General features: G+C 59.6%; 213 protein-coding genes, 15 pseudogenes and 1 other annotated feature (2 of these 229 cut by a window edge). Of the genes and pseudogenes, 103 read left to right on the forward strand and 125 right to left on the reverse strand.

Going from position 1 to position 227,155, the window contains the following annotated elements:
- The 9 genes from ACD590_RS27235 to ACD590_RS27275 form a co-directional block, all read left to right on the forward strand.
- Nucleotides 1-113: the 3' end of an HAD-IIB family hydrolase gene (locus tag ACD590_RS27235; RefSeq protein ID WP_018245336.1), read on the forward strand. It extends 700 nt beyond the left edge of the window; only the last 113 of its 813 coding nucleotides appear in the window; its start codon lies off the left edge, out of view; the stop codon is at nt 111-113.
- Nucleotides 110-1,657: a glycerol-3-phosphate dehydrogenase gene (glpD, locus tag ACD590_RS27240; RefSeq protein WP_439003836.1), complete on the forward strand. Its 1,548-nt coding sequence runs from the start codon at nt 110-112 to the stop codon at nt 1,655-1,657. Before ACD590_RS27235 ends, glpD begins: the two co-directional genes overlap by 4 nt.
- A gap of 154 nt (nt 1,658-1,811) precedes the next feature.
- Nucleotides 1,812-2,699: a carbohydrate ABC transporter permease gene (locus ACD590_RS27245; protein WP_027686776.1), complete on the forward strand. Its 888-nt coding sequence runs from the start codon at nt 1,812-1,814 to the stop codon at nt 2,697-2,699.
- A gap of 1 nt (nt 2,700) precedes the next feature.
- A complete protein-coding gene (locus tag ACD590_RS27250) occupies nt 2,701-3,582 on the forward strand; it encodes a carbohydrate ABC transporter permease (protein WP_027686775.1) in 882 nt (293 codons plus the stop codon).
- 69 nt (nt 3,583-3,651) lie between these two features.
- Nucleotides 3,652-5,151 carry an ABC transporter substrate-binding protein gene (locus ACD590_RS27255; RefSeq protein ID WP_439003837.1) on the forward strand — a complete coding sequence of 500 codons (1,500 nt, stop codon included), beginning with the start codon at nt 3,652-3,654 and terminating at the stop codon, nt 5,149-5,151.
- Between the two features lie 127 nt (nt 5,152-5,278).
- Nucleotides 5,279-6,004, forward strand: coding sequence for an SDR family oxidoreductase (locus ACD590_RS27260; RefSeq protein WP_065275910.1), 726 nt, complete (start codon nt 5,279-5,281; stop codon nt 6,002-6,004).
- A gap of 49 nt (nt 6,005-6,053) precedes the next feature.
- On the forward strand, nt 6,054-7,118 hold the full coding sequence (locus ACD590_RS27265) for an ABC transporter ATP-binding protein (protein ID WP_018245330.1): 1,065 nt from the start codon (nt 6,054-6,056) through the stop codon (nt 7,116-7,118).
- Nucleotides 7,119-7,188: 70 nt separating this feature from the next.
- The gene (locus tag ACD590_RS27270; protein ID WP_130729697.1) at nt 7,189-9,237 is read left to right on the forward strand and encodes a bifunctional aldolase/short-chain dehydrogenase; all 2,049 of its coding nucleotides are present in this window, start codon (nt 7,189-7,191) and stop codon (nt 9,235-9,237) included.
- 44 nt (nt 9,238-9,281) lie between these two features.
- Nucleotides 9,282-10,322 (forward strand): NAD(P)H-dependent glycerol-3-phosphate dehydrogenase, encoded by a 1,041-nt coding sequence (locus ACD590_RS27275; RefSeq protein WP_018245328.1) that lies wholly within the window; start codon nt 9,282-9,284, stop codon nt 10,320-10,322.
- A 29-nt stretch (nt 10,323-10,351) separates the two neighbouring features.
- Here ACD590_RS27275 and ACD590_RS27280 read toward each other — a convergent pair.
- Both ACD590_RS27280 and ACD590_RS27285 read right to left on the reverse strand, forming a co-directional pair.
- A pseudogene (locus tag ACD590_RS27280) lies at nt 10,352-10,614 on the reverse strand (Gfo/Idh/MocA family oxidoreductase); the annotation flags it as partial.
- Nucleotides 10,615-10,833: pseudogene (locus tag ACD590_RS27285) on the reverse strand (hypothetical protein); the annotation flags it as partial.
- Between the two features lie 153 nt (nt 10,834-10,986).
- Between ACD590_RS27285 and ACD590_RS27290 the strand changes: the two are divergent.
- Nucleotides 10,987-12,081, forward strand: a complete 1,095-nt coding sequence (locus ACD590_RS27290; RefSeq protein ID WP_439003838.1) for a nucleotidyltransferase family protein — start codon at nt 10,987-10,989, stop codon at nt 12,079-12,081.
- A gap of 295 nt (nt 12,082-12,376) precedes the next feature.
- Here the strand turns inward: ACD590_RS27290 and rsgA are convergent, their stop codons facing one another.
- Together rsgA and ACD590_RS27300 are read right to left on the reverse strand one after the other, a co-directional pair.
- Nucleotides 12,377-13,429 carry a ribosome small subunit-dependent GTPase A gene (rsgA, locus tag ACD590_RS27295; RefSeq protein ID WP_065275913.1) on the reverse strand — a complete coding sequence of 351 codons (1,053 nt, stop codon included), beginning with the start codon at nt 13,427-13,429 and terminating at the stop codon, nt 12,377-12,379.
- A gap of 34 nt (nt 13,430-13,463) precedes the next feature.
- Nucleotides 13,464-13,640 carry a hypothetical protein gene (locus ACD590_RS27300; RefSeq protein WP_018071841.1) on the reverse strand — a complete coding sequence of 59 codons (177 nt, stop codon included), beginning with the start codon at nt 13,638-13,640 and terminating at the stop codon, nt 13,464-13,466.
- Between the two features lie 269 nt (nt 13,641-13,909).
- Here ACD590_RS27300 and ACD590_RS27305 point away from each other — a divergent pair, with 269 nt between their 5' ends.
- Nucleotides 13,910-14,161: an HlyD family efflux transporter periplasmic adaptor subunit gene (locus ACD590_RS27305; protein ID WP_245472895.1), complete on the forward strand. Its 252-nt coding sequence runs from the start codon at nt 13,910-13,912 to the stop codon at nt 14,159-14,161.
- A 261-nt stretch (nt 14,162-14,422) separates the two neighbouring features.
- Here ACD590_RS27305 and ACD590_RS27310 read toward each other — a convergent pair.
- From ACD590_RS27310 to ACD590_RS27345, 8 genes and pseudogenes are all read right to left on the reverse strand, one after another.
- Nucleotides 14,423-14,865: pseudogene (locus ACD590_RS27310) on the reverse strand (TA system VapC family ribonuclease toxin).
- On the reverse strand, nt 14,862-15,089 hold the full coding sequence (locus tag ACD590_RS27315) for a CopG family transcriptional regulator (RefSeq protein ID WP_112907822.1): 228 nt from the start codon (nt 15,087-15,089) through the stop codon (nt 14,862-14,864). The pseudogene ACD590_RS27310 and the gene ACD590_RS27315 overlap by 4 nt, the downstream one beginning before the upstream one ends.
- Before the next feature lie 209 nt (nt 15,090-15,298).
- The gene (locus ACD590_RS27320; protein WP_018245324.1) at nt 15,299-15,682 is read right to left on the reverse strand and encodes a type II toxin-antitoxin system VapC family toxin; all 384 of its coding nucleotides are present in this window, start codon (nt 15,680-15,682) and stop codon (nt 15,299-15,301) included.
- Nucleotides 15,679-15,879 carry a type II toxin-antitoxin system VapB family antitoxin gene (locus ACD590_RS27325; RefSeq protein ID WP_018245323.1) on the reverse strand — a complete coding sequence of 67 codons (201 nt, stop codon included), beginning with the start codon at nt 15,877-15,879 and terminating at the stop codon, nt 15,679-15,681. The genes ACD590_RS27320 and ACD590_RS27325 overlap by 4 nt, the downstream gene beginning before the upstream one ends.
- Before the next feature lie 165 nt (nt 15,880-16,044).
- Nucleotides 16,045-16,284: a hypothetical protein gene (locus ACD590_RS27330; protein WP_439003839.1), complete on the reverse strand. Its 240-nt coding sequence runs from the start codon at nt 16,282-16,284 to the stop codon at nt 16,045-16,047.
- A 125-nt stretch (nt 16,285-16,409) separates the two neighbouring features.
- Nucleotides 16,410-16,778: a curlin gene (locus tag ACD590_RS27335; RefSeq protein WP_065275915.1), complete on the reverse strand. Its 369-nt coding sequence runs from the start codon at nt 16,776-16,778 to the stop codon at nt 16,410-16,412.
- A 96-nt stretch (nt 16,779-16,874) separates the two neighbouring features.
- Nucleotides 16,875-17,219: a curli-like amyloid fiber formation chaperone CsgH gene (gene csgH, locus ACD590_RS27340; protein ID WP_439003840.1), complete on the reverse strand. Its 345-nt coding sequence runs from the start codon at nt 17,217-17,219 to the stop codon at nt 16,875-16,877.
- Nucleotides 17,220-17,511: 292 nt separating this feature from the next.
- A pseudogene (locus ACD590_RS27345) lies at nt 17,512-17,643 on the reverse strand (transposase domain-containing protein); the annotation flags it as partial.
- Nucleotides 17,644-17,702: 59 nt separating this feature from the next.
- Between ACD590_RS27345 and ACD590_RS27350 the strand changes: the two are divergent.
- The 3 genes from ACD590_RS27350 to ACD590_RS27360 are packed head-to-tail and all read left to right on the forward strand — an operon-like array spanning nt 17,703 to nt 18,706.
- Entirely contained in the window at nt 17,703-18,335 is a 633-nt protein-coding gene (locus tag ACD590_RS27350) for a DUF433 domain-containing protein (RefSeq protein WP_439003841.1), read from the forward strand.
- Nucleotides 18,332-18,526 (forward strand): DUF5615 family PIN-like protein, encoded by a 195-nt coding sequence (locus ACD590_RS27355; protein ID WP_439003842.1) that lies wholly within the window; start codon nt 18,332-18,334, stop codon nt 18,524-18,526. The genes ACD590_RS27350 and ACD590_RS27355 overlap by 4 nt, the downstream gene beginning before the upstream one ends.
- An 18-nt stretch (nt 18,527-18,544) precedes the next feature.
- A complete protein-coding gene (locus ACD590_RS27360; protein ID WP_439003843.1) occupies nt 18,545-18,706 on the forward strand; it encodes a hypothetical protein in 162 nt (53 codons plus the stop codon).
- A 71-nt stretch (nt 18,707-18,777) separates the two neighbouring features.
- Here ACD590_RS27360 and ACD590_RS27365 read toward each other — a convergent pair whose 3' ends face one another.
- A complete protein-coding gene (locus ACD590_RS27365; RefSeq protein WP_439003844.1) occupies nt 18,778-20,358 on the reverse strand; it encodes an ABC transporter substrate-binding protein in 1,581 nt (526 codons plus the stop codon).
- A 121-nt stretch (nt 20,359-20,479) separates the two neighbouring features.
- Here ACD590_RS27365 and ACD590_RS27370 point away from each other — a divergent pair, with 121 nt between their 5' ends.
- Complete coding sequence (locus tag ACD590_RS27370; RefSeq protein ID WP_065275917.1) at nt 20,480-21,265, forward strand: helix-turn-helix domain-containing protein; 786 nt, start codon at nt 20,480-20,482, stop codon at nt 21,263-21,265.
- Between the two features lie 56 nt (nt 21,266-21,321).
- Here the strand turns inward: ACD590_RS27370 and ACD590_RS27375 are convergent, their stop codons facing one another.
- Nucleotides 21,322-22,356 (reverse strand): LacI family DNA-binding transcriptional regulator, encoded by a 1,035-nt coding sequence (locus ACD590_RS27375; RefSeq protein ID WP_018245315.1) that lies wholly within the window; start codon nt 22,354-22,356, stop codon nt 21,322-21,324.
- Between the two features lie 160 nt (nt 22,357-22,516).
- On the opposite strand from ACD590_RS27375, the gene ACD590_RS27380 reads away from it, so the two are divergent.
- The 5 genes from ACD590_RS27380 (at nt 22,517) to ACD590_RS27400 (ending at nt 28,029) form a co-directional block, all read left to right on the forward strand.
- A complete protein-coding gene (locus ACD590_RS27380; RefSeq protein WP_018245314.1) occupies nt 22,517-24,091 on the forward strand; it encodes a sugar ABC transporter ATP-binding protein in 1,575 nt (524 codons plus the stop codon).
- The gene (locus ACD590_RS27385) at nt 24,091-25,101 is read left to right on the forward strand and encodes an ABC transporter permease (RefSeq protein ID WP_182565304.1); all 1,011 of its coding nucleotides are present in this window, start codon (nt 24,091-24,093) and stop codon (nt 25,099-25,101) included. Before ACD590_RS27380 ends, ACD590_RS27385 begins: the two co-directional genes overlap by 1 nt.
- Before the next feature lie 100 nt (nt 25,102-25,201).
- Nucleotides 25,202-26,125, forward strand: coding sequence for a sugar ABC transporter substrate-binding protein (locus tag ACD590_RS27390; protein WP_018245311.1), 924 nt, complete (start codon nt 25,202-25,204; stop codon nt 26,123-26,125).
- Between the two features lie 108 nt (nt 26,126-26,233).
- Complete coding sequence (locus ACD590_RS27395; RefSeq protein WP_439003845.1) at nt 26,234-27,238, forward strand: Gfo/Idh/MocA family oxidoreductase; 1,005 nt, start codon at nt 26,234-26,236, stop codon at nt 27,236-27,238.
- Complete coding sequence (locus ACD590_RS27400; protein WP_439003846.1) at nt 27,235-28,029, forward strand: sugar phosphate isomerase/epimerase family protein; 795 nt, start codon at nt 27,235-27,237, stop codon at nt 28,027-28,029. Before ACD590_RS27395 ends, ACD590_RS27400 begins: the two co-directional genes overlap by 4 nt.
- On the opposite strand, the gene ACD590_RS27405 is transcribed toward ACD590_RS27400, so the two are convergent.
- From ACD590_RS27405 to ACD590_RS27465, 13 genes are all read right to left on the reverse strand, one after another.
- Nucleotides 27,951-28,742, reverse strand: coding sequence for an SDR family NAD(P)-dependent oxidoreductase (locus ACD590_RS27405; RefSeq protein WP_112907624.1), 792 nt, complete (start codon nt 28,740-28,742; stop codon nt 27,951-27,953). The genes ACD590_RS27400 and ACD590_RS27405 overlap by 79 nt on opposite strands.
- A gap of 249 nt (nt 28,743-28,991) precedes the next feature.
- A complete protein-coding gene (locus ACD590_RS27410; protein WP_439003847.1) occupies nt 28,992-29,801 on the reverse strand; it encodes a sugar phosphate isomerase/epimerase family protein in 810 nt (269 codons plus the stop codon).
- A 100-nt stretch (nt 29,802-29,901) separates the two neighbouring features.
- The gene (locus ACD590_RS27415; protein WP_245369014.1) at nt 29,902-30,723 is read right to left on the reverse strand and encodes a sugar phosphate isomerase/epimerase family protein; all 822 of its coding nucleotides are present in this window, start codon (nt 30,721-30,723) and stop codon (nt 29,902-29,904) included.
- Nucleotides 30,724-30,759: 36 nt separating this feature from the next.
- On the reverse strand, nt 30,760-31,527 hold the full coding sequence (locus tag ACD590_RS27420; RefSeq protein ID WP_112907622.1) for a 2-keto-4-pentenoate hydratase: 768 nt from the start codon (nt 31,525-31,527) through the stop codon (nt 30,760-30,762).
- Between the two features lie 158 nt (nt 31,528-31,685).
- The gene (locus tag ACD590_RS27425; protein WP_112907621.1) at nt 31,686-32,618 is read right to left on the reverse strand and encodes a dihydrodipicolinate synthase family protein; all 933 of its coding nucleotides are present in this window, start codon (nt 32,616-32,618) and stop codon (nt 31,686-31,688) included.
- A gap of 27 nt (nt 32,619-32,645) precedes the next feature.
- Nucleotides 32,646-33,473: a shikimate dehydrogenase family protein gene (locus tag ACD590_RS27430; protein ID WP_210068858.1), complete on the reverse strand. Its 828-nt coding sequence runs from the start codon at nt 33,471-33,473 to the stop codon at nt 32,646-32,648.
- A complete protein-coding gene (locus ACD590_RS27435) occupies nt 33,464-34,282 on the reverse strand; it encodes a sugar phosphate isomerase/epimerase family protein (protein WP_112907619.1) in 819 nt (272 codons plus the stop codon). Before ACD590_RS27435 ends, ACD590_RS27430 begins: the two co-directional genes overlap by 10 nt.
- 138 nt (nt 34,283-34,420) lie before the next feature.
- A complete protein-coding gene (locus ACD590_RS27440; protein WP_439021006.1) occupies nt 34,421-35,440 on the reverse strand; it encodes an aldo/keto reductase in 1,020 nt (339 codons plus the stop codon).
- Between the two features lie 292 nt (nt 35,441-35,732).
- Entirely contained in the window at nt 35,733-37,031 is a 1,299-nt protein-coding gene (locus ACD590_RS27445; protein WP_065275932.1) for an ABC transporter substrate-binding protein, read from the reverse strand.
- A 50-nt stretch (nt 37,032-37,081) separates the two neighbouring features.
- The gene (locus ACD590_RS27450; RefSeq protein ID WP_210068850.1) at nt 37,082-37,717 is read right to left on the reverse strand and encodes a carbohydrate ABC transporter permease; all 636 of its coding nucleotides are present in this window, start codon (nt 37,715-37,717) and stop codon (nt 37,082-37,084) included.
- Between the two features lie 219 nt (nt 37,718-37,936).
- Nucleotides 37,937-38,815: a carbohydrate ABC transporter permease gene (locus ACD590_RS27455; RefSeq protein ID WP_176707429.1), complete on the reverse strand. Its 879-nt coding sequence runs from the start codon at nt 38,813-38,815 to the stop codon at nt 37,937-37,939.
- Between the two features lie 115 nt (nt 38,816-38,930).
- The gene (locus tag ACD590_RS27460) at nt 38,931-39,983 is read right to left on the reverse strand and encodes an ABC transporter ATP-binding protein (RefSeq protein ID WP_222333548.1); all 1,053 of its coding nucleotides are present in this window, start codon (nt 39,981-39,983) and stop codon (nt 38,931-38,933) included.
- Nucleotides 39,984-40,127: 144 nt separating this feature from the next.
- A complete protein-coding gene (locus ACD590_RS27465; protein ID WP_065275935.1) occupies nt 40,128-40,958 on the reverse strand; it encodes an IclR family transcriptional regulator in 831 nt (276 codons plus the stop codon).
- Between the two features lie 178 nt (nt 40,959-41,136).
- On the opposite strand from ACD590_RS27465, the gene ACD590_RS27470 reads away from it, so the two are divergent.
- Nucleotides 41,137-42,144 carry a Gfo/Idh/MocA family protein gene (locus tag ACD590_RS27470; protein ID WP_222333546.1) on the forward strand — a complete coding sequence of 336 codons (1,008 nt, stop codon included), beginning with the start codon at nt 41,137-41,139 and terminating at the stop codon, nt 42,142-42,144.
- A gap of 175 nt (nt 42,145-42,319) precedes the next feature.
- Complete coding sequence (locus ACD590_RS27475; RefSeq protein ID WP_439003849.1) at nt 42,320-43,252, forward strand: SMP-30/gluconolactonase/LRE family protein; 933 nt, start codon at nt 42,320-42,322, stop codon at nt 43,250-43,252.
- A gap of 534 nt (nt 43,253-43,786) precedes the next feature.
- Here the strand turns inward: ACD590_RS27475 and ACD590_RS27480 are convergent.
- From ACD590_RS27480 to ACD590_RS27490, 3 genes are all read right to left on the reverse strand, one after another.
- On the reverse strand, nt 43,787-44,590 hold the full coding sequence (locus tag ACD590_RS27480) for a shikimate dehydrogenase family protein (RefSeq protein ID WP_439003850.1): 804 nt from the start codon (nt 44,588-44,590) through the stop codon (nt 43,787-43,789).
- Complete coding sequence (locus ACD590_RS27485; protein ID WP_439003851.1) at nt 44,587-46,560, reverse strand: FG-GAP repeat domain-containing protein; 1,974 nt, start codon at nt 46,558-46,560, stop codon at nt 44,587-44,589. Before ACD590_RS27485 ends, ACD590_RS27480 begins: the two co-directional genes overlap by 4 nt.
- Before the next feature lie 354 nt (nt 46,561-46,914).
- Nucleotides 46,915-47,739 carry an IclR family transcriptional regulator gene (locus ACD590_RS27490; protein WP_037132678.1) on the reverse strand — a complete coding sequence of 275 codons (825 nt, stop codon included), beginning with the start codon at nt 47,737-47,739 and terminating at the stop codon, nt 46,915-46,917.
- Nucleotides 47,740-48,061: 322 nt separating this feature from the next.
- Between ACD590_RS27490 and ACD590_RS27495 the strand changes: the two genes are divergently transcribed.
- The 3 genes from ACD590_RS27495 to ACD590_RS27505 all read left to right on the forward strand — a co-directional run bounded on the left by ACD590_RS27495 (nt 48,062) and on the right by ACD590_RS27505 (nt 50,170).
- Nucleotides 48,062-48,937, forward strand: a complete 876-nt coding sequence (locus ACD590_RS27495; protein WP_439003852.1) for a ribokinase — start codon at nt 48,062-48,064, stop codon at nt 48,935-48,937.
- Nucleotides 48,938-49,012: 75 nt separating this feature from the next.
- Nucleotides 49,013-49,717 carry a hypothetical protein gene (locus tag ACD590_RS27500; protein WP_439003853.1) on the forward strand — a complete coding sequence of 235 codons (705 nt, stop codon included), beginning with the start codon at nt 49,013-49,015 and terminating at the stop codon, nt 49,715-49,717.
- A 261-nt stretch (nt 49,718-49,978) separates the two neighbouring features.
- Nucleotides 49,979-50,170, forward strand: coding sequence for an exonuclease domain-containing protein (locus ACD590_RS27505; RefSeq protein ID WP_439004063.1), 192 nt, complete (start codon nt 49,979-49,981; stop codon nt 50,168-50,170).
- On the opposite strand, the gene ACD590_RS27510 is transcribed toward ACD590_RS27505, so the two are convergent.
- From ACD590_RS27510 to ACD590_RS27565, 12 genes are all read right to left on the reverse strand, one after another.
- Nucleotides 50,091-51,683, reverse strand: a complete 1,593-nt coding sequence (locus ACD590_RS27510) for an amidohydrolase family protein (RefSeq protein ID WP_439003854.1) — start codon at nt 51,681-51,683, stop codon at nt 50,091-50,093. The two genes, ACD590_RS27505 and ACD590_RS27510, sit on opposite strands and share 80 nt — an antisense overlap.
- Nucleotides 51,680-52,729, reverse strand: coding sequence for a questin oxidase family protein (locus ACD590_RS27515; protein WP_439003855.1), 1,050 nt, complete (start codon nt 52,727-52,729; stop codon nt 51,680-51,682). Before ACD590_RS27515 ends, ACD590_RS27510 begins: the two co-directional genes overlap by 4 nt.
- A gap of 41 nt (nt 52,730-52,770) precedes the next feature.
- Nucleotides 52,771-53,253, reverse strand: coding sequence for a nucleoside deaminase (locus tag ACD590_RS27520; protein ID WP_210068844.1), 483 nt, complete (start codon nt 53,251-53,253; stop codon nt 52,771-52,773).
- On the reverse strand, nt 53,243-54,931 hold the full coding sequence (locus ACD590_RS27525; protein WP_439003856.1) for a CocE/NonD family hydrolase: 1,689 nt from the start codon (nt 54,929-54,931) through the stop codon (nt 53,243-53,245). Before ACD590_RS27525 ends, ACD590_RS27520 begins: the two co-directional genes overlap by 11 nt.
- A 2-nt stretch (nt 54,932-54,933) precedes the next feature.
- On the reverse strand, nt 54,934-55,752 hold the full coding sequence (locus ACD590_RS27530; RefSeq protein ID WP_439003857.1) for a creatininase family protein: 819 nt from the start codon (nt 55,750-55,752) through the stop codon (nt 54,934-54,936).
- The gene (locus tag ACD590_RS27535; RefSeq protein ID WP_439003858.1) at nt 55,749-57,263 is read right to left on the reverse strand and encodes an NAD(P)-binding domain-containing protein; all 1,515 of its coding nucleotides are present in this window, start codon (nt 57,261-57,263) and stop codon (nt 55,749-55,751) included. The genes ACD590_RS27530 and ACD590_RS27535 overlap by 4 nt, the downstream gene beginning before the upstream one ends.
- Nucleotides 57,260-58,057 carry an ABC transporter permease gene (locus ACD590_RS27540; protein WP_065275947.1) on the reverse strand — a complete coding sequence of 266 codons (798 nt, stop codon included), beginning with the start codon at nt 58,055-58,057 and terminating at the stop codon, nt 57,260-57,262. Before ACD590_RS27540 ends, ACD590_RS27535 begins: the two co-directional genes overlap by 4 nt.
- A complete protein-coding gene (locus tag ACD590_RS27545) occupies nt 58,054-58,932 on the reverse strand; it encodes an ABC transporter permease (protein ID WP_222286187.1) in 879 nt (292 codons plus the stop codon). The genes ACD590_RS27540 and ACD590_RS27545 overlap by 4 nt, the downstream gene beginning before the upstream one ends.
- A complete protein-coding gene (locus tag ACD590_RS27550; protein WP_112907604.1) occupies nt 58,932-60,017 on the reverse strand; it encodes an ABC transporter ATP-binding protein in 1,086 nt (361 codons plus the stop codon). The genes ACD590_RS27545 and ACD590_RS27550 overlap by 1 nt, the downstream gene beginning before the upstream one ends.
- Nucleotides 60,018-60,019: 2 nt before the next feature.
- Nucleotides 60,020-61,102 carry an ABC transporter substrate-binding protein gene (locus ACD590_RS27555; RefSeq protein WP_245268268.1) on the reverse strand — a complete coding sequence of 361 codons (1,083 nt, stop codon included), beginning with the start codon at nt 61,100-61,102 and terminating at the stop codon, nt 60,020-60,022.
- Nucleotides 61,103-61,239: 137 nt separating this feature from the next.
- Nucleotides 61,240-62,280: a LysR family transcriptional regulator gene (locus ACD590_RS27560; RefSeq protein ID WP_018517233.1), complete on the reverse strand. Its 1,041-nt coding sequence runs from the start codon at nt 62,278-62,280 to the stop codon at nt 61,240-61,242.
- Between the two features lie 1,367 nt (nt 62,281-63,647).
- On the reverse strand, nt 63,648-64,556 hold the full coding sequence (locus ACD590_RS27565; RefSeq protein WP_065275951.1) for a LysR family transcriptional regulator: 909 nt from the start codon (nt 64,554-64,556) through the stop codon (nt 63,648-63,650).
- 251 nt (nt 64,557-64,807) lie between these two features.
- On the opposite strand from ACD590_RS27565, the gene ACD590_RS27570 reads away from it, so the two are divergent.
- The 5 genes from ACD590_RS27570 to ACD590_RS27590 are packed head-to-tail and all read left to right on the forward strand — an operon-like array spanning nt 64,808 to nt 69,063.
- Nucleotides 64,808-65,584 carry a 5-oxoprolinase subunit PxpA gene (locus ACD590_RS27570; protein WP_131704236.1) on the forward strand — a complete coding sequence of 259 codons (777 nt, stop codon included), beginning with the start codon at nt 64,808-64,810 and terminating at the stop codon, nt 65,582-65,584.
- An 18-nt stretch (nt 65,585-65,602) separates the two neighbouring features.
- Nucleotides 65,603-65,845 carry an acetyl-CoA carboxylase gene (locus tag ACD590_RS27575; protein ID WP_018245292.1) on the forward strand — a complete coding sequence of 81 codons (243 nt, stop codon included), beginning with the start codon at nt 65,603-65,605 and terminating at the stop codon, nt 65,843-65,845.
- Entirely contained in the window at nt 65,842-67,227 is a 1,386-nt protein-coding gene (locus ACD590_RS27580) for an acetyl-CoA carboxylase biotin carboxylase subunit (protein WP_131704237.1), read from the forward strand. Before ACD590_RS27575 ends, ACD590_RS27580 begins: the two co-directional genes overlap by 4 nt.
- Nucleotides 67,227-68,102, forward strand: coding sequence for a 5-oxoprolinase subunit B family protein (locus ACD590_RS27585; RefSeq protein WP_439003859.1), 876 nt, complete (start codon nt 67,227-67,229; stop codon nt 68,100-68,102). The genes ACD590_RS27580 and ACD590_RS27585 overlap by 1 nt, the downstream gene beginning before the upstream one ends.
- Complete coding sequence (locus ACD590_RS27590; RefSeq protein WP_439003860.1) at nt 68,092-69,063, forward strand: biotin-dependent carboxyltransferase family protein; 972 nt, start codon at nt 68,092-68,094, stop codon at nt 69,061-69,063. The genes ACD590_RS27585 and ACD590_RS27590 overlap by 11 nt, the downstream gene beginning before the upstream one ends.
- 22 nt (nt 69,064-69,085) lie before the next feature.
- Here the strand turns inward: ACD590_RS27590 and ACD590_RS27595 are convergent, their stop codons facing one another.
- Nucleotides 69,086-70,105, reverse strand: a complete 1,020-nt coding sequence (locus tag ACD590_RS27595) for a GntR family transcriptional regulator (protein ID WP_131704240.1) — start codon at nt 70,103-70,105, stop codon at nt 69,086-69,088.
- Between the two features lie 559 nt (nt 70,106-70,664).
- On the opposite strand from ACD590_RS27595, the gene ACD590_RS27600 reads away from it, so the two are divergent.
- The 13 genes from ACD590_RS27600 to ACD590_RS27660 all read left to right on the forward strand — a co-directional run bounded on the left by ACD590_RS27600 (nt 70,665) and on the right by ACD590_RS27660 (nt 83,548).
- Nucleotides 70,665-71,753, forward strand: a complete 1,089-nt coding sequence (locus ACD590_RS27600; protein WP_197729067.1) for an ABC transporter ATP-binding protein — start codon at nt 70,665-70,667, stop codon at nt 71,751-71,753.
- Nucleotides 71,754-71,790: 37 nt separating this feature from the next.
- Complete coding sequence (locus ACD590_RS27605; protein WP_018245285.1) at nt 71,791-72,690, forward strand: ABC transporter permease; 900 nt, start codon at nt 71,791-71,793, stop codon at nt 72,688-72,690.
- A 1-nt stretch (nt 72,691) separates the two neighbouring features.
- The gene (locus ACD590_RS27610) at nt 72,692-73,537 is read left to right on the forward strand and encodes an ABC transporter permease (RefSeq protein WP_112907594.1); all 846 of its coding nucleotides are present in this window, start codon (nt 72,692-72,694) and stop codon (nt 73,535-73,537) included.
- Entirely contained in the window at nt 73,537-74,274 is a 738-nt protein-coding gene (locus ACD590_RS27615) for an SDR family NAD(P)-dependent oxidoreductase (RefSeq protein WP_130716211.1), read from the forward strand. Before ACD590_RS27610 ends, ACD590_RS27615 begins: the two co-directional genes overlap by 1 nt.
- 13 nt (nt 74,275-74,287) lie before the next feature.
- Nucleotides 74,288-75,061 (forward strand): SDR family NAD(P)-dependent oxidoreductase, encoded by a 774-nt coding sequence (locus ACD590_RS27620; protein ID WP_081295553.1) that lies wholly within the window; start codon nt 74,288-74,290, stop codon nt 75,059-75,061.
- 103 nt (nt 75,062-75,164) lie between these two features.
- Nucleotides 75,165-76,400 carry an ABC transporter substrate-binding protein gene (locus ACD590_RS27625; RefSeq protein WP_018245281.1) on the forward strand — a complete coding sequence of 412 codons (1,236 nt, stop codon included), beginning with the start codon at nt 75,165-75,167 and terminating at the stop codon, nt 76,398-76,400.
- Between the two features lie 107 nt (nt 76,401-76,507).
- Nucleotides 76,508-77,617, forward strand: coding sequence for an ABC transporter ATP-binding protein (locus tag ACD590_RS27630; protein ID WP_112907591.1), 1,110 nt, complete (start codon nt 76,508-76,510; stop codon nt 77,615-77,617).
- A gap of 53 nt (nt 77,618-77,670) precedes the next feature.
- Entirely contained in the window at nt 77,671-78,552 is an 882-nt protein-coding gene (locus tag ACD590_RS27635; protein ID WP_112907590.1) for a polysaccharide deacetylase family protein, read from the forward strand.
- Between the two features lie 12 nt (nt 78,553-78,564).
- Nucleotides 78,565-78,897, forward strand: coding sequence for a hypothetical protein (locus ACD590_RS27640; protein ID WP_065275962.1), 333 nt, complete (start codon nt 78,565-78,567; stop codon nt 78,895-78,897).
- Nucleotides 78,890-79,930 (forward strand): CobW family GTP-binding protein, encoded by a 1,041-nt coding sequence (locus tag ACD590_RS27645; protein ID WP_131704243.1) that lies wholly within the window; start codon nt 78,890-78,892, stop codon nt 79,928-79,930. Before ACD590_RS27640 ends, ACD590_RS27645 begins: the two co-directional genes overlap by 8 nt.
- Entirely contained in the window at nt 79,927-81,141 is a 1,215-nt protein-coding gene (locus tag ACD590_RS27650; RefSeq protein ID WP_018245276.1) for an ABC transporter substrate-binding protein, read from the forward strand. Before ACD590_RS27645 ends, ACD590_RS27650 begins: the two co-directional genes overlap by 4 nt.
- Before the next feature lie 19 nt (nt 81,142-81,160).
- Nucleotides 81,161-82,534: an amidase gene (locus tag ACD590_RS27655; RefSeq protein WP_439003861.1), complete on the forward strand. Its 1,374-nt coding sequence runs from the start codon at nt 81,161-81,163 to the stop codon at nt 82,532-82,534.
- 45 nt (nt 82,535-82,579) lie between these two features.
- The gene (locus ACD590_RS27660; RefSeq protein WP_018245274.1) at nt 82,580-83,548 is read left to right on the forward strand and encodes a cyclase family protein; all 969 of its coding nucleotides are present in this window, start codon (nt 82,580-82,582) and stop codon (nt 83,546-83,548) included.
- A gap of 213 nt (nt 83,549-83,761) precedes the next feature.
- On the opposite strand, the gene ACD590_RS27665 is transcribed toward ACD590_RS27660, so the two are convergent.
- The 15 genes from ACD590_RS27665 to ACD590_RS27735 form a co-directional block, all read right to left on the reverse strand.
- A complete protein-coding gene (locus ACD590_RS27665; protein WP_439003862.1) occupies nt 83,762-84,919 on the reverse strand; it encodes an iron-containing alcohol dehydrogenase in 1,158 nt (385 codons plus the stop codon).
- A 12-nt stretch (nt 84,920-84,931) separates the two neighbouring features.
- Nucleotides 84,932-86,683 carry a nitrilase-related carbon-nitrogen hydrolase gene (locus tag ACD590_RS27670; protein WP_222333499.1) on the reverse strand — a complete coding sequence of 584 codons (1,752 nt, stop codon included), beginning with the start codon at nt 86,681-86,683 and terminating at the stop codon, nt 84,932-84,934.
- A 27-nt stretch (nt 86,684-86,710) separates the two neighbouring features.
- Nucleotides 86,711-87,406 (reverse strand): urea ABC transporter ATP-binding subunit UrtE, encoded by a 696-nt coding sequence (gene urtE / locus ACD590_RS27675; RefSeq protein ID WP_439003863.1) that lies wholly within the window; start codon nt 87,404-87,406, stop codon nt 86,711-86,713.
- On the reverse strand, nt 87,406-88,155 hold the full coding sequence (urtD, locus tag ACD590_RS27680; RefSeq protein WP_018245270.1) for an urea ABC transporter ATP-binding protein UrtD: 750 nt from the start codon (nt 88,153-88,155) through the stop codon (nt 87,406-87,408). Before urtD ends, urtE begins: the two co-directional genes overlap by 1 nt.
- Before the next feature lies 1 nt (nt 88,156).
- On the reverse strand, nt 88,157-89,296 hold the full coding sequence (urtC, locus tag ACD590_RS27685; protein WP_131704248.1) for an urea ABC transporter permease subunit UrtC: 1,140 nt from the start codon (nt 89,294-89,296) through the stop codon (nt 88,157-88,159).
- Between the two features lies 1 nt (nt 89,297).
- Nucleotides 89,298-90,191, reverse strand: a complete 894-nt coding sequence (gene urtB / locus ACD590_RS27690; RefSeq protein WP_130716203.1) for an urea ABC transporter permease subunit UrtB — start codon at nt 90,189-90,191, stop codon at nt 89,298-89,300.
- A gap of 144 nt (nt 90,192-90,335) precedes the next feature.
- Nucleotides 90,336-91,586 (reverse strand): transporter substrate-binding domain-containing protein, encoded by a 1,251-nt coding sequence (locus ACD590_RS27695; protein ID WP_018444502.1) that lies wholly within the window; start codon nt 91,584-91,586, stop codon nt 90,336-90,338.
- Between the two features lie 248 nt (nt 91,587-91,834).
- Nucleotides 91,835-92,443, reverse strand: a complete 609-nt coding sequence (locus ACD590_RS27700) for an ANTAR domain-containing response regulator (protein ID WP_018245266.1) — start codon at nt 92,441-92,443, stop codon at nt 91,835-91,837.
- Nucleotides 92,444-92,454: 11 nt separating this feature from the next.
- A complete protein-coding gene (locus ACD590_RS27705) occupies nt 92,455-93,606 on the reverse strand; it encodes a transporter substrate-binding domain-containing protein (protein ID WP_130716201.1) in 1,152 nt (383 codons plus the stop codon).
- Nucleotides 93,607-93,960: 354 nt separating this feature from the next.
- Nucleotides 93,961-94,440 carry a MarR family winged helix-turn-helix transcriptional regulator gene (locus ACD590_RS27710; RefSeq protein ID WP_018444500.1) on the reverse strand — a complete coding sequence of 160 codons (480 nt, stop codon included), beginning with the start codon at nt 94,438-94,440 and terminating at the stop codon, nt 93,961-93,963.
- 133 nt (nt 94,441-94,573) lie between these two features.
- Nucleotides 94,574-95,605 (reverse strand): leucyl aminopeptidase, encoded by a 1,032-nt coding sequence (locus ACD590_RS27715; RefSeq protein ID WP_018444499.1) that lies wholly within the window; start codon nt 95,603-95,605, stop codon nt 94,574-94,576.
- Nucleotides 95,606-95,664: 59 nt separating this feature from the next.
- Nucleotides 95,665-96,306, reverse strand: a complete 642-nt coding sequence (locus tag ACD590_RS27720; RefSeq protein WP_018245262.1) for an N-carbamoylsarcosine amidohydrolase — start codon at nt 96,304-96,306, stop codon at nt 95,665-95,667.
- A gap of 13 nt (nt 96,307-96,319) precedes the next feature.
- Nucleotides 96,320-97,072, reverse strand: a complete 753-nt coding sequence (locus ACD590_RS27725; protein ID WP_047620174.1) for a maleate cis-trans isomerase family protein — start codon at nt 97,070-97,072, stop codon at nt 96,320-96,322.
- Nucleotides 97,073-97,149: 77 nt separating this feature from the next.
- On the reverse strand, nt 97,150-97,950 hold the full coding sequence (locus ACD590_RS27730; protein WP_130716200.1) for an alpha/beta fold hydrolase: 801 nt from the start codon (nt 97,948-97,950) through the stop codon (nt 97,150-97,152).
- On the reverse strand, nt 97,947-99,083 hold the full coding sequence (locus ACD590_RS27735; protein WP_047620176.1) for an FAD-dependent monooxygenase: 1,137 nt from the start codon (nt 99,081-99,083) through the stop codon (nt 97,947-97,949). Before ACD590_RS27735 ends, ACD590_RS27730 begins: the two co-directional genes overlap by 4 nt.
- Before the next feature lie 359 nt (nt 99,084-99,442).
- Between ACD590_RS27735 and ACD590_RS27740 the strand changes: the two genes are divergently transcribed.
- The 15 genes from ACD590_RS27740 to ACD590_RS27810 all read left to right on the forward strand — a co-directional run bounded on the left by ACD590_RS27740 (nt 99,443) and on the right by ACD590_RS27810 (nt 118,355).
- The gene (locus ACD590_RS27740; protein WP_245304544.1) at nt 99,443-99,982 is read left to right on the forward strand and encodes a (2Fe-2S)-binding protein; all 540 of its coding nucleotides are present in this window, start codon (nt 99,443-99,445) and stop codon (nt 99,980-99,982) included.
- Nucleotides 99,979-103,521: a molybdopterin cofactor-binding domain-containing protein gene (locus ACD590_RS27745; RefSeq protein WP_130716199.1), complete on the forward strand. Its 3,543-nt coding sequence runs from the start codon at nt 99,979-99,981 to the stop codon at nt 103,519-103,521. The genes ACD590_RS27740 and ACD590_RS27745 overlap by 4 nt, the downstream gene beginning before the upstream one ends.
- 11 nt (nt 103,522-103,532) lie before the next feature.
- Nucleotides 103,533-106,217 carry a carbohydrate-binding protein gene (locus ACD590_RS27750; protein WP_439003864.1) on the forward strand — a complete coding sequence of 895 codons (2,685 nt, stop codon included), beginning with the start codon at nt 103,533-103,535 and terminating at the stop codon, nt 106,215-106,217.
- A gap of 17 nt (nt 106,218-106,234) precedes the next feature.
- The gene (locus tag ACD590_RS27755) at nt 106,235-108,472 is read left to right on the forward strand and encodes an MGH1-like glycoside hydrolase domain-containing protein (protein WP_130716197.1); all 2,238 of its coding nucleotides are present in this window, start codon (nt 106,235-106,237) and stop codon (nt 108,470-108,472) included.
- 366 nt (nt 108,473-108,838) lie between these two features.
- Nucleotides 108,839-109,915, forward strand: coding sequence for an ABC transporter substrate-binding protein (locus ACD590_RS27760; RefSeq protein ID WP_032981498.1), 1,077 nt, complete (start codon nt 108,839-108,841; stop codon nt 109,913-109,915).
- On the forward strand, nt 109,905-110,819 hold the full coding sequence (locus ACD590_RS27765) for an ABC transporter permease (protein WP_112907577.1): 915 nt from the start codon (nt 109,905-109,907) through the stop codon (nt 110,817-110,819). The genes ACD590_RS27760 and ACD590_RS27765 overlap by 11 nt, the downstream gene beginning before the upstream one ends.
- A 10-nt stretch (nt 110,820-110,829) precedes the next feature.
- The gene (locus tag ACD590_RS27770; RefSeq protein WP_018245252.1) at nt 110,830-111,609 is read left to right on the forward strand and encodes an ABC transporter permease; all 780 of its coding nucleotides are present in this window, start codon (nt 110,830-110,832) and stop codon (nt 111,607-111,609) included.
- Entirely contained in the window at nt 111,596-112,645 is a 1,050-nt protein-coding gene (locus tag ACD590_RS27775; RefSeq protein ID WP_018245251.1) for an ABC transporter ATP-binding protein, read from the forward strand. The genes ACD590_RS27770 and ACD590_RS27775 overlap by 14 nt, the downstream gene beginning before the upstream one ends.
- Nucleotides 112,646-112,647: 2 nt before the next feature.
- Entirely contained in the window at nt 112,648-113,244 is a 597-nt protein-coding gene (locus tag ACD590_RS27780; RefSeq protein WP_018245250.1) for a cysteine hydrolase family protein, read from the forward strand.
- Nucleotides 113,245-113,296: 52 nt separating this feature from the next.
- Complete coding sequence (locus ACD590_RS27785; protein WP_018245249.1) at nt 113,297-113,776, forward strand: MarR family winged helix-turn-helix transcriptional regulator; 480 nt, start codon at nt 113,297-113,299, stop codon at nt 113,774-113,776.
- A 32-nt stretch (nt 113,777-113,808) separates the two neighbouring features.
- Entirely contained in the window at nt 113,809-116,151 is a 2,343-nt protein-coding gene (locus ACD590_RS27790) for a beta-glucosidase (RefSeq protein ID WP_439003865.1), read from the forward strand.
- A 13-nt stretch (nt 116,152-116,164) separates the two neighbouring features.
- A complete protein-coding gene (locus tag ACD590_RS27795; RefSeq protein WP_130716195.1) occupies nt 116,165-116,494 on the forward strand; it encodes an XdhC family protein in 330 nt (109 codons plus the stop codon).
- Entirely contained in the window at nt 116,494-117,186 is a 693-nt protein-coding gene (locus tag ACD590_RS27800) for an XdhC family protein (RefSeq protein ID WP_130716194.1), read from the forward strand. The genes ACD590_RS27795 and ACD590_RS27800 overlap by 1 nt, the downstream gene beginning before the upstream one ends.
- 11 nt (nt 117,187-117,197) lie before the next feature.
- Complete coding sequence (locus tag ACD590_RS27805; RefSeq protein ID WP_131590807.1) at nt 117,198-117,395, forward strand: hypothetical protein; 198 nt, start codon at nt 117,198-117,200, stop codon at nt 117,393-117,395.
- Nucleotides 117,396-117,686: 291 nt separating this feature from the next.
- A complete protein-coding gene (locus ACD590_RS27810) occupies nt 117,687-118,355 on the forward strand; it encodes a nucleotidyltransferase family protein (protein ID WP_439021010.1) in 669 nt (222 codons plus the stop codon).
- Nucleotides 118,356-118,649: 294 nt separating this feature from the next.
- Here the strand turns inward: ACD590_RS27810 and ACD590_RS27815 are convergent, their stop codons facing one another.
- Nucleotides 118,650-119,711 carry an AraC family transcriptional regulator gene (locus ACD590_RS27815; RefSeq protein WP_245500311.1) on the reverse strand — a complete coding sequence of 354 codons (1,062 nt, stop codon included), beginning with the start codon at nt 119,709-119,711 and terminating at the stop codon, nt 118,650-118,652.
- On the opposite strand from ACD590_RS27815, the gene ACD590_RS27820 reads away from it, so the two are divergent.
- The gene (locus tag ACD590_RS27820; protein ID WP_113544111.1) at nt 119,710-120,450 is read left to right on the forward strand and encodes an SDR family NAD(P)-dependent oxidoreductase; all 741 of its coding nucleotides are present in this window, start codon (nt 119,710-119,712) and stop codon (nt 120,448-120,450) included. The genes ACD590_RS27815 and ACD590_RS27820 overlap by 2 nt on opposite strands.
- 119 nt (nt 120,451-120,569) lie before the next feature.
- Here ACD590_RS27820 and ACD590_RS27825 read toward each other — a convergent pair whose 3' ends face one another.
- On the reverse strand, nt 120,570-121,463 hold the full coding sequence (locus ACD590_RS27825; RefSeq protein WP_018444481.1) for a LysR family transcriptional regulator: 894 nt from the start codon (nt 121,461-121,463) through the stop codon (nt 120,570-120,572).
- 152 nt (nt 121,464-121,615) lie between these two features.
- Here ACD590_RS27825 and ACD590_RS27830 point away from each other — a divergent pair, with 152 nt between their 5' ends.
- The 6 genes from ACD590_RS27830 to ACD590_RS27855 all read left to right on the forward strand — a co-directional run bounded on the left by ACD590_RS27830 (nt 121,616) and on the right by ACD590_RS27855 (nt 126,326).
- On the forward strand, nt 121,616-122,278 hold the full coding sequence (locus ACD590_RS27830; RefSeq protein WP_113544078.1) for a hydrolase: 663 nt from the start codon (nt 121,616-121,618) through the stop codon (nt 122,276-122,278).
- A gap of 202 nt (nt 122,279-122,480) precedes the next feature.
- Nucleotides 122,481-123,512: an LLM class flavin-dependent oxidoreductase gene (locus ACD590_RS27835; RefSeq protein WP_130716193.1), complete on the forward strand. Its 1,032-nt coding sequence runs from the start codon at nt 122,481-122,483 to the stop codon at nt 123,510-123,512.
- Nucleotides 123,513-123,547: 35 nt separating this feature from the next.
- Nucleotides 123,548-124,477, forward strand: coding sequence for a LysR family transcriptional regulator (locus tag ACD590_RS27840; RefSeq protein WP_130716192.1), 930 nt, complete (start codon nt 123,548-123,550; stop codon nt 124,475-124,477).
- Between the two features lie 126 nt (nt 124,478-124,603).
- A complete protein-coding gene (locus ACD590_RS27845) occupies nt 124,604-125,539 on the forward strand; it encodes a pirin family protein (RefSeq protein ID WP_130716191.1) in 936 nt (311 codons plus the stop codon).
- A gap of 74 nt (nt 125,540-125,613) precedes the next feature.
- Nucleotides 125,614-125,901 carry a GNAT family N-acetyltransferase gene (locus ACD590_RS27850; protein WP_018444476.1) on the forward strand — a complete coding sequence of 96 codons (288 nt, stop codon included), beginning with the start codon at nt 125,614-125,616 and terminating at the stop codon, nt 125,899-125,901.
- A gap of 83 nt (nt 125,902-125,984) precedes the next feature.
- Complete coding sequence (locus ACD590_RS27855) at nt 125,985-126,326, forward strand: hypothetical protein (protein ID WP_112907564.1); 342 nt, start codon at nt 125,985-125,987, stop codon at nt 126,324-126,326.
- 380 nt (nt 126,327-126,706) lie between these two features.
- Here ACD590_RS27855 and ACD590_RS27860 read toward each other — a convergent pair whose 3' ends face one another.
- Nucleotides 126,707-127,633 (reverse strand): LysR family transcriptional regulator, encoded by a 927-nt coding sequence (locus ACD590_RS27860; protein WP_130716190.1) that lies wholly within the window; start codon nt 127,631-127,633, stop codon nt 126,707-126,709.
- Nucleotides 127,634-127,885: 252 nt separating this feature from the next.
- Between ACD590_RS27860 and ACD590_RS27865 the strand changes: the two genes are divergently transcribed.
- The 3 genes and pseudogenes from ACD590_RS27865 to ACD590_RS27875 form a co-directional block, all read left to right on the forward strand.
- Nucleotides 127,886-129,691 carry an amidohydrolase gene (locus tag ACD590_RS27865; protein ID WP_130716189.1) on the forward strand — a complete coding sequence of 602 codons (1,806 nt, stop codon included), beginning with the start codon at nt 127,886-127,888 and terminating at the stop codon, nt 129,689-129,691.
- Nucleotides 129,692-129,860: 169 nt separating this feature from the next.
- Nucleotides 129,861-130,226: pseudogene (locus tag ACD590_RS27870) on the forward strand (autotransporter outer membrane beta-barrel domain-containing protein); the annotation flags it as partial.
- A 432-nt stretch (nt 130,227-130,658) separates the two neighbouring features.
- Nucleotides 130,659-131,250: pseudogene (locus ACD590_RS27875) on the forward strand (type II toxin-antitoxin system HipA family toxin); the annotation flags it as partial.
- Between the two features lie 78 nt (nt 131,251-131,328).
- On the opposite strand, the gene ACD590_RS27880 reads toward ACD590_RS27875, so the two are convergent.
- Nucleotides 131,329-131,802 carry a VOC family protein gene (locus ACD590_RS27880; protein ID WP_018245242.1) on the reverse strand — a complete coding sequence of 158 codons (474 nt, stop codon included), beginning with the start codon at nt 131,800-131,802 and terminating at the stop codon, nt 131,329-131,331.
- Nucleotides 131,803-132,366: 564 nt separating this feature from the next.
- A complete protein-coding gene (locus ACD590_RS27885; RefSeq protein ID WP_028731433.1) occupies nt 132,367-132,585 on the reverse strand; it encodes a helix-turn-helix domain-containing protein in 219 nt (72 codons plus the stop codon).
- Between the two features lie 330 nt (nt 132,586-132,915).
- On the opposite strand from ACD590_RS27885, the gene ACD590_RS27890 reads away from it, so the two are divergent.
- Nucleotides 132,916-133,122: a hypothetical protein gene (locus ACD590_RS27890; protein WP_018245239.1), complete on the forward strand. Its 207-nt coding sequence runs from the start codon at nt 132,916-132,918 to the stop codon at nt 133,120-133,122.
- 46 nt (nt 133,123-133,168) lie between these two features.
- Here the strand turns inward: ACD590_RS27890 and ACD590_RS27895 are convergent, their stop codons facing one another.
- The gene (locus tag ACD590_RS27895; protein WP_439004064.1) at nt 133,169-133,411 is read right to left on the reverse strand and encodes a helix-turn-helix transcriptional regulator; all 243 of its coding nucleotides are present in this window, start codon (nt 133,409-133,411) and stop codon (nt 133,169-133,171) included.
- A complete protein-coding gene (locus ACD590_RS27900; RefSeq protein ID WP_130718836.1) occupies nt 133,371-133,829 on the reverse strand; it encodes an AraC family ligand binding domain-containing protein in 459 nt (152 codons plus the stop codon). The genes ACD590_RS27895 and ACD590_RS27900 overlap by 41 nt, the downstream gene beginning before the upstream one ends.
- 57 nt (nt 133,830-133,886) lie before the next feature.
- On the opposite strand from ACD590_RS27900, the gene ACD590_RS27905 reads away from it, so the two are divergent.
- Entirely contained in the window at nt 133,887-134,183 is a 297-nt protein-coding gene (locus ACD590_RS27905; RefSeq protein WP_018245238.1) for a hypothetical protein, read from the forward strand.
- Complete coding sequence (locus ACD590_RS27910; protein ID WP_130716187.1) at nt 134,173-134,763, forward strand: type II toxin-antitoxin system VapC family toxin; 591 nt, start codon at nt 134,173-134,175, stop codon at nt 134,761-134,763. The genes ACD590_RS27905 and ACD590_RS27910 overlap by 11 nt, the downstream gene beginning before the upstream one ends.
- A gap of 223 nt (nt 134,764-134,986) precedes the next feature.
- Here ACD590_RS27910 and ACD590_RS27915 read toward each other — a convergent pair whose 3' ends face one another.
- Nucleotides 134,987-135,916 (reverse strand): sugar ABC transporter substrate-binding protein, encoded by a 930-nt coding sequence (locus tag ACD590_RS27915; RefSeq protein ID WP_018244093.1) that lies wholly within the window; start codon nt 135,914-135,916, stop codon nt 134,987-134,989.
- A 714-nt stretch (nt 135,917-136,630) separates the two neighbouring features.
- Here ACD590_RS27915 and ACD590_RS27920 point away from each other — a divergent pair.
- Nucleotides 136,631-136,840: pseudogene (locus ACD590_RS27920) on the forward strand (ISL3 family transposase); the annotation flags it as partial.
- Between the two features lie 122 nt (nt 136,841-136,962).
- Here the strand turns inward: ACD590_RS27920 and ACD590_RS27925 are convergent.
- The 11 genes from ACD590_RS27925 to ACD590_RS27975 form a co-directional block, all read right to left on the reverse strand.
- Nucleotides 136,963-138,144 carry an amino acid aminotransferase gene (locus ACD590_RS27925; RefSeq protein ID WP_130729927.1) on the reverse strand — a complete coding sequence of 394 codons (1,182 nt, stop codon included), beginning with the start codon at nt 138,142-138,144 and terminating at the stop codon, nt 136,963-136,965.
- A 61-nt stretch (nt 138,145-138,205) separates the two neighbouring features.
- Entirely contained in the window at nt 138,206-138,988 is a 783-nt protein-coding gene (locus tag ACD590_RS27930; RefSeq protein WP_018444464.1) for an ABC transporter ATP-binding protein, read from the reverse strand.
- Between the two features lies 1 nt (nt 138,989).
- Nucleotides 138,990-139,850, reverse strand: a complete 861-nt coding sequence (locus ACD590_RS27935; protein WP_026188656.1) for an ABC transporter permease — start codon at nt 139,848-139,850, stop codon at nt 138,990-138,992.
- A gap of 24 nt (nt 139,851-139,874) precedes the next feature.
- Entirely contained in the window at nt 139,875-140,891 is a 1,017-nt protein-coding gene (locus ACD590_RS27940; RefSeq protein ID WP_439003867.1) for an ABC transporter substrate-binding protein, read from the reverse strand.
- A gap of 125 nt (nt 140,892-141,016) precedes the next feature.
- Nucleotides 141,017-142,162 carry an alpha-hydroxy acid oxidase gene (locus ACD590_RS27945; RefSeq protein ID WP_018245232.1) on the reverse strand — a complete coding sequence of 382 codons (1,146 nt, stop codon included), beginning with the start codon at nt 142,160-142,162 and terminating at the stop codon, nt 141,017-141,019.
- Nucleotides 142,163-142,165: 3 nt separating this feature from the next.
- Nucleotides 142,166-143,455 (reverse strand): hypothetical protein, encoded by a 1,290-nt coding sequence (locus ACD590_RS27950; RefSeq protein ID WP_439003868.1) that lies wholly within the window; start codon nt 143,453-143,455, stop codon nt 142,166-142,168.
- 32 nt (nt 143,456-143,487) lie between these two features.
- Nucleotides 143,488-144,219, reverse strand: a complete 732-nt coding sequence (gene hutC, locus ACD590_RS27955; protein ID WP_018245230.1) for a histidine utilization repressor — start codon at nt 144,217-144,219, stop codon at nt 143,488-143,490.
- Nucleotides 144,220-144,255: 36 nt separating this feature from the next.
- Entirely contained in the window at nt 144,256-145,269 is a 1,014-nt protein-coding gene (locus ACD590_RS27960; RefSeq protein WP_439003869.1) for a zinc-dependent alcohol dehydrogenase, read from the reverse strand.
- A gap of 4 nt (nt 145,270-145,273) precedes the next feature.
- Nucleotides 145,274-146,602, reverse strand: coding sequence for a histidinol dehydrogenase (hisD, locus tag ACD590_RS27965; protein WP_439003870.1), 1,329 nt, complete (start codon nt 146,600-146,602; stop codon nt 145,274-145,276).
- Between the two features lie 281 nt (nt 146,603-146,883).
- Complete coding sequence (locus ACD590_RS27970) at nt 146,884-147,654, reverse strand: SDR family NAD(P)-dependent oxidoreductase (protein ID WP_439003871.1); 771 nt, start codon at nt 147,652-147,654, stop codon at nt 146,884-146,886.
- 145 nt (nt 147,655-147,799) lie between these two features.
- Nucleotides 147,800-148,177, reverse strand: coding sequence for a winged helix-turn-helix transcriptional regulator (locus tag ACD590_RS27975; RefSeq protein WP_026230379.1), 378 nt, complete (start codon nt 148,175-148,177; stop codon nt 147,800-147,802).
- A gap of 94 nt (nt 148,178-148,271) precedes the next feature.
- Here ACD590_RS27975 and ACD590_RS27980 point away from each other — a divergent pair, with 94 nt between their 5' ends.
- Nucleotides 148,272-149,018, forward strand: a complete 747-nt coding sequence (locus ACD590_RS27980; RefSeq protein WP_018245225.1) for an NADPH-dependent F420 reductase — start codon at nt 148,272-148,274, stop codon at nt 149,016-149,018.
- A gap of 73 nt (nt 149,019-149,091) precedes the next feature.
- On the opposite strand, the pseudogene ACD590_RS27985 reads toward ACD590_RS27980, so the two are convergent.
- Both ACD590_RS27985 and ACD590_RS27990 read right to left on the reverse strand, forming a co-directional pair.
- Nucleotides 149,092-149,359 (reverse strand): annotated as a pseudogene (locus ACD590_RS27985) (transposase domain-containing protein); the annotation flags it as partial.
- A gap of 56 nt (nt 149,360-149,415) precedes the next feature.
- Complete coding sequence (locus tag ACD590_RS27990; protein WP_018444458.1) at nt 149,416-150,003, reverse strand: TetR/AcrR family transcriptional regulator; 588 nt, start codon at nt 150,001-150,003, stop codon at nt 149,416-149,418.
- Nucleotides 150,004-150,101: 98 nt separating this feature from the next.
- Here ACD590_RS27990 and ACD590_RS27995 point away from each other — a divergent pair, with 98 nt between their 5' ends.
- The 4 genes from ACD590_RS27995 (at nt 150,102) to ACD590_RS28010 (ending at nt 155,867) form a co-directional block, all read left to right on the forward strand.
- Nucleotides 150,102-151,214: an efflux RND transporter periplasmic adaptor subunit gene (locus ACD590_RS27995; RefSeq protein WP_439003872.1), complete on the forward strand. Its 1,113-nt coding sequence runs from the start codon at nt 150,102-150,104 to the stop codon at nt 151,212-151,214.
- Nucleotides 151,214-154,324 (forward strand): efflux RND transporter permease subunit, encoded by a 3,111-nt coding sequence (locus tag ACD590_RS28000; RefSeq protein WP_439003873.1) that lies wholly within the window; start codon nt 151,214-151,216, stop codon nt 154,322-154,324. Before ACD590_RS27995 ends, ACD590_RS28000 begins: the two co-directional genes overlap by 1 nt.
- 2 nt (nt 154,325-154,326) lie before the next feature.
- The gene (locus ACD590_RS28005; RefSeq protein WP_028734656.1) at nt 154,327-154,950 is read left to right on the forward strand and encodes a TetR/AcrR family transcriptional regulator; all 624 of its coding nucleotides are present in this window, start codon (nt 154,327-154,329) and stop codon (nt 154,948-154,950) included.
- Between the two features lie 83 nt (nt 154,951-155,033).
- On the forward strand, nt 155,034-155,867 hold the full coding sequence (locus ACD590_RS28010) for an SDR family NAD(P)-dependent oxidoreductase (protein ID WP_018245219.1): 834 nt from the start codon (nt 155,034-155,036) through the stop codon (nt 155,865-155,867).
- Nucleotides 155,868-156,091: 224 nt separating this feature from the next.
- On the opposite strand, the pseudogene ACD590_RS28015 reads toward ACD590_RS28010, so the two are convergent.
- Nucleotides 156,092-156,189: pseudogene (locus ACD590_RS28015) on the reverse strand (IS5/IS1182 family transposase); the annotation flags it as partial.
- Between the two features lie 235 nt (nt 156,190-156,424).
- Between ACD590_RS28015 and ACD590_RS28020 the strand changes: the two are divergent.
- Both ACD590_RS28020 and ACD590_RS28025 read left to right on the forward strand, forming a co-directional pair.
- On the forward strand, nt 156,425-157,129 hold the full coding sequence (locus ACD590_RS28020; protein WP_018444453.1) for a carbonic anhydrase: 705 nt from the start codon (nt 156,425-156,427) through the stop codon (nt 157,127-157,129).
- Between the two features lie 7 nt (nt 157,130-157,136).
- The gene (locus ACD590_RS28025; RefSeq protein WP_439003874.1) at nt 157,137-158,663 is read left to right on the forward strand and encodes a SulP family inorganic anion transporter; all 1,527 of its coding nucleotides are present in this window, start codon (nt 157,137-157,139) and stop codon (nt 158,661-158,663) included.
- 124 nt (nt 158,664-158,787) lie between these two features.
- Nucleotides 158,788-158,900: a sequence feature (AL1L pseudoknot), on the forward strand.
- A 409-nt stretch (nt 158,901-159,309) separates the two neighbouring features.
- On the opposite strand, the gene ACD590_RS28030 is transcribed toward ACD590_RS28025, so the two are convergent.
- The 3 genes from ACD590_RS28030 to ACD590_RS28040 all read right to left on the reverse strand — a co-directional run bounded on the left by ACD590_RS28030 (nt 159,310) and on the right by ACD590_RS28040 (nt 161,323).
- Complete coding sequence (locus tag ACD590_RS28030; protein ID WP_439003875.1) at nt 159,310-159,834, reverse strand: metallophosphoesterase family protein; 525 nt, start codon at nt 159,832-159,834, stop codon at nt 159,310-159,312.
- A 66-nt stretch (nt 159,835-159,900) separates the two neighbouring features.
- Entirely contained in the window at nt 159,901-160,446 is a 546-nt protein-coding gene (locus tag ACD590_RS28035; protein ID WP_439003876.1) for an MOSC domain-containing protein, read from the reverse strand.
- Nucleotides 160,447-160,693: 247 nt separating this feature from the next.
- Nucleotides 160,694-161,323 (reverse strand): hypothetical protein, encoded by a 630-nt coding sequence (locus tag ACD590_RS28040; RefSeq protein ID WP_018245212.1) that lies wholly within the window; start codon nt 161,321-161,323, stop codon nt 160,694-160,696.
- Between the two features lie 62 nt (nt 161,324-161,385).
- Between ACD590_RS28040 and ACD590_RS28045 the strand changes: the two are divergent.
- A pseudogene (locus ACD590_RS28045) lies at nt 161,386-161,497 on the forward strand (VOC family protein); the annotation flags it as partial.
- Between the two features lie 199 nt (nt 161,498-161,696).
- Here ACD590_RS28045 and ACD590_RS28050 read toward each other — a convergent pair.
- From ACD590_RS28050 to ACD590_RS28070, 5 genes are all read right to left on the reverse strand, one after another.
- Nucleotides 161,697-162,488: an SDR family NAD(P)-dependent oxidoreductase gene (locus ACD590_RS28050; protein ID WP_439003877.1), complete on the reverse strand. Its 792-nt coding sequence runs from the start codon at nt 162,486-162,488 to the stop codon at nt 161,697-161,699.
- Nucleotides 162,489-164,016: 1,528 nt separating this feature from the next.
- Nucleotides 164,017-164,244: a hypothetical protein gene (locus ACD590_RS28055; RefSeq protein WP_112907471.1), complete on the reverse strand. Its 228-nt coding sequence runs from the start codon at nt 164,242-164,244 to the stop codon at nt 164,017-164,019.
- A 91-nt stretch (nt 164,245-164,335) separates the two neighbouring features.
- Nucleotides 164,336-164,689, reverse strand: a complete 354-nt coding sequence (locus ACD590_RS28060) for a DUF982 domain-containing protein (protein ID WP_439003878.1) — start codon at nt 164,687-164,689, stop codon at nt 164,336-164,338.
- Between the two features lie 4 nt (nt 164,690-164,693).
- Nucleotides 164,694-165,503 (reverse strand): non-homologous end joining protein Ku, encoded by an 810-nt coding sequence (locus ACD590_RS28065; protein WP_112907469.1) that lies wholly within the window; start codon nt 165,501-165,503, stop codon nt 164,694-164,696.
- Between the two features lie 11 nt (nt 165,504-165,514).
- Entirely contained in the window at nt 165,515-166,417 is a 903-nt protein-coding gene (locus ACD590_RS28070; protein ID WP_113543883.1) for a non-homologous end joining protein Ku, read from the reverse strand.
- A gap of 183 nt (nt 166,418-166,600) precedes the next feature.
- Here ACD590_RS28070 and ACD590_RS28075 point away from each other — a divergent pair, with 183 nt between their 5' ends.
- Nucleotides 166,601-166,816, forward strand: coding sequence for a DUF3606 domain-containing protein (locus ACD590_RS28075; RefSeq protein ID WP_080671832.1), 216 nt, complete (start codon nt 166,601-166,603; stop codon nt 166,814-166,816).
- A gap of 83 nt (nt 166,817-166,899) precedes the next feature.
- Here the strand turns inward: ACD590_RS28075 and ACD590_RS28080 are convergent, their stop codons facing one another.
- Nucleotides 166,900-167,355: an NUDIX hydrolase gene (locus ACD590_RS28080; RefSeq protein WP_018444443.1), complete on the reverse strand. Its 456-nt coding sequence runs from the start codon at nt 167,353-167,355 to the stop codon at nt 166,900-166,902.
- Nucleotides 167,356-167,438: 83 nt separating this feature from the next.
- On the reverse strand, nt 167,439-168,887 hold the full coding sequence (locus ACD590_RS28085) for a CYTH and CHAD domain-containing protein (protein ID WP_439003879.1): 1,449 nt from the start codon (nt 168,885-168,887) through the stop codon (nt 167,439-167,441).
- 140 nt (nt 168,888-169,027) lie between these two features.
- Between ACD590_RS28085 and ACD590_RS28090 the strand changes: the two genes are divergently transcribed.
- On the forward strand, nt 169,028-169,483 hold the full coding sequence (locus ACD590_RS28090; protein WP_112907464.1) for an NUDIX hydrolase: 456 nt from the start codon (nt 169,028-169,030) through the stop codon (nt 169,481-169,483).
- Nucleotides 169,484-169,606: 123 nt separating this feature from the next.
- On the opposite strand, the gene ACD590_RS28095 is transcribed toward ACD590_RS28090, so the two are convergent.
- Both ACD590_RS28095 and ACD590_RS28100 read right to left on the reverse strand, forming a co-directional pair.
- Nucleotides 169,607-170,275 carry a hypothetical protein gene (locus tag ACD590_RS28095; RefSeq protein WP_439003880.1) on the reverse strand — a complete coding sequence of 223 codons (669 nt, stop codon included), beginning with the start codon at nt 170,273-170,275 and terminating at the stop codon, nt 169,607-169,609.
- A 144-nt stretch (nt 170,276-170,419) separates the two neighbouring features.
- On the reverse strand, nt 170,420-170,707 hold the full coding sequence (locus ACD590_RS28100) for a hypothetical protein (protein ID WP_439003881.1): 288 nt from the start codon (nt 170,705-170,707) through the stop codon (nt 170,420-170,422).
- 279 nt (nt 170,708-170,986) lie between these two features.
- Here ACD590_RS28100 and ACD590_RS28105 point away from each other — a divergent pair, with 279 nt between their 5' ends.
- Entirely contained in the window at nt 170,987-171,154 is a 168-nt protein-coding gene (locus ACD590_RS28105; RefSeq protein WP_157626510.1) for a hypothetical protein, read from the forward strand.
- A 138-nt stretch (nt 171,155-171,292) separates the two neighbouring features.
- On the opposite strand, the gene ACD590_RS28110 is transcribed toward ACD590_RS28105, so the two are convergent.
- The gene (locus ACD590_RS28110) at nt 171,293-172,318 is read right to left on the reverse strand and encodes a sensor histidine kinase (RefSeq protein WP_439003882.1); all 1,026 of its coding nucleotides are present in this window, start codon (nt 172,316-172,318) and stop codon (nt 171,293-171,295) included.
- A 206-nt stretch (nt 172,319-172,524) separates the two neighbouring features.
- On the opposite strand from ACD590_RS28110, the gene ACD590_RS28115 reads away from it, so the two are divergent.
- Complete coding sequence (locus ACD590_RS28115; protein WP_113544149.1) at nt 172,525-173,583, forward strand: PAS domain-containing protein; 1,059 nt, start codon at nt 172,525-172,527, stop codon at nt 173,581-173,583.
- Nucleotides 173,584-173,585: 2 nt separating this feature from the next.
- Here the strand turns inward: ACD590_RS28115 and ACD590_RS28120 are convergent, their stop codons facing one another.
- From ACD590_RS28120 to ACD590_RS28130, 3 genes are all read right to left on the reverse strand, one after another.
- The gene (locus tag ACD590_RS28120) at nt 173,586-174,407 is read right to left on the reverse strand and encodes a DUF1206 domain-containing protein (protein WP_222286498.1); all 822 of its coding nucleotides are present in this window, start codon (nt 174,405-174,407) and stop codon (nt 173,586-173,588) included.
- A gap of 281 nt (nt 174,408-174,688) precedes the next feature.
- Nucleotides 174,689-175,195 (reverse strand): Hsp20/alpha crystallin family protein, encoded by a 507-nt coding sequence (locus ACD590_RS28125; RefSeq protein ID WP_130729846.1) that lies wholly within the window; start codon nt 175,193-175,195, stop codon nt 174,689-174,691.
- A gap of 58 nt (nt 175,196-175,253) precedes the next feature.
- Nucleotides 175,254-175,739: an Hsp20 family protein gene (locus ACD590_RS28130; RefSeq protein ID WP_439003883.1), complete on the reverse strand. Its 486-nt coding sequence runs from the start codon at nt 175,737-175,739 to the stop codon at nt 175,254-175,256.
- A 424-nt stretch (nt 175,740-176,163) separates the two neighbouring features.
- On the opposite strand from ACD590_RS28130, the gene ACD590_RS28135 reads away from it, so the two are divergent.
- Entirely contained in the window at nt 176,164-176,475 is a 312-nt protein-coding gene (locus ACD590_RS28135; protein ID WP_112907459.1) for a DUF982 domain-containing protein, read from the forward strand.
- Between the two features lie 143 nt (nt 176,476-176,618).
- Nucleotides 176,619-179,264, forward strand: a complete 2,646-nt coding sequence (ligD, locus tag ACD590_RS28140; RefSeq protein WP_439003884.1) for a DNA ligase D — start codon at nt 176,619-176,621, stop codon at nt 179,262-179,264.
- Between the two features lie 109 nt (nt 179,265-179,373).
- Here the strand turns inward: ligD and ACD590_RS28145 are convergent, their stop codons facing one another.
- The 4 genes and pseudogenes from ACD590_RS28145 to ACD590_RS28160 form a co-directional block, all read right to left on the reverse strand.
- The gene (locus ACD590_RS28145) at nt 179,374-180,579 is read right to left on the reverse strand and encodes an MFS transporter (protein WP_210068669.1); all 1,206 of its coding nucleotides are present in this window, start codon (nt 180,577-180,579) and stop codon (nt 179,374-179,376) included.
- 302 nt (nt 180,580-180,881) lie between these two features.
- Nucleotides 180,882-181,490, reverse strand: coding sequence for a J domain-containing protein (locus tag ACD590_RS28150; RefSeq protein ID WP_018245189.1), 609 nt, complete (start codon nt 181,488-181,490; stop codon nt 180,882-180,884).
- 385 nt (nt 181,491-181,875) lie between these two features.
- A pseudogene (locus tag ACD590_RS28155) lies at nt 181,876-182,078 on the reverse strand (IS66 family transposase zinc-finger binding domain-containing protein); the annotation flags it as partial.
- A gap of 110 nt (nt 182,079-182,188) precedes the next feature.
- Complete coding sequence (locus ACD590_RS28160) at nt 182,189-183,373, reverse strand: MFS transporter (protein WP_131599302.1); 1,185 nt, start codon at nt 183,371-183,373, stop codon at nt 182,189-182,191.
- Between the two features lie 166 nt (nt 183,374-183,539).
- On the opposite strand from ACD590_RS28160, the pseudogene ACD590_RS28165 reads away from it, so the two are divergent.
- Nucleotides 183,540-183,649 (forward strand): annotated as a pseudogene (locus ACD590_RS28165) (DUF4105 domain-containing protein); the annotation flags it as partial.
- 123 nt (nt 183,650-183,772) lie between these two features.
- On the opposite strand, the pseudogene ACD590_RS28170 reads toward ACD590_RS28165, so the two are convergent.
- A pseudogene (locus ACD590_RS28170) lies at nt 183,773-184,185 on the reverse strand (IS6 family transposase); the annotation flags it as partial.
- 131 nt (nt 184,186-184,316) lie between these two features.
- Nucleotides 184,317-184,454, reverse strand: a complete 138-nt coding sequence (locus tag ACD590_RS28175; RefSeq protein ID WP_165504662.1) for a hypothetical protein — start codon at nt 184,452-184,454, stop codon at nt 184,317-184,319.
- Nucleotides 184,455-184,659: 205 nt separating this feature from the next.
- Here ACD590_RS28175 and ACD590_RS28180 point away from each other — a divergent pair, with 205 nt between their 5' ends.
- On the forward strand, nt 184,660-185,580 hold the full coding sequence (locus tag ACD590_RS28180) for an ArdC family protein (RefSeq protein WP_439003885.1): 921 nt from the start codon (nt 184,660-184,662) through the stop codon (nt 185,578-185,580).
- A 177-nt stretch (nt 185,581-185,757) separates the two neighbouring features.
- Here the strand turns inward: ACD590_RS28180 and ACD590_RS28185 are convergent, their stop codons facing one another.
- The gene (locus ACD590_RS28185; protein ID WP_026188652.1) at nt 185,758-186,948 is read right to left on the reverse strand and encodes a DUF1173 domain-containing protein; all 1,191 of its coding nucleotides are present in this window, start codon (nt 186,946-186,948) and stop codon (nt 185,758-185,760) included.
- 123 nt (nt 186,949-187,071) lie between these two features.
- Here ACD590_RS28185 and ACD590_RS28190 point away from each other — a divergent pair.
- Nucleotides 187,072-187,278, forward strand: a pseudogene (locus ACD590_RS28190) (hypothetical protein); the annotation flags it as partial.
- Between the two features lie 77 nt (nt 187,279-187,355).
- On the opposite strand, the gene ACD590_RS28195 reads toward ACD590_RS28190, so the two are convergent.
- The 3 genes from ACD590_RS28195 to ACD590_RS28205 all read right to left on the reverse strand — a co-directional run bounded on the left by ACD590_RS28195 (nt 187,356) and on the right by ACD590_RS28205 (nt 188,854).
- Nucleotides 187,356-187,862, reverse strand: a complete 507-nt coding sequence (locus tag ACD590_RS28195) for an RES family NAD+ phosphorylase (protein ID WP_439003886.1) — start codon at nt 187,860-187,862, stop codon at nt 187,356-187,358.
- Nucleotides 187,859-188,341, reverse strand: coding sequence for a type II RES/Xre toxin-antitoxin system antitoxin (parS, locus tag ACD590_RS28200; RefSeq protein ID WP_210068666.1), 483 nt, complete (start codon nt 188,339-188,341; stop codon nt 187,859-187,861). Before parS ends, ACD590_RS28195 begins: the two co-directional genes overlap by 4 nt.
- Nucleotides 188,342-188,569: 228 nt before the next feature.
- Nucleotides 188,570-188,854: a WGR domain-containing protein gene (locus ACD590_RS28205; RefSeq protein WP_439003887.1), complete on the reverse strand. Its 285-nt coding sequence runs from the start codon at nt 188,852-188,854 to the stop codon at nt 188,570-188,572.
- A 635-nt stretch (nt 188,855-189,489) separates the two neighbouring features.
- Here ACD590_RS28205 and ACD590_RS28210 point away from each other — a divergent pair.
- From ACD590_RS28210 to ACD590_RS28230, 5 genes and pseudogenes are all read left to right on the forward strand, one after another.
- Nucleotides 189,490-189,813, forward strand: a complete 324-nt coding sequence (locus ACD590_RS28210) for a DUF736 domain-containing protein (RefSeq protein WP_439003888.1) — start codon at nt 189,490-189,492, stop codon at nt 189,811-189,813.
- A 316-nt stretch (nt 189,814-190,129) separates the two neighbouring features.
- Nucleotides 190,130-190,288 (forward strand): hypothetical protein, encoded by a 159-nt coding sequence (locus ACD590_RS28215; RefSeq protein ID WP_018245178.1) that lies wholly within the window; start codon nt 190,130-190,132, stop codon nt 190,286-190,288.
- Between the two features lie 247 nt (nt 190,289-190,535).
- Nucleotides 190,536-191,062 (forward strand): annotated as a pseudogene (locus ACD590_RS28220) (hypothetical protein).
- Nucleotides 191,063-191,114: 52 nt separating this feature from the next.
- Nucleotides 191,115-191,384, forward strand: a complete 270-nt coding sequence (locus ACD590_RS28225) for a type II toxin-antitoxin system prevent-host-death family antitoxin (RefSeq protein WP_018245177.1) — start codon at nt 191,115-191,117, stop codon at nt 191,382-191,384.
- Nucleotides 191,381-191,794 carry a hypothetical protein gene (locus tag ACD590_RS28230; RefSeq protein ID WP_018245176.1) on the forward strand — a complete coding sequence of 138 codons (414 nt, stop codon included), beginning with the start codon at nt 191,381-191,383 and terminating at the stop codon, nt 191,792-191,794. The genes ACD590_RS28225 and ACD590_RS28230 overlap by 4 nt, the downstream gene beginning before the upstream one ends.
- A gap of 149 nt (nt 191,795-191,943) precedes the next feature.
- On the opposite strand, the gene traG is transcribed toward ACD590_RS28230, so the two are convergent.
- The 3 genes from traG to ACD590_RS28245 are packed head-to-tail and all read right to left on the reverse strand — an operon-like array spanning nt 191,944 to nt 194,364.
- Complete coding sequence (gene traG / locus ACD590_RS28235) at nt 191,944-193,857, reverse strand: Ti-type conjugative transfer system protein TraG (protein ID WP_439021013.1); 1,914 nt, start codon at nt 193,855-193,857, stop codon at nt 191,944-191,946.
- The gene (locus ACD590_RS28240; RefSeq protein WP_018245174.1) at nt 193,848-194,087 is read right to left on the reverse strand and encodes a conjugal transfer protein TraD; all 240 of its coding nucleotides are present in this window, start codon (nt 194,085-194,087) and stop codon (nt 193,848-193,850) included. The genes traG and ACD590_RS28240 overlap by 10 nt, the downstream gene beginning before the upstream one ends.
- Nucleotides 194,077-194,364 carry a TraC family protein gene (locus ACD590_RS28245; RefSeq protein WP_018245173.1) on the reverse strand — a complete coding sequence of 96 codons (288 nt, stop codon included), beginning with the start codon at nt 194,362-194,364 and terminating at the stop codon, nt 194,077-194,079. The genes ACD590_RS28240 and ACD590_RS28245 overlap by 11 nt, the downstream gene beginning before the upstream one ends.
- 221 nt (nt 194,365-194,585) lie before the next feature.
- On the opposite strand from ACD590_RS28245, the gene traA reads away from it, so the two are divergent.
- The 3 genes from traA (at nt 194,586) to ACD590_RS28260 (ending at nt 202,340) form a co-directional block, all read left to right on the forward strand.
- On the forward strand, nt 194,586-199,184 hold the full coding sequence (gene traA, locus ACD590_RS28250; protein ID WP_439021015.1) for a Ti-type conjugative transfer relaxase TraA: 4,599 nt from the start codon (nt 194,586-194,588) through the stop codon (nt 199,182-199,184).
- A gap of 1,107 nt (nt 199,185-200,291) precedes the next feature.
- Nucleotides 200,292-200,975 carry a winged helix-turn-helix transcriptional regulator gene (locus ACD590_RS28255; RefSeq protein WP_018246080.1) on the forward strand — a complete coding sequence of 228 codons (684 nt, stop codon included), beginning with the start codon at nt 200,292-200,294 and terminating at the stop codon, nt 200,973-200,975.
- A gap of 123 nt (nt 200,976-201,098) precedes the next feature.
- Nucleotides 201,099-202,340, forward strand: coding sequence for an 8-amino-7-oxononanoate synthase family protein (locus ACD590_RS28260; RefSeq protein ID WP_439003891.1), 1,242 nt, complete (start codon nt 201,099-201,101; stop codon nt 202,338-202,340).
- A gap of 48 nt (nt 202,341-202,388) precedes the next feature.
- Here the strand turns inward: ACD590_RS28260 and ACD590_RS28265 are convergent, their stop codons facing one another.
- The 4 genes from ACD590_RS28265 to ACD590_RS28280 all read right to left on the reverse strand — a co-directional run bounded on the left by ACD590_RS28265 (nt 202,389) and on the right by ACD590_RS28280 (nt 206,338).
- The gene (locus ACD590_RS28265) at nt 202,389-203,444 is read right to left on the reverse strand and encodes an extracellular solute-binding protein (protein WP_018246078.1); all 1,056 of its coding nucleotides are present in this window, start codon (nt 203,442-203,444) and stop codon (nt 202,389-202,391) included.
- 33 nt (nt 203,445-203,477) lie between these two features.
- Nucleotides 203,478-204,248, reverse strand: coding sequence for an ABC transporter permease (locus tag ACD590_RS28270; protein WP_018246077.1), 771 nt, complete (start codon nt 204,246-204,248; stop codon nt 203,478-203,480).
- Nucleotides 204,249-204,318: 70 nt separating this feature from the next.
- Nucleotides 204,319-205,227 carry an ABC transporter permease gene (locus ACD590_RS28275; RefSeq protein WP_018246076.1) on the reverse strand — a complete coding sequence of 303 codons (909 nt, stop codon included), beginning with the start codon at nt 205,225-205,227 and terminating at the stop codon, nt 204,319-204,321.
- 1 nt (nt 205,228) lies between these two features.
- Nucleotides 205,229-206,338, reverse strand: a complete 1,110-nt coding sequence (locus ACD590_RS28280) for an ABC transporter ATP-binding protein (protein ID WP_018246075.1) — start codon at nt 206,336-206,338, stop codon at nt 205,229-205,231.
- Between the two features lie 237 nt (nt 206,339-206,575).
- Between ACD590_RS28280 and ACD590_RS28285 the strand changes: the two genes are divergently transcribed.
- From ACD590_RS28285 to ACD590_RS28305, 5 genes are all read left to right on the forward strand, one after another.
- On the forward strand, nt 206,576-207,274 hold the full coding sequence (locus ACD590_RS28285; RefSeq protein WP_439021017.1) for a GntR family transcriptional regulator: 699 nt from the start codon (nt 206,576-206,578) through the stop codon (nt 207,272-207,274).
- A 104-nt stretch (nt 207,275-207,378) separates the two neighbouring features.
- Nucleotides 207,379-208,740 (forward strand): aspartate aminotransferase family protein, encoded by a 1,362-nt coding sequence (locus tag ACD590_RS28290; RefSeq protein ID WP_112907436.1) that lies wholly within the window; start codon nt 207,379-207,381, stop codon nt 208,738-208,740.
- A 2-nt stretch (nt 208,741-208,742) separates the two neighbouring features.
- A complete protein-coding gene (locus tag ACD590_RS28295; protein ID WP_439003893.1) occupies nt 208,743-210,452 on the forward strand; it encodes an acetolactate synthase catalytic subunit in 1,710 nt (569 codons plus the stop codon).
- Complete coding sequence (fabG, locus tag ACD590_RS28300; protein ID WP_439003894.1) at nt 210,449-211,225, forward strand: 3-oxoacyl-ACP reductase FabG; 777 nt, start codon at nt 210,449-210,451, stop codon at nt 211,223-211,225. Before ACD590_RS28295 ends, fabG begins: the two co-directional genes overlap by 4 nt.
- Before the next feature lie 39 nt (nt 211,226-211,264).
- A complete protein-coding gene (locus ACD590_RS28305) occupies nt 211,265-211,948 on the forward strand; it encodes a response regulator transcription factor (protein WP_131598276.1) in 684 nt (227 codons plus the stop codon).
- Between the two features lie 62 nt (nt 211,949-212,010).
- Here ACD590_RS28305 and ACD590_RS28310 read toward each other — a convergent pair whose 3' ends face one another.
- From ACD590_RS28310 to ACD590_RS28325, 4 genes are all read right to left on the reverse strand, one after another.
- Nucleotides 212,011-212,724 (reverse strand): RNA polymerase sigma factor, encoded by a 714-nt coding sequence (locus ACD590_RS28310; protein WP_439003895.1) that lies wholly within the window; start codon nt 212,722-212,724, stop codon nt 212,011-212,013.
- Nucleotides 212,725-212,768: 44 nt separating this feature from the next.
- The gene (locus tag ACD590_RS28315; protein WP_439003896.1) at nt 212,769-213,095 is read right to left on the reverse strand and encodes a cupredoxin domain-containing protein; all 327 of its coding nucleotides are present in this window, start codon (nt 213,093-213,095) and stop codon (nt 212,769-212,771) included.
- 8 nt (nt 213,096-213,103) lie between these two features.
- Nucleotides 213,104-213,625, reverse strand: coding sequence for a DUF4142 domain-containing protein (locus tag ACD590_RS28320; protein WP_439003897.1), 522 nt, complete (start codon nt 213,623-213,625; stop codon nt 213,104-213,106).
- A gap of 152 nt (nt 213,626-213,777) precedes the next feature.
- A complete protein-coding gene (locus ACD590_RS28325; protein ID WP_439021019.1) occupies nt 213,778-214,125 on the reverse strand; it encodes a DUF488 domain-containing protein in 348 nt (115 codons plus the stop codon).
- Between the two features lie 263 nt (nt 214,126-214,388).
- On the opposite strand from ACD590_RS28325, the gene ACD590_RS28330 reads away from it, so the two are divergent.
- Nucleotides 214,389-215,528 (forward strand): polysaccharide biosynthesis/export family protein, encoded by a 1,140-nt coding sequence (locus ACD590_RS28330; protein WP_439003899.1) that lies wholly within the window; start codon nt 214,389-214,391, stop codon nt 215,526-215,528.
- On the opposite strand, the gene ACD590_RS28335 is transcribed toward ACD590_RS28330, so the two are convergent.
- The 8 genes in view from ACD590_RS28335 to tssF are tightly spaced (at most 20 nt apart) and all read right to left on the reverse strand, a layout consistent with a single transcriptional unit that may run on beyond the window.
- Nucleotides 215,525-216,436 (reverse strand): serine/threonine-protein kinase, encoded by a 912-nt coding sequence (locus ACD590_RS28335; RefSeq protein ID WP_439003900.1) that lies wholly within the window; start codon nt 216,434-216,436, stop codon nt 215,525-215,527. The genes ACD590_RS28330 and ACD590_RS28335 overlap by 4 nt on opposite strands.
- Nucleotides 216,426-217,799, reverse strand: coding sequence for a type VI secretion system-associated protein TagF (gene tagF / locus ACD590_RS28340; protein ID WP_439003901.1), 1,374 nt, complete (start codon nt 217,797-217,799; stop codon nt 216,426-216,428). The genes ACD590_RS28335 and tagF overlap by 11 nt, the downstream gene beginning before the upstream one ends.
- 10 nt (nt 217,800-217,809) lie before the next feature.
- Complete coding sequence (gene tssM, locus ACD590_RS28345; RefSeq protein ID WP_439003902.1) at nt 217,810-221,283, reverse strand: type VI secretion system membrane subunit TssM; 3,474 nt, start codon at nt 221,281-221,283, stop codon at nt 217,810-217,812.
- Nucleotides 221,280-222,812, reverse strand: a complete 1,533-nt coding sequence (tssL, locus tag ACD590_RS28350; RefSeq protein ID WP_439003903.1) for a type VI secretion system protein TssL, long form — start codon at nt 222,810-222,812, stop codon at nt 221,280-221,282. The genes tssM and tssL overlap by 4 nt, the downstream gene beginning before the upstream one ends.
- A complete protein-coding gene (tssK, locus tag ACD590_RS28355; protein WP_439003904.1) occupies nt 222,809-224,149 on the reverse strand; it encodes a type VI secretion system baseplate subunit TssK in 1,341 nt (446 codons plus the stop codon). The genes tssL and tssK overlap by 4 nt, the downstream gene beginning before the upstream one ends.
- Nucleotides 224,139-225,335, reverse strand: coding sequence for a type VI secretion system-associated FHA domain protein (locus ACD590_RS28360; protein ID WP_439003905.1), 1,197 nt, complete (start codon nt 225,333-225,335; stop codon nt 224,139-224,141). Before ACD590_RS28360 ends, tssK begins: the two co-directional genes overlap by 11 nt.
- Nucleotides 225,336-225,345: 10 nt before the next feature.
- Nucleotides 225,346-226,347: a type VI secretion system baseplate subunit TssG gene (gene tssG / locus ACD590_RS28365; RefSeq protein ID WP_439003906.1), complete on the reverse strand. Its 1,002-nt coding sequence runs from the start codon at nt 226,345-226,347 to the stop codon at nt 225,346-225,348.
- Nucleotides 226,348-226,367: 20 nt separating this feature from the next.
- On the reverse strand, nt 226,368-227,155 hold the end of the coding sequence (gene tssF, locus ACD590_RS28370) for a type VI secretion system baseplate subunit TssF (RefSeq protein WP_439003907.1). Its footprint extends 994 nt past the window's final position; only the last 788 of its 1,782 coding nucleotides appear in the window; the start codon falls outside the window, past its right edge — the gene reads right to left on this strand; its stop codon occupies nt 226,368-226,370.

Below are 227,155 nucleotides of genomic sequence, written 5' to 3' on the forward strand. Positions count from 1 at the left end.
AAGGCCGCATCGAGGCTGAACCGACTTATGTAACGGCCGCTGAAGGCGGACAAGGTTTCGTCGAGGTTGCAGACCGTCTTCTGGAAGCCCGCAAGGGGAGACCGACTGCATGACGATGGCGACGTACGACTTGGCGATCATCGGTGGCGGAATCAACGGCGCTGGTCTGGCGCGCGACGCGGCCGGTCGCGGGCTCCGCGTCTTTCTGTGCGAACAGTCGGATCTTGGCTCCGCCACGTCATCGGCGTCGACCAAGCTCATTCATGGTGGCCTTCGTTACCTCGAACACTATGAATTCGGGCTCGTGCGCCATGCGCTGCGCGAGCGGGAGGTTCTGTGGCACGTAGCGCCGCATATCATCTGGCCGCTCCGTTTCGTGCTGCCGCATCGCAAGGGGCTGCGGCCGGCGTGGCTGTTGCGGCTCGGATTGTTCATCTACGATCATCTCGGCGGTCGGAAAAAGCTTCCGGGAACACGGACACTCAAGCTTTCGCGTGATCCCGTCGGCGCACCCCTTCGCGACGTGTCCGCCATCGCGTTCGAATATTCCGATTGCTGGGTACAGGACAACCGCCTCGTCGTCCTCAATGCGCGCGACGCGGAAAAACGGGGCGCCGACATTCGCACGCGCACACGTTGCGTGCAGGCAAGCCGCGAGAACGGGCTGTGGCATGTGACCGTGGAGGATGCTGAAACCGGGCGATGCGAGACAATTTCTGCCCGGGCGCTTGTCAATGCCGCCGGTCCGTGGGTGGACCAGGTTCTGGCCATCGTTTTGAACCGGAAGACGCAAGCAAAAATCCGGCTCGTCAGGGGCTCTCACATTGTCGTACCGCGCCTGTACGCACATGATCGCTGCTACATTTTCCAGAATCCCGATGGACGTATCGTCTTCTCCATCCCGTACGAGGACGACTTCACACTGATCGGCACAACCGATGTCGATCATAAGGATCAACCCGAAAACGTCCGTATTTCGGATGACGAGATCGACTATCTGTGCCAGGCAGCCTCTTCCTATTTTAAGGCCGGGGTGACGCGAGAAGAGGTCGTCTGGACTTATTCCGGCGTTCGGCCACTTTACGACGACGGTGCTGCCAATGCGCAGGAAACCACGCGCGACTATGTGCTGGAAGTCGACGGCGCGGAAGACGAAGCACCGCTTCTGAGTATCTTCGGTGGAAAGATTACAACCTATCGCTGCCTTGCCGAGAATGCGATGCAGAAGTTGGCAACGCGGTTCCCAGAGTGGGGTGTAAGGGCGCACTGGACGGGCAAGCATGCCTTGCCCGGCGGCGACTTTCCCGCAGGTTCAGCAGAGTTCCTGGCTCAGGATCTTACGCGGGACTATGGATTTCTGGACATACGCGCGGCGCGGCGCCTTGTCAGGCACTATGGTTCCGAGGCGCGCGCCATTCTGGCCGGTTCCCGCACACGGGCTGACCTGGGCCGGTCCTTCGGCGCCGACCTGACGGAGGCGGAGGTCCGTTTCCTGATGACCCGCGAGTATGCGCGCACGGCCGAGGATGTGGTGTTTCGCCGGACAAAAGCCGGCATACGCATGGGCTTGAACGAGATTACCGAACTGGATGCCTGGATGGCAGAGCAACGCTCCGCGACAAGCATGCACAGTGAGAAGAAAGCAGCGGCACACTGACCGGCCGCAGCTTTGAAGACGCATGCCGGCTTGCGCCGGCGTAGAGAAACAGGATCGAGCAGAGCTGAACCGGCAGAGGAGTGCGGGTTTGGCAACGGTGACGCGCGCTCATGCCGGGCGCAATAGCCGCAGTCCGCTCGCTGGAGGGTACGGAATGTCCGTCGCACAGGTGAAACGCATTGCAATATCGGACTCGCCGATCCCGTGGCTCCTGCCACTGGTTTGCTTGCTCGTGGTATTCACAATCTATCCGCTGATCTACAACGTCTGGCTGAGCTTTCATGAATTCGTGCCGACAAAGCGCGCGTTGAAATTCGTCGGCATGGCGAATTGGGTTCAGCTCTGGAACGACACGCGTTTCTGGAGCGCGCTGGGCGTCACCTTCCTCTATTTCATTGTCGCGCTGGTGTTCGAAATCATCCTCGGCATGGCAATCGCGATGCTGTTGGATGCCGAACTGCCGGGCTTCAGCGTACTGCGAGCCACACTGTCGATGACATTGGTCATCCCCCCCGCCATCGCCGGTATGATGTTCCTGTTGATGGAGGATCCGCAATTCGGCGTGCTCCCCTATCTGCTCAGCACGATGGGTCTGCTCGACAAATCGACTCCAATCCTTGCCACGTCATCCCTTGCTTTGGCCGGCGTGCTTGTCGCTGAAATCTGGCAGTGGACGCCCTTCATGGTGCTGATCTTCATGGCCGGTCTCCGCTCGCTGCCGGCCGAGCCCTATGAAGCAGCGATGATCGATGGCGCCTCGTCCTTCCAGATGTTCCGCCGGCTGACGCTGCCGATGATGTCGAAGGTCATCGCGGTCGCCGTGCTCCTGCGCGGCATCGATCTCTTCCGGGTGTTCGACTATGTCTTCGTCATGACCTCGGGCGGCCCTGGAACGGCCACCTATACCGTCAGCCTTTACGCCTGGCAGCAGACCTTCTCGTTCCTGAAATGGGGGTATGGCGCAACGCTGAGCCTCGTCAGCCTGGCAATGGTGATGATCATGGCCAACGTCTTCATCAAAGTCTTCAAGGTGAGGTGGTAACATGCACCAGAGCGCTGGCACACGAACACTTCGCACGATCGCCGGCTGGCTCGTCGTGGGAGCCTTCTTCTTCCCGATCTACTTCTGGACGTCGGTTGCTTTCCGCAACGCCAAGGACATCTTCAACTGGCCGCCGAAATTTTTCGTCTTCGAACCGACGGTCAAGAATTTCGAGCAGGTATTCGGCATTTCGCTCGGCTTCGGTTTCGGGACGCAGGAAACGGTCAATCCCGGTGGCGGCAATTTCTACATGGCGCCCCGGCTTTGGGATTCGATCGTCGTCGCCTCGATGTCGACGGTGCTCGCCATCATCGTCGCGACGCTCGCCTCCTATTCGTTGTCACGGATGAATTTTCGGGGCCGGCACGAGTTCGTCAACTGGGTGTTGTCGACCCGCATGATGCCGCCGGTCGCCGTCGCCATCCCGATGTTCTTCATCTTCAAGCAGTTCAGCCTGCTCGACACCTATATCGGCGTCATCCTGATCCACGGCCTGATGAACCTGCCGCTGGCGGTGCTGCTCTTGAAGAGTTTCTTCGACGATATCCCGGCCGAGATCGACGAAAGCGCGCTGCTTGACGGCGCGTCGCGCTGGACGATCTTCCGGCGCATCGTCCTGCCGATGGCCAAGGGCGGCATCGCCGCGACCGCGGTTCTCTGCTTCATCTTCAGCTGGACGGAATTCCTGTTCGTACTGACGCTGACGCAGACCGGCCTAAAGACCGTACCGGTGGTGTCGTCGACCTTCGTGACATCGATTGGAACGGCCTGGGGCAACATGGCGGCGCTGGGTGCAGCGGCCATCGTACCGGCCTTTATCGTGATCCTGCTGGTCCAGCGCCATCTGGTGCGTGGCCTGACGATGGGGTCGCTGAAACAGTAATTCGGCGCGGAGGCGCTTGAATATCCGGCCGGCAATTCTGTCGTCCGTTTAAAAGTGGAGGAGAAGAGGATGAAGGACAGTATTAGAAAGATGCATCTCGCATCGATCACCGATAGGTTCGTCAAGGGCCAGATGGCCCGCCGCGACTTCCTGATGGCCGCCGGCAAGCTGGGCCTGGGTGCAGGCGCACTCGGCATGGGTTTGGGTCGCCGGCCGTTTGGCGGGTTCTCGCAGGCCAATGCACAGGAAGCACTGCAGCCGTCGCCGGAAGTGATCAAGTGGCTGCAGGACGTCGGCAAGCCGTTTGCCGGCACCACGCTCAAACTCGCCACGGAATCGACACCCCCGTCAAACGCCATCAACTCGCAGCTGAAGAAATATTTCGAGGAAGCCACCGGCATCAAGGTCGAGATCGAGGTTCTGCCGCTGGAGCAAGTTCTGCAGAAGCTGACACTCGACGTGGCCTCATCGCTCGGCACCTATGACCTCTATTATATTGACCAGAGCTGGGCGGCATCCTTCAGCAAGGACGTCTTCGATCCACGCGAGCAGATCGAGGCCAAAGCCGACCTGGCGATGCCGAACTACAATATCGATGACTTCCTGCCGGCACTGGTTGACGGTATCGCCAAGTATGAGGACCGCTGGGTCGGCGTTCCCTACGACATCCCGATCTTCATCATGATCTATCGCAAGGATATCTACGAGAAGCTCGGCCTCAAGGCACCGGCGACACTCGAGGAACTGTACACCAATTCCAAGACCATCACCGACGAGATGGGCCCGAACGTCTACGGCACCAGCGGCCAGATGAAATCCGGTCATTACAGCCTGGAATGCGACTGGACCGCATGGCTCTGGGGTCACGGTGGCTCGATCTTCGGACCGGACGGCAAGTTCACCGGTAACGACGAAAAGGGCGTTGCGGCGCTGGAATACTGGACGAAGCTCAAGGCAACCATGCCTCCAGGCGTCGATGGCTGGACCTGGGATGGTCAGGGCCAGTCGGTGGCACAGGGTGTTGCCGCGTCGATGCTGTCTTGGGGCGAATTCTTTCCCTATTTCGACGATCCGACCCAGACCAAGGTTTCGGGCCTTTGCGAAGTTGCAGTGCCGCCGCAGCCGATTGCCCTTCGCACCGTCAAGGAAACCGGTTACGGCGAAATCCCCGGCGTCGGTCACCAGGGCGGGTCGTCTCTTGCCGTGTCGAAATACTCAAAGAGCCCGGATGGAGCCTGGCTGTTCATGCAGTGGGCGACTTGCGCCGATACACAGGCCCTCATCACCACGCTTGGTGGCGGTACGGGTCCGACCCGCACCAGCGTCTATGACGATCCGCGCGTTCTCGCCAATGCTCGCGTCGGTGCCGGCACCACCCGTCACTTGCCGATCGTGCGCGAGACGATTGCGAAATACATGGGCTCCGAACCGGACCTGCCAGAATGGGCACAGCTGTCGAGCGACACGATCCCCGTTGGGCTGGGCAAGTATTTCGCCGGCAGCTACGGCTCGCCAAAGGAAGCCCTCGACGACATCGCTGCCCAGGTTGGCACCGTGATGAAGGGTTGATTGGACGGGCGGCGGTTTTCCGCCGTCTGCCAAACAAACGGTTCCTGGGGTTGCGATGCCATCTTGCCCTCTTCCAGTGGCATTCGCATCCCGGGGATCGACAAAAACAAAACCGGGAGGCTGAAACATGGCGGACAAGCCGCTGATTGCAATTACAGGTGCGAGCTCCGGCATCGGCGAGGCGACGGCGCGGGCCTTTTCGGCCGCCGGCCACCCGGTGCTGCTGATGGCACGCCGTCTCGATCGCCTGGAGGCACTGAGGCTGCCGAACGCCGTGCTGAAACAAGTCGATGTCCGTGACCGCGCCGCACTGACCGCAGCCGTCGTCGACGCCGAAAGTCAATTTGGCCCGGTGGACATGATGTTCGCCAATGCCGGCATCGCCCGTCTCGGCGACATCGCCAAGCAGCCGCCGGAAGAATGGGACGAGATGATCGACATCAATACCAAGGGCGTAATGAATTCCGTCCATGCGGTGATGAACGGCATGATCGCTCGCCGCCACGGCACGCTGATGATGATGAGTTCGATCGCCGGCCGCAAGGTCTATCCGGATCACACCGTCTACTGCGGCACCAAATATTTCGTCCATGCGGTCTCGGAAAGCTTCCGCGAGTATCTGGCACCGCACGATGTGCGCGTCATCGTTCTGTCGCCTGGCATCATCGACACCGAGGTGCTCGACCATGTGAAGGACGAGACTACGCTCGCCAATTACAAGGCCAACAAGGAGGCGATCGGCGGCGGCATTTCCGCCGATATCGTCGCCGAGTTGATCCTCAATGCCTACAATCTGCCTCAAAAGGCGATCGTGCAGGAAATCGTCATCACCCCGACCCGGCAGAAATACTGACCGGCACGCGACCGTCAGCAATACTAGAAGACGAGTGGAGCAGAAATTTATGGCAACCGTGGAATACAAGAGCATCGGCAAGTCGTTTGGTGCCTTCAACATCATGCGGGATATCTCGTTCCTGATCGAGGATCACCAGTTCGTCGTGCTGCTCGGGCCTTCGGGTTGCGGCAAGACCACCTTGCTGCGCATGACAGCCGGGCTCGAAACCGTCAGCGAAGGTGATCTTTTCATCGGCGGCAAACGGGTGAACGATATGCATCCGCGCGACCGTGATATTGCCATGGTGTTTCAGAACTATGCGCTCTACCCGACAATGAAGGTCTACGAAAACATTGCCTTCAGTCTCGAAGTGGCAAAGCAGCCACCGGCCGAAATCAAGCGGCGGGTCGAGCATGCCGCCGAAATCCTCAATCTGACGCCGTATCTCCAGCGCTATCCGAAAGAACTTTCCGGCGGCCAGCGCCAGCGGGTCGCCATGGGTCGCGCCATGGTGCGCGAGGCGGCGGTCTTCCTGTTCGACGAGCCGCTCTCCAATCTCGATGCCAAGCTCCGTGCGCACATGCGCACCGAAATCCGGCAGTTGCACAATCGTCTCAAGACGACAACGATCTATGTGACCCACGACCAGATCGAGGCGATGACGATGGCCGACAAGATCGTCGTCATGCGAGCCGGGAAGATCGAGCAGATTGGCACGCCCGACGATGTCTATGATAGACCCGCAAGCAAATATGTCGCCGATTTCATCGGTTCATCGGCGATCAATTTCCTGACGGGCACGATTGTCGCGGACCAGGGAGCGCCAGCTGCGGAGACCAAGGCCGGCCTTATCCGGCTCGAGCCGTCCCTCAAACTATCTGCAGGCCAGCGGGTGATCTGCGGCGTCCGCCCGACAGATGTCACGGTCGATCCGCAGGGATCCATTGTAGCCCGGTCGCTGCTAATCGAGCGCATGGGGCATGAAGCTCAGCTCTGCTGCGAGGGGCCGGAAGGTCAGTTCCTGGCGATCGTCGACAAGTCTGCGCATTTTGACGAGCGGATGGATGTCCGTTTCTCGATTGCGCCCGAAAAGGTCCACGTCTTCGACGCCGCAACGGAAAACCGGGTCTGACACATACGCATCTAGATATCTAACGTTTGTAACCCGGTTCGCCAACAACTCGGGAAGAGAGGTGATAGTCATGAAATCGAGATGGAACGACAGCGAGTTTACATCCGTGGTCGAGGCTTATGTCGGAAAGGGCATCAACCGCGATCTAGCGATCCGAACCTATACAACGCGACTGCTCGGACAGGATCCGGAACTAGTGCTGCACGGCGGCGGTAATACATCGGTCAAGACTGCATGGACTGATCGGGACGGCACCTCGGTTGATGTGCTTTGTGTCAAGGGCAGCGGTTGGGACATGGGCACTATAGAGCCACAGGGCTTGCCGGCCGTGCGGTTGGACCCGCTGAAAGCGATGGTCGGTTTCGATGAGCTGAGCGATGATGAGATGGTGATGCTGCAGCGGCGGCTGCTGATGGATCCGAACGCGCCTAACCCTTCGGTCGAAGCCATCCTGCACGCCCTGTTGCCATTCCGGCATATCGACCACACCCATGCCAACGCGATAGTCTCTCTGACAAACCAGCCGCATGGCGAAGACCTTATCCGAGAACTGTTCCCTGATACGATCGTCGTGCCCTATGTGATGCCTGGCTTCCTTCTCGCGAAGGCTTGTGATGCAGCCTTCCGCGCCAATCCCAAAGGCGACGGCATGGTTCTCCTGAAACACGGAATTTTCACTTGGTCTGACGATCCGCGCGCGGCCTATGAGGACATGATCGCTAAGATCGACCGCGCGCAACACAGGCTGGCGAAAGGTCGGGCAAAGCCGTTTACTTCCGCCAAAGTGCCAAAATCGCTCGCCAGTGTGGCGGAAATCGCACCGATCTTGCGCGGCGCCATCGCCATCGATACCGGCTTAGAGGGCGCACCGAAACGTTTGATACTGGAACACCGCTGCACAGAGAGCGTGCTCGACTTCTGCAATGCGGAAAATGTGGAGAGCCTGGTTAGGCGCGGCAATGCGACGCCGGAGCATGTCATCCATATCAAGCGCCACGGTGTTGCGCTGCCGGCACCGGTGGCAGGCGAACTCGATACCTGGAAGGACATGGCCCAGGTCGCCGTTGATGCTTATCAGGCGGACTACCGGGCTTATTTCGAACGCAACAATGGTCGCGTCGGCGGCGGAAAAACGATGCTCGATCCTATGCCGCGTGTCTTTTACGTTGCGGGTGTTGGATTGTTCGCCGCGGGCGCCACGCGCAAGAACGCACTCGTCGGTGCAGATGTGGCAGAAGCAACGGTCGATGTTATCACCAAGGCGGAGGGCATCGAATCCTTTGAAGCGCTCTCCGAGGCTGACCTATTCGATATTGAATACTGGTCACTCGAACAGGTCAAGCTGACCAAGCAGGTGGAAAAGCCCCTGACCCGGCAGATAGCAGTCGTGACAGGTGCCGCCGGCGGACTAGGCCTCGCCATCGCCGAAGCACTTCGCTCCGAGGGCGCCGAGGTTGCGCTGATCGACATTGCACAGGACGCCGTAACTCACCAGGCAAAGCGGCTAGGAGGGTTCGGCGTCGCCTGCGACGTGACCGACCCGGCCGCAGTGGATGCCGCCATTGCCAAGGTGGCGAGCCATTTCGGCGGGGTGGACATCCTGATCTCCAACGCAGGAGCAGCCTTTCAGGGCTCGCTGATCGACGTGCCAGAGGAGACGTTCAGGAAGGCGTTCGAATTGAATTTCTGGAGCCATCATTACATGGCCCGAGCCGCCGTGCGTGTGATGGAGAAGCAGAAGACCGGCGGCGCCATCGTCTTCAATGTTTCCAAGCAGGCTGTCAATCCAGGTGCGGATTTCGGCCCCTACGGCACCTCCAAGGCCGCGCTGATGGCGCTGATGCGCCAATATGCAGTCGAGCACGGCGCATCCGGCATCACATCCAATGCCGTCAATGCTGACCGGATCCGCACGGGTCTAATGACGGACGAGATGGTCACTGAAAGAAGCCGCGCGCGCGGCCTGACACCCGAAGCCTATATGCGCGGCAACCTTGTTGGCCGCGAGGTAACGGGTGCCGATGTGGCAGCCGCCTTCGTGCATCTCGCTAAGGCGCGCTCAAGCACCGGCGCGGTTATCACGGTCGATGGCGGCAATGTCGCTGCTATGATGCGGTAGCGGGTCGGCTTTCCGTTTCGAACCACACCAAGAGGAGGATTACCGTGGCAAAAATCGTTGTACTCGGTGCGGGTGTCATGGGCACCGCGCTTTGCGTACCCGCTGCAGACAACGGCCACAAGGTGCTGCTCGTCGGCACGCCGCTCGATCAGGACATCGTCGTTACCATGCGGCGTCCGGGCGGGATCCATCCCAAACTCGACGCTGCCCCGCCCGCCGGCGTCGAGGCGATCCGCTTCGACGAACTGCGATCGGAGCACCTCGCGAACGCGGATATCATTGTTGTCGGAGTGAGTAGCCCAGGCATTGGCTGGGTGACCGACATTCTTAACCGGGTCATGACGGAGGCCTGTCCCATAGCCTTTGTGACAAAAGGGCTTGAGTCTGCGGGTTCCGCCGTATCGACCTATGCCCAAACGCTTCCCTCCCGTATTCCGCTGATGAGCGCTTTCATCGGGATCGGCGGACCGTGTATCGCCCGCGAACTCGCCAACCGTCTGCCGACGGCATGCATCTACGCCTGTGAGGATATTTCGGTCGCCGAACAGCTCGCCGCGATCATGCAAACGGACTATTACCGTCTGTCGGTGACGACGGACGTCACGGGCGTCGAAGCTTGTGCCGCGCTCAAGAATTTCTACGCGATCGGCGTGAGCGCCATGCAGACGCGGTATCCCGATCAAAGACGTGCGGACGGCCAATCTAAGAATCCGACGGCTGCAGTCTTCACCCAGGCAACTTTGGAAATGGCCAGACTATGCGAGAGGCTGGGCGGGCAAACCACCACGGCATTCGGGCTGGCCGGATTGGGCGATCTTCATGTCACTGTTGGCGGAGGGCGTAACAGCCGCCTAGGCCAAGGATTGGGAACTGGCCGCACAGTCGTTGAAATGTTGTCGAGCGAACTGTTTGGCGAAACGGTCGAAGGTGTGGATACAGCGCGGGTTCTGGCGAATATGGCGCTTGAGAAGCAACATACCGATGAAGGTCCGCTCGCTTATTTCCCTCTGGCGTCTGCCATCATGGACGCCGTTCTTCAGCAGAAACGCTTCTCGTTGGATTTTTCAAACCTCATTGTCCAGTAAACCGGGTCGTTGATTTCCAGTGAAATCTGCGGCTTTTCGCAGAGAGCCCGTTTGCCGGCTCTTATCCAGGACAGCGACAAGGGCGCGTGCGTGAAATCGGGGCTTGCGATGATAACTGCGTCCACGTCCAGACGAGCGGACACCCGGTCGGGTCTGAGTCGACGTCGTGAGCGCCGTAGGCGTCCGCCACCTTGCGGGCGCGATCTGCATCCATGTCGCAAACGACCTGGAGGCTCGCCCCCGGCAGATCCGCTGCTGCATCGGCAGAACCACGAGCGATGTGTGCAAGCATTCATCGACGAGAAACTTCACGTAGCCGTGCCGAGGGCTTTTCGGTGCCGGCCTTTCCGAGAGGCAATCGCTTCACCGACTTCACTTTCAGTCCCTGCTCCGACAATTTTCGTGGCCGCCCACGGGCAGGATGAGCCGCTACCCAGATTTCGGCCAGGTCCACCATGCGCGCAGTGAGAGCCGGATAGCCCTCGACGATCTCCTCCGTGGGAGCGCCTTGCGACCGGTATGGCGGGCCGACGATTAAAGAGCGCTCGCGCTTTGCTGCGGAGATTGTTGGCGCCCTGCGCGAAGGTGAGCATCCTATCTTGCGACCTATCCTCTCGACGGTTATACTGTGTTTGAAAAACAGTATAACGCCGGAGTCGAACTTATGAAGTCCATCGACCTCATGTATCAGACGATGCTCGCCGAGCTCGGTCAGCGCTCGCTCGACTCCGCCTGGACGGCCGATTTCCCTCCAGAGGGTCGGTTCACTCCGGCGAACATCAAGGGGCGCAAGTACTGGTACTTCGACATCCCAGATGGACATGGTGGTACGAAACGTCGTTATGTCGGTTCTGCTGAAGATCCGGATATCGCGCGGCGCGTAGCTGATCATAAGCGGGACAAGGACGATCTACGCGCTCGCAGGCGCTTGGTAAATACCCTGACCCGCGAAGGCGGGATGATCGCCCCTGATGCCATGTCGGGCGACATCGTCGAGGCTCTTGCCGATGGCGGTCTCTTTCGGCTCCGAGGTGTTCTCATCGGCACGGTGGCCTTTCAATGCTATGCAGGACTGCTGGGCGTCCGCCTCCCCATGGCTGCGATCCTGACCGGCGATGCGGACATCGCCCAGGACCACGCCATCAGTCGCGAGGTTGAAGACAGTCTGCCTCCGATCGTTGAGCTGCTGCAGGGCGTCGACCCCAGCTTCCGGCCAGTTCCACATCGATCGGGGTCCGCGGCCTCGTCGGCGTTTCAGAACGCCAACGGCTACAGGGTTGAGTTCCTGACGTCGAACCGTGGTTCTGATGACTACATCGACCAGCCGGCGAAGATGCCCGCCCTTGGTGGCGCCAGCGCGGATCCACTACGCTTTCTCGACTTCCTCATAAGGGAACCCGTCAGGACAATGCTGCTCCACCGAAGCGGTGTCTCAGTCGTCGTCCCTGATCCGTCCCGGTATGCGGTCCACAAGCTCATAGTCGCCAGCCGCCGACACACTGACCGGCAGGGACTGGCGAAGCGAGAAAAGGACGTTCGTCAAGCTGCGCTGCTCTTTGAAGCCCTGCAGCAGACAAGGCGATCTGCCGACTTGGCGCTCGTCTACAACGAAGCATGGGAGCGCGGGCCTGCCTGGCAAGAAGGTATTCGAACCGGGGCGGGAATGCTGCCGGCACAAGATGCCGAGCGATTCAACACGGTCCTGATCGAGGGCGCAAAAAGAAACCGCGAAGAAATTGAACTTCCGCTTGGAGTATAGGCTGTCTTCAGCTTCGACAGCCAAGCTGTTGATTTGATTCGAAGAGCCGAAGACAAATATGGTGCCGAGAGTTCGAGGCCCAAGGCGATTTGCACGAGCGGGACAGCTAGAGAAAGCACGTCCGCATCTCGTTTGTTCAAAGACATATCCCGCACAAGCGGGGAGCGGCCGTTTGCAGGGTCTTCTTCTTGACCGCAATCCCAATCATTGAGCGCTGACGCTATCCCAGCCCAGCCAATTCAGGTGGCGGATCGTGGCTGACGCCGATGAGCACCGTCGCAAACGTTCAACACTTTCAATATTTCTTCTTGCGGACGATCTTGTTGCCGCGGGGTCCGCTCACGACCGGTGTCCGGTCGCGATTTTCTGTAAGCAGGTTCCGCCAGCGTTCCAGGCGATCGGCGACCAGGGCACCGCTTGCGACAGCTGCCTGAACGGCGCACCCCGGTTCATGGGCATGGGTGCAGTCGCGAAAGCGGCAAAGCGGCGCCAGTTCGGTTATTTCAGCAAAGAGGGTGTCGATACCGTCGGTAACATCACTCACGTAAAGCGTTCTTATTCCCGGGGTATCGATGACCCAGCCGCCGCCTGAAATTGCATGCAGGGATCGTGCGGTGGTTGTGTGTCGGCCCTGCGCGTCATATTCGCGGATGGTGCCTGTCTTTTGCTTTGTGTCAGATTCAGGCCCGGTCATGGTGTTCACCAGTGTTGATTTTCCGACACCAGAAGACCCCACCAACGCAACCGTTTGGCCGATGCCGCACCAGGGCCTCAACAGGGAAACGGCGTCCGCGGAGCGCCCATTCAAGGCAATGACAGGCAGGTCACGCTGCAAAGCCTCGGCTTGCGCCTGGAACATGCCGGCATCTTCCGCGGTGTCGGCCTTTGTCAGCACAATCACCGGATTGCTCCCGGCCTGGTTGGCCATGATCAGGTAACGTTCCAGCCGAGCAAGATTAAAATCGGCATTGCACGAGGTCACGATCAACAGGGTGTCGACGTTGGCGGCAACAAGTTGCTGGCCACGCCCGCCTTCCGGTCGTCGCTGAAAGACGCTTTTTCGGTCGAGACGTCTGATGAGCATGTCAGTCAGTGGATCGGCAAGAACCCAGTCGCCGACCGCGTAGTCACCAGTATTGGTATTGGATGGAAATTCCAGTCCGACCGGCCCGGTGACATCGATTGCCTCGATGCGTGCCCGGTGAACGGAAGCGACGCGTCTGGGGATCAAGTCAGCTTCGCTGGGCTGGACCTGGTCCGCGAAGAATTCTGACCACCCAAGCAGTTCCAGCGGCGAAGAAAGTTGGGAGCTGGTCAAATCCTGTTCCACATTCGTTAAGGCTGCCATAAAGGGTTTTCAATGATCTTCCGCGGCTTCTCGCCTAGCTGCGTGGATGATCCCGTTTTGGCAACGAGGTTGCGTAAGCAGCAGCTTCGCCGGGGTAGGGGAAATCGTCCCCGAGCTGACGGTCGCCATCGTAGACTTTGAAGCTGGGCCCTTCAACTTCAACGATCTTATAGCCATTCACGTATTCGATCTTCGGTGTTTTCCAGCCCATCAAAAGCTCTCCGATCCGGTCCGAGGCTCTCTGAAGATGGTGCCAAGACCTCATACTCGGCGGTCCTATCAGGTGCTTCACGATTAGCCAACGCCGGGTCGATCCTGTTCAAGGCGAATGTCGATTATTTAATGAAGCGAGCTCATCCTGGAGGAGAAGGAATTCAACGCCCGTATGGCCCGTTTCCGGTCGGAACAGACCATTCTCAAAGAGCGCCTTGAACAGCTAGGGTAATCAAGGCGCCTTCGGATGGCATCGTGGTCACGTCGGTGTACAACGTCGTCGGACCAGGTGAGAAGATCATGGAGATTCTGCCCACAGCAGGCCGGCCAATGATCGAGGCGAGGCTGCAACCGAAGGATATCGACGTGGTCCATACCGGTCAGCACGCGCGACTACGTTTTACGGCCCTCGATGCCCGGCGCACGCCTGAGATTGAGGCAGTGGTGAAACAGGTGTCAGCCGATCGGCTACTCGATCAGGCCACACAGCAGCCCTATTACAGAGCCTCCTCGAGATAACGCAAGACTTGCCCGCGGGCGTCGCCAAGGACGATCTTCATTCGGGGATGCTGTTGAGGTATTCATCAGCACGGGGGACCGGACGTTTTTCGACTACCTGATCAAGCCGTTGCTGGATTCCACGAGCCATGCTTTGTCGAGGATTGAGTTTGATAGTCGCCATCCGCTTCAGCCGGGCTCCTACATCGCTGGCACCCAGCCAGTGCTAGCTCGTTGGCATGGTGTTCCCACTCTGTCCCTTCAAGATGGATCGACGGGAACTCACGAACTACTCGTGGTGATCAGGTGCAAGGCAGAATTGCCCCTTGTAACCGCTGCTGATGACAGCTTGCGATCGAATGTCGCCCGCTGGCCCCCACGCGCCTTGGCTAGCGCAAGCAGATAGGTGTCAGTTACCTGCCCCGATGTTAGAATTTTCGTGGGAGCGATATCACCTGACCCGACAAGGCTCACATCGTCCGGCCAAAAACTGTGACCGGGAGCGACCGCAATTTGCGGACGATCTCCATCACGATTGACGGTGAACCGGGAGAGTTGGGATATTTGGGGTTGCCGACAATCCGGATGACACCATTTTCGGTAATGGGGCAGGTAGCCCACGCGGTCTGACCCATCGCCGCGAACCATTCGTGCGCATCATCATGGGCTATATGGCCCGGATCGATTAAGGCAATCAGCACATTGACGTCGAGCAGGAAAGTCACTGCAGTTCGTCACGCAAGGCGTTCACGATTTCGAGCGTCACTGGCGGCGCATCCGGCCGAGCTGACAGGAGAGGAATGCCATTGCGCTCGCGGCTGCTGGGCGGTCGGCGCAGAGAACGTCTCGCCAGCTCAGAAATGACCTCGCCGACGCTCCGGTGCTGCTGGGTTGCCATCGCCTTTGCGGCGATCAGGACATCGTCGTCGATTGCCAAGGTCGTTCTCATATCCGCCTCATCACGCATCATATAAAGCGGGTGGCCGGCCTTCTCAAGGTTGATACCGAAAGGACGCACCATTGCGCCAACCTGTTCATCGGCGAAAACGGTTGAAATCGCATTCTCAAATCTGTGCGCGAACCACGGGTCTCCGGTTCGAACCTGCTCAAGGCGAAAGATCGGAAAAATGCGAAAGATCGGCAGAACTATTTAGGTGTTTAGTTGCGAGCATTGGCCGGCTTATGCAATGAAGCGCCTGCCTTTTTGGCGGCCGCCTGAAGACGCTTGTCCCTGGTCCATAACGCCGCTCGCCGATCAAGCAGTATCGAGGCGAGCAAGTGGGCATCTGTATAGCCGATGCCCATACTGAAAATGCCGTGACGATCAATCATTGTCATCACTTCGTCGTGCGTTGCGACGAACGCTTGGCGCTGGGCTGCCAGAAACGCTATCACGCGCCCGCGATCTCGAAGGCTGCCAAGCGCCAGTTCGCCAACTACAGCCGGATGGCAGAGTAGACGATCGTCCTCAATGATCGTCCGAAGTTCCGCATCAACATGGCGGAAATGATCGATCCATATAGAAGTGTCTGCCAGTATCACTTGGCAGCTGCGCTCCGGCGACGTGGAGCTGCCTCTGCATCGGGCATAGTTCCGCCGAGCGCGATGAGGCGTTTTCCGGACTCTACTCGGACAAGCGTCTCCAACGCCTGGCGGACTATAGCAGCGGTTTCTTTTGTGCCGGTCAGGGACCTGGCCCTTTCCATGAGAGTGTCGTCTAGATTGATAGTCGATCGCATCGTTTCTTATCCTTGTCCTGGCGCTTTAACTAGCACCATTTGGTGATAAAATCTACGCCTAGTTCCCACATCGATACCTGAGGACCGCCGAGTGAGAGCCGGAGCTGCGCGACCGCGTGGCGGCTACCGTAGCCGATCAGGTCACTAGCGCTCGCTTGCTTCGACCTATTTCGACATCTTCTGAATCTTCTCGATCTGGACGTCGATGATCGTCTGCGCGGCAGGCAGGATAACATCCCATTTCCTCAACACGAACCCGGCCGAGCCACTCCGGCAGGCTGTTGCCATTGCTGATGGAAAGCCGGTCAGGATTGGGGGCGGTGCCAGTGTTGTGCGCGACTTCCTCTGAGGCAACGGCCAAAAAGATGTCCGGATGTTCGACGCGATTGTGTAGGTGATCACCATTGGGGTCGCCTCGGGGAAAGCGGCGAACATGCGCTGCCGAAACGACGTGACATCGCCTTTTTGGACTGTTGTGAACCGCCTCACCAGCCATAGCTGAACGTGGCACCACTGCCGTTATCCCCATCCTACACCACGTCGGTTTCAGCATTTCGCCCATACTGGAAAATGCCATAGGCATTGTTGTTGCCGTTCTGCCGCAAGGTCGCGGAATGACCATGGCCCCGCTGCCGGATGAAGCCGAGGTTGCCACGGCCAGCCTGAGCGATACCAGCCGCGTTACCCCGGCCCACCTGCTGGATGTCGGCGTCTTTCAGGCCGCGATAGAGCGAATAGACGCGCAGTCCGGTTGAGAAAAGACCCGCATCCTCGGCGTTGTCCGGTGCGAGGTTGAACGAGATTCGGCCGCCGGCAAAGGCTGGCACAGACAACGCTGCTTGCGCCAGGCTCCCGGCAAGAAGAGTGACGGTAATGATCTTAAACACGTTGCGGCTCATTCTGATCTCCATCCGGCGGCTTCGGCCGATGATCAACTTTCGCGGGACGCCGGGAACCGGCGCCCCTTTACGAAAATTGCAGCGTGTGGAGGCCGATTAGTCGCCGCCGATCTGTTTCGTGCAACTGAAACTCCTAGCCCGGATGACGACGTCCAGTGTGGCTTTGTATTTGGCTCCTTTTGAGTCGAGCGAGACCGAACCAAGGATTGCCGTACGTCCCTCGACGGCATCAAAATCGCCACTCTGGTTGATCGTGGAGCTTCCGCCGTCTCCCACTTTTTCGACATGGAAGGTGTACGTCCCCCCGACATACTTGTCGGCGTGGACGAGCGCATCCAATCTGACCATACCTGCTCCAGGCGTTGCTTTGATTTCGCAAAGCTGCGCGCCGTCAGATTGGTTGGCAGTTGTCATGGTGGCAACCGCGCCGGCGGCCTGCATCTACGCCTGTGAGGATATTTCGGTCGCCGAACAGTTCGCCGCGATCATGCAAACGGACTATTACCGTCTGTCGGTGACATCATGAACGCCGTTCTTCAGCAGAAACGCTTCACGTTGGATTTTTCAAACCTCATTGTCCAGTAGACCGGGTCGTTGATTTCCAGTGAAATCTGTCAGTATTTATTGGAAGTCGCTAATGGAATGCACAAAGCAACTCGGGCAGCATATGTGCATGGTGAGATTCTGTTTCGATGGATCGGATTTATCGTAAGCATCCGGTGAAGGCCGCAGATTAGGCTGCTTGAGCGTTCAGTCCGTGTAGCTGCCAATTCCACGGAAGCAATTGCACCAGCTTACTGATTGGCGTGTCGGCGATGCGGGCCAGGACGTCAGCAAGCCAAGTCTGCGGATCGATGTCGTTGAGCAGCCACATTGCGAATTACCCGTGAATTATATATATTCTTTCGAAGGAGAATATTAATTATGGCTGCAGGACTTCGCGAATACACACCCACTGAGGCGGCTGCCGTGAGTGAGATCGGCATTAAGTCGGTACACAACGCGATCGACAAACGAATCATTGGAAGCCCCTCTACCGGCCACCGAAGCCGAGCGATCACTGACGACGATCTGCTGCGCCTGAAACTCTGGTTCGGCGTCGGCTCAATCCTTTCCGCCGAGCGCCGGAAGCGCCTCTTTGCCGCCATCGACGAAAATCCTGAAGCCGACACGGTCAGAGTAGACGACTATCTGATCGTCGACGTCGCGAGAGCGAGGGAGCACTTGGCCGCGCGTGGCGAAGCGCTCAGGGAAGCGGACAAGATCATCCACAGCGTGAAAGGTGTGGTTGGCGGTGAGCCGGTCTTCAAAGGAACGCGCGTTCCTGTCCGAACAATCGCTGCGATGAAATTGCAAGGCGCTCCCACGGACGAGATCGTCGAGGGCTATCCGGCTCTCACTGCGCGCATGGTGGACCTCGCCGAAATCTGGGTAGCGGCTCATCCTGCCCGTGGGCGGCCACGAAAGTTGTCGGAGCAGGGACTGAAAGTGAAGTCGGTGAAGCGCTTGCCTCTCGGAAAGGCCGGTACCGAAAAGCCCTCGGGCACGGCTACGTGAAGTTTCTCGTCGATGAATGCTGGCACACATCGCTCGTGGCCGTGGCTCAACATCACGGCCACGATTGCTTCCACGTCAATTGGCTGGGCCTGAGCGGCGAGACCGATTGGGATCTGATGCCTCGGATCGTCGCGGAAGATTTTACCTTCGTGACGAACAATGCCCGCGACTTCAGGAAACTCCATGCGTGAGAGGATCTGCATGCTGGCTTGGTGATCATCGTGCCGCAGGTTCTGCCGATGCAGCAGCGGGAATTGTTCACGCTCGTTCTGCGGGAACTCGCCGGATCTCCGGATCTGGTGAACGAGGTGATCGAGATCGCCATCGAAGAGGGCGAGGCTCTGCTGACGCGCTATGCACTGCCAGAGTGAAGATCAATTTCCGCCAATGCGGGACAGATTGGTTAGAATCCGCGCGCGCCCTATTCGCCCGGCTTCGGGCATCAGGCGTCCAGCCAGACACGCGTCGCGACGTAGCCGTTCGACATATCGTTGCCGATGTCGTCGACATAGCCCTTCAGCGTCTTCGAAGAGGCCATGATGTTGTCGTTGAAGACGGGCAGGATCAGACCGCCATCGTCTCGCACCATCAAAGCCAGCTGTCGATAAAGCACCTTGCGCTTGGCTTCATCGAGCTCAGACCGCGCCTGCAATACCAACTTGTCGAAGTCAGGCTGCTTGAAATGCGTGTCGTTCCATTCGGCGGTCGATAGATAGGAGGTGGAATAGCGCGAATCCTGTGTCGGGCGACCGCCCCAGAAGGAGGCGCAGAAGGGCTGCTTGTTCCAGACATTAGTCCAGTAGCCGTCTTCCGGTTCGCGCTTCACATCAATCGTGATCCCGGACTTGCGCGCGCTTTGCTGGAACAGGATCGCCGCATCCACGGCGCCCGGGAAGGCTGCGTCGGAGGTGCGCAACAGAATTGGACGGTCGAGACCCGATTTCTTGAAGTAGAAGGCGGCCTTGTCGGGATCATAGGGCCGTTGCTCGATATGGGTCGGCGCCAGGGGGTAGTTGGAGTTGACCGGATAGTCGTTGCCGATCGTTCCATAGCCGGCGAGAACCTTGTCCAGGATCGACTGACGATCGATGGCATATTTCAACGCGAGACGAAGGTCGCTGTTGTCGAAGGGCGCCGTGTCGCAATGCATCAGGAAGCAGTAGAAGCCCTTGCCTGCATTCCGGATGATACTCACAGTCGGTGCCCGCTGCAGCATGGGAACTGTCTTCGGGTCGATGCTGTTGACGAAATGGACCTGGCCGGAGGCAAGCGCCGCAACGCGCGCGGTGTTGTCGTTGATGACGAGTATTTCGACGCTGTCGACAAAGCCGCGGTCGGAGCGCCAATCCTTTGGGTTTTTCTCGAATGTGGCGCGGACCCCGGGTTCGAAGCTTTTCAGAATGTAAGGACCGGTGCCGACTGCTGCTGCCGGATTTTCGACGCCGCCCTTGGGTTGGATAATCAGGTGGTAGTCGGTGAGAAGGAGAGGCAGATCCGCATTGCCTTCCGAAAGCGTCAGGACAAGGTCGCCCGCCTTTTCTTCAATGCTTGCAATTGACGCCATGAGCCCAAGAGCGCCCGACTGCGAGTTTTTGTCCGCGTGCCGCTTCAGCGTCGCGACAATGTCGGCGACGGTCATCTTGCTGCCGTCGTGAAACCGTACATCGTTCCTGATCTTGAAGGTCCAGATCGAAGCATCCGTCGACGGCGTCCAGGAAGTTGCCAGCGAGGGCAGGGGTGCGCCAGTCTTGGGGTCGGATTCGACAAGTGTGTCGCCCCAGAGGCGGCCAATGACGAACAGTACCGAGGCACTGTATGTTGCCGGGTCGAGCGCGTCGCTGGTGGCGCCGCCCTTGAGGCCAAGCTTCAGATGGCCGCCACGCTTGGCTTCCTGCCCCCGTGCGTCACGCGGCATCAGGAGGCCCGAGGCGAGGGCCGGCAAGGCGCCGAGCGCGACGGCACCGCCGAGGAAGTGGCGGCGGCCGATTCTCGGCTGCGAAGATCGATCCTTTTGATGCGTCATAACGGTCCCCTCTTTTTCATTTGTAAGTGGGAACGTAGAGGCTGGGTCGGCTCACGCAATTTCGCGACTTGACGCATCCTTAAGCGAGTTTACGCTAGTTCACGAGAAGACGGAGTTACGGATGCCTCACCTGGTCGAGAACCTCAAAATCGCCTGCGCAACGCAACGTTCAATTTCGCATCTGTGCCGTGCAATCGATATCAACCGGCAACAATTCAATCGATACATCAACGGCCAGACGAGGCCTTCCGCCCATAATCTGGCTCGCATCGCCAACTATTTCGATCTTGATGCAGCCGACTTTGACCTCGCTCCCAAACAGTTTCGCGAGCGACTTCACAAACCCGTCCTCGGTATCAACGGAGGTTCAGAGCTTCTCAAAGCGTTTCCCGGAAACCTAACCGCGCTCAGGCGTCATATCGGCTATTTTCAGACCTATTATCGTTCGCCATCCTGGCCCGGGATGGTTGTCTGTTCGTGCAGCCGCCTTATCGAGCAGGGTGGATTGGTGCAGGCCAAATCGATGGAGCGGCTTCGAGACCTCGGAAGCGGCATTCAGCAGTTTTCGAAATATCTGGGCTTGGCGGCCTTCTATCGGAACCGGATCTTCATCACGCAACGTGTCGTCGGACCGAACGCCATGCTGTCGCAGACGATCCTCCTGCCATTCGACGAGTATCAGCGCGTCTATCTGCGTGGGACGACGATGGGAATTTCGTGGCGAAGGGAAAACCTCCCCTATGCCTCGCGGATGATCTGGCGGCATGTCGGCACCGAGCCAGACTTGCGTGAACTACTTGCGCGCTGTGGACCTGTCCCGCTATCGTCGCGCCAGCTACCACCGACGGTGCGCTCATTCCTCGAGGATCCAGCTGCAGAAGTATATGAGGTGCCCGCAGAGTATTGAGAAAAGGCCAGGGGGCGATGTCACAACGGCCGCCAACGTATCACCAGGCAGTTTTCTTAGATATTAGTCGCTGTGTAGAAGTCGAAGGGTACAATGTGCTGCGACACGGTCGGTGATCGGTCGGTATCGAGAGCTTGCGCCATTGCGCGCACCAAGGTCTCCCCCAACTGCTTTGCCGGGTGAGATAGGACGACCTTGATCAATCCTTCAGCAAGACCGGCTTTTGTTTCATTCGTGAGCTCGTGTGCTATGACCACAAGGCGTTTGGCTGCCGGTCCACCATCCTCCCGCAGAGCTCGCATCACACCGGTGATGCCGCCGCCGGCAACATAAAGCCCGACCCAATTTGGTTCGGTCTGTAGAAGGTGACGCGTGGCCTCATAAGCAATTTCGGGCTCTTCAAGGGTTGCAACCGTCTCCAGCATCTGAAAGCCCGGCGCGCTCTCCCGGAAGTATGATCGAAACCCCATTTCGTTTAGTTCTTGCGCAAGATATCGGTGATTTCCGACGAAGACGGAAACCTTGCCGCCATTGCCATTCAGCCCGGCTATGAACCACGCGGCCGTGCGGCCCTTTTTGACGCAGTCGTTGCCGACATAGGCTGCGCGGGAGGCAGTGGAAATATCGGAAATCATGGTCACGACCGGAATGTTCTCTGCTGCAAGACCATCGACGGCGTGGTTCACCTGCGGGTGGTCGGAGGTGATCATTCCAATGACGTCGGCTTCGCGACTGAGAGCGTAGATCGCCTCGGCAGCCTTGTCGGGCGCAAGATCGTCCATGAATCTAACGATGGCCCTTCCATGGGCGTCGGGAAATGCTTCGGTCGCCGCGACGAGAACATCGCCCCACATTTGATAAAGCTTGCGGTGAGACTGCTTGAGAAGAAAGCCAAATTTGATCACCGGCTTGTCGTGCTCGAGTCGCCGGGCGATGGCCGTCACGCCATGGAAACCAATCTGGCGGGCGGCGTTAAGAACCCGCTCCGCCGTCTGTGGGCGCACGGGGTCGCGACCGTTCAACACGCGGTCGACTGTTGAAATGCTTACATTCGCGGCTTTTGCCAAGTCGGGGATCGTTGGGCGCGACATAATAAGCCTCTCATAATCTGACGCTATTTATGAGAGGTTTTGGGAGAAAAATCCACAGCTTCGTTGACAGATGGCGGAATTTTCGCAATTTCATCTTTCAGCAAAAGCCAATTTGGCGGGAGGGCTTGGGAGAGCTCTCTCATTTGGAGGAAATACTCTCATGTCTGCGACCTTGCAAAAGGTGGCGCCGCTTTCAGGCGGCGAAGGCCATCGCACGCCTATAGATAGCGGAGCCGGCTTCGTTCTTGAAATGCGTTCAATCACCAAGGCCTTCCCTGGTGTTCTCGCGCTCGATGGCATGAGCCTGAAGGTTCGTCCCGGCACCGTCCATGTCCTCGTCGGGGAAAATGGCGCCGGCAAGTCGACGCTCATGAAGATTCTGAGCGGTATCTACGCGATCGACGGCGGAGAAATCCTTTTCAGAGGCGAAAAGCTCGACCACCAAAGCGCCGCAGCCGCACTGGACCGAGGGATCTCGATGATCCATCAGGAACTCAGCCCGGTGCTCGACATGACCATCGCCGAAAACATCTTTCTCGGCCGCGAGCCCACTTACGGCCGGACAGGCATTTTGTCCCGGTTTGTCGATTTCGATCGCATGAATTCAGATACGCAGACGCTCCTGGATCGGCTGGGTCTGAAATACAGCCCCCAAACCAAGATGCGAGACCTGTCCATCGCGACGATGCAACTCATCGAGATCGTCAAGGCGATTTCGCGCGAGGCCTCTCTGGTGATTATGGACGAACCGACGTCGGCGATCAGCGACACGGAAGTCGCGATGCTCTTCAGACAGATCGCAGACCTGAAGGCAGCAGGCGTCGCGATCATCTACATCACACACAAGATGGACGAGATCTTCCAGATCGCCGACGACATCACGGTGATGCGTGATGGCCAGTTCATCGCTGCCGCCCCGGCCAGCGAATATGAGCCCGCAAAGCTGATTTCCCAGATGGTCGGCCGCACGATCTCCAGCATTTTTCCGAAAGAGGAAGTGCCGATCGGCGAGATTGTCCTTTCCGTCGAGAACCTCTCTCGTGACGGCAGCTTCGAAAATGTCAGCTTCGAGGTGCGCGCCGGCGAGATCATTGGCCTTTCCGGCCTGATCGGCGCAGGGCGGACAGAGGTCGCCCGGGTGATCTTCGGCCTGGACGCGGCGGACGCGGGCGTCATCCGTCTGAACGGAAAACCGCTAAAGCTCATGTCCCCGAAGGATGCCATCGCCAACGGCATCGCCATGGTCTCAGAGGATCGCAAAGCGGAAGGTCTGGTGCTTTGCCGGTCCGTCGGCGAGAACATTTCGCTTGCGAACCTCAAGAAGTTCGCTTCCGGCCTTTTCATCAGCGAGCGGCAGGAAGAGACGGCTTCCCAGCGCATGATCAAGATGCTCCAGATCAAGACGCCCGATACGGCAATGATCGTTGAGAACCTCAGCGGCGGCAATCAACAGAAAATCGTTCTCGCCAAGTGGCTGCTGGGTGATCTGAAGCTGCTCATTCTCGACGAACCCACACGAGGCATCGACGTCGGGTCGAAATCCGAAATTCACAGACTGATGACCGAGTTCGCTCGTCAGGGGCTGGCGATCGTCATGATCTCATCTGAACTGCCCGAGATCCTAGGCATGAGTGACCGCGTGGTGGTGATGAGCGAAGGCCGGGTGACCGGCGAACTAACAAGGAACGAGGCCACGCAGGAAAACATCATGCGCCTCGCCACGGGAGGACACTGATGAGTATCGAACGCGCAGAGGCGGCCGTGAAGCGAGGAGGCCAGGTGATTTCAGGCTCTCGGAACATGAGCTTTTCCCAGATCTACCGGAAGTACGGCACGGTTCTCATCTTCGTCGGAATCTGCATCCTCGCGTCGATTTTGAGCCCGACGTTCCTGACGGAAGCCAACCTGACCAACGTCCTTCGTCAGGTTGTGGTGGTTAGCCTTCTCGCATGCGGCGTCACCTTTATCATTATTCTGGGACACATCGACGTATCGCTGGGATCTGTTCTCGCGCTCTGTGGTGTCATCGCCGGGAGCGTGATGGCCATCACCGCCAGCGTCATCCTCGCGGTCGTCGCGGGCGTAGCAGTCGGCATTCTGACCGGCATCATCAATGGCTTCGTCATCACCTTCTTCCGCATCCCGTCGTTCATCATGACATTGGCAATGACGACCGTCGCACGCGGCGCAGTGCTCCTTTATACGGGTGGATCGCCCGTGACGGGCTTGGGCGACTTCAAAGTGATCGGGCAAGGCTCGCTTGGCCCAGTACCGATCTCCGTGCTCATCCTCGCGATCGTCGTCGTCATTTCCTGGATTCTTCTCAACAAGACCAAGTTCGGCCGATACGTCTATGCGGTAGGCGGCAATGAGCGTGCCGCGCGCGCTTCCGGCATCAATCCAGACAGCATCGTCGTGAAGGCTTTCATCTTCAACGGCATTCTGTGCGCCGTCGCAGGCATCGTCCTCATGTCTCGCATCAATTCCGGTCAGCCAGCCGGCGGCGTCGGCTATGAGTTCGACGCGATCACCGCGGTGGTCGTTGGCGGCACCAGCCTGATGGGCGGCACCGGAACCATTACCGGCACAATTATCGGATCGCTGATCATCGGCGTCATCAACAACATGCTCAATCTCATGAATGTCAGCTCGTACTGGCAGCAGATCATCAAGGGTCTGATCATCGCGATCGCCGTGATCCTCGATGTCTGGACGAAGTCTGCCCGCAGCAAAAAGAAGGCATGACCGATGTTCTTCGGCGGGCTAGCGCCTGCTGAGGAACCACCTCTTTGTCGGCGGGATTTCCCGCATCCGGAATGAATCTGAAACTCTATGGGAGGACCCAATGAAAGCCATTTCCAAACTCGCTCTCGCCTGCGCCATATCCCTTGCCGGGATCTCCACCGGCGCTGCATTCGCCGCGGACAAATTCGTCGTCGGTTACGCCAATATGGCGGATACGGACGTCTTCGTCATGGCGCGCAAAAACGCCTTCATCGAAGCGTCGAAATCCGATCCGGCAGTCGAAGTGAGCTTCTCCGACGCCAACAACGACGTCAGCAAGCAACTCGATCAGATCGACAACTTCATAGCGCAGAAAGTCAATGCAATTGTCGTCGTGCCGGTCGACTATCAGGGCATCGTACCGGGCGTCGAGAAGGCGAACCAGGCCGGCATTCCCGTCATCGCGCTCGGCATCCAATCGGCAGGCGGCAAATACACGTTCGTCGGCTCGAAGAACATCGATGCCGGCCGTCTTCAGGGCGAATACATGAAAGAACACCTGCCCAAGGACGCCAAGATCCTCTACCTCGAAGGCACGCCGGGGCTTTCGCACACGCAGGAGCGAAAGAAGGGATTCGAGGATGCGCTCGGCCGTTCCGACGTGGCCACCCTCGCCAGCCTTTCGGCAAACTACGACCGCGCTGAAGGCATGAAGGTCACGGAAGACTGGATCCAAAGCTTTCCGAAGTTCGATGCAATCGTCGCAGCCAACGATCAGATGGCGCTGGGTGCCCTCGAAGCACTTCAGGGTGCCGACCGCCTCAAGGGCGTGATGATCTCCGGTGTCGATGGTACGGCCGATGCTCTTAATGCGATCAAGGCCGGCACCATGTCGCAGACCATCTTCCAGGACGCCGCAGGCCAGGCGAAGGCCGCCTTCGAGGTCGTGGAAGGCCTGAAAAAAGGCGAGGATGCGCCGGCCGAAAAGCTGGTGCCGTTTGCTTCGATCACCAAGGACAACGTTGACCAATACGCAAAGAAATAAAGCCCTCCCAAGGGTGCGTGTCGGGATGGGGTTCCCGGCACGCATTTCGCACGACAGACGCAATGCTTGCCGCAAATCGCTGGTTCTCTAACGACAGGAAATATCGAAATGACAATAAGGATCGCCGTCATCGGGGCAGGATTGATGGGAGCCGATCATGCGAGAATCGTCGCGGAAGATCTGCCGGGGGCGAGCCTCCAGGTCGTTTGCGACATGGATGCGGATCGCGCCCGCAAGGTGGCGGACGCCTACGGCGCTCACGACGTCGACTCAGACCCCGACCGGGTGGCCGCTCGTCCGGACGTGGATGCAGTCATCATCGCAAGCCCCGATTTCACGCACGCGCCCTTGTCGCTGTCCTGCATAAGAGCCGGCAAACGGGCTCTCTGCGAAAAGCCGCTGTCGCAATCTTCGAAAGAATGCTTGGAGATCATGCAGGCGGAAGAAGCCGCGGGAAAGAAGTTCATAATGCTCGGCTTCATGCGCCGCTTCGATCAATCCTATGTGGAGATGAAGCAGGCTCTGGAGCACGGTGCGATCGGCCGCGCCCTGATGATGCACAACTTTCATCGTAATGTCGCGACGCCCGCGTCGGACTTCACCGGAGCGATGGCAATCACCAATTCCGCCCCGCACGAGTTCGATGTCGTCCGACATGTGCTCGACACCGAATACGTATCGATCTCCGCCTTCCAGCCGAAGCGCTCCGACGCGCTGGTCGCACCGGTTTATATGGTGCTCGAAACCGCCGATGATCAACTCGTCAATATCGAGATCAACAATAACGCGGCCTACGGATACGACGTGCGCGCGGAACTGGTGGGCGAGAAGGCGACCATCGCCATGAACGCCGTCAACTACACCCGCGTCGACCGGGAGCTCGGCCAGAGCACAAGCTACGAAGCGGATTGGCGCGGCCGCTATGCCGAAGCCTATCGCCGCCAGAACCGCGCTTTCATTCGGTTCGTCGAGACCGGAGTGTTCCCGCACATCGCGTCGAGCAGTTGGGACGGATACTGCGCCGCAAGGGTCGCCGAAGCCGGCGTTACGGCCTTGAACGACGGCTGCAAGGTTCCCGTCGAAATGATTTCCAAACCGGAGTTTTACGCATGAAGCTTGGATTCGTATCAGACAGCCTCGGCGGCCTGCCCTTCGAGGCAATGCTGGATCACGCGCAAAGGCTGGGCGTCTCCGGCGTCGAGGTCAACACCTGTGGCTGGTCGACGGCGCCGCATTTCGATCTATCGACGATCCTGCGGGACAAGAACGCGCAGAAGGCATTCCTCAGAGCTTTCGCCGACCGGGAACTGGAAGTGGTAGGCTTGAACGCCAACGGAAATCCCCTGCATCCGACCGATCATGGCCAGGGGCAGGGTCTTGAGGATACGATCCGCGCTGCCGGCGAGCTGGGTATCAAGACCGTCTGCGCGATGTCGGGACTTCCAGCCGGGAATGCCGCCGACACCATGCCGAACTGGGTGGTCTCCTCATGGCCGCCGGAAACGCAGGCTATCCTTCGCTACCAGTGGGAGGAGAAGCTCCTCCCGTACTGGACCAGGATCGTGGCACTAGCGAGAGAGCACGGTCGTCCATCTTGTTGCCCAGCAGCTGTTCGACTGGTGTCAAGCGATTTGGCCGCTCTGGCTAATCGTGACGAACAGTTCAAGCGAACGGCGGAGAGGGCAACGAGTTCGCGCATTGCAGGGAACGGGCGTAAAATTCTGACGATCACAGCGCTTCCGCGATCGCCAGAACCTTCAAAAGCTTTCGTCTTCCGGGGCCAAATGCTGGAATTTATTCAAGCGTGCGGTCGCGCCTTCGCTGATTACGAATTTGAGCTTGGGCGCCCAGGGATATGGCTTAAGATTGATTTTGAGAAGCCGCCGTCGACGCAGAGGTCTTGACCGGTGATGTAACTCGCAAGTGGGCTTATCAGGAACTCAATCGCATTAGCAATGTCTTTTGGATCGCCGATCCTGGAAAGTGGGATCAGATCCTCTCTCGCCCGCTTAATCGCTGGATCGGCATACATTTTTGCGGACATTGGAGTGTGCGTCATTCCCGGAGAGACGATGTTCGAACGAATGCCATCCGGCGCCCATTCCAAGGCAAGGGTCTTCGCAAGCATAGTTAGCGCCGCTTTGCTTGGACTATATGCACCTGATCCCGCATGAGGTACTTGTCCCGACATCGACGATGTGAAGCATGCAGCGCCTCGACTCTGCTTTAAGTGCGGGTGGCAGTGTTTGGCTAGAAGCCAAGCCCCGCGAAGGTTGACCGCGAACATCTTGTCCCAGTCTGAAACCGACAAATCACAGATGTTTCCGGGACTTGCCATGCCAGCATTGGCAACAAGAGCGTCCAGGCCACCAAACTCCGACACCGCCGCCTCTACGAGGTTCGGGGCCACATCGATGTTGCCCAGGTCGCCAGACAACGCAATAGCATCGCCTCCCAACGCGCGCACCGAACGCGCAACGTCCTCTTGCCCTTCGGAAGAGCCAAGGCCACACACTGCGATCTGAGCACGCTCGCCTCTTGATGCAGCAGCTTCTGCGATACGTATACAAACCGCTGCGCCAATTCCGCGGCTTCCTCCACTAACTAACACTCTCATGGACACTTCTCCGATTGATGATGTCGAATAATATGGAATTCACTTCCAAATCGCAATACGATTCTAAATGGCTTCCAGATACGAAAATTGTTGAACTCTGCCCGCCCAACAAGATGGCGTGTTGTGGCATCTAGGGCGTCATGACACTCACAAAAATTCGCGCTCCCCAAGGTATCCACCACTTTAGATGGATATCGTGGGCGATACCGACGGGGATCTTCCACCGAGCGTAATTGCGATGCGGAGTTTTCAATCAACCCTCCAGCCCCTCTTTTTGAGCTCCTGCATCGCATTGTTAACTTCCAACAGCGGCTCTTCTTCGCGAATAACCTCGAGGACAACCCTATCAATACTAAAAATTGAATCGACGGCGCGCCCGAGACCCGCAAAATCTATGATCCCCGTGCCGATAGGATCGTGGCCCCAGACGTCCGTACCCGTATCCGAGATATGCACGAGACCTATGTGAGAGTGATGCAACCGAAGACTCGCTACTGGATCCTCGCCAATGTAGGCCGCGTTTGCGACGTCATAGACGATGCTCAGATTTTCGTTTTTGATTTCCTCGACAAGACCGACGAGTTCCCCGATTGTCGGCCTGAAACAATATGGGGTATTCTCCATGAGGAGCCGCACGCCGGCTTGCTTTGCAACCGGTAGAAGCACGTCAAGACTCTCATATAGCCATCCAAGGGTTTGCGGGATGGTGGGAGAGATCATCGGACGGCGCGTTCCTGGAGAGATTACAACGTCGGCAACCCCCCAATCGACCGCGAGTTGGATGACATCTTTAATGTGGTCAGTGCTTTTGCGCCTCATATTTGCGCCTGGGCTGGCCAGATTAATATCATATCCGCCAGCATTCAGCGACCTGACGCTCGCTCCGTGGTCCTGCAGTTGCTCTCTCGCATCCAAACGCGAACTTGCCGACAGTTCGTCCGGCCAGCAGTGTGGGGAACTCACGGGAACTTCAAATACCGTAAAGCCATGCCGGATAAGTTCAGACATCGCCTGTATCGCAGTGGATTTCCAAAGGTAGGAAAAAGTATTTATGATCATTGACGTCTCCTGGTCGCCTTCAGCGCGACATCTAGCTGCGTGGTGTGGTTTTATCTGCAATCTGAGAGAGAAAGATCGCAGGCCAACGGACCGATCTCGATCATCTGGGCCGCCAGAATTTGTTCAAGAATGATGCGCTTTCCAGAATTGCTCTGTCAGGGTCAGCTGAAACGATCTCGAAAATCGAAGGTCCGCGATAATCGATGCTCTCCAGAACCTGCGCGATAGGTCCAAATGACACTGCGCCTCCTCCAAGTGGATCGTGACGAAAATCATCCAGGGGCGTGTCTGCAACGTAGATGGCCGACAGATGCTTTTTTAATTTGGGAATCACATCGACCGCCGGATCGCGCCCGAAGGCAGCATTCGCAATGTCATATCCCAACCCGATGTTCGGCCACCCATAACGATTAAAAAAGGACAGAAGGTCGTTTCCCTTATAAAGCCACGACAGCGGATGGTTCTTAACTATGAGCTGGACCTGCAGATCGGCCGCGCGCGGCACCAGGATGTCGAGAGACGATTGAAAACATTCAGTAAGCTTCTCAAGACTCGCCGGGAAAACAGGGTTTGTCTTTCCAGGGTTGACGACTACTCCAGCGGCACCCCAGTCAGCAGCAAGTTCCAACGCAGCGGCAACAACACCGCAAGAGTATTTGCGGCATTCGGGCGTAAGGGCTGCAAGATTAACGTCGAGATTTGGCTGATTGAGGGTTTCGATGCGAATGTTTCGTTCGTTTAGAAGACTTTCGACCGCTTTGCGCTCCGCGACTGTCGCGGTACTCGGCCAAAAATGCCCCGGGACAAGCATCATTTCGAAGCTAGAAAAGCCAAGACCAGAAAGATGGCGTAGGCAATCGAGAGCGGAGTAACCGGTCGTGTAAGAGTAAGTGTTCACAGTATAGGAAGCGTTCAACTGCATCACTTCGGGCTCCTTTTTCGTCATGTGTAAAGAGGCTTAGGACAGCGCGAAATCCAGCACATCGTCCTCGCCCAGTTGGACGGATACGTCCCCCGGATTGGCAACCTCGAGTGCACCACAGAGGCTTCCCGTCGTGATAATCGAGCCTGCTCTGAGCACTTCGTCAGGCCTGGATCGATTGTTCGCGTACCCGCAGAGCCAAGTAAGCGGATCCTTCGTCGGATGCTCTGCGGCAGCGTCGAAAACGACCTGCTTGTTGAGCCAAATCTTGAGGGGAAAACTGGCACCGGGCTGAAGAACCGATAGGGTTAGAGCCGGCCCTCTTACGTAGCCAATATTTCCGAGGCGGTCTGCCACAAAGGCCTGGAAGGAAATGCTGCCACCTTCGAAAATGCCGCTCCACACCAACTCTGCACCGAGGTAGACGTTTGAGATTGCGGCCTCGATGTCGGCCCGCTCATAGGATGTGTCGGCCCGAACAGGAAGATCCTGGCAAAGCTCCACCGCAACTTCTATCTCCAGTTTTATGTCCCTTCGCCATGCAATGGCCGCACCGGAAGGATTATCGAAGTATGGATGAAGCGGAGCGATAACAGGTTCGCCGTCGGGCGATTTGGCCACTTTCCAAGCAGGGACGTCTACTCCTTCGAGTTTCGACAACTGCCTCTGCACCTCTATTGCGTTCTCAAGCGCTAAGGGCATTGACACGAGCTGACCCGTCGGAATCTGGCTTGCGTCATGACGGAGACTGCGAAGTTGATAAGCCAACGCAATTTGATCAGGTGTGGCTAGAGTAGGGCTCATTTCTGCCTCTTGGACGGCTTCGCTTGAAAGATGAAAGTGTTAGAATCGTCCGATGATGACCGCATGGATGACGGCGCGCTCCGCGGATAACCATTGTTCTTCAATGCGTAGCGCGCGTTCCCGCGCATTGAAGAAGCAAACTCGACGGTGGCTAATGGTTAGGAGACTTGCTTGATCCGCTCTCTGAACCTGTCGGTCCCCCGCCGAATATGGTCTAGCAGATCCACGACTGCCCAGTGCCGCTCGGTAATGTCATAATCTGTGACACGGGAATGAACGCTATCAAACGTGCCAAGGCGCTTGTGCCAAACCTTGGCAAGACCGGGATAGCCCATCGGCTCGGCCATCGCTGCTAGCGCCAGGAAGTTTTCAAGGTCGCGGCGCAAAACGCTCTCTTCGGAAGCGTGTTTGTAAAGCCAGGCGTAGAGGTCGGGGTGGATGTTGGTGAAGACGCCAGAGAAGCCTTTCGAACCTGCGCGCATAGCGGCAGCGGCGATGGCCGCATTGGCGTTGACGATCGCAAAGCCGGAATCGCCAGAAAGCGCGATGCGCCGCTTGACTGTTTCGAGGTCACAGGAGACATCCTTCAGCGTTACGAAGCGGCCGGTGTCGCGGCACAGCTTGAATTCGTCATCGCTCAAGAGGCGGCGATAGGGAGCTGGGCATTCGTACAGACCGAGGGCCAGGTCGCTGGGGAGCCAACTCAAGATTCCATCGAGGGCGGAACGAAATGCTTCGGTTCCGGCATTGCCGGTGTCGAGCCTGTTGCTGACCAGGACAAGGGCATCGATGCCAGTCTCAGCCATCGCCACCAGTTCTGCGCGCTGGTCATCCCTGCTCTCGCTGATGTGTCCGGATGAGATCACCCGCACGCGTCCGGCCGCCAAGGAGACCACCTTCTTGGAAAGCTCAACTCGCTCCTCCAGCGACAATTTCTGCATTTCGCTCGACTGACAAACGGCGAAGAGCGTATCGGCACCATTGGCGATATACCATTCAACAAGTCGCTCGAGACCTTCCCAATCGATCCGGTTATCCGGGGTGAAAGGGGTAAGCATAACGGGAACGATCCCCTGGGCTTTGATCTTCATGATGTAATCTTTCGCTATTTTTGATCGTTAGAGTGCAGTTCCTGCCGGCAAGCCTGCGGCAAAACCTGCCATCAGGCGGATCTGCGCAAGCAGCATGTCATTTCCATCAGAGACGGTTGCGCCGGCTGCCTTAGCGGCGCGCAATAGTGCCGTCTCGCCGCTTAAGCTGGCGATGTCAGCAATGAGCATTTCAGGCCGTATCGCGGCCGCTGGCATAGGAAAGACGCTGTCACCCTTGACGCCGATCGGAGACGCATTGATGACGATATCGTAGTCCCACCTTGTCGATCCATCGACTGAAACGGCGCATTCCTCGCCACGAAAGGAATTGACTATATTCGCGGTGAAGGCGACGGATTCAGCTGAAAGATCCATAAGATCGATCTTCCTTACGCCTTCTTCAGCTAGCGCGAAGGCGATCGCGCGGCCTGCGCCGCCTGCGCCGACAATCAGCACACGGGCGCCACTTAGTCGCGGCTTTGCCTCTCCAAGTCCTTCAACAAAGCCTACACCATCAAACAGCGCACCATTCATCTGGCCGTCCTCGCCACGCTGAACGCAGTTGACGGCGCCGACTGCCTTTGCCGTCGGCGTGAGGGTTGAACACCTCTTGGCGGCGGCCACCTTGTGAGGGATGGTCGTGCTGATACCGCAAAGGTTGGGAATCGCAGCAAAAATATCCCACGCCGCAGCAAAATGTTCGTCGGTTATCAGAAACGGCACCGCGTAGATGTTAACTCCGGCCGCGGCAAAGATCGGGTTGATCAGGCGCGGCGTCTGGACCTGGTGGATTGGATCGCCAAACACAGCGTAGACACGCGAGTTGCCATCAAGGTTGGGAATATTCACTCGCATGGTTTTATTGCCTTGTTGAACAGGCTACGGCAGCGATCGAGCGCAATGTCCATGACCTCCGCAGGGTCGCGAGCCCACCAGTCGGCGGAGAAGATCTCTACCTCCACCGCGCCATGGTAGCCGGCATCTCGCATCATCGAGTGGATGCCGCGCAGATCTATGATCCCATCTCCCATCATGCCTCGATCGGTGAGGAGATGCCGCGTAGGGATCAGCCAGTCGTTGACATGAAAACCAAAGAGCCGGCCGGCCTCACCAGCACGCTCGATTTCGGCACTAAGTCGCTCGTCCCACCAACAATGATAGACATCCACGACCACGCCGATGCCCGGTCCCAATGCTTCGCAGAGAGAATTTGCATGGGAAAGGCTGGAGATCACGGTGCGATCGCCGGTAAGCATTGGATGAAGTGGCTCAATGGCCAGCTTCACTCCAATCTTGCGTGCGCGCTCGAGGACTTTGCCAACTAGATCCTCGATCCGTCGTCTTGCTGAACCCAAATCCTTTTCATTGTCCCGCAAGCCTCCCGTAAACAGGAAAACATGATCAGCCTCGAATCTGGCTGCGCGCTCAAGCTCCGCCTCAGCCCGGTCAAGGCAATCGGCTGCCAACGGTCCAACGCGATTATAGCCTGAGACCGCCATCCCGAAATCTTGCAAAACAGAGAGAGCGTCTTTCTCGCCGACCTTGGCAATCTCGTCCCCCCAAATGGAAACGGTGTGAAGTCCTCGCTCCGAGCAGAGTCGAAGAAAGGTCAGCATATCTGCTCTCTCGCGCACCGTGGCGTGGTTGAAGACAATGTCTGTCATCGGCTCCTTCTTATTGTTCGAATTTCAATATTTCTCGGGCCGCTACTGGTTCTGCCGGAACATCACGATCGTACCGTTCGCGCGGGATACGGACGAAATGTCATCTGACGACGAAGCCCCGTCACGGCCGTCTGTTGTTTAGGCGATCTTACCTAGGTGGCGACGAACCTCTGGCGCGAGCCATGGAGACACATAGCCGCGATCAGCCTCTTCGATGAGCGATCCCGGCGGCACAAGTTCGTCAATCCGGTCAAGGGTCGCTGCCTGAAGGGTGGCCTCGAACCCGGCTTCCATGGCCTTGAACTGCTCAAGCGTACGAGGCCCGAGGATCACAGACGTCACCGCGGCATGCGCTAGGGGAAACGCCTGAGCCATGTGCATCAGCGACAAGCCAGCCTCAGTTGCGACGCGTTCAAGTTCGGGGAGTAGTTCCAGCTTGCGCTTGTTGCCCTCGCGCTGCATGTCGAAGCGAGACTGCAGGATGGGATAGTGCTGTCCCCATTGCCCTTTGACGCGCTCGGCCCGGGAACCAGACGGCGTGGAGCCATCGGCTTTGTATTTGCCGGTTAACCAGCCGCCGTTCAGGGGACTCCAGGCGGTAAATCCCATACAATAGTGTTGAACTGCGGGAAGGGTTTCTCTCTCTACGGCGCGTTGAAAGATCGAGTAGGGCGAGCTCTCATTGATGAACCGCGCTGTCTTATTCAATCGGCTAACCGATTGTGTCTCAGCAAGGTACCAGCTCGGCAGTGTCGAGGAGCCGATGTAACGAACTTTGCCTTGGGTTACCAGGTCGCTAAGAGCGCCCAGTGTCTCATCGAGATCAGTTTGAAGGTCGGGCCGATGCATTTGGTAAAGATCAATATGATCAGTATTCAGCCGGCGCAGGCTGTTTTCGACCTGCTTCATAATCCAGTAGCGTGATCCGCCCTGTTCGTTGCGCCCTTCACCTGCCGCCAGACGAAACTTGGTTGCGAGTACCACCTTGTCCCGACGGCCTGCAATCGCTTTGCCGACGATCTCTTCGGCCTCTCCATGGGAATAAGTGTCCGCAGTGTCGATGAAGTTGATGCCGCGGTCCAAAACATGGTGCACGATGTCTATGCACTCTTTTTCGTCAGTATTCCCATCTGATCCGTAGCTCATGGTCCCCAGCATGTATTCGCTGACCTGAACTCCCGTCCTCCCAAGGTAACGATACCTCATAACCACGCCTCTCTGCGAGTTGGAAAACGGCTCGGTTCGGATGGTGTTGACGCGATCTGCGATCGTCGGGCACACCGATGCCGTCGGCTTATTTCAGCCGGCGAAAAGCCTGAACACGGGCCGTCGAAACCACTAATCTTCGCGTCGACGATCGGCGACGCGCGTTGATGGTAATGTCTTGGTAGCGGCTGGATGGAGGGGACTATTCACCCCCATCCAGCATTTTCATCTGCAGTTAAGTCAATTACTGCGCCTTCGCGAGTGCCGCGCCATACCGTTCGATCAGCTCATCGTAGGCATCTGCCGGCGATCCGTCTTTCAGGATCATTCGTTGGAAAGCTTCGCCCAGGATGGTGTGATATGTGGAGAGGATGGGGGTGTAGGTTACAGTTTGGCCACGCTGGGCTACCAGGTCAGCCCACTTCTTCTGGTCCTGACCAGCGTCGCTCTGGAAATATGGCGCAGTGTACGCTGATTTGCGCGATACAACTTCGCCGCCCTCGGCTGCGAAAGCTTGTGCCTCCGGTGACACCATGAACTTCACGAAGGTCCAAGCGGCATCCTGATTGACGGTCTTCTTGTTGATCGCAATGTTGTAGCTGTAGACCGTCTGTTTGTCATTTGCTGTATATCCTGGCGCCGGAGCCCAGGCCAAATCATCACCGCCACCTTGCTGCTTTACTGTCTTATAACGATACAGGCCGAAAACGGCCGACGCCGCACTACCTGACCGGATCGCGTCGTGCAATTCGTTGAACCCCATCTGCGCGCTGCGCAGCGGCGTCACCTTGCATGTCGTATAGAAGTCTTTGATCGTTTGCGCCGCTTTGATGAACGACTCTTTTGAGAAAGCAATTTTACCATCAGGGGTGAAGTATTCACCGCCGTTTCCAGGCAGCATTGTACTCAGGAAGAATTCGCCGAGGCTCTGGGCGCCACCAAGCCCGCCTGTGGCTCCCAGCGGAACGGCGAACGGGATCGTGTCGGATTCGCCGAATTTGGGACCTAGTGCACACACTTCATCCCAAGTCGTCGGCGGCTTCACCCCGGCCTTCTCCAACATGCTCTTGCGGTAGAAGAGGATCGGAATGCGAAAATCCTGGGGGAGGGCATAAAGTTTTCCGGCGACCTTCGTACGCGACAGAGGCAGGAGCCAATCGTCATCCGGAATGCCGTCCTTCTTTACCAAATCATCGAGTTCAAGAAGATTTCCAGTGGCGGCGAATTCGGGAACAGCAAAACCGACGACGCGGATCACGTCCGGTGTCTGGCTGCCGGACTTGATAGCACGAGCTGCTGTTGCCCCCGTCGGATCGACAAGGAGCTCGACCTTGATGTCAGGGTTCTTCGCCTGAAAAGCGTCGATCATCTTGGTCTGAGCAGCAGACCGGGGATCCTTCGAATTGTTCGGATCCAAGAAAGTCTGGTAGATGATCTTCGTGCTCTCCGCAAAGGCTTGCGGAGCAAGGAAAGCGAAGATGGCGGAACTAATTCCCAGTGCCGCGACCGATTTGATGAGTTTCCGTTTTGATGTGGTTTGCATGCGTCTTCCTCCCAGGTTGAACAAGGTGTGTGGATGTTTTGTGTACGTCATCAGCCTTTGACAGCGCCTGCCGTAAGGCCGGAGATGAACCACTTCTGAACGAAGCCGAACATGAAGATAACGGGCGATGATGCGACCATGACAAAGGCCATCATGTAGGACCAGGAAATCCCGACAGCGTCGAAAACCTGATTAACGAGGGCGACCTGCAGGGTCCGTTTTGCGACCTCGGGCGCAAAAACGGCGACGGTAATGTAGTCATTCCAAGTCGTTACAATGCCGATCGTCGCAACAGCGGCTATACCGGGACGTATCAGCGGCAAGATCAGGCTCCAGATGATCTGGAAGCGGGAAGCGCCGTCGATCATGGCTGAGTCCTCGATCTCGATTGGAACAGCCTCGACGAAATTTGCGATGAACCAGACGGTCTGCGGGATGATCCTTGCGGAAAGGATAATCGTCACAACGATACCGCTGTTGAGCAAACCGACCGTTTCCAGCAGGTAATAGGTGGGAACCAGCAACGCGACTCCTGGCACCATCGAGGTCGCAAGAACCGTCAGCATCAGGGCACGCTTGCCTTTGAAGGAAAAGCGTGCGGCGGCGTAGCCCCCGGGAATTCCGACGAGGAGAGCGATGATCACGGCACCGACGGAGTAAGCGACGGAGTTCCAGAGATCGGTCAAGAAAGCCGCGTCCTGCAAGACCTTGGTGTAGTTCTCGAGAGTTGGTGAATTTGGCCATATGGTCGGGGGAACAACAACCGCTTCAACTTCTGTCTTGAAAGACGTTGCAAAGGCCCAAAGAATCGGCCCAAGAACGATAATTCCGATAATGAAGGATCCCAGGACGGCGGGTATTTGTCCGCCTGTGCGGTTCGAAAGAGCGCTACTCATGTTAGAATCCTATCCGGTCACGCGGCCGGTTAGCCGGGTGTAAAGAGCACCAAGGGCGACATTGATAATGAGGACGACGATCGAGACGACAGCAGTCGGCCCAATGTTGACCGCCTGAACGGTCCCACGGAAGGCTTCGAAACTGAGCGTGGTCGTCGACCCCAGCGGTCCTCCGCCTGTCATGACAATGATCAGTGTCATCAAGGTCAGGTACATGATGGAAAGCGTCAGCGCCGTGCTGCCCAAGGTGGGAAGAATTTCAGTGAGCGTGACGTAACGGAACTTCACAAACGCGCCACCTCCATCGATCTCTACGGCTTCGTAAAGTTCTTTCGGAATGGACTGCATGGCTGCCGTCGCCATCACCATGACATATGGGAACGACCACCAAGCTGTGACGATGATGATGAGGGGCAAGGCCATTCCTGGATCCCCCAACATCAAACCGGGATCGATACCCAGCTTCTGGATCACGTAGGGTATGGGGCCAAATGATGGGTTCAGGAGCCAGAGCCAGATGCTGCCGACGACCGACATGGATAGCGTCCAGGGAAAAAGGATGAAAACGCGCAGCGCAGAACCTGTAACGCCCGCCCGGTTCAAAACCAGCGCTGAGGCCATTCCAAGGATTATGGCACCGGCCAGAGATCCCCCAACGTAGGTCAGGGAAATTACGGTCGTGTCCCAGAACTCGGATGAGCTTAGAACTTCGACGTAATTGGCGAGACCAGCAAAGCCAACGAGCTCGTAGTATTTCGTTTTCTGGAAGCTCAACCAGATCACGAAGATCGTCGGATAGAGCGTAACAAGAAACAGGATCAAGATAGCGGGTGTAAACCACAGAAAGGGAGCCCAACTAAAGCGGTTTGCGTCGTCAGTGGCGTCCACAACGTCGCTCGCAAGGTTGGTCCCGCTTTGATCAGTGCTGAGTTGTAGCGGAGGTATCGACATTCGATTACTAATCCCGTGTAGGCGCCTCAGGCAGAGTGGGGTTGTCGCGTGCTCAGGACAGGCGACGGCCAGTGCTCTCGCTGAAGAGATGAACGCGTGAAAGATCAGGGGCTACGGTGATGGTCTCGCCGACTTGCGGTAGAACTCGATCACGGAAGATGCAGACGATGGTTTGAGAGCCATGACGGGCAATGATCTGCGTTTCCGACCCTGTTGGTTCAACGACCGTGACGGTGAGGGGCATTCCTCCGTCACTCAGAGCGAGATGCTCAGGACGAACGCCGTAGATCACCTTCTCCGACATATCGGCTATGCTCGCAGGCAGTGGAAGGGTGTGGCCGTCCTCAAGAACGAACCGACCTTGCTCGACTTTGCCTTTAAGGAAGTTCATCGACGGCGATCCGATGAAACCAGCAACGAATATATTGGCGGGGTAATCATAAAGCTCAAGCGGCGCACCGACTTGCTCAACATAACCGTCGTGCATGACGACGATCTTGTCGGCCATAGTCATTGCCTCGACCTGGTCATGGGTCACGTAAACAGTCGTTGTTTTGAGCCGCTGATGCAGTTCCTTGATCTCCGCGCGCATTTGCACGCGCAACTTTGCATCGAGGTTAGAAAGCGGCTCGTCGAACAGGAAGACTTGCGGATCACGAACAATTGCTCTGCCCATCGCGACACGCTGACGTTGTCCACCCGAGAGTTCGCGCGGGTAGCGATCAAGGAGTTTCGTGAGACTGAGGATTTCAGCTGCTCGTTGAACGCGTGTCGCCCGCTCCTCGCGGGGCGCCTTTTTCAGCTTCAAGGAGAAGCCCATGTTTTCCGCAACGGTCATATGCGGATAAAGGGCATAGTTCTGGAAGACCATCGCGATATCTCTGGCCTTGGGAGGAACTTCGTTGACGGTGCGTCCGCCAATCTGGATCTCGCCGCCTGAGATGCTTTCCAGGCCAGCAATCATCCTCAACAGAGTTGACTTTCCGCAGCCCGAGGGCCCGACCAGGGTTACAAACTCCCCTTCATTGATGTCGACTGACACGCCATGAAGCACGGGTACGGCGCCGTAAGCTTTGCGAACGGACTTGAGCTCAACACTAGCCAACTGTTTCCTCCTGCCGGCCACCGAAGCGGCCACTTCCTTAAGGCGATCTCCACAATCGCTATTGGAACGTTATTCCATTAAGAAAGGCGGGTGTCAACAGAGGTTCAGTGATGCGAGAAATACACTGATAGCTCTTGGAGATTTTTAGATAATATTTCCAACAACTTGCGAGATTCTCGAAGTGTTGGTTTGAGCACTGGGTGAGGCTATCCGATACGGCCAAAGTTGCGAAAGTTCCTCGGCCGTGGCCTTCACCTGTTCCGCTAACTGCGGAAGTACGAGCGGAGAAAAGTGGTGGATCGGTCCAGCGATGCTCACCGTTCCAACGACCTGACCTCCAACGCGAATGACAGCGGCGACAGCGGCGACGCCGGCTTCAGCTTCCTCGATCGCTGCGGCCCATCCCCGTTCTTCAGTCTCATCCAAAGCTGCAGAAAATGTCTGCTTAGACGTGATAACACGCGGGCCACCCAGGTCTGTCCGTCCCAATCCACTGGCAACCGCCCTGGCCAGCGCCTCCTCCCGATCCAGCGTCGCTAGCCAGGCTTTTCCGTTGGCGGTCGTGTGCAACGGGACCTTTGCAACGAGTTCGGGCTGGTAAATCAGGCCCGACCGCATTCCCTGCGAATGGGAGATCCACGTCAAGCCGTCTGGATCCAGGATCGCAATCCTGCCTAGTCCCTTGGTATTGCTGGCTAACCGATCCAGAATAGGTTGGCAGATATCGGGGATTCTTGTCCCGGCCAGCAGGCGCTGGCCCATCACGGCGAGGCGCAACGAAAGCCGGTAGAACCCGTTCTCGGGATCCTGTTCGGCCCAACCCAGATCACACAGACTGTTGAGCAGGCGATGCGCTGCGCTCTTGGGGATGTCCAGTCGACGACTGATTTCGCCTAGCGACAGTCCAGTGGCGTTCTCCGTCAACAGCGTGATGACGTCGAAACAACGGTCTAGAAGGGATTTGACAAGGCGCATGGTACCACGATATTCGGTTTATCGGAACGCTATTCCAATAGCATTACGAGAGGCGTTTCACAAGGAGCCGCTTGACGGCAGTTAAAACATCAGTCCGCGCACCGTCGTCTGGCCACGGCCCTTGATGCGTTTAACCATGTCTCCTCGCCTTGATAAACCTCCAATAATCGGAGTCGAGATGAAGATCGCAGTATTCGACGTCAGCCACTGGCATTTTCCGTTATACATCCCTGCGCTGAAGGACCCGGGTATCGAGGTAATCGGCATATCGGACAGCGCTTCATTCGCCGGGCCTCGTTTTTCCGATCTGCTCAATTGCAAGCTCTATGGTTCCAATGACGAACTGATGAGCCAGGACTTTGACTTTGCGCTCGTGTTTAGCCGTCATTCCGACATGGCCAAACTCGCAGAGAGTCTGATCGCCAAAGGCAAGCCATTTCTTATAGAGAAGCCATGCGGGGTGAATCTCGAGGAAGTTCGTCGTATCCGCAAACTTTCGGAGAAGCATGGCGTCTATGTGAGCGTGCCTCTCATTATGCGCGTGAGCGACCTGGGCGATCGTCTCTCGCCGGCTGCAGGATTCTCGCCAGAGGGTTTCCAGCATCTTTCCTTCAGGTTTATCGTGGGGTCGGTTGCCCGTTATGAGCGAAACGGATGCGGTTGGATGCTTGATAAGGCGCTTGCCGGAGGTGGGTCTATGCTGAACGTCGGCGTTCACTTCATCGACATGATTTCAAACCTGACCCAATCCCCAATCACCCAGGTCTCAGGCCAGGTCCAGATTTATCGACCTGATGTAACAGTTGACGAACAAGCTGTGTTCACCTGCCGCACCGGTTCAGGTCAGATCGGTGTAATCGAGACTGGCTATCTGTATCCCTCCACAGCCGAGGATCAGCGAGACTTTTCGTTCTCGATCTCGCATCGTCAATCTTACATTCGCGGTTACGCGGACCAGTTCTATGCAAAGTCGCGTGAAAACGAGAAGGCTAGGTCGACGACAATCGAATACAATACGGACGAGTATTACCCGGTTTTTCTTCGCCGCAGCTGGGCTGATCTCGCAAATGGCCGCCCTCCCTTTGCAGGTCTACTCGAGGCGGAACGCGCACTGGCCGTCATCGAAGCGGGGTACCGTTCGGCGGCAAACGGGGGCCTTCCTGAACAGATCGACGCCACTACCTAACTCGCCGCTTAACAGTTGTCTGGCGGCGCAGATGACCCTCAGCTCGAGCTGCAAAAGTCAGCCGCGACGTAGCCCATTGCGACAACGGCCTGGCCTCGGGCGCCCGAGTCTATGACAACCATCCGTTCGCCTTAGATTTTTACGCGGACATCGTATTGCACCATCGGCCGATTGTATGACGAAGCCTGCCATCGAGATCATTGCTAAGGGACTTCACTTTCCGGAAGGCCCCGTCGAACTCCCCGACGGTTCGATCGCCGTCGTTGAGATCGGTCGCGGCAGGATCGTGAGGATCAGGAAAGGCGGAAAACAGGACGTACTGGCGGTCACCAACGGCGGTCCTAACGGGATGGCTTTAGGGCCGGATGGAGCGCTGTACGTTTGCAATAATGGGGGCTTCTCCTGGGAACAGGTGGGTGATTGGTTGCGACCCGTTGGTCTGGCTCCAGATTACTCCGGTGGATTGGTCCAAAGGGTCGATATCGCTACGGGTGAGGTCACGACCTTGTATGACCAGTGCGACGGCCGAATACTTAGCGGCCCTAACGACATCGTTTTCGATGATCAGGGCGGCTTTTATTTTACTGACACGGGCAGGGTCCGGGAGTTCTACCGGGACCATGGGGCTGTCTATTACGGAAAAGCCGATGGCAGTTCGATAAAGAGGGTGGTGTTCCCACTTCTCGCACCAAACGGAATTGGCTTGTCACCCGATCTTTCGACGCTTTACGTCGCCGAAATGGAAACAGCACGACTGTGGAGCTACGCCATCGCTGGGCCCGGAGTAGTCCATAAAAGACCTTTTCCGAGCCAGAGCGGCGGCGAGCTCGTTATCGGACTTGGCGGCTTCCAACGCCTGGATAGCCTGAAGATTGCGGCTTCCGGTAACATCTGTGTCTCGACCTTGGTGACCGGGTGCATAACGGTAATTTCTCCACGGGGCAAACTGCTTGACCAAGTGTGGATGCCGGAAATCTATCCGACAAACCTCGGGTTTGCAGGCCGAGGATTGCGCGACGCCGTCGTGACGCTATCGCTGACAGGCATGGTTGGCAGACTTCGCTGGCCAGAGAAAGGTCTGAGGCTGCAAAATCAGGGAACTCGATAATCCTGGCACTGCCTCGGCAGAGGCCCCGTTTGCAAGAGCGGCAGCTTCTTCATGACCAATGCATTGACGATGGCCCTCCCGACAGGTGCCAGTGAGAGCTTTTGAAGCCACGTCAGTTGGAGACTACTGAGCCTGAGCGCAATCCTGTCAGGAAGTTAACTCTGAGAAGCACTCGGATGCTAACGTTCATCAGGCGCAAGGCTCACAGCACTGCAGACCGTGAATGCACCCTGACATGGCCGTCCGGACGCACCGTCGTGTGTCAACACAGAAATTCCGCGAATATTGTAAGCAGTGCGCGAGCATCTTCATCCAATGGTGGGAGGCATCAGACATGAACAGGTTCGTCGGTAAGCCGCGGATCGGCGCAATCGGAGTGGGTTGGATTGGCTATCGTCATGCGAAATATTGTGGCTCACACGCGAACTGAAAATCGGGGCTGAACTTGGCGTCCCCACTTCGCATCGGTTGGCCGGTGCGAATGGCATGGTGAAACGTCCGGCATGCCGGATGGGTGCGCCAAATTGAACGCGACTAAGCCCAAAGCTCACAGATATGGTCGACGGTGAGGCCGGCTTGTCCGGTGATCATGTGCATGCCGGAATGCGTTTCGACATCCCTTGCCGCAGCCAGCGCAAGAAGCCTGGTTGTTTCCGGCTGGGCAATGACTTCAGCGAATGTCATCCCGGGCTGCAGGAGATCCGGATTGAGCGGTAGCGCGTCAGTATCTTGAAGGCCGAGTGACGTGGCATTGACGACGAGCTGGCCTGCTTCCGGCTCGGCCCTGCCTGCCTTGGCAACTTTTCTTCCAAAATCAGCGTTCACCGTCTCCGCCAGCGCATCGGCTTTGTCAAAAGTTCGATTAGATACCGTAATGCTGTTTGCACCTGCCTCGACGAGTGCAAACGCTATAGCGACCGAAGCGCCACCGGCTCCGATGATGAGAGCATCGCGACCCTCAATCGAGATCCCCTTCGACTGGAGGCCACGCACAAAACCTCTGCCATCGAATTGGTAGCCTCGAAAGCTACCGTCGCGTTCGCGCCGGACGAAGTTGACAGCGCCGACCCGGGCGGCCACCGGATCGAGACTGTCGCAAAGATCGATGGCCGTCTGTTTGTGAGGCAGAGTAATGCCGAACCCCACGAGGTTCGGCATCGCCCTCAGCCCGGCCCAGATTGTCGTCAGGTCTTTTGCGGGGACATGAAGCGGGACAGAGACGATATCTGCTCCGCGTGCCGCGAAAAGAGGATTGACCGCAGCTGGCGACTTAGCTTGGGCGATCGGGTCGCCGATGATGCCAATCAGCTTAGTTGTGCCTCGAATGTTGACGCTCACCACGACAGTTCCTCGCGCTTGAGCCAGACGATGCTGCCGTCTTCGATCCCGACAACGACATCGAGATTTCCGCGGCCCGCCCAGTCGACGACTTCTGGGGAAGCGACATGCATCGCCATCTGGATGGTCTCGTCACGGTGCTTGATGGGGATTGGCAACGCAAAGCGCGGCTCTTCTGGTGTTCCGACGTTGCGGGAGTAAAACAGGCCCGCCTGCTTTGTTGTATTGCGTGGTGCGCCGGTCTTCGGATCCGGTGGCACGCAGGCGCGAGCATGGGTGCCAAAGATCAGATCGGTGCGACCTGAGTCCTCCCAATCGCAGAAGCAGAGCTTCACGCGACCGCGACCGCCGCCGACATCGACCGTAAAGCGAATTGCTTCGCCATCTTCCCAACGTAGGAAACGTTTGTCGACGAGTTCCGTGTCGGACGCCTTCCTCCAGTCACTAAGCACGCCGTCCTCATCCAGTGCGACATAATGGAGGTCGGTGTCCTTGTGCCAATCAACGACCGCCGGTCGAACCCGCCAGACTGTCTTCAAGGGCTTGCCCTTGAAGGTTAGGAACTCCTCCTCGCCGAAGCGCGGCGGCAGGACCTTTTCGCCGGTGTTGCGGAATAGCCGATGACGGCCCGTGACGTCGCTGACCAAAATGTCCATGCTGCCATTGCCGGTCCAATCGGCAAGGGTCGGGCAGGAATAGCCGAACATTTTTTCCGACGGCCCCTGGATAGAGCCCGTCAATCCGGCTGTAAGCCGGATCGGCGTGTCGCCACCCTTCAGCATGACTTCCTTGTCGAGATAAATGATCCCGTCTTTTTCCCGGCTCTGGTAGAAGAGCAGTTCGCCTGTGCTGTTGCCAACGATAAGATCGTAGTGCCCGTCACCGCTGAAATCATAGGCCGCGGGGCTTGGCAGGATACCCGCGTGAATCAATGGCTTCGTGGTCTCGATGCGACCGCGCTGCTCGAAACGTGGAAGTCCGTCTTCGCCGTCGCCGACGTTCTTGAGGAAGCTGATGTATCCATCCTCGGCGCCGTAAACGATATCTTCGCGACCGTCGCCATCCCAATCGACGACGCAGGGGAGATGGATGCACTGTTCGAGTTCCAGAACCGTGTCGTCGACACCGCGGACCAGGCTGGTCGGCTCGAAGGTTCCGTCTTCGCGCTGCCGGGCAATATGCAGGATATTCCAGAACTCGCCTGCGATGATGTGTTGCTGCCCAGTCCCGAACTGGCCGAATGCGGGCGCCAGCTGCCCATAGACCTCAAGTGGCGTTTCGCCGGCGATGAGGGCATGACCCTTTTCCAGCACGGGAGCTGCGAGCGTACCGTTGTTCTTGAATGCGTACAGGAAGCCACGCAGCGGACCGCCGAGCCAACGTCCGGCGTCGTCATAGCCACGATAGCCTTCATCGTTCCATTCCAGACCGTTCGGCCAATAATCGTTCCAGTAGTCGCTACCGACGATGAGTTCCGCCACCCCGTCGCCATCGATATCGTGGAACCGGGCCATATGGAAATATTCGTTACCCTTGACCCAGTCGGCATCGAGGTCAAGGCGCACGGGGTCGCCAAATTCAGGCGCGCCTTTTTTTCCAATGTTGGGAAACACATAAATCTGCTTGCGCAGGCGCGACGCGGAGACAAGATGGAAAATATCTCCGTCCTTAACGGCCGTCACGTAGCCGCGGACGCTTTCGACCAGTTCTTCTTTACCTAGGATAGGTGTGCCGTCAGGATTGGTGCCGATTTGGCGACGCAAGAAGACGCGACCGTCGTAGCAGGCGTCCCATGCAGAAATCAGCATGTCCTTTGTACCTGTGCCGCTCCAATCGACGATCTCGACACAGGTGATGATCCGACCTGCGACAGCCGCCGACTTGACGTCCGGGTGGTATTTCAAAGCCTCCGAGCCATAGTCTGGACCGTGCCAAAGAGTGGCGTCGTCCTCCCATCTTGTTACGCTCATCGCAAACCCTCTCTTACTTGGGGATTTAATTGGAAATGATTTCTAAAACGAAAACACCTTTCAAATCTACTGGAAAATTGAGTGAGGCGCGCCTTCGGGTGCGCAACATCGGGACCGTGATAGATAGGGGGGAAGAGGCTGATGTCCGGCAAAGAGCAGAGGATAGACGCGAGTGTGCTGCCAATCAGCCTGCGTTGCTGGCGGGCTGGCAGTGGACAAGCTGTTCCACCGAGGGCGCGGGGAGGCGCAGAACCGCTTCGTGAGGGCACATGATGAGGTCTGCAATGCCAGAGCTCGGTGGTCCTTGCAGATCCAGCCGGACGTGATCATGCTTGAAAGTAAGTGTAGACGCAGCTACCGCACAGCGCCGGTTGCAACGATCAGTGGCGTCATGGTTCGCTGACGAACTCGCAGAGGCCAGATGTCGCTCAGTTCTTCCGCAGCCTTTTTGAGGGAACGAACTAAGTCGGGCCAACGATCTTCGGTTATGCGCATAAGAGGTCCGGCAACGGAGATCGTTCCAGCGACCGGCGCTTCAGCATCAGAACTCGTTCGAAAGGGAACCGCAACTGCTGCGGTACCAGCCTCACCCTCCTCGACAGAGGTTGCGAAGCCCCGCTCCCGGGTTTCATTCAGTCGGACTCTGAGTTCATCGATCGATCGCGCAGAATTGGGACCAAGCTTTCGTTTGGCCGTAAAACCGCGAGAATAGACAATCTCCAGTGCGCGTTCTTCAGGCAGAGTGGAAAGCCACGCCTTTCCATTCGCCGTTGCGTGAAGAACGATTTCTTGTCCCATGTCCGGATCATATCGGAGGCCGGTTGTCGCTCCTTGTGCGCGTGCCACCCATACCAAATCCTGACCTTCCAGGATCGCTAGACGGCAATATTCTTGCGTTTCCGCAGCCAACCGATTCAGGACAGATTGGACCACGTCGGGGACGTTCCGGGCATCGAGATTCCGGAACGCCAAGGCGCTCAACCGAAGAGAAAGGGCATAGTTTTGGCTCGCGGCATCTTGGGTCACCCAACCGTGGCTAATCAGCGTAGTCAAAAGGCGATGGACCGCACTCGCTGGCATATCAAGACGTCCAGCGAGGTCGGACAACTCGATTGATCCTGCTTCTCCAGCCAACACTTCCAAAAGCGTCAGGCATCGTGATACGGCTGCGACGGTCAAACCCTAATCTCCTTTTAGTGAAGCCTATAAGGTTTGTTTCCAATATGGAATAGGCTTCCACAACGATCCATTTGTTGTCGCAGCTGTCAAGTCTCGGTTTGTTTGGTCCGGGCGCTCGAGCCGGACAAGTTCGGAATGCTCTTTGAGCTTGATGAAAATAGAAATGGATTCTAAAAGAAAAATCAATTCTGATTATAAGCGATGCGAATGAGAGTGAGAACTAACGGATTGTCACGGTGATGTGCACTTCGATTGCAGACGAAGATCACAGCGATCGCTCATTTTGGCGCCGCCGGCGAGCAGCAAACGAGGGGTTGGTAGTATGATCGTCACGTTCGGATCCATAAATGTTGACCTCATCTACCTGGTCAACGAGATACCTCAAGCGGGTCAGACGGTCTTAGCCCGCGGATCGCGAACGGAGGCTGGAGGGAAGGGGGCTAACCAAGCGCTGGCAGCTGCGCGGGATGGCACAAATGTCGTCATGACCGGGGCGGTGGGTAACGACGCCATGGCCCCTATCGCCCTTCAGAATTTGGAAAGCGAGGTCGATATCCGCCGTGTGGTCCGATCGAACGAGCCTACCGGCTCCGCCGCAATAATGATTGATGCCGATGGCCGCAATATGATCGCAGTCGCAGCAGGCGCCAATCTGGCAGCCCAATCCGATAGCGTTGAAGATGAGCTGCTTCGTAACGCAAGTTACGTCCTGATGCAGATGGAGAACGACGCTATTCAGATTGAAAATCTAATCAGACGGGTTTCCAATCATCCCGCAAAGTCGATTCTCAACCTCGCTCCTGCCTACCGGCTAGATCGCGACCTTCTCTCTCTCGTCGATATCGTAATCGTCAACGAAGACGAGGCCGAAGCTCTTTCCGGTTGGCTTGGTTGCGAGTCGACCGCGAGATCGTTGTCCGAGTCTCTCGACACCGGTGTCTTACGCACCATGGGAGGAGAGGGAGCCGAAGCGTTCATCGATGGCGAGAATGTAAGGGTTCCAGCGCTGCGCGTTGATGCTGTGGATACGACCGCAGCTGGTGATTGTTTTGTGGGCGTCCTCGCGTCGGCTCTCGATCGAGGCCTCTCGCTCGACGCGGCGATGCGACGAGCCGCGAAGGCCGCTGCGATTGCCTGCTCGCGTCCGGGAAGCCAGTCGAGCATTCCTTACAACGACGAGACAGATAGTTGGACCTGAGAAAAGCCAAGGGCAAGCACCTGCGTGTACCCCATCGAACTTGACTCAAGACACTACCACTACAGGCGACCTGCAATGAGCTATCCAGCATTTATCTCGACGGTGTTCATTCTCCTGCTAAGCCCCGGCCCGACCAATACGTTGATGGGGTTGGCATCGGCACGCAACAGTTTTTGGGTCGTTCCGAGACTACTCCCCGCCGAATTGCTCGGTTACCTTACTATGATCTTGCCCCTTACGTGGCTCGGGGGAGAGCTGATCAGGCGTTGGCCGGAAACTGCTCTGGTGCTGAAGGCCGCAGCGGCGATTTGGGTTATGTATCTCGCAATAAAGCTTTGGGTGGCGGGAAACAAAGATGTATCGGACCGCAGCGTGACCGCTCGACGCATATATGTGACGACGACGCTCAACCCCAAGGCCCTTGTGTTCGGACTTGTTCTTCTCCCTCCGCCGAGCGCGTCGGACTTCCTGCCAAAGCTTATCATTTTCGTTGCCTTGGCAAGCATAGTTGCCGTGATTTGGGGTTTAATAGGCAGGTTGACGCAGGTCGGTGCGCGAAGCCATTGGCGGCTGATGATACTTCAGCGGACCGCGTCCGTGTGGCTCGCTATCGTCTCCTGCACGGTTGTCGCGGGGCTGTTTCAAAGGGCGAATGCCCAGGAGGTCAGTGAACTGGCGCAACGATCGGCACAGGCTGCCAAGGAAATCAAGGCGCTCATTCAAACCTCAAGCGGTGAAGTTGCTACTGGTGTTGAACTCGGAAAACAGGCGGCTCATTGAAGCAGATCGGGGAACTGGTGGTCGCGATGAACAAACACGTCGATGCCATTGCGGCGTCGTCGCGCGAGCAAGCCGTGGGGCTGGCCGGTGGAACAGTTGACATGCTTTCGGAGCAAGCTACGCGCGACCAAGTGGTCATGCGTGGCTCCTCAAAATCCGCCAAACCCGACAAGCATTCCAACCCCATGAGTGGAGGGGACATGGCCCGACATCTGTCAGAGACAGCTCGATATTGGATCCTGCAGAAACTGATCGCGCTTAATCGCACCATTCGCCCCGGCCCGCGTACCCCTCAAGGGCAACATTGTCGACACCGAGACCACGGGCCTCAGTGTTCGCAAGGATGAGATTATCGAGATTGGCGTGATCGCTTTCACTTTCGATTCGGCAGGACGTATTCCTCGTCCGCCATCGCGTTATATCGATAGGGGCGATAACCGGCCGCCGGCGTGAAATTGCGGTGATAGGCTTCGAGATGGGGGAGCAGGGAGGCGATCGCATCCAAGGCCTGCCGCTCGCCTTGCGTTTCGGGACATTCCAACCGCTCGCGAATTTCTGAAAGCACCGCCTCACGGTCGATCGTAATGGCTTTTCCATCATTGACGACAAGGCGACCGCCGACGAACACCTGGGTGATGGCATGTCGTCCGCCGCGATGCAGGAGGCTTTCTACTGCCGGCGTCCGAACGTTCACATGCGGCCTTCCGATCTTGCGGCGATCCATCAGCACGATATCGGCCTGATGACCTGGTTCGAGCCGGCCCGTAAAGCCGCCGAAGCCCACGGTTCTAGCACCGTGTTCCGTCGCCATCTGCAGCACGGCACCAGCATCAGGACGGTCGTTCCACAGGCCTGTTTCGCGGTGTAGTGCCCAGACGAGCTTCATTTCAAGCGTCATGTCGCGGTCGTCAGCTATATTCGACTGGTCTATGCCGAGTGCTACCGGAATGTCGCGCCGGCGCATTTCGTTGACGGGGGCGATGCCGCTGCCGAGCCGCAGACCGGATGAGGCATTGTGGCACATGCTGCAGCCGCAATCGGCTACGATGTCGAGATCCGCGCGGCTCATCCAGTTGCCGTGCCCGAGGGTGACGTTCGGACCGAGGCATTCGAGCGCCTTCAAATGCTGAACGGCGCTATGGCCAAATTTATTGTGGGCGAAGTTCGATTGCCGCTCCGTTTCCAGGAGATGCATATGAACCTGCGCGTCGGTCTCCCTCGCCGTTTCGAAAATCGTGTGCAGGCATTCATCCGTACACCAGTGCAGATTGGCAGGGGCGAGATTGATGCGGACGTGATCCGGCCGAGCGTCGAACCAGCTTTCTCTGAGCGCACGGTAAAATGTCATCAGATCTGCGATTGGGATGTTGGACGCGTGGAGTTTGGGCGCGATCCAACTGCGGACGGTGTCCGGAAGGGTGGCCAGCACCTTGGCATCCTCGTCATAGGTGAGAATGTTGCGGTCGCGGATCATGAAGGAAAAACCGGCCCGCATGCCTATCTCGATATAGGCCTCCAGCGTGGCATTTGCCGTCGCCATCCAGTTCTCCGGTGCGCCGGCAAGCCCGCTGTTGATATGCTGCACCATCGTCGTTCCGCTTTCCAGCATCTCGATGGCCGAATAGAGCGTGTCGAGCCGGACATCGATTTGGCGCATCGCCCGGAATTGCGGCAGCCAAAACTCCAGGGGAGCAAAGGGTACGCCCTGCATAAGCGGCGTGATCCCGAAATGGTGATGGCTGTTGACCAATCCCGGCATCGCGATCATGTCGGGAGATCCGAAGCGGGCAAGATGGTCGTTGCCATAGGCAACGGCGGCAAGAGGCCCGATCTGCGCGATCATGCCGCCCGCGACACGGATGCCTACATCGTGGCGCATGGACATGGTGCCGTCGGGCAAAACGCCGCATAGCACGGTTCCGGCTTCAATGATGCAGTCGCCTGACATCGGCTGTTCCAGGCTCATTTCGTGTAGTCTCCAACAAGTCCGAGGCGGCGGGCGACCACGACGCGGTAGAGCGGGTCGCTATAGACTTTCATTTCCTCGCTGGCGGAAAAGGCGAGACTGATATCGTGCTCGTCGTAGCTTTGCGCGGCGATCGCATGCATCTCGGGCCAATCCGGCACCTGGATATGACGCCAGCGATCGACTGCCGCTCTGTCCGGCATCTCGGGAAACCCGAGCTCGCCCATCAGTGCGGCGATCCCCTGCCAGAACACCCGCAACATCCGATAGAGGGTCGCCTCGTCGCAATGCGGCTTGAGCAGACGAATCCAGTGCAGCCCGGTGATAATGTGTAGAGCGGCGAAGTGCTGGGTTGCCGCAAAAATGGCGAGCGCAGTCGCCGCCATTTTTTCCATCGTGTCCGGCCCGATGTCGAGCCAATCGACGACGGGCGCAAATTCGAGCACGTTGCCGGCGTCACGCATGTTCTGCCAGAGAAGGTCGTGAAGCTGCATGCCATGCAAGGGCTTGATCGCAGCGGTCATGGCCAAGACTTCGGCCGGGTCGTGCGTGATCGGCGGCGTCCCTTTGGCTTGGGGAAGCGGCAGATAGGTGGCGGCCCAATAGGCGAGCGCAATGGCGACATCGGTCTCGTCAGAACGAAGCACCCCGTAGGCCGTTCGCATCAGCGCATGAAAGGCGCTGGCAGTTATGCCGTCGGCAAGATCCGGAAGATAAAGCTGAAGAGCCTCATGGATCCCGAGTCGCGCCAACTCCCCGGCAAAAAAATGGCGCAGATCAGGTTCTCGCTCACGCATCCCGATCGCGGTTTTCCAGTTTTTACTATCCAGGCGCTTCAATGGCTGGGCGAAGGGTAAAAGCTGCTTGGCGTCTCTGTAGTGATGGAAAAAGCGCCGAAGCTGAGCCGGGTCGCCGCCGATCCGGTCCAGCGCGACGAGGACCATCGGCGCATGATTGGCAAATGTGCGCGAAAATTCAGAACCCCATGCCGGCATGTCGGCTAGCAGCGTTCTCAGTTCGTCCGAAGTGCTTTCTTTTGGTACCATGGATCTAAACTCCTCGTTGAAAACGGAATGCCCGCTTGCATTCACACCGTTGGTTGCCAGGCGTCCCGGTGAACAGCTTCCGCTTCCGTATCAATCAAGGGTCCGATGACCTCGACGCTTTTCTGGCCCGCCGAAAACACATCACGGCATGGCAAGTCCATTGTCGGGTTGTCCGGGTGATCCCCTGTCATGGCCTTCAGCCGATGTTCGGAAAGGCCATACACGACCCGGCCGATACCGACCCAGTAAATGGCGCCGGCGCACATGGCGCAGGGTTCCGCCGAGCTGTACAAGGTACACTGCGCCAGAAACGGCTCGCGATAGAGCTTCGAGGCACGCGTCGCCAACAGGCGCTCGGCATGGGCCGTTGCATCGAGGTCGGGGAAATATCCGTTTTCTTCCTCAAGAAGAATTTCACCGCCGGGACCGGCCAGAAGCGCGCCGAAGGGCATATTGCCATGCGCTTTGGCTCGGTGCGCAATCTCGAAGGTCAATCTGAGAAGACTTTCGTGATCAAGGCTCATGACCGTTCTCCTCTACCGTATGCGATTGGCTGTCTTTCGCATCGGCCTGCCGCATCACGGGCAATCGCAGGGTGGAGGGGTAGCCATCGCCTGACCGGAGCACGAGGGTCGTGACCAGCCGATCCGTTACGGCCGCGTCCTGCGGTCGTGCGCCGGTGCCCGGATTGACGGGGAAAGCGGGAAACGACGCCGCCTGTATCGATAGACGCAGGCAATGCCCCGCCCGCACCGTTACGTGGACGGGCCGCAGCGTGACGGAAACCGGCGATCCTCCGCCGTCCGCATTTACGGTTTTATGTCCCGACGTCACGCTGATGGCGGCCCCATCAGAGGTGAGCATGCTCAAAGTGCAATCCAGGTCGAAACTCGGCCTGTCGGCGGTGACGAAGAGGTCCGCTTTCGGGGCTCCGGTCAGTAGCAGCGGCCGGTCGAGCGGATCGGAGGTGTAGACCAACACGTCGGCCCTGTCGTCGATAGCCGCCCGGTCGGCAAAATCCGGCGGTGTGCCGAGATGCAGCCCGACGCTCGGGGCCGGCCGCCATGGATCGTGGACGAGATAATCGGCGCTCGCAAGCCCCGGCTTCTCGCCAAGCGTTCCATCGATGCTCGTCGCGGCCGCCCGGCCGCCCGACGCGAGATGAAGCACCAGCGTCTCGGCTGTGGGCAGGCTTTCGAAACCGGCCCAGGCCTCTTTGACGACATCGTAGAGCCGGACCTTCGGGTAAGGATTTTCGCGGCCTTTGAGAGCCTCGTCGAAGAATGAGACGATCTCGCGGTCGATGCCGTCTGCCGCGCCGGCCCCGGCATCCAGTGCGCCGACCCGTCGCCCCCAGGGGATATGCGACCATGGTCCGACGGAGAGCCGCTGCAGATTGCTGCCCGCGGAAAATGCTTCGAAGGCGGCGAACGTGCCCTCAAGCATAATGTCGTTCCATCCGCCGACATGCAGGACGGGGACGTCGAGTGTCACGCCCTCAAGTAGCAATTGCGGCGACCTTGTCCGCCAATAGGACGGATCATCGGCAAGCCAGTCGTGATAATGCGTGTATCGCGATGCCTGCTCCAACCCGTCCGGCCGTGCCGAAACCGCGCCGGAATGCAGAGAAGGCAAAGCGGCATGCAACATGTGGGCGGCATCGAGGTCGCCGGCCAGCCGGGCATTTTCGACGGCCATCTGGCATGCCCACATCTGGTTGGACTGCAGACGGAATCCGTCGCCCTCGAAGGCCCAGTGGTTGCGCACATCGAACGCTGCCATGGCGATTGCCATCGCATCGGGCACTTTCCCGCCGGATTTTCGCGCGCCGGCAAGGGCCAGAAACTGGTTCATGCCGTGGTAACTGAAGCCATAGCTTGCCACCATGCCGTTGCCGCCGACAAGATCGGCGGCCAGCGACAATGTCTGCGCGCCGTCGGCGACATCGTCCTCGAGAATCCTGAAGATCCCTTCCGAATCTCCCCGGCCGCGAACATCCTGCACCAGCACGACATAACCGTGTGCAGCATACCATGCGGGATGGGCAAGAACGACCGTCGAGGCGACCTTTCGCCCGTAGGGCAGGCGCATCACCAGAACGGGATAGCGCTCCGGGCCGACGGGACGATAGACGTCGGCCGCGAGATGAACGCCGTCCGCCATGCGCATCCGAAGAGTTTCGATGTCGCGGAGTGCCAGCATGCTTATCTCATGACCGAAAAGCGGGTTTCGGAGGTGAGCCTCGCCATGTCGAATATGCGCGTCGCCTCGATCAAGCGCACCAACCCGGTCGCTGCCCGCTCAAGCACGATCGCGCCTTTGACGGCATCGGCATTGGCGGCATTTCCGCTAACGCCTGCGGGGTGAAGATCCTGCGCCTGCCAGCCGAAGCCGACCGCGCCTTCCGCCGTCAAAGGACTGCCGGACTGCTCGATGCCGACGGTCAGCGGCACGAAATCTTCGGCCTTGTCCATGGCGACCAGTTCCGGCGCGATGGCCAGCATCATGCTGGTTTCGATATCGCCGCCGTGAATGCCGTGAACGATTTCCGCAGACGAAAACAGATCGTCGACCGGCGCAATCCTGAACCACGAGCAGGCGACTGCCAGCATGTCGAGTTCGACACGGATATCGCGGCAGGTCATCTCCATCAGCGAGATCTGCCCGCCATGCGAATTGAACAGGATCATCTTTCTAACGCCGGCCCGCTTGACGCTTCTGGCCATATCGAGCCAGACGAGCCGCAGGGTTTGCGCCGATATGGTCAGCGTCCCCGGATAGGCGAGGTGCTCATCCGACTTGCCGACACCGAATGCCGGCAGGATGAGGACGTCCGCGTTTGCGTCAAGCAACGGCACCATCCGATCGATGATGGCGGCGTTGATGGCGGCGTCAACCTGTACGGGAAGATGGGGGCCATGCTGCTCGACAGCCGCAATCGGCAGGATGACGACGGTTTCGCTCAGATCGCGGGACGCAAAATCCGCGGTCGAATAATCGGCCCAGTAAAAGGAATGCGTCATGCGCCACTCCGCATGGCCGACTTGCCGGTATCGGGCGAGCTTGCCGATTGCCGATTGGCCTCGGCTATCACGATCTCGAAGTCGTCGGGGATCGGCAGATCCGGTGAGACGTAAGATGCCAGTTCCGGCAGGATGACCGCTTCCCGATCGAGCAGCAGCCGGCGCAGGACGCCGCGCACGAGCCGTGGAACGGCATGCTTGTGCCCACTGATCGACGTCGAGTGCGGACCGTGACTGACGAAACTGCTGCTGTTGAAGGCAAATACCCGGCTGACCCACGTCTCATCCGGATCTTTCGGGATGAACCCGTAGAATCCGTCGAGATAGGGAAACCGTGCCAGCCGGGCGTCCGCGCGGCCGTCTTGCGGCGTGTAACGTTCGCCCCAAAGCGCGATCTTGTCATGAATGGTTTTGAGTTCAGGCCTGGCGGCGAGATCGACATCCATCCCCGTTGCAAGAAGCAAGTGATCGAACTCCAGAATACCGTCCGGGGTGGTGACGCGGATCGCATCTGGCTGTTGAGAGACCTCCAGCCATGGTGTTGCGGGACGAAGCTTGAAATTTTCAAGGCGCATTGCGGTCTCGAAACTGCGCACCGGCGGCGGCTGATCGACGCTGCGAAAGAACCGGGCGATATCCCAGCGTGTGGTCTCGGAAAGGTCAGGGTAATGCGTCATCATGCCGGGCGTCTCGACTGCGCGGTGGGGATTCGTGCGCGGCAGGCGCGCGCGCCGGAAGCAGAGATCGACGGAGGCAGCACCGGCTTCCAGCGCCTTGATCGCATTGTCGAACGCAGAGGCGCCATGACCGAGCACGCCGACGCGCAATCCCTTCAAAGCGTCGAAATCGACGGGACCGTTCGTGTGATCGAACTTTTCGGCCGCCAGTGCTTCTGATACAAATGGCGGCACCCGCCATGCGCCGGCGCCGTCATACCCGGTGGCGAGCACCACGGTTCGCGCCAGAGATTTTTCAATCCTGCCTCCGATGCGGGTCGTAACCGCAATCAGATCGCCCTCCGGCGCGACGTCCAGGACGTCGCAATGATTGGTGATGGCGATCTCGAAAACGTCGGCATACCAGTCGAGATAGGCCTTCCAGTCTGTTCGCGGAATGCGGGACAGATCCGTCCAGGCCTGCTGCCCATAGCGCGTTTCGAACCAGCGGCGGATGGAGAGATTGACGACGTTGAACTCGTTGCCGACCTGGGTCTTCGGGGTACGCAATTCCTCCATGCGCGCAAAGGTCAGCCATGGCCCCTCAGCGCCCGGCGCTCCGCTGTCCAAGACGCGGATGCGCCGGAGCCCGTCCCATTTCAGGGCTGCTGCGATCGTGACGCCTGACTGGCCACCGCCGACGATGATCGCATCGGCGATATCAGCCGCGTCTGGTCTCGGCAGGTCGCTGAGCCATGCTGCGCTCGGGTAGCCGAGGGCGGCAAGATCGGCAAGCGCTGCCTGCTTCAGGTCGTCAAGCGTCACGCGCGGGGCATCGATTGGGGTGATCATCATAGGTCATCTCGTATATGGGCCAACCGTCCGCGCAGGCGGCGTCGGCGATTGATTTCGGTCAGTGCCACGATCAGGGCCGTCAACACGAGGACGGCCACCTGCATGGCATTGAGGTCGGGCTTCAGCTCACGCCGGAATTCCGATGCGACGATCAGCGACAGGGGCTGCGTGCGGCCGGCGAGGAACATGGAGATGGTCAGATCGGCCAGCGACAGGATGACCCCGATGGAATAGGCGGCACTCAAGGCGACGCTCAACTGCGGCAGCAGAACGCGCCGGAAGCTCTGCCACGGGGTGGCGCCGAGATCCCGCGCCGCTTCTTCAAGCCTGGGGTCGAGCCGGACCATCACCGCGGCAAGGATTGTGGCGGTGAAGGGAATGACGACCAAAGTCTGCGCCAATATGAGCGCGGTTGCCCCACGGCCCAATCCCACCCAGCTCATAAGCATGGCCTGCGCAATGGAAAGCACCGTCTTCGGCACCAGAAAGGGCACGAGGACCAGGATGGCGAATGCTGCCCGGAACTTCATGCGTGGCGACGTCACGGCCAATGCTGCCATCAGCCCGATCAGCGCGCCGAGCAGACCGACGGGCTGCGCAATCAGAAAACTGGTGACGAAGCCACCCAGAAACGCTTCGTTGCCGAAAAGATCGGCATACCAGGTGAACGTAAATCCACTCAACGGGAAGGCCATCGTGCTTGCGGCGTTGAAGGAAAAAATTCCGAGAACGACGATCGGCAAATAGAAGAAACACACGGCAAGACCGAGCGTGAGGATGACCAGGCGGCTCATCGTGCCCCCCGTCGAAAGACCGCGCGGGCGCCATCGAACCGAAGAAGGATGGTCACGAAGCCGGTGGCAAAGGCGAACAGGACGACAAGGAGGCTGAGCGACAGCGCGGAAGCCAGCGGCCAATCGAACGCCGTCCCGAACAGGTTGTCGATCATGGCCATCGGCGTCGCACCCGACGTCCCGCCCAAAAGGCTCGGCGTCATCATGTCGCCGGCGGCGAGTGCAAAGACCGTAAAGACGCCGACAGCCAGTCCGGGTGTGGTCAAAGGCAAGATGACCTTGAAGAACGCGTCTATCGGGCGAGCCCCGAGATCCCGTGCGGCTTCGATCAACCGCTTGTCGATCAATTCCGCAGAGATCCAGATGGCCAGCACCATGAAGGGCAGATTGTTGTAGAGAAGCACGAGATGCGTGGTGAACGGCGAAAACAGCAGGAACTTCAACGGCTCATCGATCACGCTCAACCATTTCAGAGCAGCGTTGACCAGCCCTTCGGAGCCGAGAACGACCCGCCAGGCATAAATCCGGACGATCTCGCCGGTATAGAGGGGCGTCAAAAGGACGATGCTGCCGATGCCTTTCCAGAGAACGGGCAGTCGCGTCATCGAGACAGCGATCGGGTATCCGATCAAGGCCGCCAGTAAAGCCGTGCCCGCACCCGAGACGACCGACTTGCCAATCAGAAAGGCGAAGACCGGATTGACAAACATCTGAGCCCAACTCTGTCCGGAAAAGGCCGGAACGAGCGTGAACGCATCGAGATCCACCTCAAAGACGCTGAAAACCAAGAGCACGGCAAGCGGTAGAACGCATCCGAGGATTAAAATAAAGGCGACTGGCACCGCGAGCTGTGCCCGGTGAAAAACCGACGCCATCAGTCGATCCTCGTGATGAAGGCGCGGTCCTGATCGACGACGAGCCCGACATTCGCGCCAGGCGTCAGCGGATTATCCGCCATGAACCGCAAAATGACACCGTTAACCTCTGCCTCGACAAGGTAGCGATCTCCTTTGAACACCACATGCCGGATCGTCGCGTTCAGGCCATCAGTGCCAATACGGACATGCTCCGGCCGAATGGCGAGCACGGCCTTATCCCCTTTCGCCAATCCCTCCACTGCCGGGCATTGCACGATACCGGTGGCCGTATCGATCGCAGCCGATCCGGAGGCCCCGCCGGCATCGACGATTTCGCCTGGAATGAGTGTCGCCGCGCCGATGAAGTCGGCAACGAAAGCGTTGGCAGGACGGGCATAGATTGTCAGCGGCGCCGCCTTTTGAACGATGCGCCCCTTGTTCATGACGACGACGATGTCGGAGAGCGCGAAGGCCTCCTCCTGATCGTGCGTGACGTAGACGAAGGCAATACCGAGACGCCGCTGCAAATCCTTCAGTTCGATTTGCAAATGTCCGCGCATCTTTTTGTCCAGTGCAGACAAGGGTTCGTCGAGAAGCAGCAGATGCGGCTCGGCGATGATGGCGCGTGCCACCGCGACCCGCTGCTGCTGGCCGCCTGAGAGCTGGTGTGGATACCGATCGCCGAACTCCGCCATATGTACGGCATCCAGAGCCCTTTTGACGCGCGCTGCCATGTCGACATTGCTGTGGCGCCGCAGTGTCAGCGAGAACGCGACATTTCCGAAGACGGTGAGGTGGGGAAACAACGCGTAGCTCTGGAATACGGTGTTGACCGGACGACGCTCCGGCGGAACGCCGGAAAGCGACCGTCCGTCAAGCACGATCGATCCCGCGTCCGGCGTCTCGAAGCCGGCGATCATGCGCAAGATCGTGGTCTTGCCGCATCCGGAAGGGCCGAGAAAGGTGGTGAAAGCCCTTTCCGGAATATCGAGATCGACGCTATCGACCGCGCGGTCCCTGCCGTAATTCTTGGTCAGACCGCGCGCCGAAAGCAAAAGCCCGGATCTTGACGGATCGGCCGCCATGTCAGGCGTCGTCGTCATGATCAGCTTGCCTTGACTTCATTCCAGATCTTCAGCCACTCGGAATAATTCTCCGGGGCGACCGGCCACATGAACGACTTCATCACATCCATGTCGTCGACGAATATCGCTTCCTGCTGCTGCTTCGACAATTCGTCGCGGATGATCGACGATGTGGTCGCATAGTTGCCGATCTTAGCGATCTGGGTCGCGAATTCCGCCCCAAGCAGATAATCGATAAACTTGTAGCCGATCTCGCTCTTTTCCGCAGACAGGGTGGCCGGCATGGCAAAGCAGTCGCACCAGCCCATAATGCCGGCTTTCGGCTTGGCCATCCCCATCGCCAGCTTGTCTTTCAACGCATCATAGGGAACCCGCCACGAAAACGCGCAGGAAACCTCGCCGGTGGCAAACAGATTGGTGAGATCGCCGATCGTCTGCCAATAGGTGCGCAGCAGCGGCTTCTGCGCAACCAAAAGCTTCTTGGCTTCCGCCAGCTCCTTGGTCTCCATGAGAAAGACCTTGTCGCGCGGCACGCCGGCGACCAGACCGGCGATGCCAATGGATTCCAGCGCATAGTCGCGCATGGCGAGCTGGCCCTTGTATTTCTCGTTGAACAACGTCGTGTAGTCAGGCTCGCTCTCGAACTTGTCCTTTCGGTATACGATTGGATTGAGGCCCCAGAGATAGGGAACCGCGAACTGCTTGCCGGCGGCATCGAGAACCTTGGGCGTGGTCTTGAAGACGTCGTACATCTTGGCGGCGTTGGGGATCTTCGCCATGTCGATTTCTTCGAGCAGGCCTGCCTTGATATAGCGCCAGCTTCCATTCAGCGACGGATTGATCATGTCCCAGTCGGAAGCCGTGCCGGTTTTCAGCGCCGCGAACTGCGCGTCCTCGCTGGAAAGATAAGACAGCTTCACCTTGACGCCGGTCTGCGCCTCGAAGGCCGCAATGTATTCAGGATGCCCATTGGAATCCCAGGTCGCCCAGACCATTTCGGAAACGGCAGCTTTGGCACTGCTCAGTGAACCGAACATCCCCGCCGCCGCCCCGGCGGCGATCCCTGCAAGCACTTCGCGTCGGCTAATTCCTGAACCTGCCATCATGCCCTCATCTGGTTGCGAGTGAACTGCGACCAATGTCGTTTGTTTGGACAAGAAAGCCTATAACAGAACCCAAATAGACTATATTGCACTGCGCAAAAGCCGGACGACCTCTGCCGCGATCCCGCGAGATTGGTCTAAACGAAGACCTGCGCTCCGGACCGCAGGAATGTGATCGGTACCGACTCCGTCGGATCGCAGACGCGGACGCCGGCCGCAACCGACTTGATCATCTGCCGGAGCCAGACGTGATCGGGAGACTGGTGCTTGCACTCATGCCAGAGCATGTAGAACTGCATCTGCCCGAGTTCGCGCGGCGCCTCCAGAACGACGAGTGGAAAGGCCTGAGCGATTTGCTCGGCAAAAATCCGCCCCGTCGTGAACACGAGGTCCGATTGTGTGAGCACGTAGGGCGTGATCGCATATTCTGGCACGGATACAGCGATGTTGCGCTTGAGCCCGAGTTCGATCAGCCGCCCGTCGATCGGGCTGAGATGGGCCCGCTTGTCGGAAGTCGGAGAAAGATGTTTTTCCTTCAGGAACTCGCCCATCGAGATCGGTTCACGTTGCCTTGCCAGTCTATGGTTCGGGCGGACGACGCAGACAATGTCGGTGGTTAACAGGGGGGACATCCGCAGGTACTCCGGCGGATGCGGCCAATTGCCGATGACCGCATCGATGGACCCGTCCGCAAGCTGGCTGATAAGATCATCATAGCTCGGCATGTGGGACGCGTCGACACCGACATTGGGTGCCTTTTGTGCAATTTTTCCGACCAGCTGAGGCAGAAACACGGCTCCGAGGCAATTGTCTGCGATAATGCGGAAGTTTCGCGTCGCATTGTCCGGGTCGAAGGTGGCGTGAGGCGACAGATGCGCGTCGATCTGGCCGAGAATGTCGCGCAACGTCTCCTTCAGGGCGAGACCTCGCTCCGTGGGTACCAGCGCCCCTCCTGACCTGACCAGAAGCGGGTCGTCCAGCATTTCCCGCAACCGTTTCAGCGTCAGGCTGACCGTTGGCTGGGCCTGCCCCAGAATGTCGGCGGTTTTCGAAACGCTGCATTCCGTCAGCAAGGTCAGGAGCGTGCGCATCAGACGCACATCCATCATCCCATTCGCCTGTCGCATCATGATCAGCCTTCCCTTGTCGAACGGTGCAACAAGCTTGAAAAGAGGCATATTTCATGCCAACCGACGAGGTCGCTGGTCATGCCGTTATGTGTAGTCGTTGCAGTTAAGGGCGTCGAAAGCCAGCCGCCAGACATTCGAATATGACCCCGCCATCACGACGGTCGTCGTCTGGGTAAGGTGAGCGCGGGTTTTGAGCGGGTGGCGATATAGGGCTCACAATGAAAGTGGTCGGGGCATGGGTTCGTTCGATGCGGATATATTCTGACGCGAGGAATTGGCCCTGACCTGCCGTGTCGCGCGCTACCCGAACGAAGTCATCACATCGATTCTACGAGCAATGCGACCCCGTCCCCCACGCGGGTCATGGGCGCCCGCAAGTGAACCATCCGTCTGCCGCGCAATGATGCCGGCCCTTGCGTTCCGTAGATCAGGACAGGTTTACCGTCTCTCAGCCCCAGCCCCGGATTGAGCGTGTAGAAAGGTCGCTTTGCCGTGAAACAATACTCGCTTGAAGTCGGCGGTCCCGCCCCGCTCGTTCTGTTTGATAGGGTATCCCGCGCTGACGCCGTAGCCAGGCTTTCACCGGCGGTGACGGGCTGGAAGGATGGTCGTCAGACGTTTCTGCGGCCGGCGCCTCGATTGCTTTTCGGGCAATAAGCCTTGTGATCGCGGCGATCCAGGCGGCGCCTTAACCGAGTCCTTGACCTGAAGTAAAATGCGGTAAAAGTGTTAGCTTGGAGCCTTAAGCGGTCTTTGTACCATCTCAAAGTGACGTATACTTGGATTGCTACCGTCAGTCGTCCAAGCCTCTGCGAACGATAGATACACGGGACTTGAGGAAAGCTAATCAAGCCGACGCCACGCCTTGGAGTTCGCCTTTTCGATGCCTTAGGCTGCAGACTCATCTATGCAATCTCTATCAGCATACAGACTGATTATCGATATGCACAATTCATGCCGTAATCTGATTTATATCGATAATATCAGCTTATAGCCTGTGAAACAGGCGTAAGAAATCAGGCTGGCGTTGCCTGGAACAAGGAAGATCCGTCCGACTCGCACGATGTCGCCTGGTCAGGGGATGACGCTCTCTGGCCACAAAGGGGCGACGGAGAGAACCATCAGACGTGCGAAGAATCTTGACATAATCATCGATGAGCTCGGTATCGACTATCTTAATGATCTGAGGCGCGCAAAGGGGCGCGACGATGGCTGTATAGCGGTGATCGGCTTTGCCTGCGGCAGCAGCGCCGGCACCACAAGACTTGGCGCGAAAATCATTCCATTTCACGTTGGCGGCAAATCCTCCCGGCGTCCTCCTTGCCAGGCGCCGACGAATAGCCGCGGGAGCGCGTTGTATCATCAACTGGGCGCGCCGGCAGCCATTCCTGGCACGCCGAGTTTCGAAGACGAATTCATGCATTGGTGCCCGGCAGGCCGAACGCCTGCTGAAAATATCGGCGAAAGGCGTGCATGGCCGGGGTGAAGTCGGTTTTGGCGCGCCAGGCGAGGCCGACATCCATCGGTGGCACCGGATCCGTGATGTTGATCGTCTCGATCCGACGGCCTTCCAGCGACCAGGGGCGGTGCACCATATCGGAGAGGATCGCGACGCCGAGGTTGTTGGCGACCATGGAACGTACCGCCTCGATCGACGAGGTGCGCAGAATCACCCGTGGCTGGTAAGGCGTCGTGCTCCAGTACTTCAATGACGAATATGCCGCCTCGTCCACCGTCAGCATGATGTAGGGCTCCTCGGCGATATCCTGCAGGCCGACGCCCGCACGCTTCAGCAGCGGATGCTGCGCAGACACCCAGAGCCTGCGGACGGAACGCAAAAGCGTCTCCGTGGTAAGTGCGTTATTCAGGATATTCGAAGTCAGCAGCACCGAAATATCGTAGCGATTGACCAGCAGGCCTTCCTCGATCGACTCACGGTTCACCTCGTAAAGCTGGATGCGGAGCTTCGGATAAAGCCGCCTCATGCGCTCGATGTGGAGCGGCAGAAAGTAGCCGATGACCGTGTAGGTCGCCGCGACAGTCAGATCGCCCTCGATGTCGCTGCTGACATAGTTCAGATGCGTTGCCTCATCGACCTTGGCGAGGATCTCGTAGGCGTAGGAAAGAAACTGCCGACCGGCGGCGGTCAGTTCCATGCCCTGCGGCATGCGGGTAAACAGTGCGACCCCGATTGATTTTTCCAGCTCCTTAATTGCGGTCGTCACTGCCGATTGCGAGATGGAGAGTTGTGCAGCCGCATAGGAAATCTGCCCCTGCTCGGCAGTTGCGACGAAATAGCGGAGTTGTCGGAAACTGAGGCTCATAGTTCCGTATTTCCCATCGAATTATCTGAACTCAGCGTCAATAAATTCGATTGGCTGCATATGATTTATGCGCGCGCGTTGTGAATTGGTGGTGGAATGGAATTAAATCATTGGAAATAAACATAAATTTTTTGCCTTTGATTTGAGCGCAGGTATCTCTTTTCTCGATAATGATGGCGCAAAAATTGAATTTTTCAAATCCTGTTTTGTCACGTAGCGTCTTCGCCAGATGACAACCGCGGAAAGACAGTTTGAAAAATATCGTCGATATCAACTGCGATATGGGAGAGGCCTTCGGTCGCTGGCGGATCGGCGACACGCAGGATGCCTTGCTCATCTCCCACATCAGCTCGGCCAATATCGCCACAGGCTTTCACGCCGGCGACCCGAACCTCATTGACGAGACCGTGGCACTTGCCGCGGCTCACGGCGTCGGGGTCGGCGCGCATCCTGGCTATAATGACCTTCAGGGCTTCGGCCGCCGCAAGATTCTCGGCAACAGCAAAGAGCTGGTCAACGACATCATCTACCAGGTGGGGGCGCTGCGCGAGTTCGCCCGCCGTCACAGCGTGCCGGTGCAGCATGTGAAGCCGCATGGCGCGCTTTACATGGAGATGGCGGTCAATTCGGATTTCGCCCAGATCTTCGTCCAGTATCTGCGCACAGTCTCGCCCAACGCTTTTGTCTTCTGCATGGGCGGCTCGGCGACGCACCGGGCAGCACTTGATGCCGGACAGCCTGTCGTGCGCGAGTTCTACGCAGACCGCGACTACGACGACAGCGGTTCGATCGTCTTTACCCGCGATGCCGGCCGTCCGGACCCGATGGTGCTGGCGCAGAAAGTGCTGCGCGCCTGCCAGGAAGGCAAGGTCCGCACGGTCTCAGGCAACGACATCGACATCGAATTTGAATCCATCTGCTTTCATTCCGATACGCTCGGCGCGCTCGATATCGTTTTGAACATGCGCGAGCTTCTGATCGGTGCGGGAATTCGGATCGCGCCGGTGTCGCAGATCCTTGGCCAATAGATTTGTGGAGATCGACCAGTGAGCAAGATTGAAATCCGTTCGCCCCTGCCGGGCACCTTCTACCGGGCTTCGGCTCCCGATGCTCCGCCGTTCAAGACGGATGGTGATGACGTCTCCGAGGCCGAGACGATCGGCGTGATCGAGGTGATGAAGACATTCCAGGAAGTTACGGCCGGCGTTACCGGCAAGGCGATCACCTTCCTCGTCGACAATGAAGAGCCTGTCATGGCCGGGCAGGTCATTGCGGAGGTCGAAGCATGACGATCGGCTCGGTGCTCGTCGCCAATCGCGGGGAGATCGCCGTTCGCGTCATCAAGGCGGCGAAGGCGCTCGGCATCCGCACCGTGCAGGTGTACAGCGCAGCAGACGCAGATATGCTGGCGGTGCGGCTTGCCGACGAGGCGGTGAACATCGGCCCGCCGGCGGCGAAGAAATCCTATCTCGACATTGCGGCAGTGATCGCTGCCGCCAAGGAGGCCGGTGTCGATGCCGTGCATCCGGGCTACGGCTTTCTGTCCGAAAACGGCGATTTTGCCGATGCGGTTCGTGACGCCGGCATGATCTTTGTCGGCCCCTCGGGCGATGCAATCCGCACGCTCGGCGACAAAGTGGCGGCGCGGCAGGTGGCAAAACGCGCAGGCGTACCGACGGTGCCTGGCAGCGAAGGGCGTGTCACAGGGCTCGATGACGCCCGCTTGCTCGCGATCGAGATCGGTTTTCCTGTGATGATCAAGGCGGCTGCCGGTGGCGGCGGACGTGGTATCCGCATTGTCGATAGCATCGCTGAGCTGGAGCAGCAGTTTCCGCTGGCCACGGCCGAGGCGCTGGCCGCCTTCGGCGACGGCGGGCTTTATATGGAAAAGGTCATCGGCCGCGCCCGACACGTCGAGGTGCAGGTTTTCGGCGACGGGCGGAATTTCGTGAATTTCTTCGAACGCGAATGCTCGCTGCAGCGGCGGCGCCAGAAGGTGTGGGAAGAGGCGCCCGCCTTCCTGCTGCCTGCCGCCGTGCGCGAACGACTCTGCATGAGCGCCGTGGCGCTTGCACGCGAGGTCGGTTATCGCGGGGCCGGCACGGTCGAGTATCTCTACGACGACGATACGGGCGACTTCTACTTCATCGAAGTCAACACCCGCATCCAGGTCGAGCATCCCGTTACCGAGATGATTACCGGGTTCGACCTGGTGCAGGAGATGTTCAAGGTCGCGGGCGGTGCATCCCTTTCGGTCGCCCAGCGAGATATCGTGGCCAGCGGCCATGCGATTGAGTGCCGCATCAATGCCGAGGATCCGTTCAAAGCCTTCCAGCCGTCGCCAGGTACGATCGCGTCGCTGTCTGTTCCGGAAGGCGAGGGCATCCGGTTCGACACGATGCTTTACGAGGGCTGCACGATCCCGCCCTTTTATGATTCCCTGCTCGGCAAGCTGATCGTGCACGCCGAAACCCGCAAGGCCTGCCTCGAAAAGCTTGCCGCGGCGCTGACTGCTCTCGCGATCGAAGGCGTGCCGACGACGGTGCCGCTGCATCTGGCGCTTGCCCGCGATGCAAGCGTCGGCGCGGGCGCCTTCCATACCCGCTTTCTCGAACAATGGCTGGAGCACGATTTTCCCGCTTTGGCCGGCCGGACCCAGGAGGTTGCCTGATGCCTGCGCGATATACGTTCGGAGGTGACGAACACCTCTTCGTCGAATGCAGCAGCGAGATGTCGCTGGAAGCCTTCTTCAAGAGCCTGTCGATGGCGACAGCGGTTCGGGAAAGCCAGATCAGGGGCGTCACCGAGATCTGCCCGGCCAACGCCTCCTTCCAGGTGAAGTTCAATCCCGATCTCATCAAGCCTGACGACATCCTGCGGGAGGTGCGGGCAATCGAGGGCGTGGCGGAAAAATCCGAGCCGGTCCTGAAGACCCGCATCATCGAGATCCCGGTCTTCTACAATGATCCATGGACGCACGAGACGCTGATGCGCTTTCGCGAGCGGCATCAGGAACCTGGCGGAACCGACCTCGACTATGCTGCGCGGATCAATGGCTACGGCGGTGTCGAGGATTTCGTCGCCGCGCATGCGGGTTCGCCCTGGTTCGTGTCGATGGTCGGTTTCGTGGCCGGGCTTCCCTTCATGTACCAGATGGTCGATCGACAGCGGCAGATCGAAGTGCCGAAATATCTGAGACCACGCACCGATACGCCCAAACTGACGGTCGGCCATGGCGGCTGCTTCGGCTGCATCTATTCGGTGCGCGGCGCCGGCGGCTACCAGATGTTCGGCGTCACGCCGATGCCGATCTTTGACCCGACGCAGCAAACGAGTTACCTGCGCGATTTCATGGTGTTCTTCCGTCCTGGCGATATCGTCAAGTTCAAGCCGGTCGATCGCGACGGATACGACACGGCGGTCGAAGAGGTCGACAAGAGGCTCTTCAGCCCGCCGATCCGCCAGGTCCGCTTCGATCTTCGCGAATTCAGCAAGGACATTGACGGTTACAATGCCGCGCTGGAGGGTATTCTCAATGGCCATTAAGGTGTTGCACCCTGGACTATCGACGAGCGTCCAGGATCTCGGCCGTCCCGGCTACTTCCACCTCGGCATCCCGATCGGCGGCGCCATGGACCGCTACGCCATGCGTGCTGCCAATCTGCTCGTCGGCAACGATGAAGGGGCGGCGGGTCTCGAGGCGGTCTTCATGGGGCCGAAGCTCGAATTCGCCGAGGACAGGCTCGTGGCCGTCACAGGTGCCGACATGCCGGCCAAGGTCGACGGCGTGGGGCAGCCTGGCTGGACCGCTTTCAAGGTCAAGGCCGGCCAGGTGCTGAGCTTCGACTTCCTGAAATCCGGCGCGCGCATCCTGATCGCGGTCGCGGGCGGCATCGACGTGCCGGAAGCGCTCGGCAGCCGCTCCACCTATCCGATCGGCGCGCTCGGCGGCTACAAAGGGCGGGCGCTGGCAGCCGGCGACGAACTGCCCGTCAGAAAGGCCGACCTTGCCGAGGAAGGAAAAAGCGTCGCCGAAGAGCTGCGGCGCAAACCCGGAACGCCGGCAGCGCTGCGTGTGCTGCCGGGGCTCTACTGGGACCGGCTGACGGATGCCGCCAAGGCGAGCTTCTTTGCCGACGAGTGGAAGGTGGCGCCTGAGGCCGACCGCATGGGCTACCGCTTCCGCGGCGGGCGCAGGCTCGAATTTATCGACCGCAAGCAGCCCTTCGGCGCCGGTTCGGATCCGTCGAACATCGTCGACAGCTGCTATCCCTACGGCTCGATCCAGGTACCGGGCGGGACGGAGCCGATCATCCTCCATCGCGACGCGGTCTCCGGCGGCGGCTATTTCATGGTCGGCACGGTGATCTCGGCCGACATGGACCTCATCGGCCAGTTGCAGCCGCATACGCCGGCGCGCTTCGTCGAGGTGACGATGGACGAAGCGCTGAAGGCGAGGGCCGATCGGGCAGCACTGCTCGACCGCCTCCGCCAAAGCTTGTCGTGAGGTGACGCCGATGGCCGGCCGCTCACTCGACGTGCGTCAGGTAATCGGCCGTCACGCTCGGGCCGGGGATGATGGCAACGATCTTCATCTGGGCGATCATGCGTTTCATCGAGGCGTCGAGATGGGTCTCCAGCATCGCGGCGGCCGCATCGACAGCGCCGCGCATCAAAAGCTCGACGATCAGCCGCATCTCGGTGATGGCGGTCGGATCGTCAGGCAGGCCGAGATGACGCAACAGCCGCTCGGCGGCGTTGACGGGCAACAGGTTGTTGCGGATCAGTTCCCGCGTCTTCTCGTTTGCCGTCGTCAGCACGCAAATGTCGATCATCTGCTCCTGAAGTTCCTCGAGTTTTTCGAGGTGGTCGACCGGTTGCGAAGCTTCGAGGCCGGCCAGGCGAGTGAAGAGCTCGGTCAGGCGTTCGCGGTCGACTGCGGCAGCGCCGGCCTTGAGCGCGGCGGGCTCCAGCATGCGTCGAAGCGTGAAGTGATCCTTGATCGTCTGGGCCGTCAACGGGCCGGCGATCCAGTGGGAACTCTGGTTCTTCCTGACGAGGCCGCGTTCCTGCAACCGGCTGAGGACGTCGCGCACCACCGTGCGGCTGACCTTGAAATGATTGGCGAGTTCGATCTCGATGATGCGGTACTGGCCGAAGACGACGCAGCCGGCCACGTCGCGCTCGACCGTGTTGTAGATGCGCGCCCAGGACGACCGGCTCTGCAACGCCTCGTCGGCATGCTGGGCTATGACCAGGCCGAAGGATTTGATGTCCGTGCGGTTTGGTGTGAGACCCGCATCCTGAGGTCCGACCAGGAAGCCACGTCCCTGGAAACGGTGGACAAGGCCATCGGCCTCCAGGCGAAGCAGGGCGCGCTGCACCGGCGCGCGCGACGTTTGGAGAATATCGGCGATCGGCCCCTCCAGCAGGACCAGACCCACCGGCAGCTGTCCGCCGACGATATTGTCGCGCAGGATGTGCTCGGCAATCTCGTACCGACGCTGGGCCGTCTGTGCTGGGAGATTGCGTATCATCGGGCGGGGCATCCTCCATCCAATCGCGGATGGCAACAAAGTCGGAATTCTCTTTAGTGTATTTTGCCGTTCCGGACTATGTCAAAATAAATGTCTTTTGCATACCAAAATTGCAATTGTTCGCTGAGCGTCGCATGGGGCGGCATTTCATCATCGTCTAGGCCATTTTGCCCCGCAGATGGTCAGACGGGCGGATAGCGCTCGCGTCGAGAGCTCGAATGGTGCAGAAATATGCGATTTCCGGCGAAGTATTGCCGAAAAACTGCGCATAATCGTCCGGAATGCCCGTATCTCGTTTTTCCGGAATCCCTGCTTCCATACTGCGGTTTTGTGACTCTGTGTTGCTCTGCACAAAATGTCGACCGTTTCATGAAAAAGCCTATTGAATACAAAAATCATTTATGTCATCAATTCTGCACAGGGATGCCGGTAGAAGCATTCCGAGGGTGAACGACAAAAAACGTCAGACTGCCGATCGATCTTCCGCCGTGTGCCTTGCCGCCCACGAACGGTTTCGGCTGCCGTTTCGCAAGGCGCGCGGCGGCCTAGGAGCGATCCGTGCTGGTGCAAAATGGAGAGGCTCTTGTCTTCGGTTCTCAAGCTCGCAGGTGTCACCAAGGCTTATGGTACGCTGAACGCGCTCGACGGCATCGACCTGTCGCTGCCGAACGACAGCTACGTCTCGCTTCTGGGGCCGAGCGGATCTGGAAAGACGACGCTTCTGCGCGTCATCGCCGGTTTCGAGCAGCCGGACCTCGGCACGGTGATCTTCAAGGGCCAGCGTATCGAGACGGTACCGCCGCACCGGCGCGACATCGGTTTCGTCTTCCAGAATTTTGCCCTTTTTCCGCATCTGTCGGTCTCCAGGAACATCGCTTTCGGGCTGGAAAACCGTGCCGAGAACTCCGTGACCGATCCTGATATCGTGCAGGCCAGGGTCAAGGAGATGATTGCGCTCGTCGGCCTTTCGGGCCTGGAGGATCGCGGCGTCGGGCAGATCTCCGGCGGTCAGCGGCAGCGCGTGGCGTTGGCGCGCACGCTGGTGACGGAGCCGTCGCTGGTGCTGCTCGACGAGCCGCTTGGCGCGCTCGACGCCAATCTTCGCGCCCGCATGCGCAGCGAGCTCAGGTTGATCCGCGAGCGCTGCGGCGTCACCTTCCTGCACGTCACCGGCAGCGAGAGCGAGGCGCTTGCCATGGGCGACATGGTGCTGGTGCTCGACAGCGGCCGGATCGCGCAGGCAGCAGACGCCGACACGATCTATAACCGGCCAAAATCGCTGTCGGTCGCGAGCTTCCTCAACTGCTACAATCTTTTCGAAGGCCGGCTCGCCGGGGAGAGCTTCCTCAGCCCCTATGGTGCTTTCCCGCTCGGCGACCAAATGCAGTTCCGCGACGACCGCACCGGTTACGCGATCCGCTACGACCGTGTTGCGATCCGCCCGGCCGAAGTGCCCGCCGCCGACGACGAGGTGAGGCTCGAGGCGACCTTCGTCGCCGACGAATATTCGGGCGCCGCGATCAACTCCTTTTTCTCGCTCGATGACGGCCGCGTCTTCGAAGTGGAATCTCATCTGAGCCAGAGCATGCCGCCCGCCTGTACGCCGCAGTCGCGCTACACGCTCGTCTGGAAGCGCCGGGATGCCCTCGTTTACGCCTGATACTCTTACCGCGTAGCGCGGGACGGGAGACTGATTGATGTCGATAAGTGCCACAACAGCCGAGACCGAAACCACCGTGGAACCGGTCAAGAAGGCATCCAGCAAGACGCTCTGGCTGTTGGCGCCGGGCGTCATCTGGATGTTGCTTTTTCTGGTAACACCCATCCTGATGATGATCTACGTGTCCTTCTGGACGCAGACGACGTTCAAGATCACGCCTGATCTCACCGTCAAGAGCTGGGTGACCTTCTTCACCACGGACACCTATCTCAGCGCTCTTTGGACGACGGTCAGGATCTGGTTGATCGTGCTCGCCTCGACGCTGGTCGTCGGCTATCCGGCGGCCCTCTACGTCGGCCTCTTCGTCAAGAACAAGACGATCCAGACGGCGCTTCTCGTCCTCTGCGTCATCCCTTTCTGGACCTCTTTCCTGATCCGCGTGCTCGCCTGGCGACCGATGTTGGGCAAGGAGGGGGCGATCAATCTCATCCTGCAGGGTCTCGGCATCATCAACCAGCCGATCGAGGTGCTGCTCTTCTCCGAACTCTCGGTTATCATCGGCATGACGCAGATCTATTGCGTCTTCATGGTCGGGCCGATCGCCTTCATGATGGGCCGCATCGACCAGAGCGTCATCGAAGCAGCGCAGGATCTCGGCGCGGGCTTCTGGCGCATTTTCCGCACCATCATCCTGCCGCTCACCATGCCGGGCGTGGTGGTCGGCGCGATTTTCGTCTCCGTCATGGTGCTTGGTGAATTCGCAACTGCCGCCGCGCTCTCCGGCCGCAAGGTGAACCTTCTCGGCAATATCATCGTCACCCAGGTCGGATCGCTGAAATGGGCCTTCGCCGCTGTCGTCGGCGTCGTGCTTACCGTGCTCATGGGCGTCGTCGTCGCGGCACTCTTGCGCGTCGTCGACCTCAGGAAGGAGCTCTGACATGCAGGCTGGCGGCATCAAGCTATCACTCGGCATCTATACGGCGTTCTTCCTGATCTTCCTCTACGCGCCAATGGTGGTGCTGGCCATTCTGTCCTTCCAGACAGGGCCGGAAGGCGGACCGCAGTTCCCGATCATCGAGTGGTCGACCTACTGGTACAAGCATCTCTTCGGCCTGACGCCGCCATCGCGCATCGCGCCGCTGCCGATCAACGAGGCCTTGGTCCGCTCGCTGGTGCTTTCGGTAATGACGATGATCGTCTCCACCGTGCTCGGCGTCACCTCGGCGCAGGCCTTCCGTCGCCGGTTCCCTGGCTCGGGCGTCGTCTTCTACCTGATCGTTCTCGGCATGATGGTTCCTGGCGTTCTGGTCGGCCTCGGCATGGCGCTCGTCGCCAATGCGCTGGGGATCGACCGGCATTGGTGGAGTACAGCCTTCGTGCTGCACGTTGTCTACACCTACCCTTTCGCCTTTCTCGTCATGCTGGCGATCCTCAACCGCTTTGACCAGAGTGTGGAGGAGGCGTCGTGGTCGCTCGGCGTGTCGCCGGCGCGCACCTTCCGCAAGGTAACGTTCCCGCTGATCTTTCCGGGCGTGCTCTCGGCCATGCTCTTTGCCTTCACGCTGTCTTATGACGAATTCTCGCGCACCCTGTTTGCATCCGGCCGCGACTTGACGCTGCCGCTTGCCATCTACGGGACCTTCTCGGTGGAGGTGCATCCGAACGTCTTCGCTTTCGGGGTGCTGACGACGATCTTCTCCTTCGCGCTGCTCGGCGTCTACGCCATCTTGATGATGCTTTCCATCAGGCGCGCCAAGCGCGTCGCGATCCAGGAGGAGGCGTGATGCAGATATCTTCAGCCATCGTCACGGGCGCCGGTTCCGGCATCGGTCGTGCAATCGCCATCCGGCTGTCGCAGGACGGCTATGCCGTCCTCGTCAACGATCTCCACCTCGACCGTGCGCAGGCGGTTGCCGACGAGATCGCAGTTTCTGGCGGCAAGGCCGTCGCGGTTGCCGGGGACGTCTCTTCCGAGACAGATACCGCGAAGGTCTACGAGGTCGCAGTTTCGGCCTTCGGCCACCCGCAGTTGCTCGTCAACTGTGCCGGCATCGTCCATCAGGCGCTGTTTGAAAACCTTGAGGTTGCGGATTTCGACCGGATGTTCGCGATCCATGTGCGCGGTACCTTTCTCATGACCAAGCTCGCTCTGCCATCGATGCTTGCTGCCGGGGATGGTGTCATCGTCAACGTCGCCTCGCAGCTCGGCCAGATCGGCGGCATCGAACTCGTCCATTATGCCGGTGCCAAGGCGGCGATCATCGGCATGACGAAATCGCTCGCCCGCGAGGTCTCGAACCGCGGCGTGCGTGTCAATGCCGTCGCTCCAGGGCCGATCAACACGCCGCTGGTGCGCGAGCTCTCGCAGGAGTGGCGCGTCCGCAAGGCCGCCGAACTGCCGCTCGGTCGCTTCGGCGAGCCGGAAGAGGTTGCCGCCACCGTTTCGTTTCTCGCATCGCCCGCCGCCAGCCTGTTCGTCGGCCAAACGCTTGGCCCGAACTCCGGCGACGTCATGCTCTAGTCAGGAAAACAGAATGACCACGATCTCCTCGATACCCCGCATCGTGCTGATCACCGGCGCCGGCATCGGCATCGGCAAGGCGACCGCCAAGGCATTCGCCGCGCTCGGCGACCATGTGATCGTCACGGATGTCCTCAAGGTCGAAGGGCGCGCCGCCGTGGCGGAGATCGAGGATGGGGGCGGCTCGGCCGAATTCATCGCACTTGACGTCCGCTCGACATCCGCCGTCGATGCCCTGGTCGCCGACGTGGAGAAACGTCACGGCCGCCTCGACGTGATCATCGCCAATGCCGGCATCGCCCACAAGGCACCCCTCGATGTGCTCGATGACGACAGGTGGGAGCTGACCTTCGACATCGACCTCAAGGGCATCTTCCGCGTGGTCCGTGCAGCCGCACCCGGCATGAAGGCACGCAAATCAGGCGCGGTGGTGGCGCTCTCCTCGATCATGGGCGTCGCCTACGGCTGGGACGAGCACGTGCATTATTCCGCCGCCAAGGCCGGTGTCGTCGGCCTCGTGCGCGGGCTGGCGGTCGAACTGGCCCGCGACGGCATCCGCGTCAACGGCATGGCGCCCGGTTACATCCGCACCGCACAGCTTCTTTCGGAAGAAAACTCGCTCGGACCGAAGGGAGCGGAAGCGGCAAGCGCCTTCATCCCGATGGGACGGCTCGGCGAACCGGAGGACATCGCCGACGTGATCGTCTTCCTGGCGTCGAACAGCGCAAGATACATGACCGGCCAGACGCTGGTCGTGGATGGAGGGCTCCTCGTGGGCCGATACTGACGGCGGGCGCGTCGGGATCGATCCCATCCTGACGCCGAGGCCGGACGAGAACGATGGGTGGTCATGAAGGCCATCCCAGGGAACAAAAAACCGGAGAACGACAATGACAATTTCGATGGACATGAATCGACGTTCACTGCTGAAGCGATCCGCAGGCGCGATGGCGCTTGCCATCGGCGGCGGCACACACTTCCTCTCTTCGCGGGCAGCTTATGCGCAGGCCGCCAGCCTCGCCGGCGAGCAACTGCGCACGATCGGCCTTTCGGTCACCGTACAGGAACGCATCCTGGCCGACTTCAAGACGGCAAGCGGCGTCGGCACGACGTCCGGCACGGCGGCAACCTTCCCGGATGCGCAGACCCGGATCCTCTCCGGTTCGAAGGATTATGACGTCTGGGAAACGATCGGCGAGCGCCTTCCCTCCGTCGTCATGACCGATAATGCCGACCCGATCGAGACCGCGGGCCTGAAGAGCTGGTCGAATATCCGCGAGATCTTCACCAAGCCTGATCCGAAGTTCGACCCCAAGGCGCAGATCGTCGGTCAGATCTGGACCGACGAGACGCAGACGGCACTCTGGATGGTGCCTTCGGTCTTCAACTTCGACTCCGTCGGTTATAATCCGGACGTGCTCTCCGACGAAGAAGCCAACAGCTGGACGGCGATCTTCGACAGCAAGTACAAGGGCAAGTCCGGCCTCAACACCGACCCGCTGACGGCCTTCGGCCAGGCGGTCATGGCGATGAACACGCTTGGCCTTTCCAATGTCAAGAACCCCGGCAATCCGACCGCCGCGGAAATCGACGAAGCCGCGAAGTTCCTGATCTCGAAAAAGAAGGAAGGCCAGTTCCGCGCTCTCTGGGGCGATTTCGGCGAACTCGTCAACTTCCTGGCATCCGGCGAAATCGTCGTCTGCGACGCCTGGCAGCCGGCGGTTATGGCCGTCAAGGCGCAGGGAAAGCCTTGCAAATACGCCATTCCGAAGGAAGGCTATCGCGCCTGGTCCATCGGCAACACCATGCTGAAGGGCACGCCGAACAAGGAAGCCGTCGTCGCCTATGCGGACTATTGGCTGTCAGGCGAACCGGGCATCACGGTTTCCGAGCAGGGTTATTATTCGCCGACCACCAACATCAAGGAGAAGATGGCGCCGGAGAAATATGCATTCTGGTACGAAGGCAAGCCGTGGGTCGGTGCGCCAGAGCGCGGCATCAAGGAGGGCGATCTTCGCGACGGCGGTTCGCTCGAGACCCGCGCGGCAAACGTCGCCTACTGGCACCAGTGGCCGGATGAATACGACCACCTCATCCAGAAGTGGGACGAGTTCCTCAACGCCTGATGCGTTACTCCCAGCGCCCCTCCATCCCATCTGCGATGCGGAGAAGGGGGCCACCTGGCAGGCGGCTGCGGTCGCCTGTCCTTTAACCCGCAACCGGAACGACCGACATGATACATGACCTCGAACTCTACCAGATCGGAAAGGTCTACGACAACGGAACGCCGGCCGTGATCGATTTCAACCTTGCCGTCGACAAGGGCGAGTTCATCGCGTTCCTCGGCCCGTCCGGCTGCGGCAAAACGACGACGCTGCGGATGATCGCAGGATTCGAAAGTATCTCGTCCGGCAATCTGATGGTCAGGGGCGAGCGGATCAACGATATCGGCCCGGCGCAGCGGCCGACCTCGATGATCTTCCAGAATTATGCGCTCTTCCCGCACATGACTGTGCGCAACAATATCGGCTACGGCCTCGACGTGAAGCGCATGGAGAAGGTCCAGCGCAATGCAAAGGTCGATCGCATTCTCGAAAAGCTGGGTCTCGAGGACGTCGCCGACAAGCGCTGCGACAAGCTTTCCGGCGGCCAGCGACAGCGCATCGCGCTTGCGCGCGGTCTCGTGGTCGAGCCTGATATTCTGCTGCTCGACGAACCGCTCGGCGCTTTGGACGCCAACCTGCGCAAGACGATCCAGAGCGAATTGAAACTGTTGCAACGCGAGCTTGGCGTGACGTTCGTTTTCGTGACGCACGCCCAGTCCGAGGCGCTGGCGCTTTCCGACCGGATCGTCGTGATGAACCAAGGCCGGATCGAACAGATCAGCCCGCCGCATCAGCTTTATACGCGGCCAAACACGCCTTTTGTCGCGCAGTTCATCGGCCGCAATACGATCTTCAAGGGTGCAGTCAAGGGCCACGAAAAGGGACATGTCGTGGTCGACACGCCGCTTGGCCTTCTCGCCGGCGATGCCAATGGCGCGGTCGCGAACGGAGACGCGGTGAGCGTCGTGATCCCTGCCGAGGCAGTTGAGGTGCATGCGCTCGACAAGGGCGGCCGCGACGCGATTGCTGAGGCCTGCAGCGGCAATGTCATCGACGCCAGGATCCGCCGCTTCGACGTCGTCGGGCATATCTCGCATCTTTCGGTCGCCCTGCCGGACGGACGCATGCTGGCGCTCGAAGCCCATCTCGACAAGTATCCGACCGGCGCTTTTGCCGTCGATGCGCTGGTTGCGCTCGCCTTCAAGCCGGAAAACGCCACCGTCATTCCCGCCCACTGAAAAGCCGGCCGATCAAAGCCGGACCAACGAGAACATCACAAGGAGACCTCGCAATGGCAAAAGAAATCTTCTGCAGCTTCGGCATCGACGTGGACGCCGTTGCCGGCTGGCTCGGCTCGTATGGCGGCGAGGATTCCCCGGACGATATCTCGCGGGGCCTGTTTTCCGGCGAAGTCGGCAGCCCACGGCTGTTGAAGCTTTTCGAGCGCTTCGGCATCAAGACCACCTGGTTCATCCCCGGCCACTCGATCGAGACGTTTCCGGAGCAGATGCAGGCCGTCGCCGATGCCGGTCACGAGATCGGCATCCATGGCTACACCCATGAAAACCCGATCGCCATGACGCGCGAGCAGGAGACGGAGGTGCTCGACAAGTGCATCGAGCTCGTCGCCAAGCTTTCCGGCAAGCGGCCGACCGGCTATGTGGCGCCCTGGTGGGAATTCTCCAACGTCACCAACGAACTCCTGCTCGAGCGTGGCATCAAATACGACCATTCGCTCATGCACAACGACTTCACGCCTTACTATGTCCGCGTGGGCGACAGCTGGACCAAGATCGACTATTCGAAGAAGCCGTCGGAGTGGATGGTGCCGCTGAAGCGTGGTCACGAGACCGATCTCATCGAGATCCCGGCGTCTTGGTATCTCGACGACCTGCCGCCGATGATGTTTATCAAGAAGGCGCCAAACAGCCACGGCTTCGTCAACCCGCACGACATAGAGCAGATGTGGCGCGACCAGTTCGACTGGGTCTATCGCGAAATGGACTACGCCGTCTTCCCGATCACGATTCACCCTGATGTCGCCGGCCGGCCGCAGGTTCTGATGATGCTGGAGCGTCTCTACGCCCACATGATCAAGCATCCCGGCGTCAAGTTCGTGACGATGAACGAGATCGCCGACGACTTCGCCAGACGGTTCCCCCGCAAGAAGTAAGAGGTAAAGGCGATGTGTTCGCTCTGCGGTATTCTGGGTGGTAACGAGCACTGGGCCGACGCGGTCGCGCGACCCGGGGTCTATACCCGCACCGCCGAGCGGATCGACCGCCGGCGCGAGCGCGCCCGCCGTGTTGCGATTGCCAACCGCGTCCTCGACGCCTTCGGTCTCTCCATCTCCGACTGGCAGGGATCCTCCTTCCTGCTGTCGACCCGCACCGGAAAGACCGAGATCATCGAAGATCTCGGACACCTGTGGCCGGCGGCCGAGCGGCTTGCGGGCCGGCCGCTCGATCCGCTGGCCGAGACGCTTCTCGACCGGCTGGAGGCGAACCGCCATGGCTGATGCGTTTCCGGCCTTCACGCCCGTCACGTTGCTGACCGGTTTTCTCGGATCCGGCAAGACGACGCTGCTACGCCGGTTGCTGGCCGACCCGGCGCTCTGCAACGCCGCGGTGCTGATCAACGAATTCGGCGAGGTCGGCCTCGACCATCACCTGCTCGAGCGCATCGACGAGGACATGGTGTTGCTGCAATCCGGTTGCCTTTGCTGCACGGTGCGGGGCGAATTGGTCGATGCGATCCGCGACCTGCATTCGAAGCGCGAGCGCGGCATCGTCCCGCCCTTCGACCGGATCATCATCGAGAGCACCGGGCTTGCCGATCCTTTCCCCGTTCTTTCGACGTTGAAGGCTGATCCGGTTCTGCGGCATCATTTCCGATCCTCGGGCGTGATTGCCACCGTCGATACCGTCAATGCCGGGACGCAGCTTGCCGCCTACCGCGAGCCGATGCGGCAGGTGGCGGTGGCCGACCTTCTGGTGCTGACCAAGGCCGATATCGCTGAAGCCGGCCAAGTCGCGCGGATCACAGCGATGATCCGGCAGATCAATCCTGATGCGCCGATCGTCCTGGCGTCGGATGATGTCATCAGTCTGCTGGAAGATACCACAACCTGCCGCGCCGAGGCGATGCAATCGCCAGGCGGCTTCTATTGCGACGATCCCGGGCCTGTTCTTGCAGGCGAACATTCCGGCCGCATCCGGTCCTTCGTGCTGGTGAGCGAAGGCACGATCGACTGGACAGCCTTCGGCATCTGGCTGACCATGCTGCTCAACCGGCACGGCGACCGTATCCTTCGGGTCAAGGGGATTCTCAACATCGAGGGCGAGGACTTTCCCGTGGCGATCCACGGGGTGCAGCATCTGGTCCACACGCCCGTTCATATGCAATCCTGGCCCGGCGGGGACCGGCGGTCCCGCATCGTCTTCATCGTCGACGGCATCGAGCCCGCGGCAATCGAGCGATCGTTTGACGCCTTCAACGGGCTCGGCGTGACACAAGTCGCACCGCGGCGGATCGAGGAAATGCAGCCATGAGAAAAATGCCGACGCCGAAGAGCTTTCCGACACCCGCCCTCCATACAGAGGGCCGGATCAAGCTGCGCATCCTCGGCACGGCGATTTCGCTGCTGGAAGAACTCCGGCTCGGTGCCGAGCGCGATCTGGGCATGGATATCGAATTCGACAATCAGGACTTCATGACCGCCCAGCACAAGGCGGCGCTGGAGCCGATGACCTACGACATCTACGACCAGTGCTTCCACAACCTCGACATCGTCTGGTACTGGCGCGCCGTGCAGCCGATCGAGATCGAGCGGATCACGCTTTGGGACGAGATCACCGATCTGACGAAAACGGGCCGCATCGGGCCGAATGCGCGGATCGGGCAGGGCGATGCGCCGGTGACCAAGCTTTTCGTGCAGCCGAACCTGGCGCTTGCCGAAACGCCCTCGCAGCGCATTTCGATGCTGCCGACGACCCATAATTTCGACAGCTTCGCCTACCGGACGGATGCGGCAAATTCCAACCAGATGAGCTCCTGGGCAGCACTGCTCGATCCGCGCTGGCACGGGCGCGCTGCACTCGTCAACGAGCCGGCGATCGGCATCTTCGACGCAGCACTTGCGGCGCAGTCGGCCGGGCTGATGACCTTCGACAATCTCGGCAACATGAGCATTGAGGAGATCGACCGGCTGCTGGATATTCTGGAAGAGCGCAAGAAGGCCGGCTTCTTCCGCGGCTTCTGGCGTTCGGCCGAGGACGCGGCGAACCTGATGACGAAGAGCGACACGCAGATCCAGTCGATGTGGTCGCTTGGCATCAGCAAGCTGAACCTGCGCGGCTTCCCAGTCGAACTCGCCAATCCCGCCGAGGGTTATCGCGCCTGGCATGGCGGGCTCTGCCTTTCGAAACGGCTCTCCGGCCGGATGCTCGACGCGGCCTACGACTATCTCAACTGGTGGATTTCGGGCTGGCCCGGCGCGGTGGTGGCCCGGCAGGGTTATTACATGTCGACGCCGGGACGCTCGCGCCCGCACATGACACCGGCCGAGTGGGACTATTGGTACGAGGGCCTGCCGGCTGCGACGGACCTGCCGGGGCCCGACGGGCTCCTCCGGATCAAGGCCGGTGCGGTGCGCAGCGGCGGCTCCTATTGGCAGCGCGCCAATTCGATCGCCGTGTGGAACACGACCATGGATGAACACAATTATCTGGTGCGCCGCTGGATGCAGTTCGTGGCGGCGTGAGCAAAGCGGGAAAGACAGAATGGCACACCCTTACGGCTCTCTCTCGATCGCCCAGCTCTCCGCCCTCATCCAGGCTGGCAGCGTCGATCCGGTCGCTGTGGCCGAACAGGTCTTTGCCGCGATAGAAAGCCATGACGACAAGGCGATCTTCATTTCGCTGACGCGTGAGCGGGCAATGGCGGAGGCCGAAGCTTCATCGAAGCGGCTGAAAGATGGTCGTTCGCGCGGCTTGCTCGAGGGCATTCCGGTCGCCTGGAAGGATCTCTTCGATGTTGCCGGCAGTGTCACGGCGGCGGGGTCGAGGCTGCTTCTTCGTGATCAGGCACCGGCTGCGGTTGACGCTGCCGTCGTCTCCGCGCTGGCTGGCGCCGGCATGGTCGCAGCCGGCCGGGTCAACATGAGCGAGTTCGCCTTCTCCGGGCTCGGCATCAATCCGCATTTCGGCACGCCGAAAAACCCCCGCGGTACTGATGTCGCCCGCATTCCCGGCGGCTCGTCCTCCGGTTCGGGTGTTGCGGTGGCAGCCGGTCTCGTGCCGGTCTCGATCGGCTCCGACACGGGCGGCTCGGTGCGTATTCCAGCGGCGCTGAACGGCATCGTCGGCTACAAGGCGACGCGCGGGCGTTATCCGATGACGGGCGTCTTTCCGCTTGCCGGCAGCCTGGATTCGCTCGGGCCGCTCTGCCGCTCGGTACAGGATGCCGTCTGGGTCGATGCGGCGATGCGTGGGTTGACAGCCCCGACGGCCAGCCACCGTCCGCTTGCCGGGCTCGAACTCGTCATTCCCACCAACGTCGTCTTCGACGAGGCCGAGCCGGGTGTTGTTGCGGCCTTTGAGGCGGCCGTCGCGCGTTTGTCCGCCGCCGGCGTCATCTGCACGCCACTGGAAATCCCGCCCTTTGCGGAAATTCTGCAGCTGATGGCAAGCCATGGAGCCCTGGTAACGGCGGAGGCCTACTGGCTGCACCGGGCGCGGATCACCGGGCCGGATGCCGAACTGATCGACCCGCGTGTGGTCTCGCGCACCAGCTTCGGTGAAAAGATCACCCTTTCGCACTACCTCGACATTCTCTCTGCCCGCACGCGGCTGATCGAGGGGGTGGACCGGCTGGTCGGCGACCGGCTGATTGCCTTCCCGACTGTCGCGCATGTGGCACCGCTGCTCGAGCCGTTGAAGACCGACGACCAGCTCTTCATCGCCACCAACGGCAAGACACTGCGCAACACGCTGCTCGGCAATTTTCTCGACTGGTGCGGGGTGTCGATCCCCTGCGGCACGGGTGAAGCCGGCATGCCGGTTGGCTTCCTGCTATCGGGGCTGGCACGCCGCGACGAGCGGCTATTGTCGATGGCGCTCGTCGCCGAACCGGTCATTCGCGGCGAAACGATCTGAAGGTGGCGGCTGCGGCGGCTGCGACGGTCAACAAGGAGACTTGCAATGTGCATGGCGTGTTATGTCGACGAAGCGACCAAGAGCAAGATCATCGCCTACAATGCCGAATTCCATAAGGTGACGAAGAGCCCCTATGGCAGCGACGACGAGATCGGCATGCTGAACCTGATCGACGCCAAGTCGCGTTCCGCAATCATCGGCCGCACCGATGCGTCGAAAGTCTTCGACCTTTCGGTCGACCATTTCGTCGGCATGCCCGGCTGGTTCGGCGCCGGTGACCAGCCCTATCAGATCTGGATGACCCACACGCCGCAGGGCGAGATCGTCGCAAACACCATGGGCGTGACGCGCCAACAGAACGAACTCGTCGGCTATTCCGGCGACAGTATTTCGATGTACACCCATTGTGGCACGCATATCGATACGTTCAACCACTTCGGCTATAACGGCGAGATATTCAATGGCTTCACGGCGCGTGATCACCTCGGCAGCCGCGCCTGGGATATTTGCGGCCCAGAAAAATATCCGCCGATTTTCGCGCGCGGCATTCTCCTCGATATCGCGGCCATGCATGGCGTCGACACGTTGCCGCCGAGCCATGCGATCGGCAAGGCCGACATCGCCGGATGCCTGAAGAAGCAGGGATTGAAGATCCTGCCCGGCGACGTCGTGCTGCTGCGCACCGGCCAGATGCTCCTGTGGCCGGATATGGCCTTCACCCGAAACACGCCCGGCCTCAACCGCGAGGGTGCGGAGTATATCGCCAAGCACGGCGCGCTCATGATCGGCGCCGACAATCTGACGCTGGAGCAGACGCCATCGGCACACGAGCTCAATTTCTTCCCCGTCCATACCTACCTGTTGGCGGAAGCAGGTGTGCCAATCCTTGAGATGGCTTTTCTTGAGGAGCTGGCCGCCGAAAGACTCTACGAATTCGCCTTTTTCGGGGCCTGCATCAAGCTGCGCGGCGCAACCGGCGCACCGATGCGGCCCGTGGCAATGCCTCTGACATGAGTGCGTTAGGGACCCGGGATCCGCACGTCCGGATCATGTCGATCGGCTTTCGAGCCGATACCGGCAGTGGGCAACGCTGCTTCCCTTTGTGAAACATTGTGGGCCGGCGGCTTTTCGTAGCCGCGCTTTTCTGACAATAGGAAATTTGCCTCCACATCTTTTCGTCCGATCCGTATCCTCAACTATGGCGCGATCCTGACAGCAGGCATCTTCTTACCAAGCCGCCTCATAGATCTGAGTGGCGTCCCACAGCGACACCGTGCGCGGATTGTTGACCAGCAAGCGGGTCTGTTCCATCGCACTTTCCGCTAGCAGGGGAAGCCCGTCCCTGGGAATTCCGACATCGCGCAGGCGTACGGGCAGGTTGAGGCGCACAGGCAGTATTGCCAATCCTTCGACAAAACCGGAAAGCCGCTCAGCCAGACCGGCGGGCCCAAGATGAGGAAAAAGGCAAGGTGCCAGTTCCGCATAGGCATCACCGCACACCGTCGCGTTGAAGCGCAGCACGTGCGGCAGAACCAGGCTGTTGGAAAGGCCGTGCGCCACGTGATAGCGGCCACCGATCGGGTAGGCGAGAGCATGGACGGCAGCGACCGGCGAATTGGCAAAGGCCTGACCGGCCAGCATCGCGCCGAGCAGCATCGCCTGCCGGGCGGCCAGATCGGTTCCTCTCATCACTGCGATCTCTAAATTCGCCCCGAGAAGCCGAAGGGCCTCCTTGGCAAGGGAACGGGAAACCGGATTGTTGTTTGCACTCGCGGAGGTGAAAGCCTCGATGGCGTGCACCATGGCGTCAATCCCCGTTGCAGCCGTCACGGCTGGAGGCAGGCCGAGGGTCAACTCCGCGTCGAGAAGCGCCGCATCCGGCAGCAGGACTGGCGATACGACGCCTTTTTTCTCGTATGCGCCCGTGGTGACGATGGAAATCGGTGTGACTTCGGAGCCGGTGCCTGCCGTTGTGGGCACAAGCACCAGCGGCAAGCGCTGCCCGCTGACTTTGCCCACTCCATAGATATCATCGAGCGCATCGCCGCTTTTGCAGAGCAGAGCCACAAGTTTTGCGACATCAAGCGACGAGCCGCCGCCGATGCCAAGTACACCCGTGGCGCCGAAACTGATCGCCTGCGCCACAGCCGCATGAATGATGGCGTCCGGCGGGTCGGCGACAACACCGGGGAAGATCGATATTTCAGCGCCGCCGTCCGCAAGGCTTGCCAGGGCCGGCTGAACGAGCCCCGCTTTGACGACCCCATCGTCCGAAATCACCATGACGCGCGGTCCAAGCCGGGTTTTCGTCAGCTCCGAAAGCCTCGCGATGCAACCCGGTCCCGCGATGATCTGCGGGACGGTCGCGAATGTGAATGTGGACATCTTGCCGGTCTCTCACTGATGCCATTTGACGAGCGGCTGATAGTGATGCGGCTGGCGCATGACGACAAGATCCTTTCGCCGGACGATGTTCGTCGGATACGGCGTTTCGAGATTGGTGGTGTCGACGGTTGCTGACGCAATCCCGTCCTCGTCCAGGATTGCCGATTCCTGGCGCGGAAAGGCAAAGGAATCCGGCCCGAACACCGCACTCTTGCCCAGGTATCCCCGCGCCGCATCCAGGACATTGGCGAAGGCGAAATAGACATTGTTTTCGCCGCCGCGCACGCGCAACGCATGCCAGTGGTAGGGATCGGCGCCCTTGGGGATCGGATAGTTATGCGGAATTTTCGTGCCGTTGTGGCTGCCGGTGAAAGTGCCAGCTATGGCTGATGGGCAAGCGACCACGTCGCATCCCAACAGCGCGAGCGAACGGATGGCTTCCGGATAGAGCGCGTCGTGGCCGATCGCCAGACCGACGCGGCCGATCGCCAGATCGTAGACTTTCCATTCGTCGCCGGCCGTCGCCCAGCTGTCGGAAATGCCGAGATGCGTCTTGCGGTAGCTTCCCACAAGCCCCTCGGGGCCAGCGAGAACCGCACTGTTATAAACCTTGTCCCCATCCGCCTCGGCAAATCCGGCGACAAGATAGAAACCGAGCTTCATCGCCAGACGAACGAAGGCCGATACCGTCGGGCCCGAGAGCAGCTCCGCCCGGCTTTGCGGCGCCTCCAGTCCGGTCAGCGACAGTTCCGGGAAAACCAGAATGTCCGGCGCTGTTGTTGCCTTCGCCTCGGCTGCCAGATGGGCGATGCGGGCGAGATTGTCTGCGACGACGGAGGAGGGGGCGAACTGGGCGACTGCGGCACGCGATGCGCGTCCGCGCGGGATCGGCTGGTAGCCATAGAGACGGAAGTAGTCGCCCGGGTTCCAGGTGAAGCTGTTGGTCATCATGTTCATGTAGAGTTCGGGCCGGCGGGACTCAAACACCGGTTCGCACAGGACCTCGCGGCGGCGGGCAAGAGCGAGATCGATAGTGCCATAGGCGATCCCGTCGCCCGTATCGATGGATGCGGCGACCGTGCCGTCGGGATCGATCACGCAGCTTCCGCCGGAAAACTGCACGGTTCTCTCTAGTCCCCAACGGTTGCTCTCGATGACATAGCAGGCGTTTTCGAAGGCGCGATTGATCCAGTAGGGTGCCGGCGTGCGCTCCTGCAGCCAGTTAGAGATATGGCAGATGATGTCGGCACCCGCGAGGGCCTCCAGACGCGCCGTCTCGAAGAAGTGCAGATCCATGCAGACCAGCATCGAGATCCGGCCGATCTCCGTTTCGAATACCTCGTGGACGATGTCACCGTTGGCAGCCCATTTCGGCTCCGCGATATAGGGATGTGATTTGCGATGCCGGCCAACGACGCCCTCAGGGCCTATCAGCACGGCGGTATTGTAGTAGAGTTCGCTCGCCGGGTCGACTTCCGGCATGCCGACGACGATATGGCAGCGGTGTTTGCTGGCAATGGCCTGGAAAACATCCGTGGTCGGTCCGGGGATAGTTTCGACGAAAGGTTTCACTTCGGCTCTGTCGAACCAGCAATAGCCGGTCGTGCCCATTTCGGGGGTGACGATCAGGCGCGCGCCTGCCTCCGCTGCCTCCTCGCAAAGGGCTGCCAGCCGGCTGATATTGCGCGCCTTCTCGAACATGGTGGGTTCGAACTGGATGGTGGCGGCGGTATAGTTTTGTGTGGATGTCATTGTCTTTCCCATTGTCTTTATGGAGGATAGCCGGCTGTTTCAGACAGCCATATGCCGATGAACAAGCGCGTCGGAGAGTGCATCGATGGCGCCGGCAGCGACCACGCGCCCCTTCTCAAGCATCGCGAACCGGTGAGACGCGTGCCGCGCAAATGCGACGTTTTGCTCGACGAGGATGATCGTCATGCCGATCTCGCGATTGAGCCGGATGATGATCTTCTCAATCTCCTCGACGATGGAGGGCTGGATGCCTTCATTAGGTTCATCGAGAAGCAGCACTTTCGGATCTGCGGCCAGCGCGCGGGCGATGGCGAGCTGCTGCTGCTGGCCGCCCGAAAGCACGCCACCCGGCCGATCGAGATTGGCCATCAGGTATGGAAAAAGCTCTGGCACCAGCGCTGGAATCTCGCGTTTGCCATCGGTGCGGGCAAAGGCGCCCATCAGGATGTTCTCGCGGATGGTAAAATCGGGAATGATCTCCCTGCCCTGGGGGACGTAGGCGATGCCGGCCCTTGCCCTTTCATGCGTTGGGGATGCGGCCATGTCCTTTCCCTGCAGAAGCATCTCGCCCGTCATGCGGTCGGTCAATGCCATCAGCGTTTTCAACAGCGTCGTCTTGCCGGTGCCGTTGCGGCCGAGGATGCTCGTCACCTTGCCGGCCGGGATATCGAGGGTGACGCCGTGCAGGATATGGCTGCGGCCGTAATAGCTGTGCACGTCTTTCAACGACAGCATCAGGAGATTCCTTTCGAACCGAGATAGGCTTCACGGACTTTCGGATTGCGTTCGATATCTTCGACGCTTCCCTCCGCCAGAACCTCTCCGAGATGGAGAACGGTGATGCGTTCGGCGATCTCGCGGACAAACCCCATGTCGTGTTCGACGACGAGGATCGTATGGCGACCTTTGAGATTGTTGATGATCTCGGCTGTCTTGCGGGTTTCGGCCTGGGTCATCCCGGCTGTCGGCTCGTCAAGCAGAACCACCTTGGGATCCTGGACGATGAGCATGCCGAGCTCCAGCCACTGCGTCTGGCCATGGCTGAGATAGGCGGCCATCACATCGTGTTCGGCATCGAGGCCGATGAGGGCAATGACGTCGTCGACGCGGTTCGCCTCTGCACGCGAAAAGCCGAACCGAAGATTGGCGAGTACCGAAGGATTGCGGCAATTGGCGACCTCCAGATTCTGTCGCACGGTAAGGTCCCGAAAGACGCTGGGGATCTGGAATTTCCGGCCTATGCCGGCGCGTGCGATGCGGTGTTCGGGCCAGTTGGTGATGTCGGTGTCGTAGACGAAGACCCTGCCCTGGGTGCTGCGCGTCTTGCCGCTCACCAGATCCATCAAGGTCGTCTTACCGGCACCGTTTGCGCCAAGCAGCACACGCAGCTCACCGTCGAAGACGGTGATGCTGACATTGTTGACGGCGCGGAAACCGCCGAAATCGACGCCGAGACCGTCGATGGTCAATGCAATGGCGCTCATATCACAATGCCTCGCTTTGCCGCGGCAATGCCGGAAGGGCCTCAGCTGGTTTGCGCCGGCGGACGAACCACCGCAGCACGTCATGCGCGACGCCGCCAAGGCCGCGCGGCATGAACAGAACGACCAGCACGAAGATCAGACCGATGATCGCTTTCCACGCCTCGACCAGCGCCTCGGTCTCGCTGACCTCCGCTTCGATCATGTTGATCAGAATTGCGCCGATGCAGGCGCCAAGCAGAGACGAGCGGCCGCCGACGGCAGCCCAGACGACCATCGTCACGGAGAAGGAGAGATCCATGAAGGTCGGAGAGGCGAACTCTGCGACGACGACGTAGAGCATGCCGGCAACGCCGGCGATCCCTGCCGAAATGACAAAGAAGAACACCTGGTAGAGCGAGACGTCGAAGCCAAGATACCGGGCGCGGACCTGGTCATCGCGGATCGCCTGCAGGATCATGCCCGCTCGGGTTTCCACGATAAGACGCGCACCGATGAGTGTCAGCGACAGGCATACGGCGCACAGATAATAGGTCGCCCGGCTGTAGGGATCGAATTCGACGCCGCCGATCGTGAGCCAGCCGAGATCCGTCAGGCCGTTGAAGCCGTTCGTCACCGGCTGCGCATCGACCATGACGAGGCGGACGAGCAGAACGAGCGCCAGCGTGATGATCGAGACGAAGACGCCGGAAATGCGCTTGCGGAAAACCAGCATGCCGAGTGCGCCAGCAATCACCACCGGAAGCGCGATGCCGAGCACAAGACCTACCGACTGGCTTTGAAAGGGAAGCCAGAGGAAGGAGCCCTTGTTGATGCAGCAAAGCTCCGTCGGGGCACCGGGCTCGGCATTCCAGAGCATGAAATCCGGAACCGGCTTGTCGGAACCCTGTTGGAGACTGGTCAGGCTCGACAGCTTCAACGACATGGCCAGCATGTAGGCGCCCAGGCCGAAAAACAGTCCCTGGCCGAGATTGAGAATACCCGCATATCCCCATGTGAGCGCGATGGCGACGCCCAGCATGCCGTAGACCAGGTATTTCGATATGCGATTCAGCCAGAATTCGTCGCCGAAAACGGGGGCTGTGAAGATCACTGCGATGAAAAGTACATAAGCCGCGATCTGGAATTTCCGTTCAATGCTCATGTCAGCGTCCCTTGAACGAGAACAGCCCGCTGGGCTTGACGAGGATGACGAGGATGACGACGCCGAACACGACGGCGCGCGCCAGGATGTCGTTCGTGCCGATTGCCACCAAGGCATTGATCTCGCCGAGCAGGCCTGAGGAGAGGATGGTGCCGAAAAGGCTGCCGACCCCGCCGGTCACCACGACCATGAAGCCGTCGACGACCATCGTCGTGCCCATGTCGGGAAAGACGGTCTTGAAGCCGGACATCATGACGCCGGCGACGCCGGCAAGGCCCGACCCGAACGCGAAGGTCATGGCGTTGACGCGTTTCACGTCGATGCCGCAGGCGGCGGCCATTTTCGGGTTCCGGATGATGGCGCGAACCTGCATGCCGGCCGCGGTCCGGTAGAGGATGAACCATGTCGCCAGTGTCAGCGCGGCGGCAACGGCGATGATGAAGGCGCGGTAGGCGTTGATATCAGCGCCGGCGAGCCTGAACGTGCCCTGCAGGTAGACAGGCACGGCGACGTTCTGCAGGCCGGCCCCCAGGCCTTCGACGTGAATGTCGAAAAAGGACAGGCCGAACTCGAGTCGCACGGCCTGCTGCAAAAGGATGGCTATTCCCCAGGTGGCGAGAAGCGTGTCCAGCAGACGGCCGTAGAGCCGCCGGACGACCACCCGCTCGATCAGCAGGCCGAGCAGGGCCGTCACGACAAAGGCCAGAGGGATCGCAAGCAGAAGGCTTGCTTTTAGCCAGATGCCGGAGAGGACGGCGACATAGGCGCCGATCATGACCATTTCGCCATGTGCCATGTTGATGACGCCCATGGCGCCGTAGGTGATGGCAAGGCCAAGCGCAACCAAAAGAAGGATCGAGGCGAGACTGAGGCCGATAAAGAGAATGTCGAGCATAACGCCACCGTTCGTGAGAAGGGCGGGCCGAACTCTCCTGCGCCTTGCCCATCCTGATGGCAGCTTGCGGAAGAAGAGGGGAGGCCGGCCTTACCGAGAGATGATCCCGCCATCCATGGATGGCGGGACGTCGCGGGGAAGGGGTCAGCCCTTGAGCTTTGCGGCGTCGAGACCGTTGCTGGTGCAGAATAGATTGCTCTCCGTCTCGCCATAGGCCGAATAGGGCAGGGGCTTGATCGGCGCCGGGTAGGCGTTCACCACCTTGCTCTGGCCGTCCGCCTGCCATTGCCCGATGCGCGGCGTAAGCCAGCAATGCAGGTTATCGGGATCGGTGGTCACCTTGCCTCCGGGTGCTTCGTAGGTTTGGCCGCGAATGCCGGCCCTGATCGCCTCCGCAGAAAGATCGCCGGATTTTTCGACGGCCTGCTTCCACAGGAAGACCTGGAAATAGGCGGCTTCGAGTGAATGGTAAGTAACGGCTTTGGGATCGTTGACGAACGTCCTGAAGCGGTCGATGAAGCTCTTGTTTGCCGGTGTGTCGATCGACATGAAATAGGGGAAGGAGGTATAGCTTCCGGCCGCATATTCGGCGCCCATCGCCGCGATTTCGATTTCGGAGGTGACCGTCGCGCAGATCGGCAGAACCTCCTGAGAGAGCCCCTGGTTCTTGAACTCGCGGTAGAAGGCGATGATGGAGTCGCCGACCACGTTGGACAGGACCACGTCGGCGCCCGATTCCTTGATCTTGCTGACCATGACGGCCCACTCCGAATGGCCAAGCTCCAGATATTCGTCCGCCACCCATTCGGCGCCGGCTGCCTCGATCAGCTTCTTGGAAACCTTGGCCATCTCGCGCGGATAGACATAGTTCGAGCCGACGATGAAGAATTTCTTCTTGCCCAGTTTCTCGACGATCCAGGGGATGTAGTTGGAGAGCTGTTGGTTCGGTACGGCACCGGAATAGACGACGTTGCGCGAGCACTCGAAGCCTTCGTAATGCGTCTGGTAGAACAACATCGCGCCCCGTCGCTCGAAGATCGGCAGCACGGCCTTGCGGCTGGCCGAGGTATGGCAGCCGAACACGGTGGAGATCTTGTCCTTGAGGATCAGCTTCGAAGCTTTCTCGCTGAAGGTCTTCGGATCGGAAGCCCCATCTTCGACGACCACCTCGACCGGACGGCCGAGAACGCCGCCGGCCGCGTTGATTTCGGCAACGGCCATCATGACGCCGTTTGCCAGAAGCTTTTCGGCAACCGAAAGCCCGCCCGTTTGCGAATAGAGCGCACCGACCTTGATAGGATCGGCTGCGAAGGCGCGGCTGCCCAGAGCCGGCAGGGCGATCGCGGCAGAAGCGGTGGCTGCGGTTTTCAAAAATTCACGTCTGTTGAACACCATCTTGGTTCCCCTTTTTTTGATTGGCGCGCACGGCGGCACGGCCCGCCGAACGGCGAGGCTTTCATGCCGAAAATGGGTAGAGAACTGACGTCACTGTCAGCAGACAACAAAAAACCCGCGAGGCTTGTCACAGCCTGCGGGCACCCTTGCCATCACCGCATCACGGCTGCGCCGTGTGCAACAGCGGCACATGGCTTCGTCAAGCGAAGGGATGTGCCGGAGGCGTTTCGTTTGAAACGCATGAAAAACTAATCATGTTTCTGGGCTGGGCGCAAGAGTTGTTCGGCGTTGATAATCGAATTGGCGATTTCATCGATGGGCACGCGCCGGGCCATCGCCTGCTCGCGCATTTCGCGGTAGGCCTCGGTCTCGCTGGTGCCGCGGTTGGCCATCAGAATCGCTTTTGCCCGTGCCAGTTTCTGGTCACCCAGAACCTTGCGCTTGTACTTGCGTGCCTCCTTGACGAGCTTCTGGCGTTCGAGCCACAGGTTGCGGGCGATGGCCAGATTGGTGAGGAGGCCGAAGGGTTTGATCGGTCTTTCGACGATGGCAAGCGCGCCGCTTTCCAGTACGATCTGCAACGTTGAGGGGTTTTCGTAACCGACAATGGCAAGCATGGTCGGGGCCGGGTTGGGAAAGGACTTCAGCAGACGCTCGATTTCCGGTCTCGCCTCGTCTTCCATGGCAAGGAAGACGACATCCGTGCCATGCGGCAATTCGGCCGGCACCGGCCAGAGACAATTGACCATGCAACCGATACGGCGCAGATGATCCACGAGAAAATCTCCCTCGGATGTCCGAGGGTGGATGACCACAACTTTGAGATCCCGCAGATCCCTGAGAAGGGCGAATGACATCTCGCTCCCTCTCAAACCTGGACGCTATGCGGGGAAGACTGCGTGAAGTCCGGGCGATATTCGCGCATGAACGGATCAGGCGCGACCCGGAGCGACGGATCGTAGACGATGTCGTAGCTGCCCTGCGCATTCACCCTTGCCACTCTCGGCCACAGATGCGTGTGGTTCGTCAGCCGGTCTATCTTAACCGCCCCCTGCGGTGCATCGTACTCGACTTCAGAAAGAGCCGGCAGAAGCTCCTCGAGCCTGTCGCTGCCGGCGTGCTGCAAAGCCGCCGCATAGAGATAAACCTGGAAGTAGGCGGCTTCGGCTGGTGCTGTGGGCGGCATCTGCAAGCCATAGCGCCGTTCGTAAGCGGAGACGAAGGCGCGGGCGCGTGGCGTATCCAGAGACGCAAAGAAGGGGGCGGCGGTAATGTGCCCTGCGGCCACCTCCGGCCGCATGCGGATCACGTCGGCCTCGCTGGTCGACTGGCTCGAGATCGGCATCGTCGCCGCATCGAATCCGGCCTCCTTGAATGCTGTGTAGAAGGGGATGATACCGTCACCGACAATGGTCGAATAGATGACGTCCGGCTTTGCCGCGTGAATATGCCGGATGATTTTGGCGACGTCTTCGGTTTTGAGGTTCAGGGGAACATACATCTCGTCCAGCACCTGTCCGCCGACCTGAAGAAAAAGGTCGCTGATCGTCCGGTTGGATTCATAAGGATAGACGTAGTTCGAGCCCACGAGGAAAACCCGCTTTCCATAATGCCTGGTCAGGAAGTCGACCAACTGGACCGAGTTTTGGTTGGGGGCCGCCCCCGTATAGATGCAGTGCCGGGAATATTCGAACCCCTCGTACAGCGTCGGATAAAACAGCAAAGCGTCACGGGCCTCGATGACGGGAAGGACGGCTTTGCGGGTGCTCGACATATGGCAACCGAATACGACCCGGACCCGATCTTCGTCGCAAAGCCTGACTGCAAGTTCCTTGTAGAGATTGGGCGTCGATTGCGGATCGTACACAATGGGCTCGATAGCCCGCCCGAGCACGCCTCCCGCCGCGTTGATTTCGTCGATCGCCAGCAACGTTGCCGCCCTTTGGGTTTTTTCCACCGCTCCGGTCACACCCGTTTCGGAGAACAGCACACCGACACGCCAGCTTTCTGAATGCATCATCGTCCACCAAAAAATAAAAAAGCTCCCGCCCGTTTCCGGTCGAGAGCTACCCTGCTCATGGAATATCAGCGGCCCATTGGAGCCTGCCAGTCCATGATGGCAGTTTCTTTGTCGGGTGACAATAGCGGAACGAAAGGCCGTGCGCGGCTATCGGCTTGCATCCTCAAGCAGCATCGCAGCACCTTGCATCGCGATAGTGCAGCGTTGCCGACCGAAGCGCCTCTCGATCGAAATATTTTCGTAATTGCGAGAGCGACTTGATTGCGCTGTATCGATCAACCTCCAGAAAAATTCGCTTTCGAGGAGCGGGGCGGTAGTTCGAATCCCTTCAAGAGCAGGGACCCCAATCAACACCTACTGTTCAGTCTCATCGTCGGCGATTTTGCGCAAGAGATACAACAACGCGATGCGTTCCGCCGGATTGAGACGCGCGACAGTTTTTTCACTGATGAGGTAGGCTTGCGGATACATGTCCTGCAGCAGGGCTTCCCCCTTGGGCAGCAGAGAGATCACCACCTTGCGGCCGTCGGCCTCGTCCTTAGAGAGATCGATCAGTCCGCGGGCCTTCAGCCGCTCGACGATGCCACGGATGGTCGCCTGGTCGACGGACGTTGCCTTCACGAGCTCGACCTGCGAGCTGGGACCGAGATCGTGCAGCGCGCACAGCGTCACGAACTGCACCGACGTCAAGTCCGGATCGCTGGCATTGGTCTGGAAAATCGACAGATGGCGCTGATAGGCCTTGCGCAGGAGATGCCCGACTTGCTCCGTCACTTGGTAGCCATTTTGAGGCGCCGGAGCTTCTGGCAGCTGTTCGGTCTCTTTTGCGGTCATCGTCGATGTGGTCCATCAGTTACGGCGTCTTTGGCGGGAATGCAGGAAACACCACAGCATGTTGCGACGGTCAAGGCGTGGCACACCGCAACCCGCTCCGCGCGATTTCACGCGGAGCGGCTGGCAAGCCCGGTTATTTGAAGTTGTGCTTCATTTCCTTCACGGCGATGTCGCCATCCAGAACCATTGGCTCATCATCGAGGAACAGCGAGCAACCGCGCATTGGGATATCCAGATGGCACGCGGTGTCGTTCGGGCCGCCGAGCTCGTTGTTGGGGCCGGTTGAGAACATCACGTTGCCGTAGAAGGAGCGTGCCTCCATTCCCATGCCACCCGGGAATTCGCCGGGTACCATGCGATGCCACTTAGCGTTCTGATTGAGACCCCAGCCGACATGGCTCATGCCCATGCCACGCGGGTCGTTGAAACCATCCATGTAGGACTTGACCAGCTCGGCATCGAGGCCGCCGCGAATATCGGTGATCCATCCGTTTTCAATCGTGTAGATGATCGGGTCGCGCACGTAGATGTTCTGTGGCAGCAGGATGTCGCCCGGAGCAACGACGATTGTCCCGTCGACGCCATCGTCGTCACCGCCGGTGAAGACAAAGCCGGACGGCCAATGATCCCAGCGGCCCGGCTCGTCCGTGCACGCATATTCGGTAATGGCGGGATAGGTGTTGAGCTTGTAGGTGACGTCCGTGCCGTGCGGAGAGGTGATCCGCATCACTTTCGCCTTGGACAGCAAGTCTCCGGCAAATTCGACGCGCTCGCGCAGTTCCTTGGTCGGCAGCATGCGCGCCAGAATTTCTGGCGGTTCGACGGCGGTCAGGATACGCGTGCCGGCCGCCTGGATCGCCATCTGCTCCGGGCTGAAGAGCAGGAAGATGCAGTCGATCAGCATGTCGGCAGCCTTCAGGGCCTCCACCGCATCCGGCATGGCTGCGAGGCCCGTCTGGCCGACCGCCCAGGCACCTGCCGGTGGCACCGGCGGCAAACGCATGTGATACATCTTGGCGCCAAGACGCATGCCTGCCGCCATGAAGGCGTCGGCGTAATCGAGGCGCTCGCTGCCCTGGGTCAGGACGATGAGTTTTTCGCCCTCGTGGACACCCGACATCTTCAACTGATGCAGGCAAATTTCCGTGAAACTGAATTGATCCATGCTCGTTCCCCTATCTTGTTTGAAGGCTTAGGTTTGAAGTCTGGGGCGTTTCCCCCAAATTATGCGCGGTCGGACCTGACTTTGGCGATTTCCGCGATTGCCTCCTCCCTCGAAACGACATCGCCATATTTGCTGTCGATGTCGAAGAGATTGGCATTGTGCGGATCTGGGTGCCGGTCGCCAACGCACTCGCGCACGACGATGCCGCGGAATCCATGCTGGACCGCATCCACGGCAGTGGCGCGAATGCAGCCGCTGGTCGAACAGCCGGCCATGATCACCGTGTCGATCCCCTGCGCATGCAACTGGGAGGCAAGACTGGTGCCGAAGAAGGCGCTGGCATATTGCTTGACGATGACGAGTTCGCCGCTGGCAGGCTCGACACCGTCGCAGAATTCGGCCAGCACGTTGCCTTCGACCATTCCTTTCATGACGGGCGACTTCTTCACCCACATCCCGCCATCGGCGCAGTCTTCCGCAAGATAGAGGATGCGCGTATGGATGATCGGGATGCCGGCCTCGCGGGCGGCATCGATGAGCGCCGGCGTCTGCGCGACCGCGTCAACCACGCCAGGGGCGTAGAGAGGCGCGCCCTCGGTGGTGTACCCCTTTAGGAAATCGATGACGAGGAGGGCAGGGCGCTGGCCGAAGCCGATGCGGTTGCCCCAGACGCCCTGATAATTGCTTTGCGCGCTCTGCATGATCGGCCCCTCTTCAGTATGCGCCCGACAGAAGTGCGCCGGCGCCTGGCACGACGGCTTCCAGACCGAGCTTCTTGAGCATGCAATAAGTGGTCGCGACGGCGGCGGTCAGTACCGGTTTGCCTGTCATGGCTTCGACCTTGGCGATGACGGGCAGCGATGGCATCTGCACACAGGCCGATAGCACGATCACGTCCACATCGGTCAGGTCGAGCGTCTGCACGATCGCGGGAAGATTTTCCGGGTCGTGGCGCGCCACATCCAGATTGTCGGGGATCTCGAGTGCCCGCCAGTCCACGACCTCGAAGCCTTCCTCGCGAATGTAGTCCACGACCAGCTCCGTCAGCGGTTTCATATAAGGAGCGACGACGGCGATCTTCCTCGCCTTCATCACCTTCAGGCCCTCGATCAGGGCGCCGGCACTGGTCACGACGGGAATATCAGTGCCATTCTCCTGGGTGCGACCCATCAGGCGCTTCTCCGACTGGCGGTGATAGCCGAGGCCCATCGCCATGATGGCGACCAGGCACGCGTATCCGAGAACATCGACGCGGGCGTCGGAGAGCTCGACGGCGCAACGGTCGGATTCGGCGTCCATTGCCGCCAGTTCTTCCTTCACCACTTTCTTCATCCGCATGCGGCTGGAGTGGAAAGTGAAGCGCTCGGGCCGGATGGACTGGCGTGCCGTCAGCATGGCGGGAATTTCGGTCTCCATCGTCGTGTTGGAGCTTGGAACGATCTGGCCGATACGGTAATACTTCTGCACGGGTGAAATCCTTTGCTTCGCAAAAAAAACGGCTCTCAAACAAACGGCGGTGGATCATCGCCCCACCGCCGCTTCAATCAACGGGAGAGAAAATCTCCAAGCGCGGCAAAGAAGCCGTCGAAATCATCCCATGGAATCATATGCCCTGCATTTGGCACCCGGGTGATTTCCAGCCCCGGATAAAGCGAGCGGGCCTCGTCCACGTCGACGCTTTCGATCACGCCGCCACGGCCGGCGACCATCAACATGGCCGGCTGCTTGAGCTTCGACAGATCCGGAAAGATGTCGTCCTTGTGGAAGTCCTCGAAAGCGGTGACGATCGCGGGCTCGTAGCAGCTGTGCAGCCATTCGGCGCGCAGCTTCAGTTGCTCGTCGGTCCATGACGGGCAAAACGCCTTCATGCCCTCCGCGTCGATGCCCTTCAACGCCAGGCGGATGCTGTCGACATACCAGGTCAGCTTGCTCGGGTAGGCGCGGCGTCCGGGGCCGGAGACCGGCGGATCGATCAGCGCCAGCCTCGAAAACGCCTCCGGCGCCGCAACGGCGGCTCGGATGGCGATGCGCGCGCCCATCGAATGGCCGAGCAGGGCGGGAGTAGCAAGTCCAAGTGCCAATGCGAAGCCGACGACGTCGGCAGCCATGGCGTCGAGGCCGTAATCGAGGTCGGGGCCAGTCGACGACAGGCCGCGGCCGCGTACGTCGATCACATATACGTCGTAACGCTCGGCCAACCGGTCGGCGACGAAACCCCAGGTGATTGCGGGGCTGGTGATGCCCGGGATCAGGATGACCGCAGGGCCTTTGCCGCCATAGCGCAGATAGTGCTGGCGGATGCCGTTGGCGAAGACATTCGCCCCGTACAAGGCGCCGCCGCTCATGCCGCAGTCTCGCTCTTCAGGGGGGCGGCATAGATATCATAGCCGTAGACCCAGGCCGGATCCTCCTGTTTGAGCAGGAAAGTGTTGGCGTTCGAAACGCTCTGGACACGCGTCGCGCGATCGCGGCGGTTGGTCTCATACAATCCGAAAGCGGTGCGGAAGTCGTTGACGCCGGTTTCCTGCAGGCAGCGGGTCAGCATGGCGGCGTCTTCGATCGCCATCGCGGCACCCTGCGCCATATGCGGTTTCATCGGATGGCACGCATCTCCAAGCAGCACAAGACGGCCCTTGCTCCAGAGCGGCAGCGGGTTACGGTTGAACAACGGCCATTTCGTCACCCCATCGGTGCTTTCGATCAGCGCCTGGATGATCGGATGATAACCCTCGAACGCCGCCGCCATCTCGTCGCGGCTGCTGTCGACGAAAGCCGAATCGAATTCCCAGGCCGGATGCGGAACGCCGGTGACATAGTAATATTCGTCGCGCCGAGCCGTCGTGTAGTAGACCATCATATGACGGTCCGGACCCCACCACTTGACGCAATCCTCGAATGTCAGATCGTATTTCTTCAGTTTGTCGGACGAGATCAGGGCGCGATGCCCGACCCAGCCGCTGTAATTCGGCTTCTCTTCGCCGAGCAGCGTTTCGCGAACGCGCGAATTGATGCCGTCGGCGCCGATCACGATGTCGGCGCGTATCGAGGTTCCGTCTTCGAATTCGATCAGCACATCGGTGCCGCTATCGTCGAGGCGAGCCAGCTTCTTGCCGAAATGCAAGGTGCCTGGCTGCAACGCATCGCACTGGATGGCCTGCAGGTCGCCGCGGTGAACGGTGCAATAGGTCTGGCCGTAGCCTTCAAGCGAAACCCGGGCGGTGTATTCGCCGGTAATGCCGTCGCGGCTGAACCAATGGCTCGGCGTGCTGCTGATGCCGATCACCTTCTTGTCGACGCCGATGCGCTCGAAAATCTTCAGGACGTTCGGCCCCATATGAATGCCGGCGCCCAGGCGCGAGAATGCCGGTGCCTGTTCATAGACGTTGACGTCGAAACCTGCGTGTTGGAGCAGCGCACCCGCGACAGCGCCGCCGAGGCCGGCGCCGATAATCGCGATCTTTTCTTTTCCATTAGACATAGCGACCCTTCTTAGCTGTCTTTCGACGCATTGTTCCCACGATTGGAGGCTTGGCAAAAAAAGTCTAGCGCATACGCTCTAAATTGCAATAGCGAGGTTCTGATTTTTATTAAGATGACACAAAAATCGCCTTGCCAATTGGATATACTAGCAAAATCCCGATGGTGAAATCCGACTTGTCTTTTGTCATTATAAAGCGTATGCACTTCTTAATAATAAAAGGGGCAATAGATGCGAAGAGTCGGTGACTGTTGCATCGTTATGGTTTGCGGACGTCCGGGCGATGTCTGCTGCGTAGCGGTACGGCCGATGGAAAGAGGCGAGGTCTGTGTTTCGTTCTCCGGGGCGGAGGGCCTGCTTTGACACTGCCAGTTTGCTTCAGTTTGAATGTGAACGATGCCGTCGAGAGCGTCGAAGCAAGCCCGGAAACACCCCTTCTCTATATCCTCAGAAACGATCTCTCCCTCAACGGCCCGAAATACGGTTGCGGCCTCGGTGAATGCGGCGCTTGCGCCGTTCTCGTCGATGGTCGCTCCGTGCGCTCCTGCACCGTGCCTCTGGGTGCCGTCGGCACCCGCCGCGTCACTACGCTTGAGGGTCTCGGCACGCCCGAGCATCTGCATCCAGTCCAGGCGGCGTTTATCGACGAGGCCGCCGCTCAATGCGGATATTGCCTGAACGGCATGATCATCGCCACCACAGCCCTGCTCAATCGCAATGCCGATCCCGACGAGGACGCGATCCGCGAGGCGTTGCGCCATCATCTGTGCCGTTGTGGAACGCACATGGAAATACTTGCCGCGGCCAGGCGGGCGGTCGCCTATTCCAGGGCCGAACGGACGCGACGATCCACGCCGGACGATATCTCACCAAAAGCTGCGAAGGAGGTCTCCCCATGACCGACCACCGCCAAATGCCGAAATCCGCCTATATGTCGGCCGCCGACATGCTGCTTGTTGTCAACGATACGCGGCTTGGCGACGGTGCGGAACTCTACATCGCGGTGGGCGCCGATAGCCGTGTGACTGCGTTCAACGGACATGTTGATCTAGGGACGGGCATCCGCACCTCTCTGGCGCAAATCGTCGCCGAAGAGCTCAGCATGCCGTTCGAGCAGGTGGACATGGTGCTCGGCACGACCTCCGCCGCGCCCAACCAGGGCGCGACCATCGCCAGCGAAACGATCCAGATCACCGCGGTGCCGCTGCGCCAGGCCGCCGCCACCGCCCGCCATCATTTGCTCGCCAAGGCGGCTGAGAAGGGCGGCGTGCCGCTTGAGCGGCTGCGGCTGGAAGACGGCATCATCCGTGCCGATGGCGGCGAGAACTGGCAGCTCAGCTTCGGTGACATCGTCGCCGGCAGCCATGTCAGGCTGTCGATCGATAAATACGCGGCCCTTAAGCCGGCCTCGGACTATAGAGTGGTCGGCTCGTCGCGGCCGCGCGTCGATATCCCCGAGAAGGCCACGGGGCGCTGGACTTATGTGCATGATGTGCGCGTGCCGGGCATGCTGCATGGCCGCGTCGTTCGCCCGCCTTATGCGGGGTTCGATCACGGCGATCATGTCGGAAACAGCCTGATCTCCATCGACGAAACATCCGTTGCGCACATCAACGGGCTGGTCGGCGTCGTCGCCCTCGGCGATTTCGTCGGCGTGGTCGCGACCCGCGAGGAAAACGCCATCGAGGCGGCCAAGAGCCTGAACGTCGTGTGGCGCGCGCCGCCCGAGTGGCCGGATCTCAACGCGCCGGAAAAGGCGCTGCGCGCCAATCCGTCGACTGCGCGCAGGCTTGCCGATCTCGGCAATGTCGATATGGCCCTGGCCGGCAGTGCCCAGCCGATGAACCGCACCTATGTCTGGCCATACCAGATGCACGGCTCGATCGGGCCGTCCTGCGCGGTGGCCGATTACAACGAGGGCGGGCTAACGGTCTGGTCGGGGACGCAGAACCCGTTTCCCATGCGCCGCGATCTGGCGCTGCTGCTCGACATGCCGGAAGAGCTGATCCGGGTCGAGCGGTTGGAGGCGGCTGGCTGCTATGGCCGCAATTGCGCCGATGACGTCACGGCCGACGCGGCGCTGCTGTCGCGCGCCGTCAAGGCACCTGTCCGGGTGCAGCTGACGCGCGAGCAGGAACATGTCTGGGAGCCGAAGGGCGCCGCCCAGGTCATGGATGTGCGCGGCGGTATCGACCTGGAGGGCGGTCCGTCCGCCTATGATTTCGAAACCCGCTATCCCTCCAATCTGGCGCCGACCCTTCCCTTGATCCTCACCGGCAAGGTGCCGCCAGTTTCCGACGTCGTGCAGATGGGCGATCGCACCGCCATCCCGCCCTATGCCTACGGGAACCTCCGCGTCACCGTGCACGATATGCCGCCGATCGCGCGTGCTTCCTGGTTCCGTGGCGTGTCGGCAATGCCCAACACCTTTGCGCACGAATGCTACATCGACGAACTGGCAGCCGCCGCCGGCGTCGATCCGGTCGAGTACCGGCTTCGCTACCTCCACGATCCGCGCGCCGTCGACCTGGTGCATGCGCTGGCCGAGCGGGCGAAATGGGTGCCGCATACGACATGGGGCACGCTGGGTGGCGAGGGCGACCTGCTCTACGGACGCGGGTTTGCCTATGCCGTCTACATCCATGGGCCGTTTCCGGGCAAGGCCGCCGCCTGGGCCGCCTGGGTCGCCGATGTCGCCGTCAACAAGAAGACCGGAGAGATCGCGGTCACCAAAGTGACCTGCGCGCAGGATTCCGGGATGATGATCAATCCCGACGGCGTGCGCCACCAGATCCACGGCAATATCATTCAATCCACCAGCCGGGTGCTGAAGGAAAAAGTCGAATTCTCCTCGACCGCCGTGCAGTCGAAGGAATGGGGCGGCTATCCGTTGATCACCTTCCCCGAGGTGCCTGATATCGACGTGCTGATGGTGCCGAGGCAGGACGAGCCGCCGCTCGGTGTCGGAGAATCCGCCTCCGTTCCCAGCGCCTCGGCCATCGCCAATGCCGTTTACGATGCCACCGGCATTCGCTTCCGCGAACTACCGCTGACGCCGGAGCTGGTACTCGCCGCGCTGAACGGCAAGACGGATGAAGCGCCGGCTGCCCCGGTGGCGAAGAAGCGGAAGTGGTGGAACATCGGTCTGTCGGCCGTCGGTGCCGTCGCCGCTTTGTCCGGTATCGTCACAATGGCCTCGCCTTGGCGTTCTGCTATCGGCACTATTCCGCGACCCGATGCCAACGTCTACAGCCAGGCCACCATCGAACGCGGCAGGCTTGCGGCCGCGGCCGGCGCCTGCAATGTCTGCCATGTCGGTGATGACGGCACACCCTTTGCCGGCGGCCGGCGCTTCGACACGCCGTTCGGCGCCGTCTATGCCACGAACATCACCCCGGACACTGAAAGCGGCATCGGCGCGTGGTCGTATCCAGCCTTCGAACGGGCCATGCGAGAGGGCGTCAGCCGCGACGGCCATCACCTCTATCCCGCCCATCCCTACACCTCGTTCGCGGGCGCCGAGGAAGCCGATCTTCAGGCACTCTACGCCTACATGATGACGCAGGCGCCGGTCGCCGAAAAGGCGCCGGAGACAAAGCTCAAATTTCCCTACAGCATCCGCGCGATGATGGCGGGCTGGAATGCGCTGTTTCTGAAAGCTGAGCCGTTCAAATACGTCGAGACCCGTGGTGCGCAATGGAACAGGGGCGCCTATCTCGTCGAGACGCTGGGTCACTGTTCGGCCTGTCACACGGACCGAAATGTGCTGGGCGCGGAAAAGAGCGGCAGCGCCCGGCTCTCCGGTGGCTTTGCCGATGGCTGGGAGGCGCCGGCTCTCAATGCCTTCGCCAAGGGCCCTGTCAGCTGGACGGCGGACGCCTTCTACGACTATCTGCGCACCGGACATTCGCGCGATCACGGCAGTGCCGCCGGCCCGATGGCGCATGTCGTCGAAGTCATGCAGCCGCTGCCGGATAACGATATCCGTGCCATGGCAACATATCTCGCCAGCCTCAACGAGGCCCCCGCCGATAGCAACGCACAAAGCGAGGCCGCCATTGCCGCAAGTGAAGCGGCCAAGGCTGTCGCCGCTCGGGTTTCGCCGAAGGGCGAGCGGCTGTTCAACGGCGCCTGCGCCACATGCCACACCGGAAACTCGATCCTGTCGTCGCTGGCGCTCAACAGCAACCTGCATGCGGCGACGCCGGACAATCTCATCCAGGCGATCCTGAACGGTGTCGAGGCGCCGGCGATTCTGGCGCAGACCACCGGCCGTGAGGCCCCGGAAGTAATGTCGATGCCGGCCTTTCGCCAGACGCTGAACGAAAGCCAGATCAAGGATCTTGCCGACTATCTGAGAGCGCGTTTCGCGCCCGACAAGCCGGCCTGGACGGAAACGACCAACGCCATGCAACGCGTGACGGCGGCAACCCACTAGGGAGCAGACGATTGGAGCAGATCCGAACCGGGCAGGACATCGATCGCCGCGACTTATTCGAGAACCCGACAACAGCGTTCCGACCGTCGGCCTACTGGTTCTGGCATTCGATCCCGACAGAGGAGGTCTGCCACGCGCAGCTTGCCGATTTCAAACAGAAGGGGATCGGCTCGATCCTGATCCAGGCTCGGCTTGCGATGTCGCGCGACGACTACCTGTCGCCGGCCTACCTCGTCGCCTATCGCGCTGCGGCCGGCATCGCCGCCGAGCTGGGGCTGAAGCTCGGGATCTACGACGACTATAACTGGATCAGTGGGCACGCCGGCGGCCGGACAGTCGTGGACCGCGACGACCTGCGCGAGCGCCATCTGTTCTGGATGTCCTCAGGAGATCCGCGGGGTGAGATCAGTGGCATTCATCCGCCTTTCACTCGGAAGATGGGATCGGACATTTTCGAGTGGCAATATGAAGGCGGTCGGGTCGAGTGGTGCGAATGGATGGTCGCGTCGGCCCTGCTGCATTCCTCCGGTGAGGTTGGCAGTCTGGACGAGATTGTCGATGTGACCACGCAGACATCAGTCGTTAGAAGCGACGGTGTTTCCTGCACCTACGCATTCGACGGGGAGATTAAAGACGGCCAGACGATAACGGTATTCATCAGCGCGCGCTCCACGACGTCTCGGTTGATCAACTACCTCCTGCCGGAAGCCACGGAGCGGTTTATCGACGTCGGGCTCGATCCGCTCGTCGAAGCGCTTGGTGATCTCGTACCTGATCCCGTCGGCTTGGTCTTCTATGACCAGCCGGCGGCCGGCTTTTACAAATGGGATCAGATTTCGGGCAGTCTTGGCAACAGTCTGCTATTTGCTTCGACGCTGCCGGATGCCGTTTTGCAAAACACGGGCCAGCCGTTCGCCAAGACGCTGCTGGCGCTGCTGCGCAATGTCGGGCCTGACACCTTGCGGCTGCGCGCGCAATTTTATGCCGCTTATTCAGCCCTGATGAACGATGCCTTCTCGGGCACGCTGCGTCGATGGGCCGAACGCAAGGGCATCGCACTCACGGGGCACGAAATCCTGCCGCATATCAGTTCGTGGGCCTTGAACGGGGGCTTCACCAGCATTGACCCCAGGGTCGCGCTTGCCGTGGATTTCTTCGGCATCGATGCCTACAGGCATGAGACGACGGTCGACTCCAACAATTTCGTCGCACAGCTGGCGCCCAAGCTCGGCGATTCCGTTGCCCGCTCGAATGGCCGCAGCCGCTGTGTCGTCGAAACCTATGCCAGTGCCGAGCGAACGCCGGTGCGCGCCGCCGGGCAATGGGAACTGACGCTGGAGACGATGCGGGCGCAGGCAATCCGGCTTTATTGCCTCGGCACTCGCCAGTTTCTATGGCACGGCGTCTACCAGACGGATGGACGCGACAACGATCCGACGCCCTTTACCAATCCGCGTTTCGATTTCGCGCCGGGCATCAACTTTGAGCCCTGGTGGGGCTATCATGACCTGTTTTCGCAGGAGACCGCGCGTATCTCAGCCTTCATCGAGCCGGCCACACCCCGCACCCCGGTCGCAATCCTCTATCCACTTCATACCGCCTTCGCAGAAGGCCCACGCCACGGCCATGCCACTCACATCGGTGCATGGTGCGAAGGGCTTCTGGCCAGGCGCTGCGACTTCATGTTCGTCAGCGAGGCCGATCTGGCCAAGGCGAGGATCGAGGACGGCCAGATGCTGGTCTCGGGGCTGGTCTTCGATGCCCTGATCCTGCCATCGGTGACCGTGCTGGAGACGAAAAAAACGGTGCGGGCACTGGAGACCTTCCGCGCCGCTGGCGGTGTCGTCTGGTCTTCCGGAGATCGCCTGTCGACCGTTTGCGATGCCACGGATCCTGTGGCTGCGGTGGCGTCGACGCATATCGATCGGATGCCCGGCGGCAGCGATATCGACGCGCTGCTGGCAGCGCTTCCGCCGTCCGGTCCTGTCATCACCGGCCATCCCGCGGACCGGCTCTGGCAATGGGCCGGATACGAGGACAATGGCTGGTGGCGGATCGTTCTCTTCAACGATGGTGAAGCCGCGCTGGAAAGTGAGATTTTCTTCAATGACGGTTTCGACTGCGAAGTCTGGTCCGCCACGACAGGCAAGATCGAGGAGGCCGCTGCCTTCAGTCAATTGACCGTCACGCTCGAAGCGCAGGAAGCGCGCTGCCTCCGCCTGCGTCAGACAACGCATGGGGGCGCAGGCGATGGCCATCTCTCGAACCAGCCAGCGCTTGACCCCGCGCGCGCCGTCTCACTTGTCGATGGTTGGAGTTTTGCGCCGGCGGCCAATGCGGCATTCGTGCCGATTTCGGTTGAGACCGGATGGGAGACGCAGGGATTTGCCGATTTGTCCGGCACCGGGATCTACCGGCTGGCGCTGGAGATCGGCGACGAGGCCGACTGGTTTCTCGAGTTGCCTGACGTCGCGACCGTGGTCGCCGCCAGCCTGGACGGCCGGCAGATCGATCGGCGGGGCTGGCGGCCCTATCGTTTTGCGCTCGGCCGGTTGCGTCCTGGCGTCCATTCGCTCGAGTTGCGCGTCGCCAACACGGCGGCAAACCGATATTACGCCAACACGCCTTATCTCGGCGATACGGCCGACAAGAGCGGCCTGTCCGCAGTACCGAAACTTATTCCGCTGACACACTGACCGGAAGTTACAGAGCCATGCTACAACATTCGACAATCCCCCTGATGCGTGCCTGGAACAGCTGGTCAAGCCGGCCGGCCGAAATGGTCTTCCTGCCGCTCGGCGTGCGGATCACGCCCGTTCTGTATTCAACGCGTAGCAGGACGACCTCCGCGATAGAGCCGCGGCGCGACGCCGTTCGCCTCGGCCGTCACACCATTGACGGCTCGTTGATCGAGCTGGAGACAGACCTCAGCGGTACGACGGTCTCGTTTTCGACGACCAAGACCGACCCCTTCGCCGTACGCGGCAGGTGGACCGGCAAGGTGTCGGCCGAATGGGGGCTGCGATTTTGGGTGACGCTGGCGATCTCCTCCGATGGCGGTGAGGTGGCGGTCCATGATGCGGCACGCAACATTACGCTGCTGAAGGTTGGCACGCGATTCGTGGCGGTCGCGACCGCCGAGGCGCCGGTGCACGTCACCGGCCACGACACGATCGACGCGCTGCGGGCGGACTTCGAGGAGAACGGCTATTTCTACACCGCCACGCGCAAAAACGAAGCGCCGGTGATCGCCCTGCGCTTCAATCTTGAGATGATGCGCCAGGGCGCCTATGCGGCGGGCGTCGCCGACAGCGCCGAGCTCGCGATCGCAAAGGCGAAGGCCTGCCTTGCGGCCGGCGCGCCGGCTGAGCTCGCCGTGGCGCAGACCGGCCTGTTCGAGGGCGCCCTCGACGCAATGCGCGACGTGGTCGCCTGGAACACCATCTGGGACGAGACCAACGCGCGGCCCTATACGGCGGTGACGCGGATTTGGAATCTCGGGAAATTTGCCGTCTGGTTCAACGACCAGATTTTCGCGGCCCTTCTCGCCGGCGTGTTCGACGCCGATCTGGCGCGCGAAAACATGGCGACCGCCATGGCCGGCGCAACGCCGCAGGGCAACATCGCCTGCATCGTCACCTCCAACGATGCCTGGGTCGATCGCACCCAGCTGCCGTTCGGCGCGCTCGTCGTCTGGCAGCTCTACCAGCGGACCGGCGAACGGTCGATGATCCAGGCAAGCTACGACGCGCTGGTGCGCAATCGGCGCTGGTGGCAGGACAATCGCGATCCCGATGGTTTCGGCCTGCTGTCCTGCGGCACCTCTGATGTAGGTGAGGGCCTGTACAAGGGGACTGCCTTCGGCGCGCGCAACGAGACCGGCATGGACAACTCCGCGACGCATGACGAAGCGATCTACGATCCCGTCACCCGGACGCTCTCGACCTTCGACCTCGGCCTCAACTGCGCGGCCGCTCTCGATGCCGAAATGCTCTCAAAAATGGCCGTCGTGCTCGGCAAGCATGACGATGCCCGCCAATTCGCCGCTTTGGCCGAACGCCACCGGACGCTGATCTCGGAAACGCTCTGGGATGAAAGTCGCGGCATCTTTGCCAATCGACAGCGCCGCGGTGGTTTTGTCCGATCGCTGTCGCCGACCAGCTTCTATCCGCTGCTTTGCGGCGCCGCGACGCCGGCTCAGGCGGCGCGTCTGCTCGAACATCTGAGCGACGAGACCACTTTCGGCGGGGACTTCGTGCTGCCGAACGCGACGCGTGACGATCCGGCCTTCGCCGACAACGTCTACTGGCGCGGCCGCATCTGGCCGAATGTCAACTACATGGTCTGGCTCGGCCTGCGTCGCTACGGCTTCACGGCCGAAGCGAGCAAGCTCGCCGGCCAGAGCTACGACCTCTTCATGAAGAACTGGCGCGAGGATCGCATCGCCTCCGAAAACTACAACGCCGTGACCGGCGAGGCACTGGACCAGGGTGACACCGACCCGTTCTACATCTGGGCCGCCATGCTGCCAATGATGGCAACCGGCGAAATCGTCGAATTTGATCCGTGGACGGGCTGGACAGTGCGCAACACCGGCCGCGACCTGGCGCTAGGGCCAATGTTGTCGCCATCGGGGACTTTGCATCTGCAGGTCGAGGCCGCTGCTTTGTCGATGACGCTCAATGGCCGCGTGATGTTGCGGACGGACCTGCAAACGACGCTTTCGCGCATCGTCATGAGCGATGGACGACTGGCCTGCACCATCGCGCCTGTTGCCGCAGCTGGCTACATCGATCTGCCTCGGTTGGATATCGGCGATGTCCTTGCTGTTCGTCTCGATGGGCGGGGGATCGGCTATGTTGCAAGCGCAGAAGGCATACGCCTCACGATTGCCGAAAGCGCGCAGGACCGCCGACTCGACATCTATTTTTCCGCTGCAGACGCAAGGTAGCGCTTGACACCTGTCAATTCGTCATTAATAGTTTGTATGCAAATAAAAAAACAAAAAGACTGATTTCAAAGATCAGAGGGTTTGAACTAAAGGTCCACCGACAATCGAATGATTTAGGTGGGTCATTATCGAAGTACGGCACCGATATCTCGGTTATGAAGTCATGTTCCGCTCTTTGCGGCGCAGGCTTTTGCTCGCCTGGAAATCATGCGCCTCGAGCCTTCGCTCTCCTCTGGTTATAGTTGGTACACAAATTAGTTGATGTGCATTTGGCATGTCTTCTGTTTTCGGCCTTGCCGATCCGTTGAGGTCGCTGACCGCGGTCACGATCGTCCATAACTGTGTATGTTCAAGAGGGGTGCCACAATGACTGAACTCACCAGACGCAACACGATGAAATTAATGTCCGCGGCGCTTGTCGCTGGCGTCAGCTTCTCTAGCCTCCCGCGCAAGGCTTTTTCGGCGGGCACCATCACGGTCCTGAACTGGCAAGGCTACGGAACGGACGAAAAATGGTCTGTCGAGGCTTTCGCGGCAAAGACCGGCATCACGGTCGTTCACGACTACTATAGCTCGGAATCGGAAATGCTCACCAAGCTGCGCACCAATCCGGGGGCTTATGATCTCGTTATCCTCAACGCTGCGCGTTGCGCCCAGGCGGTTGCCGAAGACCTGCTGCAGCCGATCGATTTCAGCAAGGTTCCAAACGCCTCAACGGTCGATGAGACCCTCCGCGCCAACCCGAACTTCAGCAAGGACGGCAAGGGCTATGCCGTTCCTTGGGTCTGGGGCATGACCTCGCTTGCCATCCGTGAAGGCATGACCGTTCCCGACAGTTATGCGGTCCTCGCAGACCCGGCCTATAAGGGTCGTGTTGCCATGGACGACGACGCCATCATCAATGTCGGTGTCGGCGCGCTGATGAGCGGGCAGGACATCAACGATCCCAAGGATCTGGCTGCTGTCACGGCCGCGCTGAAGTCCATCAAGCCGAACGTCAAGTTGCTGTGGTCGACGGAAGACCAGTGGAACAAGTCGTTCGCCGCCAAGGAATTCGACCTGTCGCTGTTCTGGTCGGGCGGTTCAGTACGCTCCAAGCGCGTTTCCAAACTTCCCGTTCAGTTCGTAGTGCCTAAGGAAGGCGGCGTCGGTTGGGTCGACGGTCTCGGGATTCCGTCATCGGCGCCGAATCCAGAAGGTGCTCTTGCCTTCATCAACTGGATGATCGATCCGACATTTTATGTCGAGTGGGCAACCAAGATAGGGGCGCCCGCCTCGTCGAATTCGGCAGCCCTTTCGGCACTCCCGGCCGACGATCTCACGCGTTTGGTGCACAAGACCGAGTACTTAAAGACGACGTCCTTTGTCTCGGGCATTCCCGACGACCGCCGTGAAGCCTTCAACAATATCTGGCAGGAAGTGAAAGCCTTCTATGCAGAATGATCGAGTGATTTCAGCGTCAGAGCGCGGACCTTCGGGTCCGCGCAGCCGGCGCCCGCTCCCCCCATGGATATCGACGACGGCACTGCTGCTGCCGACCTATGGATGGCTGACACTTGCCGTTTTCCTGCCGCTGCTGACCATGCTCGTGTTCAGCTTCATGTCCGCGACACCGATGGGCAAGGCCCCGATCGTCTTTACGCTGAAGCAGTACCGCGCGTTCATCGACCAACCCTATCTGATCGGGATCGGCATCACGTCGCTGCTGATCGGCTTCTGGACGACGCTGTTCTGCGCCGTGCTGGGTTTCCTGGCGGCTGTGGCTTTGGTCCGCTCGACCTTCGGCAAGACGCGTGAGATGTTGTTGATCCTCATTCTCCTGCCATTCTGGACCAACGGTCTTGTGCGCGTCTTTTCGTGGACCATGGTACTCCGGGAAAACGGCTTCCTTGACAATCTCCTGCATATGATCGCGCCCGATGCCGGATCGATCGGTTTTCTTTATACCCGCTATGCCATCGTGGTCGGTCTTGTTCACGGCTATCTGCCCTACATGATCCTGACTTGCTACATCGCGCTTGTGGCTATCGATGACGCGATCATTGAGGCTGCATCGAGTCTCGGCGCGCGCTGGTGGACCATTTTGTTCAAGATTTTGGTGCCGCTCGCCGCACCCGGCCTGATTTCTGGCTCCGTCCTGATCTTCATTCCGGTGATCGGCTCGTTCATGGAACCGCGCATCCTGGGCGGACGTGTCGGCGTCACCATGGGAACGGTGATCGAAGACCAGTTCACGCAGGCCTTCAACTGGCCGCTAGGCGCATCTTTGTCCTTTACGCTTCTGGCCGTCGTGCTCGCCATTTTCGCAACCTTCTCCGGCGCTCTGCGCCGTGGCACGGTAGCTTGAGGAGAGGATCATGAAACCGCTTGGCCGTATCTATCTCATTGCGATCCTTATCTTCCTCTACACGCCCATTCTCGTGATGATGGCAATGGGGTTCAACGCATCGCCGCTCTATGAACTGCCCTTCAGTTTCTCGTTGCAATGGTATCAGGCTCTGTCGAGCAACACCGTGCTTCTGACGGCTGGCCTGAACAGCATCGTCATCGCCACGATCACGGCAGTGCTGGCGACGGCGCTTGGGACCATGGCTTCGGTGGCGCTGTCGCGACGGACATTCCGCGGCAGGAGCCTGCTGCAGCTAATGCTACTGCCGCCGATTGCCATTCCGTGGCTGATTACCGGCACGGCGATGCTGATCTTTTTTTACTGGAGCGGCATCGGGCGTGGCATGCATGCCCTGCTGATCGGCCACGTCGCACTCGCAATCCCCTATGTGGTTCTGGTGGTCGGGACCGGCTTCCGTACTATTCGTGCCGATCTGGAAGAAGCAGCCATGAGCCTCGGATCCACACCGGTTCACGCCTTTTTCTCGGTGACATTGCCGCTGCTCTATCCGAGCATCCTAGGCGCCGCGCTGTTTGCCTTCGCGGTTTCGCTCGACCAGTTCGTGATTTCCTACTTTCTCGCAACGCCCGGCTACACCACGCTGCCGGTGCAAATCTACTCCTCGATCCGCAAGGGCTTCACCCCCGAAATCAACGCGATCTCGACCGTACTTCTGCTCGGCTCGATGACGATCATCCTGATTTTTGCGCGTTTCGCCAAGCCTGGAGACACTCGTGACAAACGTTAAAGTCAATTCCGTCGCCAAGACCTACGGCACCACGCCCGTCCTGTCGGATATCACCACCGAGTTTCCCGAAGGCTCCTTCACCAGCCTTCTCGGCCCATCCGGTTCCGGCAAGACCACGCTTCTGCGCATCATCGCGGGCTTCATCAAGCCGGACCAGGGTATCGTCAGGATCGGCAACAACGATGTCACCGACATCCCTGTCTGGGGCCGCAACATTGGCATGATGTTCCAGTCCTACGCACTTTTCCCGCATATGACGATCGCCCAGAACGTCGCCTTCGGTCTCGAACGTCGAGGCATCAAGGGCGCCGCCGCGCGCAAGGAAGTTGATCGGGCTCTTGAGATGGTCCGTCTTCCCGGCTTCGGCGACCGCACGCCCAAGCAACTGTCCGGGGGGCAGCAGCAGCGCGTCGCACTGGCCCGCGCCATCGTCATCAAGCCGAGCGTACTTCTTCTCGACGAGCCGCTGTCGGCGCTCGATCGCCGCCTTCGCCAGGAGATGCAGGTCGAACTACTGCGCATCCAGCGTGAAAGCGGCCTGACGACGATCTTCGTCACCCACGACCAGGAAGAAGCGCTGACGCTGTCCGACAAGGTGGCCATCCTCGACAAGGGCCGCATCGTCCAGATCGGCGAGCCGGAAACCGTCTACGAACGGCCACTGACGCGCTTTGCAGCGGAATTCCTCGGCGATTCCAACTTCCTCACCGGGACGGTGGATAATGGAGCCGTGCGTCTGGCCGATGGGACGGTCGTCCGGACCACCGGGACGTTGCCATCAAGCGGATCCAAAATTACGCTCGCGGTTCGCCCGGAAAAGATGTCGATCGTATCTGGTCCGACGGACGGCAATAGCCTAACGGCACGCATCACCACGGTCATCTATGCAGGTCCCGTGCTTTCCTATCTGCTAGAGACTGCCGATGGCCTGCCGCTGAAGCTGTTTGCGCAGAACCGCGATGGGAAGATTCTGAGCGATGGAGACAGCATCACCCTGAGCTGGGCCCCGGAACACACCGTCTCGGTGGCCGACTGATCATGGCAACCGCGCCGCTCTCCAAGAATACGTTGCATGTCGTCATCGACATGCAACGTCTGTTTGCCGAGGAAACGGCGTGGCATACACCAGCAATCGCCGACATTCTTCCGAACGTGCTGGCGCTCAGCCAAGCGCGCCCGTTCGACACGATCTTTGTCCGATTTGTGGTTCCGCAGAACGCGGAAGATGCAAAAGGCCGCTGGAAGAACTACTATCGCCGCTGGTCATCGGTGACGCTGGATGAGCTCGACGCGACCGTGCTGGATCTGGTCGCGCCGCTGGCGGCGATCGCCGGTCCTGGCTCCATCGTCGACAAAGAAACCTATTCCGTCTTCGGTTCGCCTGGTTTCGCCCGCCGCTTGCAGAACTCGGGAACGGACACTCTGATTTTCTCAGGCGTCGAGACAGACGTCTGCGTCTACGCGAGCGTTCTCGATGCGGTGGACGCCGGCTACCGGGTCATCCTGGCCGAGGATGCGCTGGGAAGCGGTGACATGAAAGCGCACGCCATGGTAACCGAGATCTTGGTGCCGAGGCTTTCGGAGCAGATCGAAATCTTATCGACAGAAGCCATCCTGGATTTATGGCGAGACTGAGTTCGACAATGCGATTGCCAATCACGACGAACAGGCAGATTTGAGAGATCCGATGGATGTTCCCTTCAAAGACAAAGGCGGCCGCAGGAAGGCGGCACAGCCTAAGGTTCAAGGCCAGCAGGCCGAGTATGCGCTTGGCGAACAGATCGGCTTCTATCTGCGGCAGGCAAACCAGCGGCACGTGGCGATCTTTGCGAGCCTGATGGCGGAGAAACTGACCACGACCCAATGGGCAGCGCTGGTCAAGCTCAACGAACTGCAGCCCTGTTCGCAGGGCAATCTCGGCCGTGAAACCGCCATGGACATGGCGACAATCAAGGGGGTCGTCGATCGACTGGTGAAGCGCGGGCTGGTTCACACAGCACCCGACGCAACCGACGCACGGCGGCTGGTGCTGACGCTGACGCCGGACGGCGAGGCGACGGTGGCTCGCAACCTGTCGGTCGCACTGCAGATTTCGCAGGAAACACTGAGTAACCTGACGGTTGCCGAGCGCATGATGCTAATGGAACTCCTTCAGAAAATCTGCTGAGCCGACGCCTGCCGTAACCTCGGAGACTACCCATGTTCCAACTCAGCGAAGACGAAATCCCATCGCTCGTTGGCCAAATGACCGTCGGCGAAAAGGTCGCTCTACTGAGCGGACGCGGGCTGTGGAAAACGGCATCGATCGAAAGGCTCGGCATCCCTTCGGTCGTCATGACCGATGGTGCGTATGGCGTGCGCTATTCGACCACCCAGATCGATGCCGGCGACAACGACGAGGACAGTCTTCAGGCATTCCTCGATCTCGTCGGGCAACAGGGCGATGGGCCAGGCGGCATGTTCGGCGCTACCCGCCCGGCCACATGCTTTCCAAACGGCAATCTGCTCGGCTGTTCCTGGGATATCGATCTTGCCTACCGCATGGGGGCGGCACTTGCGGCCGAGTGCCAGGATTTCGGCGTTCATCTGCTACTTGGCCCCGGCATCAACATCCGGCGCACGCCATTGGCTGGGCGGGCCTACGAATATTATTCCGAGGATCCCGTCATCAGTGGTGAACTCGCTGCTGCTGTCATCTCAGGCCTGCAGGATCATGGCGTCGGCGCCTCGCTGAAGCATTTCGCCTGCAACAATTCGGAAATCGAGCGAACCACGACCAGTTCCGATGTCGACGAGCGGGCCCTGCGCGAAATCTATCTGGCGGGCTTCGAGCGGGCAATCGAAAGGAGCGCGCCGTGGACCGTGATGAGCGCCTACAATCCGCTGAACGGCATCCAGGCAGCCGAGCATCATTGGCTGCTCCGCACCGTGCTGCGCGAGGAATGGGGTTATGACGGGCTGGTCGTCTCCGACTGGCATGCGATCAAGGATCGTGGCGCCGCGCTCAATGCCGGCACCGAACTCGACATGCCGGAAAGCCAGCCGCGCAAGGCGCGCCTTCACGCCGCGATCGAAGCCGGCGACGTGCCGACTGAGTTGATCGATGCCGCCTGCGCCAGGGTTCTGGCGTTCGTGATCAAGTGCAAGATGCACGAGAAGCGCGGCACGGCGGCGGATCTCGACGCGCACCATGCGCTGTCACGCGAAATCGCGGCGGAATCGATCGTGCTGCTGCGCAACGTAGGCAAGGCGCTGCCACTTGATCCCGGCTGCCTGGGCGAGCTTCTCATCGTCGGCGATGGCGCTGTCATTCCGGTCATCCAGGGCTCCGGCTCGGCCACCACCAATCCTTATCGCGTCGACAGTCCCTTGGCTCAGATCGCCAAGCGGGCGGGAGACACCTTGACGGTGCGGCATCAGCCCTTCTCCTGCGCCGCGCAGGGGGACCTGTTGGCCTCGATCGAGGCGATCGTTGAGGCTGCGTCACGCGCCGATGTCGTTGTGGTGTTCGCGGAAAACGAGAAGAGCCGCCACGGCGAAGGCAATGACCGCGACACACTGAAGCTCGCCGCCAGCCACGACGCCCTCATCAAGGCACTGGCGTCAGCCGGTCGCAAGATCGTCGTCGTGCTGTCGATGCCGGATACCGTCGAGATGCCGTGGCTCCAGGATGTTGATGCCGTGCTTGCCAGCTTCTATGCCGGGCAGGGCGGCGGCGAAGCGATCGCCCGTATTCTGTTCGGCGAGCAGAACCCTTGCGGTAAACTCTCCGCCAGCATGCCCGCGCGCGTGAACGATATCCCAGGATGGCACACCTACCCGGGCGAGCACGGGCGGCATGTCTATAGCGAGGGTATTTTCGTCGGGTATCGGTTCTATGACTTAAAAGAAATCGTCCCCGCTTTCCCGTTCGGGCATGGGCTCAGCTACACCTCGTTCACGTATGAGAATATGGAGCTCGACAAGAGCGAGATCGGCGCGGATACGAGTTGCGCGGTGCGTGTTACTGTCCGTAACAGCGGATCGGTCGCCGGCAAGGAAGTGGTCCAGCTTTATGTGCACCCGCTTGCGCCCGGCCTGAAGCGGCCAATCCGCGAGCTCAAGTCCTTCGCCAAGCTGCATCTGCAGCCTGGCGAGACGAAGACGGTGAGCTTGACGCTGAGGCAGCGCGATTTCCGCTATTTCGATACGGCACGCTCCGCTTGGGTTCTCGATGCGGAGGCTTTCGTGATCGAAGCTGCGGCATCCTCCCGCGATATCCGCTTGTCAGTTACTCTGCCATGTAAATTGCCCGCTCCCGTGTTGCCACTGATTTCGCCCAATTCTCCAACAGCCCTCATCTTTGCCCACCCTAGGGCTGAAGCTGTTCTTGTCAGTTTCTTCGTCGCCAGGCTTTCGATCTCAAGTGCAGAAGCTACGGCGCTCCTTGCAAAAACGAAGGGGTCCTTTCTCGGATTCTACGACACTTTGAGCTGGTATGTCGGAGATAGCGTCAAAGAGACGGATATCGCCAAGATCTTTGCAGGGCTAAACGACAATTGACCTGAGGGCCGAAATGACAACCGCAATACACGCAACCGACCCACTTTTTGCTGCCGAAGAATGGATAGCGGCTGGTCGTGATGTTTCGATTGCGACCGTGATCGAAACCTGGGGTTCGGCGCCGTGTTTGGCGGGCAGCCATCTGGTGGTCGACGCTGATGGCAATTTCGAAGGCTCGGTCTCCGGCGGCTGCATCGAAGCTGCGGTGATCACGGCGGCCATCGATGTGATTGCCGACGGCAAGGCGCAGATGCTGGAATTCGGTGTCGCGGACGAAACTGCCTGGCGAGTCGGCTTGTCCTGCGGCGGGCGCATCCGCGTCTATGTCGAAAGGATCGGCTGATGCGCCTCAACAGTCTGCAAAGCCTGAACGCCGCGCGTCGAAAACGTGTTGCCGCAGTGCTTCTGACCGATCATCATGCCGACGAGGAGCATGTCATCCTGGAAGGTGACCCGATCGAGGAACCGTTTGTCGCACTCGTCGAACGTGCCTTTCGGTCCGGCCGCTCTATAGCCTTCGACAGCGCTTCCGCAAGCGGCTTCGTCAACGTTTACATGCCCGCCCCGCGTATTGCCATCATCGGCGCCGTCCATATCAGCCAATGTCTGACGCAGATGGCAAGGCTCGCTGGCTTCGATGTGCGGGTCATAGACCCTCGCACGGCCTTTGCGACGCGGGATCGCTTTCCTGACGTGCTGCTGTCCGCCGATTGGCCTGCCGATGCGCTTACGGCCGATCCGCTCGACCGTTACACCGCCTTGGTCGCGCTCACCCACGATCCGAAGATCGATGATTTTCCCCTGGCCGCGGCATTGCGCACCGGCTGCTTCTACATTGGCGCACTCGGCAGTCAAAAGACCCACGCCGCGCGGACCGAACGCCTTGCCGCAGACGGCTTTGGCGCCGATGCACTTTCAACCATCCACGCTCCGATCGGGCTTGATATAGGTGCGTCCAACCCCGCCGAGATCGCCGTGGCCATATTGGCTCAGGTCATCCAGGCGCTTCACTCGCGCCGCCCTTCGCTCTCCTAGGATGGGCCGCAATGAAACGCCGTCAGTTCTTGCCGACGACGCTGGCTGGTCGCCTCATGCGCTACGACTTGCGGAAGAAGCCTTTTCGAAGCGGCATATACTGCGCCAAGGCGACCTTGTGTAGCTGGAGCGGGCTGGCCTTCGTCAAGGTGACGGCAGCCCGCATCGGCGATACCATTCGGAGAGATGCGGCCGTCCATTGCCGATGAAGCCCGTGACTGATCATCGTCGTCGGTGCATACGCGGCGATCGATCATGGCGATTTCATTCCCGCAGGCAGTCGCGAGGCGGTCAGTCGTATCCTGCGCGTCGACATGCCGATCGATCCGGGAAACCTCATGGTTTCTCGGCGAGATCGGTACCTGTTATGCCGTCGGGGCGCCGGGGTGACTCCCGCAGCCCCAAAAGGGAATGGCTTCGATCGACTGCCGGGGCGGATCCTGGTAGGTGCATATCCCAACGCGTACGATATTGGTCGCATGGGCGTGGGTGGCCTGCTAATGGAAATCCAGACAGGGTCGATGCCGCGTGAGACCTTGAAGGAGACGTCATTGGAGCCAAAGGTCGCAATCGTCCTGCTGGCGGCAGGAATGGCAACACGCATGGGCCCGAATGGAGGTCACAAGCTGCTGGCTGCTTTTGACGGCATGCCGCTTGTTCGCCGGTCAGCCCTGATCGCGATGGGCAGCGATGCCGCATCGGTCACGGTTGTCGTCGGCCATCGTCAAGATGACATCCGCAAGGTCCTGGTCGATCTCCCGGTGACGATCATCGCAAATCCGGCCTACCCGTCGGGCATGGCAAGTTCGCTTACGACGGGCTTTGCCGCTGCCGAGGCCGATGACACGGAGGGCGTTCTCGTCATGCTAGCTGACATGCCGGGCGTGACCACAGACGATCTCAACAGATTGATCACGGCCTTTCGCGAAACCAATGGCGAAACTATTGTTCGCGCCGTGTCGCGCGGCAAGCGCGGAAATCCGGTCATCCTGCCGCGGGCACTGAACGATGCCGTTCTCCGCCTGGAGGGAGATGTGGGCGCCCGCCATCTGGTCGAAACCTCCGGGCTGGCGGTGACAGACGTCGAGATTGGCGATGCGGCGAGGATCGACGTCGACACGCCGGAGGCTATCATTGCGGCCGGCGGGACGCCTGCTGGAACAGCCTGAAGGCTTATAATGTTGACTGAGCCAACCTCGGGGAGCTGTGATCTCGTACGGCTGTCACTGGCGGCTATCTGCTCGGCCAGCTAGCCAGGGACGGCGCCTGTGTTCGAAGGGCGATGTCACGTTGTTCGCTTAATCCCCGACAAAGCGTTTGCCGATGAATTTACGCAGTTGCGCCGGTCACGACTTTCCAATGCGCTGATGCGATGAATATGGGTGCCAAGGGCTGAGCGTTTCTGGTGAGACGTGACGAAATATTTCTGATTGTCTTCTAGTCCCCGCCGATAACGACTGGGTTCATCGCTCCAGATCAGCCACCGGCGCGCTGCCGAACATGCTCTTGTACTCGCGGCTGAATTGCGACGGGCTTTTATAACCCACCTCATACGCCACGCGCGAAACATTGGTGCTGCCGCCGGCAAGGAGCTTCCGCGCCTCAAGCAAGCGAATATGGCGTTGAAACGCAAGTGGGCTGAACCCCGTGACTTCCTTGAAATGCCTGTGAAAGCTTGTAACGCTCATGTGAGAAGCCGCCGCCAGCTCAGGAATATTGACAGGCTCGCTATGATTGGAAGCGAGCCAATCGGCCGCCGACTTGAGTTGTTGAAATCGGCCGTTTCTCTGGCTGACCTGTCGGAGCGTGTCGCCCATCGAGCTCTGAAGCAGGCGATAATAAAGCTCAAACTCGTAGTGCGGTGCCAGCGCACCGATATCGTCGGGCGCTTTCAGCAGCCCTACGAGGCGGGCAAATGCGTCGCCGACGGGTCCTTCCAGACCGCCGGCGGCGACTGCGCATGTCCAACGGTCCTCACGCTTGGGGATATCGAGCATGACGCGCGTCAGAATATCGGCATCAAGATGAAGGCTGATGCCGACATAGGGGAAATTAGGCTTAGCGCCGGTCAATTGGTGGCTGTAGGGCAGGCCAAAGGACGATACCGCGCAAGCGCCTGTGGCCAGTTCGAACCGATTGGCGCCCATGATCAAGACTTTGGTTCCGCGCAATACCGCATAGAACATGGGTTCGAACACCGCCGGAGTGGGCGACGTGGCCCTTGTGCTTGTCCAAATCGTCAAGCGCGGAACGGGGGTAGGAACGCCGACTGTACCCGCATGCGCCGAAACAAACGGAGCAACGGCGTTCAGCAGAAGTGTCGATGGCTTCACAGGGTCGAACATCACGCCAGCATGTAGTGATTTGGTAGGATCAGGCAAGTGTCTGGGAAGATCAGGAATGTTGCCTGCGTCGCAACTGCCTATTTTGAGGCTCAACAAAAAAGCCTGCCGGAGCAGCCCGTAGCGAGGAATGAGCCTCCAAATCGGCGTCAAGGCGACAGGAATAGGAAAGGGTTCGACCATGCAGGAACTAGCTGGAAAGAATGCGCTCGTCACTGGTGGATCGCGTGGCATCGGGGCTGCGATCGCGATTGCTCTGTCGGAGAAAGGTGCGAACGTTGCGATAACGTACGAGCGATCCGCCGACAGCGCGGAGCGACTTTTCCGGACTATTGAAAGGAATGGGGGCAAGGCAATGGCGATACAGGCCGACAGCGCGGATCCTTCGGCCATCCAGCGGTCGGTGGACGAAACTGTCCGCACGCTGGGCGGTCTCGATATTCTCGTCAACAATGCGGCGATCGCGCGATACAACAACATTGCAGATTTCACGATCGAGGACATCGACGCGCTGCTTGCCGTTAACGTGCGTGGGCCTGTTCTGACCGCAAAGGCTGCCATCCCCCACCTCAAGGAAGGCGGGCGCATCATTACCATCGGATCAGCGGGCGCGGATCGCATAGCCGGCGTGCCTGGTACGGTCTACTATATGACCAAAGGCGCGCTCCAGGCATTCAACCGTGGCCTCGCCCGCGAACTGGGCGCCCGAGATATAACGGTTAATCTCGTCCAGCCTGGATCGACAAATACTGACGCGAACCCCGAGACGGGGGAATTCGCCGACTATCAGCGTGGTCTCAGCGCCCTTGGCCGCTTTAACCAGCCGGAGGATGTCGCAGCAGCAGTCGCTTTCCTCGCAACGCCGGCCGCCCGGCAAATCACTGGCACCATCCTTACGGTGGACGGCGGCGCGCTTGCGTAGTGTTTGGTAATGGCTTTTGGTTGCTCGGGCTGACGGCGTTCTACTCAAAATATCTGCCGACATAGGCGCGGGCCTGCGCGTCAGCTCCGGGACCGTCTCGATCTGCCGCTCTATATCCGTTAGACGGGCTGTTCGTTTCCTTGCCTGCTATGATCGAAACACTCGATGAGCATTTCGGTCAGGACGCGGACCTTTCTAGAGGGGTGCTGTCCCGGCGGACGAACGACATAGATTCCGGCCGGTGGCGGCGGATGATTTTTCATGACCGTCACTAGCGCGCCGGAATTGATATAGCCCTGGGTGAGGCCATCGGGGAGGGCAGCGATACCCAAACCGGCCGCGGCAGCGACGACGAGAGCCGCCCCGTTGTCAGCCTTGAAACGGCCCTGCGGGCGAATGGTCAGGATCTTGTCGCCGTCCATCACCTGCCACGTTTCCATCCCCTGCATAAGCGCCTGATGCGTGACGAGTTCCTCCGGTGTTTCGGGGGAGCCATGGGCTTTGATATAGGCGGGGCTCGCGACATATTTTCCGTGGAGGGGGCCGACTCGTCTTGCAATCAGGTTGGAATCTTGCAGGGTGCCAACCCGGATCGCGCAATCAAACCCTTCCGCGATCATATCAACGAAACGGTCGCTATAGCTGGTCTGGATCTGCAGTTGCGGATGGCGAGATGCCATTTCCGCCAGAACAGATGCAAAGTGGGTGGGGCCGAAGGAAAGGGGTGCGGCTACTCTCAGGCGGCCGCTCAGTTCGCCGGCGGGCAGGATCGTGTCTCTGGCCAAATCGATCTCGGCGCTGACCCTGGCGGCATAATCCCGGAAAGTGGCGCCCGCTTCCGTCAAGGACGCGCCGCGTGTCGACCTTGCAAGTAGCTGGACGCCAAGCTCAGCCTCAAGCCTTACGAGCCGTCGGCTGACCATTGATTTGGAGACACCCAGCCGGAGCGCAGCAGGCGTCACTCCGCCGGCATCCGCAACCTCCACAAACGTCCGCAGATCTTCGATCTCCATCCTGCGTTCCTCGTTCCGCGACACTGTTCGGCACAAACGATGACTACCGCATCGAAATCGGGAATGACAAGATCCTTTCTCAGACGGCGCTTCGGAGGGTGTTCGCCCCTCCTGCAGTGTGTCTCAATCAACCGCCAACATAGGATGTAAATATGACCTTTCGTAACGGCCTTGACTCACTTCTTCGTCCCGAAGACTCCGTCCTCGTCATGATCGACCACCAGCCTTATCAGCTCGCAAACGTGAACAGCCACGATCCGCAGGCGGTCGTGAACAACACGACGGCGCTTGCGAAAGCGGCAAAGGTTTTCAACGTCCCTACGATCCTGACAAGCGTGATTGCCGGTCGCGGTGGCTTGCTCTTCAAGCACCTCACCGAAGTTTTCCCTGGGCAGGAGGTGATCGACCGCACATTCATCAACACCTGGCAGGACTCGAAAGTGGTGGACGCGGTCAAGGCCACCGGCCGCAAGCAGCTCATCATTGCTGGTCTGTGGACCGAAGTCTGCGTTGCGATGCCGGCTATCCAGGCTGCCGGCGAGGGCTGGGACGTTACGGTGATTACCGACGCATCGGGTGGTACCTCGGTCGAAGCGCATCAGGTCGCCATCCAGCGGATGATCGGAGCCGGCATCAACATGATGACCTGGCTCGCGATCGCCGCCGAATGGCAGCGCGATTGGGCTCGCGAGGAGACCGCGGCTGCACTGACGGACGTCATCATCGAGCATGCCGGTGGTAGCGGCATCGCCTATCTGTGGGAGCAGCAGCTCCTCAATACGCCGGTTCAGGCGGCCAGCCGGGCCGGCCTTTAAAAGCTGACTGGGATGGCGGACTCTCGCATTGATGTCACCGTAAAGGCCCCAAAGTCGAGCCTCGCCATCCCGACTCAAGTTCACGCTTGGCCCAGCCGTCCACCGACGCTGCGACCACCGTGACGGCGACAATCTGAGGGCGGAAATGAAACTGGCCTGGTAGCGACGACAACGAACCGCGCAATCAACTTAAGGACCAAGCATGGAAATTGGTATCGACAGTTTCGCAGCCATCCTTCCTGATCCGAAAACGGGTAAGCTCCCGTCACCGTCGGATCGCATGGCCGAGCTTATCGAGGAGGTCGTTGTCGCTGATCGCGTCGGGCTCGACGTCTTCGGTATCGGTGAGCATCATCGGGCTGAGTTTCTCGACTCCGCTCCGACTGTCATTCTGGCCGCGGCCGCGGCCCGCACTACCCGTATCCGGTTGGCGAGCGCGGTCACGGTTCTAAGCGCGGCCGATCCGGTGCGTGTCTTCCAGGAATTCGCGACGCTCGACTTGATTTCCAGGGGGCGTACCGAGCTCGTGGTCGGTCGAGGCTCCTTTGTCGAGGCCTATCCGCTATTCGGCCTGGATACGCGTCATTATGACGAGCTCTTCGCCGAAAAGCTCGATCTGTTTCTCAAGCTCGGCGAGACGAGAGATATCACCTGGGAAGGCCGCTTTCGTCCGCCACTCAACGGGCAAGGCGTCTTTCCGCGTCCACATCAATCGCGGCTTCCAGTCTGGATTGGCGTCGGCGGTTCTCCAGAATCCTTCGCACGCGCCGGTGTACTTGGCCTTCCCTTGATGGTGGCGATCATCGGCGGCAGCTTCGAGCGCTTCCGGCCACTTGTCGATCTCTATCGCGAAAGTGGCCTGCGCGCCGGGCATGATCACCAAAAACTTAAGGTGGGAGTCCATGCAATGGGTTTCGTCGGCGAGACCGACACTGCTGCAAAGGATGCCTTCTTTCCCGGATGGGCGCATCTGACGACGAAGATAGGCCGTGAGCGCGGCTGGTCGCCTCCGACGCGACAACAGTTCGAGATCATGGCGGGTTCCGACGGTGCATTCCTGGTCGGCGATCCGAAAACTGTAGCGGCCAAGATGCTGCAGGCAAGCGAAACGCTTGGCGGCCTTTCGCGCATCACCTTTCAAATGAGTACGGCTTCGCTTGAAACGGCCGCGATGAAGCTGTCGATCGAGCTTCTGGGCACGCAGGTCGCTCCGATCATCAGGGCGGCGCGATAGGACGGGTATCCACGGTGTCGCAACGGAGGAGCCAGATGGACATCGAAGATCTGCGGGTATTCGTCGAGGTTGCCGATTCGGGAGGTATCACTTCGGCTGCGCGTCGACTGAGGGTCTCCAAATCGATGGTCAGCCGCGCCCTTATCAGGATCGAGGGAGCACTCGGAACCCAGCTTCTTGCACGAACGACCCGGGGAGCCGGTCTGACGGAAGCAGGGGTCCTGTTTCGGGATCATGCAGCGCGGGTATGTGCCGAGATCGATACTGCGCGCGAGGCGATCCTGCCCGAAGGTGACCTTCGTGGACGCTTCCGAATTGCAGTTCCGCTGACATCGGGTCCGGTACATTTCGCACCGGTTCTGGCCAAGATGGCGCGCCACCACCCGCAGCTTCAGATCCATGCCGACTATAGCGATCGGTTCGCTGACTTGATCGTCGACGGGTTCGATTGTGCAATCCGTGTCGGCGCTCTTCGCAATTCGAATTTGATCGCAAAACGCGTCGGCCAGATCTACGGCAAGCTGGTGGCGAGTCCGGCCTATATAAGATTGCATGGCTCGCCGGAGAAGCCGGAAGAGATAGCATCACACCACGCTCTGGTCGGTGCGGAGACTTGGCGATTCATGGATGGCGAGAAAATCATCACAGTGCAACCGCAGGGCCGCTTCAGGACCGACAACGGCATGGCGCTTGCGAGCGCGGCCGCTGAAGGGCTCGGCATCGCCTGGCTCCCCGATTGCGTCACCCGCGACTACCTCGCTTCAGGGGCTCTCGTTCCGATCATGACACGTTTCCCGCTACCGGTCGGCGGGGTCTATGTCGTACGGCCTCCCAGCCCGCACCCATCCCGAAAGGTGCGGATTCTCTCGGAGTTCCTGATCGAATCCTTTGAGAAAGACGGGCATCTTTGGGGTGCCGAGACTGATGCCGCGACAGCGGGTTCCGCTTTCCGCGACACAGTGTAGCGTTTCCCAAACCTAGTCGCGGGTGCTGTAGCTTTCTAGTTTCGGTGGCGGCTTTCGCCAGCCGGGTAGCAGAGCGGATGGGCAGTTCTGCGGCGCTAACCCTGCAGACTGAAGAGGAGAACATGCATGAGTTGGAACCCCGCAATCGCGCCAGCCTGTCCTGAAGATATCGGCTTGGATGCGATCGACACTCTCATCATTCCACGTTCGCGCGACCTTGGTGGCTTTGAAGTTCGGCGCGCCTTGCCTGCACCGAAGCGCCAGATGGTGGGACCTTTCATCTTCTTCGATCAGGTCGGGCCTGCGGAATTCCTGACTGGACAGGGCATCGATGTGCGGCCGCATCCGCATATTGGCCTCGGCACCGTTACTTACCTCTATCGCGGCGAATTTCATCACCGCGACAGCACCGGGGCCGACCAGATCATCCGTCCCGGCGAGTTGAACTGGATGGTTGCCGGGCGAGGTGTTTCCCACTCCGAGCGCACCACAGCGGCGGGTCGAAGCGGGCCACAAAGCCTGCTGGGAATACAGACCTGGGTGGCGCTTCCCGACAGCCACGAAGACATGACGCCCATGTTTGAACATCATGGTAAGAACACGCTTCCGATGGTCGAGGATCGCGGTGTCAAGCTGCGGCTTATCCTGGGTAATGCCTACGGCGAGGCCGCTCCCGCAACGATGTTTTCCGATACTTTCTATGCCGATGTTGCACTGGAGGCAGGCGCTCGCCTGCCCTTGCCGGATAATCATGAGGATCGCGGGATCTATATCGTTGAGGGCTCGATCTCGATTGCTGGCCAGGACTTCGAAGCACCGCAGATGATGGTGTTCCGTCCCGGTGACAGGATCACGGTCACCGCCGGGGGCCAAGGTGCAAGGCTGATGGCACTTGGCGGAGCCACACTTTCAGGACCACGCCACATCTGGTGGAACTTCGTCGCTTCTTCCAAGGAGCGTATCGAAGAGGCCAAGGCCGAGTGGCGCGCCCAGAACTGGGGGAAGGGCCGTTTCGATCTCCCGGTTGACGACAGGGATGAGCACATTCCCTTGCCCGATTGATTTTTGCCGATCGGCTTCAATTTGGAGACCAACTGAGAGGGGCGGGTCGGCGCCTTAAACACGAAGGAAATACGATGAGCGAAGAGGTTGAACGGGAAGATGGCGTGTCGAAGGGGCGGTACCGGATTGTCGTTGATCGATCCGAGGCCGAAATGACATACAGCCGAGCGGGGCAAAAGCTGATCATCATCGACCACACGGATGTTCCTGCCGCGTTGCGCGGTCGAAAAATCGGCGAGCAATTGGTCCGGCAGGCGGTAGAGGACGCCCGGCGCGAAGGCATCTCGATCATACCGCTTTGCCCATTCGCGAAAGCGCAGATAGAGCGCCATGCGGAATGGCAGGATGTTTTGAGAAAGTGAAAAATTTTGCCGAACGCGGAAGAACACCCACCTGTTTCAAGAGGCGAAGCAGGCCCTTCAAGCTGCTGCCGGAGAGATAAACAATGGCCGAAAACACTCCTGATCTAACTTTGGCAGAGCGCCAGATCGCCGAGGTCATCAGTCGCACCGACAAGACTCTTGCTGCCGCGGTCTCCTGTGCTCTGGAGGATGCGACCAAACAAGCTGCCGAGGATATGCGAGCGATCGGCCAGGAAGATGCTGTGCCGGCAATGAAATATTTCGCGGCAGTTGTTCACCAGCGAATGTATTGTCTCATGTGTGGCGCAGACCCGGATACATTCGAAGGGGGAAACCCTGAAACTGCCTACCACGTCATCCGCAACTCCCAGAATATCGCCAAGCATTATTGGTCAGCAGACGTTGAGCCTTACCCAGCGAAATAGCGGTGGATCATCCATTGGCATCCAGCACCGCGCCGTTATTGCGTCGGCGGCACCTTTCGTTGCGGATCAGCTCGGCACTAACAGAAAGCCATTTCGACGTTCGGAAGGAACTGGCCGCGTCGGCGATCGCTGATCCAGGTCAGATTTATGTATAATCGGGAATCGCGGCGGCCTATTATCCGCCGGCAATTCTGCCAACGCATCCTCCGCAACATATGCACGCTGCCAGACAGCTTCCGGCAACCGGCTACCCAATACACACCCGACCCGCCCGCTTGACCGCGAAGGTTCGATCGGGAACTTGATTGAATTCAGGCCAAGTGATCTCCTGTACCAAGCCGCAGAGTGGGAGCGAGCCGGTCGACCTCGCAATCTTGACGTTACCCACACGCTGATCGTTCGTCTTGCCTGCCGAGGCCCCCCGCGCCGTCCTTGACGGCCGCGCTTCCGAAACGTTCGATGAGCATTTCAGTGAGGGTTCTCACCTTTCGCGAGGGATGCTGGCCGGGTGGCCTTACGACGAAGATGCCGGCTGGCGGAATCGGATGGCGCGTCATGATTGGCACCAATGCGCCCAAACGAATATGATCCGCGACAAGCGGTTCCGGCAGATAGCCGATCCCAATACCATCCAGAGCGGCAGATACGAGCGATATTCCGCTATCGGCTACGAACCGTCCCTGCGGACGCACCGTAATAATCCTATCGCCGTCCATGAATTGCCACCTCTCGTCGTCTCGCATGACGACTTGATGATTTGCAATCTCGTCCGGTGTTACCGGAGCGCCGTGAGCTTCTATGTATTCGGGACTCGCAACCAGTATCCCGAAGATCGATCCGACACGTCGTGCGATTAGGACAGAATCTTGGAGGTGGCCAACCCGAATGGCGCAGTCAAACCCCTCTCCGACGAGATCCACGAAACGATCGGTATAGGAAGAAAGGATTTGTAGTTGGGGATGTCTGCGCGCCATTTGAGAGAGGACAGGAGCAAAATGTGTTGGGCCAAAAGAAAGCGGCGCAGCGACACGTAACCGGCCGCGAAGATCTCCGGAGGGAAGAGTGGCCTCCCTCGCAACGTCAAACTCGCTGCAGATTTTTGCTGCGTGCTCGCGAAACGTCGCGCCAGCTTCGGTCAAGGAGGCGCCGCGCGTCGTTCGCGCGAGCAATTGAACGCCCAGGAATTGCTCAAGTCGCGCAAGCCTTCGGCTGACGAGCGATTTGGAAACGCCAAGCCGGCGCGCTGCCTGTGTGACGCCGGTGGCGTCAGCAACCTCCACGAAGGTGCGCAGTTCCTCAATATCCATTGGTGTTTCCTATTCGGCGACATGGTGTCTCAGTTTGATGGCCTACCGTAGCCGAACTTGCAATGGCACTGTCCACCTGGACGATTTCACAAGGGTTTTTGTCTTCCGACAAGTCGGCCTTCAACGACGACATGCGAAAAAAGTGATGACCTTTCGCGACGGCTTGGACTCACTTCTTCGCCCATCGCGCGCATCCGCATGGCACCGGCTCCGAATGACCGCATTTCGTAAAATCAGTCGAACGAGGGTAAAATGATCAGAAAGATATTCATCGCGTTTGTGACAAGTTTTTCTTTCTCTGTAGCTCAGGCACAAACGACGCAGGAACAGCCCGGCGCCGATCTGATCGTTATCAATGCAAAGATCTTCACCGGCAGCCGTGCCCAGCCCGAAGCTTCGGCTTTGGCGGTCAAGAACGGCCGCATTTATTCCGTCGGCTCTGATGCGGACATTCTCGGTCTAAAGAACTCCAACACCGAGACTATTGATGCTCGCAGCCGCACACTCATTCCCGGCATCATTGATGCCCATATCCATGTCCTCAACGATCTGGCCTATAACTACAATGTTCGATGGGATGGCGTGCCGACGCTGCGTCGGGCGTTGACGATGCTGAGCGAGCAGGCCGCACGCACGCCGAAAGGTCAATGGGTCAAAGTGATCGGAGGCTGGTCACCCTACCAATTTGAGGAGAACCGCTTCCCCACGCTGGATGAATTGCGCCGCGCCGTGCCCGATCGCCCCCTGATTGTGCAATATGCCTATAACCAAGCCTTCTTGAACAAGCAGGCGATGGAGGCGCTTGGCGTCGGTACCGATCGGTTCCCAAAGGTGCCGGACACCGAATTCGAAAGGGACAGCCGCGGTGATCCCACTGGTGTGATCCACGGTTATACTTGGTTGTTTCTCGCCCTCGAGAGCATGGTGCCGCAGCCCACGTTCGACGAACAAGTGAGTTCGATGGTCTATAGCATTCATGGTCTGAACCGGTTCGGCGTGACCTCGATCATCGATAACGGCGGTAGGTGGCCCTACCCGGAGGCCCAGGCGAGGGTAGACGTGCTTGCACGAGACAACCGTCTCAATGTGCGCATGCCCTTTGTGGACTTGCAACTCGGCGACGGCGGACCGGTGAACATGGTGGATCTGGAAATCGAGGCGATCACGAAAACGGCGCCGATAAGTGCAGGGCAAAACCTCCACCCCACCCTGGCACATGGCCATGAATATCGAGGTGCCGGGGAGGTTCTGAGCGGGGAAGTGCACGATCATGAGAACTTCGACCGTCCGGCGGTCATCATCGAGCCCGAGAAGATGCGGCGCTTCGTCGAGCAGGATGTGATGAAGCTGGTCCAGCGCCGCATCCCGTTCCGCATGCACGTAAGCTACAACGAAAACATCTCCCCCTTTCTCGACGCGCTGGAGAAGGTGAACGAAACGATCTCGCTCGATGGCCTGAAATGGAGTCTTGAGCACGCCGAGACCATCAGTCCGGAGAACATCGCTCGGGTGAAAAAGCTGGGTGGCGGAATTGCCCTGGACGCCAAAATGGCGCTGCACGGCGATGGGTTCATCAGGACAAATGGTCGCGAGAAGGCGTTGGAGACGCCGCGTCTGCGCATGCTCGTCGATAGCGGCATACCGCTGGCCATGACCACCGACGCCTTCCGGGCAGCCACGTTCAACCCTTGGGTGGCTGTAAGTTGGATGGTCTCTGGCAAGTCTGTGTCCGGATCCGAGATACTTGCCGAGAACAATCGCCTGTCACGCACCGAGGCGCTGAAACTGTTCACCAGCGGTGCTGCCTGGTTCATGAATGCAGAAGCCGAACTAGGCATAATCGCACCCGGAAATCTGGCAGACTTCGCAGTTCTCGACAGGGACTACTTCGCCGTGCCGGAAGATCAAATCAGCTCTATATCCTCTGTACTGACTATTATGGACGGAAAGGTGGTGTTTGGTGCGCAGGACTACAGCGCTCTATCGCCAAAACTGCCCGACATCCTTCCGGCTTGGGCACCCGTAAAATACTTCGGCAGCTATCATGGGGAAAAATGAACCCAGTGGAATGGTTCCCCCTGATGCCCTGACAGTTCCATTTGCAGGAGCTCATTGGACCGCGGTTTCGCCGCGCGGCTGTACCCGGCCGCGGGGAAAGAACCATCGCCTACATTGACAGCGATCGTTCAGTACCCCCCTCGAAAACAATGCGCGTCAACGGGACGGCTTCACCGAGAAGGGTGCCTCGGCGGCGCTCGGCTCATCTGGCGGCAGTCAGCAGACGGCCTTTACGACGCTCGGCGTACACGCCGCAACATCATTCGAAACCTTCGGTCTTCCGGCCAGCGTTCGCGGATCGCTTGGTTGGCACCATGCTACTGGCGATACCGATGCGACTTCGACATTGCGCTTTTCTTCGGGTCTCCCATTCGCCGTCGAGGGTGCCTCCATCGATACCAATGTCGCAGTGGCGGACATAGGTCTTGACCTGGGGCTCTCGCCCGGTAGCAAGCTCGCCTTGCGCTACTCAAGTCAGATCGGCGCAGACTCGTTTGAAAACAACCTTTCCGCACGACTCGACATCAGGTTTTGAGCCAGAAACGGTGCCGGACGGGCCAATGCTGTGCATGGGGATAAAGACTGCCGAGAGAAGGGGAAGGTGGGAGATGTCTCGTTGCGGGCTTACAACCCAAAACCGGGCGACGCAGCACGGTATGGAATTCAAGCGCGCGGTTGTTAACCCTGTAGCGTCGCGCGCCACCGATCTTGACGGCCAAATATTCTCGCTGAGATGCCAATAATGAGCGATACATCGCGCATATAGGAACTATATGACCGACATGTCGATCATTATAGCAGGTAAAGCTGTAGACATTTGTCTTGCCCAATGCATGATGCATATTATGGCTATATGTATGATGGATCGATCAATGCCGGCAACGAAAAAACAGAGCTACGCACGATATACGATTGCTGCCGTCAATGTTTTAGGAAACATGATCCAGCTTGAACGTAAATCGCGGAGGAGCTTGATAAACTGACATTTCTGCTTGAGTCAGGCTCAGACCGAATTGGGGCGCTCGATTTCAAACATCGCCGATAAAATATATTGGTCGCGGTACCGGCCACGCCACGCTTGATCAACTCATGAATGCCGCGGAACGGGTTGAAAAGAACCTTCCCCTCAGCCCCGAGCTGGATCAAGCGCTCCACCACGGCAGCTCGGTTGGCGGGGTTAGGCCAAAAGCCTTGATCGATGATGAGGCGCGCAAATTCATCGCAAAATTCTCGAGCAGCTCTGACACGTATAGCGTGGTGAGGGGCGAATACATTGCCATGCGCCTGGCCGCGCTTTCAGGTCTGAATGTATCGCCTGTAAAGATCGTTCGAGCGTCGGGGAAGGACGTATTGCTTGTCCAGCGCTTTGACCGCATTCGCGCTGGCAACGCTTGGTATCGCCGGTCGATGGTATCCGCCTTGACCATGCTCGAGCTCGACGAAATGCACGCGCGATATGCAAGCTATCAGGATCTGGCTGAAAGCGTACGCGTTTTACCTCCGTTCCTGAAACATTGAGAGAGCTGTTTTCTCGCCTTTGCTTCAATGTCCTCGTTGGTTGGCCGACGGGTTGCCGACACTGGCTATTGCGCCTTGAAACGTTGGCGGTAGAGTGGGCGGCCAAGTTGCCGACGACGCTATCCTCGAACGGCCGCTTCAATTGCCGCGACGTCGATCTTCTGCATCTTCATCATCGCGTCGAAGGCTCTTTTTGCTTCAATCCCACCAGTTCTCATGGCATCCATCAAAACGCGCGGCGTGATCTGCCACGAGATTCCCCAACGGTCCTTGCACCACCCGCATTCGCTTTCCCGTCCGCCATTTCCAACGATGGCGTTCCAATATCGGTCGGTTTCCTCCTGGTTTTCTGTCGAAATCTGGAATGAGAATGCTTCACTGTGTTTGAAGGTTGAGCCGCCGTTCAATCCGACGCAAGAGACACCGGCAACCGTAAATTCGACAACCAAAACGTTGCCGACTTTTCCATCCGGATAATCGCCGGGTGCTCGAATAATGGCTCCGACAGCGCTATCAGGGAAAGTCTGCGCATAAAAGTTTGCAGCTTCCTCGGCATCTTTCTCGAACCAAAGGCAGATCGTGTTCTTGGCCATTTCAGTCCCTTTCATGATTTGGTGTGAGGGGTCTAGCAGTCGTCATGATTGAAAGACGGACGAGTTATCGAGGAACCGACATCATCCCAAAAAGATTCTTTGGTCGGCAACGGTAGCGATATCGGCGCGGGAGATGCCGGCGGAGAAAATCGTCGTCTTCAAGCGATAAGGTTCGTCATCCAAATCTTATTTGCCCAAGGCGACGATGGGGCTCTTGAGACGATATGAACTTCTGACCCGTCAAAGATCAAACCGCTGCCCGCGTCCATCGAACAGGACCAGCGCACTCCCGGTTTAGTGCTCAATGACCCGGTAAATTGCGCTCGGCAAGGTGACGCGCGAGCGTCTCTAAAAAGCAAGGTTGCGACGAATGACTTCAGGCGCTCGGCAAATTGATTTGGGCCAGCCGACTCGTCCCAGCCGGGCTGAGTCAGGCGCTTAATTGTCCCTATAAGCTGTACCAGCATTGGACGGCTTCCCATTGAAGCGCGACCTCTACTCAATGAGCTGCGGCAGGCACTCTCCTTGAAGTAGCTGTGTAACGATTTCAGCGCGTCGCGCGTCTCAAATCTTGTCTAAAACCCCTAGAGCGGCTGCGGTTCTTCGGATCCTCGACGTGTCGAAATCCGCGTCGTTCTCCAGAGCTGTCACCTCCGCAACAGTCAGACCAGTAGTTTCTGCGACGTCGTCCAGCGAATAGCCGCGAGCCTGGCGAGCCTCTGCAAGCAGAGCGCCGATGGACGGGACAACAGGGGATTTCGCAATCTTCGAGGCCATGTTCATGTCGTTGAGGCTCCTTTTGGCGGCCGGAAAACGTGCAAACCGTTTTCTAGTTCCACCGCTGCCGACCGCGTCCGGCAGCGGACGATTTCTCGATTTCCGCGGGCGCTCTTTCTATCAGTTTGTGCGACGGAGTACAGATCTGACGTGATGAAGGAGCGGACGCCCCTTGCATGCGGCCGACAAGAGGTATCGTAGATGCCGCCTCAGGCGAAACAAACAGATCGAACTGCTGTCTTTCGCTACCTCGGGTTCATTCTTAAAACGACTCTTCAGACTACATCGTCCGACAGATCCGCTATAAGGGATCGCTCGTACAGATCAGGAGAAAACATGGAGACCGTGGAGATCAGCAACCGCAGTGACTTGGCGCTCTGGGCGATCCAACGCGCGCAAGCAATCGTTGCGGCCGAAGGCGCGGCCTTCGCGATGGCTGCTCGTGATATGAATGAGGAAGCGCTGGCGGAGACTGCCGCCGCACTTGGCAAGGCCATCAGCGATGCCATGCTCGAGGTCTTCGACGGCCTGCTAGAAGAATAGTCTCAAGCTTGAGTCTCGGGATAGCAGGCGCTTTCCGACCAATATTCTAATATAATTTTTGGTCAGTAATCGAGTGAAAAGCCAGGAGACCGACGATCTGTTTGATTGACTTGCCGGTGTTCACTAGAAAGTCGCTGGCCCGCTGGATGCGCACCGTCATTTGATATTGCTTGGCCGACATGCCAGTCTGCGCGCGAAAAAGGCGCCGAAAATAGAGGTAGCTGACACCGAGTTCCTCGGCGAACTGTTCAACCGAAAGCGGCAGGCCGCAACGCTCCATCAAAATCATTCGCGCACAACCGACGAGCCTGCCGGATACGCTTCTGTTGATATCGGTGGGCCGGCATAAAAGGGCCAGCAACTGAAGTCCAGGGGTTGAGATGCGCGGCTGATTGCGCGCGGTATCGTGCTGCGCCAACGCGTGGATCGAAGTGAACAAATCTGAAATCTCGGAGCTGCTTGGTCGCTCCGGTTGCGCCGAGCCGGCGTCGCATGCGAAATTGAAGGCGCTTCCCCCCGCATTCGATCCAGTGCTCGACCCATCCGGTGCGGCGATCCGGGGCATGCCGGTGCCTGGCACCGGGAAAGAGCAGGAAAATAGAGCCTTCGGGTATCGTTGTCGGTCTCCACCCGTCCGGCGCCCGCTCCCCGTCGTCATTCCCATGGTGGATTGCCGCGAACTCCTGGATCGCAACCCCTGCCGCTATTGAACCTTGCCTTCCTGTTCAACACAATCTATATTCTGTTCAACACAGGAGAATCTTATGGCTACCCAACCACGAACTGTTGCGGAAAGCGAAGCGGAAGTCGCGTTGACTCGCAATCGGCTCGTACTTGAGCAAGCGAAGGCCGTCGGTCTCCTTGGTACGGCGAAGAATACCCGCTTGTCGGGGCGAGTGCCGTCGGAGTTGATCGAGGCAGCCAAGAAGCGTGCCCATGTTACATCTGACACTGAGTTGCTGGAATTGGCGCTTTCACGGCTGGCTCTCGAAGACGACTTTGGCGCGCGTCTGGTGGGCCGCAAGGGCCGCATCCCGACGGATATCGACCTTGGGATTTGAACTCTCTGAAATCCTGCGATCACTAAAGCCCCAGAAGCACGTCGGGACGCTCGAGCGCAGGCCCGACGAAGATCTTCCTTGGGCTGCCGACGAACCGGCAATCGGAGGACCTCTGTTCCTGGATACGAGCGTCTATCTGGATGTGCTTCAAGGCCGCTCGCCGGTGGAGGTCGATAGGCTGATCACGTATCGCCTATGTCACCATTCGGCGGTCTGCCTGTCTGAGCTGACCCATGCCTTCGGCCGACTGGACCCCAAGCACGCCACTACAAAAGCGGTCCTCGAAACGATCGCGACGACGGTCGAAGACATTCCCGTACACCGACTTCACGCTCCAGATGCAGCCGTCTGGGGACATGCCGGGGTGTTGGCGGGTCTGCTCTTTCGCTTGAGCAAGCTCCCAAAGGGGGAGGGACATGAGCGCCGCTTCGTCAATGACGCCATGGTTTTCTTGCAGGCACGGCTGCTGGGTGCGAGCGTGCTGACTGGCAATGTTCGCGACTTTGATTTCCTCTCACAGATCATACCGACCGGTCGGGTCATCCTCTATCGAGCCCCAGTGGAGGCGCGATCATCATAAACGCCGAACTCTCCCTCGGTCGCTGTTCTGCACGAAGCGGAATAGCCGGGGGGCGCTGGCAACAGATGTAAACTGCCTGCAGCTCCACGACAACGCCGCGCGGTTTTATCGGGTCTAGCCGTCTCGGTAGCCGCCGAGAACGTCGGCTGGCGCCTGCACCGCATACTGATGCGCCGAAGCCGCTGTGAGGTGCGGGCAAAGCCCGCACCTTTTGCTCATCGCCTCAGTTCTTGGTGACGAAGTCCTTGACGTTGGCGGGCGTCACGAGCTGGAAGGGAATGTAGACCTTCTTGTCGATCTTTTCGCCCTTGGCGAGCTTGAGCGCTGCATCGAGCGAGCCCTTGCCCTGGCCGGCGGCATCCTGGAACACCGTGACGTCGAGATCACCCGCCTGCATGGCGGCAAGCGCGTCCTGCGTGGCGTCGACACCGCCGACGACAACCTTGGTCATATCCTTGCCGGCTGCCTTCAGCGCCTGGATGGCGCCGATCGCCATTTCGTCGTTGTTGGAAATCACGGCGTCGAATTCGATGCCGCTGGAGAGCCAGTTGGTCATCAGGTCGGCGCCCTGGGTGCGGTCCCAGTTCGCCGTCTGCTCTTCGACGATCTCCAGACCCTTGCATTCATCCGTCTTGATGACGTCATGAACGTCCTGGGTCCGCATGCGCGCAGCCTGGTTGGAGAGCTCGCCCATGATCACGACGGCCTTGCCCTTGCCGCCGAGAATGCGGCAGATTTCCTTGGTTTCCAGCGTGCCGGATTCCTGCTCGTTGGAAGCGACGAAGGCCTGCTTGTCCGGCAGCGTGTCGACGTTGACCGGCTGACGGTTGACGTAAACCAGCGGAATGCCGGCATCGGCCGCGAGCTTCGACATTGCCGTGGTCGCATCGGTATCGACAGGGTTGACGATGATTGCATCGACCTTGGAGGCGATGAAATTCTGGATCTGGCTCTGCTGCTTGGAAACATCGTTCTGTGCGTCTTCGACCTGCAGCGTCACACCGCTGAGTGTCTTTGCATAATCGGTCATGCCGTTGCGCAGAACCGTCAGGAAATTGTCGTCGAATTTCGCCATCGAGACGCCGACAGTTTCCGCGTGAGCCGCCGTCGACATGACGAGCGCCATCGCAGTGCCCAGGATAAACTTTTTCATTTTACTTCCTCCACAAAGCGGTGCCCGGCTGCACCCTCCTCACGCCGGAGCCCCAGGCATTTGCTCTGAAGCCTATTCTATCTCGCGATCGATCTCGTTACTCACCGCTCTGACACACAGTTTCAAAGCGCCGACGCGGCCGCCAACGCCCCATAAGCGCCGGACTCGTGTGGCTCAGCGCTTCAGTTGAGCCTTTTCGGTTTCACCGCGCTGGCCGAATCCTTCAAGTGAGCGCAAAGCGCGTGGATGGCATTCGGTATCTCCTCCTGAGTTCCGTTTTTCCGGTGGAGCGAAATTGACCGCTTCACGAATCTCTACGCGAAATTCCGCAGCAATCCATCATTCTGGCGAGGAGCTCACTTGCATTCTTGAAAGAATGTTGAGGGAAATGAGGGAATCCCATCATCCCTAGATGATTTCCGGGATGAAGATATCGAAGGGTACGAGCTGGCCGATCTCGGTTGAGAAAGTGATCGTTATTTCCAGGTGCCCCCCGACGAAATCCGGAACCCGGCAAGACGCCAGCGCGTCCCGAAGATTGGCGGATTGCAAGCCTCAGAACGCTGGAAATCGCTCGCGCCCTAGCCTCCAGCCAGGTCACCCAGATCTTCTCTAATTTTCGAAATACCTTTGGGGTAACGTTCGTCCTTTTCGCTCAGTGAAACACCCTTGTTGTTGCAAGGTGCAGGGGTGCTCCAAACTGCGCTTCAAGGGTTGCTCCGCGTCGTCCGTCGGCGCACGCGCGCTCCAACGGAAACGCTGAATGTCATTGGCATCTGTGACTTGGCCTGGCGTCGCAACTGCCGCTACGGCAGCATAGTCTGTGATCTAGAGAGGCGGAGCATCGTGGGGTTGTTGCCCGACCGCGAGATGGCAACGGCGGAAGCGTGGCTTGCCGTTCATCCAGGCATCACGGCCGTGTCGCACCGTTTCAGAACGCGTTCTGCGATAGCGAATGGCGTTGACGCTTCAATTTGCAGATTGACCCGTTCAAGTTAGCAGAAGACGCCCACAGCTTCGCCCACTGAACTGGCAGGTCCTTGGGCTCAGAGCACCGAAACAACAGCCTTGGCGAGGTCGTCGAGCCGGTCTTCCCTGAGGCCCGCGACATTGAAGCGGGAATCACCAACCATATAGATGCCGAACTCATCTCGCAGGCGGTCGACCTGCGCTTCGGTCAGGCCGAGCCGCGAGAACATACCCCGGTGGTCGGCAATAAAGTCGAAGCGCGAGGTGTTGGACTGGCGACGGAGCGCTTCGGCAAAGCCCTTTCGCAGGTTGAGCATACGAAGCCGCATAGCTTCTAGTTCGGACTTCCAGTCGGCGCGCAGTGCATCGTCCTCGAGGATAAGGCGGACGGCGGCGGCGGCATGGTCCGGCGGCATGGAATACAGCACGCGAGTGGTGGCGAGCGCCTGACTGCCAGCGATCTTTACACTTTCTGCGTCCCTGCCCATCAGGATGACGGCGCCGACGCGGTCGCGGTAGACCGAAAAGTTCTTCGAGCAGGAGGTGGCGACAGCCATTTCCGGCACCTTGCTTGCGAGCAGGCGAACGGCGGCGGCATCTGCCTCCAAACCGTCGCCGAAGCCTTGATAGGCAAGATCGATGAAGGGAAAAAGGTCGCCTTCGACGAGAAGATCCGCGACTAGACCCCATTGCTCGATCGTCAGATTGGCGCCGGTCGGGTTGTGGCAGCAGCCATGCACCAGAATGATGTCGCCGGCCTTTGCCTGCTTCAATCCCTTGAGCATGGCCTCGGCCTTCACCGTGCCGCTGGCGGGATCGAAATAGGGATAGGTCGCGATATTGAGGCCTGCAGCCTTCAGGATCGGTACATGATTCACCCAGGTCGGGTCGGAGAGCCAGACGGTGGCGTCCGCCCGGGCCTTTGCCAATAGGTCGGCGATCGTGCGGAGTGCGCCCGAGCCGCCCGCTGTCTGGCAGGCGAACATGCGCGAGAGATCGGCCTTCTCGCCAAAGACCAGCTTCAGCATGGCCTTGTTGAAACCTTCATCGCCTGCCATGCCGACATAGGTCTTGCTCGTCTGGCTTTCATAGAGGCGCTTCTCAGCGTCCCGCACGGCCCGCATGATGACGGTCGCACCCTGCGAATCCTTGTAGACGCCGACGCCGAGATCCATTTTCGTCGGCCGTGCGTCATTTCTGTACAGAACCGAGAGGCTGAGGATCTTGTCTGGCGGCGCGGCGGTGAGGGTTTCGAACACGGCTTTTCCTTTGAATTAAGGTCGAATGCGGAGCTGCCCCAGCTGCCCCGCGTCGGCTGAATCAATGCTCGAACTCGCTTTGCGACCCGGAGCGTATTGCGGCAAGAACCTGCTTTTGAAGAGCAACGAATTCCGACGTTGCAATCATGTCCTGGTTTCGTGGACGGGAAAGCCCGACGTGGAAAGTCGCGTTGATGCGCCCCGGATTGATGCTCATCGCCACAATTCGGTCGGACAGATAGACGGCTTCTTCGACATCGTGCGTGACGAACAGGACGGTCAGCCGATGCTCTTCCCAGATTTGGGTCAGCAGTTCCTGCATCTGGTGTCGGGTCAGAGCGTCGAGCGCGCCGAACGGCTCATCCATCAATAGCATTTTCGGTCGATAGGACAGGGCACGTGCAATGGCGACGCGCTGCTTCATGCCACCCGACAGTTGCGACGGAAATGCATCGGCGAACTTGGTGAGCTTCACCAGTTCAATGTGGTGGCGGGCGACATCCCGGCACTCGGCATTCGGCAACCCGGCCGCCTGCAGGGCGAATTCAACATTCTGCTGCGCGGTCAGCCACGGCAACAACGTGTAGGATTGGAAGACAACGCCGCGATCGAGCCCGGGACCGACGATCGGCGCTCCATCCGTCAGAAGAAGGCCATTGTCGAAGCCCTGAAGTCCGGCGACGATCGACAGCAGCGTACTCTTGCCGCAGCCGGAAGCACCGACCAAGGAGACGAATTCGTTGTCGGCGAGTTCCAGGTCGATACCGCTGAGGGCGTGGACGGGGCTCTTCCTGCCACCATACCATTTGTTCAGACCCTCGATCTTTAGTTTGGGTTCGCTCATCTCAATGCCTTGCAGCGTAACGGAAGAAGATGCGCTCCAGGGCCTTCATGCTTTGGTCTGTGATCAGACCGAGCAAGCCAAGGAGCAGGATGTAACCAATGATTGTCTGCGTCTGGAAATATCGCTGAGAGACGACGATCCGATAGCCGAGGCCGGACGTCGCCGCCACAAGTTCTGCCAGCACAAGCCAGGTCCAGGCCCAGCCGAGGCTGATGCGCAGCGTGTCCCAGATGCCGGGGAGGGCAGACGGCAGGACGATGCGGCGCAGGATCCTGGTTTCTGACATTCCGAGCGTACGGCCCAGTCCGACGAAGTCGGTCGGCACACGCTTGACGCTGTCCATGACCATCAGTACCTGCTGGAAGAAGGTTCCGATAAAGATGATGACGAACTTCTGGATATCGCTTGTTCCTGCCCACAGAATGGTCAGCGGAACGAAGGCGACAACCGGCATGTAACGAACGAAGTCGACAAAGGGCTCAATAGCCGCTTCCCACGTCTTGAAACAGCCGATCATGATCCCGATCGGGATCGCCAGGGCCGATGCAATAAGAAATCCGACGAGCATGCGATAGATGCTGATCCCGGCATCCGTCCACAGCGTGCCATCGACCGCCAGTTCCATCATCTTGGCCCACACCGCTCCGGGCGAGGGCAGAAAAATCGGTTTCACCCAGCCGGTGATGGTAGCAACCCACCACACGGCAAAAAGCAGGGCAAAGACGGCAACGGCAATCAGAAAAAACGACCGGCCGCTGATCGGATCCCCGATCCGAAAGGCACCGGGTGGTCTACCGACGCCCGCGCGCGATGGCGCGCGGGACCTTTCTTTCGTTGTGGACGACAATTCTGAGCTAGACATTACGGTCCCGTTGGTGGCCAGAGGTCACTTGTTCGCTGCATCGACAAACGATGTGTCGATCATGCTGTCGGCGGAAACGTCCTGGGTCACGAGGCCGGCTGTTTTGGCCGCCTTCAGAACGTCGGCGAAGGTCTTGGTCTTGAAGTCACCGGCAAAGGCCTTGGCTGCTTCGGCAGAGCTATAGTATTGGACACCGTCGAAAGCCGTTTTCAGATCATCCGGGGAGGCGCCCACGGCCTTCGAGATGATGGTGCGGTCCTCCTCGGTATTGGCCTTGTAGTCGGCCAGAGCCATATCCCAGGCCTTGATCATGGCCAGAACCTGCCCAGGTTTCTGCTTCAGCACCTCCTCGCGAACGACGAGAACGTCGGAGACTAGGCCCGGATCCTTGCCGGCTTCAAAAAGCAGCTTGATATTCTTGTCCTGGGCCAGCGCCGTTGAAATGTAGGGCTCGTAGGTGACCGCGACGGGAACACGGCCTGCAATCAGTGCCGTTCCAGCATCAGCTGCCGGCATCGGCACGCGGACGATATCGTCGATCGTCATACCGTTGCTGGCAAGCGCGTAGTTCAGCAGGATGTCGCTTGTCGTGCCTTCCTCGAAGGCGATGTTCTTACCCTTGAGGTCAGCGACGCTCTTGATGTCGCTTCCGGCCAGGATCGCGTCCGCCTTCAGGCTGAAATCAAGAAGCGAGACGATCTTCACCGGCAGGCCGGCGGCAACCATGGCCATGGCCGTATGCGTGGCGATATTGGCAGCGTCGAGCTGACCGCTGGCAAGTGCCGCGTTGATGTCCTTGTCTTCGCTGAAGTTGACAAGTTCGACATCCTCAAGGCCTGCTTTCTTGAACAAGTCCTTGCTGGCGGCGACGTGCCATTGACCGTAACCGAGCCAGGGCTCGATGCCGATCTTGAAGGTACCCGGCTCCGGTTTGGACGGGATTTGATCCTGGGCGTTAGCCTGCGCACCGGCAAGAATGCCGACGATCCCGAGCGCGATCGCTGCGCGGGAAAACTGCTTGCTGATGGATTTGTAGTTCATTGGGAACCCCTCTTTTGATGATTTTAACGGATCACAAAGCTTGCATCTTCTTAGGTTTGACGCCCGACCATCAAGCTCTTGGTGGCGGACATTGCGTACTTGTCTCCTTTCGCCGGCGTTAGCGGTTACTGTTTGAGTATGAGGTGCGAGCCACGTTCCTTTAAGTCGGCGATGGAGCTCACGCCCATCAAAGCCAAGGTAATCGAGATCTCCCGGCGTAATGTCTCGATCGCACGGTCGACGCCGGCCTGGCCTTTAGCTGCGAGACCGTAGGTATAGGCCCGACCCAACATGACACCATCGGCGCCCATTCCAAGTGCCTTGACAATATCGCTTCCCCTTCGCACGCCCCCGTCGAGCATCAGCGTGAAATCCGGTCCGACTGCGGCCCGGATGTCGGGAAGCGCTGCAATCGTGCTCATGGCGCCATCGAGTTGGCGACCGCCATGGTTCGAGATCACAATGCCGTCGACGCCGATCGCCTGTGCCTTTTTGGCATCCTCAGGTGAAAGGATGCCCTTAATAATCAGTTTGCCTTTCCACCGGTCGCGCAATGCCTCGATGTCCTTCCATGCGAGCCTTTTGTCGATGCGCCTGGAAAGATTGGCGGCCTGTTCGAGCGCTCCCCTCCCGAAGTCTGTGCGATGCTCGACCGCCCGAACGGAGGGCATGCCGCCGCGACCGATATCGAACAACCAGCCAGGCTTCCGGCATAGACTGGCGAACAGTCGAGGTGTGACACGCGTAAGAGATCGGAAGCCGTTTCGCACATCACGTTCGCGGATGGCGGTGATGGCCGTATCGACGGTCACGTACAGCGCCTCGACACCGGCCTCTTCCGCAGCGCTTAGAAACTCCTCGCAAAGCGCGCGGTCGTCGAGCACGTAAAGCTGAAAATGTAGCACACCGTCTGTCGCCTGCCGGAGGTCTGCCAGCGACGCGATCGAGAAGGTCGAAAGGCAGAAGGGGATGCCGGCAGCGTGAGCGGCACAGGCTGCCTTTTGTTCTCCGTTTCTCGCGTAAAGGCCAAGAAAGCCGACCGGCCCCAGCATGAATGGAAGAGGATGGCGTCGCCCGAGGTATTCGGTCGCCAGATCAGGCTCGGCATAGTTGCCGAGGACGTTCTGACGCAGTTGCAAAAGCGAGAAATCGTCCCTGTTTCGACGATAGGTTTCCTCCGCAAAGGAGCCGCCGTCGATGTAGTCAAAGAAGAGCTTCGGCAATCGCTTGCGAGCGGCCAGCCGGAGGTCATCGATATTGACGATCGTCACGATCTACCCCTCCGGATCTATCGTTGCGAGGAAGCGGGTCATTAGGTCCTCGCCCTCATCAGGCTCCGAGCCGACCATCATGGCCACAGAAAGCCCGATCAGGGAGGATGTCGGATTGTGGCTTGTCGCACCTGCGCGCAGGTTCATGACAAGCGTCGGGCATAGGAAGAGCCCGAGCCGGACAACTTTTCGCCAGTCTTGAGGAAGCATGTCGCGCTGTTTGAGGGCGGCAAGCAATGGCTTCCATATTGCTTCGGCCTTCGTTTCCAAAAGCGCCTTGCGAACCGGGGTCAGCTTCCAATCGAAATCCGCAAAGAGACGGCCGTTCTTGTAGTTGGCTGTGGCCTTGAATTTCTGTTCGGCAAGAGCCGGATCGTAGAGCCAGTAGGGATGGGCGAGGATATTGTGGAAGGTCGTCTTCACCTCCGCCAGAAGCGTCGGGATGTGCTCGCCGGCAAAGGCTGGGTCAAAGAAGGACAGGCTCGCGCGCCCTTCGCGCCGTTCGAACCAGACATTGGCGTTATGAGCGTCGCCGTGTGCCGTCACCCCGCCACTATCGGCCAGACGGACAGGGTTCAGTCTTTCATGCGCGGCGTCGAAAAGTTGGCCGAGAGTTTCGCTATACTCGATGCCATTGATGACAAAGCGGGCTTTCGAGAGCGAATCCCAGGAAAGCGTGATGCCTGGAAAGTCAAATGTCTTGCCGACATAAAAACTCTCCAGCCGTCCGCCAGGGTAGGTCCCTTTCGGGGCTGTCACCAGTCGATCGCGGAACAGGCGATGAACCGGCTCCTTCATGACCGCATCTGGAGTGACAGGATGCAACGTCCTCAGATAGACCGATAGGACGGTCTCATTGAGCCGGCGCTCCGCATCCACGGCCTGGCGTGCCATTTGCTCATCATGAAGCCCGTCGAGGGTACGCAGAGCATCGGAAAAGCGCGGATCGGTCCTGCGCCTGTAGACGAGGATCTGCTCGCCTGGAAGGGTCGACATCATAAGCGGCTGATCTACCGGCAGGCCGGCCTTGGCAAGAATATCGGCGCGATAGTACTCACCGCTCATCTCCTCCTCGTTTTCCTCCTGATGGAATTTGAAGAAGTAGGGCTTTCCGTCGGCCTCGAAGAAGCCATTCAGTGAATTGAGGCTGTATTGATCGTGGTTGATGGCCAGATCGCGTGCGTCGACCCCAAACAGATCTCGCAACAGGTCGGCAAGAAGAGCTTCGGCACTGCCGTCGCCCCTCTTGGCATTTTCCCGTATGGCTGCCGTCCGACTGTTGGGCTGCCCCATGCTCTCTCACTCCTGCAATGACGCGAAGGTTTTCATTTTTTGGGCGGTAAGTATCTGCTGCCAAGCGAATAGCGGCTGCCGACATAGGTGAAGGTATTGACCGTTGCGATCGCCTGCCCCGTCCACGTTTTTCGGTTGAGGACCAGGCAGCTATCGCGCTCACGAATGTGCAGGAGGCGTGCATGTCTCTCCGTCGCCGGAATGGCGCTGATGAGATGCTCGACTTCGGTTAGGGGTGTGCTGTGCTGAAGGTAATCGTAGGTGCCGATGGACGTAAAATCCTGATCGAGATAGTTCTTTACCAGCTCTGTATTGACGTAGCGCTCCTCCAGCTGAACAGGGACGCCATTCTCGTAGTGAACGACCATCGAGTGATCGACGGGGCAAAGCTTTCTGAACTCGAACGCGTCCAATAGCATTTGATCCGGCCGCTCGATCCGCTCGAGCAGGATCACCTCCGCGCGGTGTTGGCTTCCACGCGCCTTGATCTCGCTGATGATGTTGCTGATCTCGATGAGTGTCGACTGTGCTTTGGGAGGCGAGACGAACGTCCCGACCCCCTGGACCCTGCGCAGATAGCCTTCGGCGGTCAGTTCACGAAGCGCGCGATGGACCGTCATGCGAGAAACGCCGAGCGAAGACGTCAACTCGTGCTCGGACGGAAGCTTCTCGTTCTGTGGCCAGTTGCCGTTCCCGATATTGTCGAGCACGAAGTCCTTGACCTTTTCGTAGAGCGGCAGCGCGGTGTTTGAAAGGCCGGGCAATTTCTATCTCCGTCTCACGCCGAGGCGTGTGCTCGATCAATCGGCTATTCGAATGATCGTCTTTATTTTGGTTGAACGACCATCGATCAGTCGGTGGTATGCATCAGGAATTCCGTCGAGTGAGTTCATGATCTCGCTAAATTGTAGAAGTGCAGGCTGCAGCTTTGGCAACATCGCGATGGCATCGGCGAGTTCGTCTTCAAAGGCATGGCAGCCAATCAGGGAAATCTCACGCTCGACGAGGACATTGGGATCCAGATCCAGTTTCCCATGACTAATACCCACAAGAGCGAAGGCGCCGCCCCCGTCCAGAAGTTCGATGCCTTGCGCGATGGCTTTTGTACTTCCCGTTGCATCCACCGCGTAACGCAGTCGCGCGTCGCCGAGTGCGGTTCTTGCTTGCGACTTATCCAGTGCGACCACCGATCCTCCGCAAATTGCGGCCACCATCTCGGCACGGCTGCCATTCAAATCCGCAAACAACAACTTTCCATCGTGGAGATGTGAAAGCAGCAAACCGCAGAGACCGCCTATCGTCCCGCAGCCGACTAGGAGAATCGCCTCGCCTTGGGGTGGGTTAAGCCGTCGTATCGCATGAAGGGCGACAGCCAAAGGTTCGGCCATGGCCGCCACTGCAGGATCAAGTGACGGCTCGTGTTTGAAAACCAGCCGACCGGGTAGTTGGGTCTGCTCCGCAAATCCTCCGTCGCACACCTCGCCGACGAAACCGAGATGTTCGCAGATATTGGTGCGGCCTGATCTGCATGCTTCACATTGGCCACAGTAAAAGCGGGAGTCAGCTGCGACGAGGTCACCGATCGCGAGACCTTCGACACCCTCACCAAGCGCGGAAACGCGCCCGCAAAACTCGTGTCCAGCGGTGGATGGGCGCCTGCTGATCCATTGACCGGTTCGGTAGTTGTGAACGTCCGAGCCGCAGATGCCCGCGGCGCGAACGTCGATCGTCACGTAGCCCGCGGGCGGTGACAGAGGTTTGTCGACTTCCTCGACCCTGAGATCAAACGCGTCGTAAAGCCGAACCGCCTTCATCCTGTCAGCCTCGCTTTGGCAGATAGTTGTCGCGGACCGCCGAGACTGCGTGCGCGTGGGATGAGAAGCCTTCATATTCCGCCAGCTTGTGGGCACGCTTCGCAAACTCGGGATAGGCCGACGCTGTCACGTAGCCGATCGAACTGCGCTTCACAAAATCGGTCACCGACAGCGGGCCGAACGTGCGCGCCCAGCGGCTCGTCGGCAGCACGGCATTTGGACCGAGGCAGAAATTGGCGATGCTGACAGGCGTATGCGGACCCATGAGGATTTCTGCGGCCTCGGTGATCTTTCCGAGATGGGCGAAGGGATCCTGCGAGAGGATTTCGAGATGCTCCGGCGCGTAGGCGTTGACGAAATCGTAGCTTTCCTCGATCGAGGAGGTGAGGATGATCCCTCCGCATTTGCCTGAAAGGACAGCGCTCGAGAACTGAACCCGCTGTTCGGTCATACGTGCCCAATGCTCCGGCAGCGCGGCGAGGGCCTCCTCGGCCACGCGGCGGCTATGGGTCACGAGATAGGCGGAAGAGTCGGGACCATGCTCGGCCTCGATCAGGAGATCGAGCGCGGCAAGGCCGCCATGGACAGTGTCGTCCGCGAAAATGATCGCTTCCGAAGGGCCAGCAGGCAGGCCTGTGTCGATGATACCTGACAGGCTCCGCTTGGCTGCGACCACCCAAGGGCTTCCCGGTCCAACGATCTTCAGTGCCGGCTTGATCGTTTCCGTCCCGTAGGCAACAGCTGCGACTGCCTGAGCGCCTCCTACCTTGTAGACAGTTTCCACACCGGCCAGACGCGCTGCCACCAGCGTTGCGGCGTCCACGCTACCGTCCGGGGCAGGCGGAGTGACGATCGCCAGATTGGGAACACCTGCCACTACGGCCGGGACGGAGGTCATCATCGTGACCGACGGAAACGAACCTTTGCCGCGTGGAACGTAAAGCGCGGCGGACTTGATCGGGGTGAAGCGGTCGCCGGCAAAGGCGCCTGGCTTGATCTCCTTCAGCCACATGGCTTCAGGCTTCTGCTCTTCATGAAAATGGCGAATATTCTCAATGCCGAAGGTGATGGCCTCGATCACATCCTCGCTAACGAGCTTGAAAGCCGCATCGAATTCCGCCTCCGTTGCTTTGATCGTTGCTTCTGTAATATTTGCCTTGTCGAGTTCGCGGCCGAAGCGGGCAACGGCGCGGTCACCCTCGGTGCGCACGGCCTCAAGGATTGGTGCCACCTTCTCGATGAAGCCCGAGATGTCTGTTTCGGACCGTCGCAAGAGTGCCGCCTGCTCATCCGGTCCAAGATTGGAATATTCATGAAAGGTGACGTCGGTCATTGCTCATACCCTTATTGGCGCACAGAGGCGCTGACAGCCGCTGTCGTCCGCGCCCTGCCGGCGCGACGATATATCGTCCCTACAGGTCATGCGGAAACGCACCGCAAGTCGGTGGCAACCGGGCAATACCCTGCAAGCTGTTCGTGCGAGGATGCCGGATATGGTTATCCGGCAAATTCCCAGGAAGTCGAAGACTTCGTTCCCATTTTATTGTCTAGAGTTGTCTATACATCTATAGACAATATGATCATTCCCGTGCTGTCAAGCGTCAATTTCCGTTTCTATATCGATGCCAGAAAGCCGCCGTCGACAGGAATGCATTGGCCAGTAATGTAGGCCGATGCGCCACTTGCAAGGAAGACGACGGCGCCGCCGATGTCGGAACCATCACCGAACCGCTTCTGTGGGATCTTGTCGAGCATTTTCGCAGACCAGCCCTTGTCCTGATAAAACCCTTCGGTCATCGCTGTTCGGAAATAGCCGGGAGCCACCGCATTCACGCGGATCCCTAGCGGCGCCCATTCCGCCGAAAGCGCGCGCGTCATACCCAGCAGTCCCGACTTCGAGGAGCCGTAGGGCACAGCGGTCGGGATGCCGACGTAGGACGTGAGGGAGCAGAGATTGATTATGCTTCCACCGTTGGCTCGGCGCGACATCCGGCGTGCTGCGGCCTGCGACCAGAAGAACGCGCCCTTGAGGTTGGTGCCGATGATCTTGTCCCATATCTGTTCATCGACCTCGAGCGAGGGAGAAGTCTGTTCGTAGCCGGCATTGTTGACAAGGATGTCGACAGCGCCAGTGATGTTTTCGAACTTGCTTAGCGTCTCGTCGATGGACGAGATGTCTGTCACATCCTGGGCGCTCGTGATGCAGGTCCTGTTAAGGGCCTCAATCTTCTCTTTGGTTTCGCTCAGCGAATTTTGATCGCGCGCCGTAACGCAGACATCGGCACCCGCTTCGGCAAGCGCCAGCGCAATCCATTGGCCCAGGCCGCGGCTCGCACCGGTTACAACTGCCACTCTTCCTGCCAGATCGAACATCTTATTGGCCATGATGATCCCCTTGCTTTTGCAGGATAGAACCACCGTTCAAGAACGATGTCTATACATGTATTGACAAAGAGGCATTCCCATTCGTGCCAGAAAGACGCATGCCCCGCCTAGTAAGCGTAGGCGGCATCCTAACCCTACAATGTTGTCAGGTCGCTTTTTGATCCGCCAGTCGCTCCCTGCGCATGTAGGCCCAGTCAATAAGTTCGGCCATCGAGGGTCCCAGGGCTTTGCCCATCTCGGTCAGCTCGTATTCCACCTTCGGCGGCACCTGAGGATACACGGTACGGGTCACGATTCCGTCCTTTTCCAGTTCCTTCAGTTGCTGGATGAGCATCTTCTGGTTCACGCCTGCGCAGCGCCGTTCGAGTTCGGAAAAGCGAAGGGCCTCTTTCGCTCCGAACAGTTGGCAGATGATCACGATCTTCCACTTGCCTTCCAGCACACGCAGGGCGTCCGTAGTCGCTTCCGCCCATTTGAGATGCTGTTGCGGGTCTCCGCACTTCCAGTCACGATCCGCTGCCATACTTACCTTTTGGTGGGTAACCCACTTATCAGTTAGTTCTTGTTGATACCGCAGTATCTACTATCTTGTGGTGCAGAACAACAGGAGCATCAGCATGAAAATCGGCATAATTGGCATTGGCAACATCGGCGGCACCATAGCTCGCAAACTCGCGTCTGCGGGGCATGAGGTCAGGGTGGCCAACTCCAAAGGCGCGGTCGCTGTGCGGCCCTTTGCGGAGGAGATCGGAGCGACGGCGACCGACACGAACGGAGCTATCTCCGGAGCGGATTTGGTCATCATGTCCATCCCGCTTCCCGCTATCGAAAGGCTGCCGAAAAACCTCTTCAAAGACGTCCCCGCGAGCGTGCCGGTCGTTGATACCAGCAACTACTATCCGGGGCTGCGCGATCCGCAGATTGCCGACCTTGATGCAGGCGAGGCCGAAAGCGTGTGGGTCTCCAAACAAATCGGCCGTCCCGTCATCAAGGCGTTCAACAACATCCTTGCGCATTCTCTGGCGGAACTGGGTCAACCTGAAGGGACGGACGGTCGGCTGGCCGTAGCGGTCGCCGGAGATGATGACGCAGCGAAGCAGCTTGTTATGGGGATCGTGAACGAGGTCGGATTCGACCCGGTTGATGGCGGTACGCTTGAAGAGTCCTGGCGGCAGCAACCCTCGACGCCTGGCTATTGCTGCGATTACGATGCAGTCGCCATGCGCAGGGCACTCAATGCGGCGGTAAAGGGTGAAGCACCCAAGAAACGTGAACAGCTCACGAGCAAAATGGCAACTCTCGGCCCGAGCCCCACCCATGATGATGTCGTGGCAATGAATCGCTCCCTCAACCCACTAACCTGAGGTGGCACCATGTCAAAAGTCGTGTCAGAAAACCGTAGGAGGATCATATCCGCCGGGTCCGCCAAGATGATGGTTACGTTTTGCAATGGAGCGTCGAGTATCTCCACGGAAGAAGGCAATCGATCCGCCTTTGCTCATGGCCTTTAGCGATGGCGGTGAGGGTGCTGGTTAGATACGCAAGCGGATCGACGTCATTAAGTTGCACGTCTCGATGAGCGAGGCGATGGTCGCCCAGTTGTCCGCTCCCGCGTCATGCCCGGCAAAAGTGCGTTCTTGTGGTTGAGGGCAATCGGCAGAATGGTCCTGTCGACGCTCTTGTTGTCGATCTCGATGCGACCGTCCAGACCCTTCGCAATATTTGGCGTCCGGACCAGGTCACCGAACCCAGCGATAGCCTTCAGGCGATGCCATCACCGCGCGCAATGCGCCTGACTTCGCCAGCGGCTGCGTCGAGGATGCCTTGCGACAAATTCTCATCCTGCAAGATGCGCGACAGCGTGACGGCGCCCACCATCAGAGACAGTATCGCCATCGCCTTGCCGCTGGGATTTGAGCTCTTGGCGTCGTCCATCAGCTCATCCAGCACCTCAAAGTGAGCGCGGATACCATCCTCAAATGGACGCCTGACCTCTTCACTCTGCCGCGCCGCGTCCGATCCCAACGCCACTAGAGGGCAACCGTCACCCTTTTCTCCAAGATGTCCGGGTGAGAGGTAGAACTCCATGACTGCTTCGAGGGGATCGGAACTTGTCGCAGCCGCCGTCGACCATCTGCGCGTAGCGCTTTCCAGCGCGCGCCTGGACGCCTGGGCTGCAAGATCGTCCTTGGACGAGAACTGCTTATAGAACCCACCTTGTGTAAGGCCCGCCCCCTTCATCAGATCTTTGAGGCCAATACCGTCGAAGCCGTGCTCTCGAAACAGACGGCTTGCGACGTTGATCACCGTTTCCCGGTTCTCCTCGGCCTGTGCCCGGCTCACTCTCATATTGATCTCCGATTAGATTTCATTTGACATCTATAACGCAATTAGATTTAGATCGCAATCTAAATCATCCGGATCGCTGGTCAAGAAGAGAACTTAAGATGAAACGCAAACATGTCCTGACTCTCGTGGGCCTCGCGGCAGCGGCGGGTGCCGGTGCCTATTTCGTGGTTTTCGGAACCCCTAAGTCGGAGGCAGAGGCTCCGGACCCAAGGACTGCCTCGCCACTGGTCAGGGTGGCAGAGGCGACAAGGACTGAAACGGCAGAGCGATCTTTTACCGGCACGGTTGCTTCGCGAGTACAGAGCAATCTGGGCTTTCGGGTTCCGGGCAAGATCGTTCAGCGGATGGTCGATGTGGGCCAGCAGGTCAAGCAAGGCCAGGCTCTGATGCGCATCGATGAAACCGATCTTCAGCTTGCTCTGACGGCGAAGCGCAATACGGTTACCGCAGCGCGTGCTGTCCTGATCCAAGCACAAGCAGACGAGAAACGGTATGCGGCGCTGGTCAAAAATGGATTGGCCGCCACCCCGCAGCGTTATGAACAAGCGAAAGCGGCCCTCGATACGGCCTCGGCACAGCTTGCCGCGGCTGAAGCGGACGCCGAGGTTGCGGAAAACGCCGCCTCCTATAGCGTTCTTCTTGCAGACTCGGATGGAACGGTCGTCGATACGCTCGGAGACCCGGGACAGGTGGTGTCAGCGGGACAAACGGTGGTTCAACTGGCGCAGGCGGGGCCACGTGAAGCCGTTGTCTGGCTACCGGAAACCCTGCGGCCCGAGACAGGATCCGAAGCGCAAGCCAGTGTCTATGGAGGCGAGGGTCTAAGTGGAAAAGCCCTTTTGCGACAGATTTCCGATTCTGCCGACCTGCAAACCCGGACCTACGAGGCGCGGTATGTTCTCGAAGGCGCCGCTGCCTCTGCCCCGCTTGGTTCGACGGTGACGATCAAAATATTCGACGCGAACCGGCGATCGGAGGTCGCCGTACCAGTCGGTGCCATCCTGGACGACGGCAGCCGGACAGGTGTGTGGGTTGTCAACGGGGCCACATCGACCGTGAACTTCAAGCCTGTCGAGATCAAGCGGATCGGCGAGGAAATGGCATTTGTCACCGGAATAGGGGTTGGTCAGCAGGTTGTCGCTCTGGGCGCGCATCTACTGGAAAATGGCGCGACCGTCAGGACGGCTGCGCAGCAAGAGGTGACAAAGTAATGAGCTTCAATCTTTCCGCCATCGCGGTTCGCGAACGCGCCGTTACATTATTCTTTATTGTCCTGTTGGCCGCCGCCGGGGTCTATGCCTTTGTCAAATTGGGCCGCGCCGAGGATCCCTCCTTCACCATCAAGACCCTGACGGTAACCTCAGTTTGGCCGGGCGCCACCGCGCGTGAAATGCAGGATCTTGTCGCAGAGCCACTCGAGAAGCGTATCCAGGAACTCACCTGGTATGACCGCGTCGAAACAACGACGCGGCCTGGCTACGCATTCCTTACAGTCACACTCAAGGATAATACTCCGGCGTCCGCAGTTGAAGAGGAGTTCTACCAAGCGCGCAAGAAGCTCGGCGACGAGGCTCGAAATCTTCCGCCCGGCGTCATGGGTCCCTTTGTCAATGATGAATATTCCGACGTGAGCTTCGGCCTTTACGCATTGAAGGCGAAGGGGATGCCGATGCGGGACCTCGTTCGGCAGGCGGAGGTCATCCGCCAGGATCTGCTGCATGTTCCGGGCGTCAAGAAAATCAACATCCTCGGGGAGCGCCCCGAAGAGATATTCGTCGAATTTTCCTATGCCAAGCTCGCGACACTTGGAATATCGGCGCAGGATGTTGCCGCAGCCTTGCAGAGACAGAACACGGTGACGCCCGCAGGCTCGATCGACACGCGCGGGCCACAGGTCTTCATCCGTTTCGACGGAGCCTATAATAGCGTACAGGCAATTGCCGACACGCCGATCGTAGCAGGTGGACGAACGGTGAAACTCTCCGATCTGGCGGATGTACGGCGTGGCTATGAGGATCCGGCCACTTACGTCATCCGTCACAATGGCGAACCGGTTTTGATGTTGGGCGCCGTAATGCAGCAGGGCTGGAATGGCCTTGACCTCGGCAAGGCGCTTGAAGCCCGGTCCGCCGCGATCGCGCAGACACTGCCGTTGGGCATGACCCTTACAAAAGTTAGCGATCAGGCCGTCAATATCGACGAGGCGGTCGGTGAATTCATGCTGAAGTTCGCCATGGCGCTTGGCGTCGTGCTGTTCGTGAGCCTTGTCGCACTCGGCTGGCGCGTTGGCATTGTCGTGGCGCTCGCCGTGCCGCTGACGCTCGCCGTCGTCTTCCTCATCATGCTGGAAACCGGCCGGTTCTTCGACCGCATCACACTCGGCGCGCTCATTCTTGCGCTGGGCCTTCTCGTGGATGACGCCATCATCGCCATTGAGGTTATGGTGGTGAAGATGGAGGAGGGCATGGATCGCATTAAGGCGGCCGCTTATGCCTGGAGCCACACGGCGGCACCGATGCTGTCCGGCACACTCGTCACAATCATCGGACTGATGCCCGTTGGTTTCGCCAAGTCGACTGCAGGTGAATATGCCGGCAACATCTTCTGGGTCGTGGGATTTGCCCTGATCGTTTCCTGGATCGTCGCGGTGACTTTTACGCCCTACCTCGGCGTGAAGATGCTGCCTGACATCAAACCGGTGGAAGGTGGACACCACGCCATCTACGATACGCCGAACTATCGCCGCTTGCGCTCATTCATCGCGTTTGCGGTTCGCCATAAGTTCATGACCTGCGCCGTGGTCGGCGTGACGATGGCTGTCTCGGTCGTCGGGATGGGAGGGGTAAAGCAACAGTTTTTCCCGACATCAGACCGGCCTGAGGTTCTCGTCGAAGTTCGCATGCCTGAAGGTTCGAGCATTCAAACCACGACGGCCGCGGTGGAGAAGGTCGAAGACTGGCTGCAGGCCCAGCCGGAAACAAAAATCGTCACCAGCTATGTAGGGCAGGGCGCTCCCCGCTTCTTCTTTGCCATGGCGCCCGAGTTGCCCGACCCCGCCTTCGCCAAGGTTGTCGTGCTGACGCCCGATGCGCATGCACGAGAAGAGCTAAAGCATCGCCTTCGCGCCGCAATCTCTGACGGCCTTGTTCCAGAGGCATCCGTACGCGTCACGCAGCTCGTATTCGGGCCCTATACGCCGTTCCCGGTCGAGTTTCGGATCATGGGACCGGATCAGGAGGAACTCTATAAGATTTCCGAGCAAGCTCTGGCAATTATGAAAACTGTGCCCGATGTCCGTCAGGCCAATCGCGATTGGGGCAATCGAACGCCTGTGTTGCGCTTTGTCCCTGATCAGGAGCGGCTCAATCTGATCGGTCTTTCACCGTCCGAGGCAGCCCAGCAGATGCAGTTGCTGCTGAGCGGCATCCCTGTCACGCAGGTGCGCGACAACATCCGCAACGTGCCCGTCGTCGCACGCAGTGCTGGCGAGAACCGCCTCGATCCATCACGCCTTGCCGACTTTTCGCTGATGAGCCGGAATGGTCGCCAGGTTCCCCTCGATCAGATCGGGCATTCCGAAATCCGGTTCGAGGAACCGATCCTGAAACGGCGCGATCGGACACCGGTCATTACGATCAGGTCCGATATCAACGAGGCGACGCAGCCGCCGGAGGTCTCCCAGCAGGTGATGAAGGCCCTTCAGCCGCTTATCGCATCGCTTCCAGTGGGATATCGCATTGAGATGGGCGGCAACATCGAAGAATCGCTCAAGGCCAATGTCGCACTTGTTCAAGTCTTCCCGTTGATGATCGCGGCCATGTTGATTGTCATCATCCTCCAGGTACGCAGCCTTTCGACGATGACGATGGTCATGTTGACCGCGCCTCTTGGACTTGCAGGCGTGGTCCCAGCGCTGCTTCTGTTCAATCAACCCTTTGGATTCAACGCCATTCTCGGTTTGATAGGACTGGCCGGCATCCTCATGCGCAACACGCTGATCCTGACGGAGCAGATCAAGGAAAACCAGGCTGCAGGTCTCGACGACTATCACGCTGTCATTGAAGCAACCGTCCAGCGGACTCGTCCTGTCATCTTGACCGCGCTCGCAGCCGTCCTGGCCTTCATCCCTTTGACCCATTCAGTGTTTTGGGGGTCGATGGCCTATACGCTGATTGGCGGAACGGCTGCGGGCACCGTGATGATACTGCTCTTCCTTCCAGCCCTCTACGCGGTGTGGTTCCGTATCAAGCCTGCAAAAGAAGAGAGCCACGAGGAAGCCATCGAGCGTCTCGAACCGCCGATAGCACTGGCTGCGGAGTAGGAATCTTGTGCCCAACCCGACGAGCCTTCCGCACCCGTACAGAAACTCACACCGATCTCTGGCGGGAGCGTATCCTCGATGTGGCGGAAGAACACTTTCGGCGCATCGGGTACAAAAAGACATCGGTAGCCGACATAGCATCCCACCTCGGGATGAGTAGCGCCAATATATATCGCTTTTTTCCTTCAAGGGCGGCGATCAACACGGCGATTTGTGGTCGCATCATCGGACAAACAATGCGGTCTGCAGCTTCGATTGCACAGATGGAGGGGCCGGCTTACGAGAAGCTGGTAGAACTTTTCAATCAGCTTCACAGGGAACGGAAAAACACCTTCCTGCACGAGAAGCCGGTTCATGATCTGGTTGTCGCCGCAACGGCACAGAACTGGGCGATCATCGGTGCGCATAATAAGCATCTCGTGGCGATCATCGAGGCGATTGTAAATGATGGGATCGACACAGGCGCGTTTCGTGTTGATGCGGCGAAGGCCGCCCGATCTCTGATGAACGCCCTCATGCCCTTCTACCACCCTGTTCTCATAGAGCAGGGGGTCCGAGACGGCGTAGATACCGAAGAAGGTCTGCGTGATCAGATCCACTTTATTCTGAAAGCAATCGATGCGTGAAGCGCTCGAATATCTCCATTCGCCATCAACCCCGAGGGAATCAAACATCGGGGGTCAGGTCCAGTTAATTGACAGGAAAACGAATGCAACACAGTGCTGACACGGGAACGCAAATCTCCGTCGTGGAAAAAATTGATGGCGCTCCCGGAAAACGTGCCCTGATCACCGGTGCGTCAAGTGGCCTTGGCCTCGAATTTGCTGAACTGCTCGCGGCGCAAAAAGTCAATCTCGTACTCGCGGCCCGGCGCAGGGAGCCAATGGAGAAGCTCGCTGCCGAACTTCGGCGGAAGCATGATGTCGATATCGTTGTCGAGCCAATCGATCTTGCCGCTCCAGGCGCTGCTGCCCGTTTGAAGACCAGCCTGGATGAGAAGTCGCTACAGATCGACATCCTGGTGAACAATGCCGGATACGGGTTGCACGGCGATTTTCTCGAAACACCGATCGAGCGCACCACCGATATGATCCAGCTCAACATCACGGCGCTCACCGAACTGAGCTATGCTTTCGGACGTGACATGGCCGCCCGGGGATCGGGCCAGATCCTTCTCGTGGCAAGTCTCCTTGCGCTTCAGCCGGTTCCCAGCTTTGCTGCTTACGCTGCGACGAAGTCTTATGTACTGGCGTTTGGAGAAGCCCTGCACGAAGAGCTCCGTCGGCAAGGCGTGGTCGTCACCAGCCTTTGCCCAGGGCACACCGAAACGGGTTTCGATACAGCTGCCGGGGCTCCGGTCTCACCCATACTGCGCCTTTTGACAATGAAGCCCCGTCCAGTCGCCGAAAGCGGCCTTCGAGCACTCTCTCAGGGGAAAGCGTCCGTGATCGCCGGGTTCATGAATAACGTCGTTGCCTTTTCAAATCGTTTGACGCCACGTTCGATGCAGCGAGCCACCATGAAAAGAATTCTGGGGCCATAGAATGATCATTGTTGCCGCCCCATACCGATATCCGGGCAGGCCGGTTTCCAATCCCCAGCGTGCAATGCTTCATCGACATGGCATCTACCGCCGCAGCTGTCCCTTCAGTCGATTAATGCATCCTGAATACCCTTGCGATCATAACCGCCGCGACAACGATAAAGTCGTTGCAAACTTCTCAAGCGTTGTGAAGGCGGTCAGTGGCATCAACTTCAGGATCGCTCGAACCATTCCGGCGGGTCGCGACAGGGCGAGCCGGTACGCACCAAAGCACTGTTTCCACAAACATGCGGTTGTCGCGGCCGGACGAACTGCGTGTGCGGCAGCTTTGAATCTGATTTGCTCAGGGCAGACCGTCCTGCAAATAACCTGCGACGTGAGTTGGAATTAGCCAGATCACATCTCGTTCAAAAAATGTTGCGCTGCAATATGGTGTGGAGCTCTTTTTTTCGGAGTTCCTTTCCCTTTATCTACGCTTGCGAAAAGATCGCTTCTGCAACCCGCCGGATGAGCGACAACCTCCCAACCCGACGTCCGGCTAGAAAGAGGATCCGAATATGGGTGATCTCCTGAAAGGTATCTCCAATTTTCGCGGCGCCGTGTTTCCTGGTCACTCGGCGCTTTACCGCAAGCTGGCTCGCGAAGGCCAGCAACCACATGCCTTGATGATATCTTGTGCTGACAGCCGCGTAATGCCGGAAACGATAACGCAGTCCGGTCCCGGCGATCTCTTCGTTTGCCGCAATGCAGGCAATATTGTTCCGCCCTTTTCGACCCTCAATGGTGGCGTCTCGTCGGCTATCGAATACGCTATCCTCGCGTTAGGTGTCAGCGACATTGTCGTTTGCGGTCACTCCGATTGCGGGGCGATGAAAGGGCTGTGCCGGCCGGAAATGCTGGAACCGATGCCGAATGTTGCAGCCTGGCTGCGGCACAGTCACGCCGCCTTTTCGATTGTTTGCCAAGCCTATCCCGACGACCTTTCCGAAGCCGAACGTGTGCGTGCGGTGGGCATGGAAAACGTCGTCGTTCAGCTCGACCACTTAAAGACGCATCCGTCCGTGGCTGCAAAGCTCGCGACCAACGAGATCACCCTGCATGGCTGGTTCTTCGACATCGAGACGGGCGAGGTCCAGGTCTATGACGGGGCTTTGGCAAGTTTTACCGAGGTGCAGGAGGGTGAGGCGCTGCCAGTCGCCTTCACAGGGCGAAATCACCCGCATGTCATGCCGCGGGTTTCTGCAACGCTTGCCGGGGAATAGTGACATCATGAAAAACAGCTCTGCATTTTCGCGCGACCTGGCTTCGTCTCTGGTCGTTTTTCTTGTCGCCATTCCGCTCTGCCTGGGCATCGCCGTCGCCTCCGGGGTACCCGTGGCCATGGGACTTGTCTCCGGTATCATAGGTGGCCTCGTTGTCGGGCTTCTGGCGGGCTCGCCTCTTCAGGTCTCAGGCCCTGCCGCTGGTCTTGCCGTCATCGTCTTCGGCTTCGTCGACCGGTATGGAATTGCCCTGCTGGGGCCGGTGCTGCTCGTCGTCGGTCTCCTGCAGATCATAGCGGGTTTCCTCCGGATCGGCTCCTGGTTCAGAGCAATTTCGCCAGCCGTGGTTCATGGTATGTTGGCCGGCATCGGCATTTTGATCATCCTCGGGCAGGTCCATGTTCTGATGGGCTCAAAGCCGGCGGCGGGAGGCATCGAGAATGTCACCGCTTTCGACGAGAGCGTCGGCAGACTATCGGGCGCCAGCGTGACCAACGAGGCCGTCGCACTGCTGGTTGGTCTCATCGCTCTCCTCGCGATGGTCTGCTGGGAGAAATTTCGCCCCAAATCGCTGCCACTCGTTCCTGGGGCGCTTGTCGGGGTTGCAGCCGCCACGGTCCTGACCACCGCGCTCGACCTCCCAATCGCCCACGTAGCTGTGCCTACCTCACTCCTTGAGAGTATATCGCTGCCGACCGCTGAGAGTTTTGCCAACTTGGTGCAGCCCGGCGTCATCTTGGCGACCCTGATGATTGCCGTCATTGCGAGCGCCGAAACACTTCTTTCGGCAGCGGCAGTCGATCGGATGCATGACGGCGGACGCACGCGCTTCAATAAGGAGCTGTTCGCCCAGGGCGTCGGTAACGGACTGTGCGGCTTGCTCGGTGCATTACCTATCACGGGTGTCATTGTCCGGTCATCGGCCAATATTCAGGCGGGGGCACGCACGCGAATCTCGGCAGTATTGCATGGCCTATGGATCCTGGGCCTGGTGGCGCTTTTGCCGGATCTTCTGGAAATGATACCGTTGACGGCGCTCGCCGCTGTCCTGATTGTCACCGGCTGGCGGCTGATCAGCCTTCATCATGTGCGCCACCTGTTCGAACACCATGGTCTCATGCCGGTTGGAATCTGGGCCGTCACAGTGGCGATGGTCGTCCTGCAGGACTTGCTGGTTGGTGTGGCCCTCGGACTTGCGCTGTCGATCCTCGAAGTGCTTCCCTATCTGCGCCGAAAGCAGGCGATCCGGCATTCCGAAGTCAACGGCGAAATACATGTTCGGCTGCGCGGAGCGGTCACCTGCAAGGACGTGCCAGCGCTACTTAATACGCTCGAAGGGCTGCCTGAAGGTCGTAAAGTCAGTATCATCGGCAGTCACCTGCATTACATTGATCACACCAGCGCGGAGACCATCAGCGAATGGCTCCGGCGCGAGACGAAATCCGGTCGAACGGTTGAGATCCACCCGCCCCAGGCAGCGCGGCATCCCCGCCTCAAGCCGCTATTTGAGCGATTCTCCGCCGAAGCCGCCTGATCGTCTTCGGGCGGGCAATTGCGTTAAACGAGCAGGCCTGCTGTGTAATGTTGCAGAAAGATGAAGGCTCTTGAGCAGGGAACCGCGAGCCTCGTCAGGCCCACGAGATCTAGCGCGAGACGTATGCTCATTTCACGAAGGCGGACCTCGACCGCCCATTGAAGCGATGATCGTTCATCGACGAACACTGGAGTGTTCGGGGTCGAGCCGATCTGCAGGCAACTGCCGATCGGCTCGTCAATCCAGGGTGAGACTTCAATGAGGACGGTTGCGGTATTCTTGGTGTCGTAAAAATGCGCTGAGGGTCAGCACGGCCGAGAACACCAGCAGGTTTACGGATCCGCATCGCCGGGCCAGCAACGGCATTTGTTTTTCACTTCCCGGAACAATTCTGCCAGTCGACAACCAGATCGAGGATGCGAAAAGGACCACGAAGGCGAGGGTCGCGGTGGCGGCTATCCTAGGCACATCCTGCGCGGGGGCATCATCGTGAGCCCGATGATAAGTGCCTTGTGGCTTGGCCGAACGAATGGGAAGGGGTGCCTAGAGTTCGAGTCCACTCAAAAGCATAACGGCTCCAACACCGCACCACCAGGTAGCGGCCGTTGGCGCCTGAGAAACGGCTTGCCCTCGCTGCACGCCTTCCCTATTCGTCCAAAATGCCTCCTCCACCCATGACGAAACGCTTCCTTGTCAAAAGGAGCGCCAGCGTGACGGGGCGAAGTCCCTGCCCATCGACGCCGACGTCGTACTGGCGGGGAAGAGGCTTCAATCTGCCATGCGAGTGGCCATGCAGATTGATCGACTTCTTGCCCATCTGGTTCCAGGTTCGAAAAGCGTAATGGCACAGGATAAGATGACGTTCCTCGTGGCGGAGTTCCGCGTAATGCTGCACGCTTTCCCAGCCCGGCGAATTCGTGGTCGTCGCCGGGTCATTGTTGCCCATGATCAGGTGCTTTCGACCGTTCAACCTGGCAAGCAGCTCGGTACAATCGCCCGCTCTTGCCGACATGAAGTCTCCCAAGTGCCAAACCTCGTCGTCAGACCCGACCGTTTCGTTCCAAGTGCGGATCAGGGCGTCATCGTGTTCGACCACGTCGGAGAATGGACGTCTGTCGAGGCGAAGGACACGCGGGTCGCCGAAATGAGTATCGCCGGTAAAATGGATCATGTGCAATAACTGGCGTCTGGCGTTCGAACGTCGATGCGAGGGTGCTTCATGAACAATACGGGCGCCCTACACGACTTCGAGCGGAAGCAATGGTGGGACGGGAAACTCGATGGCAATAGCGTCGCCGGGAACGACGACTCCGCCCTTGAGCACGATCGTCATGACGCCGGTCTTCCGGATGAGTCCGCCGTTCGGTCCTCTGCCGAGGACGGCTTTGAGAAGTCCCGGCTGGAAGTTGTCGATCTGCGAGCAGGGATTGCGCAGCCCCGTGACCTGAAGCTCGACGTTCGCACCGAGCTTCAGAACCGTTCCGCGCGGGAGCGCCAGAAGGTCGACGCCGCGGGTGGTAATGTTTTCGCCCAGGTCGGCCGGACCAACCTTGAAACCTTGATCGGCGAGCTCGTCCAAAAGCTCCGCCTGGATCAGATGAACCTGTCGCAGGTTTGGCTGACTAGGATCGGCCCGGACCCGGGAGCGGTGCTTGACGGTCACGCCCAGGTGCGCGTCGCCCTCGACGCCCAGACCCGCGAGGATGTGGATCTCATTCATCCGCCTCTTCGAAAACCGATGTTTATCATCTGTCGCGACTGCGATCACCTGTCCGCGGTCCATGCAATCCTCCTCAAATTTCACCGAGACGTTTCCATACCTTCATGTGCATCGCCGGGGAAGCCATGGCAGAATTCCTCCGGAAAATCCGGGGTCACGCTGCGGACCAAAGCCGATTCATCAGCCACGAGTCATCTTCACCAGGGACCGCACATCGATACGTTGAAGGTCAGGGCGAGGAATTTCCAGGAACCTGAATGTGAAACAGGCTTGTGCTCCTGGGCGCCAGGACAGCGAATATGGGGTGGGTTCACCGAAGAAGGCCGTCGACGTTGAATTCTTCCCAGCCGCGCAGCTTCGTCGCTGCATCGTCCGGATGTCGTTCGATCGTCTTAGAAGACTTGCCAGCATTCTTCAGAGATCGCGTCAGCTTCGCCTTGTATGCTGCCCTGCGTCGGTTCTCCGCGGTCGCCGCCAAATCCTCCTCCCGCCATTCATCGACGACGCCCCGATTGAGAAGGTCTTCCACGACGCGCGGGTCGAACACGTGGAAGGTGATCTTTCGTGCTCGACCGCGCAGTTTCACGGTGCGCGTGCCAGCGCTCGGCAGACGGCCGTCCTTGAGCCAGCGATGACGCTCGCTCGTCTTGATCGACAGGATATCCTGGATCTCGCGCGGGATTACAGGCATGCTTTCGATGTCTTCCAGCGCAGTGGCGACAACCGACGCCGCGCCATGGAATTCTGCCTTGGCACTTGCAGGCATCGCCAGCGTGAGTTCTCCTTGCTCGATATCCAGCGACTTTTTCGAAGCGATCGGCAACCGCGCCCGCAGCTCGAGGAGAATTCCCTTGACGCGGACCGAAGATCCCAGGGTCGCTGATGGCGGCAGCACCCACGTCCTGACCAGCTCCACATCGTTCTTTTCGTGTTTCGGCATGAACCCTAGATGGGATAAGCAGTGTTCCACGTCAACGAGTAGTATCACCAGGATAAGCTAACATCGGGATCGTCGTCGAAGCCATTGGGGGTGGCGATAGACTTCTTTCGCGAGCTCGGCCTCGAACTCGAAGGCCGCGCGACGATCGAGGGCGAATGGGCCGGTCGTGTCACGTCTGGGCGACCACCCACGATCGGGTCGTTGCCATGGCGGTCGCAGGTGCGCTGATAGGCATGCCATACCGCCGTGAAACCTGGCGGCTCCGGCCAAGGGTACAGACTGTCGTAGTCGTCGTCAGAAAGTATGACGCGACCTCGCCGCGGTTCGCCGAGACAACATCCGACGAAGACGGTGCAGCGGTAGGTCGGTGGAGTCAGAGCGTGTCGATCAGCCCTCCGTCCACACGCATCGAAGCGCCGGTCGTTGCGGACGCCAAAGGGGAGGCCAGGTAGGTGACGAGGTTGGCGACTTCTTCCACGCTCGCAGCTCGTTGGATGATCGAACTGCCGCGGTGCTTCTTGACAAAGTCCGCCGCGACCTCCTCGATCGGTTTCCCGGTCTTCGCCCGCTCATCGGCGAGCATCGCCTCGACGCCTTCGGAAAGTGTGGGGCCGGGGAGGACGGAGTTCACCGTGACGCCCGTGCCAGCCATGCGCTTGGCAAGGCCGCGGGCAACGGCGATGTCTGCCGTCTTGCTGACGCCGTAGTGGATCATCTCGACCGGAATGTTGAAGCCGGATTCCGACGCGATGAAGATGACGCGGCCCCAGTCGACGTTCTGCATGCCCGGAAGGTAGGCACGCGAAAGCCTGACGGCCGACATGACGTTCACCTGCCAGTGGCGATCCCACACCTCGTCGTCCGCGTCGAAGAAATCGAGCGGCTGAAAGATGCCCGCATTGTTGATGAGGATGTCCACATGAGGAACTTTGGCGAAGAGTGCGTCGCATCCTTTAGCGGTTGCGAGATCGGCTGCGACGGCGGTCACGCTTCCCCTGGCACCTTCGCCCTTCAGGCGTTCGGCGGCATTTGCGGTCTTTTCTTCGGACCGTCCGTTGACTACCACGTCTGCGCCCGCCCTCGCGAGCTGGCGGACGATCGCGTATCCAATGCCTTCGGTCGATCCCGTGACTAGCGCGGTCTTGCCTGTGAGGTCGATCTGCATCTTCTGCTCCTGTGAGGTTGGATCACAGAACGTATGAACTGGCGAGCGGTCTCGCAACCGTCCAGGATGCGGATAATCAATTCGGGTAGGGGAAGGAGCCGATCGAAACCAATCAGGTTTGTTACCGGTCGGCCCGGTCGGCCGCTTCCTCGTCTTCGTCGACCGGTCTGCCAAGCCTGAAGGGATTGTCCCCGTTTATCGAAATCGAACGCGAAGATGGACAGGGAGGTAAACGAGCCTAGCATCGGCCTTATCGCTCCAATTTGCCGTGAGGCTTCGCGAAGTATTCGTCGATTTCCGTCTTCACCTTTGCTCGCGTAAGATACTGAAGCTTCTGACGAAGCTTTTCGACGTCTTCGTCGGTAGCCGGGCCCGGACTGCGCGATCGTGGAACCTTTCGCGCGATCGTTCTGTGCTCGATTTGACCGCGAGGCTGTTTGCGCTCGTCTTTAATTCTCTACCTTTATTCAAATAAACTGAAAAAACAACTTTGGATACACTTCCGTCTGAGCGTTATATAGTGGGAACTTTTGAATGCCTTTGGTGGTTATTTATGCGGTCGCTCGACGATTGTTGCTTACCCCAAGCAGCCAACACTACTGTGCGCTGGGCGGCCACTTCGCCCGAGCGTTTACTTGTTTGACTGAAAGCTCTCGAATGACTAGCGGACGTAATAATCGTGGGCAGGGAGACGTTCCCCCAGAGGCAGGCTTCGCAAATCGCCTGCTAGTCCGTATTACCCGCCTGCCTAAACCGTTTCGCCGGGCGATTGGATGGACTGTTTACCTGGCGCTCGTACTGGTAATGTCCGCGGTGACCTTGTTGCCGGTTTGGTGGTCGCAATAAGTTCCCGACAGGCCATCGGCCGTTGTGCAGGCGAGATGGCGGTCCGTCTGATTCGCGGAGCTTCTTGCCGGGCGACTTGAATTAAACACAATCCGACGCTATTTAACGGTCATCGGCGTTGCTGGTGAGTGCTCCACGCGAGTGTTCGCGACTGCCGAAGTCGCTTATCTGCTTTTGACCACGGATGTACTGGCACTGGTGTGAAGAGCGATATTGGAAAGGTCGGTGCGATTTCGCCCCGGCCTTTTTTATTTGCCCGTTGGGCGGGCAGGCAGGCGTTCCATCAAACGACATCAGTATCGTTGCCAACAACGCTGGCCGCGTCATCAGGGTTCAAACTGGGTCGACCCGGTCGAAAGTCGACGTTCCTACAGCGAGCGGGGTGGATCCGGTTGGACGACACGCTCGATCCATATTCCCTGAGCAGATCACGCAAGAGCGCGACGGGTACCGGTATCGGCGCGCTCTCGATGGGTACAGGGACGTTGGACGTGTCTGGCGTTCGGAGGGATGGTGAGGTCGAAATCGGTTGGAGGGAGCAGGGCAGCCCCGTCGTCGAAGCTCCCGCAAGTTCCGATGGGTTATGGCACCAAATTTGTCCATCGGGCAGTTTGGCGGTGTGAACGCCCGACAAAAAGGGTGCCCCGTCGAGAGCCTTCGTTCGCTTGCCCGATAAACGGTCTCACTCGGCGGCCTGCCGGACAGGGTATTCTTCTGGGAGCTCCGCCGGAGCGATGATCTCGAAGTCCGCGGGCATGGCGTGCTGATCGGTTCCCAGGAGCGCCAGCGTCCAATAGTCAGGATCCTCCCCGAAGACCGTAGAAACCCGAACGATCGTTGGTTGTCCGTCGAAATACTTCGAGGACTTCGCCCAGTAAAATGCATGCGGAACCAAACTCACTGCAACCATGACGCCTACTCCCGTGACCTGTGGACGATAGCAGAAACCCCAGAAATGAGAATGCCTCAGCTCGTCCAGGTCGTCATCTGGTGGATAATGATCACCCGTCGACCGATCCGGCTTCCAATTCACGTCTTCGCACGACGATTTTCCGGCGCGGAGACGCGGCACGGCTCCGAAGCCGCTGTTCGTCGTCGGGCAATACCTTCAAATGGGCGGCTCGAGCTGCAGACACGAAAACTTGTCTCGCCCTCGTGGGCTGCAATTCGCGTTGAAGCGACCGCAGACATGAGGCAAGCGCGTGCTGCCATGTCGGACCATTTAGATGCCTGGGCCATCTCTCCGACATCAAGATGCCCATCAGGCCCGATATCGTGGATGCCGTTGCGAAGTTTTCTCGATCCGGCAAAGACACGGCAATTTCCATGATTGGTATCGTGCTCACGTCGTGCATGATGTCACCGGGCCTTGCTCGATTTCAGCTCTGCGGCCACGGACTTTTTCAACGCGTCCATGATGTTCACGACATTCGAGCCCTGAGTGGCGTCCGGCTTGCCCTTCGCGGCCTTCTTGGCGGGCTTGAGAGCCCTCTTCTTCTCCGCAATGATCTTCAGCAGGCTTTCTTGGATCGGGTCGCTGACCATGTCCGAGGACCACCGGGAGGTCTTCTGCTTGATTAACTGCTGGACTAGCGGAATCAGTTCGGGGTCAGCCTCTTCATCGATTCCTTCGAAGTAGGATTCCTCGGGACGCACTTCGTCGCCGAACCGCAGCGTCCAGAGAACGATGCCTTCGCCGCGAGGTTCGAGAACGACCGCACGCTCCCGACGACCGATTACGAGCTTCGAGACGCCGACGACTTTGTCCGATGCCATCGCATCTCGAATGACGGCAAACGCTTCATGTCCGACCGGGTCGTCGGGCATAAGGTAATGGGGCTTCTCGAGATAGACCCATTCGATGCTCTCGGCCGGCACGAACTTGTCGATGTCGATGGTCTTCACCGTATCAAGAGCCACGGAGTCGAGGTCGTCGTCCGTCAGAATGACGTAGTCGTTCTCGCCGCGGGCGTAGCCCTTGGCTTCGTTTTCGTCCTTCACCGGCTTGCCCGTCACCGAGTCGACGTACTGTGAGACGACACGATTTCCTGTTTCCCTGTTGAGCGTGTGGAAGCGAACCTTTTCGCTGTCGCTTGTCGCCGGACTCATTGCCACGGGACATGTAACCAGCGACAGCTTGAGATAGCCTTTCCAGTAGGGGCGCGGCATGGCTGGTCTCCTCAGCTCGCTTTACGCTGCGCGGCCGGCGCCGCCGCGGATTTGCCCGAGGCGCGACGGGCCTTGTCGCGGCTGGAACCGGCGTTGGCATTGGCGGCCGTCCGCTTCGGCTTGCTCTCCGCGGCCTTCACCATCCTGGCACTCTCTCGAAGCGCGGCAAGAAGGTCGTTCGGTTTCGAGACCTTGACTTCCTTGCGCTTCGGAAGCGCCTTACCTTCGATCTTCGCCTTCACCAGTTCCGCCACGGCGGCTTCATAGCGGTCATCGAAGGTCGCAGGATCGAACTCGCCCTTCTTCGTCGAGATGATGTGCTTTGCGAGATCAAGCATCTCGCCCGCGATTTTCATCTTCGGCATTTCTTCGAAAGCCTTCGCAGACGAGCGGACCTCGTAGTCGTAGTTCAGCGTCGTTGCGATCAGACCCTTGCCGTGCGGTCTGATCAGGACCGTGCGCATCCGTCGGAAGAGGACCGTGCGGGCGATGGCCACGACCTTCGACTTCTTCATTCCGTCCCGCAACGCGGCGAAGGCGTCGCCGCCCATCTTGTCGGGCGTCAGATAGTAGGGCTTGTCGAAGTAGACGTCGTCGACATCGGCGCAAGGAATGAATGCCTCGATCTCGAGCGTCTTGTTGCTCTCGGGGATCGCTGCGGCCACTTCTTCGGGGTCGATGATGATGTACCGGCCGTTCTCGATCTCGAAGCCCTTCGTCTGAGCTTCTTTCGGAACAGGATCTTCGGTCTCGCTGTCGATGAAGACGCGATTGACCCGATTGCCAGTCAACCTGTTGATCGTGTGGAACGTGATGCGTTCCGAGGTGCTAGCGGCGGTGTAGAGCGCGACGCCGCACGACACCTCGCTAAATTTGAGGAAGCCCTTCCACTGAGCACGATGACCACCCGCCATGACCCTTCACTCCCGAATCACTGAGTCGCGACTCAAGACTCGACGAGCTGATTCGTTCCGACTTGAAACGAATCATTTTTCAATGGCTTACGCCTGTTGCTTAGGAAACTGATTCCGGTCGCGGATCACCATTTCGATAAAGCCTAGTCGGCAGTGTTAGCCGTTGCCGGAACTTCCTGATTCATCAGTCGTTTAGGAAGAAAACTCAACAGGAGGCACTTCCCAACGGCAAACACCAGCCGAGGCCGCGCGCAAGATCGAGCCCGTGTGGCGGGAGGACAGGATCACGAGGTCCAGTATGAGGCGGAAAAGGAACGGGTCTCGAAGTCGAAGGTCAGGGAGACTGTCAAAAAAGTCGGCAACAGCCGCAAGAAGGTCGAAGCTAACCTGGAGAAGTAGAGGCGAGTTCACATTCCAAGAGGAACTCGTCGCTGACGAAAGGCGGAACGGGAATTCCCCACATCGGTCCGCGACCGATCGAGCTAGAGGAGTCGTCCCGCACGCTTGAACATCCGTCCAAACTTGAGCAGTAGGCGCTCAAGCTCCGGTTCGTCTACGCGGCGGGCGGCCTCCATTGGCGTCAGCCACACGGAGTCTCGCTCGGCCATCTCTGGAAAGCGCTTTCGGTTACGGCGGACCTCCAGTAGGAAGACGGCAACGACTGGTCGCGCTCCACTTCCGTCCTGCATAAGTTTGTCATAGAAGAACTCGCCGAAGGGCTTCTTCTTCGCCCTTCCGATCACGCCAGCTTCCTCCCAGGCTTCACGTTCCGCCACCTTGCGCGGCTTAAGACCTGATATCGGCCAGCCCTTCGGGATCATCCAACGTCTCGTCTCCCGCGTCGTGATAAGAAGCACCTTTGGCCCCTTGGGTGTGTTTCGGAAACACAATGCACCATATTGCTGGATCGGCTTCGGATAGACGTCAATGTCATTCATCGTGTCTGCTCATGTTCATCGACGTTCTCGACCGTGCCGGATAGGCTGAGGTTCCTTCGCTTGAGGTTCATGGCGTCCTCATGTCAGCGCCAGAAGCGCTTCGTGTCGATGACCTCATCTACTGAGGACTGCGCCATGCGGATCAACGCATTCTTGTCATCGTGAGAAACGACAGAATCTCGAGCAGGGTGGTTGGCCAGTCCATGCTGCGCGAGCACCTTCGGTCCGGTTGCCAGATCGTTCAGTGCTCCAAGATAGTCCTGCAGCTCCTCCATCGCTGCGATGAATTTCCGGTGCCGGCGCGTGCCGCGCTTGTCGTCGAACAGCGATCCGAAGAACTCGGCCGCGTAGCGAAGCTTTTTAGCGTCCTTGCGAACCTGGTGACGATGCTCGTCGTCGGTCTCAGCCAACGCACTGCCATGCTTTTTCAGCTTCTTACGCATCTTCTCGATGGCCCTCACGGCAAACTCCGAGGCCGATGTGTCCTCGGAAGTTGCGCTGCCGCCAGTGCGATCGAGGTCACATTGAAGCCACTCGTTGAAATCGATAATGAGCGCGCGCGCTCGCGCTGACCCCAGAGCCTCGACAGCGTCGCCGTATGCCTTGTTGCGGGCATCCTTGAGCTTGGCCCGAAGATCGGAGTCCTTCGCTTTCATCAGCAGGACGTCGAGATTACGTGCTTCGCCGAGGACGCCAGCGAGCCAGCGAAGCTCCTCTTGGATCCTTTTCGGCTCGTCGCCTATCAGGAGCGGCCTGAACAGAGAGAACGCAGAGCGGAGACGCCGCAGAGCTACCCGCACCTGATGAAGGGTTTCCGAATTTCGTCGCTGGAGAAGGATTTCTTCGTTGAGACGGAACTGCCGAAAGCAGGACGCGGCGATCTCTCGAAACGCGCTAGACGCCTTGATGTTTCGTTCGAGATCGAGGCGCTCTGCCTTGAACATGAATTGCTGCCTGTCCAGAAGCGCGAGGCCCCGTTCTGACTTGGACTGAATGCCGAATCGGAACGGCGCGATCGCGTCGATCTTGCGAATGAAGATGAATAGGTCCTTCGGATCGCCGTCCTTCAGTTCAACCTCGATTTCCTGAACAGGCGAGCGCCTGTTGCCAGACACTACGTCTCCCCGATCGACGACCACCTCCAGCCGAGAGCCGTTCAACTCGATGTTCCAGACGCGACGCTCAATGAATACGGTGAAAGCGGCTTCCACCTCAAGTTCCGGTCCGAACTCGCTTATGAGAGGGCTCGTATGGTCGAGGACGGGTTCATTGCCTTCAATGGACGTCTCCCATTCTGAACGAACAAACAGTGATTTCGCCGGCCCGGATGCCTTCACAGTCTGAACGTGGGACGCGCCGGTAGAGCGGACACGCAGAGAGAATCCCTTCTCCGACAGCCGACGATCGTCCGTCTCGAAGTAGGTCGAAGACTGCTGCAGCGCCTCGTGGGGCTCTCCGAGAAGATCGGAACCCAAAAGGCTCTCAAGGGCTTCGCTAGAGAGGTCGAGCTTGATTTCGATTTCTGATGGCAAGGCAGGCTCCATTCTGATTGGATGCTCATCAACGCTGGAGGTCCTGTCATAGTTCGGTCGCGTCACGACGTGATGAAGCAAACTGGACTCTTCAACGTTGCCCAGCTAGTTTGCGCGGGCTTCGAAACCGGAGGCGGACGATGCTCAACGAAAGCGCCCAGACAGAACTTACGAAAACGGTGTCTGGTCGCGATGTCGCGCAGGCTGGTGCTCTCTGCTACCGTCGGAACGAAAACGGTGGAGTTGAAATCCTTTTTGTAGGCAGCCGACGGAACGGTCGATGGGGCATTCCGAAGGGGCACGTCGAAGGTGGTGAGGTCAGCAGCGCCGCGGCGCTGAGAGAGGCGTTCGAGGAGGCCGGGGTCTCAGGCGTCGTCGACAAGACCGTGTTCGGTACGTTTTCTTATCGGAAGGACACGAGTCCCAACCAATACCACGTGGCCGTCCATCTTCTTAAGGTCTCGAGGATCGCGGACAAGTTTCCGGAGAAGGGTGTCCGAAAGACACGGTGGTTCCCCTTGGAGACCGCGTTGCGGGAAGCGGCGCAGCCGGGCTTGCGGCTGCTACTCTCAAGCATCAGGTCCATTAACCTCTGACTACCGAGCGTCGATGATCCGAACGACACCGTCAAGCCGCCAGATCGGGAGAGATGCGACACAGGACTTCGTGATGGTCAACGGTCCCGTCGTCCGCTTGGCGCCTTGCGCCCGGACGGGACGCTACTCGCCCTCTTCACCTGTCTTCGGGAAGAGATGAGTGACATTGGAACCAGGGGTCGGAACCCTCGCTGCCGTCTTCTTGATGCCGTTGCTGCGTTCGCCAGCAGCTTGTACGACCGAGGCAAATCCATCGCGTTGCCTGTAGTAGTCAGGTTTTTCCGGAAGACTGAGATCAAAATCGGCAAGCAGTCGCTCGATGAGGTCCATCGCCTTCGCCGCGATCACCGCATAGCCCTCCTGGCGCCGCTCGAAAAAACTGTCGAAGCCTGGGCCGGAGAGATCAAGGTTATCCAACGCGTTCCCAAGGTTCGTCACCCGGTTCGATAACCATAAAGCCTCGTGGAAGAGCTCGTCGCCGAGGAGGCTCAAGTCTTCAGCCCGTGGGAGGACAAGAACCGGATCCGCTGTGTGGAAGACGAACTCGCCTTCGTTGACTGGGTTGAATTCAGGCGTATCGTGAACGGCAGCGTATGCGGCGCCGACAAAATCGTCTAATGCCAGAGCTGTCAGCATTGCCGCGTTGCGCGCTCTGGCTTTTGGGTTCCGACCGCGTTCAGCAGCCGTCCACCGCAGCACGCTCGGTATGATCGTGCCGGCGGCGAAACAGCCAGCCCCAATCATCGCTCCGACTAGCATGATGCCTTGAGTTGTTTCGAAGAACTGCGTCAACACTTACCTCGTAGAGTTCGAGAAGCGATTTGCATCGGTCGCACGCAGGACGGAATCAGTACCGGCTGTTGCAGTGTGCCTCGCTTGAAAGCGATTAGGAATGCTCTCCCGAAAGATGAGATCTCGAGAGAGTATATTCAAGGTTTAGTCCGTATGCCCCCTTTGCGAGGGAACCACACCGATAGTTGGGACAGGTGGTTCCTGTTGCCGCATTTTGTTGTCTTGCTCGTCACCGGGGCTAAGTGCCTCGCGCACTTCATCGTCTTCCCAACCCGCCTCGATGGCGGAAGCCACAAGCGTCTCGATTTTCTCGGTTTCCGACGCATGCGAAGTCTCATCGAGGCGGCGTCTGGCGGTCTCCAGGTACTGACGGAGGTTCGAAGCGCGACTGGGGTCGTTACGGTCGTAGCTTGGTGATGAGACGTATGTCATTGGACGCTCCCTGCTGATCGAGAGGAACACCTGAACAGAACTCCGGTTCCACACTACGCACCTGCGGTAAGCGCCGTCGTTTGCCGCCGGCGCTTACGTCACGTATTGGCGCTGATCCGCCTGCATCCCCTTCGCCTTGGGCGTTCATCAAGCGTCATCCTGGCGAATGGCCGGTGGCTGTGCTGCAGATGGACCATATGCTCTGACCACGGCAGTCTGGCTGTCTCGGAACTTTCGATCTCGCAAGTCTGTTCGTACTGTTGAATGGAGGAACTGGCCATGTCCAAAAAGAATAATGACAAAGGGGGCAATCCTAAAGACCAGCCGGTCAATCACCCTGACCGTAAAGAACTGCCACCGGAGCCTGACGATCAGAAACACCCGGCTCGAGATACAAGGGAGGCACCGGTGCCCAACCCAAACGGCGAGCCTGTTGACAAACCTTAGCAACTGCCAGACCGTCGTGAACCGACTTTTGGATCGGGTTCGCTGTTGACAGGAACAAGGAAGATCCAAACGTCTCGCGATGACATCATCGATGTCTTTGATTTCTCGAGCGCCGGCCATCCTAGTGTCGCAATCAAACTATTCCTCGGCGTCGGAACAGTTCTTATATTGCAGCTTCTGAAGTGGCGCATCCAGCCTCAGGATGAGCCCGGTCGGGGCGTAATCAAGAGAGACCTCCCCGAAAGCGGACAGGCTGGAGCTGACGAGCCGAGTGCCGAACCCCTTCCTGGTTGGAGTTTCCACCGCCGGACCTCCAACCTCCTGCCAAGTGAAGTTCAGGCTCGGGGCGCCCGCCTTGTCGCGTACCGACCACTCGATTTCAACAGTCCCTGTATCCTCCGAAAGCGCACCATACTTATTGGCGTTGGTGACGAGTTCGTGCAGCACGAGGGAGAAACAAAGGGCCGCCTGTGGACTCAACTCAACGTCGGGACCGCTTGCTTTGAAACGTCCTGACGTCTCAAGTCCGAGATTAATCGCGGTAGCCTCGACAATCGTTCCCATGGTCGCGCCCAACCAATTTTGCTGCAGCAAAATATCGTGTGCTTTCGAGTAAGCATTGATCCGCGCCGAGATCGATTGTTCCGCTTCCTCCAGAGAGCTGGCGTTTCGAAAGGATTGACTGGTGATAGCCTGAACGACGGCCAGCGTGTTTTTCATGCGGTGAGAGAGTTCGTGCATCAGGACGCGCTGTCGCTCCTCGTTTTCTCTCTGCTCGGTGCGATCTCTCAGAATCTTCACAAAGCCCTCGACTTCGCCATCATCCGACGTCAGCGCCATCATCTGACCCGACGCCCAGAACAACGATCCGTCCTTGCGAACGTGCCAGCGTTCATCGTTGCCATGGCCTTCCGCTAAAGCGGCGGTCATCTCCCGTTGGAGAATCCCCGCCTGCAGGTCTTCCTGCGTGAAAATGACGGCTGCGGGCTTGCCGATAATCTCAGCCTCGTCCCATCCGAGGATCCGTCGCGCACCCTCATTCCACGTAGTCACCAGGCCATCGAGATCCATGGAGATGATCGCATACTCGATCGCGCTCTGCAGAATGGCTTCGAGGAAGCGCTCTCGGGAGCGGCTGGAACTGGAAAAGGGTTTCATGATCATATTGTGCGCGCGAACCTTTCAGGGCCTGCAAGGCTGAAAGGCCTCATCCTGATTTTATACCGGACGCCGTCGCGTTGGCAAAGGCCGCAGCCGTGACACGTTGTCGGGCAAGTCCCGGAGGAGCGATCGCTAAAGCCACACAACCTTCTCGGAAACAAAGATACGCGAGCCACGTTATCAAGCGACGTCTTAGTGAGCGTGGAAGCATGACAGGCCATTCGAGAGAACAACTCCACGGGGATTTGCCTTCCGCATCTTCAAAAGCAGCTTCCGCCGATCGGAAGGAGTTGGCAGCGATCGCATTTGAACGCACCCGGATGCCGATGGTCGTCACCGATGGGCGAAAGCCGGATCTTCCGATCGTGCTCGCAAACAAGGCATTCCTCGAACTGACAGGTTATGCGGCGCCTGAAGTGCTGGGGCGCAACTGTCGTTTCCTGCAGGGTCCCGCGACGTCTCCGATTGCCGTCGCCGAAATTCGAGCGGCTATCGCCGGCGAGCGTGAGGTCAGCGTCGAGATCCTCAATTATAAGAAGAGCGGTGAGCAGTTCTGGAACCGCTTGCATCTGAGTCCCGTCCATGGGGATGACGGAAGGATCCTCTATTTCTTTGGCTCTCAAATCGACATGACGGAGTACCGGCGGATCGAGGCACTGGAGGCCTCCGAGCATCGCCTGCTGATGGAAGTCGACCACCGATCCAACAACGTCCTGGCGATCGTCGACAGCATCGTCCGCCTGAGCAACGCCGATGACCCGGCCCTTTATGCCGCCGCTATTCAGCATCGGGTGCAGGCGCTCGCCCGTGCCCATACCTTGCTTGCTGAACGAAGATGGACAAGCATTTCTGTTGAGGAGCTTATTCGTCAACAGGTGACGCCGTTCGCGGCCACCCGCGCTTTTTTTGCCGGGCCGGATATCAGAATGGATGGGCCGGTCGTCCAGCCCCTTGCGCTCGTGTTCCATGAACTCGCTGTCAACGCAGCCCAGCACGGTGCGCTCGCCGCTGCGCGAGGCAGACTTTCAATCAGTTGGAAGCCCAAACCGTCCGGAGCAGGCTTTAATATCCGGTGGCAGGAGGTGGGCTCGCGCCCTCTGCCTACATTCGCCAAACGAGGTTTTGGCACGGTGATTGTCGGCGCAATGGTCGAAAGGCAGCTTAAAGGGCGAATTGAGAAAACTTGGTCGGAGGATGGGCTGCTTATAGACATTGAGATCCCATCGGCAGGCTCGACCTATGACGGCACCTTGGCACCGGAACACTGATGTCAAGAACCTGCCATCGGGATCGAACGCTTAGCGTCCGCCAACGATGGGCTCCGAACGATGCGGTACCGTGCCTCGACAAGATTATAGAGTCCGAAAGCCGCCAATCCAACGGCGACCGCGACATACAGAAAGGATCCTAGCGGAAGCTGGCGCAGCCATTCCAGGGCGTCGCCCATGCTACCGGCTTGCCCAGGATCCACCCTGAAACCTGCATAGGCGAAAAGTACTCCGGTAGCCGCAAACACCACGCCGCGGGCGACAAGGCCATAGATGCATACCAACGTCACGATACCCTTGTGATCAGGTATCTGAAGGTGGCGCTCGAACTTCCTGGTGATGCCCTTCACGGCCGTCACGACGCCGCCGATGATGAAGCCGGCGCCGACCGCGATCGCAAAGTAGGATCCAAACGGCTGCGACATGATCCATCCTGCCAGATCCTTCTCACCAGAAGCTTCGCTACCTCCTACCAGGAAAAAGGCGTTCCCGAGCGCATATGCGGCAAGCCCGAGATAGGTGATGGCGCTGCCAAAGAGCGCGGATCGGATCGCCAATGCCTTTCCGTTCCTACCATGGCCGTCGCTGTCTGCCAGGGACTGCGCTAACCTCCAGGCAACAAATCCCAGAAGGCCGAGCCCGATCAATCCGACCCATACGCGACCGAGCGGCTGCCCAAGGAGTGCTGAAAGCGCGGATTTCGTTTCGGGCCGGCCACCGGCCACGCCGGAGAAGAGAGCAAGCCCGGCCACAAGGAGAAAGACAACGCCGCGCGCCGCATAGCCGCCTTTGGCGAGCACATCAAATCGATTTCCCTTGGTCATCAGCGCTCCCGTCGGTTTCAGCGCGCCATATTCAACGCGCCAACTCGCTGAAAGTTTGCTGGAGACCGGCAACGATGCATCCACAGAACGGCGGGGCCATATCCTGGTGACGGAACGCCACAGGTGGGCTGGTTGTTGTCGGCGACCATTTGAATGCGACAATACCGAAGCGTTGCCATCATGTGGCAACCTCGCTGCCAATACAGCGAGATTGGCAGCAGGGCCTGACAATCGCATGCCACTGCTGCCAAACAACGCGTCACCCCAAACACATCTCTCTTTTAGCTATTGATCGTGATGCGCTTAGCAGTCGATTGTTCCGACCCCGAGCGCGGCAGAGTGATAGTCAAAACGCCATTCCTGAAGGAGGCCGAAATTTTGTCTTCCTCTACCTCGCTGTTTAAGGAAAGACGGCGTTCGAAGCGGCCATAGAACCGCTCGGAGAACTGCCGGTCTTTGTCGTCGCTTTCGGCAAGCTTTTCACCCCGGATGGTCAAGACGCCGTTGTCGAGCAAGACTTCAACGTCTTTCTCGTCCATGCCAGGAATTTCAGCGGTGACGCGGATTTCCTTCTCGGTTTCCGAGACTTCGATCTTCGGCCAGGAGCTTTCAAACATGAAGCCAGAACCGCTGGCCGGGAACCGATGCTCGAAGCCACGGAAGACATCGTCAAACAGCCTGTTCATCTCGCGATGAAGCGCCAAGAACGGATTATGATCTCTGCCTGCATAGTCGGTCGGAACCGGACTCTTGCCGCGGCCCCGCGAAATTAGATCACGAACACTCATCTGTACCTCCATGTCTGGCCGCGCCGGCAAGTCCGGCGCCGGCCGTCATCTGGTTCGATTATGCAACCTGCTTTCCGCCTTCGATCTGAAGCGGTGCAGTCTGCTTTTCAACCTGCTGGGCTTCGCTGGCGCCGATGGGAATGCGCCGCGGCTTCATCTCTTCGGGGATCTCCAGTTTCAACTCGACCGACAGAAGACCGTTTTTCAGGCTTGCCCCAGACACCTTGACATGGTCGGCGAGCTCGAAGCGCCGCTCGAACGACCGGCCCGCGATGCCGTGATGCAGATATTGCGCGTCCTCCTTATCGGCTCTCTCACCAGCAATAATGAGCACGTTTCGCTCATGCGTGATCGAAAGATCCTCCTCGCCGAAACCCGCGACAGCAATGACGATGCGGTAGTCGTCATCGCCCGCCTTGACAATATTGTAAGGCGGCCAGGTGTCGACAGCTTGAACCCGCTGCGCATTGTTAAGGAGGTTGAAAACGCGGTCAAAGCCGATGCTGGACCGGTAAAGGGGGGCGAAGTCGAATTCGTTTCTCATAGCCATATCCTCCGTAAAGCAACATGGAATGAAGACGCATTGGAAACTTGCGTCTCCACCAATTCAGCCCCGTTAGTGGCGGCTGACGAAACTGATTTGGTTGCGGAGTTTTCAGGGTTCAAGAGCACCCCAGACAAAAATTGGCACTCTGGACACTAGAGTGCTAAAATTGGGTGTACCATTGATGAGCTGCCGTTTTCTGAACGGCATTTTCTAAGGCCGATTGTTGAAAAGGCGCTCTCATAGTCACGCCAACAGGCGCGCCGTTCTTGACCGTGTGACGGCCTTAGACGTTTGGCGCGAGGCGCAATGGTGAACGGCCCGTTGATCACCAAGGGGATTTGTCTGACGGGCCTTGAACGATCGGCTACCCCCCACAATATCATTTTCATCAGGACCATTGGTGGCATGAAAGGAGGAAAAGATGCCGCTGAACGATGTTCTATGGACCCAGCCGGTGAGAATCCGGCTGCAGTGCGGTTTGGAGCGCACCTTCGCAGGCGCATACGACGCCTTGGATTTTCTCGAGAACGAATGGCCGCTGCGTCATGGTGAGCGCCATCAACGCGCAGTGAAAACGTGTCGTGGCCTCCTCAACGGCAGCATTCCCAGCATCGTCGCGCGAGAGGCCTTCGTGGCGGCCTGCCTCGAAGCGGGCATGCCATCCGTTCTGGCCCCGTGGAAGAGAAAGCCGACCACGCATCCGGCTCGGCCAGCGCGTCTCGTTGCCAATTAACGGAGAATCGATGACCTCGCCTCCGATGAGGCGAGGTCTAGCATAAGCGCCGCTTTTCCCGTTATTTGGCTGGACGAACGCCGTGATGGAACTTCCGAGTGCCAGCCGGCATTTCGCTGTCGGGACTGCTTTCGGGAACGACCATGGCCAGTGATAAACTGTCGACTTATCGATCGAAGCGCGACTTTCAAAAAACGGCCGAACCGAGCGGCGAAAAGCGCCTCGCGCGCAGCAACCGTCGTCGTTTCGTCATCCAGAAGCACGACGCGACCCGACTGCATTACGATTTGCGCCTCGAACTCGACGGCGTCTTCAAGTCTTGGGCTGTCACCAAAGGCCCGTCCCTCGATCCGCACGACAAGCGGCTGGCCGTCGAAGTGGAAGATCACCCGCTGGACTACGGTGATTTCGAAGGCACCATTCCGAAAGGCCAGTATGGCGGCGGCACTGTCATGCTCTGGGATCGCGGTTATTGGGAGCCGGAAGGAAAGAAGAGCCCGGAGCAGGCGCTGGCGAAAGGCGATTTCAAATTCACGCTGGAAGGCAAACGCCTGCATGGCAGCTTCGTGCTGGTGCGCATGCGCAACGACCGCGACCGTGGCAGCCGGACAAACTGGCTGCTGATCAAGCACCACGACGAATTCTCGGTCGAGGAAAACGGCGCGGCCACACTTGAGGAAAATCAGACATCAGTTGCCTCTGGCCGTACCATGGAAATGATTGCCGCCGGCAAGGGACGAAAGCCCAAGCCCTTCATGGTCGAGGGCGGCGACGTTCAAGCCGATGCCGTCTGGGACAGCAATCACGGACTGGCTGCCGAAGAGCGAAAAGAAGACACTGGAGCTGGTCGGAAGTCGAAAACGGCCACAAAGGTTGATCTACCGGATTTCATTGCGCCACAGCTCTGCCAGACCCTGGAGCGTCCGCCCGCCGGCACCGGCTGGATTCACGAGATCAAGTTCGACGGCTACCGTATCCAGATGCGCGTGCTGGACGGGGAGGCGACGCTGAAGACCAGGAAAGGGCTCGACTGGACGACCAAATATCCCGAGATCGCCGAGGCGGCATCGACACTGCCCGATGCGATTATCGACGGCGAGATCTGCGCCCTCGACGACAATGGCGTTCCTGATTTCGCGGCCCTGCAGGCGGCCCTTTCGGAAGGCAAGACCGGCGAACTCGTCTATTTCGCATTCGACCTTCTCTATGAGGGTGGCGAGGACGTGCGATCTCTACCGCTCGTCGAGCGCAAGGCGCGGCTTCAAAGCCTTCTGTCCGACGCCGGCAGCGATCCGCGCATCCGTTTCGTCGAGCATTTCGAAACGGGCGGTGATGCAGTTCTCCGGTCTGCCTGCAAGCTCTCACTGGAAGGCATCGTCTCGAAAGAGGCCGATGCACCCTATCAATCCGGGCGCACCGAAAGCTGGGCGAAGTCGAAATGCCGTGCCGGCCACGAGGTGGTGATCGGCGCCTATGCCAAGACCAACGGGAAATTCCGATCCCTGCTGGTCGGCGTCTATCACGGCGACCACTTCGTCTATGTCGGCCGCGTCGGCACGGGATATGGCGTAAAGAAAGTGGAAACGCTGCTTCCGAAGTTGAAAGCGCTCGAGACGGCGAAATCGCCCTTCACCGGCATCGGCGCGCCGAAGAAGGAGGCCGAGGTCACGTGGCTGAAGCCCGAGCTCGTGGCGGAAATCGAATTCGCAGGCTGGACGGCCGACGGTATTGTCCGGCAGGCGGCCTTCAAAGGGCTGCGCACGGACAAGCCGGCCAAGGAGGTCAAGGCCGAACGGCCGGCGAAACCCGCGCAGACAGACGTGCCACAGCCGGTGGCGGAGACGAAGGCCATGCCGGTCCGGCGAAAGGGCGCCAAGGCTGAGGTCATGGGCGTGACGATTTCCAACGCGGACAAGCCGCTATGGCCGGATGCCAATGATGGCAAACCCGTCACCAAGGAGGAACTGGCCCGTTACTACGAAATGGTCGGATCCTGGCTGATCGAGCACATCAAGGGACGGCCATGTTCCATCATCCGGACGCCCGACGGCATCGGTGGCGAGCAGTTTTTCCAGCGCCATGCGATGCCCGGCACCTCCAACCTGCTTGAACTGGTGAAGGTCTTCGGCGACAAAAAGCCTTATTTGCAGATCGACCGCGTCGAAGGCCTTGCTGCTGTCGCGCAGATCGGTGGCGTCGAGCTGCATCCCTGGAATTGTGAACCGCAACAGCCTGAGGTACCGGGCCGGCTCGTCTTCGACCTTGATCCAGGTCCGGACGTGCCATTCTCCGCGGTCGTTTCGGCAGCTCGGGAAATGCGGGACCGTCTCGACGAGTTGGGCCTGGTCAGTTTTTGCAAGACCACTGGCGGCAAGGGTCTGCACGTTGTCACTCCGCTTGCGGCCAACAGGCGCAAGCCGCTTTCGTGGGCGCAAGCGAAGGGTTTTGCCCACGATGTGTGCCAGCAGATGGCACGAGACAATCCCGAGCTCTATCTGATCAAGATGACCAAGAGCCTTAGGGATGGCCGGATCTTCCTCGATTATCTGCGCAATGACCGGATGGCGACGGCAGTGGCACCTTTGTCGCCCCGTGCCCGGCCGGGTGCCACCGTCTCGATGCCGTTGACATGGACACAGGTCAAATCGGATCTCGACCCGAAGCGCTTCACCATCCGCACCGTCCCGACCATCCTCTCGAAATCATCGGCCTGGGACGATTACTGCGATGGCCGGCGGCCACTGGAACAAGCGATCAAGCACCTCGGCAAGGGGCGAGTTGCCGTATGATCTCGCCGCTCTTCGAAAAGGCCTGACCGGCAAAAATCAGGCGGCGATTGCTGCGAGGATGCTAACATATAATAGCCCTTGCGCCAGGCAAAGGCAGCATCGGCAGATGCTACTCGGCCTGCACACTCTGGTCCTTCGGCAGCAAAATCGTCATCGCCGCCGCGACGGCGGCCGTAACTGCAACGGCGAGATAGATGCCGCTGAAACTCTGGGTCGATGTCTTGATCACGGCGCCAAAGAAGTTCCCTGTGGTGCCGCCGATGCCTTGGAACACGGTGCAGATGCCTAAGACAGTCACCGCGACGCGGGGTGTGGCGCGATGTGAGACGTAGGCCGGCAGCAGGCCATAGATCGGATAAAAACCCAGCGAAAAGAAGATGCCTGACAGGAGCGAGAGTTCCATGGAGGGATCGAGGACTACGAGGGCGCCGGCGGCGAGGAAGCTTGAGTAACAAGCGAGCATGGCATGGCGCGCTCCGAGGCGCGACGATATTGTGCCAATGGCGAAGCCTGCGCTGATCCCCACCGCGCCGATCGTTGCCCAGAGCCATGAGGCAAAGCCGACGGAATAGCCGAGTTCCTCGCGCAGGAACGGCGAGAGATAGGTGAGATAGGGATATGGCATCAGGCCGTTGATGAAGCCGAGCGCGAAGATCAGCGCCACCCATGGCATGATGGAGCGCAGGCTTGCTGAACCGCCGGCAGTTGGCGCGCGCGTTTCGTGACTTGTCCCGCTGTCGAAGAGGCCGGCCCGCCCGAAGAGAATGTGGGTGACAATGGCCAGTGTGATCGTGGCCGCGCCCGTGAGGTACCAGACCATCTGCCAGTGACCGCTTCCGGCATATGCGGCAACGAGTGCGCTGTTGATGAGGACGCCAAAGGCCGGGGCGCTGGAGATCAGGCTCATGGCAAAGCCGCGTTGTTCTGCTCTCACCACTCGCGAGGCGAGATTAATCATCGGCACGAAGGTCGATGCACCCGTCGCGCCGGCGACCATCAGCAGCCCGGCAACAACATAGAGATTGTCGATGATGGGGATGCCCGACAGGCAAAGCCCGCAGAGCGACACGGACGCCACCACCGTCCGCGCTGCACCGATGCGATGGACGAGCCAGGTACCGAGCACGGCAAATGCCACCGTGGAAAACTGGACTAGGCCGGTGACAGTGCCGACGAACGCATAGTCGAAGGCGAGATCTTTCCGCATGTCGGGGATGATCTGGGGAAACAGGCTGAGGCCGAAGCCGTAACACGTGCCGACGCAGGCGATCATGATGGCGACGAGAACGTTACTCGGGATTCGCACGCTAGTCATGATGATCGGCCTTTGTTGGCAACCGCGTTCCCCCCGCTCGACACGATGATCATCTAGCATGGGCAGCCGGTGGACTGTCGGGCCTGCGACGCCTGGTGCCGATATTGCTGCGCTTCGGGTGCCCCGGCATCGTGCGCGCCAATAGTCTTGCGCGCGCCCGGGCATGGTCGTGACCGCGTCTGGTACAAGGCGGCCATCCAGCCTGGCTTGCAAATCGCAGAGGCTAATGTTCGAGCGGCCATCAAGGCGGTCGCAACATGCTTCGGCAGGCCCTCCCATCTGGCCGCGACGAGACCTCCCGCCTAGCAGAACCCGTTCAACTTGAGGATCTTATGGGCGTCGATTGCCGCCCGGAGTTCATCTTCGGAGTTTCGATCTCCTCGGTTAGCATCTGGATGGTGCATCTTCAGCATCTGCTTGTAGCGTCGTCTAATCTCCTCAGACGTCGCGTCCTGCGAAAGGCCGAGCGTTTCGAAGGCTTTTGCTTCCAATACCTTGAGCTTACGTCGCTGAAGATCAGCTTTCGTTGTTTGATGTTGAGCAGCAATCTTGCGTGCGTTAAGGGTTTTTGCCGTACCGGAGCGAACGGTCGAAGGAAGCGGCATCTCTGTCGCCTGATCAACGCGGGTCCCCCACGTCTTACGGCTGCCGTTTGCTGCTTCCCTCTGATAGCGGGCGGTCACTGGATCAGACAGATTGCTCGCGAAATTATATCCCTTATTGTATTCCCTCGCATGTTGCGCGCAGAACACCAGGTACAATCCCTCCGCATCTCGCCCGACGGGCGCACGATTGGTGCCGCCGCTTTCGCAACCGTCCCACTGGCATTTCGACTGGTAAGGCTCGCGGAGCGGAGCCGATTTTTTGCTCGTTGGCCTCAGGCCGACGAAAATCTTCGAATCAAATGTCATCGCGCGTTATATGGCGGTCTTCATCGAGCCGGCAAGCAAACCATCCACGAGATTTCAGAAAGATGACGATGGAGGCGCGCCGATAGTCGGGACAGGTGGTTCCTGCTCCGGCTCTTTACTCCTTGCCCGTCACCGGCGCTCAGTTGCCTCGCGCACTCCATCCTCGTCCCAACCCCCTCAATGTCTGAAGCGCGATGAGCGTCTCGATTTTCGCCTTTTCCAATAGCTGCGAAGTCTCATTGAGGTGGCGCCTAGCAGCTCGAGACATGACGAGGTTCGGAGCGCGATCCACATCTTCACGGTGGTAGCTGGGCGATGCCCACACAGGTCATTTGGCAGCACCTTGCTAATCAAGAGCTTGAGATCGATGACTTGGCTGCCCCTTGATCTGGGCTCGCCGATAGAGCGGGTCGGCGTGCTTGGACACTAGGACATGTGCGATGGTCGTCTCCGTTGGCAATCCAGCCTGGATCAATCGTGCTGGAGCCTGAGCCTGAACAATACCATCGATCCAGACACGGCAGGCGTATAGGGGCGACGGGTGACGATCACGCGGAACTGCGCCGGGATGACATCCAGCCGCTCGGACGGACATCAAACGTATACACGTCAAGGGAGCACCGAGCACGCCGCTACGGCGTGCTCGCCTATGCTTTTCGCTGAACCAATCGAGCCGCCGAAACCGGCAGCTCGATCCGTCACCCGTTGACCCTCCGAACGCTCGCAACGCTGACGTCGCCGGCAGCCCGGCGCGTAGCAAGCACCTTGACCGAAAAGAGCGCGTAGATGATCAACGGAAGGCAGACGAGATAGGATGTCCTGATGCCCGCATGTTCGGCAATGAAACCGAGCAGCGGCGGCGCCAGGAAGAAGACGACGAAGGTCATCTGGCCAAGGGCGGCGACGTTGAGATGGGCCGCGCGATCTGTGCGCTGGGCCGCCGCCGAGACGGCGAGAGGATAGACCGCGCTGCAGCCTGCGCCCATCAGGGCAAAGCCCGTCAGCGCGACATAGGCATGCGGCGCGCCCCAGACGGCGCAGATGCCGATCGCCGAAAGAACAAGCAGCATCGTGGCGACGGCCCGCGCGCCAAACCGATCGACAAGTGGATCGACGAACAGGCGCGCCAGCGCCATGCAAAAGGTAAAGAGTGTCAATCCCAGTCCGCCGATGAAGGGCTCGGCTGAAAACACGTCGCGCATGTAGATCGCCGACCAGTCGATCCCGGCACCTTCGACGAGAAAGGCCGCGATGCCGATTACGCAGAGCGGCATGAGGCCCCAGGTGGGAAGCGCTACCAGCGGCACCTTGCCTTCGTTCAACGCGATCCGCGCCGGCGCATTGCGCATGCCGGAAATCGCCCACATGCCGAGCACAAGCACCGCGGCAAAGGTCATGGCGAGATGGAGCTGCATCGAAATACCGGCTTGGCGGACCACCGAAGAGACAAGCGCCGTGACGAAGAAGCCGAGGCTCCAGAAACCATGCGCCCTGTTCATCACGCCGCGTCCCAGTTGCGCTTCAATGCGGTCGATCTCGACGTTGAGATTGATCTCCAGCGCCCCGGCAAGCAGCCCCTCGACGAAGAGCACACAGAACACGACCGGCGCCGCACCGATCCACGGCACCAGCGACAGCAACGCAGACGTGCCGAGAACGGTAATGAATGCCGTCGTCCGCGCGCCGAGCCGGGCGATCAAGGGCGAAGACAATGTCAACGAAATCAAGGCGCCGATCGCAGCCCCTATCAACGTCAACCCAAGCTCTGACTTGTCGACGCCAAGCGCCACCTGCAAATCCGGCATCCTCGACAGCAGCGCCCCAAGTGATACGGCGAAGAGAAAAAAGCAGACATAGATCCGCTGCTGCGGCGCGATTTTCATGATGCAACTCCGGGTATCGACGCTCGAAGCCGAACGCGCGCTTTTGGATTTGTGATGTCTATCTCACAGGGCCAAAGATCGAAACTTGTTTCTCAGGGAACGCCTCGGAGAAGGTGATTAGAGACCGGCGCGATTTGCCTAGCCGCGGTGAGGTCCGCGTGCCGTTGTGATCGGTCTCCGCTCCAATTTTGCGGTGAGGACGTCCAGATCTACCGCCTGAGGGCTTCGCCGGCGGCTGAGAGGCTTGTTCTGCGCGAGTACGTCTCCGACGCAAACGGCCCTCGCGGCCACAGGGTTGAAAGTGATTGATCCCTGGTCCCGATAGCGACTGTGTGTTCGCGTTGGTTCAAGGGGAGGAACATCGACGCTAAGTGCGTTGCTTACTTCGTAAGGTCATAGGGCCGCCCCGTAGGAGCGCAATTTGTTGGTGATCATACGCTTTGGCAGCATGCCCTGCTTCTTCAGGCGTCGCGCCAGCAGGCGCTTGGCCGCCTTGGTGTTGCGGCGCGACTGCACGATCTCATCGAGCACATATCCATCCTGATCAAACGCTCTCCACAGCATTTCTGGCCATTGACGCGCACCACGACTTCATCGAGATGCCAGACATCGTCTTCAGTCGACGCCTTATGGCGTGTGCGGCGCCCATAATGGCCGTTCTTTCGGCACCATCGGCGAATGGTCTCATACGAAACGACGATCCCGCAATCGAGCATCATTTCCTCGACATCGCGCAGGCTCAGATTGAAGCGGAAGTAGAGCCAAACAGCGCGGGCCACGATTCCGATCGGCCCCTCGCCTGAGGGCGGGATGACCGACCTTGATCTTGAATGACTGGTAGCCGACCGGCCGCCGCGGGCGAAAACAGTGCGTAGAATGCCTCGTCGCTAAGATGAAAGTCCAGACCACTGGCACAGGCGCGGACCCCGGTCACGGCGGCTTCCTAGCAGCTAATGCCGACTGCCTCGCGCGATGACATCGCCGATATCGCCCGGTCATTGGCGCGGCCGGCCAGCAAGCGATCTGCGCTGCGGTTCATCGGCGATGTGAGCGACGTGATGCCGACTCGCTGATCTGCCACTTCCGCCTCCGTCAAAACCTCCTACTAAGATTGCAGTCATCGCGTCCTGCCCCGGCTCTGGTCCTGCCAGGCTCGCGCCGCCGGCAACGGCTTTGCCGTCCTCCACTGCGTTGCGGCCCTGCGGGTGCAGGCAGCACTTGCCGCCCGGCTTTCGGACCGCCGTAGCAGGTCGCGATGGCCGCGACCTCGAAACGGAGGTTCAGACATGAGCAGGCAACCATCCAATCAACGATCCGATATCTACAGCCGCATCACCACCAAGATCATCGCCGATCTCGAACAGGGTGTGCGGCCATGGACCAGGCCCTGGACGACGGGACAGGCGGCAAGTGAGGTCAGCCGGCCACTGCGCCACAATGGCCAACCCTATACCGGGATCAATGTCCTGCTCCTCTGGTCCGAAACCATCGCCCGCGGCTTTGCCTCATCACGCTGGATGACGTTTCGCCAGGCAATCGAACTCGGCGGCGCCGTCCGCAAGGGCGAAACCGGCACAACCATAGTCTTTGCCAGTTCGTTCATCCGCACCGAGACGACCGAGACAGGCACGGAGATCGAACAGGACATTCCATTTCTCAAGACCTACACCGTGTTCAACGCCGATCAGATCGCCGGTCTTCCTTACCGCTTTCATGAGATCGCACCTGTCCAGGATCCGATGCGCCGGATCGGCGATGCCGGCCGCTTCTTTGCCAATACCGGCGCACTCATCCGGCATGGCGGATCGGCTGCCTATTATGCTGCCATTCGTGATTACATCCAGATGCCATGCTTGGATGCCTTCCGGGACGATGCCGCCTATGTCGCCGTCCTCAGTCACGAGATGACGCACTGGACCGGGGCACCGCGACGGCTTGATCGTGATCTCAGCCGCTACGCAAAAGACAGGAGCGAACGCGCCCGCGAAGAACTGATTGCCGAACTCGGCAGCTCGTTTCTCTGCGCCGATCTTCGCATCGTCCCCGAGCTCGAACCACGCCCCGACCACGCAAGCTATCTCGATGGCTGGCTTAAGGTTCTTGGCAACGACAAGCGCGCCATCTTTTCCGCGGCAGCGCATGCGCAGCGCGCCGTCGACTACCTGCATTCCTTGCAGCCGGAGTTCGACGAGGAGGCGGCGGCGTGAGCCGTCTCTTCCTCAACCATGCAGACGGGGACCACTGTAGCGCCGAAAGCCTCGCGAGCGCGGTGCGGGGCCCTCTGCCTAGGGCACTAGACCGTCGATCCTCCGTGCCGTCGGTGTGGAGCATATGCCTGATGATCAAATCCCCTCGTCAGCATAGGCAAATCAAGACTTTTCGCTTCAGGGGAGCCTCGGCATCTCCCCCTCCGTGACGTGCCAGATCCAGGGTGTGATTTCCGGTATTGCGTCGATCATCTCAGCCAGCGCATTCTCGAAATCTTCGCTGGCGCCGGGAGGCACGATGAACATTGCAACGGGAGCCGGGCGTTGTTCCGGCAGGGTTACAGAAACGACCGGTTGCTCGCGGGAGAGATTGAAACGCAAGCCTTTCACGCTCTTTCGCTTCAGCCTTGAAAGCCGTTCCAGGAGATGTTGCTCATGGACGCTCTCGAACGGAATCCAGTTCTCGTTGACCACCATCATGGCGATCTCCTCGATGGATGCGATCCCGGTGTCTGATATCCCGAAGGTCGCAATCATGATAAGATGGAAGTCTTCGCTCGATCGCCAGAGCTCGAGATCCGTCTCGTATCTGGCACCCAACCGCTTCCACGTACCCTCCTCGATTATGAAGGGGAAGGGGAGGTGGCGGACGACGATTTTCCGGCTAACGCGGGCTGCGGCGAACCCCTTGACCTCCGCCACGGTCACCATCAGCTTCCGGGGCCCCGGGCGGGAGGCGTGGGCACCAGCAAGCGCAGCCGCCCGCCGCGCCGCTATTCCCTCGCGGTCCTCCTGATGAAACACTTCAGGCACGAACAGGATGTCACTTAACGGGTCCCCTTGCGCGGTCATCTGCAAGGCGGCGTTGAGAAGACTTGCCCGCACCCGGCTCCAACCGCGCTTGCCGGTCCACGACGCGCGCCATTCCGTAAGTTCCCCTGCCTCCCAGAGATAATGCAGGACGGCGCGCAACGAGAGCTTCTTCGTCTCGTTGCGGAGCGCGGCTTCAGACGCGTGCGTTGAGAGCGCTGGCGTGTTTCGTACACTTTTCTTTGTCAGAGGAAAATCGAGCCTCAGGGCGGCTTTCCCATTTGCGTCGATATGGATCGCGCTGCCGATCAAGGATCCAAGGCCCGATAGCTCGTAGGGCGGCTCATAGGAAGGGCAGGCGGGGTGATGACGATGCCCCGAAAGCGGCATGCGCTTGATGACATGGAGAGCGTCGACGCGCGCGATGTACATAGGGAGCGGCGGGTCTTTGCATTGGCAAAGTGGCCGGACGTTGTGCGTGTAAGCCTGTTCGAGGCGAGCCCGAAGCTCCGGAGCGTCTTCATCGAACGCCTGTTCGCCGATCAGAAACTTTCGCACATCGCCCTCAATCACTTTTTGCTGAGCCGAGCCGGGTGCGAAAATGTAGCACGGACTCCAATTTCATACTACCTTAAAAAAGTCAGTATATTGGAGATGAGGCTGCGCGCCTAGAAGCGCAAGGGTGGCTCGCCGAAGGGCCTGAGCGCGTCGCCGCCTGCTGGGCCGAAGCACGCCAAGGCCGCTCCTTTTCGTCGTAATGACGAGATGCTCTCGGTCATGCCGACCGGCGTTATCATCTTTCCCGGCTCCGGCATCACAGGTAATCGCGCCGACAAGGCCCGCCGGCTCGGACTCCCGGTCTGGCAAGCCGCGGAGGATGGCGAGTGAGCGCTTTCCTTCGTGCGGGGGAAAGCCGGATGGTAATGAGATCGCGTCGCAGGTTGCGGCGACGCAATCGGGCTCGTTCATATCGTGGGTGGATGCAATCGTGTATCGAGAGCAAATGCATCCTGGAACTTCAGCGCATAGGCGCCCGCCGCGCCGCCTGCCAGAAAAATCAGGTTCCAGCTATGCGGCGAGACCGCGCTCGGGATCGCGACGAAACGATGCTGTCGAAGCAGATCGTTTCCGAAGGCTTGTTGTCCCGCGCCGGGAATGCCCGGGCGCAGCCAGTTGGGATTGGGCACGCTTCCCGGATCGACAACATGGACATTGCTGGTATCGGTAATGACAGCTGCCGTCATCCTATGCGCTACGGTGTCGAGCGCCCGGAACCCCTTGTGGACCGCAACTTCAAGGATCGCCGTCGCGGGATCGAGCGAGCAGTAGACCGCGTGAATCCCCTTGCTGTTCCAACGGCCGCCAACCCGATAGGCGCCTTCCCCGCTATCCCATGTCGGCGCATGGACAGCCTGATCGAGCCGCCACGCGACCAGTTCGGTCCCGCCGAGCGCGATTGGCAAAAGAGTCATGCATAGACGCCGTATTCCAGGCGGTCGAGATGATCCTCGACAAGCTCGACGCCGGCGGGCGTCCCGAGAAGATCGATCGGGCGGCGCTGATCAAGCGCGACCGCGGGACGCTCCAGCCATTGTTCGGCTTCTGCCTGCGATCCGAAGATATCCGTTGCCTTTGCGAGGATCTCAGCAAACTTCCAAGCGCGGCCGCTCTGTTCCTGGCTGAGCGGCTTGGAAGGCGTGTCCTTCCGCCGCTGCCAGGTGCGCAAGCTCATGCCCACCGCCTTTTCGAGGGATTCGTTCTTGCCAATGACGACGAGGGTGCCGACAAGATGATCCAATGCCGATGCAGGCAGCCCGTGCAGGAGCAGCTCATGCGCGTCGAGCGCATTGGTCAGGCGACGCGACAGAATGCGCGAGCCGCCGAGCAGTGCTTCAATTTTTTGCAGTTCACCGCCTGCTCCGGAGGAAAGTGCTTTTGCGGCGATGGCCATGATCTTTCTCCTGCGTCATCTGTCGTTCCTTACATGTCATGTGTCGCTATCAATTTCAAGGGCCGAGGGGCGCATCCGGCGTTTTCGCCGGACCGGGCTCTATTGCGCCGGCGAGCCGGCTTCACGAAGCCTGCGGTGCAATGTTCGCGCCTGAAGGCGTGACGATCCTTTGCGCGGGCGGCTACCGCGCTGCTCTAAGACGCGAACGCGCGGATATGCCTCGCGCGATCAGATCAGATTCCCGATGGCATCGCAGCCTCGGTTCGGCCTATAGCCCTTCCGACGTTTCCGGCGCGCAAGTTCGAGAAAATGCGCCATGGCTTCCCGTTCGGTCTCGAACACGTCGGTCCTCTCGCCGCCACGTCTGCCGATCCGTCCCCAGCTGCGCACGACCGCGGTTTCGCCGAACAAGGTAGGCTGGATCGCGAGCATGTAATAGCGCGCCATGTCGCGGCTGGCATCAATGCGCTGGCAGTAGAGGTGGAACGACATTCGGCTCATGCCGGGGATCATTCCCGTGGGGACCGATCCTGTCCAACGAGAGTTTTGAATCCTTTGCAGCCGATGGATTCCGTTTTGTGATGTGTTGGCGCGTTTAGGACGGCGCAGAACGCTCGACGAAGCCGGCCCTGGTCGCTCGGTGTGGCCGGGCGCTGACGGTTGGATCTCCCGATGGAATACTGTCGGATGCGTCAACCGGGACCAGGGCAAGTCGACGAAGGATCACGTGTTCGACCCCTCGAGCTAACAACTCCACCCGGCATGCCCTGCGGCCTGCAGGAAGCGCTGCGGTTCCAGCCCGCGCCGATCTCACCGACTGGCAACGTACCATTGGGCAGTTGGCGCGCGCCTCTCGCTTGCGGTGATTAGGAGCGGGATGAGAGCTTTACGTAGAATGGCGGCGAGGCACTCTAAGAGCTCCTAGCCCTCTTGTAGAGCCCCGACCCGGGCTGACGTGATGGTTTGTCCCGCCCTTCGGTTGCGTGAGACCATTCCCGTTCTCCATGTCGCCTTTCTAAGGGATCGGCCGCCATCACCGTCAACCCGCAAGGGGTTCCCCTGCGCTGGCGCTCCGGTGACGCCTGCGGCTCGGCCCCTTCTTCGGGCGCCATCGGGAATGGTCCCGAGCAACCGAAGGAGACAGTACCATGGCCACCACGATCGCAACCCTCACCGCAAAGAGCGACGGCACCCTCGAAGGCATCTTCGCCACCATCCGGGTCAACGCGCCGATCGCCATCGTCCCGAATGCCAGCAAGACGAACGATGAAGCACCCGACTACCGCATCATCCACCGTAAGACCGGCTTCGAGATCGGAGCGGGCTGGAACCGCATCGCTCGCCTGACCGGCGAGGAATACCTCTCGGTCAAACTGGAGGCTCCGGAGATCGGCGTGATCTTCGGCAATCTCGCACAAGCCCCCGGCGGCGAGCCGAACCGCAAGGTTATCCTCTGGAACAACCCGAACTGAACGACAAGCAGCCGGCCTCGAGCGATCGGGGCCGGCTTACGCGGTGACACTCCTGAGGCGGCCGGCTTTGCCTGCCGCCTGTTTTCTGGTGGCAAACGAAACGTGGATTGTCTGCTCAGTTCGCCAAGTCTGCCATGAGGACCGTGCTGCCTCAAGGTCACGCGGCCCCTCCAATTTTGCCTCCGCTGCGGTTCCCTTCGCTCCGACAAAATCGGCACCTCCGCGCGCCGGCTCCGCCGGTCGCTGACGCGAACCTTGACCCGACCCGATCCTCACGACCGCCGGCGTCATCTTTCACGTCAGCAAGGAGATGACGATGACGAACGAAAACGCCTTCAACATCGAATGCACCATCGAGGAACTGCGCCTTGAAGCCAGGGAAGCGCCGACCGCTGAGGAGCGTCGCCGCATCGAGGCGGAGCTGGAAGCCGCGCGCGCCGAACTTGCAAAACAGACCGGAGAGGAGTTGCCGTAAGGCGGCTCTTTCTCACTGTACACCGAGGCAGCCAGCCCGGATCGACCGGCCCGTCCGCCTGTGAGGGTTCCCCTCGAGATCCCCGCCGGCTGACGCCGGAAACGGTCGCAACCCCTTTGGGGTCGCGGGTCTCTTCTCTCTCTGACGTCCAATTTTACTCCAGCAAATCCGGCGTCAAGGACGGCACGGTCTCCCCCCTCTTTGCCAGGGAGTGGCCGATCTCCGTCATCAAGAAGGAGATCACATTATGACAACCGACCAGAACCTCATGCCCTACGCCAAGCTTGCCGGTTTTGGGCTTGTCGTCGTCGCAAACCGCTTCGGCTACGACAGCGGTTTCTCTCAAGAACTTCATGATCGCCTGATTGAAGGGCTCGACGCTGCAATCGCTCGGATCCTGATGATGATGGCATTGGAACGAAGGTTTCTCACCGGAGAGGATGAATTCGCCGAATATCGGATGCAGGGCGAGAACGAGATTTTCGGGCGTTTCACCATCAATTTGCTGGACGAGCTAGAAATTGATTTCGACACACATGAGTACCGCATCAACGGCGGCGACTGGATCAACGTTTTGACGGCGGATGAGGGTGGAGTCGAGATCCGGCTTCCGACGTTGGTTAGGTTGACCGACGAAGAATTCGGTCGATTATTTAGGACATCACCCTGGGAACTGGCATCCCCGTTCATGCGGTGCGCACTGCTGGACGCCGCAATTCCCTCCTAGGCAAGGCCGCAACTCGTCAAATCAGCAAATTTGCAACATTGTTGTAAATGCTGTATGTTGCAACAAATACAGCAACTAAGAGACCCAAAGGAAACCCATATGCCTAAGTCAAGCGGTTCCTATTCAACCAGCGACCTCTCCCGTAAGTCTGGCGACATCATCGCCGAGGCTCTACGCCATCCAGTGACCATCACCCAGCGGAATAAGCCCCGACTGGTCCTCCTCAATATCGAAGACTACCAACGGCTGATGAAGCAGTCGGACCGGCGTACCGTGGGGACCATCGAAACGATGCCTGATGAACTGGTTGCCGAGTTCGAAAACGCCGTCGAGGCATACGCAGGCGAGGACGAGGCAGGCCGCTCATGAACTACGAGTTGATCCAGACCGCAAGCGTCATACGCTATCCTTATCTGTGGGCGAGAGAGGCTGGGCGTGGAGAGACGGAAGGACGCAAGGAGCGGCCGGTAGCCGTCGGCGTGAGAATGCCGCGGCCCGATGGTGATCTGGTTCTCTTCTTTCCCGTTACCACCAAGCAGCCGGAGGCGTCGCGGTTTGCCGTGGAAGTGCCGGCTATCGAAAAGCGCCGCGCTGGCCTCGATGCTGATCGCAGGCTCTGGATTATCTTCGATGAGTTCAATACCGACATCGTCGGAAACTCATACTATCTGGAGCCTGAGCCGCCAACCGGCCGCTTCAGCAAAGCCTTCTTCCTGCCGCTGCTGCGTGAATTCATCCGTCGCCGCAAGTCGGCCACGGAGGTCAGCCGATTCCGTTGAGCAGGCCCTGAAAACTCGAATTAACGTTTGCGTACGAACTCGGTGCACAGAACGATAATCCCGAGAAGATCGATTGCCGCCATGATGGAATCAAGGGTCTCGCATCCGCCCAACGCAACTCGGGCGGCGGCGCTGAACGTGTAAGCTCGTCAACTCCGCACGAAGCGATTGGCCTTTGCTTGCTCGTCCATATCCTTCCGCCGGAAATAGATCGCCCGGCCGCAGCGGATCGGGCTATGGCCTTGAACGATGATGATCTGCTCGTCCTTGCGCATCGACTGGGTGATCTCGTGCGGCATGATCAGCGGCCGGCGCTGGAAATTGACGCTCTCGGATTTGCGCGTGCCGCCGCCTTTCGTGTCCCAGCCGATGTTGCGCGACCGCCCCTGAACCTCGACGGTCATCTCCCCGCATTGGGCAGAAACATTGCGCGCCGTATCGAGGGCCTTGATCGCCGCATAGGAGGCGAAGGCGCAGCCATCGATCCATGACGTCGCGCCATCCTTCCCGAAGTGCCGTTCCAACTGGCCGACCGATTGATAGAGCAGCATCATGCTGATGCCATACTTGCGGCCGCGATCGCGTGCCTCTTCCAGCACGCGCATGTAGCCGAGCAGGTCGACCTCATCGAGCATGAAGAGCGCCCGACGGCTGAAGCCGCCATCGGCTTGAACCATGGCGTTGATCAGAGAGCCGATGATGACACGCCCGATGCCGGGGTAGGAGCGCAGGATCGACGCCGGGATATTGAGGAACACGTCCGTTTTGGCCGATACGATATCGCTCGACCTGAAGGCGTTGCCGCAGACAAGCGCGGCGTAACTATCCAATGAGAGCCATTGCGTATCCTTCGACGCCGTCGAATAGACACCGGAGAAGGTCTGTTCGGTCATGTTGGTGAAGACACCAAGCGTTTCACGGATGAAGGCAGATTCCGAGTGCTCCTGAATGTCGCGCAGCATAGCGAGCACGGAAGGTTCAGGCTCGGAAACGATCTGGCGCAGGCTGCGCAAGTTTCGCCGGCCGGCATATTCCGGCGACAGCATGACATGGGCGAGCAGTCCGGTCAGGAGATTGTGCGCCTGGTTCTGGAAGTAGGAGCCAGTTGAAGATTCAAAACGCAGGCTTTCGGACAGAAGCATGTGGGCGATGCCGACGATATCCTCCTCTTTTCGCATCGAATGCTCGATGCCGTCGAGGACATTGAAGCTCATGATTGGGTTGGTCGGATCGAGCACCATGACATCGCGCCCGAGAATGCGGGTGCGATGCTCAACCACCATCGGCGCAACCTCGGTGGAAGGATCGAGGCAGATCAAAGGGCCGGAATAACGCAGTGCGGTCGGCAGGACGTTGCTGGTCGTCTTGTATCCGCCCGATCCGGCAAAGAAGAGCATATGGGTGGAATCGAAATCTTGGCTGTGGGTCAGGAGTGGCGCCTTGCCGCCCTGTCCCCACGTGCTGCGATCCTTCGGATCGAAGGGCACTTGGTGGACGGTTTCCTTGTCGACGCGGTAACGCTCGCCGACAACGATCTCGCCGTCGGGCGGAAAGAGCCTTGCTGCCGCCGACATTGAAAGCCAATCGGCATCGCCAAAGGTTCCGCCCCTTGCCCGTTTGACTGCCTCGGGCACGACGACGGAGATCCGGGCGGCAACCGCCACAGTCATGAAGCCCGCCAGGGCGCCGATGACGGCAACGAGATCCAGATAGGAAAGCGCCTGGTCCCAGGTGACGATGCCGCGCTCCACCGATGGCACGAGGCGTCCATATTCGCGCAACGCGTAAAAACCGGCGACGACGAGAAAGCACAAGAGGCTGGCCACGGCGATTGGCCGCCGGCGATGCAGCGGCAACGCCCAGACGGTCAAAAGTCCTGCGAGCGGCCCAAACAGGAGCGCCGGCACGGGTCCCGCTTGCAGGAACCAATATTCGATCTTGCCGGAGAGGCCGTGGGCCAGTGCCGGCCATCGCCAGCCGATGATGTAGACGCTGATCGCTGTTACGGCGATCGGCACGAAGACCAGCAGCAGGCTCGGATGCAATCGACCCTTCAGCGCCATCCGGCGGTCTCCTCGACGCGCGGTGTGGACGGACTGAGCGAAGGGCGCCTGAACGCCTCTTTGCCGATATCGCGCAACCGCCTATGTTCGGCCGATCCCGCTATCACTCTTGCCAGTTCGATGAGGCCACCCAGAAGAAAAGCCCGGTCGGCCGTCGACAGACCAGCCTTCACGACGATGCCGCCAAGCAGGAGTTTCTCGCGTGCTTCCTTCTTGCGGTCAGCCGTCATGTAAAACCTCCGACGTCGATCCAGTGCCATCAACTGCTGGTCGACGCGTTTGAGGAGATGCAGCACTAGTGCCTTTCTTCTCCTCTTTGCGAAATCGAGCGGCGATCTCTTCGAAGATCCGCTCGACCTCCTCGTCGGCGATCTCCATTTCCGCCAGCCCGGACTTCGTCGCCGCGCGGGCAAACCGCTCCGCCGATTTAACTATCAGAATTCGCCGACGTTCTCGCAACTTCTCCATCTGCGCATCGAGATCAGAAATTGATGATTTTACGGCCATTGGTGAATCTCCCTTTCCCGAAAATAGCCTCCGAAGACCGATTATACTAACTACAAAACGATAGTTAAATAGGCTATTTTCGACCAGCCCCAAAACGTCGCAGCCGGAATTTCGGCCGATGGCCGTCTTCCGGAAAAGCGGCATCGGCCCTGCGTTCCGATTGGTTTGAGGGCGCAATATACGTCGCTGTCGCGACGTGCTCGGGCGAGGTGGAGACGACAGTGGCGATCATGTTCGTCAGAGCACAGGTGATCGGCAGGGGCGCGGGACGCAGCGTCGTCTCGGCCGCCGCCTATCGCCATCGCGCCCGGATGATGGACGAACAGGCCGGCACATCGTTCAGCTATCGCGGCGGAGCTTCCGAACTGGTGCATGAGGAGCTGGCTCTTCCGGACCAAATACCGGCCTGGCTGCGGTCGGCGATTTCTGGTCAATCCGTCGCCAAGGCGAGCGAAGCGCTGTGGAATGCCGTCGATGCTTTCGAGAAACGCGCCGACGCGCAGCTGGCGCGCGAGTTGATCATCGCGCTGCCGGAAGAGCTGACGCGGGCTGAGAACATCGCGCTGGTGCGGGAGTTCGTGCTCGACAATCTGACTGCGAAAGGGATGGTCGCCGATTGGGTCTATCACGACAAGGACGGCAATCCGCATATCCATCTGATGACGACGCTCAGGCCGCTGGCGGAGGAGGGCTTCGGGCCAAAGAAGGTTCCTGTCCGTGGCGAGGACGGAAAGCCGCTGCGGGTCGTCACGCCGGATCGCCCGAATGGCAAGGTCGTCTACAAACTCTGGGCTGGCGACAAGGAAACCATGAAGGGATGGAAGATCGCCTGGGCGGAAACGGCCAGCCGGCACCTGGCGCTTGCCGGTCACGAGATCCGGCTCGATGGCCGCTCCTATGCCGAACAGGGCCTCGATGGCATCGCGCAGAAGCACCTCGGACCGGAGAAGGCAGCACTCGCCCGCAGGGACGCGGAGATGTATTTTGCTCCGGCCGACCTTGCCAGACGCCAGAAGATGGCCGACCGGCTGCTTGCCGATCCTGCGCTTCTGCTGAAGCAGTTGAGCAATGAACGCTCCACCTTCGATGAGCGCGATATCGCCAAGGCGCTGCATCGCACTGTCGACGATCCCGCGGACTTCGCCAATATCCGCGCGCGCCTGATGGCGTCGGACGATCTCATCATGCTGAAGCCGCAGCAGATCGATGCCGAAACGGGAAAGGCGAGCGAACCTGCCGTCTTCACCACGCGGGAGATGCTGCGCATCGAATATGACATGGGGCGGTCGGCGCGGGTTTTGGCGAAGCGCCGCGGATTTGCCGTTTCCGATCGGGTGGTTGCGGCGGCGATCAGGCAGGTCGAAACGCAGGATCCGGACACGTCATTCCGGCTCGATCCGGAACAGGTGGACGCCATCCACCATATCACCCGCGACAAAGGTATCGCCGCCGTGGTCGGCCTTGCCGGCGCCGGCAAGTCGACCTTGCTTGCCGCCGCACGCGTTGCCTGGGAACATGATGGCCGCCGGGTGATCGGTGCTGCCCTTGCCGGCAAAGCCGCCGAAGGGCTGGAAGACAGTTCCGGCATCAGGTCGCGGACACTCGCCGCCTGGGAACTCGCCTGGGCCAGCGGACGCGAATTGCTCGAACGTGGCAATGTGCTTGTCATCGACGAGGCCGGCATGGTGTCGTCGCAGCAGATGGCCCGTGTGCTTGACATCGCCGAGCAAGCCGAGGCGAAGGTCGTGCTGGTTGGTGACGCGATGCAGCTGCAGCCGATCCAGGCGGGGGCGGCATTCCGGGCGATCACTGAGCGGATCGGTTTTGCCGAACTTGCTGGCGTGCGCCGCCAGCGCCAGCCATGGGCGCGCGAAGCGTCGCGGCTTTTTGCCCGTGGCGAGGTCGAACAAGGCCTCGATGTCTATGCCCGACATGGCCACCTGGTCGAGGCAGGGACGCGAGCGGAAACGATCGATCGGATCGTCGCCGATTGGAGCCAAGCGCGCAAACAGGCAATCCAGAACTCAACCACGGCAGGCAATGACGGTCGTCTTCGTGGTGACGAACTGCTGGCGCTCGCCCACACCAACGAGGACGTCAAGCGTCTGAACGAGGCGCTGCGATCGGTGATGGTGGGAGAGGGCGCACTTGGTGAGAACCGCGCTTTCCAGACCGAGCGCGGCGCGCGGGAATTTGCTGCCGGTGACCGCATCATCTTCCTGGAGAATGCCCGCTTCGTTGAAGCGCGCGCAATGCGTCTCGGCCCGCAACATGTGAAGAACGGCATGCTCGGCACGGTCGTTTCCACCGGCGACAAACGTGGCGACGCAGTGCTTTCGGTTCGTCTCGACAGTGGCCGTGATGTCGTCATCAGCGAGAGCAGCTATCGCAATGTCGATCATGGCTACGCCGCGACCATTCACAAGTCTCAAGGCGCCACGGTCGAGCGAACCTTCGTGCTCGCCACCGGCATGATGGACCAGCACCTGACCTATGTGTCGATGACGAGACACAGAGACCGCGTCGACCTCTATGCGGCGAAGGACGATTTTGAAGCAAAGCCGGAATGGGGACGAAAGCCGCATGTCGATCATGCCGCCGGCGTCACCGGCGCGCTCGTGGAAACAGGACAAGCCAAGTTCCGGCCGAATGACGAGGATGCCGACGACAGCCCCTATGCCGATGTCAGGACGGATGACGGCACCCTCCATCGTCTATGGGGCGTCAGCCTGCCGAAGGCGCTCGAGGAAGTTGGCGTCTCAGAAGGCGATACCGTCACGCTGCGCAAGGACGGCGTCGAGCGGGTGACGATCAAGGTTGCGATCGTCGACGAGCAAACCGGCCAGAAGCGGTTCGAGGAAAGAGAGGTCGACCGCAACGTCTGGACCGCCAGGCGGATCGAAACCGCCGCAGAGCGTCAGCAACGGATCGAGCGGGAAAGCCATCGACCGGACCTGTTCAAGCAGCTGGTAGAGCGCCTGTCGCGTTCCGGCGCCAAGACGACGACGCTCGATTTTGAAAGCGAGGCCGGTTATCGCGCCCATGCCCAAGATTTTGCCCGCCGTCGAGGGATCGACAGCCTCTCTCAAGCTGCAGCCGGGGTGGAGGAAAGCCTTTCCCGGCGGTGGGCCGGGATTGCCGAGAAGCGCGAGCAGCTGGCGAAGCTGTGGGAGCGAGCAAGCGTGGCGCTCGGCTTCACGATCGAGCGGGAACGGCGCATCGCCTACAACGAGGAACGTGAACCCCAAACCGTCTTGGAGGCGGATGTTGCGAGCGGCCGATATCTGATCCCACCCACCACAGGCTTTGCCAGGAGTGCCGAGGAAGATGCGCGGCTGGCACAACTTTCGTCTCCTGCCTGGAAGGAACGGGAAGCCATCCTCCGGCCGCTGCTGGAGACGATCTATCGTGACCCGGATGCAGCCCTTGTCGCCTTGAACGCGCTTTCATCGGATACAAGCGTCGATCCGCGCAGGCTTGCCGATGATCTTGCCAAAGCACCCGAGCGGCTCGGCCGCCTGCGGGGTTCCGACCTGATCGTCGACGGTCGTGCGGCACGCGACCAGCGCGGTGTCGCTTTCACGGCATTGATGGACCTACTGCCGCTCGTCCGCGCCCATGCCACCCAGTTCCGCCGGAATGCCGAACGCTTCGAAAGCCACGAGCAACAGCGCCGCGCCCATATGGCATTGCCGATCCCGGCGCTCTCCGAAAAGGTGATGGCACGTCTTACCGAGATCGAGGCGGTGCGCAGGCAAGGTGGTGACGACGCCTACAAGGCCGCCTTTGCGCTTGCCGCCAAAGACCGCTCGATCGTCCAGGAGGTCAAGGCGGTCAGCGAGGCGCTGACCGCCCGCTTCGGCTGGAGCGCGTTTACCTCGAAGGCCGACGCGGTTGGCGAACGCAACATGGTCGAGCGTATGCCGGAGGACCTCGCCAGTATCAGAGGCGAGAAGCTGACCCGGCTGTTCAAGGCCGTGAAGCGCTTTGCCGACGAGCAGCATCTCGCCGAGCGGCGGGATCGTTCGAAGATTGTTGCCGGCGCCAGTGCCGATCAAGGGATGGAGAATGTCCCCATGCTTGCCGCCGTCACCGAGTTCAGGACCGGGATCGACGAGGAGGCGGTGCTCTCAGATCCTCTCTATCGCCAGCAGCGAGCAGCGCTGGCGGCGGTGGCAAGCGCGATCTGGCGCGATCCGGTCGACGCCGTCGGCAAGATCGAAGAGCTGCTTCAGAAAGGCTTTGCTGGCGAGCGCATCGCGGCCGCGGTGACCAACGATCCGGCCGCCTATGGCGCATTGCGCGGTTCCGATCGCCTGATGGACCGGATGCTGGCCGCCGGCCGGGAGCGGAAACAGGCGGTGCAGGCCGTGCCTGAAGCCGGCGCCCGTTTGCGATCGCTCGGTTCGGCCTACGTCAATGTGCTCGATGCCGAACGCCAGGCTATCGCCGAAGAGCGGCGGCGCATGGCGGTTGCCATTCCTGCTCTGTCGACGGCGGCGGAAGACGTGCTCATGCGACTGACTGCCGAGGCGAAGAACAACGACCGCAAGCTGACGGCTTCCGCTGCCCCTCTCGATCCCAGCATTCGCCGGGAGTTCGCCGCCGTCAGCCGGGCACTCGACGAGCGCTTTGGTCGCAATGCCATCATTCGCGGCGAAAAGGATCTCATCAATCGTGTGCCACCAGCGCAGCGCAATGCTTTCGAGGCGATGCAGGACAGGTTGAAGGTCCTGCAGCGGACGGTGCGCATGGAAAGCAGCGAACAGATCATCTCGGAACGGCACCAGCGGGCTGTCAGTCGTGGCATTAGTCTCTGAGACCAATGAATGAGCTGCGGGAGAGATTATGGACGGCAGGAAATCGCTGCAATGCGATCGCCCGCGCCTATATCGCGATCGAGATCAAGAACCAGGCGCGCGGTCGCTCGCTCGCCCGTCAGCTGTGGGCCATCCCTCGGCTCATGGAGTATTCTGTCAACCCAATTACTTGGCGGAGGCAGCGAACGGCTTCAAGCAGCGTGTCGATCGCGGGTGCATGACTCAAATAAGCTGACTTTGAGGATGCGCCCCATTTCCTCGAACTCAGCCGAGCTGCCCTTCAACGCGTCTGAAACTCCTGGTGCAGGATGCGGCAGGCGTCTTTCATGACAGGACTTTTGTAGCCATCGTATTCAGATAAAACTAGTCCCCCTGCTCTGCGTGTTGATCATGAACCCTTCGCTGTGGGGACACCCTGTCTGCCCCTACACGTCCCGCTCCCGAAATCTGCGTTCAACCGAGCGGCTGGCATGATCACCGCGAATCTGTCCGACCTATAAGGCCGGACAGATTCGTAGTGTCGGAATGCTGTCGGAGTAAACATGCGTGCGACATCAAAGCCGATGGCCCTCGCATTTGTTTTCGAATTTCCCCAACTGCTGGAAAACTCGGACCCAAAACTTGAAATCGCCTGAGCGACCGTCGGAGCGAGCGCTTATGGCACACCAGGCTGCCGCGGTTTTCGCATGTTGTCCGTAAAGCGAACGGACAGCAGTACTTATGTCCCCAACATCTGCATCACTCCAAAAATCCGGTGCGGTTGCGGCGCAGCCGGCTGAGAACCTTTCGAACATTTCGCGCATTAAAAAGCCCCGTTACCGTCCGGAAACAGGCCATCAAATTATGCCGGACGTCGATCCCACCGAGTGGGCCACGATCACGTGCCGTCCCTGGCAAATACGCGCTTCAGTGCGAAGTGCTTCTCATGCTCAACATTATGTTGTAACAAAACCGAAAGGCAAGCTATAAAAATACCCGCAATGAGAGCGATTTTCGCGATATTTTACGAATCAGGCTTGAGGTGTCACTTAGAATGAGGCAATCCGGTGAGAGTTTTGTCGTAGCAAACGTAGAAATGGTGGGGTCAACAGCTGGCGGTGCGAGCCGATGAGCGCACTTCTGGCGATCGTATCCCGGGATGCCGACTATTATTTGATGCTGTCATACATCTTGAGGGGGGCCGGATACAGGACGGTGCTGGTCGATATTCCAAACGAGGCCGTGGCGATCGCCGAGGAGCGCGGCGCTGCAGCTATCATCGTCGACTGCCAGCCGGGTTCACAAATTCTGGCTGATATCGCGTCGAGCCTGGGAGAAAAGGGGCTTGCCGACGAACTCACACTCATCGCACTCGTCGCCGAAAAGGCCGCTTATCTCGACATCCTGAAAGCCGACGTCGATGAGAGCTTCACAAGGCCGATGCCTCCGGAACGGCTGCTGTCTTATCTCCACGGTGAAATAGGCAATTCCTCCGACGAAGCGTCTGGCCGCTTCGTTCCAATATATGACGATCTGAAGCTGGACGTCAGCGGCCGGCGTGTCTTGGTAAGGGGTATGCCGGTTAATCTCAGCCCGATCGAGTTTCGTCTGCTGAGCGCTCTTATGGGTGACGCGGGGCGTGTTCTAAGCCGCGCGGAACTGATCGCGGTCGCTTGGCCGAAATCAGCTTTCGTCGAGCCTCGGACAGTCGATGTTCATATCGGCCGGCTCCGGCGTGCATTGAGGCGGGCGCTTGGCCGCGATTTGATCCGCACCGTGCCAAAGGAAGGATATGCAATCGACGTTGCGTAAAGTATGTGACTTCCCCACGGTCACATGTTCATCGAAACTTCCCGAAAACTTGCTGTCGCCTTCGTTGCATAAACGACGATCACGCGCATAGCTTGAAGTCCGTTGAACATTTGGGAGCACAACATGCAAGAGGCAGCTTCGGGCGCCGGATCGGCGAAAACATCCCACAGAAACACCGCGGGCCTGATCAGCCACGCGAGTCCCCACTTTGCCGCCGCCCAGCTCAACGGCTTGATGGCCCTCTATGTCCATCCGTCTGACGGTCGAGCGGTGGAGCTGCCGGTTTCGGATCGCCGATTGAAGCGCGTCGTCGACTTCGTCCGCTGCTCGTATCTCGGGCTCGACAATCACCCCTCAATCATCGAAGGCGCAATAGAGACAGTTCGGCGCTACGGAACACTACACTGGTCCTGCGCCCGGACGCGGCTCAATTTTGCAGTCCTCGGAGACCTCGAGGATGCTCTTTCTGATCTCTTCGGCGCGAGGGTTATCACCTACACAACAGTGCTTGCCGCCAACTTAAGCGCGCTTCCGCTGATTGCGTCCGGCGTTCTGACGGGCGGCAAAAAACCAGTCATGGTATTCGACCGTCTCGCGCATGCAACGCTCGCCTTCAACAAGCCCGTCGTTGCTGAAGAATGCGAGGTGCGCACTATAGGCCACAACGATCTTCAGGCGCTCGAAGAAATTTGCCGCCAGAACGAGGCGGTCGCCTATGTTTGCGACGGTGTCTATTCCATGGGTGGCTGTGCCCCGATCAAGGAGTTGCGGGAGCTTCAGGAGCGATACGGCCTCTTCCTTTACATCGATGATGCTCACGGTATATCGATTTTCGGGGAAAGAGGCGAGGGGTTTGCCCGTTCACAGATGCCAGAAGGTCTCGGTGAACGGACGATCATCGCCGCCTCGCTCGGGAAGGGCTTCGGAGCGTCGGGCGGCATGCTGATGCTCGCAACGGCGTTCCAGGAAGAGATCTTCCGGCGCTTTGCTCTCGCGCATGCCTTCTCGGCCTCCATCAATGTTGCGGCGATCGGTGCAGCTCTGGCCTCTCAGTCGATTCACCGCACACCGGAACTTGGTGTGCGGCAAAGGACGCTCGCAGAACACATCTCTCTTTTCGACGAGCTGGTGCCGACCGCACAGGCAGGGTCCCGACTCCCGATCAGGACCGTCGTCGTCGGTGACGAGCTTGCGGCAATCGGCGCTGCCAGACTTGTACTTGGTTCTGGTTACTACACGTCGGCCATTTTCTTCCCGACTGTGGCCAAGGGAAGGGCGGGGCTGCGAATATGTCCGACTGCCGGCCACACGGCATCCGAATTGCGCGACGTCGCAGCTGCCGTCAATCGTGCTCTCAAGGGATAAAGATCTGTCTCCGCCCCTTCGGGCGGAACCACCGCCAAAGGGGGATCGTTATCGGATCCAGGCATTCCAACGCTCGAGCATCATCGCAGCATTGTCGTTGATCCATTTGGCGTCCGGGATGACGATGTAATCCCGGATGTCCTCGTCGCTCGGCAGTGCCGCGCGTGCAGCCGGCGACATCAAATCGATCGCCTTGCGGCTCGGCGGCGTGCAAAGGAGTTCGTTGCACACCCCGGCCTGCGCCTCCGGATGATCAAGCCAGTAGCCGATCAACTTCAACGCGTTTGCGCGGTTCGGCGCATCCTTGATAATCGTCAAGCGATCGCCGACGAGGAACGAGGCCTGTTTGGACCAGGCGATCTGGCGTCCTTCCGCCTTCAGTGTATTTGCGCGCGTCAGCCAGATCTGCCCGATTCTGTAGTCGCCGTTGCGAAAGCCCTGAACGCTCTGGTCACCGGTCTTCCACCAGAGCGATATCGCCGGGCGGATCTCGTCGAGCTTGTTAAGGGCGCGATCAACGTCGAGCGGAAAGAGTTTGTCGCGCGGAACACCATCGGCGAGGAGCGCGGCAGCCATTACCCTCCACGGATCGTCGAAATTTGGAAACGAGCGACCCCCAGGAAATTTTGTCTGGTTCCACATATCGGCCCAGCTCAACGGATTCCCATCCTTGAAGGCAGTCGGGTCGTAGGCCATCAGCGTTGCGGTTGAAAAAAGCCTGGCCCCAGCGCTGACGCAGGCATCCTCGACCAGATCTGGCCGGCTCTGGAAAGACTTGCAAAAGTCGGTCAGGTCTTCAGATGTAAGCCGATGCGCTTCAGCGCTCGCCTGGATCTCGCCGTCCGGATAAAGGTCCCAGGTCACGTTGCCGGTCTTGACCATGGCCGCCGCTTTCGCCCGCATCTCGGCATTCGTTGCCGCGACGGAAACAACTTTGATGCCGGTCTTTTCGGTAAACGGCTCGAACCAGAATTTTCGAAGCGCGGCATCGTAGGCGCCGCCTGTGGTCGCAATGATGACCTGCTCCTCGGCTTGCGCCGCCCCCGCACCGGCAAGCATGAGGCAAGCCGCAAGCAGTGGCTTGATCTTCGTTCGCTTTTTCATCGGTTCTTCCTCTCTCCGATTGATGTGATCATGTTAATCCTCCCCGCGGCCGGTAAGGAGATGAATGGTCCCCATGAGCAGCAGCGATACCGCGACGAGCAGCGTCGAAACCGCCGCTATGACCGGGGTGAGATTGAAATCGATGTCCTCGAACATCTTGCGGCTGATCGTTTTTCCGCCCGTATCGGAAATGAAGAAGGCGACTGTTGCCTCATCGAACGACGCCAGAAACGCAAAGACCGAAGCCGCAGCCACCGCCGGGGCGATGTTAGGAAGCACAACGCTGATAAAGGCGCGGCTCCGGCTTGCCCCGCAATTCAGTGCGGCAAGCTCGAGTGACGTGTCGAAGCGCTCGAGTGCTGCCGACACGGTGATGATCACGTAGGGAACAGCAAGTACGGTGTGCGCGATCAGGAAACCAGCGAAATTGCCGGTCAGACTGAGCGGGGAAAAAACCAGATAAAGGGCAACGCCAAAGACAACATGGGGAACGATCATTGGCCCCAACGACAATGCCCGCAGAAGCGTCTTTCCCGGCAGATTACCGCGAACGAGCCCGATGGCGGCCAATGTACCGATAACCGTCGAAGCGACCGTCGTCGCCAGCGCAATCTGCAGACTGAAGATCGTTGCTGCGCGCCAGTCCGGATCGGATAGAAAGTCGATATACCAGCGAAGCGTCAGGCCCCTCGGCGGGAACTCGATATAGCTGCTGTCGTTCAGCGAAATCGGGATGACGAGCAACGTCGGCAGAACCAGGAAGAACAGGATTTCCCCGATCAGGAAGCCCCCAAGGAGCCGCAATGCCGCTTTGCCGTAAGGCCGATGGGTGCTGTTGACGGGAGAGGGGGCGAATGAGGCGGTGACTGCGGGCTCAATTGACACTGTTCATTCCTTTGCTGACGGAAAGCGCCTTGCGGAACACAAGGACAAAGATCAGCGTCGTGGTCAGAAGGACGGTCGCGAGCGCTGCGGCAAATGGCCAGTCAAGCAGAACGGTGGTTTGCTGGCCGATCAGCGTTGCCATCATCAATGCTCCAGGCCCGCCGACGAGTGCCGGCGTGATATAAAAACCGATCGCCAGGATGAAGCACATGACGCATCCGGCAAAGATTCCAGGCAAGCTGAGCGGCAAGGTCACGCGCCAGAACGCGCTAATCGGGCCGGCGCCGAGATTGCGGGCGGCTTGAGTGTACTCTGCAGGAATAGTGCGAAGAACGTTGTAGACCGGCAGGATCATGAAGGGCATGAGAACATGCGTCATCGCAAGGATCACCGCGCCTTCGGTGTAGATTAGCTTCAACGGACTGCCAATGAGGCCGCTCTCGATCAGCAGACCGTTAACGATGCCGTTTCGCTGCAGCAGCACGATCCAGGCATAGGATCGCACCAGCACTGAGGTCCATAGTGGGACCAACACCGCGGCCGATACGAGCATCGCCATCCTGCCTTTGGCATGCGCCATGAGAAAGCTAACCGGAAATCCAAGCAGCAAGCTCGTCACTGTTACGATGGCGCCCGTCTGCAACGTCCGAAGCAGGACTTCCATGTAGAGTGGCTCGGTGACGATCCGCTCGTAATGCTCCAGCGTGAATCCCGGCGCCATTAAGCTCAAAGAGACGAGCCGTCCAATCGGATAGATGAAGCCTCCGGCCAGTAACAGCATCAACGGCGCAATAAGCAGGAACGTCAGCGCATGCGAATACTGGCGCGCCGAGCGTGAGAAAAACCAGCTCGCTGGACGGGTTGGTACAACGCGTGGATTATCGACGGTCGTGGTCATTTCATCCCTCCTCAACCGTAAAGAGCCGGAGGCCGTCGCGTTCGGCGACGACGTCCACGAGTGCCCCCATTGCGAAGGGCTCCCTCTTTCCATCAGCAGGGATCTGCACCTGAATGATCTCGCCGCTTCCGAAATCAGTGCGAACGAGATGAAGGTCGAAGGAGCCGGCAAAGACCGACGTTTCGATCCGACCGGGGAGGGCGTTCTGTCCTCCTGCGCCCCGCGCTGCAAGGCCGAGGCGCTCAGGGCGCAGCGCGAGCCGAACGCGATCACCTATCTTTGCCGAACCCTCGAAATTATGGGCGGCACCGGGCGTATCAATAACCACGTCGTCACCCAGTCTGATCGTGTGACGACCAGCGGTCTTGCCCAGGAATTCTCCCGTTAGGAAATTCATCTTGCCGATGAAGTCGGCGACAAAGGCACTCTCCGGATTACAGTAAAGATCCGCCGGGCTTCCAAGCTGCACGAGTTGCCCCTTTGCCATGACAGCGATCCGGTCGGACATCGTCAACGCCTCCTCCTGATCGTGCGTCACGTAGATGACCGTTGCACCGAGGCGCCGCTGAAGCTGCTTGATCTCGATCTGCATGGATTCGCGCAGCTTCTTGTCCAGTGCCCCGAGTGGCTCGTCCATCAAGAGAACAGGCGGTTCGAACACCATTGCTCGCGCGACTGCAACCCGCTGCTGCTGGCCGCCGGAAAGTTCGTGGGGATAGCGCTTGGCATAGTCCGGGAGTTGGACGAGGTCGAGCGCCCGGCTAACGCGTTCTGCCCTGAGGTCCTTGCGGATGCCGCGCATCCTCAGGGGAAAGCCGATGTTTTCGGCGACGGTCAGATGCGGGAATAAAGCATAACGCTGGAAGACCATCCCGATATTGCGGCGATCGGGCGATACGGCGGTGACATCGCGCCCACCAATGATAATGCGTCCGGCAGACGGACTTTCGAAACCGGCGATCATTGTCAGAAGCGTCGTCTTGCCCGATCCGGATGGACCGAGGATCGACAGGAATTCGCCTGCTGAAATGTCCAAGGTCACTGCGCCTACGGCAGTCTGGCTGCCGTAGGCCTTGCCTATGCGATCGATAAAAACAGGCGCACCAATCAAACTGATATCTCCTTTGCTTTAAGATGCATTGATCCCTCCCGACTCCGCCCGCGCGGCGCCAGGTGGTGTGAGTGTCGAGCCGGCAAGGCCAGCATCTGTTCAGGCATGGCCGCACGGGGCCAAGGCGTTGCTAATATTCACGATCCCGTTATGCTGTCACATTGCGTGATCAATTTTTACACAATGCATTTTTGTTGCAACAAAAATGTGAAGAAGTCAACTCGTGGGGAGTTAATTTTGAACGAGAATACAACTGAAGAGGAATCGTCGGCGTCGGAATTGCACTCCGGGCGTCTCAGCGACTTCGCCTATTCATCCATCAAGGAGCAACTTACGCGGGGCGTATACAAGCCCGGTCACAAGTTGCCGATCCGTTCGGTTGCCGAAATGCTGAAGGTTGGTGCGACGCCGGCGCGCGAGGCGATTAACCGCCTGGTCTTTGAGGGTGCGCTCGTCATGGTGGGTCCTAAAACCGTCATCGTCCCGCATCTCGATCTTTCGGCGCTTTACGAAGTCACGCAGATGCGGCTTGCCCTCGAAGGATTAGCGACCGAAAAAGGCGCACTTCGTGCGACCAATGATGTGCTTGACAAGCTGTTCGTAATACAGGAAAAAATCACACTTTCGCTCGAGGAAAAGCGCTACGGCGATGCTCTTCACGACAATAAAGAATTCCACTTTACCATCTATCGACTGTGCGAGATGCCGCACCTTCTTTCGACCATCGAGGCCCTATGGTTAAGGATCGGCGCCTCGTTCCACGACCTCTATCCTGAGTTTGCGGAAGTGAAATACGGTGTCCACAACCACCTGGCCGCGATTGAGGCTCTGGTGGATAAAGATCCCTCCGCCGTCCGAGCGGCAATGGAAAACGACATTCGAGACGGCTATCGGCGCCTCAAGAAAGCAGCGCAGGAGCGTCTCAAGCGGCAATAACATCGTGGCCGGATTTTTTTGTTGCAACTTCTTCGGGTTCATGATTTTTGTGATAACAAAATTATGAAGGGTCGCGCCGTGACCCATTTGCCGGAGAAGATCGAATGTTTCACCCTTATATCTTGCGCGACGGCCGGGGATTTCCCCGGTCGAGGTCCGAACATTTCTTCAAAAAGGGTCGCCGCGTGTTTCCAACCGGGATCACGCGCGTCACCGTCGATCATGAGCCCAGCCCGCTCTACATTTCGCGCGGGGAGGGGGCCTATCTCATCGACGTCGACGGCAACCGCCTACTCGACCTAAACAATAATTTCACGACGCTGATTCACGGCCATGGTTTTCTTCCAGTTGCCGACGCGGTTGCAGATCTTCTTCATCGCGGCACATGTTTCTCTAACCCGACCGAGCACGAAATCACGCTGGCTGAGCTGTTGATCGAGCGCATTCCGGCTATCGAACATATTCGCTTTGTCAGCAGCGGGACCGAGGCTGTGATGTTTGCGATCAAGGCCGCTCGCGCCTTCACTTGCCGGCCCGGCATCGCACGGATTGAAGGCGCCTATCACGGCGCTTACGACTGGGCGGAAACGGGGCAGGCGGTGTCGCCGGCTATATGGAACGATCCCTCGGTGTCTCAGGCCGTACCGGCCTATCGCGGAATGCCCCGTTCGGTAAGGGACGAGGTAACGGTTATCCGCTTCAATGACATCGCGGATCTAGAGCGCCGAATTGCTTCGGCTGCCCCTTCACTGGCTTGTATCTTGATCGACCCGATGCCAAGCCGCGCCGGGCTGATAGCGCCTGAGCCAAGCTTTTTTGCCGCTGTCGAGGCGATCGCGAAGCAATACGGGATTCTCATCGTGGCCGATGAGGTCCTTAATCTGCGGCAGTCATATGTGGGGGCGTCGGCCCGCTATGGTCTCCACCCCGATTTGGTCGCCGCCGGCAAAATCATCGGCGGAGGTTTTCCCGTCGGGGCGATCGGCGGGCGCAAGGACGTGATGCGGGTGTTCGCAAGCGACAGCGGCAAGCCGCTGCTGCCGCAAGGCGGCACGTTTTCGGCAAATCCCGTATCGATGGTTGCGGGCCGGGTTGCCATGGAGGCGATGACGGATGGCGCTTTCGCTGCACTCGAGAGCCTTGGCGATAGAATCCGGGCTGGACTTCGAAAGGAAATCGCGCGCCACGGGGCAGCCTTCAGCGTGACGGGGGCGGCATCCTTGTTTCGTATCCATCCGAAAGGAAAGCAGCCAACGGACTTCCGCGAGGCGTATCTCGCCCCGGAAGAGGCCGAGTTGATGGGGCGGCTCTCCAGGCATTTCCTCAGTTGCGGGATCCTGCTTCCCAATGGCGCTGCGGCGTGCCTTTCGACGGCAATGACAACTGCGGACGGTGATGCGGTCGTCTCAGCCTTCGCAGACTTCCTTTCAATCCTCGAAGCAACTCCAACCGAAGCAGGCATGTGACCATGGCAACTGATCATCTAACCGTCGCCGAGCGGATCGCTCTTTCCCTGAAGAGGCACGACGTCACCCATATCTTTGCTCAGAGTCTGCCTTCGGCGGTTATCCTTGCGGCCGAAGCAATCGGCATACGTCAAATCGCCTACCGTCAGGAAAACATGGGCGGGACCATGGCCGACGGGTATGCGCGGCTGTCAGGCAAGGTCGGCGTTGTAGCAGCGCAGAACGGACCTGCGGCAACGCTTCTCGTTCCGCCGCTGGCCGAAGCGCTGAAGGCTAGCGTTCCGGTCGTTGCTCTCGTTCAGGATGTGGAACGAGATCAGGCTGATCGCAATGCATTCCAGGAACTCGATCATCTCACCCTGTTCCAATCATGCACGAAGTGGGTGCGCAAGGTGCTCGTTGCTGAGCGGATCGACGACTATGTCGATGCTGTTTTCACGGCAGCCGCCTCGGGCCGGCCGGGACCGGCAGCTCTCCTGCTCCCCGCCGACCTCTTGCGTGAGCAGATCTCCCCTTCGCTGTTTCGTCGTGAGGCTGTGCTTGGCCACTGGCCACTCGATCGGTTGCGTCCACGCGATAGCGACATCGAGCACGCAGCCTCGATGATCGCCGCAGCCCAGGCGCCCATCGTCATCGCCGGAGGAGGCGTCCATGCAAGCCATGCCGCCGGCGAGCTTTCGGCGCTACAGGACGAAGCCTCGCTTGCCGTCCTGACGACCAATATGGGAAAAGGCGCGGTCGACGAATACCACCCGCTGTCAGCTGGCGTTCTCGGTGCTCTCGTCGGGCCGAGATCGCTTGGACAGCACGCGCTTGCCCTCGTCGAAGAAGCCGATCTCGTCATTCTGGTGGGGACGCGAACCAATCAGAATGGCACTGACAGTTGGCGCCAAATTCCCCGGTCCGCGTCAGTCATCCACATCGATGTCGATCCCACCGAAATCGGACGTACCTACGAAGCGGTCAGATTAGCAGGCGATGCGGCCGAAACTATCAGCGCGCTTCGCCGCGCGCTTGCCCGACGCGATCTCTCTTACCGCGCATCGCAGCGCGACAAGTTGACGGCTCGGATTGCGGGTTTCTGGCGCGCGTTTGACATGGAGCGACGATCTATTGCCCGTTCGGAGAACAGTCCGATCCGTCCCGAGCGAGTCATGTCCGACCTGCAACAAGTATTGACGGCAGAGACGACCGTTGTTGCCGATGCGAGCTATTCCTCGATGTGGGTCGCGGGCCAGCTCCGAGCCCTTTCGGCCGGCATGCGCTTCCTATCGCCGCGGGGCCTTGCCGGACTTGGCTGGGGCCTGCCACTTGCGCTCGGCGCGAAAGTGGCAAAGCCCGACAAGCCGGTCGTTGTCATCGTCGGGGACGGCGGTTTCGCGCATAGCTGGGCGGAGTTGGAGACCATGGTGCGGAGCAAGCTTCCGGTACTCATCATCGTGTTGAACAACGGTATCCTTGGCTTCCAACGTGATGCGGAAACTGTCAAGTTCGGCAGCTTCACGACTGCCTGCAGTTTCGCGGACGTCGATCATCGGCGAATTGCGGAAGCTTGCGGCTGCCCAGCAGTACGCATCTCGGATCCCGCCAACCTTTCTCAATACCTTGAGCGCGGTCTCTCTGGAGACGGGCCCTTGCTGATTGAGGTAATAACAGAGGCCGCCGCCCATCCGCCCCTTTCGCTGTTTACTGGAATGGATCAAGCGGCATGAGCCCTGGTGGCAGTTCGCATGTTGCGGTCATCAGCGGTGGCACGACTGGGATCGGTCTTGCCACTGCGTTTCGACTTCTCAGGGCCGGTCATCGGGTTGCGGTCTTCAGCCATGGTGAAGCAAGCGTCATGGCCGCGGGCTCTGCGCTTGCCGAGGCTTTCGGGCCAGAGCGCTCGCTTACGAGAAAGGTCGATCTCCGCGAACCGGCGGCGATCAATTCCTTTTTCGGCGAAGTCACCCGTGTCCTAGGCGCACCTGGGATCCTCGTTTGCAACGCGGGGATTTCGCCGAAAAGTCCTGACGGCCCTCTTCACGTCGCCGACCTTACCCTTGAAGAGTGGAACGACGTGCTCGCGGTCAACCTGACAGGGGCGATGTTGTGCTGCCGAGCCGCTCTGCCCGCCATGAAGGAAAGCGGTTTTGGACGGGTCATATTCGTTGGATCTCTTGCCGGCCGGACGATACCGCGGATCGCCGGCGCGAGCTACGCGACGTCCAAAGCCGCACTTTCAGGATTATCCCGCGTGCTGGTCTCTCAATATGGCTCCTACGGCATAACATCGAATGTCGTGGCGCCAGGTCGCATCCTGACGCCACTCACAGGCTCCCCGCAAAGCAAGACCAACATCGACGCGCTCGCCCGTATTCCGGCCGGGCGGCTCGGTGCACCGGACGACGTCGCCGCGGTGATCGCGTTTCTGGCATCGGAGGATGCACAGTTCGTCAACGGAGCCATCATAGATGTCAATGGCGGCGAGTTCGCAACGAGTTAGGGCTTGCCGCATCGTCAACCGACAGAAGAGGCGATAGACATGACCCCGGTCATTCTGGTCTGCTCACAGGACGCCGAGCTTTATCTGCTCCTCGCGCATATTCTGCGTAGTGAAGGCTTTGAGGCTCGTCTTGCTGCAAGTGACGACGATGTGGTGGACGCCTGCACATCAGTAGAACTTTCCGCCGTCGTACTGGATTGTGCAGGTTGGCCGAGTGACGTTGCGCCCCTGTGTGCGCTCTTGAAGGGCTCGGGGCTTTCCGTGGGTGCACTCATCGGCGAGGATATGCGCACGCAGCACCTGCAATTGATCAAGGCGGGCCTCGACGAAGGCATCACGCGTCCTCTGTCGCCTGCAAAGCTTCTCGCCTTTCTGCACGACATAAGCCCTCGGCCGGCGGTTTCGACTCTGCCAAATTGCGCTTCCGCCGCCGAGATTGTCTTCGGGCCGCACGCAGTCGTAGTTTCAGGCAAGATAGTAGCGCTTGCGCCTATTGAAATGAGAATCCTTAAATTCCTAATCGAAAGGCAAGGGCAGATCAGTACCCGCAAGCAACTCATCGAGGCCGTTTGGCCCGTTCCGCACGCTGTAGAAAGCCGGACCGTTGACGTGCACATTGGCCGGCTGCGAAAAGCGTTTGCAGGACTCCGCAATCTGAGGATTCGCACTGTCTATGGCGCGGGTTACGCGCTCGATACCACGATTAACCTCCGCATGTTTTAGCGCCCCGCGACTACCATGGCAGGCGTGCGTGGCAAGCTGCCCGCTGATATTGCGAGACATCATCATAACGTCTTGTGACGAAGGGCAGCGATGACGCGGTCGGCCATGAAAGCGCAACGGGCGCCATCGAACGGGAACAGGGCCGAGAATGCGCCGGAGAGCTGCTTTTCGATCGAATGGCGCATCATCTTGCGCGCCCGGTGCAGCCGGGTCTTGGCGGTTTCGGGTCTTATGCCGAGGTAAGACGCGGCCTCGTCTGTGCTCATGCCCTCGACATCCCGGAGCACGAACACGGCGCGAAAATCATCCGGGAGTTCGTCGACCGCATTCTCGAGGAGATGCCGCGCCTGGCTCCTGGCGAGCTCGGCTTCCGGATCGGCCGCGGACAAGGGGGAGGGAAACTGCAACACTTCGCCACCCGGCGCCATCGTCTGCATATCGACTTCCTCGAGCCCGGTAGTGTTCTTCCGCCGCCGCACACGGCCCAGCGCCTCGTTGAGCGTAATGCGGGTCAGCCATGTCGAAAGTTGCGCCTCGCCCCGGAACGTCGCCAGATTGGTGAATGCCTTGATGTAAGCGGCCTGGACGACATCTTCCGCCTCCGCATCGTTGCGAATGATGGCGCGCGCTGTCCGGAACAGGCGCTGGTTATGACGCTGAACGATCGTGCGGATGGCAGGCTCGTCGCCCATTCTCGCCAAGGGCACGAGATCGGCGTCAGACAGTATCGTCATCTGTTGCCGGTGTCGCGCGGCTCGAACCGGAATTGCTGTCATGGGAAATCTCCGCCCGCTCGCCCGTCTTTCGATTGGAGCCCGGCCTATGGCCGGACCTCCAGCTTGCCCGTCATAGCGGGATGAAAACGACAATAAAAATCAATCGCTCCCGCTTGGGCGACCGTCATGCGGGCTTCCGATGTCGGCGGCAGGTCGATATCGAAGCTCTTGTCGCGAGCGGTTGCCGTGTGCCGGAATATATCATCGTTTCTCCAGACGATCACATCGCCCACATGCAGCTCGGGAGGCGGCGAGCTGAATTTCATGCCGGTGATGGTGATCCGATAGTCCGCCGCCGAGGCAACCCCGTTGCCTGCCCAAAGTAGTGCAAAGAGCAGCGGGAGCCGTAGGGATTTCATCAGCAAGCCCATTGCCATGTCTATTTGGTCTTCGAAGCCAGATGCTCGGCATGCATCTGGTGCTCCTTGAACAGGGTCAGGCCCGTTTCCAGCAGCGACTTGAGCTCTTTATTCCCAGCCGACGGGATCAAGATGTTGGCAAGCGCTGAGTTGACCGACTTGTGATAGGCGACTTCGTTTTCGACATAGGCCTTGTCGAACGCCGCGCCGTCGAGCGCCTCCAGCGTCGTCAGTTCCTTGGTCGCCTGTGTCGACAAGGACTGGCTGACGGGGTTGTCTTCGGGTGTCACCTTCAGCTTCTTGACGAGAGCGAGCGCCTGATCGTTGACGGCCTTGTGGTCGCGCTCCATGGTTTTGGCGAATGCAATGATTTCGGCATTCTTGCTCTTCTTCAACGCCTGTTCTGCCGCGGTGACATCGATCTGTCCCGCCGTGTAGGCGATGTGGGCGATCTGAGGATCGGTCGGCTTGGCATCGGCGGCGATCGAAGCCGTGCCGAGTGAGGCTGCCATCAGAGTGGCGCCGAGAATTCGCTTCAACATGATCTGTCTCCCTTGTGTCGTGACTGAACGCCTTCCGGCGGCAACGGTGATGTGCCTTCGGAAGCGAGCATTGGATGCGGCTCAGACGAAAAGGTTCCCGGAAATTTCGGACCCAGAGAAACAGCTTGTCATCGGCGTCGGTCACCGACGCGTCAGTCTTTGCCGATGAAGCGCTGAAGCACGACAGCGTGATTGTGGTCCACGTCTTTCGCAGCGTAGAGAAGCGTCGTGTCCGCTTGCCCGATCTGGCGTTTCAACTCCTCCACGGCAGACGGATTCTTTTCCAGCTCGTTCCGATCCCGGCGCTGGAACTCGGTCCATTTGGCGGGGTCGTGGCCAAACCATCGGCGCAGCGTCGGGCTTGGCACGATATCCTTCAGCCAGATATCGACTGCTGCATCCTGCTTGCTCAATCCGCGAGGCCATAACCTGTCGACGAGAATGCGCGCGCCGTCCTTGTCGTCTTTCGGCTCGTAGATTCGTTTGATGTGCAAGGCCATTTGTCCACCCGCCGTAGGTTCGAAAGCCAATCTCGATCGAATACGCGTGACTAGGTTTTGGTTCCCCCAGGGAGCAGATCGAGCAGGTGGCGGAACCGTTCAAACGGCCATCCATCGAATCAACTTAAGCAATATGGTTGCCAATTAGTCACACCCGCCTACCTGCGGACTGTCATAATTGATTTTTCGCGTGCAACTGGTATTGCTCGGTCGTACACCGCTGATATTTTCCGATTCTCTCAATATTGCCAAAAGGATACTTGATGCGAAAGTTGGCGCCGCTCGTCCTTGTCGCAGTTCTTAGCGCCTGCGCCCGGCCATCGGATGGCCCAACCGCCGGTGGTTTTTATAATGCCACTGCCCCTCAAAGTAACGAGAGGATCCCGGTGGTCAGGCTCTCGGAAGCGCCGATGGGTCCGGTTGCGGCCACCCCACTTGCCTATGCGGCCACCGATCCCGGGCTAAGCGCCATGCGCTCGAGCGGATTTGCCGATACGAGGCTGCGACGCGGCGACGTTATCGAGGTAACGATCCTCGACACCGGCGAAGAGGGGCTTTTCTCTTCAACCCAGAGCAAGACTCTTAATCTCGGCCGCTTCACTGTCGATTCCACGGGCAATGTGACCCTTCCCTTCGTCGGCAAACAGCGAGTGGTGGATTCCTCGACCGAGGCTCTGCAGACGCGCATCGTCACCGGCTTGAAGGGGTCGGCAGTCAATCCGCAAGCTGTCGTCACCGTGGTCGACAGGCCCTCCAGCGGTATCACCGTCAATGGCGACGTGCGTTCCGCCGGCCGCTTCCCGCTCACCGCCCGCAAGGAGCGTGTGCTCGATGCGGTAGCACTCGCCGGCGGCGCATCGTCTGCTCCGGGCTCGGCGATCGTCACGCTGATGCGCGGCAAGCAGCGCGCCACCGTGCCGCTCCAGCGCGTCATCGACGACAACAAGCAGAATGTCTACCTGCTGCCCGACGACCAGATCTATATCGACAAGGATTCACCCACCTTCACCGCCTTCGGCGCCTTCAAAAGTGTCGGCGAGTTCGAATTCGAGCCGGGCAGGCTGACGCTTGCCCAGGCGCTCGGGCGAGCCGGTGGCCTGCTCGACGATCGTGCCGACGCGCGCAATTTCTATGTGCTGCGCAACCAGCCGCTCTATACGCAGGTTGCTGCCGCAAACGCCAAGACCCCCGTGCCGGCTGTCGTGAGCACCAAGCCGGTGATCTACCGCGTCGATCTGAAGGACGTTTCCAATCTGGCGCTGATGCAGCGGTTCCAGATGATGGATGGCGATATCATCTACGCCAGCAACGCCAGCCTGGTGGACTTTGCCAAGCTCTTCAACGTGTATCAGAAAAGCGTGCCGACGGCCGCGGCACCGATCCCCGGTTCGAGCGGTAATTAAGCATCAACAGGACGTTTTGGGGAGCCGCCGAGCAGATGCAAGGCGGCTCTTGCTTTTTCGGGCCTGGCTTGCGGATCCTGTTGGGACAGGTGGTTCGCCAATGCCTTCAGGGCTTTGGTTCCGTCGCTCTCCTCGTTGCAACGGCTAAGCAGCAAGGACAGCAGACACCCGGCTGCGTAAAGATCGGACCGTTCGTCGAGCGGTTGACCGGCCATCTGTTCGGGCGATACGAGATCCGGCTGGCCGGCAAAGGCGAGATCGAATTGACCATGCCGGGATCCGCGCTGAAGCGCGATGCCGAAATCGGCGATCTTCAAACGGGAGAGATCGCCGTCGTCGAGGAGGTTGAGCGGCGACAGGTCGCAATGCACGAAACCGGCGGCATGGATGGCCTCCAGGCCTGAAAGCACCGAGGTCATCACTGAAGTGATCTCGCCGAGGGATAGTGGCCTTTCCCGCAAAAGGTCCGCAAGCCGGCTGCCGATCCATTCCATGACGAGGGCAGGGCGCCCATCGGCAAGGCGCAGAACGGTCTGTGTCGCGGCAATGTGGGAATGACGGAGCGCCATGCCGATTTCCGCCTCGCGCAGCATCAGTTTCCTGAGCACGGGATCATCGGCGTGGTCGGGCCGCGGCATCTTGATGGCATGAAACGTTCCGAGATCGCGATGGCGGGCGCGATAGACCCGGGTGGCCGCGCCGTCATGGATCAGCGCCTCGAGCATAAAGCTGTTGGCGACGATCTGGCAATCCGTGTCGCGAAGCCGGGCCTCGCCCCGGTCGAGCGCGTCCCGGACGCGGTCTGCCAGGATTTGCCGCGTCTCGGGTGAACCCTCATTCAACGCCTGCCAGAGATGCGAAAAACGTCGCGCGATCTCTTCGAAATCCGCGGGATGATCATGTGTCATCAGTCTTCACATCGATCACGATCGCGCTGAGGTTTTCGCGGCAATTGGCAATCAACCCCTCCTGGACGAGGATATCGGCCGCGTTTTCGATTTTTGCTGAAATGAGGATTTCAGCGATGTTCCTCTCGGGGACGACGCTTGGTAGCGGGGCGCTGCAGAGCAGCAGCCTGTCGCCGGGTTGCAATTCGCCGGAACGGACTTCGGGAACGAGATGTCCCCGCATGCCAATGGCGCGCGAAAGCGTGCGTCGCAGGCCGATCTCCACATGGTCGCGGGTAAGGCAACGCATCATGCCGTCCCGCAGAAGATAGCAGCGGGCGTCACCGACCCAGAGCAGGGCGCAGTTCTCACGAAGCGTGGCCAGCACGACGATGCTCGCGGCCGACGGTTCGCGATCCTGGGAAAGATAGGCCGATTGAAGCAGGCCGTGGGTGCGGCCGAGCTTGCCTTTGATGTCCTGCACCAAAGCTTCGATCGTCTGCTGTTCGGCTATTTCACCCAGCACATGAATGGCGATCTTGCCGACTTCGGCAGCAGCGTTGCTGTCGCCAATGCCATCGGCCACGGCAAAAAGTGATGGCGTTTCCGATACGAGCAGCGCATCGGCATTGACGGTGAGCCGCGTGCCGACGTGCGTGGCATGGCTGTGGCGGAGCACGAAAGGACGCTGAGGTTCGTCGATAACAGGGCGCGGTGTCGCGGCTGTTTCGGCTTGCTGTGGCGCCGAAACCGCGGGAGAATCGTTGGGCAGCAGCTTCGGAAAATCCTCGGGATCCGGGGCGCCGCTGACACGAAACCCCTTGGCTCGCCGATCCTCAGAATTAATCCGCCACCAGAGCGTGCCTCGGCCGGAAGCATTGTCCCGCAGCGTCTCGTTTTCCGCGAGGTCGGCCGGACGCAGGGTCCGCAACCGCTTCAGGCTTGCGGTGAAATGATTGATGTCGAAATTCCGCCTGGCCGAGCTTTCGGCGATCGCTTCGGCGGCCGTGAACCAGGTATCGTCGAGGTAGAGCTGGCGTGGATGCTCGGCAAAGCCGTGAAGCTGGGTGGCGATAACAAGCGGAAAACTGCGCCCGACGCGGTCGAGGCTCGGAAGCAGAACACCGGCAATGGTGGCCGATCCCCAAAGACCGCGTTCGACGATAAAACGCCACGTCGGCATCATGCGAAACCGGCGTTCCCAATCCTCGCCGAGTTCCCGCTGCGCCGCTTGCAGCCCCGACTGCAGCCAGGCGTCGAGTGCGGCCTGCAGGTTGCGGCTCAGTCCCATCGAAACGAAATCGCCGTGGCTCGGCAACTTGCCGAAGAAGCCGATTCTGTCGGCTTCAGCAGGGCTTCGGTCCAGGGCGGCGCGCTCGTTCATATCGGACCGGTCAGAATTGTGCCGGGCATGAGAAGGCGCCGAGCGCCTCCAGCCGGAATGGATTGAGCACGGAACCGAACTGCACGTCGAACTCCGCCGCCTGGCCGTTCTGCTGGAACTTCGCCCGGAAGAGGTCGTCGCCCTGGATGGCGAGGTTGGCATCGTCGAAGAGCCGGAAGGGCGACCAGTCGCCGTTCTCCGTCAGGGCCTGCTGCCAGCCGCCCGGCTGGAAGGCGAGGCGCGAAACGTTGCTGGCGTCCGTCGACGGCCAGGTGATCGATTTCGATTGGATCGGGCCATGGAAATAGACCACGCGTTCGCCCTCGATCTCCAGCATCACGGCGCTGGCCGCCTCGGTCAGCGATACCGGCTTGACGTTGATTGATATCGACGGATTCTCGCTGCCGGCCGGGAAGAAGGCGCGGTTGATCTTGTCAGCATTCTCGAACTGGGCGATCGCCGCACTCGGAATGCTCGCCGCACCAAACGTGCCCTTCCAGCCCCATGGCGAGGCGCTGGTGTCGACGAAGGCTTCGAGCTTTTCCTTGAAGAAGGTCTTGAACAGCCCCTCCGGTCCAAAGAGCCTGATGAAATCGCTCATCGCCACGTCGCGCGGAGATTTCCGGTCGAAGGGGTAGCGACCGGCGACGACATTCGAGCAGAAACCTGCGCCTTCGGCCGCCCAGGCGTCGCTGATACGCGAACGGGCGGATTTGACCGCCAGCGATCCAACATCCGCAGCCAACCCCGCCATCCAGCTATCGACCGGCGCCGGCAGCTTGCGGGCCTGCTGCAGCAGGTCCTGGTTGGCGTCGGTGAGCTGGCTGTCAACGTCGAAGACTTTCGCAACTTCGGCGGTCGACGTCGTGGCGCGGGAAAGCTGCTCCTGGACCTTCTGCAGGATCGGCTCGAGCTGCCCTATCTCGGATCGCGGTGCATCCTTCGGCTGGTCGGCCGGCGACGACTGGCCGGCCGGCGCCTTCAGGGCTTCGCGCAGACGGCCGAAGGGATCGGGCGCATTCGCGGCACTCGCAAGCGCCGTGGTCGAGGCGGGCAGGCTGTCGCCGGCCGAGGCGATTTCCGCCCGGGGTGCGCGCAGATCTGTGGCACCGACGATCGATTTGGTGATCGTCTCGACCGGACCGGGCTTGCTCGCCAGGATGCGGGTGGTTTCCGCCGCATCGGCGATCGTCTGGGAAGGCTTCACCCTGATATCGGTGAGGATCGTCGACCAGCGCTGCTCGAAAGCGTCGAAGTAAAGCTGCAGCGTCGCCTGGGCGATTGTATCGACCGAGACGCCGGCAGGATTGGGATCGCCGCGGACCCATTGCTCGTCGAGCGCCTCGCGCGCGGCGTCGGTGATCCCAGGCAGGACGACGGTGCGGTAGCCGGTCGCGGAGAAGAGGCCGGGAATGCCTTCGTTAAGCGGCGCCTTCGATTTCCGCTCGAAGGCCTGTTCGCCGAGCGGCCCCAGCGCGCCTGCCGCACTCCAGGCGGGAAGGGCGCGGGACTCGCGATATTCCCCCAGTATGTCATAGGCGCGGTTGGCGATGTTCTCAGAGCGGATGACCTCGCGCGCCTTGGCGATCAGCGCCTTGTCGAGCTCGATCGGCGGCAGCGCGCCGCGCGCCATGACATCGGCATGGGCAATCAGCGCCTGCCGGGCCGCGGCCCTGCCTTCGTCGGGATAGAGCCTGGTGAACATGTCTTCTGCTTCCAGCGCGGCGAAGTCCGCATTCACCGGGCCGAGCCCGCCAAGCATGCCGTAGAGCTTCAACGCGTCGAAGGTGCGGGTGACGTCGGTGGTCTCGGTCATATCCTTCTGGAGCTGCACCAGCATGCGGGGCAGGAGCAGCGTGTTCAGCGCCCGCTGATAGGCCTCGCGCTGCCGGCTGGCGACCTTGCCTTCCTGGTCGAGGCCGAGGCTTATCGGCCAGACGCGGGTCTTCGAGAAGTCGGTGGTGACGGCGGCGAGATTGTCGAGCGCCGGCAGGATGCGCAGGAAATCCGCATCCGAAACGTCGCGAACCGGCACGCCACGCACCAGTTGTTCGTAGGCGTCTATGCGTCTTTCCGCGCCGGCCAGGGCCGTGGTGTTCTGGATGTAGGTGGCCGTCCAGCTCGTCAGCACCACGGCAAGCAGCAGGACCGTGGCGGCATAGGCTGCGCGGCGGAAGAGCAACTGCCGCCCCGAAAGCCGCTTGTCGCGGGCGACCAGCGAGGCCTCGCCGAAAATCACCTCCTTGAAGAGCCGCGAGAGGAAATAGCTGCGTCGCATGCGGGGGACGGCGACCGTCTCCTCCCGCTGGGTGCCGGAGGCGAAATAGATGCCGCGCAGCAGCGGCGCCTCCACCAGCTTCGAACCCGAGCAAAGCTCGGTGACGACCTCGTGCAGGCGCTCCTTCAAAGCGGTGAGCTCGGCCGGAAAGCGGAAGATACGGCCGCGCAATTCCGGATTGGGCTCCTGCTGCAGGCGTTCGATCAGCATGGTATCGACGCGCTGCTGCAGCAGGGTGAATTCCTCCATGAAGCGTTCCGGCAGATTTGCCGCCTTGTAGCTCTCGTCGAGGCCGAACGTCGTGCCCCAGACCTGTTCACGGTCACTTTTGTTGAAGCCGTCGAAGAACTCCACGAAGCCGGTCAGCAGATCGGCCTTGGTCAGCAGCAGATAGACCGGCACGCGCGCATGCAGGAGTTCATCAAGTTCGGAAAGGCGCTGGCGGATCGCCCTGATCTCTTCGCGCTGCGCTTCCGGATCGCGCGTCAGGAGATCACCGATCGACAGCGTCACCAGCGCGCCGTTGATCGGTTGCGAACGCCGGTACTTGCGCAGCAGGCCGAGAAATCCCTCCCAGCCGGCCTTGGCGGTGCCGTTCAGATCGTCCTGCGTCGTGTAGCGGCCGGCCGTATCGATGAGGATGGCCTCGTCGGTGAACCACCAGTTGCAGTTGCGCGTACCGCCGATCCCCTGCACCGAATTGCTGCCAAGCGCATCGCCGAGCGGGAATTTGAGGCCCGAATTGGAGAGCGCCGTCGTCTTGCCGGACCCCGGAGCGCCGAAGATGACGTACCATGGCAGCTCGTAGATATAGCCGAAGCGCTTCTTGGTGATGCGGCGGAGCAGCTGCAGCGCTTCCTTGAGCCGACCGTGGATCTCGCCGACCTCAGCCTGCTGGCTGGCCGCGGCTTCTGCTTCCGCGTCCCGCTCGATACCCTCGACGAGCTGCTTGTCGCGGCGGCGGTCGCGGATGGTCGTGAAGACGAGATAAGCGAGCCAGGCGGCGAGGATGATGCCGATCAGCGTCAGCCGCGCGCTGGTGCTCGCCAGCGGCTTGAAATCGCCATAGGCGGCGAGATAGCCGTAGAACCAGATGACGACACAGATTGCCGCCACCCAGATGATCGAGATGAAGCGGCGGCCGATGAGGCCGGCATAGGCCTCCACATAAGAGCGGAGCGTATAGAAGTAACTGAGCGGGTTCATCGCGAACCACCTCCTGCGGCAGGCGTCGTCGGTTCATCCGGCATGTCGGCCTGACGCGGTGTCGTCAAACCCGCATCGTTCAGCCGCTCGCTCGGATCGGTCAGGACCAGGATCTCGGTGCGGCGGTTCATCTCCCGGCCCTCCGGCGTATCGTTGGCGGCGATCGGATCGGTGTCGGCACGCCCCTCGGTGAGGATCGCGCCCGGCCCGGTGAACGAACTGAGGATTTCGCCGACAGCCTTGGCGCGGGCTTCGGAAAGGTGCCAGTTGGAGGGAAACTGCACTGTGCGGATCGGCACATTGTCGGTATAACCCACCACCACGGCGCGGAAGTTCTCTGCGGCCAGCGCGCCGCCGATCCGCTGGAGAAGATCGTGGAATTTCTGGCTGACCTCCGCGCTGCCGGTGGCAAACAGGCCGGAATTGCTGATCCGCACCAGCAGCCTGCCATTCGAATCCGAGAGCGTGACCAGCTTCTTCTCGACCTCCGGCTGGAGGAAGGCGAGCAGATTGTCGAGCCGGCTCGGCGGCTTCACTTGCGGCGGCGGGGGTGGGGGCGGGGTTTCGGCGACGACAACAGGCGGCGGCTCCCGAGGAGGCTCCCGCACCTTGACCAGCACGCTCGGCATATCGCGCGGCGGCAGCTTGGCAAGCCGCTCGAACGTTCCGTCGGAGGCGCGATTGAGCGAGAGGGTGAAGAACAGGTAGCCGAACGCCAGGATCAGCGTCAGAAGGGAAAGAAGCGTCCAGATCGCGGCCGCGGTGCGCAGCGGCTGGTGGCGGGCCGAAACACCCTTCCAATGCGGAGAAAGCTCTCGTTCGAAGACGCCGTATTGCCCAAGCAGCGTCTTGTAAAGGCTGTCGCGGATGCGGCCAAGCTCCAGCCCACCGCGCGGTGAAACGCGGGTGCGCCCCTCGAAGGCAAGCGACAGGCAGAGATAGATGAGGAGAAGCAGGTCCTTGTTGGCGCCGGGGCTCTGGTGGAAATGGTCGAGCAGGTCGAATACCCGTTCGCCGCCGGTCACGTCCATATGGAAGGTGGAAACGAGTCCCGAGCGGGCCCAGCCGGCACGAACGCCCCAGGCCTTGCTGAGCACGACATCGTCGACCGTCGCGCAGACGACGTAATGGGCGGCACGTGCGCGTTCGGGGCTGATACGGGCGCTCGCCAGATCGCGCTCGTAGCGGCCGACGGCTTCGATCGCCACCTGGCGCAACGCCTCGATCTCGGGCTGTTCCTCCGTGTAGCGCAGGGCATGGGCAAGGTTGAGGAGCGGTGCAGCGGACCGCACCAGCGTCGGCACGTCATCGGCCCCGAAGCGAAAATCCCGGACGAGTGTTTCGATGGAGGCTGCGCTCTTCGGAAGTGATCCCGCCGGCGCCTTTCCTCCCTCACTTTCGGGAAAGTCGAGGACGTCATCCAGCATCTCCGCCATCTTGCGGGCGGATTGCTTTTTCCTAGAGCCGTCCTCGGTGAGTTCGACGATGGTCGGCAGGTTCTGCCAGGTGGAGGCGGATTCGGTCTTCATTCTCTAAGGGCCCACAGTTCTATTTCGAGCCCGGGGAAATCGCCGGCGAGATGCACGGCGATAGCACCGGAAGTGTCGAGTTGTTTCCAAAGCGGGTTCTTGGTGTCGAGTTCGAAATAGATGGTGCCGGAGCGATAGGGGAGCTGGCGCGGCAGCACCGGCAGTGGCCGGACGGGAATGCCCGGCAGCGCCACGTTGACGAGGTCGGCGATGCGCTCGACCGGGCCGATCTTGATCTGCGCCGGCAGCTTGCGGCGCACGTCTTCGGCCGGCATCTCTGCCCGGACCGCCAGCACGAAGCCGGCATCCCTCAGCAGCGAACGGTCGTTGATCGTGCCGATCCTGACGCCATGCCGGCGTTCGGCCAGCTCGATCGCCACGGCCGCCTGTTCGAGCACGGACGACAGCGAGGCGCGCAGGTCGTCGAAGACGGCGGCGAAGGTCGCCTTCAGGTCGTCGTGGCGGTAGGGCGGGAAGTCGCTGGCGCGCTTGCGGTCGGTCGTGAAGGTGGCGAGCTCGCCGGCAAGCTGGATGCAGGTCTCATAAAAGACCATGGGGTGGATGCGTGTCGCATTCGCCGAAATGTGTTTCAGCATCGGATCCGCGCGGTTGAGCATCTGTAGCAGCAGGTAGTCGCCGACTTCTGCCGTTCCTCGAATGGTCGGATCGCCGATCCGTTCGGCGATCGCCTCCGCGCGATGGCGCACGATGCCGAGCAATTCGGTGATCAATTCGTTCAGCCGGCCCGCGGCCGTGCAGTTGAGGCTCGGCACGATATAGTCCGGATCGAGGATCACGGCCCTGTCGGAGCGCACCTCGATGATGCGGGCAAGCCCGATGAGCTCGTAGCCGGCGAGTTCATCGCCGGTCCTGAGATAACGCAGGCTGAGGCGGCCGACATCGATCGGTGCCATGAAGTCGGTCTCGACATTGGCATCGGGTGCTTCGTAGGGCGAGGCGACGAGGCGGACGCTGTTGCGTGCGGCACCGCCGTTCAGCGCCACATCGGCCTTGCCCGGCTGGCGGGCGGGAAGCGCCAAATAGACGATTGCATTCTTGGTGTTCTCGTCGAGATCGAGCGATGGCGGCAGGTCCGTATCGATCGGGGCTTCGAACGGCGTTCCATCCGGCAACACGCCGCGCAGGTTCGACAGCGCGAATTGGCCGATCGCCAATGCGCCGCGGTCGATGCCGATCTCCGCTACCCCCCAGGGATAGGGCGACAGGCCGTGCGTCGCGGTGCGCACGAGCCGCTCGGTCCAACGGTCCGCCTGCTGGAAATGCTGCACGCGAAGGAACATGCCTTCGCTCCAGGCCACCCGGTTTTCATTTCTCATGATGCGCGTCTTTTCCTTCCTGCCCGTCGTGCGGACGAGACCCTGCCTGCATGCCGTTCACCGCCCCCGACATTGCGTGGCGGAAAACGTCATGGATCGATCGGCTCTTGCCGTCCGTTTCGAATTGTGCCCGGTAAGCCCGCCAATAGGCCTGGTCCCGGCGCCAGGGCAGGCGCCAGGCGCCTGTCTCGACCCGCGCCTCCAGGACGCGCGGCTCCAGCCGGCCTGCCGCCTGAACGAGAGCCTCGAGCGCGGAATTGAGCTTCAGCTGCTGCCCGAGCAGGGTCTCGATGCGGGCAAGAAGCGCTTCCTCTCTGCTGCCGGCCAGGAAATCCGGCTCGTTGGCGGAGGACGGCGCATTCATATCGAAAACGGCATAGCTATTCTCGACAGCCTCCTCGAGCCGGGCAAGCAGCGGCTCCAGGCGATCGGCGAAGGCTTCGGGCCGGCCGATCGTCAGCGTCGGAAACTTCTCCAGCTCCGGCTCCGGCTGTGGATCATTGTCGTTGACGATCTCGATCAGTGGCGCCGGCTGGCGTTGAGCGAGAGGCACGGAAACATGGGTAGCGGAACCATGTTCCAGGTGGCTGCCATATTCGGTCTCCTCCGAATTCCAGTCCTCCGGCAGAAACTGGGTGACTGAGCGGATCTCCGGAGGGCCGCTCCAGCCGATCTCGACATTGCGGGATGAGGCCGCTCCCTTTTTCCCGGCTTTTTCGGGAACGCCCCAATCATCGACCGCACGCTCGCCAAGGATGCCGTTTGCGGTATGACCGCCCGGGGCGATATCGGCCAGGATTGCTGAGATGGTCAGCGGTTCGTCGCTCAGCAGGAGAGCGGCATCGGGATCCCCGATCTCGCGGTCCTTATCGCCTGATATGTGGACGGAAAAGGCAAGTCCGCCCACCTCCAGCCGCGACCGGTCGGAAAGTCGCACGATCTGGCCCTCATGCACGGCGACGCCGTCGACCCGGGATCCGTTCGCGCTCTGGTCGCGCAGCAGGAAGCCTTCGCGGTCGCGCTCGATGATGCAGTGGAGCTTCGAAACGGAGCGCCGATCCTCCGGCAGCCGCCAGTCGCAATCCGGTGCCCGGCCGAGCGTTCGCCGGCCGCGTTCGAAGAACCATTTCGACTGGCCCGATGGCGCGGTCGCGTCACTAGTGATCTCTTTCAGTTCAAGCCGCATCCTCGCCTCCTCACCGCGCCTGAACCGACAGGCGCTCGACGATCACCGCATCGCCGCTGTCGCTTGCAGCCGGCGCGACCCTCGCCCAACTGTTCCAGCCCAAGCGCGGCGGATCGCCCGGCTGTCCGAGCTGGCAGAAGGGAACATCCTCCTTCTTCAGGATGGCCTGTATGTCGAATTCGAGCGCCGCGCCGACATAGAGCCGCGTCAGGGCGAAGAGCTCGGTGATGGCGCGGCCGCCCGGCGCGAGCGAGAGGTAATCGGCATAACCGAGTGGACCGATGACAATGCGAAAGCCGCCGCTGAAATCGTGGATCGCAGCACCTGCCGTCGCATTGACGCCAAGCTGGACGCACTGCGGCTGGCCCATGCGGCTGCGCTCCGCCTCCGGGATGGTCAGCCAGCGACCACGGAACAATTCGATCTCCACCGGCAGGCCGCTGAATTCGCAGAGCATGGCGCGGAGATTGACGGCATTGCGGTTGCGTGCGGCGAAGAAGCCCGAAAAACGCAGGATCAACTCCTCGTCGACGCCGCTCTTTTCGACGAGGCGCTTGGTGCCGAAGCCGGTGAGTGACAGCAGCGTGGTGACGAAGGCGTTGTTTGCCCATCTGCCGCCCCAGCGCAGCCGCCTGGCGATGCGGTATTTCTCGCAGGCGTCGGCGAAAAGTTCCGCCATCCGCGCGCTGAACAGGTCGAAGAAGCCCGCCAGCGCCCGCGACCTGTTCCGCTCCTCGCGCATGACGAGGTCGTTGTAGGTCGACGGCATGGAGCCGATCGCCCCGACGAGACCGGCAAGCGCACTGCGGACGGCGGCACCGCCGCCCTTGCGCTTGTACCCGCTGACGGCAAGAGGCGCCGGCGAGACGCCGACATGGGAGGCGACATCAAGCCGCCCTTCCTCCACCGAAGCCTGCGCGACGCGAAAGGCCGTCACCGGCTCGAAGCGGCCGGGGTCGCGTTCGAGCAGATCGGCAAGGGCGTCTGGCTTGCGGGCGACGAGGAGATCCATGGTTGGCTAGCGATCCTTCCTTAGAGAAGCGGGCGTTCGGCGGCACGTGCCGGCCACCGGGCGATCGGCCTCGATTGCCCCTTCATCCCAATGGTGAGCCGGGTGAAGCTGTTGACCGAGGTGTAGAGACTGAAGAAGCGGTCGAGCACGCTGCCGAACAGGAAGGCCGAGGGCCGGTCGATGGCGGACGGATCGAATTCAAGCGCGATCTCGGTGCCGGGCACCATGCCGCCGCTGCCGAGACGGGCGGTCGAAGTGCCCGCCTTGATGCTGACGAGCGCATCGACGAATTGTTTGGTCTCGGGGCTGTCCCGGAAGGCGTAGAGCGACAGGATATCCTTCAGCGCCGCACCGTCATTGTCGAAGAGCGACAGGTGATTGAGGATGAGATGCGACATCAGCCGCCAGTTCCGCCCTTCCTGATCGTTCATCCTGACCGACGGCGTCGGCGGGATCAGGGCTTCGACGCTGGCGACAGCCTCATGGCCGGAAGCGAGCTGCAGGAATGGATGGCCGCCGCCGAAGGGAAGCTGTTCCGGCAGGTCGCGGTTGAGGCAGAGCGTATCGACGCTTGCGACCGCATCGACAGGACCTGAAGAACGGCGCTGCCTGTCGACGAAGGCGATGTCCATGTCGCTGGTTCTGTCGTCTTCGTCGAAACGGCGATAGGCCTGCCAGTAGGTCGCGCTCGTGCCTGCCCGTTGCGACCGTCCGAAGAACGGCTGGCAGAATTCCTCCTGGCCGCGTGATCCGGTCAGGAGAACGCGGTCGATCGAATAAATCTCGCGGGTCTTCTGGCGCCGTGCAT

Origin of the sequence: Rhizobium sp. 862_C5_N1_2, assembly GCF_051811205.1 — a bacterium.
GTDB lineage: Bacteria > Pseudomonadota > Alphaproteobacteria > Rhizobiales > Rhizobiaceae > Rhizobium > Rhizobium leguminosarum.

Excerpts from the sequence above, each read along its gene's own strand:
- glpD (WP_439003836.1), top strand. The coding sequence starts at position 110 with ATGACGATGGCGACGTACGACTTGGCGATCATCGGTGGCGGAATCAAC.
- ACD590_RS27245 (WP_027686776.1), top strand. The coding sequence starts at position 1,812 with ATGTCCGTCGCACAGGTGAAACGCATTGCAATATCGGACTCGCCGATC.
- ACD590_RS27250 (WP_027686775.1), top strand. The coding sequence starts at position 2,701 with ATGCACCAGAGCGCTGGCACACGAACACTTCGCACGATCGCCGGCTGG.
- ACD590_RS27255 (WP_439003837.1), top strand. The coding sequence starts at position 3,652 with ATGAAGGACAGTATTAGAAAGATGCATCTCGCATCGATCACCGATAGG.
- ACD590_RS27260 (WP_065275910.1), top strand. The coding sequence starts at position 5,279 with ATGGCGGACAAGCCGCTGATTGCAATTACAGGTGCGAGCTCCGGCATC.
- ACD590_RS27265 (WP_018245330.1), top strand. The coding sequence starts at position 6,054 with ATGGCAACCGTGGAATACAAGAGCATCGGCAAGTCGTTTGGTGCCTTC.
- ACD590_RS27270 (WP_130729697.1), top strand. The coding sequence starts at position 7,189 with ATGAAATCGAGATGGAACGACAGCGAGTTTACATCCGTGGTCGAGGCT.
- ACD590_RS27290 (WP_439003838.1), top strand. The coding sequence starts at position 10,987 with ATGAAGTCCATCGACCTCATGTATCAGACGATGCTCGCCGAGCTCGGT.
- rsgA (WP_065275913.1), bottom strand. The coding sequence starts at position 13,429 with ATGGCAGCCTTAACGAATGTGGAACAGGATTTGACCAGCTCCCAACTT.
- ACD590_RS27300 (WP_018071841.1), bottom strand. The coding sequence starts at position 13,640 with ATGGGCTGGAAAACACCGAAGATCGAATACGTGAATGGCTATAAGATC.
- ACD590_RS27315 (WP_112907822.1), bottom strand. The coding sequence starts at position 15,089 with ATGAGAACGACCTTGGCAATCGACGACGATGTCCTGATCGCCGCAAAG.
- ACD590_RS27325 (WP_018245323.1), bottom strand. The coding sequence starts at position 15,879 with ATGCGATCGACTATCAATCTAGACGACACTCTCATGGAAAGGGCCAGG.
- ACD590_RS27330 (WP_439003839.1), bottom strand. The coding sequence starts at position 16,284 with ATGGTGATCACCTACACAATCGCGTCGAACATCCGGACATCTTTTTGG.
- ACD590_RS27335 (WP_065275915.1), bottom strand. The coding sequence starts at position 16,778 with ATGAGCCGCAACGTGTTTAAGATCATTACCGTCACTCTTCTTGCCGGG.
- csgH (WP_439003840.1), bottom strand. The coding sequence starts at position 17,219 with ATGCAGGCCGCCGGCGCGGTTGCCACCATGACAACTGCCAACCAATCT.
- ACD590_RS27350 (WP_439003841.1), top strand. The coding sequence starts at position 17,703 with ATGGCTGCAGGACTTCGCGAATACACACCCACTGAGGCGGCTGCCGTG.
- ACD590_RS27365 (WP_439003844.1), bottom strand. The coding sequence starts at position 20,358 with ATGACGCATCAAAAGGATCGATCTTCGCAGCCGAGAATCGGCCGCCGC.
- ACD590_RS27370 (WP_065275917.1), top strand. The coding sequence starts at position 20,480 with ATGCCTCACCTGGTCGAGAACCTCAAAATCGCCTGCGCAACGCAACGT.
- ACD590_RS27375 (WP_018245315.1), bottom strand. The coding sequence starts at position 22,356 with ATGTCGCGCCCAACGATCCCCGACTTGGCAAAAGCCGCGAATGTAAGC.
- ACD590_RS27380 (WP_018245314.1), top strand. The coding sequence starts at position 22,517 with ATGTCTGCGACCTTGCAAAAGGTGGCGCCGCTTTCAGGCGGCGAAGGC.
- ACD590_RS27385 (WP_182565304.1), top strand. The coding sequence starts at position 24,091 with ATGAGTATCGAACGCGCAGAGGCGGCCGTGAAGCGAGGAGGCCAGGTG.
- ACD590_RS27390 (WP_018245311.1), top strand. The coding sequence starts at position 25,202 with ATGAAAGCCATTTCCAAACTCGCTCTCGCCTGCGCCATATCCCTTGCC.
- ACD590_RS27395 (WP_439003845.1), top strand. The coding sequence starts at position 26,234 with ATGACAATAAGGATCGCCGTCATCGGGGCAGGATTGATGGGAGCCGAT.
- ACD590_RS27400 (WP_439003846.1), top strand. The coding sequence starts at position 27,235 with ATGAAGCTTGGATTCGTATCAGACAGCCTCGGCGGCCTGCCCTTCGAG.
- ACD590_RS27405 (WP_112907624.1), bottom strand. The coding sequence starts at position 28,742 with ATGAGAGTGTTAGTTAGTGGAGGAAGCCGCGGAATTGGCGCAGCGGTT.
- ACD590_RS27410 (WP_439003847.1), bottom strand. The coding sequence starts at position 29,801 with ATGATCATAAATACTTTTTCCTACCTTTGGAAATCCACTGCGATACAG.
- ACD590_RS27415 (WP_245369014.1), bottom strand. The coding sequence starts at position 30,723 with ATGCAGTTGAACGCTTCCTATACTGTGAACACTTACTCTTACACGACC.
- ACD590_RS27420 (WP_112907622.1), bottom strand. The coding sequence starts at position 31,527 with ATGAGCCCTACTCTAGCCACACCTGATCAAATTGCGTTGGCTTATCAA.
- ACD590_RS27425 (WP_112907621.1), bottom strand. The coding sequence starts at position 32,618 with ATGAAGATCAAAGCCCAGGGGATCGTTCCCGTTATGCTTACCCCTTTC.
- ACD590_RS27430 (WP_210068858.1), bottom strand. The coding sequence starts at position 33,473 with ATGCGAGTGAATATTCCCAACCTTGATGGCAACTCGCGTGTCTACGCT.
- ACD590_RS27435 (WP_112907619.1), bottom strand. The coding sequence starts at position 34,282 with ATGACAGACATTGTCTTCAACCACGCCACGGTGCGCGAGAGAGCAGAT.
- ACD590_RS27440 (WP_439021006.1), bottom strand. The coding sequence starts at position 35,440 with ATGCTGGGGACCATGAGCTACGGATCAGATGGGAATACTGACGAAAAA.
- ACD590_RS27445 (WP_065275932.1), bottom strand. The coding sequence starts at position 37,031 with ATGCAAACCACATCAAAACGGAAACTCATCAAATCGGTCGCGGCACTG.
- ACD590_RS27465 (WP_065275935.1), bottom strand. The coding sequence starts at position 40,958 with ATGCGCCTTGTCAAATCCCTTCTAGACCGTTGTTTCGACGTCATCACG.
- ACD590_RS27470 (WP_222333546.1), top strand. The coding sequence starts at position 41,137 with ATGAAGATCGCAGTATTCGACGTCAGCCACTGGCATTTTCCGTTATAC.
- ACD590_RS27475 (WP_439003849.1), top strand. The coding sequence starts at position 42,320 with ATGACGAAGCCTGCCATCGAGATCATTGCTAAGGGACTTCACTTTCCG.
- ACD590_RS27485 (WP_439003851.1), bottom strand. The coding sequence starts at position 46,560 with ATGAGCGTAACAAGATGGGAGGACGACGCCACTCTTTGGCACGGTCCA.
- ACD590_RS27495 (WP_439003852.1), top strand. The coding sequence starts at position 48,062 with ATGATCGTCACGTTCGGATCCATAAATGTTGACCTCATCTACCTGGTC.
- ACD590_RS27500 (WP_439003853.1), top strand. The coding sequence starts at position 49,013 with ATGAGCTATCCAGCATTTATCTCGACGGTGTTCATTCTCCTGCTAAGC.
- ACD590_RS27510 (WP_439003854.1), bottom strand. The coding sequence starts at position 51,683 with ATGAGCCTGGAACAGCCGATGTCAGGCGACTGCATCATTGAAGCCGGA.
- ACD590_RS27515 (WP_439003855.1), bottom strand. The coding sequence starts at position 52,729 with ATGGTACCAAAAGAAAGCACTTCGGACGAACTGAGAACGCTGCTAGCC.
- ACD590_RS27520 (WP_210068844.1), bottom strand. The coding sequence starts at position 53,253 with ATGAGCCTTGATCACGAAAGTCTTCTCAGATTGACCTTCGAGATTGCG.
- ACD590_RS27525 (WP_439003856.1), bottom strand. The coding sequence starts at position 54,931 with ATGCTGGCACTCCGCGACATCGAAACTCTTCGGATGCGCATGGCGGAC.
- ACD590_RS27530 (WP_439003857.1), bottom strand. The coding sequence starts at position 55,752 with ATGACGCATTCCTTTTACTGGGCCGATTATTCGACCGCGGATTTTGCG.
- ACD590_RS27535 (WP_439003858.1), bottom strand. The coding sequence starts at position 57,263 with ATGATGATCACCCCAATCGATGCCCCGCGCGTGACGCTTGACGACCTG.
- ACD590_RS27540 (WP_065275947.1), bottom strand. The coding sequence starts at position 58,057 with ATGAGCCGCCTGGTCATCCTCACGCTCGGTCTTGCCGTGTGTTTCTTC.
- ACD590_RS27545 (WP_222286187.1), bottom strand. The coding sequence starts at position 58,932 with ATGGCGTCGGTTTTTCACCGGGCACAGCTCGCGGTGCCAGTCGCCTTT.
- ACD590_RS27550 (WP_112907604.1), bottom strand. The coding sequence starts at position 60,017 with ATGACGACGACGCCTGACATGGCGGCCGATCCGTCAAGATCCGGGCTT.
- ACD590_RS27555 (WP_245268268.1), bottom strand. The coding sequence starts at position 61,102 with ATGGCAGGTTCAGGAATTAGCCGACGCGAAGTGCTTGCAGGGATCGCC.
- ACD590_RS27560 (WP_018517233.1), bottom strand. The coding sequence starts at position 62,280 with ATGCCTCTTTTCAAGCTTGTTGCACCGTTCGACAAGGGAAGGCTGATC.
- ACD590_RS27565 (WP_065275951.1), bottom strand. The coding sequence starts at position 64,556 with ATGAGCCTCAGTTTCCGACAACTCCGCTATTTCGTCGCAACTGCCGAG.
- ACD590_RS27580 (WP_131704237.1), top strand. The coding sequence starts at position 65,842 with ATGACGATCGGCTCGGTGCTCGTCGCCAATCGCGGGGAGATCGCCGTT.
- ACD590_RS27585 (WP_439003859.1), top strand. The coding sequence starts at position 67,227 with ATGCCTGCGCGATATACGTTCGGAGGTGACGAACACCTCTTCGTCGAA.
- ACD590_RS27590 (WP_439003860.1), top strand. The coding sequence starts at position 68,092 with ATGGCCATTAAGGTGTTGCACCCTGGACTATCGACGAGCGTCCAGGAT.
- ACD590_RS27595 (WP_131704240.1), bottom strand. The coding sequence starts at position 70,105 with ATGCCCCGCCCGATGATACGCAATCTCCCAGCACAGACGGCCCAGCGT.
- ACD590_RS27600 (WP_197729067.1), top strand. The coding sequence starts at position 70,665 with ATGGAGAGGCTCTTGTCTTCGGTTCTCAAGCTCGCAGGTGTCACCAAG.
- ACD590_RS27605 (WP_018245285.1), top strand. The coding sequence starts at position 71,791 with ATGTCGATAAGTGCCACAACAGCCGAGACCGAAACCACCGTGGAACCG.
- ACD590_RS27610 (WP_112907594.1), top strand. The coding sequence starts at position 72,692 with ATGCAGGCTGGCGGCATCAAGCTATCACTCGGCATCTATACGGCGTTC.
- ACD590_RS27615 (WP_130716211.1), top strand. The coding sequence starts at position 73,537 with ATGCAGATATCTTCAGCCATCGTCACGGGCGCCGGTTCCGGCATCGGT.
- ACD590_RS27620 (WP_081295553.1), top strand. The coding sequence starts at position 74,288 with ATGACCACGATCTCCTCGATACCCCGCATCGTGCTGATCACCGGCGCC.
- ACD590_RS27625 (WP_018245281.1), top strand. The coding sequence starts at position 75,165 with ATGACAATTTCGATGGACATGAATCGACGTTCACTGCTGAAGCGATCC.
- ACD590_RS27630 (WP_112907591.1), top strand. The coding sequence starts at position 76,508 with ATGATACATGACCTCGAACTCTACCAGATCGGAAAGGTCTACGACAAC.
- ACD590_RS27635 (WP_112907590.1), top strand. The coding sequence starts at position 77,671 with ATGGCAAAAGAAATCTTCTGCAGCTTCGGCATCGACGTGGACGCCGTT.
- ACD590_RS27640 (WP_065275962.1), top strand. The coding sequence starts at position 78,565 with ATGTGTTCGCTCTGCGGTATTCTGGGTGGTAACGAGCACTGGGCCGAC.
- ACD590_RS27645 (WP_131704243.1), top strand. The coding sequence starts at position 78,890 with ATGGCTGATGCGTTTCCGGCCTTCACGCCCGTCACGTTGCTGACCGGT.
- ACD590_RS27650 (WP_018245276.1), top strand. The coding sequence starts at position 79,927 with ATGAGAAAAATGCCGACGCCGAAGAGCTTTCCGACACCCGCCCTCCAT.
- ACD590_RS27655 (WP_439003861.1), top strand. The coding sequence starts at position 81,161 with ATGGCACACCCTTACGGCTCTCTCTCGATCGCCCAGCTCTCCGCCCTC.
- ACD590_RS27660 (WP_018245274.1), top strand. The coding sequence starts at position 82,580 with ATGTGCATGGCGTGTTATGTCGACGAAGCGACCAAGAGCAAGATCATC.
- ACD590_RS27665 (WP_439003862.1), bottom strand. The coding sequence starts at position 84,919 with ATGTCCACATTCACATTCGCGACCGTCCCGCAGATCATCGCGGGACCG.
- ACD590_RS27670 (WP_222333499.1), bottom strand. The coding sequence starts at position 86,683 with ATGGGAAAGACAATGACATCCACACAAAACTATACCGCCGCCACCATC.
- urtE (WP_439003863.1), bottom strand. The coding sequence starts at position 87,406 with ATGCTGTCGTTGAAAGACGTGCACAGCTATTACGGCCGCAGCCATATC.
- urtD (WP_018245270.1), bottom strand. The coding sequence starts at position 88,155 with ATGAGCGCCATTGCATTGACCATCGACGGTCTCGGCGTCGATTTCGGC.
- urtC (WP_131704248.1), bottom strand. The coding sequence starts at position 89,296 with ATGAGCATTGAACGGAAATTCCAGATCGCGGCTTATGTACTTTTCATC.
- urtB (WP_130716203.1), bottom strand. The coding sequence starts at position 90,191 with ATGCTCGACATTCTCTTTATCGGCCTCAGTCTCGCCTCGATCCTTCTT.
- ACD590_RS27695 (WP_018444502.1), bottom strand. The coding sequence starts at position 91,586 with ATGGTGTTCAACAGACGTGAATTTTTGAAAACCGCAGCCACCGCTTCT.
- ACD590_RS27700 (WP_018245266.1), bottom strand. The coding sequence starts at position 92,443 with ATGTCATTCGCCCTTCTCAGGGATCTGCGGGATCTCAAAGTTGTGGTC.
- ACD590_RS27705 (WP_130716201.1), bottom strand. The coding sequence starts at position 93,606 with ATGATGCATTCAGAAAGCTGGCGTGTCGGTGTGCTGTTCTCCGAAACG.
- ACD590_RS27710 (WP_018444500.1), bottom strand. The coding sequence starts at position 94,440 with ATGACCGCAAAAGAGACCGAACAGCTGCCAGAAGCTCCGGCGCCTCAA.
- ACD590_RS27715 (WP_018444499.1), bottom strand. The coding sequence starts at position 95,605 with ATGGATCAATTCAGTTTCACGGAAATTTGCCTGCATCAGTTGAAGATG.
- ACD590_RS27720 (WP_018245262.1), bottom strand. The coding sequence starts at position 96,306 with ATGCAGAGCGCGCAAAGCAATTATCAGGGCGTCTGGGGCAACCGCATC.
- ACD590_RS27730 (WP_130716200.1), bottom strand. The coding sequence starts at position 97,950 with ATGAGCGGCGGCGCCTTGTACGGGGCGAATGTCTTCGCCAACGGCATC.
- ACD590_RS27735 (WP_047620176.1), bottom strand. The coding sequence starts at position 99,083 with ATGTCTAATGGAAAAGAAAAGATCGCGATTATCGGCGCCGGCCTCGGC.
- ACD590_RS27745 (WP_130716199.1), top strand. The coding sequence starts at position 99,979 with ATGACCGACCACCGCCAAATGCCGAAATCCGCCTATATGTCGGCCGCC.
- ACD590_RS27755 (WP_130716197.1), top strand. The coding sequence starts at position 106,235 with ATGCTACAACATTCGACAATCCCCCTGATGCGTGCCTGGAACAGCTGG.
- ACD590_RS27760 (WP_032981498.1), top strand. The coding sequence starts at position 108,839 with ATGACTGAACTCACCAGACGCAACACGATGAAATTAATGTCCGCGGCG.
- ACD590_RS27765 (WP_112907577.1), top strand. The coding sequence starts at position 109,905 with ATGCAGAATGATCGAGTGATTTCAGCGTCAGAGCGCGGACCTTCGGGT.
- ACD590_RS27770 (WP_018245252.1), top strand. The coding sequence starts at position 110,830 with ATGAAACCGCTTGGCCGTATCTATCTCATTGCGATCCTTATCTTCCTC.
- ACD590_RS27780 (WP_018245250.1), top strand. The coding sequence starts at position 112,648 with ATGGCAACCGCGCCGCTCTCCAAGAATACGTTGCATGTCGTCATCGAC.
- ACD590_RS27785 (WP_018245249.1), top strand. The coding sequence starts at position 113,297 with ATGGATGTTCCCTTCAAAGACAAAGGCGGCCGCAGGAAGGCGGCACAG.
- ACD590_RS27790 (WP_439003865.1), top strand. The coding sequence starts at position 113,809 with ATGTTCCAACTCAGCGAAGACGAAATCCCATCGCTCGTTGGCCAAATG.
- ACD590_RS27795 (WP_130716195.1), top strand. The coding sequence starts at position 116,165 with ATGACAACCGCAATACACGCAACCGACCCACTTTTTGCTGCCGAAGAA.
- ACD590_RS27800 (WP_130716194.1), top strand. The coding sequence starts at position 116,494 with ATGCGCCTCAACAGTCTGCAAAGCCTGAACGCCGCGCGTCGAAAACGT.
- ACD590_RS27805 (WP_131590807.1), top strand. The coding sequence starts at position 117,198 with ATGAAACGCCGTCAGTTCTTGCCGACGACGCTGGCTGGTCGCCTCATG.
- ACD590_RS27810 (WP_439021010.1), top strand. The coding sequence starts at position 117,687 with ATGGAAATCCAGACAGGGTCGATGCCGCGTGAGACCTTGAAGGAGACG.
- ACD590_RS27820 (WP_113544111.1), top strand. The coding sequence starts at position 119,710 with ATGCAGGAACTAGCTGGAAAGAATGCGCTCGTCACTGGTGGATCGCGT.
- ACD590_RS27815 (WP_245500311.1), bottom strand. The coding sequence starts at position 119,711 with ATGGTCGAACCCTTTCCTATTCCTGTCGCCTTGACGCCGATTTGGAGG.
- ACD590_RS27825 (WP_018444481.1), bottom strand. The coding sequence starts at position 121,463 with ATGGAGATCGAAGATCTGCGGACGTTTGTGGAGGTTGCGGATGCCGGC.
- ACD590_RS27830 (WP_113544078.1), top strand. The coding sequence starts at position 121,616 with ATGACCTTTCGTAACGGCCTTGACTCACTTCTTCGTCCCGAAGACTCC.
- ACD590_RS27835 (WP_130716193.1), top strand. The coding sequence starts at position 122,481 with ATGGAAATTGGTATCGACAGTTTCGCAGCCATCCTTCCTGATCCGAAA.
- ACD590_RS27840 (WP_130716192.1), top strand. The coding sequence starts at position 123,548 with ATGGACATCGAAGATCTGCGGGTATTCGTCGAGGTTGCCGATTCGGGA.
- ACD590_RS27845 (WP_130716191.1), top strand. The coding sequence starts at position 124,604 with ATGAGTTGGAACCCCGCAATCGCGCCAGCCTGTCCTGAAGATATCGGC.
- ACD590_RS27850 (WP_018444476.1), top strand. The coding sequence starts at position 125,614 with ATGAGCGAAGAGGTTGAACGGGAAGATGGCGTGTCGAAGGGGCGGTAC.
- ACD590_RS27855 (WP_112907564.1), top strand. The coding sequence starts at position 125,985 with ATGGCCGAAAACACTCCTGATCTAACTTTGGCAGAGCGCCAGATCGCC.
- ACD590_RS27860 (WP_130716190.1), bottom strand. The coding sequence starts at position 127,633 with ATGGATATTGAGGAACTGCGCACCTTCGTGGAGGTTGCTGACGCCACC.
- ACD590_RS27865 (WP_130716189.1), top strand. The coding sequence starts at position 127,886 with ATGATCAGAAAGATATTCATCGCGTTTGTGACAAGTTTTTCTTTCTCT.
- ACD590_RS27880 (WP_018245242.1), bottom strand. The coding sequence starts at position 131,802 with ATGGCCAAGAACACGATCTGCCTTTGGTTCGAGAAAGATGCCGAGGAA.
- ACD590_RS27885 (WP_028731433.1), bottom strand. The coding sequence starts at position 132,585 with ATGAACATGGCCTCGAAGATTGCGAAATCCCCTGTTGTCCCGTCCATC.
- ACD590_RS27890 (WP_018245239.1), top strand. The coding sequence starts at position 132,916 with ATGGAGACCGTGGAGATCAGCAACCGCAGTGACTTGGCGCTCTGGGCG.
- ACD590_RS27895 (WP_439004064.1), bottom strand. The coding sequence starts at position 133,411 with ATGATTTTGATGGAGCGTTGCGGCCTGCCGCTTTCGGTTGAACAGTTC.
- ACD590_RS27905 (WP_018245238.1), top strand. The coding sequence starts at position 133,887 with ATGGCTACCCAACCACGAACTGTTGCGGAAAGCGAAGCGGAAGTCGCG.
- ACD590_RS27915 (WP_018244093.1), bottom strand. The coding sequence starts at position 135,916 with ATGAAAAAGTTTATCCTGGGCACTGCGATGGCGCTCGTCATGTCGACG.
- ACD590_RS27930 (WP_018444464.1), bottom strand. The coding sequence starts at position 138,988 with ATGAGCGAACCCAAACTAAAGATCGAGGGTCTGAACAAATGGTATGGT.
- ACD590_RS27935 (WP_026188656.1), bottom strand. The coding sequence starts at position 139,850 with ATGTCTAGCTCAGAATTGTCGTCCACAACGAAAGAAAGGTCCCGCGCG.
- ACD590_RS27940 (WP_439003867.1), bottom strand. The coding sequence starts at position 140,891 with ATGAACTACAAATCCATCAGCAAGCAGTTTTCCCGCGCAGCGATCGCG.
- ACD590_RS27950 (WP_439003868.1), bottom strand. The coding sequence starts at position 143,455 with ATGGGGCAGCCCAACAGTCGGACGGCAGCCATACGGGAAAATGCCAAG.
- ACD590_RS27960 (WP_439003869.1), bottom strand. The coding sequence starts at position 145,269 with ATGAAGGCGGTTCGGCTTTACGACGCGTTTGATCTCAGGGTCGAGGAA.
- hisD (WP_439003870.1), bottom strand. The coding sequence starts at position 146,602 with ATGACCGACGTCACCTTTCATGAATATTCCAATCTTGGACCGGATGAG.
- ACD590_RS27970 (WP_439003871.1), bottom strand. The coding sequence starts at position 147,654 with ATGGCCAATAAGATGTTCGATCTGGCAGGAAGAGTGGCAGTTGTAACC.
- ACD590_RS27975 (WP_026230379.1), bottom strand. The coding sequence starts at position 148,177 with ATGGCAGCGGATCGTGACTGGAAGTGCGGAGACCCGCAACAGCATCTC.
- ACD590_RS27980 (WP_018245225.1), top strand. The coding sequence starts at position 148,272 with ATGAAAATCGGCATAATTGGCATTGGCAACATCGGCGGCACCATAGCT.
- ACD590_RS27990 (WP_018444458.1), bottom strand. The coding sequence starts at position 150,003 with ATGAGAGTGAGCCGGGCACAGGCCGAGGAGAACCGGGAAACGGTGATC.
- ACD590_RS27995 (WP_439003872.1), top strand. The coding sequence starts at position 150,102 with ATGAAACGCAAACATGTCCTGACTCTCGTGGGCCTCGCGGCAGCGGCG.
- ACD590_RS28000 (WP_439003873.1), top strand. The coding sequence starts at position 151,214 with ATGAGCTTCAATCTTTCCGCCATCGCGGTTCGCGAACGCGCCGTTACA.
- ACD590_RS28010 (WP_018245219.1), top strand. The coding sequence starts at position 155,034 with ATGCAACACAGTGCTGACACGGGAACGCAAATCTCCGTCGTGGAAAAA.
- ACD590_RS28020 (WP_018444453.1), top strand. The coding sequence starts at position 156,425 with ATGGGTGATCTCCTGAAAGGTATCTCCAATTTTCGCGGCGCCGTGTTT.
- ACD590_RS28025 (WP_439003874.1), top strand. The coding sequence starts at position 157,137 with ATGAAAAACAGCTCTGCATTTTCGCGCGACCTGGCTTCGTCTCTGGTC.
- ACD590_RS28030 (WP_439003875.1), bottom strand. The coding sequence starts at position 159,834 with ATGATCCATTTTACCGGCGATACTCATTTCGGCGACCCGCGTGTCCTT.
- ACD590_RS28035 (WP_439003876.1), bottom strand. The coding sequence starts at position 160,446 with ATGGACCGCGGACAGGTGATCGCAGTCGCGACAGATGATAAACATCGG.
- ACD590_RS28040 (WP_018245212.1), bottom strand. The coding sequence starts at position 161,323 with ATGCCGAAACACGAAAAGAACGATGTGGAGCTGGTCAGGACGTGGGTG.
- ACD590_RS28050 (WP_439003877.1), bottom strand. The coding sequence starts at position 162,488 with ATGCAGATCGACCTCACAGGCAAGACCGCGCTAGTCACGGGATCGACC.
- ACD590_RS28055 (WP_112907471.1), bottom strand. The coding sequence starts at position 164,244 with ATGGTTGCAGTGAGTTTGGTTCCGCATGCATTTTACTGGGCGAAGTCC.
- ACD590_RS28060 (WP_439003878.1), bottom strand. The coding sequence starts at position 164,689 with ATGCACGACGTGAGCACGATACCAATCATGGAAATTGCCGTGTCTTTG.
- ACD590_RS28065 (WP_112907469.1), bottom strand. The coding sequence starts at position 165,503 with ATGCCGCGCCCCTACTGGAAAGGCTATCTCAAGCTGTCGCTGGTTACA.
- ACD590_RS28070 (WP_113543883.1), bottom strand. The coding sequence starts at position 166,417 with ATGGCGGGTGGTCATCGTGCTCAGTGGAAGGGCTTCCTCAAATTTAGC.
- ACD590_RS28080 (WP_018444443.1), bottom strand. The coding sequence starts at position 167,355 with ATGAATGACATTGACGTCTATCCGAAGCCGATCCAGCAATATGGTGCA.
- ACD590_RS28090 (WP_112907464.1), top strand. The coding sequence starts at position 169,028 with ATGCTCAACGAAAGCGCCCAGACAGAACTTACGAAAACGGTGTCTGGT.
- ACD590_RS28100 (WP_439003881.1), bottom strand. The coding sequence starts at position 170,707 with ATGACATACGTCTCATCACCAAGCTACGACCGTAACGACCCCAGTCGC.
- ACD590_RS28105 (WP_157626510.1), top strand. The coding sequence starts at position 170,987 with ATGTCCAAAAAGAATAATGACAAAGGGGGCAATCCTAAAGACCAGCCG.
- ACD590_RS28110 (WP_439003882.1), bottom strand. The coding sequence starts at position 172,318 with ATGATCATGAAACCCTTTTCCAGTTCCAGCCGCTCCCGAGAGCGCTTC.
- ACD590_RS28115 (WP_113544149.1), top strand. The coding sequence starts at position 172,525 with ATGACAGGCCATTCGAGAGAACAACTCCACGGGGATTTGCCTTCCGCA.
- ACD590_RS28120 (WP_222286498.1), bottom strand. The coding sequence starts at position 174,407 with ATGACCAAGGGAAATCGATTTGATGTGCTCGCCAAAGGCGGCTATGCG.
- ACD590_RS28125 (WP_130729846.1), bottom strand. The coding sequence starts at position 175,195 with ATGAGTGTTCGTGATCTAATTTCGCGGGGCCGCGGCAAGAGTCCGGTT.
- ACD590_RS28130 (WP_439003883.1), bottom strand. The coding sequence starts at position 175,739 with ATGAGAAACGAATTCGACTTCGCCCCCCTTTACCGGTCCAGCATCGGC.
- ACD590_RS28135 (WP_112907459.1), top strand. The coding sequence starts at position 176,164 with ATGCCGCTGAACGATGTTCTATGGACCCAGCCGGTGAGAATCCGGCTG.
- ligD (WP_439003884.1), top strand. The coding sequence starts at position 176,619 with ATGGCCAGTGATAAACTGTCGACTTATCGATCGAAGCGCGACTTTCAA.
- ACD590_RS28145 (WP_210068669.1), bottom strand. The coding sequence starts at position 180,579 with ATGACTAGCGTGCGAATCCCGAGTAACGTTCTCGTCGCCATCATGATC.
- ACD590_RS28150 (WP_018245189.1), bottom strand. The coding sequence starts at position 181,490 with ATGACATTTGATTCGAAGATTTTCGTCGGCCTGAGGCCAACGAGCAAA.
- ACD590_RS28160 (WP_131599302.1), bottom strand. The coding sequence starts at position 183,373 with ATGAAAATCGCGCCGCAGCAGCGGATCTATGTCTGCTTTTTTCTCTTC.
- ACD590_RS28180 (WP_439003885.1), top strand. The coding sequence starts at position 184,660 with ATGAGCAGGCAACCATCCAATCAACGATCCGATATCTACAGCCGCATC.
- ACD590_RS28195 (WP_439003886.1), bottom strand. The coding sequence starts at position 187,862 with ATGACTCTTTTGCCAATCGCGCTCGGCGGGACCGAACTGGTCGCGTGG.
- parS (WP_210068666.1), bottom strand. The coding sequence starts at position 188,341 with ATGGCCATCGCCGCAAAAGCACTTTCCTCCGGAGCAGGCGGTGAACTG.
- ACD590_RS28205 (WP_439003887.1), bottom strand. The coding sequence starts at position 188,854 with ATGATCCCCGGCATGAGCCGAATGTCGTTCCACCTCTACTGCCAGCGC.
- ACD590_RS28210 (WP_439003888.1), top strand. The coding sequence starts at position 189,490 with ATGGCCACCACGATCGCAACCCTCACCGCAAAGAGCGACGGCACCCTC.
- ACD590_RS28215 (WP_018245178.1), top strand. The coding sequence starts at position 190,130 with ATGACGAACGAAAACGCCTTCAACATCGAATGCACCATCGAGGAACTG.
- ACD590_RS28225 (WP_018245177.1), top strand. The coding sequence starts at position 191,115 with ATGCCTAAGTCAAGCGGTTCCTATTCAACCAGCGACCTCTCCCGTAAG.
- ACD590_RS28230 (WP_018245176.1), top strand. The coding sequence starts at position 191,381 with ATGAACTACGAGTTGATCCAGACCGCAAGCGTCATACGCTATCCTTAT.
- traG (WP_439021013.1), bottom strand. The coding sequence starts at position 193,857 with ATGGCGCTGAAGGGTCGATTGCATCCGAGCCTGCTGCTGGTCTTCGTG.
- ACD590_RS28240 (WP_018245174.1), bottom strand. The coding sequence starts at position 194,087 with ATGACGGCTGACCGCAAGAAGGAAGCACGCGAGAAACTCCTGCTTGGC.
- ACD590_RS28245 (WP_018245173.1), bottom strand. The coding sequence starts at position 194,364 with ATGGCCGTAAAATCATCAATTTCTGATCTCGATGCGCAGATGGAGAAG.
- ACD590_RS28255 (WP_018246080.1), top strand. The coding sequence starts at position 200,292 with ATGAGCGCACTTCTGGCGATCGTATCCCGGGATGCCGACTATTATTTG.
- ACD590_RS28260 (WP_439003891.1), top strand. The coding sequence starts at position 201,099 with ATGCAAGAGGCAGCTTCGGGCGCCGGATCGGCGAAAACATCCCACAGA.
- ACD590_RS28265 (WP_018246078.1), bottom strand. The coding sequence starts at position 203,444 with ATGAAAAAGCGAACGAAGATCAAGCCACTGCTTGCGGCTTGCCTCATG.
- ACD590_RS28275 (WP_018246076.1), bottom strand. The coding sequence starts at position 205,227 with ATGACCACGACCGTCGATAATCCACGCGTTGTACCAACCCGTCCAGCG.
- ACD590_RS28290 (WP_112907436.1), top strand. The coding sequence starts at position 207,379 with ATGTTTCACCCTTATATCTTGCGCGACGGCCGGGGATTTCCCCGGTCG.
- ACD590_RS28295 (WP_439003893.1), top strand. The coding sequence starts at position 208,743 with ATGGCAACTGATCATCTAACCGTCGCCGAGCGGATCGCTCTTTCCCTG.
- fabG (WP_439003894.1), top strand. The coding sequence starts at position 210,449 with ATGAGCCCTGGTGGCAGTTCGCATGTTGCGGTCATCAGCGGTGGCACG.
- ACD590_RS28305 (WP_131598276.1), top strand. The coding sequence starts at position 211,265 with ATGACCCCGGTCATTCTGGTCTGCTCACAGGACGCCGAGCTTTATCTG.
- ACD590_RS28310 (WP_439003895.1), bottom strand. The coding sequence starts at position 212,724 with ATGACAGCAATTCCGGTTCGAGCCGCGCGACACCGGCAACAGATGACG.
- ACD590_RS28315 (WP_439003896.1), bottom strand. The coding sequence starts at position 213,095 with ATGGGCTTGCTGATGAAATCCCTACGGCTCCCGCTGCTCTTTGCACTA.
- ACD590_RS28320 (WP_439003897.1), bottom strand. The coding sequence starts at position 213,625 with ATGTTGAAGCGAATTCTCGGCGCCACTCTGATGGCAGCCTCACTCGGC.
- ACD590_RS28325 (WP_439021019.1), bottom strand. The coding sequence starts at position 214,125 with ATGGCCTTGCACATCAAACGAATCTACGAGCCGAAAGACGACAAGGAC.
- ACD590_RS28330 (WP_439003899.1), top strand. The coding sequence starts at position 214,389 with ATGCGAAAGTTGGCGCCGCTCGTCCTTGTCGCAGTTCTTAGCGCCTGC.
- ACD590_RS28335 (WP_439003900.1), bottom strand. The coding sequence starts at position 216,436 with ATGACACATGATCATCCCGCGGATTTCGAAGAGATCGCGCGACGTTTT.
- tagF (WP_439003901.1), bottom strand. The coding sequence starts at position 217,799 with ATGAACGAGCGCGCCGCCCTGGACCGAAGCCCTGCTGAAGCCGACAGA.
- tssM (WP_439003902.1), bottom strand. The coding sequence starts at position 221,283 with ATGAACCCGCTCAGTTACTTCTATACGCTCCGCTCTTATGTGGAGGCC.
- tssL (WP_439003903.1), bottom strand. The coding sequence starts at position 222,812 with ATGAAGACCGAATCCGCCTCCACCTGGCAGAACCTGCCGACCATCGTC.
- tssK (WP_439003904.1), bottom strand. The coding sequence starts at position 224,149 with ATGAGAAATGAAAACCGGGTGGCCTGGAGCGAAGGCATGTTCCTTCGC.
- ACD590_RS28360 (WP_439003905.1), bottom strand. The coding sequence starts at position 225,335 with ATGCGGCTTGAACTGAAAGAGATCACTAGTGACGCGACCGCGCCATCG.
- tssG (WP_439003906.1), bottom strand. The coding sequence starts at position 226,347 with ATGGATCTCCTCGTCGCCCGCAAGCCAGACGCCCTTGCCGATCTGCTC.